Source organism: Shewanella sp. H8 (genome assembly GCF_040285065.1).
Classification (GTDB): domain Bacteria; phylum Pseudomonadota; class Gammaproteobacteria; order Enterobacterales; family Shewanellaceae; genus Shewanella; species Shewanella polaris.
This window is the reverse complement of record NZ_CP157213.1, coordinates 115,343-346,028: the sequence shown is the minus strand read 5'-3', so window position 1 is coordinate 346,028 and position 230,686 is coordinate 115,343. Positions and strand designations below refer to the sequence as shown.

Below are 230,686 nucleotides of genomic sequence, written 5' to 3'. Positions count from 1 at the left end.
ATCTCTTCATTAAAGAGTTATACCGGTCATACTCTAGGCGCTTGTGGTTCGTTGGAAGCGTGGACCAGTATTGAAATGATGAATGAAGGTTGGTTTTCGCCAACACTCAATTTGACTGATATTGACTCAGAATGCGCCCAACTTGATTACATCAAAGACGATATTCGACATATCGACACCAACTACATTATGAGTAACAACTTTGCCTTTGGTGGCATTAATACTTCATTGATTTTTAAACGTTGGCGTTAATTACATAAGGGTACACACTCTTTTGCAGCCAAATAAAACAGGCGAAAGCGATGCTTTCGCCTGTTTTTTACACTTTGTAAGCAGCAGCTTTGGTTTGATAGTCTTGAGTAATCTGTTTCATTTCTACCGCGCCACCAGCTAACTTTTTAACTTGTTCTGATAACAATACAACTGCTTGGGCATTATCCAAAATTTCAGTACCAATCTGAGTCAATCTATCTGCTTGTTGTTGTGTACCATTTGCCGCATTATGGCTCAAGGTCGCAACTTGACCGATTTGGAGTGAACGTTGTTCTAATCCTTGAGCAATACTACTGGTATGAGCTACATTTTGCGTCGTACGTTGCTTACCTTGATCCATCGACTCAACGGTTTTTAGCATACTGACATTCAAACGACTCAGTACTTTTTCTATGCCATCTGTAGATTGACTCGTACGTTGTGCTAAAGTGCGAACTTCATCTGCTACCACCGCAAAACCTCGACCACTCTCACCCGCTCTAGCCGCTTCAATTGCCGCATTTAACGCAAGTAAGTTAGTTTGATCTGAAATACTGCGAATAGCCTGCAGCAGCGCTGTGATAGCACTAATATCCGTGGTTAAATCAGTCATTGATTCAGTCACTTCAGTCATATTGGTTTCTAGCGCCTGCATGTCTTTCATAATGCTTAATGCACTTTGGCTATCACCAAGGCTCGAGGCTGCTCCTTCTTTTGCCTGATCCGCTGATATTTGACTGTCATGAGCCATTTGTTGAAAATTGTCGATCACATCTTGAGTCGACTCGGCAATCATTCTAGCTTGATCATTTTGCTGCTGCACTGCTTGCTGAGTTTGATCACTCAAGCTCATCAAGTTGTCAGAAGTGCTACCCATCTTCACCGCAATATCACGATAATCGTTAAATAATTGCGACAGTTCTTCGAGCATTAGATTAAACGACATTTCTGCATGAGTATCGGCTGAAAGTAAACGAATAGATAAATCTTTATTTGCTGATATCTGCTCAATAGCCCCAGCAATACGTTGATTAGCCAGTGAATCAGTACGCATAAACAAGGCAATACGAATAAGAATAAAGGTTTCAGTCGCAGCAAACAAAGCATGAACTAACATTATGGTCCAGTTACAATTACCGGCAAAAATCATTAACTGTGTACCTAATACTTCAATATCTTGCAATTGAATATAGGTCATAAGAATATGGTGTATTGCCACCGTCAACAAAGCAGCCAATAACGGCTGCCAGCGTAAATAAATAAGAAATACGCCCATGGTGGCAAAGATATGAAAGTGCATTTCAATCATACCCATTTGGCTTTGAATCAGTAATCCTGACACCGTCATCATAATTACTGCACCAACTATCGCAAATAACTCAGTCCCTTTCAGCAAGCTATAACTCAACTGAACTATGACTAAAATAGCTATCGCTGCAGTAATACTAAAGGTCAGCATTTCGGCACCAAAAAATCCACTGACGACTAATAATGGGGCCTGCAACATCAACAACCGATAGATATATAAATCATGTTTTTTGAGTAATGTTACAGTTTGATCATCATTCATATATAAACCTAAAGTTGAGCTGAAATAATATGGTTAAGGTCAATCAACATCTTGGGTATTGAAAGCTGTTTAGCCGTATAAATACGTTCGATGTTTCCGTTTGGAGCCAATAAAAATAGATTTCCAACATGGCTAATAGTAGTGAGTTCTCGATTAATATTATCTGATAAGAGAAATTCAAGAGAATACAAATCTTCTTCAACCAATGAAGCACTCACGAAACGTTTTGATCGTCCGTCAATCATAGCTTGTCGTACAGCAAATGAGTCGTTATCAGGATCGATAGTCACAAATATAAATTGGATATCCACTTTGGCTAACAAAGCATCTTGCTCTATGCGTTGCTCAAGTTGATCTAATTGTTTAATACGTATTGGACAAATTTCTGAGCACGACAAAAAGCCCAAAAATAAGTAGGTATAGGTTCCCACAGAAGCAGGGTAATGGTGGACTTGTTGATTAACGTCTTGCCAGCGAAAACGAATTTGTTGGCTATCACTGGTGGTAATTCCATAACTCTGCGAACCTGCTCCCCATTGATTAAGCAACATCAATATAGGGATAAGACTCACAGCAAGCAGAATTAAGATTGACGCGATGAAAATTTTGCTTGGCTTCATAAAATATAAACAACAGTATGGCGGCTTTTCAACGATAAGCTTGTGGGCTTTTGTTAATGAAACTACATTCTGAAAAGTAAAATTGGCATCAAACTAGATACTGACAGTTAATACTATACGCAACAAATGATTTTGTTGATCAACAAAATCACAAAAATTACAAAATAAAAAAACGCTTAATGATCCTTTAAATGTCAAAGTATCATTAAACGTTAATTATTTGAATCAGTGGCTTTATATAAGCCTACGAATAAATTGATTAAAGTGTCATAGCATCAATAGCAAGTTTAGCTTGGCTAATGCCAGCTTCAGCAGCATCTGGGCCCATATTTAATGCTTCAGCATAAATAGTTTCAACATTATTAATCCCGATAAAGCCCAACAAAGTCGTTAAGTAAGGCACCACATGGTCTGTAGGGCCACCTTTATGTACTCCACCACGAGTGGTCACAATAATGGCGCGCTTACCTTCGATTAAACCAACAGCTCCGGTATCGGTGTAAGTAAACGTCACACCTGCACGGGCAATAAAATCAATCCAATTTTTTAGTGTTGTCGGAATTGTAAAGTTGTACATAGGCGCGGCGATCACAATGGTGTCATGAGCTTTTATTTCAGCCACTAATTTATCAGATAATGTGAGCGCAGATAACTGACGCTCCGAAAGATTATCGCCACCGCGTAAACCTGAAGCAAGTTCGCCGTCTAACATTGGTAGTACATTTTCACCTAAATCACGCACTGTAATTTGCGCACCTTTGCTGTTCCATTGCTGATGTAAATAATCAACTAATGCTGAAGATTGTGAATAACCGCCTAGAATGCTTGATTTTAAAATTAATACTTTTGTCATTGTAAAGTCTCACCCATATGTATGTTGGGTCATATGGCTGTGTGCCTGACCAATGAAATAAGTATATTGATCTATAAAAAAGAATAAAAGCGCAATAAATCCGCAATTATATTCGATAAAAACGAAAGGTTATAACCTAGTCTGCATTAACAACTCTAGGAGGAAAAGATACATATTGGCCAGTAAAAGTGGCGCACATAATGTCATCGCAATACAATGCGACTTCTAAGGTAATCTTCACTCGGCGACCTCGAGTTAATGGGGTTAAATCAGTATAAGGCCAAATAACTTTGGCATAGGCCTGTTTAGAAATGGGTTTTAAATACCTTACCTTCGCATCAGCTAATACAATGTCACCATGTGCTTGTGACAATTGTTGCTGTAACCACACCATCCCCCAACCAGTCAACGTCATTAAAGTATAGATGCTGCCTGCAAACATGGTGTGATGTAAATTAATGTTAGGTTCAATAGGTGCTGTAACCTGTAAGCTATCTCCGTTGAACAACACAGGAGTAATATCCATAAATTTACTGACAGGAATAGTATTATGCCAAGTTTCACACAAAGTCTGTAGCAAGGCAGAGACCTTGGTATCCGATTGCGATTCAGTGAACGAAATATCAAGCATAGCGACATCCTTCCGATTGATGACTAGCTAATCTCAACTTGGGATAATAAACAGCTATAAACCAAGATGTTATACTTGCAGATTAAAGGTAACTGGACCATCATTAACCAATTCAACCTGCATATCTGCACCAAATTTCCCAGTTTCAGTAACAACTCCTTGTTGCCGACAATATTCTACAAAAGCGAGATAAAGACTATCGGCTTGCTCAGGGGTTGCCGCACTGGAAAAGCTAGGCCTTAAGCCTCTGCCGGTATCAGCAACTAAAGTAAATTGCGATACCACCAACAATTGCCCTCCGACTTGAGTCAGATTAAGATTCATCTTGCCATTTTCATCATTAAACACTCGATAATTAATGACTTTTTTAGCTAACTTAACCATTTTCTCACTATTATCTTCGCGTTCTACACCTAATAAGACTAACAAACCTTGGTCAATTTTGCCGACAATCGTACCTTCGACTGTGACTGAAGCGCGTTTAACTCGTTGAATTAATGCAATCATAACTGCCTTAAAATACTATTTGGTGATGCTTATTGAATAAGATAAAACAAGGCCGTCATAAAGGACATACTGAACAACAGGTACTTGTATCCCAAGGCCCATCAAATTAGCGGTTACTGAATATGTTCACATATAATATTAAGATTTTTCAGAAGACGGACTGGATTTATCAACCACGAGAGGATCATGCACATTATTGTGATTCTGGCTTTTAGTCTCAGTCTCTGTAAATATTTCAGCTTTGAGATCATCCGCGATAACCGCTAAACTTTCTAAATATTCTGGTAATGCCGCTGTAATCTCTGCACCTAACAACACAATCATCCACGATAAGTACACCCATACAAACAAAATCGGGATCACTGCCAGCGCACCGTATATTGCTTCATAACTCGGAAACTGGGTGACATAAAACGCAAAACCCTTTTTGCCTGCTTCAAACAATACCGCAGCAACAACAGCCCCTAACAACGCATGTGAAAAATGGATTTTCTTATTAGGCACTACCATGTATAGCAGTAATATTGATGCGACTGAAAACAGCAATGGCAAACGTTCAATAATCCAAGGTACTAATCCAGATAGATCACTCCCCGTCACCACCTCTAATGAGACCACATACGAGGTAGCCACCAAACTAGCACCAATGAGTACAGGACCAAGCGTTAAGACCATCCAATACATCGAAAATGACACCACATATGAGCGTTTTTCAGTAATCCGCCAAATATTATTTAATGCTTTATCGATAGCTGAAATGAGCATAATGGCGACAAACACTAACGCGATAATACCCACAAAGGTACCTTTAGACGCATTAGCGACAAATTCGTTAATATGCACTTGTACCGTATCACCCGCTGCAGGTATAAAGTTGTTATAAATAAACCCTTCAATATTACCGCGAATACCTTTAAATACTGGGAACGCCGATAACATCGACATAGTCACAGCTAACATAGGCACCAATGATAACAAGGTCACATACGCCAAATGCCCTGCACGGATATTAATTTGGTCTTCAGCTAACCGTTGTTTGAGGTGCAATAGAAACTGCCAAATCCCACTAAAAAAAGCCACAATAGGGCTGTAATCAAACTTTTTGGGCATAATAATCCTTATTTAATAGCGCGTTATTGGAGATAATAATTGTATTCACCCGCTAACTTCGTACAATGTTATAACATATTAGTGATAAAAGAATGGAGAGAATTGATGTCACAACAAGGTTCAGCGGGTAATGTACTCGCAGCAGTAGCCAGTTTATTTTTCCCCGGCTTGGGTCAACTTTTACAAGGTCGTATTTTAGCAGCTTTGTTATTTTTCTGTATAACCGTCTTCTGCTATTTCTTCTCAGTACTGGTTTTTCCATTCATTATTGGCGCACTTTTCCATCTTTGGAGCATCATTGATGCAGCAAGATTTAAATCAGATAGTTAGTCCTTAACGAGGTAATTTTACGCCTCAAACAATAAAAGAGACACATTTATGAGAAAATGGATATCACTTGCGCTACTAAGTAGCAGTTTACTGTTGAGTGGCTGCCAAAGTGCCTATTACGGTGCAATGGAAAAAGTTGGCTACCACAAGCGCGACATAATGGTCGATCGCGTTCAAAGTGCCAAAGAATCCCAAGAAGAAGCGCAGGAACAATTTAGCTCAGCTTTAGAAGAAATGCAGGCTTTATTGGCATTTGATGGCGGTGATTTAGAAGATGCCTACAATAAAGCAAAAGATGAATATGAATCGGCGCAATCAGCAGCAGATGAAGTCACCGACCGCATTGGCAAAGTAGAAGATGTCGCAGAGGCATTATTTGACGAATGGCAGGCCGAAATAGAAGAAATAAGCAAAGCCAGTTTACGCCGCAACAGCACCAATAAACTTAATGAAACTAAGCGATCATATAGCAAGCTAGTTAAAAGTATGCGTCGAGCTGAAGCCAAAATGCCACCCATATTAACCGCGATGAAAGACAATATGTTGTATTTAAAACATAATCTAAACGCTCAGGCAATTGGTGCTATTAAGGGTGAATTTGCCAGTTTACAGACAGATATCTCTAGTCTGATTAAAGAAATGAATAAATCGATTGCCGAATCGAATAAATTTATCGAGTCAATGGAGCAAGGTTAACCATTACCGCAAATATCGACTCAATGCCCTAAAGCGGTAACCTAAAAAATCGTTACACTAAAACGATCTAGGTGCTGCTTTGGGGTAATTAAAAATCGTCAGATATCCGTTATCTCGATATATAATAGACTGAGATACAATAAACCTAAAATTAGTCGATTGGTGATTCGTCCATGGGCAAAGCCGTACGGCTAAAAACTTGCCTTAATACCACAGTGGTTTCAATACTGGCGACAAACTTGAGGTTACCGAGTGATTTTTTGATAAAGTGTTGATAAGAAACTAAGTCTTTAGAGACTATTTTTAATAAATAATCATAAGCCCCAGTGACCACAGCACATTCCATCACTTGAGGGAGTTGCGCCATTGTTGACTCAAACAATGCTGTCGACTGATCTGTGTGTTCAGTTAAGCGTACCGATGTATAAACTACAACATTCAACCCGACTTTAAGCGGATCAACTTGCGCACCATAGCCCAAAATCACTTTATCTTGTTCAAGTTTTTTTACCCTGCGTAAACAAGGAGTATCTGACATATTAACCTTGTCGGCTAACTCAGAAATAGCAATTCGACCATGACGTTGTAAAATATCTAATAGTTTGAGATCTTTCTTATCCATTGAACATATCGCTTTTTAGTGAAAGACAAATGAGTGATTAAGCATATAAATATCATATTTATGAGTGAATTCCTCTACAAACTTATCATACTATTAATTTATTCAATGAGATGCCCTCTCACTAATTGCAATAAAGCTGTCAATGGTTGAAGCCTTAGAAGACTACGCAATAAAAAATGGAATGCTTAAATGGCATGTAAATCATGACCTCTACATATTCATAAGATAAATAAAATATTGTATTAATTGAAAATAAACCTATCCCAGTAATAGCCAAATATACTTTTAATCATCAAATAAAAAACCCGATAAAGACTTATCGGGTTTTTTTATTTACTTGCCCTATATAAACTAGGGCACTACTAAGCTTAAGAATTACAAGCTGTAATACATTTCAAACTCAAGTGGATGAGTCGTACGTGAGACACGCTCACACTCTGCTGTTTTAAGCTGAATATAAGACTGAATAAAGTCTTCGCTGAACACGCCGCCTTTAGTCAAAAACTCATGATCCGCCTGTAGATTTTCCAGTGCGTTTTCTAATGACGTAGCAACCTGTGGGATCTCAGCCGCTTCTTCAGCAGGTAAGTCATACAAATCTTTGTCCATTGCTTCACCTGGGTGGATCTTGTTTTGAATACCGTCAAGACCAGCCATTAGCAATGCAGAAAAACCTAAATATGGATTTGCATGTGGATCAGGGAAACGCGCTTCGATACGACGGCCTTTAGGGCTTGGTACCACTGGAATACGGATTGAGGCTGAACGGTTACGTGCAGAATATGCAAGCATAACTGGCGCTTCAAAATGCGGTACTAAACGCTTGTAAGAGTTTGTACTTGGGTTAGTAAATGCATTCAATGCACGAGCATGCTTAATGATACCGCCAATATAGTAAAGCGCGATGTCACTTAGGCCAGCATATTTATCACCAGCAAATAAGTTAACGCCGTCTTTAGCTAAAGACTGATGCACATGCATACCACTACCGTTGTCACCTACAATTGGTTTTGGCATAAATGTCGCTGTTTTACCATAAGCATGAGCCATGTTATGAACAACGTATTTTAGAATTTGGATTTCATCAGCTTTCTTAGTCAATGTATTGAAACGTGTTGCAATTTCGTTTTGACCCGCAGTTGCCACTTCGTGGTGATGCGCTTCAACAACTTGACCCATTTCTTCAAGTACTAAACACATTGCAGAACGTAGGTCTTGTGAAGAATCAACTGGTGCTACAGGGAAATAACCACCTTTCACCATTGGACGGTGACCAGTATTGCCTTCTTCATAGCTCTTAGCAGAGTTCCATGATGCTTCTTTAGCATCAATCTTAACGAAACAACCTGACATATCCGTACCAAAACGGACATCGTCAAATATAAAGAATTCAGGCTCTGGACCAATTAATACGGTATCAGCGATGCCAGTAGAAATTAGATACTGTTCGGCTTTTTTTGCAATAGAGCGAGGGTCACGATCATAACCCGTCATCGTACCTGGCTCTAAAATATCACAACGGATAAGTGCTGTGGTTTCTTCTGTGAAAGGGTCTAATAGAAAAGTTGTTGCGTCTGGCATTAGCACCATGTCAGATTCATTAATGCCTTTCCAGCCTGTAATTGAAGAACCGTCAAACATTTTGCCATCTTCAAAGAAATCTTCATCTACTTGATGAGACGGAATAGAAACATGTTGTTCCTTACCTTTAGTGTCGGTAAAGCGTAAGTCTACAAACTTAACTTCTAACTCTTCAAGTTGCTTTAAAACTGATTCAACTGACATTCTAAGCCTCCGTTAGGGTAAAGGGTTGTCCCTTAATATAATTTTGTTATTCGCCAGATAATGCATCTGGAAAACGAATTTTGCATAATTATCTGCAGTAAAGCGATATTCATGCCACATCGCTAAGTAATTGATTTTACGAAAATGAGAAATACACTTCACACTCCGAACACACCAATTGCACCAATACAGTGCGCAACGAGTTTACTTATGGTGCAATAGTCCATAATAGTGCGTCGTAATTATCTTGGTGTTTTAGCTCTGTCACATTTTAGTATCACACCTTTGTTATGTTTAATATATAAACGTTTCATATTGTTTTTTTTAGGCTTAGAAAGCAATATATTTACAGGTGTTCAAAAATAATCCTATCTACAAAAGCCGCTGTGAAGTAGAATGGCACGCTTTTTTACATTGGCTATAATAGATAGCTTTTGTTAGATCCTTTTTTTTATTTGCTGGTTTAGAGGTTTATCTGTGTTAGAGAATTTACGTAACATCGCCATTATTGCCCACGTTGACCATGGCAAAACAACCCTGGTTGACAAAATGTTGGCGCAGTCAGGAACCCTTGCATCTCGTGGAGAAGCTACTGAGCGGGTTATGGATTCTAACGATCTTGAAAAAGAACGTGGGATCACCATTCTGGCAAAGAATACTGCCATCCAGTGGAACGACTACCGTATTAATATCGTTGATACTCCTGGCCATGCCGATTTCGGTGGTGAAGTAGAACGTGTTTTATCTATGGTCGATTCAGTATTACTATTGGTTGACGCAGTTGATGGCCCAATGCCACAAACTCGCTTTGTAACCAAGAAAGCATTCGCTCAAGGCCTTAAGCCGATTGTTGTTATCAACAAAATTGACCGTCCAAGTGCTCGTCCAGATTGGGTTATTGACCAAGTATTCGATTTATTCGTTAACTTAGGTGCCACTGACGAACAATTAGACTTCCCAATCGTTTATGCTTCGGCATTAAATGGTTTTGCAACATTAGATCCTGATGTAGCAAGCGATGATATGACGCCTCTATTCCAAACTATCGTTGAGAAAGTATCTTTCCCTGACGCTGATGCGGAAGCGCCATTCCAAATGCAAATTTCTCAAATCGATTATAACTCATACGTGGGTGTTATCGGTATTGGCCGTATTACCCGTGGTAGCGTTAAGACTAACCAACAAGTGACTATTATTGGCGCTGATGGTAAGACTCGTAACGGTAAAATGGGCCAAGTATTAGGTTACATGGGTCTTGACCGTACCGAAGTGCCAATTGCAAATGCAGGCGACATCGTTGCAATTACAGGTTTAGGTGAACTTAAAATCTCTGACACTATCTGTGCAGTGAATGCAGTAGAAGCAATGCCACCGTTAACTGTTGATGAACCAACATTAACAATGACATTCCAAGTAAACACTTCTCCGTTCGCGGGTAAAGAAGGTAAGTATGTGACTTCACGTAACATACTTGAGCGTTTACAAACTGAATTAGTTCACAACGTTGCACTTCGCGTTGAAGAAACAGAAAGTCCAGACCGTTTCCGCGTTTCAGGACGTGGTGAATTACACTTATCGATTTTAATTGAAAACATGCGTCGTGAAGGCTATGAATTAGCAGTATCGCGTCCTGAAGTTATTCTCAAAACAATTGATGATGAGTTATGTGAACCATACGAAACGGTAACCGTTGACGTTGAAGAAGAACATCAAGGTACCGTAATTGAAAAATTAGGTGTTCGTAAAGGTGAAATGAAAGACATGCAGCTTGATGGTAAAGGTCGTGTACGTATCGACTTCATCATTCCTAGCCGTGGCTTAATTGGTTTCCAAACCGAGTTCTTAACTGCAACATCTGGTACGGGTCTAATTTATCATTCATTTGATCACTACGGTCCACACAAAGGTGGCGATATTGGTCAACGTGCTAACGGCGTATTGATTTCAAACGCAACAGGTAAAGCGCTAACTTTCGCTCTTTTTGCATTACAAGACCGTGGTCGTATGTTTATTGGTCACGCTGCCGAAGTGTATGAAGGTCAAGTTGTGGGTATACACGCTCGCTCTAACGATTTGACAGTAAACTGTCTTAAAGGTAAGCAGCTAACTAACATGCGCGCATCAGGTACTGATGAAGCACAAGTACTGACGACTCCTATTACATTGACACTTGAACAAGCGCTTGAGTTCATCGATGATGATGAATTAGTTGAAGTAACTCCTAAGAACATTCGTGTTCGTAAGAGATTCTTAACTGAAAATGAGCGTAAGCGTAATAACCGCGGTTAATCAATGAGTGGCAAATTATATTTGTCACACTTGAAACCTAAAAAGCCCAGATGCCTGTTGCATCTGGGCTTTTTGTTAGCGGTGATTTGGAATCAACATGAAAACATTTAACTAGATATTTTACCCAAACCTAGATAAATTCACGTAATATCAAATTTACTCATTATCTGGTTATATAATTAACGAGAATAGAATCATATCAATTGAAGGAGATTATATAAGTATGTTGCATCAAGTGAGTGTCGCGAAACTGGCCAATGTTTATTTTAACGGTAAAGTCGTCAGTAGAAGTGTAGTGTTAGCCGATGGCAGTAAACAAACTTTTGGCGTAGTAATGCCTGGTGAATATGAGTTTTCAACAGCTCAAGGTGAAATAATGCAAGTCATTTCAGGTGAATTTGACGTATTATTACCAGGCCAAACAGAATGGGTAGCTTACGCTACTGGTAGCCAGTTTCAACTTGCACCAAATGTGAGCTTTAGTATCCGAACAGAGCAAATTTCAGAATACTGCTGTCAATATATCTAATCATATTGAGTGCTCATCTCATTACCCACTTCAGCTTAACCAGTTTAAGCTGATTTTTTCTATAAAAACGTCTACTCTATTGAAACGATTGTTTTATGGAGTGGATCATGCGCCTTATCATACTTATTGGTTTGCTATTATTGAGTAGCCAAAGTCTTGCTACTGTTTACCGTTGGGTAGATGACACTGGTAAAGTTCATTACTCAGATGAACCGAAAAATAATGCTGAAGTTGTTGATCTAAATGAAAACACCCAAAATAACATGACAATTAACACGCCTACAAAAATCAATACAACACCAACAACAGAAACCAAAATTAACTACAAAATATCGATTATCTCACCTCGAGAAGATACCACAATTCGTGATAATAACGGTGCGTTTACGGTGTCAGTTAGCGCCTCACCTCAGTTACCTCGCGGAGTATTATTTACTTTACTTGTTGATGGAGTGACTACGGCATCACCTCAGGTATCCAATGAGTTTCAATTAACGGGCATCAATCGTGGTCAACATTCTATTGTTGTTAACGCTGTAACACAAAGCGGCAAAGTCCTTGCATCAAGCTCTCCTAGAAAGATATTCCTTCACCAAGCATCTGTATTTGGGCCGGCAAAAAAGCCTAAGTGATTAAGATAAAATCTAGCTTATTCATTGATTTATAAATTTATGCGTGACTATTTATCTTAGGAAGAGCTTGTGTGTTCCGGGTTGTGCGTCGCACCAAATCGGTGCATTATAATAGTGCAACCCTATACTAGGACGACTAATGGACACAAATAATCTACTAAATCATTTAGTCACAGCAGTGCTGGTAATCAATACCGAGCTCAAGCCGTGCTATGCCAATGCGGCAGCTGCACAATTATTGGGAGTCGGTAACCACAAAATACTTGAACAAACTTTACCTGAGTTATATCAATTAATGGGGGTTGAACCACAATTACTGCGTAATGCCATTAATGCAGGCCAAAGTCTTACCGTTAATACTGCAGCGTTAATTACCCTAGAGGGTCAACACCACACTATTGATATCACCTTAATGCCCATTGAAAATGACACCAATTTAAGCATTTTGGAGTTACGCCAAGTTGATCAGCAGCGTCGTATCCATCAGCAACTTAATATGGACGCTCAACAACAAGCGGCACAATTTTTAGTGCGTAATCTCGCCCATGAAATAAAAAACCCACTCGGGGGGCTTCGTGGCGCAGCGCAGTTATTATCACGCGAATTAACTTCACCCGATCTAAAAGAATTTACCAGTTTAATTATCGAACAGGCTGATAGATTGCGTAATTTAGTCGATCGCTTGCTTGGGCCACAACGTCCAACCCAGCATGCTGAGCACAACATCCATCAAGTAATACAAAAAGTATTGAAACTCGTTGAGATGGCACTGCCTAGTAATATTAACTTAACGCGCGATTATGATCCGTCGATACCCGATATTCAAATGGACCCAGAGCAAATGCAGCAAGCAATATTGAATATTGTGCAAAATGCCATTCAGGCTTTGGAGCATTGTGGCGGTGATATCGTCATTCGAACGCGTACCCAACATCAAGTCACTATTGGAACAAAGCACTATAAAGTAGTACTCGCCTTATCCATTATCGATAACGGCCCCGGTATTCCTGCAGAATTAATCGACACACTTTTTTATCCGATGGTCACGGGTCGTGACGAAGGTTCAGGATTAGGTTTATCCATTGCACATAACATTGCTCGATTACATGGCGGTCGCATCGATTGTGTCTCGGCACCAGGTCATACCGAATTTATTATTAACCTGCCATTACAATAACTAGCATGCCCTTTGTAGGCAGAATGAGGTAGTAACATGAACATTAGTGAACAAGTTTGGATCCTCGATGATGATAGCTCAATCCGTTGGGTACTCGAAAAAGCACTTCAAGGTGCATCACTGTCAACAGCCAGTTTTGCAGCTGCTGAATCCTTATGGCAAGCTCTAGAAGCATCGCAACCACAAGTCATTGTTTCTGATATCCGTATGCCTGGCACTGATGGGTTAACCTTGCTTGATCGCTTACAACTACATTATCCACATATTCCAGTCATCATCATGACAGCGCACTCAGACTTAGACAGTGCCGTGAGTGCATATCAAGCCGGTGCATTTGAATACTTGCCAAAACCATTCGATATCGATGAAGCCATTAATTTGGTCGAGCGCGCACTCACTCATGCAACAGAGCAAATACCACAACCTGTTATTGATACGACGATAAAAACACCAGAAATTATTGGTGAAGCCCCTGCAATGCAGGAAGTATTTCGTGCCATTGGTCGCTTATCTCGTTCATCGATTAGTGTCCTCATTAATGGCCAATCAGGTACTGGTAAAGAGTTAGTTGCAGGCGCATTACACAAACATAGTCCTCGCAAAGACAAACCGTTTATTGCATTAAATATGGCAGCGATTCCAAAAGATTTGATTGAGTCAGAACTTTTCGGTCATGAAAAAGGCGCCTTTACTGGTGCAGCCAACGTGCGCCAAGGACGTTTTGAACAAGCTAATGGTGGTACCCTGTTTTTAGATGAAATTGGTGATATGCCAATTGATGTCCAAACTCGATTATTACGTGTGCTTGCTGATGGTCAGTTTTATCGTGTTGGTGGTCATCAAGCGGTGCAAGTTGATGTACGAATTATTGCCGCAACACATCAAAACCTCGAAGTGCAGGTGCAAAAAGGCACCTTCCGCGAAGATTTGTTTCATCGCCTTAATGTGATCAGAGTGCATTTACCACCATTATCACAACGCCGTGAAGACATTGCCCAACTCGCCAATCATTTTTTAAGCACGGCAGCTAAAGAGATCGGTGTTGAACCTAAAATACTCACCAAAGAAACGGCCGTAAAACTGGCTAACTTACCTTGGCCGGGCAATGTTCGCCAACTTGAAAATACTTGTCGTTGGTTAACGGTGATGGCGTCCGGACAAGAAATTTTACCGCAAGATTTACCACCAGAATTGCTCAAAGACCCAGTAGCAAACCAGCAAAAACAAGCTGGATCAAGTGATTGGCAAACCGCATTAACTGATTGGATTGATGAAAAGCTGGCTGCAGGTGAAAGTGACTTACTCACTGAAGTTCAACCTGAATTTGAACGTATTTTACTTGAAACAGCACTTAGACATACTCAAGGCCATAAGCAAGAAGCCGCTAAACGCCTGGGGTGGGGTCGCAATACCCTAACGCGTAAATTGAAAGAACTGTCGATGGATTAAGCACAAGTATTGCCATCATAATCGCAGTAATGCCTGTGTTGCTTTAAGGTTTGTTAAGCTTTACTCACTTTACAAACCTTAATCCAGTGCAGAATAAACCATATATCTCAAACAGCCATTTTCGCGAGACTATGTTGGATTATCATCCAATCAGTTAGTTGTCATCCCACAAATCTGTATCCAAACAACCGCCAAATAATCAATTAATCCCGCGATAAAGGTTAATAAAAAGCATCGTTCTCTATTCATCATTGATTAAACAGGATCTTGGTGAATAATCACTTCAGCATCATCAAATGCCGCTTTAATCGTAAACTCTGCTTTTTCTGCTATTTTATGAGCATCATGCAGTGATAAGTCACCAGCAAGTTCCATGTGTAATTGAATAAACGTAGTTTTACCCGCTTGACGAGTGCGTAGATCATGAACCCCTTGAACCCGAGGATCTTGTTTAGCTAATGCTTTAATCTTATTGCGAGTATCATCATCGAGTTCCCTATCGAGTAAGCTTTGAATGGAACGATAACTCAAACCAATGGCTTGATTGCCAATAAACAACGCGATAAATACAGCAAATAGACCATCAGCCCACCACCAACCATATTGCGCTAATACCAAGGCTAATAAAACCGCCGCATTTAATAACAAATCAGATTTATAATGCAGTGAATCAGCTTCAACCACAGAACTGTTGGTTTTCACCAAAGCGTGACGTTGCAGTAACACTAAGGTAAATGTCAGTACTATCGCAATAATAGACACCACTATGCCACTCATCGGATTGGTTACCGGAACAGGGTTAATTAACTTTTCACCGCCATAAAGCAAAAGTAATGACGCTGATCCTAAAATGAATGCAGCTTGGGCCAACGATGCTAACGGCTCAGCTTTACCATGGCCATAGCGATGATCTTTATCTGCTGGCACAATGGCATAACGAATCGCGATAAAATTAACAATCGACGCCAACGCATCAGCAAATGAATCTGTTAACGACCCCAGCATACTGGCCGAGCCTGAATAAAGCCAAGCGATTAACTTAATGACAATAAGGCACAGTGCCGTAGCGATTGATGCTCGACTGGCTAACTTGACCCAAAAGTCATATTCAGAAGTTGTAGACATAGTGAAGTTATCAGCTCTTTAGCTTGGTAATAAACAGCCTTTACTATAGCAAGTTCGTTGCTTAATGAGGATAAAGTTTACTAAAGTAACCGTTTGTTATATGCAATATGTGACCATTAGCAAACTTGCATAAACAAAAAAGCCGTTACCACAAGGTAACGGCTTTAAACGATTATACTTTATAACCATGCGCTAACGATTAATCACGAGACTTATGGCCTTTGTCACCTTTACCAAACTGAAACTTATCTTTAAACGTTTGTTGCTGTTCAGGCGTTAATAATTGGTAAATTTCGTTTTGCATTTTCAAATGCGTTAGCATGCCCTGTAGACGTTGTTGCTGCTGCGCTTCGGCCATCTTAGTTGCTTTAGCTTCGTCAATACTAGTGCTAGTAATTAAGGCTAGCATTTCTGCACGGTGTTCAGAACGCTGCTCTTTAGTTGGGCGCTCTGGACGTTTGGCCTGATATTTGTCGAATATCGCTTCAACTTTCGCTTTTTGTTCATCCGTTAAATCCAGCTTGCGGAGCATTTTATGCATACCGTCTTTAGGACCATGATGTCTGTCACCTTTATTAGCACAGCGTTCAGTTTTTGCAGTGTTGTCTGAAGTATCTGCGGCATATAACTGACCAGCTAATAATGCCGAACTTGCCACTAAGGCAACTAAACTCGTTTTGATGATTGATGATGTTTTCATTGTTAAGTTCCTCGGTTTAAATGGGATTCGATTTCTGCCTTAGCAGATTTGATACTCAGTTTACCGAATGCAATGTCAATGAGGGTTAAGACAGAGTAAACCTATGTAAAGAGTATTTTTCTTAACACTTTAGCACTATTATGACATGATCGATCTTGCATATTGTACGATAAGAATCCTTGTAATGAGAGCTAGTTAACGTTATTCATACTTGATCCTTACAGCAATCATATTAGGGCATAAAATCACTTTATTAGCGCTTTTATGGAATAAGTTATGAATAGATTGATTGGCCAATTACTGTTACTTCTTTGTGTTTTTGTCGTGGCTCCAAGCTCAATAGCCAGTACCACAGCATCAACAGATGACTCACTTTGGTATAGCCAGCAAAACCAACAGCCAATAGTTAAACTGCATTTCTTTTGGTCTAAAACTTGTCCACATTGTCGTGAAGCGCACCCTTTTATTGATGCTTTAGGCGAACGTTTTGATTGGATAGAGTTACACGATTATGCCATTAACGAACCCGGCAACGTCGATAAACTCATGGAAATGGGTAAACAAACGGGTGTTGAACCTAAATCAGTGCCCTACTTCGCCATTTGTGGTGAGGCGGTGGTTGGCTATAACAGTCATGATGTCACTGGGCGCTACATATTAGAGCGCTTAGTTAACTGCTACCAACGCCAAGGTGGTAAAGCAGACGTTGGTGATAAACTCGATGATTTTCTCGGCGCAACTCAAACCGTACCCCCCCCTTTATTTGAAACCTGTAGCGACAATAGTGACAACCCACAAGCCGAAGGTTCATGCGGCATGTCGTTTGAACAGGCCAGTGATATTGTCCCTGAACCAAGCGTTCAACCTGTCGACATTCCATTAATTGGTGCCGTACACCCTGAAGAAATGTCATTACCTGTACTCACCGTAGTATTAGCGGGTGTCGATGCCTTTAATCCTTGCGCCTTTTTCGTACTACTGTTTTTACTGAGCATTATGGTTAATGCTGGCAGCCGCAAACGCATGCTATTAGTGGGCGGGATTTTTGTATTTTTCTCAGGCTTTATCTATTTTATATTTATGAGCGCTTGGCTTAACTTATTCCAAGTACTTGGCGGTGGTGACGGTGGAATAATTATTACTTGTGCCGGTGTATTGGCATTAATCGCAGCGCTGGTGAATATAAAAGATTACTTTTATGGTCGTGGCGACGTTAGCCTATCAATGTCCGTTGAAAATCGTGGCTCGCTTATCAAGCGAATGGGTAAATTGTCAAAAGCCAGCTCGCTACCTGCGATGCTTTTAGGCTCAACCATTTTGGCTATTTTAGCTAACACCTATGAGCTGCTGTGTACTGCTGGTTTCCCGATGATTTACACCTCAGTGTTATCATTATCAGATATCGACACTATGCAACGTTACTTATACCTCATTGCTTATAACGTGGTTTACGTTATCCCACTTGCTGCCATTGTGATTGTATTCTCTATGACGCTAGGTAAACGTAAACTTACCGAAAAAGAAGGTGAAGTGCTTAAACTGATGTCAGGCATTATGATGTTAGGGTTAGGCAGTATGCTCGTCTTTAACCCTAGCTCATTGCAAAATGCAGTCTTTTCGGTAGGCCTGATCCTCGGATCTATTGTTCTTACCTTTATCATCGCCAGAATCAAACGTTATCTATTGAGAAATAAAGCTGGCTAAATGTAAAACAATGCAATGTTGATATGATTTAATCTTGGCATGCTATAAGCTTAATTGATCAAAAAATCTGTATGTTAACGTCAACATACAGATTTTCTTTGTGCCAGAGGACAGTTATGAATCGCATTCTACTTATCGACGATGATATTGGTCTATCAGACCTACTTAGCCAATTACTCGAGCTGGAAGGTTTTGCCTTGACCCAAGCTTATGATGGTGAGCAAGGGCTTATGATGGCGCAACAGCAAGACTTTGATTTAATCTTACTTGACGTTATGCTGCCTAAACTTAATGGTTTTGAAGTATTGCGAGCTTTGCGCCAGAGAAAACAAACGCCGGTATTAATGCTAACCGCTCGCGGCGATGAAATTGACCGTGTTGTGGGTCTTGAAATCGGTGCTGATGATTACTTGCCAAAACCCTTTAATGACCGCGAATTAGTGGCTCGAATTAGAGCCATCTTACGCAGAGCAAACACCACCCAACAAGACAGCCAAGCTAATGAAATGCTACTGTTTGGTGATTTACGCCTCGATCCTACCCGCCAAGAAACCTATTGTAATGAGCAACTGATCATTTTAACGGGTACCGAATTTTCTCTATTATTTAATTTAATCGAGAAAACCGGCGAACTGGTCACCAAAGAATCATTAAGCGAAAACGTATTAGGCAAAAAGTTAATGCCATTTGACCGCAGCTTAGATATGCATTTATCTAATCTACGCAAAAAACTACCAGAGCGCCAAGATGGCCGTCCACGAGTCAAAACCCTACGCGGAAAAGGTTATATTTGGATACCATAATGCTAAAAAACAACCCATTTAACAGACTGTTTTTTAAACTATTATTGGGGTTTTGGCTATGCAGCTCCTTGATTATTGCCTTAGTGTCATTATTGCCGCTATTACAGCAAAGTCATGACCGTTCGCCTTTACCTCCTAGTCTTGAGCGCATACTGAAAAATGTCGCAGAGCAGATACAAGAGGAACCTCAATTACTTGAAAATAGAAACTTACAACGCCTGTTTCCTCGACGAAATCAAGATGAGCCCCGTAATAAGCATGAAGGCGGTCCTTTACGTTTATATTTAACCGATGCCGAAGGGCAAGTATTAAATACTAAACGGATCTCACGAGGATTTAGACGTTTTCAACTCATGGCAGAGGAAGCAGAGCAGCCAATTAGTCACCAATTTAGAGATGAACTTATTTTTGGCCCCTATTCATTTGAGGTCAACGGCAAAGCTTATCAATTATTTGGCCGTTTTCCCGATAACCATCCACAACCGTGGTTTTTCTTCTTTTCCGACAATAAGCTACTCACAGCAGCTCTAGCCACTTTATTATCGGGCCTATTATGCGGTCTGCTCGCATGGTATTTAAGTAAGCCATTACGGTCTTTAAGACAGAGTGCCAATGCCCTTGCCAAAGGAGATTTATCTAGCCGAGTCGATGTAGCTACCGTAAATCGTGGCGATGAAATGGGCCAATTAGCACAGGCTTTTAACGGCATGGCTGATGCCGTACAAACCATGATTAACAATCAACAAAGATTAATGGGCGATATATCCCATGAACTGCGCACTCCACTTACTAGGCTGCAATTAGCCTTGGCCTTAGGCCGTAAAAAAGGGCAGCAAAGTAAAGAGCTAGATCGTATCGGCTATGAAGCCTTACAACTTGAAGCACTAATAAGCGAATTGCTAACCCTCTCTCGAGTAAGCTTAGCCAGCCATGAAAACAAATTGATGTTGGAATTAGCGGAATCTTTAAGCCAAGTATTAGATGACGCCGAATTTGAAGCCGAGCAGCAAGGAAAAAATTTACAGATTGATATACCAGAGGCGCTGAAACTTCCTCAACACCCGAAGACGCTCTCCCGCGCCATAGAAAATTTGCTACGTAATGCTATTTACTATGCCAATAGCCAGATAACCATAAGCGCAGCCCTAGTGGGCAAGTACATATTGATTACAGTAAAAGATGACGGTCCAGGTATAGACCCAAAAGAGCTTGAAGCTATTTTTAAACCTTTCTATCGCCCCGACACTGCCAGAGACAGGCAAAGCGGCGGTTGGGGTTTAGGGCTGGCAATCACTCAAGCCGCCATTACATTACACCAAGGCAGTATAGTGGCAGAAAACCTTATCAGCCCAACAGGTCAGCGCCAAGGCCTTAAGCTCAATATCAGTTTACCAGTAAGCTAGCCGAACCCAAAAAGACGAAACTTAAGCAATGTAATTCTAATAGTCTCTGTAAAGGTGTTATTCAACTCCCTCTGCACACGCAGGGAATCGGTAACAGCAAGCTCACCTTCATAAGACCACACGGCTGTATCAACATTGAAAGCATTGGCACGATAAACATTTAAGTATTAAGCATGTCATTGCTAGGTAAAAGTTACTCCTAACTGGCAATATTTTCCGATTAAGGCAAGCGGCCTGAGCCGCTTCACCATCAGGCCTAATTATTTTGGCTGCCACTATCGTTTGGCAATAACCCATACCGCGTGCACAATTCCTGGAATGTAGCCTAACAAAGTTAGAATTATGTTTAATAATAAGGTCTTGCTTAGCCCAACTTGCAGAAAAACCCCAAGCGGTGGCAGTAAAATTGCGATTAAAATACGTAATAAATCCATAATCTCCTCCATTTTTAATGTGCTGAGGTTAACTGTTACCCCAACGTAGATTAGCTGACTTGTATTTATTGGCATAAAGTAAGTAGCAATTGCCAGACCACTATTTCAAGTATTGTTGTTATTTCTCTTAATGAGGATAGGATTTTAAGCAATAACAAAATCTCATATATTGGCTTATTAGTATGCTTTTAGCAGAGAAAAAGCCTTTTTAATATAATCCAAAAACATTAGGAGATAACTCTCACAACCTTTGGTGCCTTTGAAGATTATTTGCTAGTATAAATTATGACAGGCCTATACCTTTCGGATAATCTTATGATTTGTAATTTTTTTTCACACAGTTTTTCTCACTGTTATCAAAAAGCACTCTCAAGATTAAGTCGATGGATTCTACTATGGAGTTTAGTCACTACTGTTGTTTGCCTTACCTGCTTTGTATCTACAGATGCTCAGGCAGCGCCCTCGCCTGACACCGTTAAACAACTCATACAGATTACTGATCCAAACAGCGCAATAGACATTGAAATACAAGGCTCTGTGGTCAATCTAAACGGCTCTGCCACGGAGCAAGCGAGTAAAGAGCGTATACTGCAAACCATAGCCGCTTTACCTGATGTGACTCAGGTTGTCGATAACATTCACTTGCAACCTATCAAGCCCTTATCTTTGACTCCACTGCAACATGATGCTGAGCAATTTTGGGACAAAACCTTACTATATTTACCGCGCTTGGCTTTAGGGCTGTCGATATTCTTATTCCTATTTTGGCTTTCACACCCTTTAGCTCGTTTATTCATTAGCCCCTTAGCTTGGGTAACAAAAAGTGAGTTGATCCGTTTAGTGATGCAGCGCAGCATCAGTGTATTGATTATATTGTTGGGGCTATATATATTCTTGCGTCTTGCGGGCTTAACTCAGTTTGCAGTTGCGATTATTAGCAGCACTGGTGTCATTGGCCTGATTTTAGGTTTTGCCTTTAAAGACATCGCCGAAAACTTTATTTCCAGCTTACTACTCAGTGTACAGCGTCCATTCAAATTAGGTGATGTAATATCCGTTGAGGGGAATTTGGGGGTAGTAAAGCAAGTCACAGCAAGGGCTACCACGTTAGTCGACTACGACGGAAATCATATCCAAATTCCCAATTCCACTATCTATAAAAACGTAATTAAAAATCTTACCGCCAACCCGAGAATGCGTGGCCATTTTGTGATTGGCATTGGCTATGATGCAAGTATCCGCAAGGCTCAGGATATCGCTATGGAGATTATGAGCGATCATCACGGCGTACTCGCAGATCCAGAGCCACAGGTGCTGATAAAAAACCTTGGTTCATCAACGATTAATCTGCAAGTGTATTTTTGGGTCAATGCTGAAACTCACAGTGTTCCAAAAGTGGCTTCAATTCTAATGCGCTTACTGGTGCGCGCTTATGAAGCGAATCAGATCAGCCTGCCTGACGATGCTCGCGAACGCATTTTCCCTCAAGGGATGCAATTGGTAACCAACGGACATCAACAAGATGAAACACCTCTGAATACTACACAAAGTACTGAACACAACACTGAGAAAACTCAAGAGTCATTAGAAGATACCCATAATGAGGTTAGCGATGACATAAGCAGCGATACCGATGATATACGTCAACAAGCTGCACAATCACGAGACCCTGAAAGTGGTGCCAATATTATCTAAGCTCTGATGTTGGTAGAGGAATAGTCATGGAACTTTTACTTCTCCATATGCTAGCTATACCGCTAAGGCGTCTATAAAATCACCAGTGTTTTATGCAACTGTTACAGCCTATATGCAAGTCTCTATTAGCAATTATCATCCGCACTGTATCGTTCATTTTGATAACGTCAGCATTGATAACGTCTCGCAGTTATACCTTGCTTAAGGTATAATTTGTCACTCTTTTTTTGCTTCGCACTATAAGGTTGCTATGTTTCATATTGCCCTTTATGAACCCGAAATCGCTCCAAATACCGGAAACATCATTCGTCTATGCGCCAACAATGGCTCACAGTTACATTTGATTGAACCGTTAGGTTTTGATCTCGAAGAAAAGAAACTTCGCCGCGCGGGCCTAGACTATTCCGATCTAACCACAGTGACTCGCCATAAAAACTATGCAGAGTTTTTAGAGGCCATGGCAGGTAAACGGATTATAGTCTGTACCACTAAAGGCAGCCGTCCTCACACTCAGATAGCTTTTCAAGAAAATGATGTGTTGTTATTTGGCCCCGAAACCCGTGGACTACCCATGGATATTATTGATGCGACGCCACTTGCACAGCGATTACGTATTCCAATGACCGCCAATAGTCGCAGTTTAAATTTATCAAATTCAGTCGCCATTATTAGTTATGAAGCATGGCGTCAACTAGGTTTTGTAGGCGCTGAGTAATGAAAAAAACGTTATCACCCGAAACCCAGCAAGATGCTTTAGCCATTGCCAAAGCAACTCAAAAACCTGGGCAAGCAAAAGAACAAACCAAGCTGATTGCGGCGGGGATTGAAAAAGGTATTGCGGAATACAAAAAACGTGAAAAAGCCAAAGCTCGCGATCGAGACAAAGCACGCAAACAACAGCAAAAAAACAAAAATATGTCAGTCAGCAATGATGACGATTCCGATACGTCTTATACAGAATCAGAAAGTAGATTCAACTCGCTAACGTGGTCACTAATGGGATTATTACTGTTAAGCTGGGCCTTATTTATCGCTTACTTTTTTTACCGCTAATCTGTCTTACAGCGAATCAGCTTTATCACTCGCGATAAAGAGTTTATTCAGTCGGTTGACTGGCCTCTACTGACTGTTTAAGTAAGCTAATGGCTCTAATGACTTGATAATTTTCACTGTCGTCATCTAAATAATGAGCGCTTTGTTGCCATTGCCACCCTTGAGTTAACGCATCGGCACCTTCGGTAATGGGATCAAACTGCAACTGCACTAATGCTGGGCGCTGATTTATTTCACCTTTACCTAAAAATGAATAACTGCCCGCTTGCTCATAGAGTGTCAACGCTTGGGATACGTCATCACTAACGCCATTGGCATACAGTAATAAAATATGATCGTGTTGTTGTCTAAACCACCATGTTTCGCTATTTGAAAAACGGCTACCACGACTAACACTAATGAATAAATTTTGTTTATCTGCCGAGCACATGACCGAAGTACTGACCTTTTTCGGCATCGCATTCGGATTGGCGGCGCTGCCTTGCCATTCACCATCTAATTGGCTACAAAACCTATCTAAAGTCACTTTCCCTGCATAAGCAGATGCTGAGTACATAAGTAACAAGCTGGTCGTGACCAATAATATTGAATAACTTTTTTGGCTAACCAAGCGTCTCCTCCTGCAAAAATCCTTATCTATAAAAATGGCCCACTAATGTGAGCCATTATACGATACCACCAAGCTACTAATCAGTTAACACTTACTGACCGAATCCTGTTGCCGTAATATCAACTTTAGTGACTTCACCATATTGCGCCGCAACTTCAGCAATTTTGTCCGCATTACCAATTAATACAAACTGTAAATTTTGTTGTGGGAAATATTGCTTAATCAAACGTTGAGTCTCTGCTAGCGTCAATCCGTCAACCTTGGCTTGAAATTGATTAATAAAATCATCATTAAAGCCATATAAATACATGTCTGACAACAAACCAGCTAACTGACCACTGGTTTCGTACTTAGGTGGGAACTGACCTTTAACATAGGCTTTAGCAGAATCTAAAGTGGCCTGATCAATACCTTTTTCCCATAAACGCGCGTAGGTTTTTAAGGCTAAATCAATCGCTTCTTTGGTTGTCGATAACTTAGTAAATGTACTGATTTTAAATACCCCAGATTGTGCATAAGGGTCAAAACCAGAACGAGCACCGTAAGTTAAGCCAGCATTAACGCGCAATTCATCATTTAACCATGAGGTAAAACGACCACCTAAAATAGTGTTAACAACGGTTAAACCAACATAATCAGGGTTGTCATAACGAATACCTAAACCACCAATTAAGAAGGTGGTTTCAATTGCATCAGGCTTGTCGACCAACAATACTCGCGGCTTGGTTAATGTTGGTAAGTTTTGGCTTAGATCTGGCTGAATCACTGTTTCTGTTGCCTGCCAATCACCAAAGGCTTTATTAAGCTTAACGGTCATGTCGGCAACATCAAAATCGCCCACTACGTTAATGGTCATATTGCTTGGTTGATAATAGCCTTTATGAAAAGCACGTAACTCGGCCACGGTAAGCTTAGCGATGGTATCGCTATTACCCGATACCGGATTAGCATAAGGATGCTCACCAAAAACTAACTTATTGAAGTAGCGGCCAATCACGGCTCGAGGGCTTTCTTTTTGTTGTGACAAACCGACAATTTCACGCTGCTTTAACTTATCAAACTCAGTGCTATCAAAGTCAGGTTGACGCAATACATGACTAAAAATATCGAGTACAGTATCAACATCTTTGCTCATCATATTGGCACGAATATAACTGCCTTCTAAATCAGCAGTGGTATCAATACTGGCACCGATAAAGTCTAACTGTTGCTCAATGTCGGCTTTAGCTTGACCCGCTGCACCTAACATTAAACTTTGTGAGGTGATATAAGCCATACCCGAAGTAACATCATTCACGGCTCCGGCTCTAACCACTGCATCAATGGTCACTAATGGCACTTCTTTTTGCACCATCAACTTAACGTTTAGACCATTGTCTAACGTAACCGATTGATAACTCGGCATCGCAAAGCTGGGGCTAGCAACAACATCATCAACTGAAGTTTTCTGCGTATTCGCACAACCACTTAAGCTTAAACTACATGCAAATGCGATAGCCGATAATGATATTTTAATACGTCTGTGAGTTATGGTTTTCATTTGTCAGACTCCTCAGTAGCAGCGAGCACACCGACAGTCCGATTCGCTTTTATTAAGTAGGTTTGTGCCACACGTTGAATGTCAGCCGGTGTGACTTGGTTATAGGCTTCAGGGGCATTGAAGAGTTTTGTATAGTCGCCAAAATACAGCTCATAAGTCCCTAAGGTATTGGCTTTACCGTTAATGGTTTCCATGGTTCTATAAAAATCCATTAGCTTAATATTTTTCACTTTTTCAAGTTCTTGCTGAGTGACTCCTTGAGTAGCAATAAGATTGATTTGTTCAATTAAGGCTTGTTCTAAGGTTTCTGCACTCACACCTGCATTCGCCACACCTAAAACATAAAACAAATTAGGGTCGAACGACATCGGCATGTAGGTTTCAGCCGCAACGGCTAATTGCTTGTCGACCAATGCCTGATAAAAACGCGAACTATTGCCTTCACTTAACATCGACGCCAATAAATCCAATGCATAGTAGTCAGCGTGACTCGTTGCAGGCACATGGTAAGCCAGCATAATGTTAGGTGTGCTCACCGACTCTTTTTTAACAAATACCCGGCGTTCACCTTTTTGCTCTGGTTCTATCGTACGTACCGCTTTTGGCGGAGCTTGAGCAGGAATAGGTGCAAAATACTGGTTAGCTAGCGCTTTCACTTCTGCTAACTTCACATCACCGGTAATCACCACTAGCGCATTGTTAGGGGCATAATAGGTTTTATGATATTGCTGTAAATCTTCTAAGGTCCAAGCCGCAATATCCGACTCATAACCAATCACAGACCAGCTGTATGGATGTGCTGCAAAGGCAACACTTTTAAGCGCTTCTTGAATAGTGCGCCAGTTAGAGTTTTCAAGCCCAGTGGTACGTTCTGACTGCACCACGCCACGTTCGCTTTCAACCATCACAGGATTGATGTCTAAATTGGCGATACGATCGGCTTCTAAATCGAAAATTGTTTCTAAGCCATTTGCTGGAAACCAATCGGTATACACTGTCATATCTTCAGTAGTATAAGCATTGTTGGCGCCACCAGCGGCTTCCATCGTCCGGTCAAACATTTTCGGACCAAACTTTTTAGAACCATTGAACATCATGTGTTCAAAAAAGTGTGAAATCCCCGTAATTCCAGGCACTTCATTTCGCGAACCGACTTTCCAAAAAATATACATATTGGCATTAGGAATAGAGCTATCCTCCAATACCATAATCTTCATGCCATTATCTAAGGTAAAACTATTAATGTCTTCAGCTTGTGTCGCTGACACCGTAGGCGCACTTAATAGGCCTATGGTCATCAACAACGCTATTATCTTGCGTGTCATATCTAGCTCCTTTGAGCTCTTGTACTATGGTTTATAAAAAATTGGTTATTAAAATAGGGTTATTGTGCTGCACTTAATGCGGTTAAGGCAACTTGTGTCATGGTTTGCACACCCACTTTTAGCGCACTTTCGTCTACATAAAATGCCGGTGAATGATTACTGGCAACCTGACTTGGATCTTGGTCTGCTGGCGTCACGCCTAAGAAAAAGAACATACCTGGCGTTTCAAGTGCATAGTAAGAGAAGTCTTCTGCGCCAGTGATAAGTCCAGGCTCAATTAACATGTTATCACCCACCACAGAAGCAATAACAGGACGCATTTTACTGACTAACTCAGGATTATTAACCGTGACAGGATAACCAGGTTGGATCTCAGTTGTCGCTGTGGCACCAAGCGTTTTAGCCGCATTGGTGGCAATTTCAGCCAATTTGACTTTAATTTCTGCGCGCATATCTTGATCAAATGTACGGATAGTACCGATTAACTCCACTTCGTCAGGAATAATGTTCGAACGAATACCGCCATTAATGGCCCCAAAGCTGACCACTGCAGGCGCTTTAGTAATATCTACCTGGCGACTAATAATAGTTTGTACACTGTTAATAATTTGCGCTGATGCCACAATAGGATCAACTCCGCCCCAAGGACGTGAGCCATGGGTTTGTCTGCCTAGCACTTTAATGGTAAATGAATCTTCACTCGCCATAGCGGGGCCTGAACGTAAACCAATCATACCCGATGGCATGCTTGATGTAACATGCATACCAAACACTTGATCAGGCTTACGCTTAGCAAACAAGCCCTGCTTAAGCATTAACTCTGCGCCGCCTTCTTCGCCTTCTGGAGCTCCTTCTTCAGCAGGTTGGAAAATAAACATCACATCACCTGCCAAGCTGTCTTTTACTTTTACTAAGTTTTCAGCAACCCCCATCAACATGGCCACATGAGTGTCATGACCGCAGGCATGCATGACTCCTACAGTTTGATTTCGATAAGTATCAGTGGCTTTAGAGGCAAAAGGTAAATCAACCACTTCCGTGACTGGTAGTGCATCCATGTCGGCACGTAAACCAATTAATGGTCCAGGCTTACCACCTTTAAGTATTGCCACTACACCTGTATGGGCAATACCAGTTTGCACTTCGAGCCCTAGTGATTTGAGGTGTTTTTCAATCACTTTACTGGTGCGAAACTCTCGATTAGATAACTCGGGATGCTGATGTAAATCTCGACGCCATGTAATCACTTTACTTTCGACTTGAGCGGTTAACTCTGCAGCATTGGGCACACTAGCCACGGTGGATGTACTGTAAACGCTAGAAGCAAAGACGCTTGTAAGCAGCAAAGCAAGAGATGTTAGACGCATATTGATTCCGGTTTTATTGTTATCAGTACAACAAAACTACCTTGAAATGATGCGATTGTTAAATATTTTAATGATTTGATAACAAGTCAATTGTATCTATTTATTAACACACGACATGTAGATTGAACTAGCAGCTAATTGATCAAGCATTAACTCAACTTTTCACTTGGCTATTTACACCGTTATTTACTCAGTTATTTACTCGGCGATTCACTCAGCTGTTCACTCGAGAACGGGACATGAAAAAACACCACGTCACTGTCGATAACCTCAAGCTGCCAACCTTGTTGTAATGCAATCCATTCAAAGGTTTCTATCGCATAAAAATTGATGTGAGTGGGGTCAATTTTATAAGACCAATTTGCAAATGTATCTACGCAAGGTACTCTTTTGGTCATCACCGCCAATATGCCACCAGGTAACAATAATTGGCTTAATTGCTCCACTAACGACTGCGCATCGGCAATATGCTCTATCACCTCGGTTAAACAGACAAAATCATATTGTTGGGTGAGTACCTGAGGAGTTAAGTGATAAAACAAATCATAATTGGCTACGCTAATCCCTTGCTTAGCCGCCATTTTGCTTAGCACTGCACCTTCGCCACAACCAAAATCTAATCCTTTTGCGTTAGGGGTAAGCTGAGCTAATAACGGGGTTAACGTGCGAGATAAAAAATGTTGATAACCAGCATCGGCAACATCATTATTGTGGCAATCATAATGGGCTTTTTCAGCTATTTTATCTAAATAAAATGCTGATGGAACTGACACTAGCAAACACTGCGGACAGCGAACATAAGGACGTTTTTTATCTTGATGAAAAGCAACTGTTTCATAATGACATAAAGGACAAGATGACAAATGAGACTCCGACATAGGCGAGTTAAAAAGTGATATAAATACTGAGTCTATTCTGATAAAACGGGTTCTATCGTTTTGGGGTCTTTGGGGATTTTGTGGGTTTGCTTAGCCGCATCTTGCGCCTGTTGTAAATACTTTTGCTGACGAGTTAAGCGCTCATCAGATTGGGATCGGGCTTTTTCGAGTTGCTTCGCTTCCCAGTCATTACCTTGATGCTTTGCTAACACCTCTTGCTCACGCACCTTGGTCGCTTTGGCTGCATCACGGGCTTTTTGTAACTGTGTTTGTTCAAGTTCAATTGACTCAATTCGCGCTTGCTCACCTTTTTCAGCCAAGGTCATTTTTTTATGTGGTTTGTCAGCCGCAGTGGTAACAAATGCGAATGAACTTGCGGTTACCAGTATAACTAATAAGCTTATCAGCCGATTTTTCATGCTATCTATCCTTTGATGTTATCGACGTTATACCGCGCACGTACCAGAGCAGGCATAGCCGTTAACTTATGTTGCACCATTGCGTTAAACACTGCAAATATTGGCGTAACATCCACATTTGGATTTAATGCAACCAGCGTGTGAGCAGCCGCTTCCAAAGTTGATAAACTGTCACTACGTTTCGCTTTACGAATGATATATTGCGACTCATCCTCTACCTCAAGGTGAAGCGACGGATAATCACCTAACCACGGATTAAGCTGTAACATTCGGTACGCCTTACGCCAAGTACCATCGACTAAAATAATAATAGCAGCCTCACTCGCGCCCGCCTCGGCCACTGTTTGGCTGTGCTCATTTGGATAAACCACATAAATTGGCTTGGTTTGCGCCGCTAAATAATGTTGCAGCTCAACAAAGTCCTCCGCCACCTCACCCACATAAATCCGGGTTTGCGGCATCGCCAGTTTCAATAACCTAACTGTATTCTTAGCATGACCCACTTCTGACGGGTGTTGCATTATCATCACTTCAGTTTGAGATGATACGCGTTTTAGCGCATAGCAAACACAGGCTGACTCTGGGTATTGGCAATGGATACAATAACTTCTGCTCATTTTTTGTCTTATTCATGTTGCAATGTTGTAAATGAAAGGCCAATATAGTCACCGCTAAATAACACCTCAAGGAAGAACTATTACCATGACTAGAACAAAGATGTCTATTGCCTTAATGCTCGCACTAACCACAATTCCCGCATACGCCGCGCAAGATAATGTCTATCACCACGAAGTTGAAATCGGCTTTTTAGATTCATCAGGTGAAGCGGATGGCCTAGTTAACGCCAATTATCGCTATTATTTTAAAGCAGTTGAACAAGCCGATAAGCCCTACGAATTAGCCGCATTCTTTAATCAAGGTTCGACGATTTCTGGACGCTATGCCACCACAGACCTAAAAGATTTATACAATATATCTGGCCAGTATGTTTACGACTCAAACTGGTTTGTTGGGGCTGGGGTAAATAGGTATAACTTTGATAATAACGGTAACTATAGAGGCATTGATAGCAACATAATATACGATGTTAATTTGGGTTATTTTTTACCGACCACTCTGCATTAACCCTAAGTTACAGCACAAGTTCAGAATCTAACTCTGACAGTCTAACATCAGATTTTTATGAAAGGGAGTATTATACTAACGAAGATATTGATGTTATCGGTCTAACTTACGAGCACTTTATCCCTTTACAATCAACAACTGGAGTGTTTATCACTGGTGAGTTACAGTATATTGCAGAACAGACTATCAATAACTCTTCAGGAACCTACATTGATAGCTTAGACCAGGTTACAGTGCTAGATTTTAAAAGAAATGATGATTACAACAATTACACTGTTGCTGTATTTGCAGATTGGTATATTAATAATGCATGGTCAGTAGGTGCGAGCTACTTCCGAATAAATATAGATGGCGAATTTAACAGTAGTGATATTGATCACTCTGTTCACTACAGCCGCAATGAAACTGAAAGTTCCACCAGCGTAAACACACGCTATTTCTGGCATTTTTCAGAGGTGTTCTCGGCCAAGTTATCAATAGAGCATTATTTCGATAATGGAGAGTATGATTCAGCAACCAATTTTGGCGTAGCAATTAACGCCCGCTTCTAAGCCTCATAATATTTAGCCAAAAAATACCCGCTGAATGTGGTTAGCACTCAGCGGGTTAAAGGTGACATTAATCATGTCGTTTATTTAATCGTGTTGTAACTGTTCATGGTGTAGGTGACTTAAACGTTTCATTGCCATTATGATCAAAAATATCGCACTAAAGCCCCCCATAACCATTGATATTGCGTAAGGCGCTGGTAAATCAGTTAGTTGGATCAATGCCGTCAGTATTGACGCACCACTCATCTGAATACACCCTAACATTGCCGTCGCAGTTCCTGCTCGCTCACCGAAAGCCGACAACGCCATACTGGTTGCTGGGCCGAGTAAAATGGCAAAACCAACACACAAAATCATCATGGGAGCCATAAATGCCACCGCGCCAGCTAATCCTTCATGGGGGCCAACAAAATACATCGCAGCTTCGACAATGGCGGCAATCAACATTAACGATAACGCCATCAGCACACCAGGTCGATTCCCAATACGCTTAATCAACACTGGAGCGGCAAAACAAGCCACAATATTTACCGCTGCATTAAGGCCAAATAAGCCACTAAAGGTCAGTTCTGAAACACCTAAATGTCCAATTATCCACACTGGAGCATAAGACACGTAACATAAAATCGATGCCATCGCGATCATGCAACAACTGGCGTAGAACATAAAATGAGGATCGCCAATAACTGGTTTATAGCGGTTCCAACGGTATAGAGGCCCTGAACTGTCAGTATTTAAGGGGCGGGTTTCAGGAAAGCGAAATCCTACAATAAACAATACTAAAACGGCATATAAAGCCATAAAAATAAATGTTGAGCGCCAGCCAAATTGCAGGGCTAACAATCCACCTAAGGTTGGTGCGAGGGCAGGAACAACACAAATGGCACCATTAAGATAACTGTACATAGATACACTTTGTTTACGATCATAACAATCACGAACAGCACTAAATACTACAATAGAAGTGGAACAAGCTGCCAACCCTTGAAAAACACGGGCAATCTGCAACCATTCAAATTCAACCGCATAAGCACCTAATAAACTACTTATGCCATAGAATACAATCCCAAATAATGCGACAGGCCTACGACCAAAACGATCCGCTAATGGGCCAATTAGAATTTGCCCAACACCCATAGCAAACAAAAACAACACTAAAGTAGACTGCACTTCACCGTTTGAAACACCATATTCCAATGCCATTGCAGGCATAGAAGGGAGATAAATATCAATAGCTAATGGGCTTAACAGCACCATAAACATTAATAGTGGTAATAAATTACGACGCATGAATTTCTATCTCTCAAATGTTAAATACACAAAGGTCACCCTTAATAAGGCGCTATAATAAGTCAAATGGAGGTATGAACAGAAATGATATAAAATCAGAAGTGAATTTCCATTTGAGAATATCACATGAATTTAGATAATCTTGCTAGAGTCGATCTTAATCTGCTAGTAATTCTTCAAGTTTTACTTGAAGAGCAAAGCGTTACTCGAGCAGCACATCGGTTACATGTTAGCCAATCAGCTGTCAGTAAAAGCCTTCATCGTTTACGACAAACATTAGACGACCCGCTCTTTCAACGTACAGCACATGGATTAAAACCAACCGCTCATGCAGATGCGTTAAGACAAAAATTACCGCAAATATTACAAAATCTATATCAACTCACTCAACCTCCCATTTTCTATCCAGAAAACAGTAACCGCCATTTTTCTTTCTCAATGGTCGAGAGTGCCTATGAAACACTAATACCCTATTTTATCGGTCCCTTGTTACAGCAAGCCCCGCAAATTAAACTAGACTCTTATGTCTGGACAGAAAAATCGATGCAAGATTTACAACAGGGACAAATCGATTTTGGCATTGCAGGTCGGGACATCCACCCACAAACTGATAGCAACATTGACCAAGTACCAGAAGGTATTGAATCTCAAGTCCTATTTAACGATCATCAAGTTTGCTTGGTGCGTAAAAACCACCCTATTTTACAAAAAGTAAAAGCTGGGCATTGGGATCAAACTCACTATCTTAATATGTCCCATGTACAAGTAAGATGTGAAGGTAATGATTGGTGGGCATTAGACTATCACCTCGCAAACTTAGGATTACATCGTAATTTAGCGACTACAGTGCCAGACTTTTATGGTGCTGCAAGTGTTTGCGCCCATACAAATTTAATCTTTACCTTACCATCGAGCTTTGCACATCATGCTCAAAAACTGTATTCGCTGGTTTCTATTCCTTTGCCTTTTGAGTTTATGCCCATGGCTTATGTATTTTTATGGCATGAGAGAAATAATCAAGAACCAGGACATAAATGGTTTCGCAATATGATTTTCAGTAGTGTCGAAAAAGCCATTGCCAATAATCGTATTACTAAAAATGATCGTTAAAATTTTTAGAGGATAAATAGTGATTAATTTCACTATTTATGAACTTTTAGCCAACTAATTACTCAAAACTGTTTAATAATAATGCTGAAAGGCAATTAAGCAACCACATAAGACAATGTGTAAGCTTAGCCACATTTAAGGGGAGAGGATGTTGAGGTTAATTAGCACCCATAAACTCATTCAACGACTGCGAAAAATGCGCCCACTCGCTGCATTTACCACAGCGGTCACAATCCTATTAGCTTTTCTGTTGTTGTTACCGTTAATACTCTTGTTCATTTTGGTTGGTTTCATTGGCATGACCCTCTTAAGTCGCCAATACATGAAGTCCCATCGTTCGGCACCTACTGAGCCCTATTTATCAGCTAACTCAAATAAAGATAGGTATCACACTCACCCCTACATTGAACAAGATAAACCAGTTACTTCATGCCAAGCCAGCAGAATAATTAATCATTAAAAATGCTGTTATTGGTTTATATTGATTAGTTATCCTTACTGCCGCTTGCCGTGATAGAAAGATGTTCATAAAGGCGAATAACCGTTTAAAGCAAAGGATGGAAGTAATACCTCAAAGCGTAAAGATGACATTTACCTTTTTACCGTATCTATGGCTAACCCACAAAAATCACTTAGTCTCGGTATATAAACCTCTTAAAAATAAAACTTTAGCCAACATCATCAAGGTATTGACGGGTGAAAGTTAAGACTCAACAAAATAAATTGTTATCCCCCCCAGCTTAAACATTAACCAGGTTTAACGTGACATATTATGTCTAATCATTGCAAACTGTTCTTTAAATCATCGTTACTGATGTATAGGTAACGTTTTTCAGGCACTCATTTTCAAGCTAAGTGCATTCAGGAGTTACTATGAAATTTAATCAATCATTCCACACTGCCAATTTAAAAAATCGGTTCTCGACTATGAACCCAATTTTGGCATCACTTATGCTCTTTAGCATCGCATTCACCAGCATTGTGCTACTACCCTTTTTATTGATGTTGGGCTTATTAAGTTTTATTACCTTCCAACTTTTCGGCAACAAAATCTTGAGAAGTAAAGCCTTTGCCCAATCTGGTAATAACCATTCAACTCATCGAGAATCACAGACTCAACAAGGTCACTTTTCCCAAAGTAACGCCAATGTGCAACGCGAAACAACAGCGCCTTACGCAGAGATGTTTACTCGAGCTAAAACCAATCAGTCTCAACACACCGGCCGTACTTTTGAACACCAAGCGGATTAACAATGAAACTAAGCGCTGGATACACTTAGTGTAAGATGAATGAGTAATTCACATTAACCAAATAGGCGACACTTGCAACCAAGTGCCGCTCTTTGTTTTTATACAGTTTTGACCACATAATATAGTTCAACCCTCCGCTAAAGCGTGTTTTTTTACCCCACCCTCGACATAGCAACCAAGACAGGTTTAAACCGAGAACGTTTACTTTTCATCACTCGTTTCCGCTGATTTAAGTAAGTTTTTTATTGGAGATATTAAGGTGTAGTCGCACTTTTGATATCACATACGCCTTTCATTAACGTATTAGGTTTTTTAACTACTAGGTATCTGACAACCCATTGTTCTCGTGAATATTAGATACAAGGTTTAGCCCGAATTCATCATAAAAACTAGCTATCTATAGAGTGACTCACAACCGTTATTGTTGGGTGAGGTTACATTTTATATAAGAGGTTTTGAAATTTATCTACCTTTATAAATTGCGCTAACATTTATTGATGAAGAAAGTTACTGATAAAGAAAAGTCACTGTTGGCCGATTACTAAACATGCGATATTGAATTATTGATTTCGACCAATAATCTATTTATTGGACTATTCGTACCAACCTTATTTTTACGGGCTATATTGTACTAACCATAATATTTTTATAGAGAGCATGTTTTTACAATAACAGAGTGAATAGCATTTTAAAGTACTAAAATGATTGTAGTTACACCACGTTAGTATCACGTGGTTATACACATTGTATGAAATAATAACTCCGGGTAAAGACGACAGGATTTAAACACTTACCGCATCTTTAACTAACTGATTAAATTATAAATATAATCATTAACACGATAAAAGAGGGTAAATATGTTTGTAGCATGTCAAAAATGGATAACACAGTCTTGTTTATCGCTGGCCTGTTTGGGAATATTTTTCTGTTCATCTGTATGGGCAGAAAATATTATCATTGGCGGTACAGGAAACGCACTAGGCACAATGCAGATACTGGCTAATGCATACCAAGAACGTAATCCAGACATACACATTACTGTTTTGCCCAGCATTGGTAGTAGCGGTGCAATTAAAGCTGTACCTCGTGGTAAAATCGATATTGGGTTAAGTACTCGCGGATTCAAAAAAACGGAGTTTACAGCAGAAGCTAGCGTAATAGAATATGCTCGTACCCCCACAGTAATTGCGGTATCAAATAATTTAGATGTTACGGATATTTCTATTGATGAGCTTGTTGATATTTATAACGGTAAACAAACAATATGGCCGAATGGAGATTTAGTTCGCCCAATCATCCGCCAGCATGACGATGACAATACCAAACAACTGGAAAAACTTTCCCCAGAACTTAAAAATGCTATCCAATTCGCAGAAAAGCGCACAGGGCTATTATTTGCATCTACTGATCAAGAAACCGTCGAAAAAATTGAACAAACCCCTGGTAGTTTCGGTGTAACTACTTTGGCACTAATCCTTTCTGAAAAAAGATCTATTCATGCCTTAAAGTTAAATGGCGTAAAGCCAACAGCAGAGACTTGTATTGCAGGTAGCTACCCTATGATCAAACATTTCCACTTTATTCTTCCTAAAAACATTCCGATTTATGTTGCTGACTTTATTAGTTTCGTTAACTCTACAATAGGAAAAGAGATTTTGGAGAGCAATGGAAATTATATACCTGAATAGGTTGAATTAGATGTTATCTACTCAAGATACGCGACTGGCGAAGACGTTAACCCATTATGCACTGTTAATATCCTTACTGGTCGGTATTAGCCTGCCTGTAGGTTACACACTAACGGCATATAACGACCTAACAAAATCACTCAGCTTTAAAGCTAAGATTAAAGCCAATGCTCAGGCTGATTTAATCACAACTCTTCCCGATACGTGGATGTATGCTGAAAACCGCTTACAAGGTGTACTCAGTAGAGAGCCAGTGCGATTAGACAACGAATACATCCAGATACTCGATTCAGAAGGAGAAGTCATCACTTCATCCGGAGAGGCTCTAACTGGTTTTACGGTGCAACGCAGCTATCCACTTTATGATATTGATAAAGTTGTTGGGAATATCGTTGTTAGTGCATCACTTTCGACGCTATATAAAAATATACTTTTGGCCTTTGTACTTGGTTTCGTCTTAGCCTTACTCATTTTACTTGTTCTACGTTTACTACCGATAAGGGCGCTTCAACGAATTTCAGACGAATTATATACCGAAAAAGAACGGGCAGTAACCACATTGCATTCTATTGCCGATGCAATATTACTATATGATATTAATGGTAATCTTATCTATTTAAACTTGCCAGCAGAGAAAATGCTGGGAAAATCATTAGCTGAGTTACAGGGTGAGTCCATAGCAGATCATCTTCAGCTCACAGATATGCATACTGGATTTGCAATAGACAGTGCCCTACAAGAAACATTAGATTCTGGAACTGTGGCAACTTGCAACCAACGTAGTATGCTCGAAATATCAGGAGACCTTAAAATCGCGGTCGAAGAGCGATCAGCCCCCATATTTGACCAGAGAAAGAAGCTTATTGGTGGTGTTTTATGTTTACGTGATGTCACTGTCGCCCGAAAACATCTTGAAAGACAATCCTGGGAAGCTACACATGATTTGTTAACGGGATTAATCAATCGCCGTGAATTTGAAAACCGAGTGACAAAAGCCATAGATAATACAATTGACAATGGTCAAATATATATCATTTGCTACATGGATCTCGACCGCTTCAAAATAATAAATGATTCATGTGGGCATAGTGCCGGAGATGATGTGCTCCAACAATTATCTCGCATCATGTCCTCCCAAATACGTGCAAACGATACTCTAGCTCGTCTTGGTGGTGATGAATTTGGTTTAATTCTTGAGTGTTGTGATGAAACTAGAGGAAAATTAATAGCTCAAGCGTTACTCAATGCGATTGAAGAATTCCAGATTGTCTGGGAAAAGCAAATATATACGGTTGGAATAAGTATAGGCTTTACCGCAATAGTAAATGACAGTTTTAGCTGCAAAGAAATTATAGGTCAGGCTGACTCAGCGTGTTACTGGGCTAAAGAGCAAGGACGCCATCAGGTATGCCAATATAAAGAGAGCGATATAGAATTAGCCGACAGACGAAGTCAAACTGGATGGGTAGGACGTATTAATTCAGCCTTGAAAGATGATCGATTCGTTCTATACCATCAAGTCTATCGTTCCCTTACTTCAGATGACGAATCATGCTTACACCTTGAAGTCCTTTTAAGGATGGTATCGAATGAAGGTGAAATCATTCTTCCTGGTCATTTTCTTCCGGCTGCAGAACGATACAATCTAATCAGGGAAATTGATCGTTGGGTAATCAATAAGGTGTTGTCTGGATTCCACCTTTTGCAGCAAATTCATGAGAACAAGACATTGATAGTCAACATCAACCTGTCAGGATTGTCTATTAATTCATTGGACCTATTTGAATATATCAAACAGAAAATTATAGAATATAATATCGATCCACAATGCCTTTGCTTTGAAATAACAGAAACAGCAGCGGTGAAAGACATGCACTCTGCAATCGAGTTCATCACAGCATGTAAAGAAATAGGTGTTAAATTTGCGTTGGATGATTTCGGTACAGGCTCAAGTTCTTTTGGATACCTAAAAAATCTACCCGTTGATTATCTGAAAATCGATGGTAGCTTTGTCAAAAATTTAGAAAATGATGCGGTCGACCGAGCGATTACTCAAACCATTAACCAAATCGGTCATATCATGGGGAAAATTACCATTGCCGAATTTGCAGAAAATCAATCCATTATAGAAATACTTGATGAAATGGGAGTTGATTTTGCACAAGGGTACGGAGTATGTCGGCCTATCCCATTGTTTCCTGATAATGACTTAGAAAAGGCATAACTTAACCTTAGTAGCCTTAACCTAAATAATGGCCATTTAGAAGTGAGCCTTAAATTGAAAAGCTTGCACCACTCTTAATTGTTCAGAAAATTATTGAGCATGGTATTAACACCCTAAGCGTGATGTACTTCTAGACAATAGGAGGACATGCCATCGTTGAGGCAACAACATGGCTTATCCAAGAAAGCGTTTAGCTTGTTGTAAAGCAGCCAATTCCGCTTCTGTTGGATTAAGCGCAATCACACTCTCAATTTGCATCAATAACGACTGCCATAATGGTTCGATGACTTGTCGTTGAATATCATCAGCATGCAAGTTTGCTTGCTGTAATAAATACGCAGCTTGCACCACATCAATACGACCTAAAATTCCGTCAGCTAAAGCCACACTCAATTCAATCATTGCGGTGACATTACGGCCATACTTAATCACTTGATGTAAATAGTGTTCAGCCGTTTCAAGTTGTTGCTGACTGGCTGCGTCATCATGTAAAATATCACTGCCACAACGTAACATTGCATCCAATTGACCTTGTTCAGCGGCTTCTTGCATCCATTGCTGGCTGACGGCTATATCAACCGTACACCCTTGACCATGCTCGAGCATTAACGCTAAATGATATTGTGCGTGAGGATAACCTGTTTGTGCTGCTTTATTTACCCATAAGTAGGCTTGTTCGAATTGCTGGTTTTGATAGAACAATACCCCAAGATTTGACATTGCTTCAGCATTTTCAGCGTTCGCGGCCAAGGTTAGTAATGTTTCGGCTTGACTAAGATCAACCTCGAATTGGTCACTTCCCACCAGATAGAAGAAACCCAATAAAGCCTGGGCATTAACCACGCCATGCTCCGCTGCTTGTGCAATAAACTGTTCACCCTCAGCTGAATTTACCTTACCGCTATAACCATGCAATAAGCTCACGCCATGCTCAAATAATGCAGTTTGATGTTGCCCTGATGCAAGACTAAACCAGTGAGCAGCTTGCGAAAATACATCAGCTGAGGTTTGCTCGCTTGCCATTGAAGCGTTTGAGTTTGAGCTTGAGTTTAAGGTTTTTGATATTGTTGAACTTGCATCGTCAATGCTTTGCGCCAAAGCATGTTCCTGTTCTTGCAACATCAAGCCTTTGGCTTTAAGTGACATGCCAACTAAATACTGGGCCTCGGAGTCATTCTGCATCACTGCGCGATAACATAAATCGCGACCAGCATAGGAGTCAAAAGCTTCAAATTGATAATGGGGTGCAGTGCAATGACGTAAAGATTGATACAGTTTTTCAATTAACTGCAAAATATGATGAATCGACTTTTCAGCAATATTAATAAGCTGAACTTGAGTTAAATGATATTTTTCAGGATGGGCGCCGCGATTACCGTCAGTGCGGAGACGGTGTAACGTTCGCACAGCAGCAACATCAATCACCCGTTGCTGATTTAGCTGTTCGATACGATCATATAAGTTTGCAGAGGTAAATGTTATATCGTGCAGTTGAGCCAATTGAGCGGCCAGCTTATGGGTAAAGCTCCTAATATAAACGAGCGCTTGAGTAGGAATATCGCGGACATAGCTTTTAGCTAAACGGTAATCATCACTCAACTCAGTAGAAAAACCATCAATAAACTCAATATCATTTAACAATGGCCTCTCCTTTTTGATCGTTAATGGAATGCTTATCCTTCAGCGTTATCAACATCCGGTGTTTTACGATTAACCATATACAATCTAAACAAAGCTATATTAACAAACAAACCTAAGAACGAAAAAGTCACCTCAACCACTAGCTGCAGTGGAAAGCCAACTTGCATCGCAACTTGTGAAAACATACCCGCCAATAGAGACAATGGTACGTATAACATTAATACCGCAATGGTTTTAATGGTAATTGGCCCACTAAATTTAAAGCTACTCTTAATCGCTTCAAATGGTGTTAAACGCTCAACCACCACCATAAAGTTCACATAAGCTAAGCGAGAGAAAAGGTACAAGCTTACAATTAAGCCAATTAACCACAATGGACCAAATGCAGCAGAAATCATTACTGGCGCTAATATAGCTAATCCAGAAAATACCCCTGCCAGTAACAACGGTGGTACAAACGGAAAGCTCGCTTTTAATATTTGTCCAGGTGCAAGATCATGACCTTGAGAGCGTAATTCCAAATACAAAGTTAAAGCAGCAATTAAAAATGAAAAGACCAATAATAGCGCCATCATTGCTGCAGCATGTATCGCGCCAAATTGCGGATTTTCTACATCAGCCTGGATCATTTCATTACCAAGCCAAAGTTGAATAGCGACTTGGATTAACAGTAATGGCAAAGTCAGTACGGCAAGCTGACGGATATGGTTTCGAAAAAAGTTAAATGCTTCAGTCAAAATGGCAAACAATGACATTTGGGTTCCAGTAATCTATTAACGGTGAATATGGCGCTTAGGATACCCAAAATAAATCCATTTTGCACAAGTCTAATGAGCAAAAAGTGTGATCTGTTGTCGTATTTATGTAAATCAGGTTAAAATGACGCCTAAGTTTAAAGATTGAAACACATTACAGGACACGAATTATGAAATTAACATCCGCATTACCGGTACTTGTTACCGCCTTGGTATTATCTACACCAGCATCAGCGGGTTGGTTAGACAGCGTGACTGAAATGACTAAAAAACCAGTAACAGAACAAGCTCAAACAACCGTACAATCTGAAACCACCGAACAATCAAGCGCCTTAGTGGGCAGCGTAATGTCACAACTTGGTTTGTCTCAAAACCAAGCAGAAGGCGGATTGGGGTCGCTACTCAGTTTAGCCCAAACCAATTTAGGTGATAACGATTTTAGCCAATTAACCAACAGTATTCCTAATGCAGACAGCTTACTCGCTGCTGTGCCTGCATTATCATCAGATAGTGGAATGTCAGGATTACTATCACAAGCAGGTGATTTGGGCTCTGCATTACAAGGTAGTGCCATGGTGTATGATGCTTTTGAAAAACTCGGTATCTCAAAAGAATATATTACCCCTATGGTTGATATTGCTAAAAACTATCTACAACAAAGTGGTGGTGATGGCACAGTAGATTTATTAATGAAAAGTTTAGGTTCAGTCTTATAATCTTCATTAAGATGGCTAATCATTAGTGGCTAGCCACTAGCCATCAAATCTTGCGTTAACATTATTTAATCCCAAGCCATTCGCTTGGGATTATCATTTTTGCTAGCATCAAAATGAATACAACTCTTTGACGGAATAATTATGATCGCCAAACTAAAACAATTTCTCCAATCTCATACTCAAGAAAGTAGCCCAGAAGATAAACAGAAAAACCTCAACCTTGCTGCCGCAACCCTATTGCAAGAGGTTGTGTATGCCGACGAAAATTTGGCTGCTGCTGAAGCTGCTTTACTGCCTGAAATGCTCATAAACACGTTAGGCATTAACTCAGAAGAAGCGATAACCCTTATAGAAGAGGCAAAACAAAGCCGTAAAAATGCCACATCTCTATTTGAGTTTACCGCCGAGATTAATGCTCAATTTAGCATTGATGATAAACAAAAATTACTACTTTCAATGTGGCAACTAGCGTATTCCGATGGTGAATTGTCGCAATATGAAGACCAAATTATTCGTCGCACAGCTGATTTACTCCACTTAAAGCACAGTGAGCTCATTCAAATGCGCAATATTGCGATTGAATCCAACGATTAAATATTTGCTGAATTAACCCTCGTTATTATGCAGCAAATATTTTCGAGTGAGATGTGCTTTTTGCCACCACATAAAAGGGGCAATAACCAGCACCAATACCAGTGCATAAATCATATTAGTACCCAGTGCGATACCCAATCCAATGCAAAACAAACAACCTGCAATAACTAATGGTAAATATCGCTTGCTGAGTAACTTAGCTGCTGACAACATGGCCAATAAATAAATAATCACAAACACACCATTACTCCACGCGATTAAGTCTTCTAATTCATGTTTGCTATAAAAGGTCACTACAATGACAATTGCCATCGCGCCTAAAATGGCAAACAAAGCTCTAAAAGGTACACCGTGTGGATTTAACTTATCAAAATAGCGTGGCAAAATACCTTCTTTACTAAAACTCCATAACAAACGAGCTGCACTGGCGGCATACACGTTCACCGTGGCTAAACCGCTGGCTATGCCCAGTATTCCAATAATATTAGCGCCATACCCGCTTAAAAAAGTATTTGATAATAAATAATCAAATGCCAATATCATCGCTAAGCCTTCACCGTCAATAGGCACCATAAGTAATAGAAAGGTACAGGCTAAATAAATAACGCCCACTAGCACAGTGCCCATCATCATCGCTGGTAACAAGTCTTTTTGAGGTTGGCGGAAGTCACTGGCAAGATGGGTCATGGCCTCTATACCTAGAAAGCTCCAAAAACCAATCCCCATTGCCAGCATTACCCCACTAAATTGTGGGTGACTACTATGAGCAAAGTTTTCTAGCTGATCCACATTTAATCCACTGGCGCCAAACAATATGGCCACGACAGCAACAATCAGCAAAGTGAGTGCAAACTGTAATTTTGCCGACACTTGAATACCTTTGATATTCAACAGCAGTAGTACCGCGACAATAACTAACTCTGCAATTAATTGCCCAATCCCAGAAATCGACACTAGCGCATCTAAAAATTGAAAAGTCATTAAAATGGCTGCTGGCGCACCAATAGGAATAACCAATAAAAAGATTAACCCAATGGTTCTTCCCGCCGTAGCACCAAATGCTTTTTCAATAAAGTAAGCGGGGCCTGCTGCGTGTGGGAACCGACTCGCAAGTAAACCAAATACTAATGCAACGGGGATAATCGCAACCGTGAGTAATAGCCACGCCAATAACGAGGCTGAACCCGCTACTTCAATGGTCATTTGCGGTAAAATAAACACCCCAGTTCCTAACAAAGTGGTGGCCATTAAACCAGCACCTTGCCAACGCCCTATTGTTGCTGTCATTTGATTCATTATCTTATTCTTACTGTGATATATTGCGATATTATAAAGCTAAACAAGCAAACATTCTGCGGGTTAATTCGTGCAACTTGCTTTACAAAACCGACAAATTGACGGAAAGAAAGCAAATTACCGACACAATGACTGCGCGTACTCAAATAACAGGAAATGATTCATTGGATAAATTTGATAAAGCGATTATAAGCGAATTACGCCTAAATGCTCGACAGAGTATTTCGTTTATTGCCCAACAAGTAAATTTATCACGCAGTGCAGTCACCGAACGGATAAAAAAACTTGAACAAACAGGCATTATCCGCGGTTATCAGGTATTACTGAGCGAATCGCAAAAACAAAGCGTATCTGCCTATTTTGAAATTCAACATCGTTGTGCTCGGTGCGCTGAAGTTATTCATATTTTTACCACAATACCAGAAATCATTACCTGCCAAGGCATTACTGGTGACATGGATTTATTGGTTTATGTGCATGCCAATTCAATGCAGCGACTGCATGAAATACGAGAGTATATTGATGCTCAAGCTGACATCATCAAAATTAAAACCCATGTCGTATTAAGTGAGTGGATTAACAATCAACCATAACCACCGTTTATTTGCAGCTTTGCAATAAAAATCTGCGCTAAATCTTAGATATAACGCTAACTTGGCGTTACACTAATATTCGTTATTTATATAGATATGAGCCATTATGCAACAACAGACCAGCGCCGATATGAATTTGTTATGGGGTCAATTGATCCTCGAAGAACTTGCACGCTTAGGCGTTAAGCATGTATGCATGGCGCCAGGTTCTCGCTCGACTCCGTTAACATTGGCAGCGGCTAGCCAAACCCAACTCACACGGCATATTCATTTTGACGAACGTGGTTTAGGGTTTATGGCCCTTGGACTGGCAAAAGCCAGCAATACGCCTGTGGCCATTATTACAACGTCAGGCACCGCGGTAGCAAATCTGTATCCGGCTATTGTCGAAGCGTGGTTAACTCATGTGCCCTTGATTGTGTTATCTGGCGATAGACCGCCAGAACTGATTGATTGTGGTGCTAATCAAGCGATAATTCAGCCAGCCATTTTTGCTCAATATGCTAAGCAAATTAACTTACCAACGCCAGATCTCGGTTATCCCGCCAATGCATTATTAAGTACCATCGATCATGCGGTAGCCAATCAACATCTGCCAGTACACATAAACTGTATGTACCGTGAACCGTTATATCCAACAGAATTGATGACATTAGCTCATGTAAAAAAAACGGCTAGCGTTACCACAGCAACCTATCTTGCACCGTTGAATCAATGGTTTGAAAATACTAAACCATTAACTCATTATGCGGGCCTTAATAGTGCCGAGTTACCGACTACAGATGCTTTAATGCGTTTTGTTCATGGTAAAGGCGTGATAATAGTTGGCACCTTAGCCCCTGAAGATAATCCTCAGCAAATTATCGCATTAGCCCAAAAACTAGGCTGGCCAGTATTAGTGGACGCGCAGTCGCAGTTACGTCAGCATCCTGGTGTCATCGGCCACGTAGACCAGCTACTGTTAAACCCTAAAGCCAACAAACAGCTTGAACAAGCCGAACGGGTGTTAGTGTTTGGTGGGCGTTTTATTTCCAAACGTTTAATTCAATTTTTGGCCCAACAATCTTGGCATAGCTACTGGCAAGTGGTTAAGCATGGCGATCGCTTAGATCAGAGCCACCAACCTAAATCATTATTTCAAGCCAGTGTGCAGGCAGTTTGCCAATTACCTTGGTCGCGCTCATCACAAGCCAACTGGGCACTGCAATTATTACCAATAAATGAATCACTGGAGTCGCTGTTTAAACAACAAATCGACCACACCACTTTCGGTGAAGCTCAAGTCGTGCGCACTATTGCTTTGGCTCAAACAGATAACAACATACTGTTTATTGGTAATAGTTTACCTATTCGGCTTTATGATATGTATGCGCCAATTGCCACCAATACTCCGGCAATTTATACCAATAGGGGTGCATCGGGTATCGACGGTTTAATTGCAACTGCATGTGGTGTTGCGGCAGGCAAAAAAGCACCCACCACTCTTGTTATTGGTGACATATCCTGTTTACATGATTTCAATTCATTGGCACTGTTAAAACAAATGACCCAGCCATTTGTGCTGGTTATTCTCAACAATGACGGCGGGAACATATTTAATTTATTGCCAGTACCGAATGAAGAACTTCGTAACGACTTTTATCGCTTAAGCCACGGTTTAGAATTTGGTTATGGTGCAGCCATGTTTGGTTTAGCTTATCGCCAAGTCGATGACATTGAATCGTTTAATGAAGCTTATCAGGAAGCTTTTGAGTTTAATTATGCCTCAGTGATTGAGGTCAATGTCAGCCCGACGCAAGCAAGCGATCAAATAGCTCAAATTAACCAATGGGTAAAACAGCACTAATGGTAATGGTCCGTCGTTTTGGCCAACCACAATTACCGGCATTGTTGATGTTGCATGGTTTTCTAGGCAGCAAAGACGACTGGTCTATTTTGATGCCACAGTTAAGCCAACATTTTCATTGTATTTGTATTGATTTACCTGGTCATGGTGGCAATGTTGACACCCTCGACTCGCCTGGTTTGCACCAAGCTGCTGAGCTAATAGTTAATAAAATGCACCACATGGGCTATCAACAATTTCATTTATTGGGCTACTCACTAGGCGGTCGTATAGCGCTTCATATTGCAAATGACTTTGCAGACTCGCTACTAAGCATCACGCTAGAATCAGCTCATCCAGGCTTACAAGATGCCAAGCAGATAGCGGCTCGAGCCCAAAGCGATAATCTTTGGGCTAACAAACTCCAACATTTATCACTAACGGACTTTCTCGCTCTTTGGTATCAGCAGGCAGTTTTCAGAGACTTAACTGAACATCAAAAACAGCAACTTATTACTTTGCGTCAAATAAATGATCCACTTCGTTTAGCCAATTGTTACCTAACAACCTCACTGAGCTTGCAACAAGATTGTCGCAATGTGCTGGAAAAGCTGAGCTGTCCATGTCACTTTATTTATGGTGTTGATGATAAAAAATTCGCCCAAGTCGCGACTGATTGGCAGGCGACACTCGCCGATGTTAGTTCTAGTTCAGTAAACTTACAGTTACACCCATTGCATGCTGCTGGACACAATATTCATAGCTTACATCCGCAATTATTTACCGACACCTTACTGACGTTGTTGTGCTTAGATCCAATAGCGACTCTAAAGGAGTAACGATGCCATCTTCAGACGAGTTAACAATAACAAGTTGTACGATTTATCAATATCACATTGATCTCAATCCTAGCTTACCTGTGGGGATACAACGGATTGATTGTCGAAAAGGTTTAGTGCTCTACATCCAACTCAATAACCATCAAACAGCTTGGGCTGAAATCGCGCCACTGTCAGGCTTAGATATTGATAACCAAGCAATAACCGGGTTTAGCCAAGAATCCCTTGATGAGGTGCAATCACAACTGCAACAATTATTAGCCTCTTTTATCGATCAACCCTTGGCGATATTAAATGACATTGCGAAACAAACGAAGTTACCCTCGCTAGCATTTTCCTTAAGCTTATTAGATGCAAAATTGACCCAAACATTGCCAGTTCGGATTGAAAATCCGCGGATTCAATCTGCTGTGGTGCCGTTGCTTTACGATGGTATGTCAACACAAGTCGTCAACGAAAAACTACTGACACAGAGCAGCATCAACAGCGTTAAAATAAAAGTGGCGCAGACCAGCATAGCAAGCGAGATCCAATTTATTTATCAGGTACTAGCTATCGCTCCACAGGTCACATTACGTTTAGATGCCAATCGTGGTTTTAGTCTTGAGCAGGCCATCGACTTTTTAGCCTGTTTACCAAAACACAAAATTGAATACATTGAAGAGCCTTGTATTATCCCTAGCGATAATCCCCAAATATTTCGCCAACTAGGGATTAAGTTCGCCTTGGATGAATCCTTAAACTCACCAAAATTTGATCTTAGCTTAGCCTTACTGCAACCCGGATTAGGGGCATTAATCATCAAGCCAATGTTATTGGGTTCGCTAGAAAAATTACAACATATGATTAACCAGGCTCATCTTGAAGGTGTCCGCTGTATATTAAGCTCAAGCTTAGAAGCTGATATGGGCATAAACGACTTACGCTTAGTTAGCCAAGCATTAACTCCAGATGAATCACCAGGCCTTGATACCTTAAGCGCCTTTAGTCAATCATTGCTGTCAGCAAGCTGCGGATTAACGCCGCAATTAAACCATAAAGCATTACGTCAACTGGTCCATATCGGTCAAATACGTGATTCAAACAAGGTAGATGAACAATGATGTCTCCTTTGCATCAAGCTGCGATAACTTATCCAGATGCGATTGCGATTCAAGTCGCCACCAACGACACCACAACGGGTGTCAGTTCGCTAAAACGCCCTGTTAACTGTACTCAAATAAATTACGCCCGCCTAAGTGGTTTAGTCCATCATCTAGTACAACAATTGCAAGCTCAAGGCGTTAAACAGGGTGATATTGTCGCGTGTGTATCGCACAATAATATTGAAATGATTTGCCTTTATTGGGCATGCATAGATGCAGGCTGGATATTTTTACCTTTATCACCGCGATTTGCCGATTTACAGATTAATCAGCTTATCGAACGATTTTCACTGCAATGGCTCTGGACCGATACACCAAAGCGCAAAGCGACAATTGACCATGTAAATTGGCTAGATATTGATCTCGCTAAAAATGTGCCTCAACCAAGTAGCCATAGTGTTGAGATATCACCCTATCAAGCTTCAAATATTATTCTCACTTCTGGTTCAAGTGGCACGCCTAAAGCTGCGGTACATTGTTTAATGAACCATGTGAACAGTGCCAAAGGATCTGCAACCTTTATTGCTTTAGCAGCATCTGACGCTTGGCTATTATCATTGCCACTGTTTCATATTGGTGGTCTAGCCATTATTCATCGTTGTACACTCGCGGGTGCATGTATTGTACTGCGAAACCCGCAACAATCTTTGGCAGAGCAGCTCACTAACAGTCACATTACCCACGTATCATTAGTGCCAACCCAAGCAATACAGATACTGCAACAGTACCCAGCTGCCTTAGCCAATATAAGCGCGTTATTACTCGGTGGCGGAGTGATAGAACCGGCACTTATTGAGGCATTACAACGCCAACATATTAATGCTTTTACCAGCTATGGTATGACAGAAATGAGCTCGCAAATTACCACAGCAAAGGCCAATTTATCAGGCCATCATGGTAAACCTTTACCTTCAAGACAACTGACCTTGAAAGAAGGTGCTATTTGGGTAAAAGGAGATTGCTTATTTTTAGGTTATTTAACCGAGCAAGGATTAACATTACCGTTAGATGAACATGGGTGGTTTTGCACGAATGATAAAGGAAAGTTAGATACAGATGGCCAGCTCAGTATTTTAGGCCGCATGGATAACATGTTTATTTGTGGCGGTGAAAACATTCACCCTGAACAACTTGAAGCCGTTTTACTAACCCACCCTAATGTCACCCAAGCCATTGTGTTTGCAGTAGCCGATCCTATATTTGGTTACTTACCCGCTGCTATTATTGATTATGGTGTAAATTCTACTGAAACTTTGGATATTGAAAAGATTAATGGTCAGCTATGTAAGTTGGTAGAATCGACTCTGGCACGCTTTAAACGACCAAGACAGTTTTTTACTTGGCCAAAAAATGTTGCCTATAGTGGCTTAAAAGTCCCAAGAAAAAGCATTATTGCATCGATTCAAGCCCAAATAAGTACCTCATAAACAGTACAATAAATTGGGTTATTATCTTCTACGATTTAGGCTAGTTTGAGTTGGATTATAATGAAGCAGTTTAGATTGGATTTATCTCGAATATTAGTTATAAAAAAACCTGCCGTAGCAGGTTTTAATCTCTCTAAATCGAATACGCTAGAGTGTTACTCCATACAAGATTTAAGCTTGTTCATGGCATTCTTTTCTAGCTGTCTAATTCGCTCAGCAGAGACTTCATAAGTCGATGCGAGCTCCTGCAAAGTCACTTTAGTATCATCTAACCAACGCGCACGTAATATATGCTGGCTACGTTCGTCTAACGTTTTGATTGCTGATAATAAACGTGTTTGAGAATCGGCTTCCCAATCGGCGTGTTCAACTTGATCTGCCACATCAGAAGAATGATCTTCTAAATATAATGCTGGGGCAAAATCATGGTGATCATCGTCGCTGTCATTGGTTAAATCGAAAGCAGGATCTTGGGCTGCCATTCGAGATTCCATTTCGGTTACATCTGCTTTCGATACCCCTAGGTTTTCAGCCACCATGGTCACTTCAGCGTCGCTGAACCAACCTAAACGCTTTTTAGACTTACGGATATTAAAAAATAATTTACGCTGTGCTTTGGTGGTAGCCACTTTCACGATACGCCAGTTTTTCAACACGTATTCATGAATTTCTGCCTTAATCCAATGCACTGCAAAAGACACAAGACGAACACCGACATTAGGATCAAAGCGTTTAACCGCTTTCATCAAACCAATGTTACCTTCTTGAATAAGATCTGCCTGCGGTAAACCGTATCCAGAATAACCTTTCGCCACATGTACAACAAAACGAAGATGCGACATAATTAATTGCTTTGCAGCTTGTAGATCACCATTTTCTTGTAAACGCTTGGCGATGTCATACTCAGTATCGGCGTCCAACATATTGATGCTGGTCACTGACTGGATATACGCTTCTAAACTGCTTGCATTATGCGGAACAGCTAGAGCCATTGATTGCGTTTGATAAGTCATTCGCTCTCCTACTACATTCAAAAAAATTATTTCAGTTAACTCAGTACGATAAGTAACCTTGTTAGGTTCACAACACTACAAGGTTCACTTGAATTAGCTGAAGAACTATCAACTATATGACATCATATGTCAAATAAGGTTCTATTTAACTAATATTTTTACCGCATACAAACAACAAAGCAAGTGAACAAACGTTCATTTTGTATGACCCGTTAATTATACACCTGCAATTATGACGGTTCAATGTTACGCAAGTGCTGGCGCACAGATAAATATGAGCCAAACCAACCTAAAAATGATGCCAGCATTACTAATTTAATCAGCTCCGAAAATGATAAACCCTTTATGGTCAATTCACTGCCATATAACCCCAACAACTCAGCTAAGGCACTGTCGAGATACCAGACTAAGATATTAATAATAAGCCAAGCCAAAATACCGCCAATGACACCGTACCAAATCCCGGTGTACAAAAACGGCCGCTGAATAAATGCTTCTGTAGCACCGACCAACTTCATGACTTCAATTTCTGTTCGGCGGTTCATAATCGCTAAGCGAATAGTATTGCCAATGACTAACACCACAGCTAGAACTAGCAAAGCGGCAATCGCGAGTACGGTTTTTTCAAGTAATTTAAGTAATGCTTGCAGACGTTCTAACCATTCAATATCTAAACGGCCAAAGTTGACTTCGGGTTCGCGTTCTAACTTTACTAATAATTCACGAGCACCAGTTGGACTCGAATATTTAACCGAAGGGGTTACGGTAACCACTGCAGGTAATGGGTTCTCATCTAAGTATGACAGCGCCTCACCAAAACCAGATAAGCGCTGAAACTCCTCTAATGCTTGATCGCGACTGATGTAAGTGACCGATTCAACTTCACGAAATGTTTTAATACGCGACAATAAACTTTGGATAGATTGTTCACTGCGACCTTTATTAATAAATAATGAAATTTCAGCGGCACTGTTCCAAGATTGAGTAATATTTTCGGCATTTTTAACAAGCACCTGCAATGCAGCCGGTAAACTTAAACTCACCCCTAAAACAGCCATGGTCATGACCGATGAAACGGGACTACGCCAAAGTTCGCCCATACTTGACATGCCTTGCTGCACATGACGAATAAAAAACATCACAATGCGGCCACTTAACGGTAATTTACTTTGAGTAATATTCGGTTTTTTACTCATCGTATATTCTCCCCTGCAGGCGCAGTGCTTTCGCTGCCGAGCATACGTCCTTGACGAAGGGTAAAAGTGCGATATTTCATTCGTGCAATTAGGCCTAAATCATGGGTGGCAATAAGCACGCTGGTACCTGAGTCATTAAAGGCTTCAAATAAACGTAAAATATCCATCGATAATTTAGGGTCTAAGTTACCTGTTGGTTCATCAGCCAGTAATAGCGGTGGTTTATTCACAATGGCACGGGCAATCCCGACTCGCTGTTGCTCTCCACCAGATAGCATTATTGGCAAATGACGCTCTTTGCCATATAAACCCACCATATCAAGCGCACCCGCCACCCGTTTACGAATTTCGCCATGGGTGAACCCTTCAATCACTAACGGTAGGGCTACATTGTCGAATACTGTTTTATCCATCAGCAAATGGTGATTTTGGAAGATCACTCCAATATTGCGACGCAAATAAGGCACATGTTTTCGGCCTACGTTGGCAAGGTTATGTCCATTAATGGAAACCTTACCTGCCGTGGCACGTTCAATCACGGTAATGAGTTTGAGCAAGGTACTTTTACCCGCACCAGAATGGCCGGTTAAAAAGGCCATTTCACCTTGTCGGAGGTGAAAATTGACATCCATGAGGGCCTTTTGGCCTCCTGCATAGATTTTACTGACCTGCTCAAATTGGATCATAAATTATTGGTCCGTTTTATCCTGGCTAAATAATGCTTCAATAAAGTCATTAGCGTTAAAAGTACGCAAATCATCAATTTGCTCCCCAACACCGATATGACGAATAGGAATAGTAAACTTGTCGGCAATCGCAAAAATCACTCCACCTTTAGCGGTACCGTCTAACTTACTAATGGTAATACCTGTGACACCTACAGCCTCTTGGAATAGTTGAGCTTGGCTAATAGCATTCTGACCCGTGCTGGCATCTAAGGTTAGCATGACTTCATGGGGGGAATCTGGGTCGAGCTTTTTCATCACTCGCACGACTTTCTTCAACTCTTCCATTAAGTGGCTTTTGTTTTGTAAACGTCCCGCCGTATCAGCAATTAATACGTCGACCTTGCGCGCTTTAGCCGCTTGCAAGGCATCGAATATAACTGAAGCACTGTCTGCGCCAGTATGCTGCGCGACGACTGGAATATTATTGCGTTGGCCCCATACTTGTAACTGTTCTACAGCTGCCGCGCGGAACGTATCTCCAGCGGCTAACATGACAGATTTCCCTTGGCTTTGATACTGTTTAGCCAGCTTACCAATGGTCGTCGTTTTACCCACACCATTGACACCAACCATTAAAATGACAAATGGGCCATTTGCATTATCGGGAATCAAAGGTACAGCAACGGGGTCGAGCATTTTTTGCATTTCTTCACGCATTAAGTCATACAAAGCTTCAGCATTCTTAAGTTGTTTACGTGATGCATGTTCAGTGAGGCTTTTAATCAGTTTAGTGGTGGTTTCTACGCCCACATCGGCAATCAATAATTGTTCTTCGAGTTCTTCAAATAACTCATCATCAATTTTTTTACCACTGAATAAACCAATAAAACCTGAACCAATATTTTCACTGGTACGCATTAAACCGCGCTTTAACCGAGTGAACATGCCTTCTTTGTGTGGCTTAGCTTGAGGTTCATCTTGCAACTCTAAGTCCACAGACTCTATTGGTGTTTGTTGCTCGGCTAATTCTTGTGCAGCTAATTCCTGCGCGGCTAGTTGTTCTGACACCAGCTTTTCTGCAGCTAATGCGTCTAGTACTAATTGCTCTGCAGCAATACGCTCCGCTTCTAAACGAGCTTGTTCTTTACGTTCATGCTCTAATCGTTCAGCCTCTAAGCGGGCAGCTTGCTTTTGTTGCTCCGCTTGTTCGGCTGCGATACGTTCGGCTTCAAGGCGTGCTAATTCAGCAATTTTAGTTTGTTGCTCTATTGCTAACTGTTCTGCTGCTAACTGCTCTGCTGCCAGCTTTTCAGCGGCTAATACTTCTGCAGCTAATTTTTCTGCATCAATACGAGCTTGCTGCGCGCGTTCTGTATCAATACGCTCTTGTTCAATACGAACAGCATCTAGACGAGCCACTTCTTCTGCTTGTGTCTGCGCTAATTGTTCAGCCGCTAGCTTGTCAGTATTGACTTGTTCGGCTGCAACTTGCTCTGCTTGCGAATTTTCAGCTACATGCTCTGTGGTGACATCAACATCATGGAGTTGTTCTTCAACTTCAGGGACGGGCTTATCTTTACGAAACCAAGAGAAAAAACCTTTCTTTGCCATATTTGTTACCAGTATTTATATGCTTAAAATTCAGATGACGCCGTTTGTTGCATCTCTAACCAGTAAAATGATGAATACTCACATTTAATCACAAGTTTGATATAAAATAACGACAGTTCAGATTGTGGCATAGTCTACCACTTTCTTTTTTCTTTGTTCAGGCAAAATGACGAGGGCGAGATGGCTAAAAAAAACACCAGTAGTGGTCAGGTGCGAATTATTTCAGGTCAATGGCGTTCTCGTAAACTGCCAATCCATGATCTCGAAGGCCTGCGACCAACCACCGATCGCGTTCGCGAGACCTTATTTAATTGGCTTGCTAACGATATTCGTGGTGCCAGAGTACTCGATTGCTATGCTGGCAGTGGTGCATTAGGCCTCGAAGCATTATCTCGTTATGCTAATTTTGCCACCATGATTGAGCTGCAAAAAAACGCGGCTAATCAGCTAAAACAAAATCTCGCCACACTGCAATGCCAAAATGCAGAGGTTGTAAATGCAGATAGTTTGCAAATGCTTGCTAAAGGCACAGCTACAGGTTTTGATATTGTGTTTATCGATCCTCCCTTTCATAAAGACTTGGCAGGTAAAACGGTTGAATTATTAATGACTCATCAGTGGTTAAACAATGATGCTCTTATTTATGTTGAAACCGAGTCAACATTAGCCTCATTCCAAGTACCCGCTACTTGGATTGCACTAAAAGAAAAACAAGCAGGACAAGTCTGTTATCGACTCTATCAGTACCAAGCAGATATCGCTGCAAAATCGGCAACAGAATAAACAACCATGTCTATTAATGATATTACGCTAATCGGTAAAACCGCCACATTATCAATGTGGTGTCTAGTGGCTTATGGTTTACTGGCTTTTAGTCCAGAAGTGTCTGAAAGCCTTAATCTGCTTGCTAGTATTACTCTCGCTATGCACGTTTTAATGGCAATGCTGGCAGCAACCATCTTGCCTCGTAAAAATATAATAAGCGTACATTATGGTGCAATTTTATTATTTGGGCTCTTTGCGATACTAGATCAATACCATAGCCAGAATGCTGATTAAAAGAATCTACAACGCCTACAATAAATCTATGATCCGATCTTCCCCCTAAATTAGTAGGCACTTATTACTTGAGAAATTGGCATAAAAAAACCTCGTTAATATAACGAGGTTTTTATTTATCTAATTAACGCATTACTTTTTAGGGTAAGGATGCGCGACACCTTTATGACAATCGACACAAGTCTTTCTCTTTTCTGGTGCTTTCTTGAAATTCATGGTGTGCATTCTTACAGCCATTTTCTTCATCGTATCAGGTTGATCTTCATAAATACGAGTATGACAATGCTGACAGTTAGCTGAATCATTGCTGCGGAAATATTTTAACGCTAAATCCGCTTGTTCTTTACGATTTTCATCTAACCATTCTTGAGTCATAAAGCCATCAATGGTCATCAAACCAATAATATCTTTAGAAACAATGATTTTCTTCATTAGATATGCAAATGGGCCATGTGGTAAGTGACAATCTTGACATTGCACTGTAACACCAGCTCTACCACCGCCATGAGCTGATTCCATGACTTCTTTTCTTAACGAATGGTCACGGTGACATGTCATACAAAAAGCATCACTACTTGTTGCATGCAAAGTTTGTTGAGTTGCGAAATAACCTACGACACCCACAACTACACCCACAACAATAAGTGCAATAATTGAGTACTTCGCGCTTGGTTTAAATAGTGCACGCCAGTTCATTGTTCAATCTCCGTAATAGCAAAATGGAATTCTTAATATTTATATTGTTAGTTTAAGATTTTTTATAGTTAGAAAATTGATTCTAGTCGCTATTCTGATAATTGCTTGTCAAAAAATTATTGAAAATGAGAGGTGGATCGCTATTTTACTGATATTACAAAAAGAAAAGGACCGATTAATTTCTAGAAGATTTATTTGAACCCTACTTCTCTGATCAAAAGAGAAGATGGACCAAGCTGTTTTTTGGTATAAAGACATGCAGAATTGATTGATAAATGTCTGTTCAAATACAAAAATATACGGTTTAACATCTCCGACATCTTACTTGCCATCTTTTTACCACCAAGGCTCATAGAGTTGCTTATACTGCACTCAATAAGTCGCTCTTTTAATACTGTCTACATTAATGGGAGCATTCTCACTTTATGATGACCTTTAACGTTAACGAATTCGGATGGGTAGCATTTTTAAATAGAGTAGGCGTTCTTTGTTTAAACGATTTGTTGAAATATAAATAATATCAACCAAGGTCCAGCAAAAACTCACTGGCTTTGGTGTTAGACTTATCTACATTAATGAAATGGAATGTGCATCACACGATTGATAACATAAAAAAGTTATTATCATCTGGGTTAACAAAATTATTTGAAAGATGTTTACTGATGTAAAGGTCTGTTAAGCTATCTACACACCACAAATTAGTTAAGGTTAAATGAAAGCAAAACTGTCAAATTATTGGATCATCACTATCACTTTGTTCGCACTTGTCGGACAGGGGTTATTGACTAATGACAGTTTAATGGTACCGATGGCCAATGCCCAAATGACCCAACTAACAATGTCTACTCAAACAGATGACGCAACTGACACCACGGTATCAATGTCACACAAGGCGATGATAAATTGCCACGATAATGTCTCGAATATTGTTAATAATATTGATGAATCAGTGACCTCATCACTTCCCAAAGCCAGTTGTTGTAATGGTTCAGGCTTTTGCAGTATTGATTGTAATCACTGTTTGACCATTTCTCTGGTAGCTAACCTTATCGATATTCAATTGCCGATAACCAACATCCCGCTTTTTTCGGCCCCTATTACTATGGTTGTTAATCGAGTATCAATCGCCTTCCCACCAGCTTTTCGCCCTCCTATCGCTTAATTCAATTGATCATCCTTGTGCCTTGAGCACATTCAACATTATTGTTTTTAGCGTTTATCATCATGATTGTCATGATGAATATCGAGGTTATTATGAAAAAAATTACATTCTCTAGTGTAATCTTAGGCGCGTTTGTCGGCGTTTTTCTCCCATTGGTTCTATCATCACCAATCGCTTATGCCGTCGAGCACGACCATGCCCAACATCAGTCACAAGCCAGTAAAACCTACACTTGTCCAATGCATCCTGAAGTGATTAGTGATAAAGAGGGCCGTTGCCCCATCTGTAATATGTTTTTGGTTGTCAAAGATGAGCAACAAGAGTCCGCCACTAAAGACACTATGCATCCAATGGTTAACATGCAAAGTGATATTCCAGTAGAAAAAAACCTAGCAGATTAAGTTCAATTGATCGCTATTGCGTGTTGAACATATCCAATATTATTATTTTTTAGCGTTTATTCATCATGACGATCGTCAGTATTGTTATGATGAATATCGAGGGTTTTATGAAAAAATTTCCACTCTCTAGCATGCTACTGGGCGCATTTGTTGGGATAACCATCCCAGTTGCTCTGACATCACCTGCCGTTTATGCTGCTGAACACGACCATGCCCAGCATCTGTCACAAGCCAGTAAAACCTATACTTGCCCAATGCACCCTGAAGTTATCAGTGATAAAGAGGGAACCTGTCCCATCTGTAATATGTTTCTCGTCGTCAAAGAGGAGGAAGAAGAGTCCACCGTTGACGACACTCAACATCAAATGCCAAACATGCAAAATACGACCCCTGTAGAAAAAAGCCAAGCCGATAAGGTATTTAGTCAATCTAAACCGGCATTGCTGCCTACGGCAAATCAGGACGATAGCACCAATGTAAAATATGTCTGTCCAATGCATCCTCATGTGGTGTCCGATGTCCCTGGCACATGCCCAATCTGTGGTATGAACCTTGAGAAAGTCACCGTTGTTGATGCAAGCCAAGAAATTGTTGTTGGCGTTTCTGGCGGTATGCAACAAGCATTAGGCATGCGCAGTCATATCGTTGAAAAATCGAACTTATCTCGTCAAGTGAACACCATAGGTACAGTGCAATATAACGAAAATACTATTGGCCATGTGCATACCCGAGCAACCGGATGGATAGAAACGCTCATGGTGCATAATGTTGGTCAAAAGATAAAAAAGGGCCAATTGTTATATGAGCTTTACTCGCCTGAATTGGTCAATGCCCAAGACGATTACTCTCAAGCACAAGATTACCTTAAACAAGATAAAAAACGAGGCAGTAGTTTATTACTTAAAGCACGTAAGCGCTTAGCGTTACTGGGTGTTGATAATAAGGTGATTAACCGTTTAGAAAAAACCGGTGAAACCATTTTTAAAGTGCCTTTTTATGCTCCGCAAGATGGTTTTATCAGTAAGCTTACAATTCGTCCTGGTATGTATATTCAGCCAGGGGATACCCTATTTGAAATCGTTAATTTAGACAGCATTTGGGTTATTGCTGATGTATTTGAAAACGAGCAAAGTTGGCTGCAACAAGGTCGTAAAGTCACTGTGAGTGCGGCGGCTCAAGGGCTGTTTGATATTGATTCAACGATTGACTATATCTACCCCGAATTAGACCCCGTTACCCGAGCAATGCGAGTACGGATTAAGCTTAATAATCTTAATGACAAACTCAAACCGGGTAGCTTGGTTGATGTAACCTTATTTGGACTGCCTAAGAATAACGTGCTTACGGTACCGACCGAAGCGCTTATTCTCACCGGTCGCGAGAATCGTGTTGTAGTACAGCGTAGTGATACTAGCTTTGCTTCCGTACCAGTAAAAATTGGTATCATGTCGGGCGGTAAGGCTGAGATTTTAGAGGGGCTCAATGAACATGACAAAGTCGTCATATCAGGACAGTTTTTACTGGACTCTGAAGCCAGCATTCAAGGTAGTTTACAAAGGTTAAGCAATAACACTTCAACCAGTAAAAACGCCACAACCGATGCTCACCAGCACTAAGGAGCACGGTAATGTTAGCAAAAATAATTAGTGCCTCGATAAAACAACGTGTGATGGTATTAGTCTTCACCGTCGTTATCGCATTAGTGGGTTATCAAGCCATGCGCACGACACCGCTCGATGCGCTGCCGGACTTATCAGATGTGCAAGTCATTGTTAAAACGTCATACCCAGGTCAAGCACCACAATTAGTTGAAGATCAAATTACCTATCCGTTGTCATCAGCCATGCTTGCCGTGCCAGGTGCTAAAACGGTGCGTGGCTTTTCGATGTTTGGCGATTCGTTTGTATACGTCATTTTTGAAGATGGCACCGATATTTATTGGGCTCGCTCACGGGTTTTAGAATATTTATCGCAAACCCAAGATCAACTGCCAGCAGGTGTCACACCAAGTATTGGCCCAGATGCATCTGGTGTGGGTTGGATTTTCCAATACGCCTTAGTCGATCGTAACGGACAGTATGATTTAGCCCAATTGCGTTCGTTACAAGATTGGTTTTTAAAGCTCGAATTACAAAGTGTTGCAGGTGTATCAGAAGTTGCCACTGTTGGCGGTATGGAACAAACATATCAAGTGGTTGTCGACCCGCATAAGTTGGCTCTGTACCAAATAGATTTAATGACCATTAAAAATGCTTTAGATAATTCCAATAGCTCGACTGGTGGTTCAGTCATTGAAATGGCCGAAGCTGAATATATGATCACCTCAAGTGGTTATCGTCAAACCATTGCCGATTTTGCTGAAATTCCATTGGGTATTTTATCTGAAACTGGCACCCCAGTATTAATGAAAGATGTAGCCCAACTAAGAACCGGACCTGCGGCCCGTCGTGGTATTGCCGAACTGAATGGTGAAGGTGAAGTCGTCGGCGGCATTGTAGTGATGCGTTATGGCGAGAATGCACTTGAAACCATTAATAATGTTAAGCAAAAACTCAAGCAAATTAGTAATGGACTGCCTGATGGAGTTGAATTAGTCACCACTTATGACCGTTCAGACTTAATCTTACGCTCAGTCGATAATCTTACCCATAAAGTGCTAGAGGAAATGCTGGTTGTCGGGCTCATTTGCTTATTATTTTTACTGCATGCTCGCTCAACATTAGTTGCTATTATCACTTTACCTATTTCGATTTTGATCAGTTTTATCGCCATGAATCTCATTGGTGTCAATGCCAATATTATGAGCCTAGGGGGCATTGCCATTGCCATTGGTGCAGTGGTTGATGCGTCGATTGTGATGGTTGAAAATACCCATAAGCATTTAGAACATTATCGCCACAAGCACGGTAAGGCTCCCGAGGGGGAAGACCATTGGCAACTTGTAAAAGAAGCCTCTATTGAAGTCGGCCCAGCATTATTTTTCAGTTTATTGATCATTACCTTGAGCTTTACGCCGGTATTTGCTCTTGAAGCACAAGAAGGGCGTTTGTTCCACCCGCTAGCCTTTACCAAAACCTTCACAATGGCGGCATCGGCAATCTTAGCGATTACCTTGATCCCGGTATTAATGGGTTATTTTGTCCGCGGAAAAATCCCTGATGAACGTAAAAACCCCATCAGCCGAGTACTAATAGCAATGTATCAGCCATCACTAAAGTGGGTACTTAATTTTCCTAAAATCACCATTGGATTAGCCATCATTGTGTTGTTCAGTGCTTACTATCCATTAAGCCAAATGGGATCGGAATTTATGCCCACCTTAGAAGAAGGTGATCTGCTTTATATGCCGACAACGTTACCTAGCGTCAGTGCTGGCAAAGCAGCGGAGATATTGCAACAAACAGACCGTTTGATAAAAACCGTTCCAGAAGTTAAGCGGGTATTTGGTAAGGTCGGTCGCGCAATTACCGCTACAGACCCTGCACCGCTAACGATGCTCGAAACTACCATTATGCTCAAACCGAATACTGAATGGCGTGAAGGCGTAACCTTAGAAAGCATTATTGCAGAACTGCAAAAAACCGTGCGTATTCCAGGAATGACCAATGCCTGGGTGCAACCGATTAAAACCCGCATCGATATGCTATCCACAGGTGTTAGAACGCCTGTTGGCATAAAGATATCGGGTTCAAATGTTGAGGAACTACAACGCATCGGTGCTGAAATAGAAGCGGTTGTGAGCCAATTACCCGGCACGGCCTCAGCGTTTTCACAGCGCAGTAGCGGCGGACGGTATATTGATATAACACCCGATCTTAAAAATGCCGCACGTTATGGCATGACCTTAAAAGACATCCAAGATGTAGTCAAAATGGCGATTGGCGGCATGACTATTGGTGAGTCGATTCAAGGTCAAGAACGCTATCCAATCAATATACGTTACCCGCGAGAGCTACGTGACAACATTGAGAAACTCAGAAATTTACCTGTGATGACCAAAACGGGCAAGTACTTACCCTTAAGTTATTTAGCAGACTTAAACATTAGTGATGGCGCCCCTATGCTGGCCAGTGAAAATGGTCGCCTTATCTCGTGGGTGTTTGTCGATCTGAAAGATATTTCAATTGGTGAATACATCGTCGCAGCAGAAAAGGCTCTCAAGCAACAGATTACCCTTCCGCCACGCTATAGCTATAGTTTTGCTGGACAGTATGAGTACATGCAACGAGTTGATGCAAAAATGGAAATGGTGATCCCATTAATGCTTGCAGTAATTTTTATGCTGCTGATGATGACATTTAGCTCAGTAACCCAGGCATCTGTGATCATGTTAAGTTTGCCCTTTTCATTGGTTGGTAGTGCGTGGTTGCTTTACGGGCTGGACTTTAATTTTTCAGTTGCGGTATCGGTCGGCATGATTGCATTAGCAGGGGTCGCAGCTGAGTTTGGCGTGGTGATGCAAGTGTATCTTAATAATAGTATTAAGGCCTATAAACAAGCCGATAACTACCACAGTAAAGCGGATTTAACAGCAGCATTAATTGAAGGAGCTGTAATGCGAATTCGCCCTAAAGCCATGACAGTCGCGACCATATTTTTTGGTTTACTGCCGATCATGTGGGGCAGTGGTACGGGTAATGAGGTGATGCAAAAAATTGCTGCACCTATGGTGGGCGGTATGGTGACTGCGCCACTATTATCGCTATTTGTAATTCCAGCGATATATTTACTGATATATGGTCGTAAACTGCCTAAAAATTAAGACATTACGAATGACAACATCTCTAAGCTATTTAATAGGTTAGGGATGTTTGTTGTCGGGGTGGACAGGATTACTTAATCTGAACTCGGGACAGGAAATTAATTATATTTAGTCTTGTTGCTAATTGACTCATTAAGTCGATCCACTTCATCTTGTTTCTTTTTACGACACGCCACAATAATCGTCAGGATGCCCATATTTGCATGGATCGCTGGTTAAAATTGCTCGAGAGACATTATTACCCGTGATTATGTTGTCGGATCCAATAACGTAATAATTGAGAAAAAACCGCCTTGTGGATCATTAAGAACAGAGAAACGACCTACATGAGGAATATCGGTCGCAGGCACACAGACAGTAGCCCCTAGACTTTGGGCTTTTGCAACTGAAGCATCGCAATCGTCGACAGCAAAATAATTCATCCAATGCGCAGGAGCATCGCCCCATTCGTCGGTCATCTCTAACATGCCACCAATAGCTTGCTCGCCGACATACCATTGTGTGTATTCAAATTCAGCCATGTCAGCTAGCTTGGTTTGGTAGCCTAATACATGGCTATAAAACTGTTTCGCTGCAGCGGTATTTCGACATGCTAACTCAACCCAACATAATGTATTGGCCTCTTGTGCCCGCTTGATACCAATGTGATCTTGTCCTTGCCACAATGCAAAACGGCAGCCTTCTGGATCGCTGCACAATGCCATAAGACCCGCATAACCAACAGAATGAGGGCCAGCTAATACTTCACCGCCACCTTGCTTAACTAACTCAGCTGACACATTGACATCGTCGACAGCAAAATAGATTGTCCAGTGGGTCGGTAAATCCTGCATATTCTCTGGCATGGGGTACATTGCACCAATATCATCACCGTTAATTTGCAACATGGTGTAATGCCCTTCTGGCATAGGCGTATCATCGGCCCCCCAGCCAAATAATCCTTGGTAAAATGCTTTACCCGCTGCCCAATCGTGGGTTGCTAGTTCAAGCCAACATGGTTGTCCTTGTTGATATTGTTGTACTTTCATTGTGTTAATCCTTATAAAAATGACAACCTAAAATGCAGGCCAAAATAAAATGGAAAGTGAATAATGATTTGCGCTAAGTTAAGTCGATATTCACCGAAAAGCAAAAAGCCTTCATACGAAGGCTTTTTAATCATCTATGAGTTTATTTCCGTACTTAGCGGCTACTTAAATACCGGTAAAATATCCGCCATAGCCAATAAGTGGCAAGTTGCTGTAATAACACCAAATAATATCACAACAACAATAAGAGGTGTTCCACCTGGTACTTTAAAGCCTTTTGAATTTGGGTGTTGCTGGCGAATTTTGTAAGCTAATAATGCAGGCACAATCACCGCCCACACGGTTGCAGCTAATGCAGCAAAACCAATAGCAATAATAAAACCATTAGGAAATAATAATCCCAAAATAGTCGGTGGTATAAAAGTAACCGCTGCAGTTTTAAAACGCCCCTTACGTGAGTCATCAAAACCAAATAAATCAGCAAGGTAATCGAATAAACCCAATGTCACACCTAAAAATGATGATGCCACAGCAAGATTGGCAAATAGGGATAACATGTTATCAAGCCAGTGACTGGTAATCACCCCCGACAATGCAGCGACTAACACACCAATATTACCGCCTTGTTCAATAATATTAGTAAACTGGCTCCGAGGAATATTCCCCATTGTAGCTACTAACCAACATACATAAATGACCAATGCGATACTGGTGCCAGCAATAATAGCCTTTACGATAGTTCGGGCATCTTTACCGTAATACTTTACTAGGCTAGGTACGTTACCGTGATAACCAAAACTCGCTAAGCCAAAAGGAATTGCGGCAAGTAAATAAGGTAAATATCGCGACTCGCCATCGGGAGATGTTAGCTTTATCGGATCGATGTCGATTAATAAATTACCGATAGCCAAAAAGAAAGTAATGACCATACCACCGAGCATAATCGTGGTGATCCGATCAACCGCTTTGGTGCTGATAAACACGACTAGCGCTAAAACAACGGCAAAAACTAACCCCGCGACACTCTGGGGTAAACTTACGCCAACAGCAGATAAACTGTGATTAACAATCGACCCACCGCCACTAATATATGCATACGTTAAAATATACAACACAAAGGCAATTGATAAGCCGTTAACCACTCGCCAAAACTGTCCTAGTGTCACTCTAGTTAAGGTGTCAAAACTGTCGCCCGGTTCAAAATGCAGGTTGGCTTCTAGTAACAGCAAGCCCGACATCAGCATGCAAAACCATACACCTAGTAACATCGCTATTGAATAACCAAACCACATCCCGGCACCTACAACAGGTAACGAAAACATTCCCGCACCAACAGTTGTTCCGGCAATAATCATCGCCCCGCCCAATACAGATTTACCGCCGACACGATGCTTAGCAGCATTCATATGGTTAGCCATTATTATCCGTGCTCCGTTTGCACACTATCAACAATGGTTTGCCTTACTGAAGATCCAAGTAATTTATTAACATTATCTCTTATTCTAATCACTTCAGAACGATGCTCGTCACTGCATAAATAACCCAATTCCTTCAGTTTTACACTCAAGGTGTTATACAGCTTTTTATCATAAAACTCAGGAGCAGTAATGCCGTGTAACGCGCCTAATCTCTTGGCTAATAAGTGACTATCGGTTTCAAGCTCTGAACGTTCCAAATCAGGCTTTATCGCCAATAAATTGAAGATAATGGCATATCGCTGCAAGGTTTCATTTATGGTTTCAGCAAGAAGCAACACTTGGGTGATATGACGAGGTGTGATGACAAAATTATCTTCACCACTCAGTAAACCTTGTTCAACCATGAATTCTAGAATGCTATCTATATGCGCAGGCACATCATCAATACCCATAAAGAGTTCGGCTTTAAGTAACGGATATAAATCCATAACAACCGCATGAATGCGTTTACGATCGCATACATCATAATGAGCTAAACAACTGGCAATTAATGAAGGAAGCGCCATGAGGTGAATAATGTTGTTACGGTAGTAACTCATAGTAATAGCTATTTTCTCATCGACCGAAATAATTTCGCCAATCGGATCTTTACTACTAACAAACTTATCTAACGACAAACAATGATCAACAATCGATTTACCATTACCTTCTGCAACAGATGTGAAATCGGTATAAGGCACGGTTTTAAGTAAGGCTAAATACAAATCAAGCTGACGTTCTAACTGGCCTCTTTCCAACGCATTTTGCTCTGATGCCAATAACACCAAACTGGTCAATGCCACCGAACTGGCGGCGGCTGCACCATTAATATTAGTCATCACGCGGTTAGCTAATGAATTAACCGATGGCGTAAACCACGACGGTTTTTGATCCGGATCTTTTGCAAGCTCAGCACGCCATTCCGGTGCCTGTTGATTTAAGAAATGCTGTAGATTAATGGGTTCACCAAAATTGACATAACCTCGGCCAAAATTACCTAATCTACTAATCGCCCCAAATACTTGCCACACCGATTCTTTTTTCTTTTTCTTACCACTTAATTCTTTATGATAAGTCGCTACTTCCATAACGTGGTCATACCCTAAATACACAGGTACTAAAGTCACCGGACGCTCTATACCACGCAACACACTGTTTATAGTCATGGCCAGCATGCCCGTTTTAGGGGCCAGCAAGCGTCCGGTACGCGAACGACCACCTTCGGTGAAATATTCGACGGAATAACCCTTAGCAAACAACTGATCCAAATATTCACGAAAGACTGCTGTATAAAGTTTATTGCCATTAAAACTGCGGCGGATAAAGAATGCCCCGCCACGGCGGAACATTGGCCCTGCAGGCCAAAAATTAAGGTTTATACCCGCGGCAATATGTGGAGGAACCATGCCCTGGTAATACAAAATATACGACAGTAATAAGTAATCCATATGGCTGCGATGACAAGGCACATAGACAATCTCATGGCCATCATGATGTAGCTGTCGAACCTGTTCGGCACCTTTAATGTTAATGCCACTGTATAATTTATTCCATAACCAAGTCAGAAAACGCTCAGTTATGCGAACTAAACTATCGGAATAATTAGCAGCAATTTCATCAAGGTATTCAATAGCAGTTTCGCGGGCTTTCTCTGGCGAGACTTTTTTACTTAGCGACTCTTCTTCTATGGCCTTCTTGATAGACTCAGATTTTAATAAAGAAGCAAATAATACGTTTCGATTAGGTAACTGTGGCCCGGTCATAACCTTGCGTTGACGACGAAAATGCACTCGAGCAACACGGGTTAATTTGTGAGCAATTCTTTTATCTGTACCGTGTTCATCGGCCATATAACGAAGCGATAATGCATTAGAGAACTGGACAAAATTATGCCGTCCTAAAAATAAAATCATTAACCATTTACGTAGCCATGTTGGATTTTCTCTTTCAAATACAGCCGCTTTCATGCTGTCATCTTCTTTCCCTGGAGTACGTCCCCAATAAAGACAAACAGGAACCAACTGAATATCTAATTCAGAGTTCTCACGATGAAGAGATAATAGACTGGTAAAATAATTAATGAATTTTTCACCACTTTCGCGTTTACCAAATAATGGTTTGCGCCCCTCTAAACAAACAACACGAGGCACTTGCAAGCCATCAAGCTTTAATGATTCATAAGGGCTAGGCATACCAAAGCCTTCTGTGATTTCGCTCAAGGCGGCAATATCACTGATAGATTCCGTTTTCATCAAATAAACTAGAGGTTTAGTCGGATCTATATTGAGGTCATCAAAAGGATCATGTGGCACAACAATTGTTTGCACCATCCATTTTTGAATCCACTTTAATGTTCGTAAAAATATTGAATCAGGTTTTGACATGGTTATTTTCGCAACATAAGCCACTATAATATTGTTGCATAGGATACCAGAAACTACCCTGCTTACACTATCTGGCTTGTTTATCTTTGCCCTAAAGCTATTTTTCTTTCCGATAAAACAAGTTTTAAATATTTAAAATCATTTAAAAACAAGTAACTACCAAGTTACTTCCTAATAAAACACAAAAAATAGTTGGTTAATACTTGCACGAAAATAATCACTGTATATAATGACAGTCACTGTATAAAAAGACAGGAATTGTCATGAGACCGTTAACGCCGCGCCAAGCTGAAATATTAGACTTAATTAAAAACAATATCGCCGAAACAGGTATGCCACCCACTCGTGCTGAAATTGCGAATCGTCTTGGCTTTAAAAGTGCTAATGCCGCCGAAGAGCATTTAAAAGCATTAGCCAAAAAAGGCTTTATCGAGATAATTCCTGGTACCTCTAGAGGTATTCGATTACCTCATGAAGAACAGGTTGAAACCGGCCTGCCGCTCATTGGACAAGTTGCTGCTGGAGAGCCTATTTTGGCCCAAGAGCACGTGGAAAACTATTATCAAGTTGACCCCAATATGTTTAAACCCGCCGCTGATTTTTTATTGCGGGTTCGTGGTGACAGCATGAAAAATATCGGCATTTTAGAAGGCGACCTTCTCGCGGTACATAAAATGCAGCAAGCACGTAATGGCCAAGTTGTGGTGGCACGAATCGACGATGACGTCACCGTAAAACGATTTGAACAGAAAGGTAACGTCATTTATCTGCATGCAGAAAATGAAGATTACAACCCGATAAAAGTGGATTTAAGTTGCCAAAGCCTAACCATCGAAGGGCTTGCCGTTGGTGTTATCCGTAATGGAGATTGGTTATGAACAAACTAATGGGCATCGCCCCACGCCACCCTGGCTTATGGGTGGATTTATCAGACACAGAACTTCAGGGCAACCAAACCATTCAAACATTGCAAACGGTTACCCAAGGTGAAGCAGAGCTGAGTCAATTGTGTAGTCAATTAGCAACGTTAAGCCAACAAGGCCGCTGGATTGTACTCATTAGCCCACCTCACATTGGTTATAAACATATGCTGGCAAGTGCCGGAGTGAGAATGGATCGCATTTTACTGGTTCACACCAAAGATGAAGTCGAGACATTATGGGCCATGGAAAAAGCACTCACTAGTGGTACATCGAGTGCAGTAGTAACTTGGACAAGCTCACTTGATGCTCGCGATAGTCGCCGTTTGGAAATAGTAGCCAAAAGCGCACGTGCATTAGGGATCGTAATTGAAGATGTGAATACTCACTTACCTCACAAACATCAACTTGTTAGCCCTACCTTAGCAAATGGAACAAGTAATTTTTGCTCGTTTCACTAAGCACAAACCCTTAATTACCAAGCCCTGTATTGAATTCAGGGCTTTTTTTTCACCTTTTTCAGGCGATTAAGAAAAAAAGTGATCTTGATCAATCCTTAATCTACAAGTAATGTAATTAACAAGGATGAAACAATTTTTTATCTTTAATTTGACGTAAATGGCAGATTTAATAGTCATCGATGGGAAAACGTCAACACAAATTGATAAGTTCAGTCGTAGGTACAAGCGTGGTGCACAGCTAACAATAAAACCGTAGACCGTCTGTTTACAACCACCAAGGTACTTTGAGGTCATCAAACTTTTTTCGGGAACCGAAGAGTTTGCATAGAGCAGAGAATTACTGTGTGACTTTTCTTTGTAATTGCAATTTGCAATTAACAGAGGAGCAGTCTTGTGAAGCAATGGTTGTATTGTTTACTGGTTGTGTGTGTAGCACTTCCGCTTGGGGCAACAGCAATGCCCCTCAACATGACTCAAGGCGTGACAGATATCAGTGGTCAGGTTTATCACCTCCACATGACGATTCTTTATATCTGTTGTGCCATTGGGTTAGTGGTGTTTGGGATCATGATCTATTCAATGATTTACCACCGCAAATCAAAAGGCGCAGTCGCGGCCAATTTTCATGAAAGTACCAAAGTGGAAATTGCTTGGACCGTCATTCCTTTTATCATCTTAATTGCAATGGCTATTCCAGCCACCAAAACCTTAATTGCCATGGAAGATCCCAGCGATGCTGATCTCACCATTAAAATTACTGGGTCGCAGTGGAAATGGCATTACAGCTATTTTGATAAAGACATCGAATTTTACAGCTCATTATCTACCCCCAGAGAACAAATTGACGGTAGTGAGGCTAAAGGAGAACATTACCTCCTTGAAGTTGACAAACCTCTAGTGCTCCCCATTAACCAAAAAGTCCGTTTTTTGATGACTTCTGATGATGTTATCCACTCATGGTGGGTGCCCGCTTTTGCCGTTAAAAAAGATGCTAATCCAGGCTTTATTAATGAAACTTGGACTCGTATTGATAAGCCCGGTATTTATCGCGGCCAATGTGCCGAATTATGTGGTAAAGACCATGGTTTCATGCCGATTGTAGTGCAAGCATTATCGGAGGCCGATTTTGAAAATTGGTTGGTTGAGCAAAGACAACTAGCAAGCAATGCCGCTGCGGCAGCGGCGGCATCAATGACCCAAACCCTGTCACTCGAAGATCTAACCTCACAAGGTGAACAAATCTATATTGCTAGATGTGCTGCTTGTCACCAACCTAATGGTGCGGGTCTTCCTGGTGTATTCCCATCATTAATTGGCAGCCCTATCATAAAAGGCTCTGTTGAAGGCCATCTAAATATCGTCATAAACGGTAAACCAGGTACCGCAATGCAGGCCTTTGCAAAACAACTTAGCGCCCAAGAAATTGCAGCAGTGATTACCTTTGAACGTAATGCTTGGGGCAATAATAGCGGTGATCTTGTACAAGCTGTTGATATAGGAAAATTTTTAGGCAGTAACGAGGCAAAAACAGAAGCAAACAAAGCAGTAGCGGATGTCACAAGCACTATTGCAACCACGACAACTGACATTACCGATGCGGTTACCGAGAAAACCACTCAAGCTGTCGAAACCGTAGCAAAAGTTGCTCCAGCAGAAGCTCTGCCCACGTTAACCTTGGAGCAATTAATGACCGAAGGTGAGCAGGTTTATGCCACGACTTGTGCTGCATGTCACCAAGCCACTGGCGCAGGTTTACCTGGCGCTTTCCCTTCACTTATTGGTAGCCCTGTTGTTAGCGGACCGGTTAGCGGACATATCGATATCGTTATGCACGGAAAACCAGGTACTGCAATGCAGGCATTTAGTAGTCAATTAAGCCCTCGAAAGATGGCGGCAGTGATTACATATGAGCGCAATGCGTGGGGCAATAATTCTGGCGAGGCGGTGCAACCTGCCGATGTCGCTAGCCATGGACAGTAAGGGAAAACAATGAGCACAACAACGCACGATACAATTGCAACCGCCCATGATGATCATCACGGCGCTCCAAAGGGGCTAATGCGCTGGCTACTCACCACTAACCATAAAGATATCGGATCTCTGTATTTATGGTTTAGTTTCATTATGTTTCTCACTGGCGGCGCAATGGCAATGGTCATTCGAGCTGAGTTATTTCAGCCTGGATTACAGCTAGTAGAACCTAACTTTTTTAATCAAATGACCACTGTTCATGGTCTCATTATGGTATTTGGTGCAGTAATGCCCGCTTTTACGGGCTTAGCTAACTGGCTAATACCTATGATGATTGGGGCACCAGACATGGCATTACCACGAATGAACAACTGGAGTTTTTGGATTTTACCTTTTGCCTTTGCCATGTTACTGGGTTCGTTATTTATGGAAGGCGGTGGACCTAACTTTGGTTGGACATTCTATGCCCCGCTCTCAACCACTTACAGCCCTGACAGTACCGCATTATTTGTATTTTCCATTCATATCATGGGCATAAGTTCAATAATGGGTGCAATTAATGTCATTGTCACCATTGTAAACTTACGTGCTCCAGGCATGACGTGGATGAAGTTACCCTTGTTTGTGTGGACTTGGTTAATTACCGCTTTCTTACTGATAGCAGTGATGCCGGTACTCGCGGGTGCGGTCACCATGGTATTAACCGATAAGTTTTTTGGTACCAGCTTTTTTGATGCTGCTGGAGGCGGTGATCCGGTAATGTTCCAGCATATCTTCTGGTTCTTCGGTCATCCTGAAGTTTACATTATGATTTTACCGTCATTTGGTATTATCTCCGCAATAGTGCCAACCTTTAGCCGTAAAAAGCTGTTTGGTTACTCTTCAATGGTTTACGCCACTGCCAGTATTGCCGTGTTGTCATTCTTAGTGTGGGCGCATCACATGTTCACGACTGGGATGCCGGTGTTCGCCGAACTATTCTTCATGTATTGCACCATGTTAATTGCCGTACCCACGGGGGTAAAAGTATTTAATTGGGTGGCAACCATGTGGCGCGGTTCAATGACATTTGAAACACCAATGCTGTTTGCTGTAGCGTTTATTATTCTGTTTACCATAGGTGGTTTTTCTGGCCTGATGCTGGCAATTACGCCTGCTGATTTCCAATACCACGACACCTATTTTGTAGTGGCTCATTTCCATTATGTGCTCGTCACTGGGGCAATATTTTCCATTATGGCAGCCGCTTATTATTGGTTGCCTAAATGGACTGGCCATATGTATGACGAAACGTTGGGGAAATGGCACTTTTGGTGCTCGGTAATATCCGTCAATGTATTGTTTTTCCCCATGCACTTTTTAGGTTTAGCGGGTATGCCACGTAGGATCCCTGACTACGCGGTACAGTTTGCCGATGTGAACCAAATTGTGTCTATTGGAGGTTTTGCATTTGGTTTGTCTCAGCTGATATTCCTCGCCGTTGTGCTCAAATGCATTAAAGGTGGAAAACCTGCTGGAGATAACCCCTGGGGAGCAGCCGAAGGCTTGGAATGGTCGATTGCCAGCCCTGCACCATATCACTCGTTTACCACTCCACCGGAGATTAAATGAGATGACACAGCCAACAAAATCAAATCGTAAGCTATTAATCATCCTGATTGCTGGGTCAATAGGTATGTTTGGATTTGGTTTTGCGCTTGTACCACTTTATGACGTGCTTTGCGATACATTGGGAATTAATGGCAAAACCCAAAATAGCGCCAGTAGTTATGAAGCGGTGGTGGTTGATAAAAACCGAACCGTAACCATTGAATTTGTCACTCAAGTTCAGTCTGGTATGCCATGGGAATTTAGCCCTAAAGTGAACAAAATAAGTGTGCATCCTGGTGAGCTAACTCATGCACAATTTTTGGTTAAAAATCTGTCGACACGTGACACCGTAGGCCAAGCAATCCCTTCGGTATCGCCAGGGCAAGGGGCGGCATACTTCAATAAAACGGAATGTTTTTGCTTTAATCAACAACCTTTGGCTGCAGCAGCAACAGCAGAACTACCATTGATTTTTTACGTGGATCCTGACTTACCAGCGTCCATTAACACATTGACTCTCTCTTATACCCTTTATGACATCACCGACAGACAGGCGACCGCCATAGAGCAAGGAGCAGCAAAATGACGACAAAGTATCAAACTTATTATGTGCCAGCCCAAAGTGCCTGGCCGATAATCGGTGCTATAGGTTTATTTTTAATTGCGTTCGGAGCAGGCAACTACGTACAACAGTTAGCCACTGAAAAAACCTTTGGCGGCTATATTTTAATAACCGGCTTGGCCGTGATTATCTTTATGATTTTCGGCTGGTTTAAGACCGTTATTGATGAATCCATGGCTGGACTGTATTCACCGCAAATGGATCGTTCATTTAGACAGGGAATGAGCTGGTTTATTTTTTCAGAGATTATGTTTTTTGGAGCATTTTTCGGCGCTTTATTTTATGCCAGAATGATTTCAGTACCTTGGCTTGGTGGCGCATCTAACAATGCCATGACCCATGAAGTCTTGTGGCCTGCATTTGAGGCCATGTGGCCATTGGTGAAAACACCCGATGGTACCGCAACCGAAGCCATGCCATGGACGGGTTTGCCGTTAATTAACACTATTATCCTGCTAACCTCGTCGGTTACCTTGCACTTTGCTCATACAAACCTTGAAAAAGCCAATCGTAAACCTTTGATAATCTGGTTAGCGTTGACGGTCATCCTGGGTATTGCGTTTCTCAGTTTACAAGTTGAAGAATATAGCCATGCCTACCAAGAAATGGGGCTTACGCTCTCTTCTGGTGTCTACGGCAACACCTTCTTTTTGTTAACTGGTTTTCACGGCATGCACGTAACAATTGGTACCCTGTTCTTGATTATTTTATGGCTCAGAATTGTGAAGGGTCACTTTACGCCCGATAAGCATTTCGCTTTTCAGGCAGGGAGTTGGTATTGGCACTTCGTTGATGTGGTGTGGTTATGCTTATTCATCTTTGTGTATGTGTTGTAAATCAACACTAATAAGGTCTGGGATTTGGCTGAATGTAGCCAAGCCCCAAGGCCACCAGTAATACCATTATTACGACAACAGAAAACAACACGCGCCGGCCAAGAAAACGACTCATTGATTGTTGATGCTCGCCCTTAACCATAATAAATAAGGCCCTACCTAAGTTAAATAATATGAATACAAGCAACGAGACTAAAACTAACTTAACGATGAAAGGTGTTGTCACAGGCAATCCTTTTAAAAGTGTGGGTGTGTCTCGGGTGTTATTCGTAATCATTACTTTGGTCGTGTTTAGCTTGTTGGTCAAGTTAGGATTATGGCAGTTATCACGAGCGACCTTTAAACAAGAGTGGCAAAGCTCACTACTTCAGCGCCAACAGCAACAAGCGCTCACTTATGAAGAAATGTTGGCAAAAGTTGAATTGTCAGAAGCATCAGCAAGCTCTCAACCGGAGACGAAATTACTCACGGGTTACCGTCTATCGATATCAGCTAAACCAATTAACAACATGATGCTGTTATTAGACAATCAAGTGTATCAAGGTCAGGTGGGATATTTAGCGTATCAAATTTTTGAGATAACCCCTGAACAGCCTTGGATACTGGTTGAGCTAGGATTTGTGCCTGCAAAGAAGGATCGCCGAATTTTACCTGAACTAACCCCTTTAAAAACAAATTACTACACAATGGTTGGCCGAGTTTATCAAAAACAACCTAACCCATTAAGTGACAGACTAGATGCAGAGCAATTAGCCAATACTCATGCTCCAGTACGTTTTCAAAATATCAATATACCCGCACTCACTGACATGCTTGGCCATACACTGACGCCTGTGGTGCTGCAACCCGACAATGTTCCAAATTATCATCTGCCTCAACCTTGGATACCCATTCCATTGTCGGCACAAAAACATCAAGGGTATGCCTTGCAATGGTTCACCATGGCAGCAGTATTTTTAGGACTAATGAGTTGGATAGCATTTCGACAATTTCGACGCTAAGCACCGTCGTTCATAATTAACTTAACAATAATATCAAAATGATAAAGAGGAGATAGAATGAACTCCCTACCGAAAAAAAGTAATAAAGCACTAATGGTCTTACTGCTGGTATTTATTTTACCGGTTGCCTTAGCCAAATTAGTGTTAAGCCTAGAGCTGTATAACGGAGCGGCAACCAACAAAGGAGCGTTAATAGCTCCCGACATAAACTACGCAAACTTAGCCATGGAAAATCCAAAACCTCATGCATGGCAAGTACTGTTTTTTTTACCCGAAACCTGCAATGAGCAGTGCCAAGAAAGGCTGTATATTTTACACCAGAGCTATATTGCCCTCGGCAAAGATAGGGATCGTGTTACCCCAATCATTGTAGTAAATAGCCACAGTGACACCCAAATACTCAAGCAATTAAATATCTCCTTTGACCAAGCAAACGCCAATGACGCACTTGCTGCACTATTAACCAATCAACAACTTATCATTGTCGACCCTCTCGGAAGCTTAGTGATGCAATATGACAACGTGATAGGCCACGACGCTAATATTGCTCAGGGCAAAGCCATGATTGCTGACTTACGTAAAATGCTTAAGTTGTCGAGGGTGGGCTAATGGCAATACAGCGATTAATCAAATTCACCTTAGTGTTTACCTTGGCAGTTATTCTAATGGGTGCCTATACACGCCTGTCTGATGCTGGGTTAGGTTGTCCTGACTGGCCGGGCTGTTATGGCCATTTAGCGGTGCCGAGTGCAAGCCATGATTTAGCCAACATTGAAACTCGTTTCCCTGATGCTCAAATTGAGCCAGAAAAAGCGTGGCTGGAAATGATCCATCGTTATATCGCTGGTACTTTGGGTCTAATGGTTTTAGCGATTTTAATTTTATGCCTAAAACAGCCTCAAGCACCCAAAAAGCTGCCCGTATTTATTGCGGCACTGATTTTGTTTCAAGCTGCACTGGGTATGTGGACTGTTACCATGAAATTAATGCCTATAGTGGTGATGGCGCATCTTATTGGCGGTTTTAGTTTATTTGCCTTGTTACTGCTGTTATATCTACGACTTAAACCTTTAAGGATCCCCGGAGGGGATACCTATGCGCGTAAGCTCATTCCATTAGCATTAGCCAGTTTTGGCGTATTAGTCATTCAAATCATACTGGGTGGCTGGACATCATCTAATTACGCAGCATTGGCCTGTACCACCTTGCCAATTTGTGAAGGTAATTGGGTCGATAACTTACGCTTTGCCGATGCTTTTTCACCATTTCAAGGCGATCACCCCAGTTTTGAATTTGGTGTTTTGGACTATGCCACACGAATGACCATTCATGTCAGCCACCGAATTTGGGCGGTTGTAACAGCCATAACCTTAATTCTACTTGCTCTAAAATTACGCTTCGCACAATCACATATTATGCGCAACAGTGGTTATTTATTACTGTTTCTCGTCATCGCTCAAGTCGGATTGGGGATTAGCAATGTAGTGATGAATTTACCTTTAGGCATAGCAGTATCACACAATGGAGGCGCAGCCTTGTTGCTGCTTACCTTAGTCTTTATTAATTACGCCCTATGGCGTAAAGCATGAGTGAGGATCGACCATGACAAAACCTCTAACAATGAGTCAGGTTCAACCTAAAATAACCCTGCAATGGCGTGCTTATTTTGAAATGACCAAACCTAAAGTTGTAGCACTTATGCTACTGACAGTATTGGTCGGTATGTGTTTAGCCGTCCCAGGTATAGTGCCACTCCAACCTCTAGTTGCAGGGATGGCAGGCATTGCAATGATGGCAGGCGCCGCGGCAGCGTTTAATCACTTAATTGATCGTAAAATCGATGGATTAATGGCTCGAACGTATAATCGTCCGCTACCTAAAGGCAAAATATCAACCACCAAAGCGGCCACATTTGCGGTGTCACTCGGAACGCTCGGCTTTGTGGTGTTATATACCTTAGTTAATCCCCTTACGGCTTGGCTGACCTTTGCCAGTTTAATTGGTTATGCCTTGGTGTATACCGCCTACCTTAAGCGGGCGACCTCACAAAATATTGTCATTGGTGGATTAGCGGGTGCGATGCCACCACTGTTAGGCTGGACAGCAATAACTAATGAACTGCATGGTTACGCTCTGTTACTGGTTATTATTATCTTCACTTGGACCCCTCCGCATTTTTGGGCGTTAGCCATTCATCGCCGTAAAGAATATGCCAAGGTCGATATTCCAATGTTACCGGTTACTCATGGGGTTGAATTTACTAAAACCTGTATTTTGCTTTACACCATCTTATTAGCCATTGCTTGCCTGCTACCCGTTTTAGTCGGTATGTGTGGTCCAATATATTTGGTGGGTTCAACATTATTGAGTTGTGGTTTTATCTATAAGGCGTGGCAGTTAAAGTTTCATGACTATCCAGAACTGTCCATGCAAGTTTTTAAATTCTCCATTTATCATTTAATGGTGTTGTTTATTGTCTTATTAGTAGATCATTACTTTTGGGTAAATGCTTAAATTAGAAAGGAAAAGATATTGAAAATAATGATAGCGGCGGGGCTAATATTATTAGCCTTGGCGGGGGGCGTTGTTTATCAACAGACGCAAACAGAACCTATGCCACTGGCAACCAGTTATGTATTTGAACAACAGCGCGCATTAGCACCGTTTACATTAGCAGACCAATACGGCAATGCGTTTACTAACCAAACGTTGCAAGACAAATGGAGCTTATTTTTTATTGGTTATACTGCTTGCCCTGATGTATGCCCTACCACGTTGAATAAACTCGCAGCGGCTTATCCACAACTGCAAAAAATAGCCAGCAATGTACAAGTGGTGTTTGTGTCAGCCGACCCCAAACGTGACACTCAAGCTAAACGATTAGATTACATAAACTTTTTTAATAAAGACTTTAAAGCCGTCAGTGCAGAACACACCGACTTATTTCCGTTTAGTCGTGACTTAGGCTTTGTGTATGCCATGGTTGGAGACAACAACGATTACCAAGTAGACCATAGTGCATCATATGTGTTGGTTTCACCTCGAGGAGAAAAAATAGCAGTATTTAAACCCAAACCACAACCTGGTCAACTAGCACAAATTCTTAATGCTGAGCTGATCGCTGACTTTGGCCAAATCGTTCAATCTTGGCACTAGCCATCCATATTATGCCGTTACTCTTCAAGCCACTGACCATTATCTTGCGGGCGGATCCACGCTTGCGAGAACCAATAATAGCCTGATTTGGTTTTACTCGGTGCGGTGCAATTATAACGTGACCGTCCGGGGGCTAAGTCTGATGATGCCTGAATAGATAAGCGATTCTCACTCAACCAAGTAGGCTTTTTAGAACCTTGCCCTTGAATAAAGCACATTACTTGATGGGGATAAATATCCTGAATATCGAGGGTTAATATCAACTTAGGCCGCCATTTACCTGATACCAATAATGGATCGCTTATATTTTGCTTAATAACCGGCATCGGTAAGCTGGAAAACTTTACCATTAAACTCGCTAAGTCCGCATAAGCATTAGCTACTGGGAAACGTGGCAACGCCGTTAATGATGAATATTCTCCCGCCGCACCAGATTGTTGACCAAAACCAACAAAACCATGTATAGCCAAAATAGCTTCCAACTTATTAGTGTATTCACCATAAGGGTAGGCAAACATTTTTACGCTTTGGCCAGTATGCTTTAAGATCTCTGCCTCAGTCGATAGAATATTATCTTCAACTCGCGCCTGCCATTGGTCTTGGGATTCTTTGCCTTGACGACGAATTAAGTGTTCATGTCCCAAGCTATGGTTTGCAATCGTCACACCTTGCTCCGACAGAGTATTAATATCTTGCCAACTCATCATGCCTTTGTAACCCGCCTCAATGGGCGCTACAGAAATAAACACCGTATATGGAAATTGATGCGAAGCCAAAATAGGCGCTGCATTGTTAATAATGCTGTCATATCCGTCATCGAAGGTAATCACGATACGTTTATCTGCTATAGGCGTGTTATGCTTTATTGAATTAACAGCTTCAGTTAATGACATCACGGTAAAATCATTATCGGCCAAGTACTGCATCTGTTCGGTGAACTGACTAGGCGTGACACTAGTGCTTTTAGGCGTGTTCTCAGATACGTGATGATATTGTAAAATAACCACCGCATTTGCATCATAATGCAATAGACTCAAACTGAACACTGCCAACAATAACGCTATTTTCTTAACCATGAATATTCATACCTATGTCTGTTAGCTCACTACTGTTAAACCGCCAAAAAAATCGTCAATTATTGGCATTAGCAACACCCATGATACTGTCTAATATCACCATCCCACTTTTAGGATTAGTTGATACAGCTGTAATTGGACATCTAGGGCAAGCTTACTACCTGGGTGGCGTGGCCTTAGGAAGTACCATCATTACATTGATAGTATGGCTACTCGGTTTCTTACGAATGTCTACTACAGGGTTAGTTGCTCAAGCCTATGGTGCTAATGATACCTCAACTCAACATCAATTACTGATACAAGGCTGTAGCCTAGCATTAATCTTAGGCTTGGCTTGCGTGATCCTACAATCTCCACTACTTAATTTTGCGCTCAGCTTGAGCGATGCCAGCGAACAAGTGATGTTCTATTGCCGCCAATATGTCAATATTCGAATTTGGTCACTACCGTTTGCTCTTGTCAATTTAGTATTGCTAGGTTGGCTGCTCGGACGCCAAGCACCAAAAGCAGCCATGTGGCAGCTGATTATCGCTAATAGCGCTAATATTATTCTCGATATTGTGTTTGTCATGGTATTTAAATGGAATGTGCAAGGGGCGGCATTAGCATCAGTTATTGCTGATATCAGTGCATTTTCAGTTGGATTAGTCATGGTAAAGCGCCAACTGAAACTCACAGGCGAGCTGAATCTAAGCAACATAATTTCCCAATTAACATGGCGGGGATATGCTCGTTTACTCACCTTAAACCGCGACATTTTTATCCGTAGCCTGTGTTTGCAAGCTGCCTTTAGCTTTATGACTTTTTATGGTGCAGGCTTAGGCGACAACATTATTGCCGCCAACGCGGTACTGCTTAATTTATTGATGTTGATATCGTATGCGCTCGATGGCATAGCCTATTATGCCGAAGCTGAAGTGGGACGGGCATTTGGTAAAAAAGACCCCAAATTGCTTCATGAAAGCGTAGTGTTAGCTTTTTGCTGGTCTGCAATGGTAGCTGTTTTATTTAGCCTGCTATTTTGGCTAACAGGGCCGTGGATAATTCAGTTATTAACCAATATAGAGGCGGTACAAGATGCCGCAAACAATGATTTAATATGGCTGATTTTTATGCCTATCTTGGCATTTGGTTGCTACTTGTTTGATGGCGTATATATTGGCGCTGCTCGCGGAAATATTATGCGTAATAGTATGATAATAGCTACATTTGGAATTTACTTTCCATGCTGGTACTTATTGCAAGGATGGGGTAACGATAGTCTGTGGGCGGCAATGTCGGTATTTATGTTATGCCGCAGCCTTACCCTTGGCTGGCATTATTACTATAGGCTCAGGTTTCAACTGCTGACCACGTAATAGTATTTGTGGATCACAATTGCTTCACTAAATGATCGCACTTTTCGCTTTAAGGTTGATGAGAATTTCAATTATGTTTCATTGAAATTCAACCTTATAAGCAAACATACGTAGTTTCGAAAGACTCGGCACACCAGTAAACTGTAAAAAATTAAAATGGTAATATTGCATAACCCAACTAGTCCATATTATTACAAACGAGAGTACCATGACCCAAGAATTGATTATCACAGATATTGAAGTTGGCAACGGGAAAGCGGCCGTTAAAGGCGCATTAATTACTACTCGTTATAGCGGCCGATTAGCCGACGGAAGCCAGTTTGATGCTTCGGATGCATTTCAGTGTGTCATCGGTACTGGCAGAGTCATTAAAGGCTGGGATCAAGGTATTATCGGTATGAATGTAGGTGGTAAGCGAAAGCTATCTGTTCCAGCTCATCTAGCCTATGGAGAGCGCCAGATTGGCGATCGTATCCCGGCAAACTCAGATTTGTTTTTTGATATTGAATTACTTGAAGTTCTGACACGGGACGACTAAATAACCTCAACTCGGTATAACAAACGCCGCTCAAACAGCACTCTACCTTGCTAGCGGTGTAAAATGAACTTGCAATAAGTTAGTCGGTTAATATCTAATCGATACCAACAAAAAAACGCGACCCCATAATAAGGTCGCGTTTTCGTTTATTAGCAGTAATTCATCACGCGATTAAGCGTAAGAATGTTCGCCATGCTGATGTTCTGTTACATCACGAACGCCAGTTAATTCCGTAGGGAACATATCTAATAGTTGTTTTTCGATACCATCTTTTAAGGTGATATCAACTTGAGAGCAACCGTTACAACCACCACCAAACTGCAATACCGCAACACCATCTTCGGTAATTTCTACCAACATAATATTACCGCCATGGCTGGCAAGTTGTGGATTAATTTCAGACTGAATAACATACTCAATGCGTTCAACTAATGGAGCATCAGCACCAACTTTACGCATTTTTGCATTTGGTGCTTTTAAGGTTAACTGCGAACCAAGCTGATCGGTAACAAAATCAATGCTGGCGTCATCTAAAAAAGGTGCGCTTTTTTCATCAACCATGGCACTGAAACCATTAAAAGGTAATTCAGTATCATCAGCTTCAACCGCATCAGGTGGACAATAAGACACACCGCATTCTGCTTGCGCTGTACCAGGGCTGATAACAAAAACACGAATGTGAGTGCCTTCAGGTTGGTCGGCCAATAATTTGACGAAATGGGCCTGAGCTGTATCGGTAATGGTGATCATAAAAACCTGCTCCGTCAGGGTATACCTGAGTAATTTAGTAAGAATTAGGCCTATGATACTCTGTGTTGCATTTGCTTTGTAGTCTAGGGAAGCCTAGATTTCGAAAAAATGATCTAGTTCAACTTTTTTTAACCCTAAAGAAACCGCAATACGCCATATACCAAGAGTTACAAGACATATTAATTAATTGTTTTTATTTATAAAAAAACTTGTTATTACTCAAATTAAATTAATCTAACCGCAACCTAGGTCAATCTATACTCAAATTGCTTTAATCTAACAATCCCGGCGCCTCTGCACGAGCTAGGCACCAAGTTTGCACATGGACAAATTGCGGCTTAAATAATTGAGCAATTTCATTTACAGTCGTCCCAGTAGTAACGACATCATCAATCAGAGCAATACGCTGATATGCCGTTTTTTGTTGTAATTTGAATGCTTCATGACAGTTTTTGCGTCTCTGTTTACCCGCTAACCCTGTTTGTGGTGCTGTATCAATCACTCGGATTAAACAAGTGTCGTCAACAGGAATATCCATTAATAAACTGAGTTCCTTTGCAATTAACCAAGCTTGGTTAAAACCTCGTTGCCGTAAACGGTTTGGATGCAAAGGTACTGGAATTAACACTTGTGGCCGTTTAATAATGCCATGTTTAACTAATAATGCTATTCGGCAAGCTAATTGTTGAGCTATTGCTTTGAGCGGTGCGCATTGTTGCTGGTATTTAATCGCGGCAATAAGAGGCCCTAATCCTTGGTGATAGCTACAAGGTGCAACCACCCAATTGGGCTCTTGTTTCAAACACTTTCCACAATAAGCCTGCAGCAGAGCTATTTCGCGACCACAACCTAAGCACACTTCGTGCTGATACAAACTCGTCGCTAAACACACTTGGCAAACACCTGTGAGCACTTGATTAGGAAACAATTGTTGATAACCCGTTTGATCTATCCTTTGCTGGCACAGCAGGCAACGGTTGGGTAAACTGCCTAGTAAAATTACCCTGACACGCTGAACGCGTTTAACGCATAATGCTAATATATGGGTAATGTCGATTGAAATATTGATTAACGGCATTGGCTATTCATTCCATTAAATAGACTCAAAAGAGGTGTTAACTGTGAGTTTTCCTGCATTGCATATTGATACCGTAGGCTCACAAGGCCAAGATATAGTGTTATTACACGGTTGGGGGGTGAATAACCAAGTATTCAGTCCATTACAAAACGCATTGCACCAGTATAGAGTGCATTATGTTGATTTGCCGGGTTTTGGTTTAAGTCCCAATATCGATGGTGATATTAAACAGTGGACACAGGCACTTGCTACACAACTTCCACAGCAGGCTATTTGGGTTGGTTGGTCGTTGGGAGGATTAATAGCGAGCCAAGTGGCCATCGATTACCCTGAGTCTGTGGCTGCATTAGTCACTATTGCCTCATCACCTTGTTTTATGGCCCGCGAAAGTGTTATGACTCACGAAAAAGGCTACTCAACACCATCTTGGCCAGGTATCCAGCCTGAGGTGCTAGCACAATTTTCCAGCCAATTAAGTCGTGATTTATCTCGAACTGTTGAACGTTTTTTAGCCATTCAAGCTATGGGCAGTGATAATGCCAAATCTGATATTCAACACATAAAAAGCTTAGTATTAAGTAAACCATTACCGACACAACAAGGGCTATCCCAAGGGTTAGATATGTTAGCGCAGGTTGATTTACGCGCCTCGGTCACTCAAATACAGCAGCCATGGTTACGAATTTGGGGGAAATTAGATGGTTTGGTTCCAAGAAAAATTATCACGTCATTACCTAGCCGCGACAACATTGAAGATATGGTGATAAATAAAGCATCACATGCACCGTTTATTTCGCATCCAGAGGAATTTTTAGATCGTTTATTACCTTGGATCATAAAATACTGCTAAAAATAACTTAATAATACTTTAGACTTGGATAGATATTGACTATAATTTAGCCAAGGCTTGGAATTGGCAGAGTCCACATGATAATTACCACTCATTATCCGCAAATACCGCTAGCAACTTCAAATGTTGCGACGGATCTTGCTCGAGTGGACAACCAACAAAAACCACCGATTATTCCGCCACAAGAACCCGCAAAAGGTCATCAAGAACGTTCATTAAATCCACAAAATGAACGTGCTTCGACTTATATCGTTGCAGAAAAAAAGCAGCAGCAAGAACAAGCTAAACGACAACAGCAAAGTACCACTCAACAATCGTTAGAATCCAAAGTCATTGCCTCGCCTGCAATTCGGCCTCAAGTGATAAAAATCTTGGCCAGCCAGACACCCGCACTGCAACGTAAAGATATTCAACTAAAAACCCAAGTAGCCACCGCTAAAACGACACCAGAGCCTCGTCAACGCCAATCATTAGACGCTGGTGAATCAAGTGCTATCTATCAACAATTTGGCCAACGAATTGGTCAATTTTATCAACAACAATCCGTTCCCGACAATCAATCGCAACTAAAAATACTAGCGTGATGCTTCGATTGCAGTAATATCAGCAATGGTCGGTTTAACCACTGTATTAGCCGAGCGATACAACATTTTATTGTAAGCTAAGCTACCCCACAATGCCCAACCTAAGGCCGTTTCCGCTTGTGTTTCATCCAATGTCGTCGGTGTTAATTTCTCGGTAGCAAAGTCATAATTGCAACTTTCGGCAGGTAATTCAGGCTGCAAAATAGTCATCTTATTTCCCTCTAGCAAACCAAAGTTTTTATCGTATTGCATCATCGCTCTACCAGGCCAAGAATCTGGCATTTTGGTTAAATCACGACCTAACATTGGATAGCTATCCGAAATACCCAATAACGAAATTAACGTCGGCGACATATCAATTTGGCTGACAACACGTGGGTCACGCTTCGCATCAATCCCATCACCTAAAATAAGCCCAGGGATACGGAAACGAGATACAGGAACTAGCGCAGCACCACCAACACGGCTGTCATGATCGGCAACAATCAAAAATAGAGTGTCTTTCCAATAGTCTGATTTTTTGGCTTTCTTGAAAAACTCACCAACGGCATAGTCGGCATATTTTACTGCATTATGCATGGTATATTGTGGCTGCTCATACAGCTCAATACGGTCATCCGGAAACTCATATGGATCATGGTTACTTGAGCTAAACACTAAACTAAAGAATGGTTTACCTTCTTTGTGCATCCGCGAAAATTCTTCATCTGCTCTAAACAATAAATCCTCATCAGACACACCCCAAGACGCCACAAACGCGGGGTCTTTGTAGTCGCCTTGATCAACAATATCGGTAAATCCATTGCCTAAAAAGAAGCTGCGCATATTATCAAAATGACTTTCACCACCATAAATAAACTGCGTGGTATAACCATGTTGTTTTAATAAATCAGCAATGGTAAAGAAACCTGTTTGGCTCTTACCTAGTTTCACTACGGCACGTGCTGGCGTAGGCGTAAAACCCGTTGTCACCGCCTCAATACCTCTTACAGAACGCGTACCAGTAGCGTATAAATTTTCAAAAAACCATCCTTGTTTAGATAACTCATCAATATTGGGTGTTAATGGTAAACCACCTAAACTCCCGACAAAACGCGCACCTAAGCTTTCTTGTAAAATAATGACAAGGTTCTTTGGTTTACCAGTATAACTGGCTTGATTAAATGACAATGTCGGTATGGTCGATGAGGTAAATGCACTCAGTGGACGACCGCTTTCACGGCGAACAATATCAATAACTTTATCATCGGCAAGCTTGCCATACACTTTCGATGCATCTTCTTCATTTCCCATCTGTTTAATCGCAAAAATCAATGAAAATGAGGAGTTAAGCACTAAAGAGTTAATTAAAGGATCATCAGAAAATGCCACCAATGAAGGGTTCAGTGGTCTATGTCCTAACGATGAACGTGCACCCAAAATGGTAATAGCAATGACGATAACACCCAGTACAGGACGCCAATACCATTTTGGATAACGAATATTCTGAGTAAGCTTACCGCTAAGCCACCAGCCACCCCATAAACTACCAATAGTGATAAACGCAGAAAGGATAAGCTCGGTTTTGCGCCCAGCCCATAGCATCGACAGTACTTCTTTGGGATAAACTAAATATTCAACGTATAAACGGTTAGGCCTAAAACCATATTCGGCTATAAATGAGGGAGATGATGCCTCAAGGAAAATAATCACCCACAACCCCAGAGTTAACCATACTCGCAATATTATTAGCCAAGCACGGCCCACTAAATGCTCGCCCGAAAATACTACAGTACCTAACGCTGCAATGCCCCATAACCAACATACTGAAGCAAAATCAACGCGTAATCCTTGCAGAAATATATAACCCCAACCTTGCGCATCACTAACACGATCTGCCTGCCATAAGGACAAACCTAAACGGCTCACACTTAATATAATCAATGATATAACACTGAATATAATGATGACTTGGAGTAAACTTCGTGAAGGGTGTGCTCTTGATGGCAACGAAGAACCTACGTTATGCCTAAAGGAATTTACAGCCATTTACTGCTCCAATATTATTATTATTTTTACTATGAACTAACATATATTCAACAAGTTATGCCAAACGTAATATTTTTATTATTTACAACAGATTAATGCTCATATCTTAAGGTCCAGTTACGTTAATAAATATTGTCTTTACTATTTGATCAAGCCAATCAAACTAAAATGTATATTCATATATTTATCAACAAATTAGATAGCACTCATAATAAGTAAGACCTTCTGCACTAAACACTATCCGAGCATAAGACCCTGATTAATGATCAAAGTTCAGCAACAACAGACTTATATTAACGTTTTACTAACAATTTACGTCAATGGTTTATGACTCCTATGTGATCGGCATTCAAATAATTAAATCTAACTGTCTGCTACTGCAGGAATATGCAGACTAAACATTATTTTATCTGTAGGTACCAACTCAAAGCCAAATTCAAAACCATTTACTTTGGCAATATTTTCAACAATGGCTAATCCCAATCCATGGCGATCACTATTTGAGCGCGACTGTTCAGCTTGAAATAACGGTAACGTGAGTTTTTCTAGATCATTAACGTTTATGCTGGTCACTAATTGGTTTTCAACACTGATCTTTAACCCTTGATAATCTGTGGCTAATCGTATTTGAATCACAGATTGTGGTGGACTGTAATACAGTGCATTGTCGAATAAATTGCTTAAAATAAGGTGCAAAGAAAACTCATCAGCAATACAACTAAGATCCGATGCTTGGTTATTGATATTCAAACGAGAATGAATAGTCGAATACTTAAATGCTAACTCTTCAATAACTTGATTCACTAAGGTATTAATATTGATATGTTGACGATGCAGGCTAATATTTTCAGACGAGGCTTGCTGCAATAATAATAGATTATTGACAATGGTCTTCATCCGTAAACTAATACTCAATACATCTTGTTTATAACTTGCACCAATACGCTGATCATCCGGATATCGAATATAAATTTCACTCAAACTAATCAACTCACTGATAGGTGTTTTCAGCTCATGAGCAATATCGGCAGTAATACGTTTTTCTGTTTGTAAGTATTGCTGGCTAATTTTGACAAACTTATTGAGCTCATTACGAATAGGTTCTATTTCAAGGTAACGTTCTGAATCGGTAGACAAAGGGATGTGTTTTTGGGTGACATCGACATTTTTTAGCGACATATTAAGGTCGTTTAATGGCGTCAAACCACGATGAATAACCTTCACTACAGCCCAACGGATCAACACAATCACCAGCAGTAAACCAATGGCTAGACTAGAATCAATGATCACTAATATTTGCGACAAATCTTCAGTAGTAATGGCTATTGTTAACCACATGGGTTCAACTTTACCCATTATTGAACGATTAACTTTCGGTACTTGCGGCTCAAAATACGACACCATCGCCCGACCATCTCGCCCATCGGGTAACACCACATCGGCAAAAAAGGTACTATTAACTGGTATGTCTTTTTTAAGTAAATCTACCCCCGCAAAAGCACGTAACGATTCGGAGCGTTCAAACACGTTCGAGCCTTGCCATAACTGGAAAAAACTCGCTTTGGTTGAAATACCAAATTCAGGCATAAATTCGCCAGAAAAATCAAACTCGGTGCCTTGCGGTGTTACTTTAACCAATGTTTTAAGATAGTTAGACTTATCAGTTAATGCGCTATCAAATTCAGCATCAACCCAGTTATCAATGCTGATATCAATAGCGAGAAAAACTATAATTAAAATAGCTGATACCACATAGGTCATAGTATTGACTAAATTAGTTGTTAACGACCTCATTAATGTTCACCCACAAAATAGCCAAAACCACGTTTATTTTTAATCGGTAACGTCGCGCCAACCGCTTTGGCTTTTTTACGTACTGACGATAAATGAGCCTCGATGGTATTTTTCGATAAATGGTTAAATGACCCCACTACCGCTTCACTAATTTGCTCAGGGTTGAGTATTTGCTTAGGATTATTAAATAAATATTCGACGATTTTAAATTCGTTTTTAGTCAAATCGATATTATGGCCATTAGCATGAAGTGACTTATTACTGGTATCGAGGACAAAGTCAGCAATACAAATCGATTTAACGTGTTGATTCAAGCCGCCACGACGGCCAAGGGTAATTAACCTTGCTTGTAACTCATCGAATGAAAATGGTTTGCACAAATAATCATCAGCACCCGATAACAAGCCATTAACCCGATCTTCTGCTTGAGATTTAGCGGACAAAATAATGACTTTAGCTTGATTGCCTAGCTTACGAATACTCTTAAGCAAACTGATCCCATCAACATTAGGCAGCATTAAATCTAAAATAATAAAGTCATACTGATTAGTTAGCGCCATGCTTAACCCTTCAGAACCATCGCCAGTTTCATCAACGGTATAACCTAAATGATCTAACCCCACTCTAATGCCGCGACGCAGTGCTTCAGAGTCTTCAATTAACAACACTTTCATTGAGTGTCCTTTATCATAATGATGCCTATATCCATATCACAATTGCCGCCTAAATGGAGAGAACTTAATGTTATTCCCTATGATGTGAGCACATAGATTATGCCCACAAAATAACCCACCAAACAATCGCTGCCATCAACATACTGACAAACACAAACGCCGAAGCTATATCTTTGGCTAAACCAGACATGGTATGAAACTCAAGACCAATACGGTCAACTACCACCTCAATTGCAGTGTTAACCAGTTCGGCAAACAATACAAATAGTAATGCCAGTACTAACAGAGCCGATTGCGGCGCGCTAATATTTGCCATACAGGCAAATACCGTTAACGGTATAAACAACAATAACTCTTGTTGAAACGCTGCTTCATTACTGCACATCCACTTTAGCCCATTAAAGGAATGTTTACAGGTATACAATAACCGCATAACTCCATGGCGTTTAACCACAATCTTAGGCTGCTTTGTAGTAGCATTATGTGTTGCACTATTATCAGATGTTGATGATGATGATGATGATGAAAAAGATGGTGTCATGTGAATGTCCCTAGCTAATTTTACAATCGGTGGTGATATCTAACTTAGGGTCGCGCACCGAAGTGCTCACACCGTAAAGCCCTAGCAATGTATGGAACAAGTTGTCATGGGAATATTCACCATTCATTGCATGATCCACAATACATTTACGATCAACCGCTTTTGCTTGTGTAAAATCTTGCGGTAACCACATCAACCATGGCACATGAGTTTGTTGGCTCGGCGCAATGCTATAAGGGGTGCCGTGTAAATACATTCCACTTTCACCCAACGATTCACCATGGTCAGATAAATACACCAGCGCGACGTTATACTTGTCTTGATACTCCTTAAGCACATTGATGGTTTTGGCTAATACAAAGTCGGTATAGGCAATAGTATTGTCGTATACATTGACAATTTCTTGGTCGCTACAATTTTCAATGTCACTGCGACGACAAGCTGGGCCAAACAGCGCTTTATCTGCGGGATAACGTTGCCAATAAGTCGGTCCGTGGCTACCAATAGTATGTAAAGCGATAAATTCATTTTCTAAACTTTTTCCCGACAGTGCACTTGCTTCACTTACTTGTTGTAATTTTTGGCTGAGCTTTTCGACTAAAATCTCGTCGTAACAACTTAAGCCATCACACAATGGATTTGGCTCACTCGGCGAAATATCAATCTTATTAATGCGGGATCCAACGTCTTTATCACCACCGTCATTTTCAAACCATGTCACATCTACACCAGCTGCTTTAATCACATCAAGTACGTTATTTTGTGCATCGGCAGCTTCACGATTGTAATTATCATGAGTTAAACTTGAGAACATACACGGTAACGAATGTGCTGTAGCGGTGCCACAAGACGACACATTTTGTAAGGCAATCATGCCTAGGTTTTCTGTATAGGGGTTGGTATTACGTTGATAACCGTTATAAGCCATATCTTGTGCTCGAGCCGTTTCGCCTACAACAACTACCATTAATGTTGGCTTGTCATTCATATTTACGGTCAACTGTGCATCTTGACCAATAGGATTAAAGGTTAATTTTTCAGTAAAGTAACGTCGATTTAAGTATTTAACCGTATTGTAAATGTGTGCAGGAATAATCATCTTATTTAGGTACTTATTGTTGCGACCCACTGATGCATAGTCCTTGTAAAAAAACAGCACCATTGCACCCACAATTGCTAAACCAACAAGCACAAAGCCAACACGACGAAACAGCGCTTTAGTGAACGAAGGAGAACTCGTTAATTTGGTGCGATACAACCATACAGAAGGCAATACGCCAAAAATGAAAATATAACCAATTGAAGACAAGCTTATGTATGAAATAGCTTCTCCAGAATTTGTCTCAAATATATTCTCAATCATGCCGTAATCGAACATGACATTATATTTCAACATGGCATACATTGCCGCTGACGATGTCAGTAGCAATAGAATCATCAATGGCTTAAATACGAAACGAAAAGCAAATAAACTGAATATCACCATAAAGCAACCACTCAACAATAGGGCTGGTGACAAAGAAAACAACACATGACCGTCTGCTGATAATTGATAGATTTTACGGATTAACGGAAAATTTAATACCAAGCCAAAATAGACAGCGATAATGCAGGTCATTGCCTCGTAACTGATGCTTTTGGGGGTGAAACTGGATAATGTTTTCGTTAGTAATTTCAATTTTGCCACTCGCAATAAACTCGACTGGCGCTGATATTCAACCAAAACACTGAAGATTTACTGAATAAAAACTGAATTATTACTGTGAGGCTTTATTAAGTTTCAAAATATAAAAGTTAACTAAAAAAAAGCCCTCACATATTAATGTAAGGGCCTTTTAATCAACAAATTAGAACATGTGTTTTACCACACTCTAATTTTTATTATTTTTTAAACTTAGCAAAAGCATCAGCAAACGCATTACCCATTGCGGCATTTTGCGGTGCTTTAGCAGGCTTATTGGCTGGTTTATTATGAGCCACACTTTTGGTATTGGTTGAAGATTTACCTGCAGTAGGCTTTTTCTGGTAACTATTTTGCGGTTTACCTTGTGACTGTCTGGTCGCTTTTTCAGTATCTATTTTTTCATCCAGACGCATGCTTAATGCAATACGACGACGCTCAATATCCACTTCCATCACTTTCACTTTAACCACATCACCCGCTTTAACCACTGTATGAGGGTCGCTGACAAATTTGTCGGTTAACGATGAAATATGCACTAAACCATCTTGATGCACACCCACATCAACAAAGGCTCCAAAATTAGTCACGTTGGTTACCACACCTTCCAAAATCATCTCGACTTTAAGGTGCTTCAACTCTTCTATACCGTCTTTAAAACTCGCCGTTTTAAACTCACCACGCGGATCGCGCCCTGGCTTGTCTAACTCGGCCAAAATATCATTAATGGTCGGCACACCAAACGCGTCAGTAACAAAATCGGCAGCATTAATCTGTTTTAACAAATCGCTATTACCAATCAGTTCAGCTAGTGGCAATTGCTTAGCGTCAGCAATCGACTCAACTAAACTGTACGCTTCTGGGTGAACAGATGATGAGTCCAATGGATTATCACCATTGCAAATACGTAAAAAACCCGCCGCTTGTTCATAAGCTTTAGGCCCTAAACGTGCCACATTTAATAGTTGTTTGCGGTTAGTAAATTGACCATTGGTATCACGGAAATCAACTACATTTTTAGCTAAGGTTTTGGTTAACCCTGCCACTTGCGTTAATAACGGTGCAGATGCCATGTTTAAATCAACACCTACAGCATTAACACAATCTTCAACGACGGCATCAAGCGACTGCGATAACTGGCTTTGACTTACATCATGCTGATATTGCCCTACGCCAATCGCTTTGGGCTCAATTTTTACCAACTCGGCCAGTGGATCTTGTAAACGACGCGCTATCGATACCGCACCACGAATTGACACATCAAGGTTAGGAAATTCATTAGCAGCAAACTCAGAGGCCGAATACACAGATGCACCCGCTTCACTCACAATCACTTTAGTCAATGTCGGGTTAGTTTCTTTTACTGCTGCAATTAATTCGCCAGTCAGTTTGTCGGTTTCACGAGAGCCTGTACCATTACCTATCGCAATAATTTCAACCTTGTGCATCGTCACTAAGTTACTCAAGGTGCGGATTGATTTATCCCACAAGTTTTGCGGTGCATGGGGGAAAATAGTGGTGTGTGCCACAAGTTTGCCAGTGTTATCTACAATCGCTACTTTCACACCAGTACGAATACCAGGATCAAGCCCCATAGTCGCTTTAGCACCAGCAGGAGCCGCCATTAATAAATCACCCAGATTACGGGCAAACACTCTAATGGCTTCTTCTTCCGCTCGTTCACGCATCTTAGCAATAAACTCGGTTTCCATTTGCAAAGCGACTTTAATCCGCCAAGTCGAGGTCACTACGGTTTTCAACCATTCATCAACGCTACTATTCGTTAATGCTAACGCAAAGTGATCGCTAATAATCACTTCACAATAACTGCCTTCTGTTGCTTGAGTATCGGGATCAGCGTTCATTGACAGGCTTAACACGCCTTCGTTACGACCGCGCAGCATGGCTAAAGCACGATGTGATGGGATTTTGCTCATCAGCTCATTGTGTTCAAAATAGTCGCGGAATTTAGCGCCTTCTTTCTCTTTACCTTTCACCATGCGGCTTTCAAGCACCGCTTGCTGTAATAAATGCTGGCGTACTTTACGTAGCAACTCTGCATCTTCGGCAAAGCGTTCCATTAAGATATAACGAGCTCCATCAAGTACCGCTTTAGCATCAGCAAATCCTGCTTGTGGATTAAGAAACTCAGCAGCCTTAGCATCTATATCGACTTGGCGATCGGCTAACACAGCATCGACTAGCGGCTCAATACCGGCTTCGATAGCTATTTGGCCTTTAGTACGACGCTTTGGTTTGTATGGCAGGTATAAATCTTCAAGGCGGGTCTTGCTGTCGGCATCATTAATCGCTTGGGATAACACAGGCGTTAACTTACCTTGCGCCTCAATACTCGACAAAATCACTTGGCGACGATCATGTAACTCTCGTAAATAGCCTAAGCGAGAAAACAAGTTACGTAATTGAGTATCATCTAAGCCACCAGTGGCTTCTTTACGGTAGCGCGCCACAAACGGTACTGTTGCACCATCATCTAAAAGTGCGATGGTCGCAGTGACCTGTTGTTCACGAACATTCAGTTCTTGAGCGATAATCTGGGCAATATTATGCATAATCAATCGAATTCGACATGGTTTAAAATAAAATTATGCCAAAGATACCATAAAGACCACCAGTTCGCTGCTAGTACGAAAGGCTTTATGATGTCTTTATAGATAATCGATAAAAAGAATGCATCATCGGGCATGAAGTGCTAAAACACAGATGTTAATATTACAGCTTAATATAAAACCTCACTGTTCTTTGACCACATTAAGAGTAAACCGTGTGAAAACTAAGTTAATCACTTTAGAAGGCTACAATAAGCTCAGAATTGAGCACGACTACTTGTGGAAAGAACAGCGTCCTGAAGTGACTAAAATTGTCACTTGGGCGGCAGGTTTAGGTGATCGTTCTGAAAATGCCGATTATCAGTTCAACAAGCGTTTATTAAGGCAAATTGATCGCCGTGTACGCTATCTACGCAAGCTGTTGCCCGAACTCAAGATAGTCTATTACGCTCCAGAACAAGAAGGCAAAGTGTTTTTTGGTGCCACGGTTGAAATCGAAAACGACGCCGGTGACATAAAAACCTTTAAAATTGTCGGCCCTGAAGAAATTTACGACGAACGTAAAGATTACATCTCAATTGACTCACCCATGGCTCGCGCTTTACTCAAAAAACAAGTCGATGACGAAGCCGTGGTCAGTACTCCACAAGGCGACAAAACTTGGTATATCAATAAAATTACTTATATAAAAAAATAGAAGTAATCAGATGGTTGAACGATAAAATCAGGTCTAAAATTCGTTTTATGCACTTTGTCGATTCAAGCATCACAACCGTTATATACAAGCCTTATCGGCCAAAAACAATCCATCCTATTATTGGAGTTATTTTGACAAATACCAAAGGAAGTCTTTATATGGTTGCTGCAATGGCAGCCTTTGCCATTGAAGATATGCTCATTAAATCAGCGGCAGAAACGACATCTTTGGGTCAAATTCTCGCGCTATTTGGCCTAGGTGGAATGCTTATTTTTATGCTCCTCACTTGGCGTAAAGGCGAAAAGATTTTCCATCCGGCAATTTTATCTACTCCTATATTAATTCGTGCAACTTGCGAAGTGGTGGGTCGATTTACCTTTGCGTTGGCGATTACTTTAACCCCATTATCAAGTGCATCAGCTATTTTGCAGGCAACACCATTAATTGCCATGATAGGCGCAGCATTATTGTTCGGTGAACAAGTAGGGGTGAAAAGATGGCTTGCTGTATTGGTTGGCTTTATCGGCGTACTGATGATCATTCGTCCCGGACTTGAAGGCTTTGAAGCCACTTCTTTATTAGCGGTTATCGCAACCCTAGGTTTTGCGGGTCGCGATTTAGCCACCCGAGCGGCACCACATGTATTGTCTAATATGCAGCTTGGTGTGTATGGTTTTTTTGTCCTCATCCCTGCGGGTGTAGCAATACAAATCTATCAAAATGAACCAGCCCAACTTAATACAACCGCGTCAATACAAATCATCGGCGCTATCATTTTTGGCGTTGCAGCTTATAACGCACTCACTATTGCTATGCGCGCGGGCGATGTATCGGTAATCGCACCGTTTCGTTATACCCGCTTACTGTTTGCGTTAGCCTTGGGAATATTTATATTTGGAGAGTCGCCCGATTTAATGACCTTACTTGGTAGCCTACTAGTGGTATTAAGTGGTGGCTACACCCTCACCCAAACGCGTAAAATGTTAACGGTAACTACCATCAAAGATGGAACATAGTTTGGCTTGAGCTTGAGGTGAATCGCTTTCTGATTTGGACATCCCTTAACTAACTTGCTACTAGGATTATATTGATGCGTAAATATTGCGAGATTATCGCCTCAAATATGCAATAAGCCTCTGAATATTACTCCAATTATTTACCGTTAACATACAGCCGTTTGTGTAAGCATTTCACAATACACGATTAATTTCCTTAAAAATAATACCTTGTAAAAAGCTAGATTTTTTCAGCGATCCGGTTATATCTCTGCAAAAGTTATTAATGCTAAATCATGTTATTGAAATCAACATTTTAATACTCAGCGTAATGAGTAGAACAGCAAATATTTTCTTTAATATTGATACGGGTAATTTATGTGCCAACTGTGCGCCGTAAGGGGCGGTGATAAAACTGGTAATAGAAATTAATAATACTGCGGGTAAATACACATAACCAAAAATGTAATCATTAGGTGAAGAATAGTGCCAACCATTAATTAAATAACCAACCGTTCCAGCAACAGAGATAGGCAGCCCAATAGCGGCAGAAGTACCGATTGCTTTCTTAATTTCAATATTCTGCCATGTTAGGTAAGGAACCGTTAAAGAGCCACCGCCAATTGACACCAACGCAGATATTGATCCAATGCCAAAACCCGCTGCAAACAAGCCTGTGGTTCCTGATAGTTCTCTTGATGGCTTTGGTTTTTTATTTAAAAACATTTGGCTCGATACAAATGCCATAAACAGCGCAAAAAAGATCCCCAGAAATAATGAGCTTAAATATGAGGCTAAAAACGTTGCTGAAAATGTCCCTAAAATAATACCTAAAACCATCCCTTTAACAGCCAACCATACCACTGCACCTTTTGCATTGTGAGAACGGAAACTTGAAAAAGTAGTGATTACCATACAAGCCATTGATGTGCCTAAAGCTAAATGCACAACATGATCAATAGCAATGCCATTTAATAGAAATATCGATGTTAATATCGGCACCAAAATGCCACCACCACCGATACCTAATAGCCCCGCCATGAAACCGACAAAAGAGCCTAATAATAAAAACAGTACTATCCATTCCGGTTGTAACATTATTACCTCATTCTCATCATTTAGTTATGTCTAACGTTTTCGTTTTTGCACTTTGCACTGTTTGAAAGCTCACTTTACTGGGTGAACAGTCACAAGGTAAAAATATTATTCGTTTGATGTTAGCTTGTAAGCAGATAAATACATTAAGCTCGCCAATTGACTGGCAGGAGCTCATCAATACTAAGTTAATATTAAACCTTAACGAGGCCGCCTTTTAAACGATAATAATGAGAGATATTCAGCATTAACCCTAATGATCTAAAGAATAGGCAGAAATACAAAGCCAGTAACGAACTTTTTCCCTGCCTAAATGTATGCGATTGTTAGGTAATGTTGTCAGTTATAGCCGGCGTGTTTATGCGGAATGTACCTCTAAGTTATGACCAATATTCTTTAGAATACTTTTTGCATTTGTTATTTCATCCATAGAACCATGAACGACAAGAAGAAATTTATCACTCTTTATCGCGGTTTCATATTTGATGATACTGTCCTTTGGTATGCCGATGCTATAAAGGGCTGCGCCCAATGCATCTAGCCCACCCACTATAACAGCACCTTCGAGACCGCCAATGATCGTTGAAACAAACGGACCAGCAATCATAATGGGACCAAGTCCGGGAATAAAGAAAAAGGCTGAACCAAAAAGCAAACCGAATAACCCTCCCCAAAAAGCCCCGAATTTACCCCATTTCATCACACGGTCACCAGTGTTGTAATAACCAACGACATCTTCTTCTGTGTGATAATCTTTACCAATAATAGATAGTTTTTTCATATCGAAACCTGATTTTTGCAACTCTTTTACTGCTTCTTCAGCTTCAGTATGTGTGTCAAAAGTGATGATTCCTGCATTTTTCATTTTAAATCTCCTGGTTTGATGATTCCAGTCAATGTGCTAATGAACTTGATGATATTGTTGGCAGCGGTAAAGCATTAAAATCGATAGTAATTAACACGCCATCCACTTGTCTAACCAATAACATAGCCTTTTCAGCATTCATTGCGATAACCTTTTATGGTTATTCAAGAACGGGGTTTATTTATAGATTGAGACCTATAATAAACATGCTACCCATCCCTCTATTTAATAACATAATCCTATTCAGTATTGAATGCGATAGCCTTGTGAGCGTTAACAAATTCAACCTAGATGGGGTTTATCAATAGATTGATTCTTATTAGCAATATGATAATTAATTCTTTTCAAATTCGGAAATAACCTGCTGATATAAAAATAAAAATCAACATAACACCTAAATACTCACCACTAATGTTGAAAGGTTATTCTTAGAGATTAAACATGTTTAATTTTTAATCATTATGCTGGTTAAAATTGATCTATATCTAATTTTATTGCTCTACGCCCTTGTAGACTGATCATTCAATCGTTATCTGGAAGGCTATGTAAAGGTCTTCCTTATCTCATTATCAAAAAGGAGTCAGATATGTCATTACAAGGAAAAGTCGCGCTCGTCACAGGCGCAGGTCAGGGTATTGGACGTGCCATTGCACTTCGTTTAGCAAAAGATGGAGCAGATATTGCCATCGTTGATTTAAACGTAGACAAAATGCTCGCAGTCTCTCTTGAAGTAGAAGCCTTGGGTCGAAAATCAACTACTTTCAAAGCAGATGTTAGCGACCGAAAACAGGTATATGCCGCTATAGACCATGCAGAAAAAACCTTAGGTGGATTTGATATTATGGTGAATAACGCAGGTATTGCGCAAGTTCAAGCCATAGCAGATATTACTCAAGAAGAAATGGATAAAATCCAAAAGATCAACGTAGACGGAACCCTTTGGGGCATTCAAGCCGCGGCAAAGAAATTTATCGAACGTAAACAAAAAGGCAAAATTATCAGTGCCTCTTCCATTGCTGGCCATAATGGATTTGCTTTGCTGGGCGCATATTCGGCAACTAAATTTGCCGTGCGCGCGTTAACCCAGGCAGCTGCACAGGAATATGCTAGCGCAGGTATTACTGTCAATGCTTATTGCCCTGGAGTGGTCGGAACCGATATGTGGGTCGAGATTGATAAACGTTTTTCTGAAATTACTGGCGCACCAATAGGTGAAACCTATAAGAAATACGTCAAAGGCATTGCACTTGGTCGTGCGCAAACACCTGTGGATGTCGCCAACTTTGTTTCATATTTAGCAGGTCCAGATTCTGATTACATGACGGGTCAAGCACCGCTGATTGATGGTGGTATGGTTTACTGTTAACAATAACCAAATGCCCTCGAAATGCAGGATTGTGTATTTTGCTGTGTATTGGGTATATATGAGCTAAAAATTGTGGGCTAACATTGCGAGTAACAACATAGCCTGCAGTTTTTAGCACAACGATTAAAGTAATGTGAAAAATAGGCCGGATGCTAATCAGCACTCATCTTTGCTGGTCATGTCTATTGTTAATCAAGTTCCAAACGAAGGCTTTTCCCGCTTAATCCCTGTTATGTTTTACTGTTAAACTTAATCGCCATTGTTCTCGAAAGTCTTTTTGAATTCGAGAATGAATAACAAGTGTAATCACCATTGCTATAAAGCCGCCAAGACTTGCCATTGCCATATCTTTATGTGCATCCCAAATATCTCCCTGAGTGCCTAAATATGCCATTCCTAACTCGCCACCAAATATCTCTGCAGCGCCCCACTCAACCAGTTCATATAGCATGGATGTTGCCATAATAAGATTTAAAGGCGTTAAATAGCTCCAAAAGCCTTTCACACCAGCAATCCGGCAATACAAATCTCTCACTGGGTATGCTAATAAAAAACCGTATGCAAAATGAATCAATCGATCAAAGTTATTCCGAGTCCACCCCATATATTCATTAAGGCTAAAATTAAAATATGATGTTAAAAATGCATCATAGGGAACATTGGAGTAAGTATAATATGAACCAATTTCATGTAAGCTCATAAATACAAATATCAAACTATAAGAGAGTCGCGATAATGGACATTTCTTATACGTAAAAAAAATGAAGATGGCAGATAAGACAACTAATACATTCTCAAGCGCCCAATCGGCTCGATCATAAGGCGATATAGAAATGACTAAGCATTCAATACCAAAAATGATTGAAAGGATTAGAAAGTATCGTTTATGTACCATAGTATTTTTGGCCATTCTGAATTAACGCTATTTTTATAGGGACCCAAAAGTCAGCTGTAGATTTATTCTCATCCATAACATGTAGGGTTCAATCACGTCTAATCACACCACAAACGGGAGGATAACAGGCGCCTACAACGACTTACAAATTCATGATTTTAGTCCGACATCATGCATTTATAGATTAATAATGAAAATAATACGCTTTATTTTTCTACAATAACCCCATAAACAACATTCTCCCTATTTACTTCACAATCACGAAGTGACTTATTTGCGCCCAAGTATTCTTAAAATACGAAGGAATAAGTTGATTATGTCCATGTACAACGCTGCCGCGCTATCAATAGCGTTATCTATTGTTTTAGGTATTTGATTAGCCCGCCCCCAGTCATAGCCAATATATCCGCAGAAAATAAGCACCACTATCCAATCGATTATTCCATGGTGGATACCAAATACGTATATTTCAATAAGCTCCACCACAATGACAAGCAACAGAGCAATGGTGAGTGCACCAGCTATTTTTTTGAAAAAAGCGGGAAATAGAGACCCTAAGCACATCATACCAATAGTCACTAGACCTGTGATGCGTATAGCCTCAGATACAATAGAGGCATCGTAGCGACTTACCACCAAATTGATAATAAGACCAAACGGGATGACAACAAAGTTGTAACCTATAAAACTAACCAGTGGATTATTGGACTTATTAAAAAGATAAATACCAAAAAAGCATGAAGCGAAGTACCCAATAAAGAAAATCCACGGATTGATATCTGCAATTGATTGAGGATCAATGTTGGTCACCATTAACCAGTTTATTGCAAAGCCCCAGCAGAGGGTTAAACCGATGGCAAAATTATAGGCGGTAGCACTAATGATAGGGTCAGTGGTACTGCTTCGTTCAAATACACCTAATTCCATTTTTCTTCCTCGTTATTGTAGGTAAAGCACTTAATTTAAATAACCTCAAAGCATTACACTTTCCAACTAATTTGCTTGTTTGGAACAATGCTCCACAAGGTTTCAAGCTCAACTATGCTGCTGGATATTGTTTCTACGTAATCAGACGGGCATGCTTGTGGTCTCAATGTTAAAGACATATCCCTCAAGTATTGCTCATGGGCATTCTTCGACTCCCAATGGGATACGACCATGTAGTTATCCTCAAGAGTAATATGACGCCAAATATGAGCGCTTAACATTCCAGATTGCTGTAACCGTGGGGAATTCCAAATAGCCTCTTGATCTCGAGTAAACTTATCAAGGTTGGTAACACCAGAGCAGTAGATAATGCTAAATAATCCACCATGAGAAAAGTTTACATTTGAGCCAGAAATGATTGAAATTAATTCGAAGTAATCAACAGAACAACTGTTGTAGGTACTTTCCTGGTTATTACGTTTAAAGATCTCATCATGGATGCTTTTCATGAATTCACCCACATGACGTTGAGACTCCCAGAATCCTAGAATCGTCGCAGTGCTTGATGAATCCTCCCATCCGCCAGCTTGTCCACCAAATCCATCACAATTAGATAGTTGAGCCCACGAACATTGGCTTGTAGAGAAATCGCCTCTCTTGTCGCTATTTACATCACAAATAATCAATTTAGCAATAGTCAAATGTAACCCTTAATGTCTAATAACCATGCGAGCAACTCAATCAATAATTTAAGGCACGGTTGTTTTAGCAAAAAACAGACTAATACATTGTTAACTCAAATTGTATCGTTATAGGTTATATATTCCCAAGGCATAGCACTATGCCACCACCCCAAATATACTTCCCACTCCAGCCGTTAAGGCCATTGCTAGCGCGCCCCAAAAAGTCACCCTGATAGCACCTACAGAAATGGGGGCACCACCTACCCATGCAGCTATGCCACCAAGGAAAGCGAGAAAAACCAACGAAGACAATGCAACAGCAGGAATAAGTTGCTCTCCCGGAATGACCCAAGCAAGTAATAATGGCAATGCGGCTCCTACGGTAAAAGTACTTGCAGACGAAAATGCCGCTTGAACGGGTTTAGCATTGCCAATAACGGTAATCCCTATTTCATCTCTAGCGTGTGCACCAAGCGCATCATGTGCCATTAATTGCACTGCAACTTGTTGGGCTAAAATAGGATCAACACCTCTAGTTTCGTATATTTTTGCAAGCTCATTTTTTTCAAATTCATAATTCTGCTCTAATGAATTTTTCTCAAGTACAAGATCTGCTTTCTCCGAGTCTGATTGCGAACTAACGGAAACATACTCACCAGCAGCCATCGACATAGCCCCAGCAACCAATCCGGCAATACCTGCGAGGATGACACCTTGGTGTGTTGTGCTAGCGGCTGCCACCCCAATAATAAGACTTGCTGTTGAAACAATACCATCGTTTGCGCCAAGCACTGCTGCGCGTAACCAACCTGCACGATGTGATTTATGTGGTTCATGATAAACCATAATATTCCTCGATAATTGATAGTTATTTTACAACTAACATTTTAGTCTTTATGCGTTGCGCTCTTTTCAAACTACAAATCACTTATTGAACTGGGTCGATGTCTTGTTCAGATTAATGGCTTTAACTTACGGATTATGCTTTTACTTTGGCGATTTTGTTGATGCTAGTTAAGAGTTTCAGAGCAAATGTCGATCAATTGATGATGGGGTATTGGTAAGTTTCTCATCGAAATCCCTTTGTCATCCAAGTGTTATATCATCCATTTTCGAGTCTAGCCCATTTAATAATTACACTCAATGAATGCCTAATTTAGCCCATCACAATGGCAAGAAAAAATTAAACTACATTCAAACTCATCGTTTATTAATACTTTTTAGAAACGAGCTAATTAAGGTTTCTCATATATAATGATTATCATAAACACATTCGAAATATTGTAATTGTGATTGGTTCGGTTATTTTCGACTTGGTTATTCACATCCAACCGAGATGACGATTAAGGCATTTTTAATGATGTAATTGCGAAAAGACCAGCCTATCCAGATTTAGGTAGAATGAAATCTCTGATTGTATAGTATTCTAGAGCAAACAGGTTGACGGGGTTCTCAAGCAAAAAAGCTTTTTGTTTGTTAGTAGCTCAACCTGATTAAACATAATTATTCAATTTACTGCGAGAGCGTTATGATCAATCAGCTACAGGAAAAATATCAACTGTCGTTATTGTTGCTACTCAGCGCTGTCGCTGTGCTAGGCATTTTTCCGTTTGTAGTTATACGTTATCTAGCGGGCAACATCGTCGCAGCCATCATTGATATGATGCTGATACTGGGCATCATATCACTAGTTGCTTATGCGTATTACTCCAAAAAAATCCGAATTTTAAGCGCTGTAATAGCAGTATTTATTAATACCGGTGTAGTCATCATTGTTATTGCTAATGGAATAGATAGTTTTTTGTGGATTTACCCCGTCTTCGCAAGCACTTTTATTTTGGTAAAACCAGTTGAAGCCTTTTGCATTAATGTCGTCGCTGGCATTTCTATCGTAGAATTATCTGACGTTTTTAACACCATTTCAGAAGAATCTTTCATTGTAACAACCTCGATGTTGTCATTAAGTGCCTTCGTTTATGCCAGCCATGGTTTGAAGCAGTTTCACTTACTGGAAACACTCAATACTGTGGACGCATTAACCGGTGCATTTAATCGCCGAGCCATGAGATCAGATATGACAGCGGCAATATCCAACGCCGAGCGTAACGGTATTAAGCATTTGTTAGCCATTCTCGATTTAGATTACTTTAAGATGGTCAACGATAAATACGGTCATGCTGTTGGTGACAAAGTACTACAAGATTTTGTTACGATTGCCACTTCGCACATTCGTAAATACGATCGGCTTTATCGATTCGGTGGCGAAGAGTTTGTGCTATTAATCCCTGAGGTCAGTGATCAACCTGATGTGTTTATTAACAACCTTAGAACGACAATAAAAAAAGAGTTAACAACACCGGATGGCAAAGAAATAACGGTGTCATTTGGTGTTGCTTCCTGGGTTCCAGGTACAACAGCAGATACTTGGCTACAACGTGCAGATGAAGCGCTCTATCTCGCTAAGGCTAAAGGTCGTGACTGCGCTGTCTTTAGCAACTGATAGTAGTATTTATTTATCAAAATATGTAACACCTATAAAAGATACAATTAATCCTGTCTGTAGTAAGCGCAAAGAACTTGTTCATAGGTAACGTTGACTAGTTTAAATATTCAGTCGAGGCACATGATTCTCACCTAGACTTTAATAATTTTTCAAATTCTATCGCTGGTAATGGTTTAGAAAATAGGTAGCCCTGCGCATAGTCACAGCCAGCAGCTATTAACAAGTCTCTTTGTTCTTCGTTCTCGACACCCTCAGCAACAACTTTCAAATCAAGTTTGTGTGCCATTACAATGATTGCTTCGCACAAAGCCAGATCATTAGAATGGGGCGCCAAATTATCCACAAAAGATTTATCAATTTTCAGATAATCAATATCGAGTTTTTTTAGTGAAGAAAGTGATGAATACCCAGTACCAAAATCATCTAGTGATACCTGAATATTTGCATCTCTGAAGTCAAATAATTTCTGGTCGATACTGCTTCCATATTCCATCAATGCTCCCTCAGTAATTTCAACCATAATGGCATCACCGGGTAATTTAAGAGCGTCTAAATAGTCAAGCCAATCTTTAGCGCTAAAAGCATCGTTCTTATATTGTACTGGCGAAGTATTGATACTAATTTGGAAACTTGGCTCGATGGCGGTGCGCCAGCGAGCCGACTGCTGAGCGGCCTCACGAAATACCCAATCACCGATATCAACGATTAATTGGGTCTCTTCTGCAATAGGAATAAATTCGATTGGTCCAACTAAACCCCTTACTGGATGTTGCCAACGAATGAGAGCTTCAGCTTTATAAATATCACCAGTGATTAAGTTTACGATTGGTTGGTAATGTAATTGGAATTGATTGGCTGCTATAGCTATACGTAAATCACTAATCAAAGACATGCGAGATACTGCGTTCTGCTGCATCGACGGGGTAAAATATTGGAAACTATTCCCCCCATTACTTTTGGCGGCATACATTGCCTGATCAGCATTTTTTAGCATTTCAACAGGATCAGAAGCATCTTGTGGATAAAATGTGATCCCAATACTAGTAGAAATATAAGCTTTATTTTGACCTAACGTAAAAGGCTCAGACATTTTTTTAAGTAAGTTACTCGCAATTCGATCTACACAACTTGGGCTATCAAGTCCGCCTATTATCAGAACGAATTCATCGCCTCCAAGTCGGGCAATGGTATCGACATCTCGAGTAAGATTGAGTAAACGTTTTGCCACTTCAACCAGAAGAATGTCACCAATATCGTGACCCATAGTGTCATTAATATCTTTAAAACCATCTAGATCAAAGAATAATAATGCGATACTTTTATTCGACCGTTTAGCTATTTTAATTTCTTTCTCGAGATCTAAACTCGCCATTTGGCGATTAGCTAATCCAGTAAGTGAATCGTAATGTGCCTGCTCCCAAATCAACTGCTCAGATTGTTTTCTGACAGTAATATCCTCACACAAAGAGGCTGCCCCAATCGCCTTGCCTGCGGTATCCAAGATTGGCGTATTATACCATTCACAAGCAATTTTTTTGCCGTCTTTAGTAATATTGTAATTACTTCTTCGCGTCCCTTCTTTATGTTCCAATAAGTCCTTATAAACCTGATCAATCTCTATTTTAGATGTATCGATTAGGATCAAATCTATGGGATGACGTCCCATCGCTTCATCGGCAGAGTATCCAAAAATCTTTTCGGCTGTTTTATTCCATTGGGTGACATTGAAGTTGATGTCCCATGCTATAGCCGCTAAAGGCGTATTCTGCAGATGATGTGATAGTCTTGATTCACTTTCTCTTAACGCAATTTCTGTGTTCTGGCGGTCATCCATATTTTTCAACAGTAAGCCTAGGAATGCCGTAGCCAGTGTAAAGATAACCAGTCGTGGGATGGCTATAGTTGATAGTATTTTCTCAAACGCGGTGGCAGGTAACTGGGTTGATATTATTAATACAATAACTTGTATTAATAAGCCAAAGAGTAAGAGTTGCACTAAGTTAATTTTTACCCAGTCTTTTTTAACACAATATCGATAAATTAATCCTAAGCTAGTCGATACTATGATAATACCTATGCCTACGTATAAACCGCCTCCACCTAGAAGTAATCGATAACCTGCTGTAATGGTGGCGGCAATAATTGCGACAACTGGACCACCGAAGAGACCTGCTATACCCAGAACCACGGACCGAGGATCGACAATAACCCCAGAGTCCATATAGATAGGATAAATCATACCAAAAATACAAATACCAGCAAATAATGCACCAGACAATATTTGCTTAGTCATTTTGTTCGCGTAAAAATAATTAACAATAAACCCATATAACAAACTAAGCGATAAGATAAGTGTTATGGAATAAATGAGGTTAACCGTCATTAAAGTCCCTCATTGTTATTGTTTAATCGCATTATTGAGTCGGGGTTTGGATTGTATGACCATCGATATTCTTCAAATAAGGATTCAATTGAAAACTGGATAGAAAAAACACTAACTAAAGAAGGGCAAATGAAGCTCAAGCCATAAAAGAATAAGAGCATAAAAAAGAATGAGTAAAAAATCACCAAAAAATAATACTCCCAACTCGGTTAGTTCAGCACCAACGTATACCGTGTCTGATACGATGAAAACGGCTGTACTTACTTTCTATATATGTCGTCCATGATGTAGCCTCATTTGCTATTTAAGATTTTCTCTGAGTATTTACAAGCATAAAAATCAGTCAATTCTTTTAAATATAAGGGCATTACTTTTCTCAGAATAAAACTAGTTCACGCTCTTTGATTAGCATTTCCAATTACCTAGCTTGCCTCTATCTGAATACACGCTTTAGGAATGCCACTACAAACCGTTTGATTTAAAATTCATAAATCCATATAGCGTTATTTAACCTAATCCATTTAATCAAAAAAAACTAGATTTAATAACACGTGTGATATCAATATACTACGATTTAATCAGAAAAACCCCCTGGATAATCTAAAAAAATCTCCAAAACGCTATAGTTCTCTGATGGTTACCTCGGGTTCACAACTCGAACTGATCTACTATCACTAACTTAACTTAGTCGAAATATCACAAAAAGCGTAACCCCAAAACTAACCTCAAACACATTAACTACCCATTGGTTCACCTACATATCACATCAGACAAAATGGCAATATATTAATGGTTCATTCGCAATTTTAATGGTAAAAATCTATTCCCGTCGATTGAGCTAATGCGCGTGAGCCGCTTCGAATAATAACCCTCGTACATCTGGTTAGTATATAAAGTCACTATGTGACCTTATATACCGCTATACCGCTATACCGCACATATTGCTTTCATAGCATAAAAAAGGTCCAAATCGTTAAATTTGAACCTATTTACATGCTATCTAAAGTAGATAATAACCTTAGCGAGAACCCAAATGACTTAGCTAGACGACTTAGCTAGATTGCGCAATACATAATGCAAAATGCCACCATTTTGGTAGTAACTGAACTCATTAGGAGTATCAATGCGGATTTTAGCTTCAAACGAATGATGCTTACCCGCTTTGTTGGTCACGGTCACTTTAACGGTTTTCTGGCCAGCACTCACTGCAGGAATACTGAATTGCTCTTCACCAGTAAGCTTTAGTGACTCAGCACTGTCATCTGGCATGAACTGCAGAGGTAAAATCCCCATTCCAACAAGGTTCGAGCGATGAATACGTTCATAGCTTTGCGCTATAACCGCTTTAACACCCAACAGTGCAGGTCCTTTGGCGGCCCAATCTCGCGAGCTACCCGTGCCGTATTCTTTGCCCGCTAATACAATACAAGGCGTACCTTGCTGTTGATATTGCATGGCGGCATCAAATACGGTCATAGACTCACCGTTAGGCATTAAGCGAGTCCAACAACCTTCAGTTCCAGGAGCCAGCAGATTTTTTAGCCTTACATTGGCAAAAGTTCCACGCATCATCACTTCATGGTTTCCACGGCGTGAACCGTAAGAGTTAAAGTCCTTAATGGCTACCCCAGCTTGCTGTAAATAGTCTCCAGCAGGGCTGTCTGGTGCAATAGATCCCGCTGGTGAAATATGGTCGGTAGTGACCGAATCACCTAACTTAAGTAAACAACGGGCATTGTCGATAGCTTTTATTGTTGGAACCTCGGCACTGATCCCATTAAAGAATGGTGGTTGTTTGACATAGGTAGAATCTGGCCAGTTATATTTCTGGCTCTGGACCACTTCTAATCCTTGCCAGTCAGCATCACCACTGTAAACATCGGCATAACGCGACACAAACATTTCGCTTTGCACGGCGCTGGCCATAACCTGTTGGATTTCCTGATTGTCTGGCCAGATATCTTTTAAATAGACAGCTTTGCCATTGGCATCTTCACCCAGAGGCTCGGTGACCATATCGGCTTTCATATTACCGGCCAATGCATATGCCACCACCAGCGGCGGCGATGCTAAATAATTGGCTTGAACTTCTGGATGGATGCGGCCATCAAAGTTACGGTTGCCTGATAACACCGAACACACTTTCAACCTGCCCTGTTGTATCGCAGCGCTAACGGGTTGAGGTAAAGGGCCTGAATTACCAATACAGGTGGTACAACCGTAGCCAACCAACTGAAAACCTAAGGCATCTAAATCGATATTAAGACCCGATTTTATTAAATAATCTGTCACCACCTGTGAGCCCGGTGCAAAGCTGGTTTTTACCCAGGGTTTAACCTGCAAGCCTTTTTTACGCGCATTTCGGGCCAATAGTCCGGCGGCGATTAACACCGATGGATTAGAGGTATTAGTACAACTGGTTATCGCCGCTATCACCACCGCGCCGGCTTCCAGCACAAAGTCTTTATCTCGATAACGACATGCAACACCAGTACTGCCATCAGCGACGGGTACTTGCACCGATGGACCACCCTCGCTTGCCAACTCGTCTTTACCTTCGGCGTCGATGTGGCTCACTGGGATCTGACTATCCAACCATTGGCGGAAACTGACTCCAGCTTGCTCAAGTGCAATTCTGTCTTGTGGTCTTTTGGGGCCAGCGATAGAAGGCACAATACTGCCTAAATCCAGTTGTAATCTGGCGTGATAACAGGCTTTGTTGTCGGATGCGCTGGCCCACATGCCCATCTGTTTAAGATATGCCTTGATCAACGCGATACGCTCTGGATCACGACCGGTAAGCTTGAGGTAATCTAGCGTTTGTTGGTCAATCGGGAAAATGCCACAAGTAGCACCGTATTCTGGCGCCATATTGGCAATGGTCGCCCTATCGGCCAAGGTTAATTGATCGACACCGGCACCAAAAAATTCAACAAACTTACCTACCACGCCAAATGAGCGCAGTTGTTCGGTCACGGTTAACACCAGATCGGTAGCGGTAACCCCTGGAGGCAATTTACCGATAAATTCAAATCCGACAATTTCGGGTAACAACATGGTAACAGGTTGGCCTAACATCGCGGCCTCTGCTTCTATGCCGCCCACACCCCAGCCCAATACACCCAAACCATTGATCATAGTAGTATGAGAATCTGTCCCAACTAACGTATCGGGGTACAATAGATTATCTTCATCCTCTTTGACAAAAACCACTCTCGCCAGATATTCCAGATTGATTTGATGTACGATACCGCGCCCTGGCGGCACCACTTTAAAGTTATCAAAGGCTTGCTGACCCCAACGCAAAAACTGATATCGCTCGCGGTTTCGTTGGATTTCAATGGCGGTATTTTTTTGTAGTGCATCGGATTCAGCAAACACATCAACCATCACTGAATGGTCAATGACCAGCTCCACCGGGTTGAGTGGGTTAATAGCGTCTGCATTACCACCTAATGTCTCAATCGCATCACGCATTGCGGCCAAATCGACCACCGAAGGTACACCGGTAAAATCCTGTAAAATAACCCTAGAGGGCACAAAAGCAATTTCAGTTTCTGACCAGTTATCTAGATCCCAGCGGGCCAAGATATCAATATCCTCAGGCTGAACAAATTCAGAGTTCTCATAACGCAGTAGGTTTTCTAATAAGATTTTAGCGGCAAAAGGTAAGCGAGATAAATCGTAGTGTTCGGCTAGTCGATCAAAGCTGTAATACTTGAAAGTTTTTCCGTGACTCTCAAGTTGTTTCAATAATTGCATAGAATTTTTCATTACTGATCTCCCTATAAACGTTTATTGGCACTTCATGCTAAGGTTACCCTAACATATTCGAATCTAAAATCGACCCGGAAAAAAACTATGAGCAAAATGCGTATAGAACATGACAGTATGGGGAAAATTGAGGTACCAAATGATGTTTATTACCAAGCGCAAACCCAACGAGCACTGAATAACTTTCAGTTTTCAGATCGGCGCTTTCCGACGCCAGCTTTACTCGCCCTACTCGACATAAAATCAGCGGCAGCACAGGCTAATAGCCAGCTAGATTTGCTAGATAACGCCATGGCCACCGCGATTCAACAAGCAATTGTCGCCAGTAAGAAGCTTGATTTTTCAAAACACTTTCCGCTAGATTTGTTCCAAACAGGTTCTGGCACCAGTTCTAATATGAATGTTAATGAAGTGATTGCCAGCCTTGCCAGCGTCATTTTGCAGGTAAAAGTTCACCCTAATGATCATGTCAATATGGGCCAAAGCAGTAACGATGTGGTGCCCGCCTGTATTCACATCAGCACAGTGCGGCATTTAAAGGCTCAACTGTACCCAGCCATTACAGATCTAAGCGACAGATTGGCGGATTTGGCTATACAACATTCAAACCTGGTCAAAACTGGTCGCACCCATTTAATGGACGCCATGCCGATTACGCTTGGCCAAGAACTGCAATGTTGGCAACAACAGCTAAACAGTGCTCAAGCTCGAATTCAGCAAGTTGAGCTGAGCCTGCATCAATTGCCATTGGGCGGCACTGCGGTTGGCACTGGTGTTAATTGTGACCCCAATTTTGCCAAACTTGCATGTGATGATTTACAACAGCAAGATAAAATCCCTTGGCAGGCGGCGGTAATGCCTGCGTTGTATATGAGTAGCCAAGATCACACCTTAGCCATGGCTTCGGCGCTCAAAGGGTTAGCGGTTACGTTATTGAAAATCGCCAATGATTTACGTTGGATGAACTCTGGCCCTGTTGCAGGGTTACAAGAAATTAGCTTAACGGCGCTGCAACCCGGCTCATCGATAATGCCCGGTAAGGTTAATCCCGTTATCCCAGAAGCCGTAGCCATGATTGCCGCTGAAGTCATTGGCAATGAAACTACCATTACCATCGCAGCACAATCGGGTAATTTTCAATTGAATGTGATGTTGCCACTGATTGCCGACAAGCTACTGTCCAGTATTGATTTATTAACCCATGCCTGCCAGGCCATGACCGACAAAGTGTTTGCCGAGTTTACGCTCAATGCCGAGCATTTAACCCAAGCATTGGAGAAAAACCCCATTCTGGCTACCGCACTTAATTCAGTGGTGGGTTACGATATGGCCGCTAAAATAGCCAAACGAGCAGATAAAGAACATAAATCAGTATTAGCTATTGCACTTGAAGAAACTAAGCTTGGCGAAGATGAACTAAAAGCAATACTCGATCCATTACATCTTGCAAAGCCCCATAAGTAACAGGCCACAAACTAGAAAATAATGTGCAGTCTCTTATGACTAACAAGCATTAATAACGGGTTTATTGCACGTTAATGAAACACGGTTAGCAGGGCACAGAACGGTTTGATTACCATTTTATATTCCGAACTGAGGTTATTTAACCCCGTAAATCGACATATCACACTAACAAGACTCGTCGAGAGTATAAAAAAACGCTATGCAGAGTAATCACTGCATAGCGTTTATTTATGAATCTAACTAACAATTCGCAATTAACGATTAACGCAACAATAGCAGTGGGATGCGGCTTTTGCTGATCATTTTGGTGGTATTGCTACCCACAAAAAACTCACGAATACGTGAGTGACCATAAGCGCCCATCACCATCAAATCTATTTGGTTAGCGACTTGATACGCTTCTAAAGCCGCTTGCACCTCGCCCTTACATACGGCGGTGATCACGCTAAAGTCTACGTTACTCAAAGAGTCTGCCGCTGCTGCCAGTTCAGTTGTCGCTTGGGATTCATTGTCAGACACCATCACCAAGTGGCATTCCAAGCCTTTTAGCATCGGACTCGTAGCCACTTGATTAAGGGCTTTTTTAGCTGTTGCACTGCCATCGTAAGCAAAAATAAATCGCTTTGGCGCGGTAAATTCAGCCATGACCACTAAAATAGGTTGCTTAAGAGTGCGAATAACACTTTCTAAATGGCTGCCAATAGCATGTTCTTGATGTTGTTCGCCTTGGCGACCCAACACGACCAACCTTGCTTTAGGTTCTTGCTCTAACAGGGTTTCAACTAAGTCACCATGTCGCTGTAGCGTTTCCACCAATGCTGTAGGTTGTTGCCCAACGACACGTTTTTTAGCATCTTCGAGCATAAACTTACCTTGCTCAAGTGCCAGTTTACTTCTGCGGCCTTCAAGGATAACCATCTCATCAAGTAGATGCTCACGCGTACCTAAACCGATGTTTCCCGATAAATCCAACTGTGTTGGGTAAAGCGATTTATCTAATACATGTAGTAGGGTCACTGGGGCATTTAATTGCATCGCCGCCCATCCACTGGCATCACATACCGCTAAGGTTGCTTTTGAACCGTCGATACAGGCAATCACATATTTCATCATTATTTTCCTTATATTGTGTTGCTCAGGGCTTAGTGACCAGACATCATTTTTTCAACTTCTTCAGGCTTATCGTGCACCCCGAATTTATCGACAATAGTTGAACTGGCTTCGTTAAGGCCGATTAACTCAACCTCGGTGCCATCACGACGGAATTTAAGTACCACTTTATCGAGTGCCGATACTGCGGTAATATCCCAAAAATGTGCCAGTGATAAATCAATAGTCACCTTCTCAACCACTTCTTTAAAATCAAATGAGTTACTGAACTTATCGGCAGAAGCAAAAAAGACTTGGCCAATAATTTGATAATGGCGGCCCGTTTCAGCTGTGGTTTCTGCACTTTTAACCACCATAAATCGACCGACTTTATTAGCAAAGAATAACGATGCCAGTAATACCCCTACAAATACCCCAATCGCGAGGTTATGGGTAGCAACAACCACCACAACCGTGGCCACCATCACAAGGTTAGTCGACATTGGGTGATGTTTAAGATTACGAATCGAATCCCAAGAGAAAGTACCTATAGATACCATGATCATTACCGCAACCAATGCCGCCATAGGAATAAGCTTTAACCAATCACCGAGAAATACGATCAAGATAAGCAAAAAGACACCCGCCGAGAATGTTGATAAACGTCCGCGACCGCCAGATTTAACATTGATAATAGATTGACCAATCATGGCACAACCAGCCATACCACCCATTAAACCTGCACCAATATTGGCAATACCTTGGCCTTTACACTCACGGTTCTTATCACTTGGAGTATCGGTTAAGTCATCAACAATTGTGGCTGTCATCATCGATTCCAACAAACCCACTACGGCAAGACCCGCTGAATAAGGAAAGATGATCATTAAGGTTTCAAGGGTTAATGGCACTTCAGGCCAAAGGAAAATAGGTAAGGTGTCAGGCAGCTGGCCCATATCACCTACGGTGCGGATATCGATACCCATAAACACAGCAACAATGGTCAGTCCGACAATACACACTAAAGGCGAAGGTAAGGATTTACCAATGACAGGAATTAACGGGAATAAGTAGATGATACCAAGCCCTGCTGCGGTCATGGCGTACACATGCCAAGTCACGTCAATTAACTCTGGCACTTGAGCCATAAAGATTAAAATAGCCAGCGCATTGACAAAGCCTGTGACCACAGAGCGCGAAACAAAACGCATCAAATTACCTAGCTTTAAGTAACCAGCAACTATTTGCAGCACACCTGTTAATAGGGTTGCCGCGAGTAAGTATTCAAGCCCGTGCTCCCTAACCAAGGTCACCATTAATAGTGCCATAGCACCTGTTGCAGCAGAGATCATTCCAGGACGACCACCAGTAAAGGCAATCACAACCGCAATACAAAACGAAGCATATAGGCCGACTTTAGGGTCTACCCCTGCAATAATAGAAAAGGCTATTGCCTCTGGGATTAGCGCCAGTGCAACCACAATACCGGCTAACAGATCTCCGCGTATGTTGGAGAACCACTCTTTCTTCATGGTTTGTATCATGTTATTCACTCTGTTTAAAATTAGTCATTTACTCCAACAACACCCGTCAACGCTAGACATATACATCTGCGCACACCAACAAAGGTTTTAATTCGTCAAACGACGGGATGCTATTGAGATTATGGGGTAAAGCAAAACAACCACCAAGCAGGTAGCCACTACAGATGGATCGTAGTGATCCAAGAAGGAAGGATTAACTAATGCGGCTTAATGTTCATTATAAAAAATAACCTCGTTAAACGCTAAAAAGCGTAAGGTTTGGTTTTAAATTATACAAGTACAACCTAAAACAGCGCAGAAGAATAGCGCTGAACGGGTTAAAAGTCAAAATGCATAAATAAATAACCACTACGCTGGCTATGGTCAGATTAGTCTTATTTATGACATAAAAGTCATTATATCCCTTGATTAATTGAGTTTTTTTTACGATAAACTGAGAGAAAACTTTATTTCGACTAAATAGGTAAAGGCAACGACTTTTTGGCAACCATAAATTTAACAACATGATTATTGGTAGTTTGTTATTTAATTTATCGTAAACACGCCAAATTATTATTTTTCGACCGCAATAGTATAAAAATGAAGAGTAACACTTTAATCAGATTAACTCAGCCTAACGTTGCTAACCTAGGGTACTGTTTAACTACATGGCTTACTAAGGCTATTACTCGTTAATATAAAGATCACTTTGCTTCAGCACATTCCGAATAAACTCTGGATCGGCTAAAACGGTTCGATAAATCCATTTATAGAAATACTTGGAGTTAGTCGATATCACCTCATTAGCTTTTTGTTTGCCTAGCAACTCTGTAAGTGCATCGTACTCCAGTAGACAAACCGCAAGATGTAAATAGGTTGAAAACACACCATCAGCACCTTCTGGTCCAGTAATTGGTGCATTGGGGTACTTTTGCTTCAATGTAGCAACCACCTTATTGACCTCTATTTGGCGAGAGTCTTCAAACCAATGAATTTGTTCATGCAAATATTGCGATAAAAATGAACCATCATCGCTTGGGCGGCTTACAGTGATCGTTAGTGTTGGGTGACTATATGGTCTTGTTGCCGACTCATCTATCAGTACCTTGTCTGTAAATGTCCATTTGGCTAAATCATATTGTTGAGTCACTCGTTCTAATTGTAACTGTTTCAATTTTTCTTTGTCTGTATGGCTAGTTAACTCAACATCTAATTGAGCGTTCGCCCCAAATGTCAGTAAAGATAAAAATAACAACAAATGATATTTCATGGGTTCTCCTTGATACCAAAATTTACCGCCCAAATTTAAAGACCATAAAGTGACTCTACATTAATCAATAAGCGCTGCGATAAATGAATAAGCTATGCAAGCTAAAATACATTATCACTAAAAAGCCCACATTAGCCGACAGAATTAAGTGCCACACATCACATTATTGTCGTTATTGGGATCTTTAATCGTAATAATGTGGTTAAACATGTAATATTTTAGTTAAAATACTGTTTCAATTAATATTTATTTAATAATTTCATGGTTTCCCTAGCGTGATTCACTTCCAATTACTAGCCCCTTATTGTTATTCTCCTGCCAATGATAATTACTAGCTGGATCTGTTGATTCAACTGCCCACTCCTTTAAGCTCAGCCGGAAACGTTTGTTGAAATTAACCTGCTACCAATACCTTGCTAAGCCGTTTAATCGTGTCGCAAGGCTTTCCAAATTGAGTAAAGCACATTTAACCTTGTGTTTCGGGTTACTGTTGCTGCAGCCTTTAGCTGATTCATTGTCTATGTCGATAGGACATGTTGTCGATATCAGTGAATTTATTGCCGTTATTGACACCTTATTAGCTGAAATTATGGGCGCAAGCTTACTGGGTCTGCTGATATTAAATCCATTGGTTATCGACCAATTTTGGCGTTTATTCAACCTCAATTCTACATTTTGTAATCTCCTTGCACTTAGTTACGCATTAAGTGCCTTATCTGTTGTTGTCCCTAAATCTCTTGAATACACGGCACACGGTTGCCGTGCCCCACCTCTACAAGCTTAAATTTTTTAATTTAAATACATCATTCGCAAAACGATATTGCCTTAAGAGCTACACCAGAATCACTGATAGTTGATTTGGGTTAGTCCTTGGGTGCGGTTATTTGCGTTCGATGATTATTCTGCAACTGCCGATCCCCCCTATTGGCAGGGTAGTAAGCTTTTAAGGTGAGAGGAATCTTCCTTTGTTAATTCAAAATTTACGTAAATCAGCCCTAGTTGCATTAGCATTTATGCTCGCGGGTTGTGAAGGCGGCGTGCTGGATCCCAAAGGCCAGATCGGCATAGATGAGAAACATCTCATTATTGTTGCGACATTGCTGATGCTGATTGTGGTCATTCCAGTCATTTTCATGACTTTGTATTTTGCATGGAAATATCGTGATGGCCGCGATGAAGAAATTTATGCGCCAAAATGGGCACACTCTACCGCGATTGAAATTGTCGTGTGGGTCATTCCGATTGTTATTGTGATCATTTTGGGTGTTATCACTTGGAATTCGACTCACGATTTAGACCCCTATAAACCGCTAGTGCATGACGCGAAACCCGTTACTGTAGAAGTGGTGTCACTGGACTGGAAGTGGTTATTTATCTACCCAGAATATGGCATTGCGTCGGTTAACGAATTGGCCTTCCCTGCCAATGTTCCAGTTAATTTCAAAATCACTTCAGATACGGCGATGAATTCATTTTTCATTCCGCAGTTAGGCAGCCAAATATACTCAATGGCAGGCATGGCAACCAAGCTACACCTTATTGCTAATGAGCCGGGTACCTTTGAAGGTATTTCAGCTAACTACAGTGGTGCTGGTTTTGCTGGTATGAAGTTTAACGCCATTGCAACGGCAACTGCTGGTGATTTTGATGCCTGGGTTGCTAAGGTAAAACAACAAGGTAACACCTTGGACGTTGAGCAATATAAGCAACTAGCCCAAAAAAGCGAAAACAACCCTGTTCAATATTATGGGTCAGTGCAACACGGCATGTTTAATTACATTGTTATGCAGTACATGCATCCAGACTCGAATATGAAATCAATGGGCAGTATGGAAGGCATGCACGACATGGGCAATATGGAATCAATGTCTGGTATGGATCATACCCAGCATATGCAAAACATGGAGCACATGACTGACACAGACGCTGAACCACATTCTGGACAATCCACTACACACTCAACCACAGAGCATTCTTCAATTGCTTCTGGGGAGGCGGAGTAATCATGCCATTTCTTGGAAAATTAACACTCGAGTCTATTCCGTATCATGAACCGATTATCATGGTGACCCTTGCGGCTGTCGCTATTATTGGTGTCATTATTGCGGCTTTAATCACTAAACATCAAAAATGGGGTGTGCTTTGGCACGACTGGTTAACCTCAGTTGACCACAAAAAACTCGGTATTATGTATATCGTGTTAGCGATGGTAATGCTGGTTCGTGGGTTTTCTGACGCGATTATGATGCGAACCCAGCAAGCTCTTGCCACTAATGGCGCAGCGGGTTATTTACCACCAGAACATTACGACCAAATCTTCACCGCCCATGGCGTGATTATGATTATCTTTATGGCGATGCCATTTATGATTGGTTTAATGAACTTGGTCGTACCGCTGCAGATTGGTGCCCGCGATGTGGCATTCCCATTTTTAAACAACTTAAGTTTTTGGCTCACTACATCTGGGGCGATATTAATCAATATCTCGCTTGGATTAGGTGAATTCGCCAAGACTGGTTGGGTAGCCTATCCACCCTTGTCAGAGTTGGCATACAGTCCGGGGGTGGGGGTTGATTATTATATCTGGGCCTTGCAGATATCCGGTATCGGGACAACCTTAACCGGGGTGAATTTTATCGCCACTGTGTTAAAAATGCGTGCTCCGGGCATGAAGCTGATGCAAATGCCCATTTTCACCTGGGCTTGTACTTGGGCTAACGTGCTAATCGTGGCGTCATTCCCAATTTTAACCGCTGTTTTAGGTATGTTGACCTTAGACCGTTATTTAGATTTCCACTTCTTTACCAATGATGGTGGCGGTAACGCCATGATGTACATCAACCTATTTTGGGCTTGGGGTCATCCTGAAGTATACATTTTGGTATTACCGGCTTTCGGTATTTTCTCTGAAGTGTTTTCAACCTTTACTTCGAAGCGCTTATTTGGTTACACCTCTATGGTGTGGGCAACGGGTGCGATTTCTGTCCTTGGCTTTATTGTCTGGTTACACCATTTCTTTACCATGGGGTCGAGCGCTAACGTTAACGCCTTCTTCGGGGTGATGACCATGGTGATTGCGGTGCCGACTGGGGTAAAACTGTTTAACTGGTTATTTACCATTTATCGCGGTCGTTTACGCTTTACCGTGCCAGTATTGTGGTCCTTAGGCTTTATGGTGACCTTCACCATCGGCGGTATGACCGGAGTATTGTTAGCATTACCTGGCGCTGATTATGTACTACATAACAGCTTGTTTTTAATCGCCCATTTCCATAACACCATTATTGGCGGTGCGGTATTTGGCTACATGGCGGGGTTTGCCTACTGGTTCCCTAAAGCAATGGGCTTCAAACTCAATGAACGTTTAGGAAAAGCATCTTTTTGGTGCTGGCAAATTGGCTTCTATTTGGCCTTTATGCCGCTGTACGTGCTTGGCTTTATGGGTATGACACGTCGTCTTAATCATACCGATAACCCAGCGTGGAACTTCTGGATTTATTTTGCGGTTGTGGGTGCCTTTGTCATTCTAGTCGGTATCATTTTACAGTTTGTGCAATTGTATGTGAGCTTCCGAGACCGTGAACAAAACCTTGATACAACAGGCGATCCATGGAATGGCCGTACACTTGAGTGGTCAACATCTTCACCACCACAGTTCTATAACTTTGCTCAGTTAGATCCTGTAACTGACATTGATGCGTTCACCGACATGAAAGAAAAAGGCACGGCCTATCAACGTCGTGAAACATACCAGCCAATTCACATGCCTAAAAATACTGCCAGCGGTATTACCATGGCTGCGTGTATTACTGCCATGGGCTTTGCGGCAATTTGGCATATCTGGTGGTTAGCCATTGTTGGGTTTGGCGGTGCGTTTGTGTTGTTCTTACTGCGTGCTTACGACAATGATGTTGACTACTACGTGCAGCCAGATGAAGTCGCGCGTATTGAAAATGCACACATAGATAACGTAGCAAGGGGTCGATAATGAGTATTGCTATTAAAGCAGATTTACACGTGGCTCACGCTGCAGATCACCATGATGAACATGACACTAATGGTAGCACTTTATTTGGTTTTTGGATTTATCTAATGACCGACTGTATTTTATTCGCTTCTGTTTTTGCGACTTATGCAGTCCTGTATATGAACACCGATGGTGGTGTGTCGGGTAAAGATATTTTCGAATTAGATTTCGTGCTTATCGAAACCGCCGCCTTGTTGGTCAGTAGTATTACATATGGCTTTGCCATGATTTGCGCTAAACACCAAAAGAAGGCCGCCACATTAATGTGGTTGCTGGTCACCTTCGCATTAGGTTGTGCGTTTATTTCGATGGAAGTGTACGAGTTTAGTCACCTGATTGAACACGGCAATGGTCCAGATCGCAGTGCCTTTTTATCAGCATTTTTTGCCTTAGTCGGCATGCATGGTTTGCATGTTACCGCGGGCTTAATTTGGATGCTGGTTATGATGGTTGAAGTCATCAAGTGCGGTTTAAATAATCGCAGCATCACTCGTCTAAGTTGTTTAAGTTTGTTTTGGCATTTCTTAGACATTGTTTGGGTGTGTGTGTTTACCGTCGTTTATTTATTAGGAGTCTTGTGATGAGCAATGCACATTCAAGTCACGGCGAAGGCGATTTTGCCGCTAGCGTGAAGTCTTATTTCGTCGGCTTTGTATTATCGGTGGTCTTAACCGGTATTCCATTTTGGTCGGTAATGACTCACAGCTTTACTCATGACACCACCTTATGGATTGTAGTCGTAGCGGCAATAGTACAAATCGTGGTGCATTTAAAATACTTCCTTCATTTAGATTTTTCTAAAGAAGGTAAAATCAATACATTCTCGTTCTTATTCACTGCATTGATTATTGTCATGGTAGTGGGTTTGTCTGTGTGGATTATCTACGCAGCCAATGATTTGATGATGTAACCGACAGCTATAATGAATAATCAAGGTCTATCTATGTCAGCACAATTAACCTCACGCTTGCGAGGATATGTTCAGGTCACTAAGCCTGGCATTATCATGGGCAATTTAATTTCTGTCGCTGGCGGTTTTTTACTCGCCGCTCAAGGTAACGTAGATTGGACCTTGATGCTTGCCACCATGATAGGTTTGTCATTGGTGGTGGCGTCGGGTTGCGCAATCAATAATTGTATTGATCGCGACATCGACGCCAAAATGCAGCGCACCCGTAATAGGGTGACCGTTACCGGTGAAATATCGGTACAAGCGGTATTGAGCTTCGGTATTGCCCTTGGTGTTGTGGGCTTTGCAATGCTGGCGATATTCACTAATAGCCTAGCGGTGTTATTTGCCGCCATTGGCTATGTTGTTTATGTCGGCGTTTATAGCCTGTACATGAAACGCAACTCGGTTTACGGTACTTTAGTCGGCAGCTTCTCTGGTGCTGTGCCTCCGGTTGTGGGTTATTGTGCGGTTACTGGGCAAATGGACATGGGCGCAGTTATTCTGCTGCTGATGTTTAGCCTATGGCAAATGCCACATTCTTATGCAATTGCGATTTTTCGCTTTGACGACTACGCCGCAGCTAACATTCCAGTATTACCTGTGGCTGAGGGCATGGCTAAAGCAAAATTGCATATTGTGCTCTATATTGCGGTGTTTGCATTAGTGAGCGCGCTATTACCACTCGCTGGTTACACAGGTGTCGCCTTTATGGCCGTTACCTGCGCCACCAGCTTGTGGTGGTTAACCATGGCGCTAAAAGGTTATCGTCACGGCATAAACCTGCAGTCTTGGGCTAGGCAAGTGTTTGGATTTTCCATTATCACCATCACGGCATTAAGCGTCACGATGGCATTGGATTTTCAAGTCGTTGCACAAACGCCGTTACTGACATGGGTGCAATAAATTAATACTAAAAAATTAAGCCCGCCACATTATGTTGCGGGCTTTTTTATTTGATTAATTGGCGATTTTGACTAGGATTAGCTCTTATTAGATTTAGTACTCACTTAATTTAGTACCTACCTAATACTGCCGCTCACGGTGATAAAAATCGGAATTTCTGCAGCAAACATAAAAGGAACTTATGTTTATGGTGCCACATAGCAATCAACTCACATCGCTTTTGCTTACCACCTTTAAAAGCATCACTCTACTATTAGCGCTGGCTTCTGGTTTATTCACGATCAACCCACTGCATGCGAACCACGAATTACAGGTAACTGAATCTACCCAAGATCTCTTTGGCAATTGGATAATAGACACGTCAGAGAAAATAACACTATTGCAGTTAAATCCTGATCACAGTTACTTACACATCGAATTTAACTTGCTTGAACCACAAAATAGCGTCGCCGAATGGGGCCGAATAGACATACACCCCTCAGGCGTACGCTTTATCCCAAGCTATAGTAATAATTCGCGACAAGGCCTTGTTGCATATCAAATGAACCATCCAAAACTACAAATGGCACTAACCCTAGAATCCGCAAAGTTAGTATTTACTATCGACACTAATGCTGACAGCGTGATGGATGAACAACATGACTATCAAGCCTACCCCATTCAATCAATCTACGGTGTATGGCACCAACAAATGACCTCAGCATTAAGCAGCTTGCTGTTTCTCGACAATGGTTATTACGCCGTAGTGAATATTAACGTACACCAAGACCCGCAAGCGCATCCACATTACACTCACTTACAATGGGGACACTTCGATATCCAACAACACCAACTTTTCATCAGTCCTATTTTTGATAACCATCCACAGCAAAGTGTTAGTCAACTCGGCATCATACCAAGCATTTTCTATCATCAAAACCGTCAACAATTAGCCCTATCTTTTGACAGCGATAAAGACAACTTAAGTGATTCTTTGCAGCTATTTACACGATAAACCTCTATTTCCAGCTATTTAGTTACAATTTCTGCCACAATCAGCTATTTAAATTCAAACGATTACACTTCATACTGAGCCATTGCTGGTATCAATAGTGTTTAAAGGATATTTCATGGGCCAAGAAACCTCGAAGATTCTCGTTGTCGATGACGACATGAGATTACGCTCATTATTAGAACGTTACTTAATTGAGCAAGGCTTTCAAGTGCGCAGCGCAGCCAATGCGGAACAAATGGATAGATTGCTAGAGCGGGAAAACTTTCACCTTTTAGTACTCGATCTAATGCTACCTGGTGAAGATGGCTTGTCTATTTGTCGCCGTTTACGTCAGCAAGAAAACCCAATTCCTATTGTGATGCTCACAGCTAAAGGCGATGAAGTCGACCGTATTATCGGTTTAGAACTGGGTGCAGATGATTATTTACCTAAACCGTTTAATCCACGTGAGTTATTAGCGCGTATTAAAGCGGTAATGCGTCGCCAAATTGCCGAAGTACCAGGCGCGCCAGCGCAGCAAGAGGAAATGATTGAATTTGGTGAGTTTTCACTCAATTTAGCCACACGAGAGATGTTTCATGGCGATGAAAGCATTGCGCTTACTAGCGGTGAATTTGCGGTATTAAAAGTATTGGTTAATCACCCTCGCGAGCCATTATCACGTGATAAATTAATGAATCTTGCACGAGGTCGAGATTACTCCGCCCTTGAGCGTTCAATTGATGTTCAGGTTTCACGCTTACGTCGTTTAATTGAAAAAGATGCGACTAATCCGCGTTATATTCAAACGGTTTGGGGCTTAGGTTATGTATTTGTACCCGACGGCACCACGCGAAAATAATCAATGAAACCAAAGTTAAAATGGTGGCAACGCTTTTTACCCAGAAGCGCCTTTAGTCAAACTGTGTTACTGATTGGCAGTTTATTACTGATAAACCAATTAGTCTCTTATTGGTCGGTCGCCGTTTACTTTATTAAACCCAGCTACGAACAGATAAACCAACTTATTGCCCGCCAAATCAACATTCTATTTGTAGATGGTGTTGATGTTGGTCGTGAGCATCTCACCATGGTTGACGCGTTAAATGCCAAGGTTCGTGACGATGGCATGACAGTTTACAACTTAAAACAAGCTCAAGAAGCGGGCCTGGGTCGGGCCACTTATTATAGTTTTTTGTCTGAGCAAATGTCGGTATACCTCGGCGGTGAGGCCGAAGTACGTTTTTCACAAGGCGAAAATCTTGATGTATGGATTAAGCCACCGCAAGCACCATCCTTATGGATAAAAGTGCCATTGACTGGTATTAATGAGTCAGACTTATCGCCATTAACCCTCTACTTATTAGTCATTGGCGCGCTCAGTGTAGCTGGCGGTTGGTTATTTGCTCGCAGGCAAAACCGCCCGTTAAAAAGATTACAAAAAGCCGCGGTCGCGGTATCAAAAGGAGATTTTCCTCCTGCGCTACCATTAAGCGGTTCTACCGAAATAGTTGAAGTAACTCATGCCTTTAACCAAATGGCTAATAGTATGAAACAACTAGAGCAAGACCGCGCTTTATTAATGGCGGGTATATCACATGACTTACGTACGCCATTAACCCGCATACGGTTAGCGTCTGAAATGATGGTGGAAGATGATCAATATTTAAAAGACGGTATCGTCACCGACATTGAAGATATGGATTCGATTATTAACCAATTTATTGCTTATATTCGTAACGACCAAGAAGGCATTCGCGAGCCAGATCAAATTAACCGACTAATACAAGAAATCAGCCAACAAGAATCGCATCGCGAAGGCACTATAGAATTATCTCTAGCAGACTGTCCCGACATTGCCATCAATAGTGTGGCAATCAAACGAGTATTAAGTAATTTGGTCGAAAATGCCTTTCGATATGGTAATGGTTGGGTAAAAATCAGCTCATATAACCAAGGTCATTATTTGTGCTTTAGCGTAGAAGATAATGGCCCAGGTATTGATGAAACCAAAGTGGATACCCTGTTTCAGCCCTTTACCCAAGGTGACTCTGCCCGTGGTAGTGTTGGATCTGGTTTAGGCTTAGCGATTATCAAACGTATTGTTGACCGTCATCATGGCAAGATTAAACTGTCTAACCTTCCTCAAGGTGGACTAAAAGCACAAGTATGGTTGCCATTAATCGATAAATCTCAATATAGCTAAGCTAGCTTAAAGAATGCAGATAAAAATGAGCACCTAACTGGATGCCCATTTTTTACATTCGCAATCGATTACTCATCGGTTACTCACCGACGGATAGCGTAGACTACAGTGCAGCTATTACCACTTCAGCGGTACTCACGCCAAATGACTTACCCTCTTCAACATTCAGTAATGTCACTACGCCATTGTCGATTACCATAGCATAACGTTGTGAACGAATACCGCCAAAACCAGCAGTGTCCATGTCTAAACCTAATGCTTTAGTAAAGCTAGCATCACCGTCGGCTAACATCATTAATTCAGATGCATTTTGGGCTTCGCCCCATGCTTTCATGACGAATGCATCGTTAACAGCAACACAAGCAATAAGGTCAACGCCTTTGGCTTTAAACTCGTCAGCAAGTACAACATAGCCTGGTAAATGTGCTTCTGAACAAGTCGGCGTAAATGCACCTGGCACGGCAAATAAGACTACTTTTTTACCGGCAAACAATTCAGTCACGTCGTGGTTAACCATACCGTCTTTAGTCAGTTGGCTTAAGGTAGCTTTTGGTAAAGATTGTCCTATAGCGATCATAATATTTCCTTAATTAATAATAAAAACGATAGCTTACCGTGGGGTCAAAACCCTACGACAGCCCATGTAAAAAATAGACAGAATTAATTCACACAACATCGACACTAATAACCCAAACAATAACCCTATGGCGATGGCTTGAGGTTTTAATAAAATGACATAACTGTAAGCCTGCCAAGCCTCTAATTGAATATCTTTTTGTGGGGCCAATATTATTTGCTGATAAGGACTATAACTATGTTGATGAAAACGGCCCAACGCTTGAGTCAATGATGTATAGCGCTGATAGAGTGATTCAATGCTTTCACCACCAGCACTGAATACTGGGTCGTTATTTTGTTGGTAGTGGCGGATGAGTTTACTGATATCACCAGCAAAAAATCGGTCGGCATCACGCTGAAACTCGGCCAAACTTAGCTTAGCTTCAAGCTGGTGTGCTTCGAGTCGTTGACCGTATTGATCGACAAAGCCGGGAACTTGAATACCAATTAATACGCCACTCACAAATAGTACCAAACGAATGTAGTCCATTAAACGTCGTATCATGATGTCATCGAAAAATCAGTTGTAAACGAATCGTCACAATATCACCAATTACGCAAGTAAGCATCTTGAATAAACAGATGTTAACTTGCGTAACGGGTATGCCTTTTTCAAAGCTTATGTGGCCCAGTAGTAAGCATCAAGGTTTTATTGAGCCGAGTTAGCTCACCCATTATCTAGGTTTACTCAACCAGCAAGACGCCTTTATACATCTGCATTTGGCAATGAAACGGATATTCACCTTTGGCTAACGCTGGCAGCGAAATTACCACAGGTTTATCAAGTGGTAACTCTTCGCTAATGTCCAAGTCTGGAAATAACAAACTTGCAGAGCACCCTGCTTTGTCTTGGCGTAAAAAAGTTAATTGCGTTGCAGTATTAGCCGGCACGGTTATTCTTGCCGGAGAGTAAACACCGTCTTTAACCACAATAGCGTTACTTGCTTGATGAGTTGCGGCTTTGGGTTTGTATAACCAAAACCACCAAACGATAAGGGCAATCAATGCCACACAAAATAAGTTAATTAATAGCATCATTCACTCCTAGTGTTGTTGAGGGGTAAAAAAGCGTAAACGATTGGCGTTGCTCACCACAGTTAATGATGAAAATGCCATTGCTGCACCCGCAACTACTGGGTTAAGTAATACGCCAAACACAGGGAATAACACCCCTGCAGCGAGCGGAATACCCGCCATATTGTAAATAAACGCACCGACCAGATTTTGCCTAATGTTGCCTAACGTCGCTTTACTCACCGCGATGGCATCGGCTAAACCATGTAGCGACCCTCGCATTAGCGTTATGTCAGCACTTTCAATCGCCACGTCTGTTCCGGTGCCAATAGCAAAGCCAACATTAGCTAAAGCCAGTGCTGGGGCATCATTTATACCATCGCCAGTCATGCCTACGACTTCACCTAATGCTTGTAATTCGGCCACTTTATTGGCTTTATCTTGTGGTAATACGTCGGCAAAAAAGTCATCTACACCTACTTTGGCTGCCACTGCAGTGGCTGTCGCGTGATTATCTCCGGTAAGCATAATCACTTTAATACCACTACTTTTAAGCCTTGCTATGGCGGCAACAGAATCTGCTTTAATGGGGTCGGCCACCGCAATTACCGCCGCGAGTTCACCGTCGATGGCAAAATACATTGGCGTTTTGGCTTCTGCTGCTAAGGCTTGTGCTTGTTGTTGATATTCGCTCAAAGCAATGCCTTTATCGTGCATTAATTTCTCATTACCAAATAATAACTGAGCCGATTGATACTGAGCTTGAACACCAAATCCTGCAATAGCAGTAAAATTTTCCACATTGAATAAGGTTAATCCCTTATCCGTTGCTGCTTGGACAACAGCTTGCGCAAGTGGATGCTCAGAATGTTGCTCAATACTCGCTGCCAATTGCAATACCTGCTCTTGTTCGCGTCCACTCACAACAATCATATCGGTGATTTTTGGTGCACCTTCGGTAATGGTGCCTGTTTTATCTAAGATCATGGTGGTAATAGTCGACGCAGTTTGCAAAGCCTCACCATTACGAATAAGCACACCATATTCAGCGGCTTTACCCACACCTACCATCACAGACATTGGCGTTGCTAATCCTAGAGCACACGGACAAGCGATAATTAATATTGTCATCGCCGACACTATGGCGTATCCCACTGAAGGTTCAGGTCCAAAATTGAGCCATACCATGGCGCTGACAATGGCAATAATCATCATTGCAGGAACAAAATAGCTCGAAATGACATCTGCCATCCGTCCAATCGGCGGTTTGGAGTTCTGCGCCCGCTTAACCATGGTAATAATGTGCGCCAATGCAGTATCTTTACCGACTCGCGTAGCGGTAAAGGTGAGTGTTCCTAATTTGTTTAATGTGCCTGCGACAACATCATCATTAATACTTTTTTCAACAGGTATAGGTTCGCCAGTCAACATCGATTCATCAATAAAGCTGCTGCCCTCAATGACCACACCGTCTACGGGAATTTTTTCACCTGGTCGAACACTGACCTTATCGTTTAATTGCACCAAGGCAATATCAATATCGACCGCTTTACCATTGCGGATCACCCTAGCCGTTTTAGCTTGTAAACCAATTAAGCGCTTAATCGCTGCGGAGGTTTTACCGCGTGCCTTGACCTCTAACGCAAGTCCAAGGTTGATTAAACCAATGATCATCGCGGTTGCTTCAAAATAGACATGGCGCGCCATTTCTGGCAATAAATCTGGTGCAAATACCACCACCATAGAGTAAATCCACGCAGTGCCTGTTCCGAGCGCAATTAAGGTATCCATATTGGCACTATGATGAGTAAATGATTTCCATGCGCCAGTATAAAAATGCTTGCCGGAGAAAAACATAATTCCTAAGGTCAGCACACCAATAGCCCCCCAAACCAGCTGTTGTATTGGGTTAGTAACGGTCATGTCACCAATAAACAAACCATAAATCATCAGCGGGATACCCACTGCTAATGCGACAATAGTATGTTTTATTAGGCTTTTATAATATATTGCATCAGCCTGTTCTTTTTCATCGATGGCATCTGCACCACCCTGATCGTTAATCACAATCGCATGATAACCAGCGTTTTCAACGGCCTCAAGCAAATTGGCCACGTCAACATTTCCGGTGACCATGACGCTGCGATCGGCAAAGTTCATTTCTGCTTGGTCAACCTGCGCCACGCTGTTAAGGGCTTTCTCTATTTTGCCAACACAACTGGCACAACCTGCACCCTCTATCAATAATTGGGTTGTCGTTTTGTTATTCATCACAAAGACTCCTTATCGGTAGCCTGACAAGAGGTTTCATGGTTTGAATCAAATCCCTCAATTAAGTGGCAAACCATGTTACCGGTGGGCGCCAACGCGGGCAGGTTTTCCCACTCGTTTACGGCTTGAGTCAGCTTATTACGTAATTTTAGGGTTTCATTGAATAATATTTCAGTTTCGGCCAACTTTTGGCTAACAAGCTGCTTCACAATGGTACAAGCACTTTCACCGTGATCAGTTTTGGAAAAAATCACTTTAATTTCATCCACCGAAAAACCTAAGTTTCTGGCACTCATAATAAATCGCATCCGCGACACTTCTTTGTCACGATAAAATTTATAACCATTGCTAGGCGATTTTGTTGGGGCGAGCAGGCCGATTCGGGTGTAAAAACGAATTGTGTCTGTGGTAACACCCAATAACGTCGCGAGTTCACTGACTTGCATAATCACTCCTTGGGGTAACAACTGTATTGAAAAATAAGATCTACATAAATAAATCTACTGAGCATATGCAACGACTGTAAACCTATGTCTTACACCCATGTCAAGCAGCTAGCAACCCTGAAAATAAAAAACGCCAATATGATCACTCATGTTGGCGTGGATACTTGCTATACAAATCATCTAAAACTGAATGCGAACTCCCTGGCCACTTAAGCCATTGGCACGTTCGCTAATGGATCATTCGCTGATAGATTATTGATCCCAATCAGGGCTAAAATTTGGCGCAGCGACACGATGATTTCGATCTAATTTATCGATTGCCGCCATGTCTTCAGACGGAAGCGATAACGCTAATGAGGCCATATTAGCTTGCGCATTTACCAGCTTAGTTGACGAACACTGTGCGCCAACTAACAACAGAAATAAACCGTCAACCAAGCAAATCTGTTTTGCTCTAACTGCAAATATCTACACACGGTTAAATTGAGCCCTTCGTTATAAGGTTAATCTTGGTTGAATAAACTCAATAAATGCAGAAATACGTCGCGCAACAATAGACGATTTGTAATACACCGCATTCACTTGTTCACGTTCTATGTGAGTAAACTTCTCCGACTGAAGTATGGGCACTAACCGACCCGTCGCGAGATCATCATTAATCATAAAACCTGAAAGACACGCAATGCCATTACCTGCCAGTGCTAGTTGACGCAAGGTTTCTCCATTGCTGGTGCTGATAGTAGGGGTCATAACATCGCAACCTTTTAACGGCCAGTGATTCAATATTTTAGGTTCGGTAAACCCAAGTAACTCGTGGCAAGCCAAATCAGACACTTTTTGTGGCACACCTCTACGCGCTAAATACTCAGCGGAGGCAACAATATGTAAGACACTTTTACCTAATGGTCGAGCATGCAAGGTTGAGTCTGCCAGCTTACCGATTCTAATGGCCACATCGGTACGCTTTTCAAGTAAATCGACATAGCCCTCGTTCGAGGTCAATGCTAATTCAATGTCTGGATAAGCGGCGCGAAAATCTTTCATCAAAGGCACTAATTGATGAAACACAAACGGACTTGCCGCGTCCACACGCAAACGTCCTTGTGGTAGTTCACCACGACGTACGAGTTCATCTTCTGCGCGTTGTAATTGTTGTAATCCACCCCGAACAGATTCGACAAATTGGCGGCCTTCATCGGTTAACTCAACACGCCGAGTGGTGCGATTGAGAATGGTGACCCCGAGCTGTTGCTCTATTTTACTTACCGCACGTGACACTCGTGCAACCTGAATATTGAGTGCGTCGGCCGCCGCAGAAAAACCGCCGCTGTCGACCACCATCAGCAATATATCTAAATCATCTGAACGCGTAAGCATGCATACCTCATCTTGTGCTGTGTCGATCTAAAGAGTCGCTCTAACATCATTGTTTATTGCATTTTTAGCAAAAGTCATTTGCTAAACATACTGTTTTTAACAATATAAATCTAATCAATAATGACGCCCATCAACTGACTGACACATTTATCGCGACGGTAAATCCTAGCGACAACCTAAGAGGAACACATTATGCCGTTAGCTTTACTCGCATTGACGCTTAGCGCCTTTGCTATTGGAACCACCGAATTTGTCATTGTGGGGTTAATCCCCACAATGGCACAAGACCTTAACGTATCATTACCATCGGCTGGCTTATTGGTCAGTCTTTACGCATTAGGTGTCGCCATTGGCGCACCAGTACTCACCGCATTAACTGGTAAATGGAATCGCAAACACGTATTGCTGGCGGTAATGAGTTTATTTGTTGCGGGTAATCTATTGGCTTGGCAAGCGCCCGGTTACGAAACCTTAATCGCTGCACGCATTATCACTGGGTTAGCCCATGGAGTGTTTTTCTCTATTGGCTCAACCATTGCCACTGGGTTAGTACCCAAAGAAAAAGCCGCCAGTGCGATTGCCATTATGTTTACGGGGTTAACTGTAGCCTTGGTGACAGGCGTCCCTTTGGGCACCTATATTGGTCAAACCTTTGGTTGGCAAGCCACTTTTTTAACTGTCGCAATTCTTGGATTTGTAGCCTTGATTGGCAGTAGCTTGTTGGTTCCAAATAATTTACCTCAACCACCCGCGGCAAAATTATCATCGCAATTAAAAGTACTCACTCAACCACGGTTATTACTGGTCTATGCCATTACCGCATTAGGTTACGGCGGCACATTCACAGCCTTTACTTTTTTAGCCCCCATTTTAGAGCAAGTGTCTGGTTTTGAATCTCAATCTATTGGCTTAATCATGTTGGTGTACGGGATATCGGTCGCTATTGGTAATATTTGGGGCGGAAAAATGGCCGATAAAATGGGCCCAATTAAAGCGTTAAGTATTATTTTCAGCGGTCTTGCGACCATATTAGTGATATTTAATTTTACTGCGGTTAACCCTATTGCCGCTGTGATCACCATTTTAGTCTGGGGCGCGTTTGCATTTGGCAATGTACCGGGGCTACAAGTTTACGTGGTTTCCCTTGCACAGAAGTACACACCCGACGCCGTTGATGTGGCTTCAGGATTAAATATTGCCGCTTTTAATGTCGGTATTGCACTTGGGTCTTGGGGTGGTGGGCTAATTGTGGCTAACGCTGGCCTAATGCATACACCATGGGTTGGTGCGGTGATTGTGGTTATTGCCCTAGCATTAACACGTTTCAGTGGCTCACTAGACAAGAAAACTAACGCTAGCAAGAATGCTCAAGTGAGTATTCAAGCGAGTAGTTAACCGAATAGTTAAAAGAATAGTTAAGCAAAGACATCAACGCTGATATTCAACATCACGATTGGATCGATAAGCACCAATGTGAGCCCGTATCTGCGATCTCACATTGGTCGCTATCATTGTGCTCACATTCAGATGTTATAAACCCCAATCGGCTTTAGGTAAATGCTCCACAAACCAGTCAAATGCACGGCCTTGATGATCTTTATGCCAAGCAATGTACAAACTCTGATTCGGACGAGGTATTGAGCATTGTTTTTCAATTAACTCACCACTGTCAAAATAGCACTGCACCATGTGCCTTGGTAAAAAACCAATCCCTAATCCTTGTAACTGTGCTGCAATCTTAGTTTCCATGGTGTTGACCCTAATCACCTGCTTACTGTTGAACATACCGCTGCTTCGTGTCGGTAACACTTGCGCGGTATCAGCAACCACTACTGATGCATATTCTGTGAGTTTGTCGGCTTCTAATACCTCATCTACAAATGCTAATGGATGATGTGGCGCTACCGCAAACACAAATTCAATCTCGCCTATTTTATGGGTTTGAAATACACCTCTAGGTAACTCGCCAGAAGCGCCAATGACAATGTCTGCACGGCGACTGTGTAAGGCATCCCAACCACCACCGACAGCTTCAACATCCACACTAATGTCGACCGAGTGTTCTAGCTGATTAAATTGTTCAATTATTTGAAACAACTGACACTGGGGGATAACCGTATCGCGTGATAGCCTAATTTCGTTTTCCCAACCGGACTCTAATTGCTGCACAGAATCAATAAGCCGGTTAGTGGCTAGCAAAATCTGACGCCCTTGCTCTAATACGATTTTACCTGCTGGCGTCAGTTGTGCTTTTTGCCTTGTACGGTCAAATAATGCCGTGCCCATGTCGTCTTCAAGTTTTTTGATGGTGTAGGTTAATGCTGACGGCACTCGATACAAGGATGCCGCTGCAGCTGCAAAACTGCCCTTGCGCTCAATGGCGTCTAGGGCCCGTAGTGCATCGATGGTAATGGCATGGTGCATGAATTTATCCTCATTCAAAAAATTTGAACTATTAACTCAGTTTATTCCGATTTTTTATTCAATCAAGTCCCAATATACTCATTATCAATCGCTGAGGCAGGCTAAATAAGCCTTTAGCAACCATCACAGAATAGTTCAAAAATATTGAGGACATACACCATGAAAGCACTGATTAATCGCATCTCACACTCTACCGCTGGTTTTAGCACATTAGCATTACGTGTTCCTGTAGGGATTATATTTATGGCCCACGGCGCCCAAAAATTATTTGGTTGGTTTGGCGGTTACGGCCTAGAAGGCACTGGGCAATGGATGGCGTCAATGGGAATGGAGCCAGGCGTGTTAATGGCCTTTATGGCAGGCAGTGCTGAGTTCTTTGGTGGCTTATTTATTTTACTCGGTTTACTGACTCGCCCAGCTGCTGTCGCACTGGCCTTTACCATGGTGATTGCCATTGCCAGTGTTCACCTAAGCAACGGCTTATTTATGTCTAACAACGGTTATGAGTATGCCTTGGCATTATTAGCGGCCAGCGTGTCATTGGCTTTATCGGGTTCGGGTAAAGCAGCGCTAGATAACGCGCTTACCCGTCGACTAGCTAAGTAACCTCAGCTCAAATTAGCAAACCCAAATTTCGATCAATACCAATCAGATCAAAACACAAATCTGATTGGTATAAACGTATATTAAGCGTTAGGAGAACATCATGATCACTTTACGTCCAGCAAGCGAGCGCGGCACCGCCAATTTTGGTTGGTTAGACAGTAAACACAGCTTCTCATTTGGCAGTTATTATGACCCAGAGCATATGGGCTTTTCAGCCCTGCGAGTCATTAACGATGATAGCGTTGATCCAGGTGCGGGATTTGCCACTCACGGCCATCGTGACATGGAAATCATCAGCTATGTGCTCGAAGGTTCAATTGCCCATAAAGACAGTGAAGGCAATGTTGAAGTATTGCCAGCTGGTGAGTTCCAATTAATGTCTGCTGGCAGTGGTATTACTCACAGTGAGTACAATGCATCGGCTACAGAACCACTGAAGTTTTTACAAATTTGGATCCAGCCAAATACCTTAGGTAATACACCTAGATACCAGCAAAAAAACTTTGGTCAAACAGTGGGTCTAACAACAATTGCTACGCCAACGGGTGAAAATGGTACCCTGAAAATCAAGCAAAATTCGACTTTGTCGCAACTGATTTTGGCACCGCATTCAGAGTTTATTTACACCGTAGAAGCAACACGAAAAGTCTATGTGCATCAAGTTGCTGGTGAGTTAGTCGTAGACACTGAAATACTCGCTGCAGGTGATGGTGTAAAGATAACTGATGCACAAACGATTACGTTGAAAAACAAACAAGACGACCAGTCTACTGCATTAATATTTGATTTACCGTAACCTAATAGCTATGTGAATACTGCTTTTGCCTGCGATAGATTATCGCAGGCAAAAGCAGTCACTGATAACACAAGCCAATTAGTTTACTGTGATTGCGTTTTCTAACCGAGCGGTTTGATTGGTAGTAGTCAGTTTTACGGCAGTAAAAATACACACTGCAACCATTAATCCCATGCCAATCTGTACCCCTATGACACCATGGTATCCATTTTGCCATAACGCTAATATTTGCTCAGGAAACAATAACCAATCAGCCACAATCGTGATGATCAATATGCTACTGGTGAGCAACAGTAACTTGCTAATATGACGCTTAATATCATTCACTTTTAAGCTGAACAACATCACGGCCAATAGTGACGCGACAAAACACCCCACTAGCCATTCGCTTCGTCCATATAAGGTTGCAGGCAATAGCCGTTCACACAAAAAACCAACTGCTGTCGCCACAATAATGCCACCACAACCGCCAATCGTCATTGCTGTCACGATAGCAATACTGCGCGGTGAAGACTGGCGCTGAACACGACGTTTATCGAGCCATAACATGTTGCCCGCAACAATCATGGCACTGATCGCCATCGCCAAGATAAAGTACAAAATACGAATATCTACACCAGCAAAGTTACTGAAATGCAACGACACAAGCACATCTCGACCTTGACGAAATACATTATAGTTATCGGCGTTAACTTTATTTATTACGCTGCCATCTTGCACTCGATAAGTCACTTCATCACGTTGAGCAAAACTCGCTGTATCGGTACCACGCACTTGTACTAAGGCATTTTCAGCACCGTAATGATGGAAAATAATATTACGTAATTCAAAGTTAGGTTTCTGTTGAGTTTGCTCAATTAAATTGAACGCATTATCCATATCCAGTGGCGTTTCACTTCGAAGCTCAGTGGTACGATTAAAACCTGCATCATTAAACAATGCTTGTCGATCGCCCTGATAAATAAACACCACAAAAGCCAATTGAAACACTATGGCCAAGTTAAGGATCAAGCCGCTTAGCGCATACATCAAGGTAAAGGGAATGGTCATCACTCCTACTACGGTATGGAGATCGAGTAATTTATCCCGGCGCTGTTTATCGACTCGATACAAAAAGAAATGTTTCAGTAATTTACGTGCATGGATAAAAATTCCTGACACCAGTGCAAATAAAAATATCAACGCCACCATACCAATCAGGTAACTACCACCGGGTAGATCTAAGTTGTAATGCAGGTGATAAAAAAACTGTGATAGATAAAAATCATCTTTACCCGCCACTGTGTCACCACTTTTAGGATCGACCAATATCGCCATTGAGTGACTATCAGACGGCGATTGTGCGCCAATAACATCTAAATAAAAGATATAATAAGGCACCAGTTCGGTAGGCATGTTAATCCGAAAACGACCATTATAATCAACCGGATATTCAGCCAACTTTTGCTCAACGAGTGTTGCTAACGGAATATCTACTTGGGTGTTATCGACTGGATGATGTGGCGTGATGGCCCATTGTGCAACTTCATCGTGAAACAAGGTCACCGCGCCGGCCCAAAATACCAAAAACAATAAAGGTGAAATAATTAACCCTAGCCAACTGTGGGCTTCGATAAGATTTTTAATGACTTTATGCTGTACGGGAGGATTAGATTTCATTGAGGTATTCATAACTTAGGTTTGAGAAAAAAATAACAACGCATTGATAAAGCTACTGGCCACAAGCCATTTTACGCACACGACACTCGCCGCCTTTGCGCTATTGCGGCTGTAACAGAATGCTATCACCCCAACCCACACACAAAAACCCAGCATTAGCCCAACAAATAGTTTTACATCTACAGCTGCGGGTAATATTCGAAAAACGATGAGTATTAAACTGATTGCCAGTAGTAATCCCCATAAAAAAGCGGCGAACGACTTGGGCCACATGATTATTTAACTCCAACGAGCATAATGCTGACAAACAACGCAAAGCCAAACGAGCTCACCCAGATACTGCGACCTTTATAATGCGACGCCACCAGCACCAGTAATATCCACATTGTCATCATACAAATTAGCACCATTAAACTGGCAACTAATAGGCTGTAAGTATGGCTAAACCCCCACACTGCAAATAGCACTGCTACACCACATAAGCTCCAAGCTAATAATTTAGGGAAAGGCAAACTCAAAAGCTGCTGTTTATCGGATGCCAAATAAGCAAACAAACAGCCAAGCCATAAAGAAGAGACACTGATAAGTTCCATCTGATACATTCCCAACCCATTTAACGCAAATGATAATGATTTGCATTAATTATCCCGAATGTAGTTGTTTAATACAAGCTGATTATGAACCAAGCTTATAAATAATATCCAATATGTGATCTTTTAGCCTTATAGACACACCTTTTGCAGTAGTCATGACTATCAATATTGATATAAAAGTCATTTCACCACATGCATCAGTATGCCGATGAGGCAATCAAAAAATAGCAAACGGAATGGCCGTTAATACTAACCTTAGACAACTAGGTTTACGGCAACATAAAAGCAACCTTAAAAACCTTTACTTAACAGTAAGCTAACTAAAGGTTCTTTTTTTACAATCCTCGTGTTACTCGTCACATTGCTGATGTATTATGTGATACTAAGACATAAATAAATGAGTCAATATCATTTCTGGACAAAGGCCTTCCCCTTGCTTAGGATTAATATTTGACCAATCATAATAATAATACAAAGTCGAACAGGGAATGTTAGATGAGATATTCCCTTCTCTTTATCATTTTTTATTTAAAATAAGGCAATGTAATATGCTAAAACGCATCGTTTACGGCGTATGTGGTGCAGCTATTGTTGGGCTTGGTGTATTCAGTTTATACGCTTGGCACCCTGCAATTGATCCCGTCGTACCCACTCAAACAGATTATTCTCCACAAGTTATCGAACACGGAAAAATCCTTGCTGCAGCAGGTTATTGTAGTACCTGTCATACTCCGCCAGGCGGTTCGGCTTATGCTGGTAACTATGAAATGCACACCGACTTTGGCACCATTTATTCAAGTAATATCACCCCTGATGTTGAAACGGGTATTGGTAACTGGTCACAAGCCGCTTTCGCTCGCGCCATGCGCACAGGTGTGAGCCGCGATGGACACCATTTATTACCAGCGTTCCCTTTTGAACACTTTAATAAAATGACCGACGATGACATTAACGCTATTTACGCTTATATCATGACGTCTGTTCCTGCGGTTAACCAAGTCAAAAAAGAAAACGGTATTCCATTTCCGCTTAACATTCGCTGGTTTCAAGCCGGCTGGAAACTGCTATTTGCTGACACCCAACCTTTTGAGGTCAACAACGAGCAATCTGCTGAATGGAATAGAGGTGCTTACTTAGCTGAAGGTATTGCTCACTGTGGTGCCTGTCATACTCCACGTAATGCTTTAGGGGGTGAAAAGTACGCACAAATGTACCAAGGTGCTGCCATCGATGGATGGATTGCACCATCGTTAACCTCTACTAGCACTTCACCAATTCCTTGGCGTTCACAAGATTTTTATGAATACCTCACCACGGGTAATTCTCCATATCATGGTAGTGCAGCAGGTCCAATGGCGCCAGTTATGCACAAAGGCCTGTCAGCTCTACCAGACAGCGATCTACAAGCTATTAGTGGTTATTTTGCCAGCCTTGCCCGCACCAATAATACCGATGAGCCAGACTCGAGTAGCACTTTACAAGCTGCGATAACGGCACAACATCAACAGCCAGATCTACGGCTTGATGAAGGTGCACGTTTATATGCTACAGCTTGCCAAGCATGCCACTACAGCAGCGACCAATTAGTTAAAGGCCGACCATTAATTACTATCGGTTCAGCGACCCATCTTGATAAACCAACTAACTTGATTAACGTAATACTGGATGGTGTCCGGAGCGATCAAGGAATTAGCGGTGTGGTAATGCCAGGATTCCGTGATGCACTTAGCGATGAAGACATTACTGCTATAGCAGCTTATTTACGTCAAGCAGCTGGGGAAAACACCTGGCCGAAATTACAACAACAAGTGGGCGAGATCCGCAATCAACCCCGATTTGAGCACTAATTCACTGGAGAAGTGACAATGGCAAAATTTATTTTAAACGGCAAACCGATGACTGCCGATGTAGAGAGTGATACCCCTCTACTGTGGGTAATTCGTGACGAACTCAACATGACCGGCACCAAATTTGGTTGCGGTATTGGTACTTGTGGTGCTTGTACCGTTCATGTTGGCGGGCGTGCTACACGCTCATGTATTACGCCAGTATCGTCAGTTGAAGGAGCCGAAATAACTACGATTGAAGGGCTTTCTGAAACGGGCGATCATCCATTACAAGTTTCTTGGCAAAAGCTCCAGGTACCACAGTGTGGTTACTGCCAGTCAGGCCAAATTATGCAAGCTGCAGCACTACTAAAAGATATTCCTGAACCTTCAGACAAAGACATTGATGCTGTGATGGGCGGAAACTTATGTCGTTGTATGACCTACGTTCGTATTCGTGGTGCCATTCATGAAGCCGCAAACGCAATTAAGGAGAGCAACGATGAGCAGAATGCCTAAACGTGGATCGGCTGGTATAACCCGCCGTGGTTTTTTAATTGCTATGACAGCGGTAGGTGTCAGCTTTGGTTTCCCTCGCCACTTGATGGCAGCGATGGATCCTGCCAGCCCAGACGGTAAAGTACTCCCAAGCGAAGGCGACATTTACGAACCTTCTTTATGGTACTCAATCGATACTGCCGGCAAAATTAAAGTCAACATTATGCGCTCAGAAATGGGTCAACATGTTGGTACTGCTATTGCGCGTATTCTTGCTGATGAGCTCGAAGCCTCATGGGATGATGTCGAAATAATCCATGTTGACACCGATCCTCGCTGGGGTTACATGGTTACAGGTGGTAGTTGGTCTATTTCACAAAGCTGGCCAGTGTATCGTCAAGCAGGAGCCGCGGGCCGTACAGCCTTAATTGAAGCTGCCGCTAAAAAATGGGGTATTGCAGCAAAAGACTGTACAGCCAGTAACGGTAAAATTATTTCAAGTAAAGGCGAGCTGTCTTACGGTGAATTAGTCACCATGGGCTTAACACGTCAATTTACTGAAGAAGAACTTAAAACCCTGCCGTTGAAACCGAATGCCGATCTTAAACTGGTTGGCCAACAGGTGACGTCTCTTGATATCGCCAACAAGACCAACGGTAAAACCATATTTGGTATCGACGCTAAAGTTGATGGCATGGTGTACGCCAACCCTATTTTACCGCCGACACGTTATGGATCTAAAGTGGTTAAGTTTGATGACTCTGCAGCAAAAGCAGTTAAGGGTTATCAACAAACTATCGTACTAGATGATGCCAGTGGCAGTGTGCCAGGTTGGCTAATGGTTATCGCCAGCAGCTTTAATGCGGCCCAAAAAGCCTCTAAGCTCGTGAAAGTGACATGGGACGCAGGTGAAACGGCCAACGTGTCTGAAGCAGACATTATTGCTCATGGTAAAAAATTACTTAGCGACCAAACCAAAGGCAGTATTTTAGACACAGGCAATTCTGACACTGGGCCTGTATTTGCGAGTGCGAAAAGTACCATTGCTGAAGAATATATCACCAGCACAGTACTCCATGCGCAAATGGAACCGCTTAATGCTTTGGTATTTAAAAACCAAGACGGCATTTGGGAAGTGCATTCAGGTTGCCAGTGGCAATCACTAACCCTTCCCGTATTAGCCGCGGCATTAGGTGAAGAAGAAGCGAACATTGTTATTCGTACCTACATGTTAGGTGGTGGTTTTGGCCGCAGACTTAACGGCGACTATACCATTCCTGCTGCGTTGACCTCTAAAGCCTTAGGCGGTAAACCGGTTAAAATGGTGATGATACGTCCACAAGACATGCTATTTGACAGTGCGCGTTCTGCATCTGTTCAACAGTTAAAAATGGCATTTGATGATAAAAAAGCGGTTACCGCAATGGAACATCACGCCACTGCAGGTTGGCCAACTCAAGTATTAGCGCCAGGGTTTATGCCTAAAGGCACCAATGGCGAACCGTATGATCCGTTCTCGATTGCCGGAGCAGACCATTGGTACACTGTTGGTGCTCAAAAAGTACGCGCGGTATCGAATGATCTGGCTATTGCGACATTCAGACCAGGTTGGTTGCGTTCTGTTGGACCGGGTTGGACAAGTTGGGCAGTTGAAAGCTTTATGGATGAAGCTGCCCATCACGCGGGTAAAGATCCATTGCAGTTCCGCCTAGACATGCTTATTGCCGAAGGCCGAAATGCTGGTAGCACACCCGTTGCTGAAGGTGGCGCGGCTCGCCAAGCCGCAGTATTGAAAAAAGCTGCTGAGATGATTGGCTGGGGCACTCCGCAAGCCAAAGACACAGCGCTTGGCATTGCATCAACCTTTGGTCAAGAACGTGACATGCCAACATGGGTATCGTGTGCAGTACAAGTTCATGTCGACAAAAGCAACGGTATTGTCAATGTGCAAAAGCTCTATATTGCCATCGATGCCGGTATTATTGTTGACCCTAATGGTGCTGAAGCCCAATGTCAGGGTGCGGCATTGTGGGGATTATCGATGGCCTTGTATGAAGGTACTGAACTGCTTAATGGTCAGTATAAAGACTCAAACTTCGATACCTATACCCCACTGCGCTTAGGCCAAACTCCAGACGTTAAAATCGAGTTTATCCCAAGTAAAATGCCACCATCTGGCTTAGGTGAACCGGCAGTAACCCCTGTTGCTCCAGCTATTGCTAATGCAATCTACAATGCAGTCGGTGTACGTTTACGTAAAATTCCGATGAAGCCTAGCGACGTAAAAAGCGCGTTAACTAAAGCGTAATTTATCTGCTTTTACAGCTCAGTCTTAGTGATAATGACTGGGCTTTTTTATGTCTGCTACACTTGGTCGCTGTCATTCCTTAGACTGAGAAATAAATAATTTTATTTCTTCCTACTCGATTTTAAAAACGTCAATAAAAACAGTAGCCAAGCTTTATTCCTTCAGCAACAGAGCAATCGCACTGGTTAGTTTATTACCAAAAAGTAATGTTTTTCCCTTATAATTACGCCCAAGTATTGTCACATTGTTGAGTATCCTATGCCACACCGTCCACCTGTCAATTTAGAATCCATACTGCTAGAAGGTATAGAAGTCACTCCAAATTGTTTAGGTGTAATCAATAGTGATAAAGAAGTTATCTATTGTAATCAGCATTATGCTAGTATTTTTGGCGTCACCAAAGAACAAGCCATAGGTAAGAAGTCGAGCGACTTATTGCGTCACGCTTGGGAAGCCAAGCAAGGTGTAGTGATTAATACCAACGACTTTGAACAATGGCTTGATAATCTTCATAAACTGCATACAGAAAAAGCTCTCAACCAATATGAAACCGATTTATTAGACGGCCGCTGGTTTAAAATGACTCGGATTAATTTAGATAGCGGTAACATTATCATTATGGGTGTCGACATCACGCTGTTAAAGCAAGCCCAAAAATCATTAGAAAATGCTCATCAGCATATTGAAAGTTTAGTTAATACGGACCAATTAACAGGCGTGCATAATCGTCGCTCATATAACCAGCTGGCAAAACAAGAATGTGCCAGAGCCATAAGGTTTGACCAGCCGTTATCATTATTGGTTATCGACATAGATTACTTTAAAGTGATTAATGACAATTTTGGTCATGATGGCGGAGATAGCATACTCAAACAATTTTCCCAAATATGCACTGATTTACTGCGACAATCGGATTCTTTATACAGAATAGGTGGTGAGGAGTTTACCATCATCTTACCGATGACCGACGATGAAGGTGCAATGATCATTGCTGAGCGTGTTCGAGATCATATTGCCAAATACTCATTTCATACCACTCAAACAAATAAAAACATTAACGTTACAGTGTCTATAGGCGTAAGTTCATTAAGTGCCGGAGACAACGTAATACAAGATCTTTTTAGCCGAGCAGACAAGGCCATGTATTGCGCCAAACGTGGCGGGCGTAACCAAGTACAACTAGCGCAAGGTGAATAACCCCACACTATGACTTAACTATGGCAATCCGCCACGCATGCCTCAGACACTAAGGTTAATGTCCTTCAGCAAACAAGTAATTTAACCAGCCCTGCATTCTTAATAATACCTTTCGCATTACCGCGACATGGCTAAAATGATCGGTATAAATTGCTACTTGTCCTGCAACACCAGCGGGTAACGATTGTCTGATTACATCATCTTCGAGCTCAATCAACACCAACACTCGACCGCGTTGAAACAACATATTTGATGACTGTAAATTACCACTAAACTGGATCTCACCTTCTGCCATTGCGGGTAGGACTTTGGCAACTTTACCTTTAAACACTTGCCCAGGCATGGCATCAACTATCACTTCAGCTTCATCACCTTCTTTAAGGCGTAACAATGAGTTTTGCCAAAAAGCGCCAGCAAAATATCTTGTCTCATCAGGAATAAACGTCAGCGCGGGGCGTAAAGGAAAAGGCACAGCCATAGCGCCTTTTCGTAGTGCTAACTGAGTCACTACACCATCGGCTGGGGCTCTGACAACGGTTTGCTGTAAGTCATACTCAGCCTTGGCGAGTTCAGCTTGTAGACCTGCCACTTTCGTATTAACACCGTCAATATTTGACTCATATGCCAAACGAGTCCGCAGTCCCTCTGCTAAAGCTGCATCAAGTTGCGCAGATGAAGCTATATATAACTGGCGACGATTGTCGAGTTCAAGCTCAGTAAACGGTGAATTACGCCCTGCTTTTTTGCGACCGTCTTCATAGCGACGATAGACTGATTCAGTACGATCTTTATCTGCTGTTGCTTGTTCAACTTTAGCAGCAGCTATTTGAAAAGCAGCTTCCAGTTGTGGTACTTGCAGCTCAGCTTCTTTTAGAGCCGCTTGTTTTTGCTTAACTATTGAAAGGTACGGTGTAGGGTCAATTTTAAATAACACCTCACCTTCTTTCACTGGTGTGTTCGGCTTAACATTGACTTCTATCACCAATCCTTTAACTGCGGGCACTATTGGAATGGTGACAAAATACTCGCGAGCAAATCTCGAATAGGGATGGTTATAATTCATTAAAATTAATAAAGTACCAATTAATACAATTCCGCCAAGAATGGCCGTAGGCACAGTCCATTTGGTTAACGGAATTTTAAATACTTTAAAAACTGCAATACAAAATGCGGTATAAGTCAGTATGAGTAGTAAGTCCATGTCTATACCTCTTGTGAGTGTTCATCTGAAACGGGAGGAGCTGTGACGGCAGAACCTTGCTCTAATAGCGATAAACGATCCGTTAACAATGCGACGTCATTCATTAGCTCTTTAACTTCACCTTCGAGTATTAATTCTCGCTTTCTCGAATCACTAAACCCCCAACCTCTATCTTCGCGGTATAACGTGGCCCAAATCCATAAAAATGGCCAAATAGCATGCAAGGTAAATAAGCTTACCCAGCCAGCAATATGCAACGCATCTTGCTGTGGATGATTGCGTTTTTTAGCGATCTCGTAAGGGATATCATGAATCGCAATAATTCCATAAAAAATAAATATCACTACAAAAAAAATAATCCCTAACGCAAAATAATCTAAAAACATATCTCCTCCAAATTTCGAATTATCGTTATCAAAGTGCATTGTCTTAAATAAATAGTGAAACCAATTTCAGTATAGAACTGATTACAAAAAACACATTGAAACTGTTGAAACAATTAAGAAACCAAGCGGATTATCTATTTATAGTCATTACCTCTATTACTTATTTGCACGAATTAATGCTGTAAACATAGCTATTTTGAAGTTATTCACGCATAAAAAAGCCCTCGTTATTGGTTAACGCGGGCTTTAGATAATGTAAGCAACAATGGTTAAACCCTAGTCTCCTGCCATTTCTTGCAAAAACTCAAGTCGCTGCATTTCTTGTTCATCGGGTTGCCATGGCTCATCAGATAACGACTCAACAGCAAAGTCACCTAACTCGTAGGCAGGTTCCTCACTGTGGCCGTACTGAGTTAACTCACCGGGTACTGCTGGACGGCGCTCCAATACAAATGTACTCAGAACATAAGGACCTTTATATTGTGCTAACACCCCTTTATAGGCTTTAAGGTCCAGCTCTACAGAGCCTTCCGTCAACTTGTCTGAACCTGTTAGCAGTGCAATCGGCTGCTTATCTGCTGTATATAGATTGGCACGTAACCGATAATAACCGGCTTGCTCAACGTCCAATTTAACCGGGATTAACATATCACTGCCTGCTGCGCGTATATCCCCGACTCCGGTTATGATTGCCGTAGGGTGGCTATATTCTATGCCTGTTTTTAAGGTTTGTTTTTTACCCTTAGCACTAAAGGTAACACTGACCTCCATTGGACCATTCCAATCCTCTTCAGCATTGAGTTTTATAGTCCATTTGCCATTATTGCCTAGCATGGCTTCGCTAATTAATGCATCAGACCCACCAGCAAGTTCACTGTGTAACGCAGCACTTGCCCCAGTAACAACTAAGCCATTAACCACAAGATTAATGACCACAGGTTCAGGGAAACTAAAACGATACTTGGGCAACACAATACTGGCATTGGCTCCATCTTGAAGCTGCACCGGTTGAGGAATATAAGCATTTGGGTTAAGTAAATGCATATCATTAACCGATAATGGCATTGAGTAAGACGGCAACTCAAGTTCGCTAGCATAAGCCTCTGCCATGAACTGAAAACTGTCACTGATCGATTGTGGAAGCTTTTCAACCTCGGTCATCGTTTTAGCTTGCCTGTGTTTTACCACGTTAGGCTTGGTCGGCACAGTATCTTCCTGCTCGATAACAGCCGCACTCTGAGGCGGCTGAAGTGCCGACTCAGAAGTGTAAACCCAAAATCCTACAGCCGTAGTAATTAGGGTTATCGTTATAATGGTTTTTTTATATTTCATATACGCTTAGTTAGCTGCTTGATACACAAGTGCTGACATACTGGTTTTATTTGAATTATTAACCACTCTATAACGTGAACTAAATATCCACCAGCCACGTTTTTCATCATAAGTAGTAAATTGTAAGTCATCGCCATTGAGATAACTGGCACTACTATTGGCAGATGTCACCTCATCTTTGGCGCTATTTAAAATGGTGTCGCCATGGCTATAGCCTTCACTCATCAACATTGGGTAGTGATAAGGCATAAATCCGCTCGGGCCATTAGTCGAGGTGAGCTTGCCATCAAATTTAACACTGCGCGAACAACTGTTGTAATTGCCAACGGTCGCAGCACCACAACTAGAATGACTGGCAACAACGCCATCATCTTCGCCGGGTAAAAATGCCCCCGTCACACCGAGAAAGTCAGATCCGGCACCTGCAAAACGTAAACGCGGAACGCGGCTGTCGGGAAGTGCTGCCAATTGGCGTGCAGTATTCACTCGTAAGTCATTCAACACCCCAATATTGGATGACGACGGCAGTTCACCTAACCATAAAGATACTGCTAATTTTAATGTGCTATTAATTAAACCTGTACCACTGGCAACATTAACCGCTAAATCAGCCAATTCGACCCCACCACCCGCGCCAGAAAAGTCGAATGTGGTCACAATATTAAGCGGTGTTAAACCGGCATTTTGTAACCATAATGCTTGATTATCGATAATATAACGCATCACTAAATCGCCGGTGGAATGGGTCACGAACACACAACCGCTGTCACATGTTCCTGCACGTGACAATTGCTGTAGCTTAGGCCACACATATTCGCTAGTAATATTGCTCGCAATTCGTTCTTGCGACGGCCAATCAATCCGCTCGTCTGCACGGTCAAGCCAATACTGTGCCCAATATTCAGCACCATTTTCGCTCACCATCTCCCCAGTTGGTTTGCTTTGTAAATTATCAGGTTGAAAGCCGTGCACTAATACCACCGGATAGCCGCCAACGGCAGCCTGTGTTGCGCCACTAAATAGCCCTGCTAACAGTAATAACATTATTTTATTCATGGGTTGCCCTCATATTTATTCGCTACATCGGCTCGCGCCCGCGGTTGTGTTTTTTGTTTTTTGTTGCCGAATTGATCTATTTTGTTACAACTCCAGCTTCAAGATAGAGCAGAAAAAAAACAATGCAACCCTTAAAAACTCGGCTTTACAGGCCACAAATAGCCTTGGTGTTTGAATCAAGTTGAACGGTCTGTGATAAGGAACATGGGATATGTTTACAGGCAGTCACTCATGCGGGTATAAGCCGAAAAGGAGGAATTAACACGTATGTTTTAAGCTTTTACTCCAATATTGAATAAAAACTTATTTAAACAGCCTTTACACAACAATATATGGCGAAAGTATTTGAGATGACATTCAGAAAAATCATGCGGCAACCTTAGAGGTTATTAACACTAATAACATAAACGCTATGCATAATCGGTCTGAGTGGATTAAACACAAAAGCCCCATCGACTAATATCGACAGGGCTTTTATAGGCATTCATTCAACGCTTAATTGTACAAATATGTACTTAACGTCAATTATTATCTCATTTCTTAACCCAAGCTAAGGTTAATTATGATTTTTTAGCCGCGATAACAGCTTGCACTTGATTGATGGCGGTACCACCTAATACATCACGTTTCTCTAAACAGGCTTTAATAGTTAAATTAGGATAAACATCATCACTAATCACTTTAGCAAACTGTTGTAACTCAGCTACGGTTAAGTCTTCAATTGGCTTTTGCTGGTCAATGGCAAATACCACCACTTCGCCCACCACATGATGCGCTTCACGGAACGGCATGCCTTTAGCGACAAGATAATCAGCTAATTCGGTTGCATTAGCATAACCTTGTTGAGCGGCTACCAAGGCTTGTGGACGATTTACTTTTAAGCCAGACAATACTAGTGCCGCCATATCTAAGCAAATAGCCCAGCTGTCGACCACGTCAAATAAGCCTTCTTTATCTTCTTGCATGTCTTTGTTGTAAGCCAATGGCAAGGCTTTCATTGTGGTTAAAATCCCCATTAAGCTGCCATAAACACGGCCGGTTTTACCACGAATAAGCTCTAACGCATCTGGGTTTTTCTTTTGTGGCATCAGTGATGAGCCAGAAGTGACTTCATCGGCTAGTGAGATAAAGTTAGCTTCACCAGAGTTGAAGAAAATTAAGTCTTCTGCCATACGGCTTAGATGCATCATGCTGATTGACGCTGCACTGCATAATTCAACTACGTGATCGCGGTCTGACACGCTGTCTAAGCTGTTTAATGTTGGACGGGCAAAGTGTAATGCTGACGCTAATGCGTGGCGATTAATTGGGTAAGCGGTTCCGGCTAATGCACCAGAACCTAGCGGACATGAATCGGCGCGGCTTAATGCATCTTGCAGACGGCTAATGTCACGCTCATACATTTCCACATACGCTAATGCCCAGTGACCAAAAGTAACCGGCTGAGCGCGCTGTAAATGGGTGTAACCCGGCATAACCGCATCGACTTCACGCTCAGCAAGGGCTACTAACTCAGCATGCAATGTGCCTAAACGAGCAAGTAATGCCGCGCCTTCTTTTTTGCACCACAGTTTTAAATCTGTCGCAACTTGGTCATTACGTGAACGGCCCGTGTGGAGTTTTTTACCTAAATCGCCCACTTTGGCAATCAGCTTTTGTTCAACAAAGCTGTGAATATCTTCTGCGCCATTACTGATAATGGCTTGTGGATCATTACCCACCTCCACCAGCAATTCATTTAACGCTGCTTTTAAATCAGTACATTCTTGCGCAGTAATAATACCGACGCTGGCAATGGCGTCTGCCCATGCGATTGAACCGACAACGTCTTGTTCAAATAAGCGATAATCAACCGGCAGTGAGTCATTAAATAACTTAAAAAGTGCACTGGTTTCGCCCTGAAATCTTCCGCCCCATAACGCCATGTCGGTATCCTCTGTTTTGAAAACTGTTTTAAGAACTGGGTGTTTAATAATCGATTAAGTAACCTGAACTCAGGTTAGGTGATATTCACTTTCTTATAATGACTCTTTACCTTGCTAAAAGTCATTATAAAAAAGGCGCTTTGCAGCGCCTTTTATCGTTGCCGTTGAAACTATTTAGTATTTAGCGCGCGAATACGGCTAGCCAAAGAGTACAAACGGATAAAGCCTTCTGCATGTTTTTGATCGTATACGTCATCTTCACCGAAGGTAGCGAAAGATTCTGAATACAAGCTATTTGGCGAACGCTTTTTAACGGCTGTCGCTTGGCCTTTATACAGCTTAATCACGACATCACCATTAACTGATTCAGCTAATGATTCAGATGCGGCGATAAGTGATTTACATAACGGTGTAAACCAACGACCGTCGTATACTAGATGCGACATTTGGCCTGCAATTTGTTCACGCCAAGTACGGCTGGTTTTATCTAAAACCAATTCTTCAATAGCACGCAGACCAGCAAACATGACGGTGCCGCCAGGTGTTTCATAACAGCCACGAGACTTCATGCCCACTAAACGGTTTTCAGTAATGTCGATACGACCTACGCCGTGCTTACCGGCGATATCATTTAACTTCATTAATGCAGCGTATGGTGATAATGCTTCCTCATTTACATGAGTAACACGGCCATTTTTAATTGCTAATGACACATATTCTGGTTCGTTTGGTGCGTCTTCTGGCGCGACAGTAAGTGTCCACACGCCTTTTGATGGTTCGTTCCACGGATCTTCTAATTCGCCGCCTTCATGGGAAATGTGCCATGCATTGGCATCGCGACTATAAATTTTGGTCGCTGATGCGCTGGTTTTGATATTACGCTCAGCAAGGTAATCGAGTAAGTCTTCACGGCTACGCATTTCCCATTCACGCCAAGGTGCAATCACTTTTAAGTCTGGCGCTAATGCAGCAAAACAACCTTCAAAACGTACCTGGTCGTTACCTTTACCGGTACAACCATGACAAACCGCATCGGCGCCCACTTTACGGGCCACTTCTACTTGCGCTTTAGCAATAATAGGGCGCGCCATTGAAGTACCTAATAAGTAAGTACCTTCATAAATTGCACCTGTTGCGATAGTTGGATAGATGTAATCGGCAACAAACTCTTCTTTAAGGTCTACGATATGACATTCGCTTGCACCTGAAGCTAATGCCTTTTCAGTTAGGCCAACGAGCTCTTCTTCGCCCTGACCTACATCGGCACAAAATGCGACGATTTCGCAGTCGTCATAGGTTTCTTTTAGCCACGGGATAATAGCTGAGGTGTCTAAACCACCCGAATATGCCAATACCACTTTTTTAACGCCGGTTTTTTTCACTGCATTAGACATGTTTATTTCCTAGAATCAATTACGTATATGGTCAATGTTAATAATGCCAACGGCACTATTGTCTTAATCTTTTGACTAACTTAATAAGGTTACTAATACTGCATTTTGCGCATGCATACGATTTTCTGCTTGATGTAAAATCAATGATCCTTCGCCATCCATAACTTCATCAGTCACTTCTACACCACGATGTGCTGGCAAACAATGCATAAAGAATTTAGCGCCAGCTTGAGCCATTAGATCGCTATTAACTTGGTACGGTGCAAAACGGGCTTTAATATCGGCAAGCGGTGTTTCATCACCCATGGAAATCCAGGTGTCGGTGTAAATAGCATCATGGCCTTCAATGGCATTAATGTCTGCACTTAGGGTTAACTTGCCACCATTTTGCTTTGCTAACGCTTGTGCTTCAGTCACGATAAGTGCATCAGGGAATGCGCCTTCTGGGCAAATCACTGTCATGGTCATGCCTAAAATCGCAGCGCCATAAATTAATGAATGTGTGACATTATTACCATCACCAACATAAGCTAATTTGGCTTTGCTGACATCATCAAACTGCTCTGATAGTGTTAAAAAGTCAGCTAACGCTTGGCATGGATGATACAAATCAGATAAAGCATTAATGACCGGTACGCTGCCATGTTGAGCTAATTTTTCGATGGTTGTGTGTGAATATGTTCTGGCAACAATGGCATCGGCCCAACATGAAATGTTTGTCGCAAAATCAGCCACTGTTTCACGTTGTCCCAACGCACCATTTTGTTGGTCTAAGTATAAGCAGTGACCACCTAATTTGTTAATGCCAATGTCAAAGCTGACTCGGGTGCGCAGTGATGGCTTTTCAAATAGCATCACAACGCTTTTTCCATCTAAGGCACGACGGTACTCAGCAGGGTTATTCTTAATTTTTTTAGCCAGATCAATAATGGCTAAAAGCTGAGATTGAGTTAACTCTTTTATCGACAATAGGTGCTGCATATTCTACTACTCCATTAAGGTTGTATTTGAGTCCCGACGGACCCACCTTTTACTAATGTTTTTAACTGTTCGGCATCGCGCCACGAAGCAACTTGCACAGGTTTTCCCATCCATTGAGCAACTTCTAAAGCGGCTTCAACTTTAACTTTCATGCCTTTCTCTATCACCCCTTGGGCGACTAAGTATTCGATTTCACTTTTGTTTAAGCTACTAATTAGCTGGCCTTTGCCATCTAACACACCGGACACATCGGACAACAGCACTAGCGTACCGTTGACTAATTTGGCCAAGGCTGTAGCTGCTTGGTCTGCATTAACGTTTAACATTTCACCTTGGCTAGAAATAGCAATTGAACTGCAAATTGGCATCCAACCTTGGCTTAAAATAAAGTTTAAATAGGTGGCGTCTTTTGGTTCAACTTCGCCCACTAACCCTAAACGCTCATTTTTAATTTTAGCTGTTACGGTGTTGCCATCGCCTAAACTCATGCCCACACTAATAATGCCGGCTTTGGCTGCCGCGGCTTGTAAAATTTTGTTCGAAGTACCAGCTAATGCACCCACAATAATAGGAATTTGATCTTCTGGCGTAACACGTAAACCGTCTAATTTAACCGTTTCTTTGCCATTAGCCGTTAATTGTTCATCAACCAAACAACCGCCACCATGCACTAATATCACTTGTTGACCCGCAGCAAGCATTTCTGCTGCAGCAGTCATCAAACGTGCCATACCCATTTCGCATTGAAGTAATGCACCACCGACTTTTAACACTAATACTGATTTTGTAGCCATTATTGTTATTCCTTTGCTAATGCAACTCGATTACACACCGAAATGGATTTTCATGCACTGTAGCCCTTGGCTAGCAGCACCTTTCATTAAATTATCAATCGCACTAGCGACCACTAAATAACCACTATTAGCATCGTACTTCCAACCTATATGACAATTAGGTGTGTGCACAACATCATCTACTTTTGGGAACATATTATGTTTAACCGTCACGATTGGTTCTTTGTCATATACGCTATAGGCTTTTTCTATGTCAGCTTCAGTAGTACCCGGTTTCAGCTGTACGGTAATAGTCGCCAAAATGCCACGCTTAAAATTGCCTAGATGTGGCGTAAAAATGACTTCTTGACCCAAATGAGTCGCAATTTCAGGTTGATGTCTGTGACCTAATACACCGTATGGTGTTAGGCTGACTTCGCAAAAATTAGTGTGTAATTGTGCTTTACGTCCCGCACCAGTGACGCCACTAACGGCATTGATCACCGGATACATAGACGTTAAAAACGGCTTAAGTGGTTTTAATGCCAATAAAGACGCCGTTGGGTAGCAACCTGCTACGGCAATCATTCTGGTTTGTTTAATTTTTTCGCGATTCCATTCTGCTAACCCATATACCGCTTCAGCTAACACTTCAGGATGAGTATGTTCAAAGCCATACCATTTAGGGTACTGAGCAACATCGGCAAAACGATAAGCTCCGCTTAAATCAAACACTGCTAGCCCTTGTTGATAAAACCATGCCGCAAGCTCTAAGCTTACTGAATGCTCAGTCGCTAAAATCACTGCATCGGCTTCGGCAACAATCTGCTTTTTTGCTTCATCCGATAACGGCGATAGCGTATAAGCCATATGGCTATAAGTAGGATATAAATCGGCTAATTTACGGCCTTTATCCAAACTGTTTTCCGACACATACAACCCTTGTACACTGAAGTTACTGTCGGCATTAATCAACGAGGTAATTTGTGCGCCGGTATAACCACTAGCGCCAATAATTGCGATGCTTTTCATAAGTTTGGTTTCTTTTTGATAATGATTGAGAGAAAGTGTCAGCATAGCCTATTTAGACGGGAGCCGCCTAATATTTAACTATCGTCGCAGGAAGTTCGCGTTGATTATTGATATAGTGGTTTTAGCAGTGTGAAAGCACATATTTATTTTCATTTCTAACGTTCTATTTATGGTGTCGGTTAATGCTGTTTGCTAGACTACCACAAGATATTAATTATGCAATATATGTGAATAAGTATTTTACACATTATTTTTTAAGGTAACCCATGAGCACACTACCAGATCTAAAAAGTTGTTTTACACAGCTGATTGCAGCGCCATCAATCAGCGCACTCGAAGCTGAACATGATATGAGTAACCATGCAGTTATTAACTTGTTGCAAAATTGGTTCAGTGAACTTGGTTTTGAGTGCGAAACTCCCACGGTTGCCGATTCGCGTAATAAACAGAATCTCATAGCTAGAATTGGCTCAGGCAGTGGTGGATTGTTGCTTGCCGGTCACACCGATACCGTACCTTTTGATGAAGGACTATGGAGCCAAAGCCCATTTGAGATGGTAGAAAAAAACAATCGTTGGTATGGATTAGGAACGTGTGACATGAAAGGTTTTTTTGCTTTAGTACTTGAAGCATTAAAAGACATGCCGCTAGATCAATTTAAGCGTCCACTGACTATTTTTGCTAGTGCTGATGAAGAAACGACCATGAGTGGCGCCAAAGCATTTGCGGATTCAAAGGTTGTCGCCCCTGACTTTGCCGTTATAGGTGAACCCACCAGCTTAAAGCCGGTATACATGCATAAAGGACAAATAGCTCAAGGGATCCATGTCATTGGTCGTAGCGGTCATTCATCTGATCCTGCCCGCGGCTTAAATGCGATTGAGATTATGCATAAAGTGATTAGTCAATTAATGAAACTTAAGCAGCATTTAAGTGAAAATTACCGCGAAGATGCATTTACAGTGCCTTACCCCACCATGAATTTTGGCCATATTCATGGTGGTGATGCTGCTAACCGTATTTGTGGTTGCTGCGATTTGCACTTAGATATTCGCCCATTGCCCGGTATGGAGTTAGCTGAACTCGAATTAATGGTACTGCACTACTTATCTGATATCAGTAAGGAGTATCCTGGTAGTATAAGTGTCAGCACCTTGTATCCGGGGGCTGAATCATTTGCTGGAAAAGCAGATAATCCATGGACTAAATTAGTGGCAGAGCTGTCTGGTAACGAAGCCGAAGTGGTGAATTATTCGACTGAAGCACCTTATATAAACAAGCTAGGTTGCCAAACTCTGGTTCTCGGCCCAGGAAGCATTAATCAAGCCCACCAGCCAGACGAATTTATTGGCTTAGAGTACTTAACACCAACGGTCGATTTAATTAAGAAAATGATTTATCACGCTTGTATTAAGTGATTGTTGATTTAGGTTTTATGTCATTACATGAATGTAACATTTTTACGAAATAAAATTACCAAACAGTCAGTTCGTGTATTGACCAATATTAATACGCTGAGTATTGTTATAAGTAAGCTATAGGCAAAATCGTTCTTTTTTCGGGAGTAGGTATGACAGAGCAAACGGCAGATATGTATGCGTCACTTCGATCAAATGTGGGGCATTTAGGCCAGATATTAGGCGAGACAATGCAGAATCATTTAGGTGATGCATTTTTAGAAAAAGTAGAACAAATTCGTATTTTAGCGAAAAAATCTCGTCAAGGTGACGAAGCGTCTCGAGAGCAAATGTTAGCGTTATTAACTTCCTTACCCGATGAACAACTGGTTCCCTTCGCTAAAGCTTTCAACCAATTTTTGAATTTAGCTAACATTGCAGAACAATTTCACACCATTAGCCGCAATTGCGATGAATTAGTTTGTGTGCCCGACCCAGTAGAACAACTTCTTGGACGCATGCTTGATACCGATTTAGATAAAAAAGATGTTATTAAGAGCTTAAAGAACTTAGACATTGATTTGGTATTAACCGCGCATCCAACAGAAATTTCTCGTCGTACGTTAATTCAAAAATACGCTGCGGTAGTAGATTGCTTAACTGAGCAAGAAAATTCTCAACTGACTGATCGCGAGCGTAAACAAAGTACCCTGCGCCTTCGTCAGCTTATAGCGCAAATTTGGCATACCAACGAGATCCGCAGCGAACGCCCAACCCCTGTTGATGAAGCACGTTGGGGTTTAAGCACTATCGAAACATCATTATGGCAGGCTATTCCTGATTTTTTACGTCAACTCAATGATCAACTTGAGCAAAAGACTGGTCAACAATTGCCTATTGATGTCTCTCCAGTAAGATTTTCAAGCTGGATGGGCGGTGACCGCGACGGTAATCCTTTTGTGACGTCAACCGTCACCCAAGAAGTGTTAGACCGTAATCGTCATGCTGCAGCAAGATTGTACTTAAAAGATATTGTTACTTTGCTTGGCGAACTGTCGATGGATCAAGCTAATGCTGAATTATCAGCATTAACAGACAACAGCAAAGAACCGTACCGCGAAGTATTGCGTAAATTACGTTGCCAATTACGAAACACTATCGATTACCTTAATGCTCGTCTTGAAGGTAAAAAACCTGACGTTGATACCCGCGAATTAATTTGGCACAAAACAGATTTACTTGAGCCACTTGAACTACTTTATAAAAGCTTGTGCGATTGCGGTATGAAGTTGATCGCCAATGGGCTGTTACTCGACATCTTACGTCGTTTAGCTTGTTTTGGTATTCACATGCTACGTCTAGATATTCGCCAAGATGCAACTCGCCACAGCGACGTAATAGCCGAACTCACCCGTTATTTGGGGATGGGCGATTACAATCATTGGGACGAGAATGAAAAACAGGCGTTTTTACTACGAGAATTAACCAATAAGCGCCCATTGATCCCAACACATTGGCAACCAAGTGATGACGTAGCAGAAGTTGTGAGAACCTGTAATTTAGTCGCCCAACAACCCGCCAATGCTTTAGGGTCGTATGTTATCTCTATGGCGAGTAAACCATCTGATGTATTAACCGTATTATTACTATTAAAAGAAGCTGGCTGCACTAACCCAATGCGTGTAGTACCGTTATTTGAAACCCTAGCGGACTTAGAGGGTGCCGCCGATTGCATGACTTCACTACTGAATATTGATTGGTATCGAGGTTACACTAAAGGCATGCAAGAAGTGATGATTGGTTACTCTGACTCAGCTAAAGATGCTGGTGTAATGGCTGCGGCTTGGGCGCAATATCGTGCTCAGGAGCAGTTAGTTGCAGTGTGTAAAAAAGCCGACGTTAAATTGATGCTATTCCATGGCCGTGGTGGTTCAATCGGCCGTGGGGGCGGACCAGCTCATAAAGCCATTTTATCGCAACCACCAGGTTCGGTTGATGGTCGTATCCGCGTAACCGAACAAGGCGAAATGATCCGCTTTAAGTTTGGTTTGCCAAAATTAGCGGTACAGAGTTTAGCGCTATATACCTCAGCCGTATTAGAAGCAACTCTATTACCGCCACCAGAGCCCAAAAAATCATGGCGTGATTGTATGCAACGCATTGCTGAAGAGTCTGTAAAGTCTTATCGCAGTATTGTTCGTGAAGAGCCTGACTTTGTTGAGTACTTCAGAACAGCCACTCCCGAAGTAGAACTCGGGAAATTGCCTCTTGGCAGTCGCCCTGCAAAACGTAAGGTCGATGGCGGTATTGAAAGTTTACGTGCTATTCCGTGGATTTTTGCTTGGTCGCAAAACCGCTTAATGTTACCCGCTTGGCTTGGTGCTGGCGAAGCCTTGCAAGCCGCTGCAGATCGAGGTGAGCTTGAACTACTTCGTGAAATGGAACAGCAATGGCCATTTTTTGAAACCCGTATTTCAATGCTAGAAATGGTCTACACCAAAGCAGAGCCTCATCTAGCCGCGTATTACGAACTATGTTTAGTCAAACCAGAGCTACATCATTTAGGTGAAAAACTACGTCAGCGCCTGCAATTAGGAATTGATGCGGTATTATCATTAACTCAGGCTACAGAGTTAATGGCACACACTCCTTGGAGTCGTGAGTCTGTTAAATTACGTAACCCATACATCGACCCACTTAACTTCTTACAAACCGAGCTATTAGCCCGTACACGTAGAGAAGTTGAGCCATCTGCCGATGTTCAACTAGCACTTATGCTGACCATTGCCGGCGTAGCAGCAGGAATGAGAAACACTGGATGATAACCTTGGTTAAAACCCTTAGACTTGGTTTGTTATTACTACTGACTGGCTGTGCCAGTCAGTACAGCATCACCGAGTCAGAAATAGAGCAATATCTTAATAAAGATATGCATTTTGAGGTAAAACAAGGCAACAGGTTAATTGGAGTCTCGCTTAAACTAAATGATATGCAGGTAGTATTGGGCGCCAAGCCAAATACTATGGCGGTGACAGCAGCAACAGTCATCACGGTGAATAACCCATTACTCCCGATACACGCCAAACTAAAAACGACATTTGAAGCAGTGCCTTGGTATGACAGTAATACTAAAAGTGTTTATCTTCGTCAGCTAAACTTAGTCAAGGTTGAGTCAGAACCTGCTGATATTGAACGTTACATCAGCCAAGCGACGCCACAATTAATGGGCTTTTTGCGTAATTATCTCGAAAATCAACCAGTGTACACACTTGACACTCGAGACAGTAACCAAGCATTAATGGCTAAAATGACCAAAGAGATAGCAGTGCAAAAAGGTAAATTAGTAGTGAAGTTTTAACGTTTATCGCAGCAATTAAAAAAAGCACCTTAAGGTGCTTTTTTTATTATTGCTCAGTAATGTCTAAAAATTCTGTACAGGTTCGATGACTAAAATGCTATTTTGCTGTGGACTTTCAGATTGCTCATATAAATCCCAAACCAGCTTATAGTCGAGCTCTAATTCGGTGACATAAAATCCATCCACAGGGTACGTTTTAACGACTCGGGCGCCTTTAATCAACCCAGAAACCAATATTTTTGTATCACTGCTTTTCATCGACCAATCTCGAACTGCTGTGCTGGAATTAAGCTGTAGGCCATATACTTGTTCAGCTAACTCTCGGTAAGCCAAAATCTTTGATGACTCCATTGCCATTAAAATTTGCTCAGAGCGAAGTTCTGCTGGTTGACGATCTATCGGTGCATAACCCACCGCAGTTAACACAGGGAAAACACTAGGACGATACTGACTAGACTCACCTTGAAGTAAGTTGCATCCCGAAATAAGCAAGCACAGTACGGTTAGATATTTTATCATTGATAGCGATCGCTCATTTTAGTTTTATTAAAATATAACTCAGCACAAAATAGCAGATAATCTCAGCCCTCCATCTTATTCTAAGGCAGGTATTAATGGGTGCGGAGGCTAACTGTCGTCTTGCTCATCGGTTAATGATAAAAGTAATCCAGTATCGGCAACGATGTCTTTGGTGCTATAGCCCGTTAAATAATTTAGCCCCATTTCAACCGCTGTAACACCCACTCCAATTGCGCCAGAATAGAGCATACTGCCCACTAGTTTCGATACCGGACTTATGTCGGTGTCTGTAGAAATTTGATAGATATCAGACACTATAGGAATATGATTTAACACATTAATAGAATCAAAAAAATCATTTTGATCTAATCCATCCTCGCCAAATGTAAATGTGTAAATGTCATCTAAAACACTTGAATCACTAATCCCGTCTACCAATGGTGTTGTGGTAATGCCTTCGCTTGATTCTGCTGACTCAGTCGTTGAAGATGGTGACATTACAGCAGTATTTTTTATCATACTTGTCTGTAATGAAGATAATAACTCTTGTTGCATCTGAGAAATCATATCGTCAGATACATTTAATGACAAAAGATTTGCATCACTGAGCCCTGTTTCAAGTAATAGTTTACTCTGAAAACTGTCGATAGGAAGAATGTCAAAATTAGTGAGTGATGTTAACGATGTACTGATGGTATCTGCACCAGATGATAACGATTCAAGTATTGTCCCAAAACTGTTTTGTTCATTACTTGAGTCAACAGCCGGCTGCGACTGACTTATAACATTATTGACATTACTTGTTGTCGTATCTAAATTATTAACTAAGCTCAATTTTATTATCTCAACTAATAGAAATCATAAATACAACACTGCAACAGCGTATATTTAATGCACTATAATATGTAAAAAGGCTAATATAAAAAATCGAGTATTAACCTTAAGCATTATAATAAAAAATAACTTATTAAAAACTGACTACTTAAGTTATTATTTTACTAATATAATTGTTAGATTTATGGTTCTAACTTAATATACAACCCACATCAAAATTAGGCGAACCGCATTTTAAAAAACCATATAAATCAGTCAACGCCTGAGAGCAAAATAACGATTAAAAACTGATATTGAATTAAAATACACCAACCACTCTTATCAAATAAACGTATACCAAACCGAATAATACTGACTATTAATTATACTTACCGGCCCAATACAGCAATTAGAAAAATAGATTCTACAACCAAGATCACAATATACAAATTCATAAAATAAATTTTGTAAAACTATATAGAAAACATCTAATAATCAACTGATAATGTATGATAATCAAATAAAAGTAAATGTATGTAAATATGAGTAAACTCAGGTAAACCCAAGTAAAAATAAAGAAGAATTCGAATAATTCTTAGGAAATACGATAAAGTTAAATATAAAATGAAGCCACAATAATCTCACTTATAATAATAATGAAATTTAAAATAATTATATTGCCACTATTTCTAACTTGTATTTCCGCTTGTTCAACGACAGAAGTAGCTGAAATAAAAAGCCCCGTAAAAGAAAATACTACTATGAATGTAGTAGAAAATAGTGAGGAAGCGATTAAAGGAGATCCCCAATTCCGTCCTGTTCGAAATAATAATATTCAACAAGTCCCTCAAATAACAGGATCACTATTTAACCCAAATAATATATACAGTATCTATCAAAATAATAATCGCTATGAAATCGGCGACATGATCCTCATTAGATTAAATGAAGAAATGACATCGAAAAAATCTGTAAGTTATCAGAGAGATAACTCTAATGAGTTTGCTTTATCGCCTTCAATTACAGCGGGAAATATTAACATTAATACAGATAATCTAAGTGCTGATTATACGCAAGAAAAAAGCTTCGATAGCTCATCGGAGAGTAATCAAAATAACTCTTTATCTGGAACCATTACGGTTTCGGTTAGAGAAAAACTGCCTAATGGGAATTTAATTGTTGCTGGAGAAAAATGGCTCAAACTCAATAAAGGTGATGAGTACGTTAGGTTTTCAGGTGAAATCAGAATAACCGATATTGCACCAGACCACTCAATTAACTCAAATATGGTGGGCAATTCAATCATCGAAGTCAGCGCTAAAGGTGAACAACAAGACAATCAAGACCCGTCATTGATCAGCAAACTACTCAACATATTTGGGTAAAGACATGACAAAAATTCTATTACTCATAGTAATATGCCTCATGCCATCAACCTTGTATGCTCAATGGTACACAGGACAAGCATCATCACCTATTGATGGTAAAGATTACAATGACATACGAAAGAAAGTTATCCAACAAGCCATTGAGAATGCTTCATTACAAGCAAGCAGTTATATTAAAATTGAAACCACGGTTTCTGATGGGATCTTGAGTAAAAGCACCAGTAATATTCAATCAGAACACCAAATTAGTGAGATAAAAATTCTTAATGAATCTGTCGCCAATGACACATTAACGATTAATATTAAGGTAAATCTACAAACGAGTTTGAATTGCACTAAAGATCAATATCAGAAACAACTGGTTATTGCTCAATTTCCATTATTAACACCAGCACAAGCGGCTGCAGGTGATATTTATACACTCCCTTTTCATGTCGTATCACGTTTTAAAAATGAGCTCATCAATCAACCCAATGTGTTCGTCGAAGAACTCATACCTCAAATGGTGTTTAAACCAAATTCCAGCATGGATACAGTCAATTTACGGTCCGTTAATCGTATATCGCATGCACTAAGCAGCCAATATCAGAGTCAATATCTAGTGTTTGGTTATCTACGCGACATAGGATTATTTAATGAAACCAAATCAGGATTACTCAATAGCACGACATCACCTAAACGTAATTTTACGATGAAAGTCTTCATGTACGATAGGATCAGCGACAGTATTGTATTAGAGAATGAATATCACGGAGAAGGGGGTTGGAGTTTCAATTCATTTAACCAAGTCGATTTATCTAACAGTCTTTTTTGGCGAAGTGAATATGGACAAACCATTGTTGATACGCTCTTCAAGGCGGCCAAGGACATTAATGAGACGCTGAGTTGTGAGGCAACAAAAGCCAAGGTAATCGATAAAGATGATGAATTTATCACCATTAATATTGGTACATTGCATGGGGTAAAAACTGGCGATATGTTTAAGCACATTAAACTTAAAAATATCCCATTGAATCAAACCATTTTAACTACATTGATGCCACCAAATGAAGCAACATATTTAGAAGTTGTCCAGGTAAGTAAGAAAATAAGCCTATTAAGAGTACCACCTAAACAGGACCTAAATGGCATGAAGCAACATCAAATTGACCTTTATGATGTTGTCACTACAGCCCCGCAATAACATAGAAACGATGACCACTGGCACAATGAATGAAGCAAATATGTTTATCCAAGTGAACATGCTGCCAGTGGTTTTTACCTAAAAATATAAATACCCATGTGAGATCACTTATCTAAAGTATCAGCAAACCTCGTTATTAAATCTAACTTGCTTACTCTCAGGGCAAACAAGCTAGACAATATAGATTTACTTTGCGAACCGAGGAATTGACGGGTAATCAACAATAACGGCTTCTTCAAGCAATGCGCGGCGAAGCATATCGTAAGCGATTGCCGTACTCATGCTCCTCACAAGCTGACGTGACCGCTTTGGCAATTTCACCATTTGGCTGTATACCCCGTGTTTAGTTGCCAATGCTATTGCAACTGTCCCTACAGGTTTGTCATCGGTTCCTCCATCAGGGCCCGCAATACCGCTAGTGGCTAACGCAAAATCACTGTCTAAGATCCCTCTCACACCTTGTGCCATTGCTTCAACGGTAGGAATAGACACTGCACCATGATCATCTAAAATCTGTGGATTAACGCCTAATACTTTCACTTTAGACTCATTACTGTAAGTCACTAATCCATGATGCAAGTATGATGAACTTCCGGCAAAATCGATTAATTGACTGGTGATCATGCCACCAGTACAAGACTCTGCCACACTAAGACTTAAACCGGACTGGTATAAACGATGATGGATCTCTTCTGACAATGTTGCTCGATTCTCAGCAACAACCGCACAGCCCAATAAGGCTTTAACCTGCTTGGTTACATCTGGTAATTGACGTATAGCTTTATCACCACGTGCGAATATCTTAATTTCAATATGTGGCATTGAAGAGCGATAGCCTAACTCTATCCCTGCTGGTAAAGTGATCTCTGACAGTGTATCGGCTAATGATGACTCGCCATGGCCGATAGTCAGTAGTTTTTCTAAAGCAGACTTTTGTTGGATACCAAACTCTTCTGTAATAAATGGAATAAACTGCTCGGTAATCATGTGCTTTAATTCAAATGGCACACCAGGTGTAAAAAACAACCAAGCATTATTCAGCTTTACTCTAAAACCACATGCGGTACCGACAGGATTATCAACCATTACTGCAGAAGCGGGTAACCAAGCTTGTTTTAAATTACTTTTGGCCATAACGCGATTGTTGCGACTAAACCAATCTTCTAAATGTTCACGCCATTCAACATTCTCAACAAGGTCTTCCCCCTTAGCATTAGCCATGGCTAATGCGGACATATCATCGCTGGTTGGCCCCAAACCACCATTTACAATAATTACATCTGCGTGCTTACTGCGTTCTTGAAATACAGCAACCAGATCATCCATTCGATCACCAACCGTCACCCGGTATTGCATTTCTATACCCAATTCCATCAAGGTATTAGCAACCCAAGCTGCATTAGTATCGACTATCTGGCCAGACAAGACCTCTTCACCAGTACAAATCATTTCTAACTTCATGTGTGCCTCTCAACAATAATATATTAAGCAAATAAATAAAGAGTATCCTAAATATCATCAGCTTAATTCTTAAAGCATATTCAATAGCAGCTAACTTAAGTAACTTGTAAATCAATAGCAAGCATAAAGGTATTTTTCAACACTAAACCATCAACAACCTTGAGTTAACAAATAGTTGTTCTGTTTTTGTGCTGTAATAATTTTTTATGTCACTCAAACTGACATGATTTACCATAATCAATCACAAAAACAGTGTCGAACACTTTTTATCGGACAATGAATACCTTACAGTCTTATCTGTGTCTCGGCATATTCTGTCGTAAGCGAAATTTCTGGAGATTTTTTTGAGCAGTTTCTATCATTCTTGTCGTTACCTACTAATACCGCTGTTAATTACAGCAATCCTTCTTGGACTTATTGAGCACTTTCAAGAATTTTGGTTAAATTGGCAAAAAACTATCCAATATATGCCTTATTGGCTATTAGGTTGTGCCACAATTATCTCACTCCAATTTAATCGAAGCCGGTTAAGTTACATTGGTGTGCTATTACTGATCTTTTATGTATTCAGTCAAAACTCAACTTTTAATCCCAAACAAAATGAATTGATATTGATCGCCGGTGGATTAATTATTACGGTTTTCAGTTTTATAAAAGACCGTGGACTCATTAGTGTGCATAGCTTATTGAGAGTTGGAATCATCTTAACCTGCTTTTTAACTGCTTATTTATGGATACTGATGCTAAGCAGCTACTCACAACAAATGTTAACTCTGCATCAAACTTATCTGCCATTTCTATCAGCAAGTAACTTCTCTAGATTGCCGCTATATTTCATAGGTACAATTTTATTCATCAAATTATGCTGGAACAGTAATCTTCTACATACCAGTCTCGGAATAACCTTTTTGTTATGGCTAATTCATTTTAGCTTTCCCAATTGGCTACCGTTATCAGTGCTACTTAATATGATCGCCTTTTTCTTCTTGGCTACTGTTTTAATCGATTCATACTTTCTCGCTTACCGAGATGAACTGACAGGATTACCCTCTAGGCGAGCCTTATTCAATTTAAGCCTCTCATTAGGGCGGAAATACTCTGTAGCTATGGTCGACATTGATCATTTTAAAAAATTCAACGATACCTATGGCCATGACGTTGGCGATCAAGTTCTTAAATTAGTCGCTGCTAAATTGGCTCAAGTCACTGGCGGTGGTAAAGCCTTTCGTTATGGCGGTGAAGAGTTCACCATTGTATTCCCTAGCAAAGAGATTCAACGAGTATTATCTGATTTAGACCAAGTTAGAGTTAACATAGAAAAGTACAACATAGTACTCAGAGAAGAAAAACGGAAAGGGAAGCAAGATAAAAACGCCACTAAGAAACGTAATAAAAAAATATCTGAGAAACAACCAACAGTTAACGTCACAGTCTCAATTGGTTGTGCTCAACATCAAGTAGACCAAAACTTTGAGCAATGTATGAAAGAAGCGGATAAAGCTCTTTACAAAGCAAAAGATAGTGGAAGAAATCAAGTATGCACATAAATATACCAATTCATACTTTATGAGAAGATCGCGTAGCACGGGTCATCTACCGCGCTACAAGAACAAGGCAATGATAATTTAGTCATAAATTTAAATCGCTATGATGGAAATAACTGACGTTCTATCCAACTGATTTGTTCCATGATGTGAAACAAATAATCTCGTCTATCTAATAGCAAGGCTTCGATTTGACTGGTGGATGCTAACCTACATCTGTCCAACATACGAGATGGGCCACTTTGTGTACCATTTCGTTGTTGCATTGTGGAATAACCATTCTTTTAACAATGCACCTCAAACTGAAAACCTGAGTGATTCTGATTGATTGAGCACATAATGAATGGAACTTGTATAACGGAAAATTAATAAGCTAAGCTGTTATCTTGTTTATTGCAGATACAAAAAAGCCTCGTCTAATGACGAGGCTTCGATGTAATTGGCGGAGCGGACGGGACTCGAACCCGCGACCCCCGGCGTGACAGGCCGGTATTCTAACCAACTGAACTACCGCTCCTTTAGCAAATTGCTTACGCACGATGCTAAATGCTTTTTAAGTCGCTAACATGTCATGGCTAGGAGACTCGCTTCATATTGAAGCTACTCTTTCGAGTTATTAGGCGCCTGGAAATGACCTACTCTCACATGGGGAGACCCCACACTACCATCGGCGATACTGTGTTTCACTTCTGAGTTCGGAATGGGATCAGGTGGTGCCACAGCTCTATGGTTTCCAGACAAATTTTGCTTATCTAACGCATTCTTTTTTATGCATTAAATAATAATTCGAAAAGCTGATTATGCTTTATTAAAGCGTACTTGAGTCTCTCACACTGTCTAAGCGCTCTATTCTAACACTAAGGTCATGCTCCCTTCAGTACGACCTCCATGGAAGGAGGAAGTGCTAGAAAATGTCGGGAACATTTTCAGTAAAACCCATCTGGGTTGTATGGTTAAGCCTCACGGGTCATTAGTACAAGTTAGCTCAACGCCTCACAACGCTTACACACCTTGCCTATCAACGTAGTAGTCTCCTACGGCCCTTTAGAGAGCTTAAAGCTCTAGGGATGACTCATCTTAGGACTCGCTTCCCGCTTAGATGCTTTCAGCGGTTATCGATTCCGAACGTAGCTACCGGGCAATGCTATTGGCATAACAACCCGAACACCAGCGGTTCGTCCACTCCGGTCCTCTCGTACTAGGAGCAGCTTCCTTCAATCATCCAACGCCCACGGCAGATAGGGACCGAACTGTCTCACGACGTTCTGAACCCAGCTCGCGTACCACTTTAAATGGCGAACAGCCATACCCTTGGGACCGACTTCAGCCCCAGGATGTGATGAGCCGACATCGAGGTGCCAAACACCGCCGTCGATATGAACTCTTGGGCGGTATCAGCCTGTTATCCCCGGAGTACCTTTTATCCGTTGAGCGATGGCCCTTCCATTCAGAACCACCGGATCACTATGACCTACTTTCGTACCTGCTCGACGTGTATGTCTCGCAGTTAAGCTGGCTTATGCCATTGCACTAACCGTACGATGTCCGACCGTACTTAGCCAACCTTCGTGCTCCTCCGTTACTCTTTGGGAGGAGACCGCCCCAGTCAAACTACCCACCAGGCACTGTCCCGAACCCCGATAAGGGGCCGCGGTTAGAACATCAAAACTACAAGGGTGGTATTTCAAGATTGACTCCACTCTGACTAGCGTCAAAGTTTCAAAGTCTCCCACCTATCCTACACATGTAGGTTCAATGTTCAGTGCCAAGCTATAGTAAAGGTTCACGGGGTCTTTCCGTCTAGCCGCGGGTATACGGCATCTTCACCGCAATTTCAACTTCACTGAGTCTCGGCTGGAGACAGCGTGGCCATCATTACGCCATTCGTGCAGGTCGGAACTTACCCGACAAGGAATTTCGCTACCTTAGGACCGTTATAGTTACGGCCGCCGTTTACCGGGGCTTCGATCATGAGCTTCTCCGAAGATAACCCAATCAATTAACCTTCCGGCACCGGGCAGGCGTCATACCGTATACGTCATCTTGCGATTTTGCACAGTACTGTGTTTTTGATAAACAGTTGCAGCCACCTGGTATCTGCGACTGCCGTCAGCTTAGGGAGCAGCAGTCCCCCATCACCGACAGCAGCGTACCTTCTCCCGAAGTTACGGTACCATTTTGCCTAGTTCCTTCAGCCGAGTTCTCTCAAGCGCCTTGGTATTCTCTACCCGACCACCTGTGTCGGTTTGGGGTACGATTTCTACTAACCTGAAGCTTAGAAGATTTTTTCCTGGAAGCATGGCATCAACTACTTCATCACCTTAGTGACTCGTCATCAGCTCTCAACCTGTACATTTAAGTACGTATTCCCGGATTTGCCTAAGAATACAGCCTACTACCTTAAACGCGGACTACCAACGCCGCGCTAGCCTAGCCTTCTCCGTCTCTCCATCGCAGTTAGCAGAAGTACAGAAATATTAATCTGTTTCCCATCGATTACGCCTTTCGGCCTCACCTTAGGGGTCGACTCACCCTGCCCCGATTAACGTTGGACAGGAACCCTTGGTCTTTCGGCGAGGGAGTTTTTCACTCCCTTTATCGTTACTCATGTCAGCATTCGCACTTCTGATATACGTCCAGTGTGGGTTACCCCTTCACCTTCAACCGCTTACAGAACGCTCCTCTACCGCGCACTTCCTAAGAAATGCACCCGTAGCTTCGGTGGTATGTTTAGCCCCGTTAAATCTTCCGCGCAGGCCGACTCGACTAGTGAGCTATTACGCTTTCTTTAAATGATGGCTGCTTCTAAGCCAACATCCTAGCTGTCTAAGCCTTCCCACATCGTTTCCCACTTAACATACACTTTGGGACCTTAGCTGACGGTCTGGGTTGTTTCCCTTTTGACAACGGACGTTAGCACCCGCTGTCTGTCTCCCGAGTAGTACTCATTGGTATTCGGAGTTTGCAAAGGGTTGGTAAGTCGGGATGACCCCCTAGCCTTAACAGTGCTCTACCCCCAATGGTATTCGCTCGAGGCGCTACCTAAATAGCTTTCGAGGAGAACCAGATATCTCCGAGTTTGATTGGCCTTTCACCCCCAGCCACAAGTCATCGCTCTTTTTTTTCAACATAAGTCGGTTCGGTCCTCCAGTTGATGTTACTCAACCTTCAACCTGCCCATGGCTAGATCACTCGGTTTCGGGTCTACGCCTTGCAACTAAACGCGCAGTTAACACTCGGTTTCCCTACGGCTCCGCTATTCGCTTAACCTCGCTACAAAACGTAAGTCGCTGACCCATTATACAAAAGGTACGCAGTCACGGTCTCAAGAACCGCTCCCACTGCTTGTACGTACACGGTTTCAGGTTCTATTTCACTCCCCTCACAGGGGTTCTTTTCGCCTTTCCCTCACGGTACTGGTTCACTATCGGTCAGTCAGGAGTATTTAGCCTTGGAGGATGGTCCCCCCATATTCAAACAGGATGTCACGTGTCCCGCCTTACTCGTTTTCATCTATGGTTAGTTTTCATGTACGGGGCTATCACCCTGTGCCGCTGAGCTTTCCAACTCATTCCACTAACACCCCATAGACTTAAGGGCTAATCCCCGTTTCCCGTTCGCTCGCCGCTACAGGGGAATCTCGGTTGATTTCTTTTCCTCCGGGTACTTAGATGTTTCAGTTCCCCGGGTTTGCCTCACTACACTATGTATTCATGTAGTGATAACAGCTTATGCTGCTGGGTTTCCCCATTCGGATATCGTTAGCTCAAATGCTTATTACTAGCTCGCCAACGCTTTTCGCAAGTTATTACGTCCTTCATCGCCTCTGACTGCCAAGGCATCCACCGTATACGCTTAGTCACTTAACCATACAACCCAAATGAGTTTCACTTGCGCGTGAACCACCTGCGTTATATCGCAACTAGCTGGTTTTTACTTGTCTCACCTCCGGGTAGGAAGTGGACTCGCCTTAGTTTTTAGAATATTCAAGACACTTAAACAGTGTTTTGAGAACTCAAGATACTGATGCTTTCGCATCAGTATTATTTTTCGCACTAACGTAATCACATCAACAACAACGAATCGTCATCAATGCGCCTTTAGTTAGTACTATCAGCTTTCCAAATTGTTAAAGAACAACAACACTTAACCGGCTCGCGGTGTGTTTCACTCTCCTTCCGAAGAAGGTAACAAGTAATCTGTGTGAACACTCACATGCATCGCTGCACTTTAGGTATTGAGTTAGTCGTATAGGTAAGGAGGTGATCCAGCCCCAGGTTCCCCTAGGGCTACCTTGTTACGACTTCACCCCAGTCATGAACCACAAAGTGGTGAGCGTTCTCCCGAAGGTTAAACTACCCACTTCTTTTGCAGCCCACTCCCATGGTGTGACGGGCGGTGTGTACAAGGCCCGGGAACGTATTCACCGTAGCATTCTGATCTACGATTACTAGCGATTCCGACTTCATGGAGTCGAGTTGCAGACTCCAATCCGGACTACGACGTACTTTGTGAGATTAGCTCCACCTCGCGGCTTTGCAACCCTCTGTATACGCCATTGTAGCACGTGTGTAGCCCTACTCGTAAGGGCCATGATGACTTGACGTCGTCCCCACCTTCCTCCGGTTTATCACCGGCAGTCTCCCTAGAGTTCCCACCATTACGTGCTGGCAAATAAGGATAGGGGTTGCGCTCGTTGCGGGACTTAACCCAACATTTCACAACACGAGCTGACGACAGCCATGCAGCACCTGTCTCACAGTTCCCGAAGGCACACCAGAATCTCTTCCGGCTTCTGTGGATGTCAAGAGTAGGTAAGGTTCTTCGCGTTGCATCGAATTAAACCACATGCTCCACCGCTTGTGCGGGCCCCCGTCAATTCATTTGAGTTTTAACCTTGCGGCCGTACTCCCCAGGCGGTCTACTTAATGCGTTAGCTTGGGAGCCCAGTGACTAAGTCACCAAACTCCGAGTAGACATCGTTTACGGCGTGGACTACCAGGGTATCTAATCCTGTTTGCTCCCCACGCTTTCGTACATGAGCGTCAGTCTTTGTCCAGGGGGCCGCCTTCGCCACCGGTATTCCTTCAGATCTCTACGCATTTCACCGCTACACCTGAAATTCTACCCCCCTCTACTACAAGACTCTAGTTCACCAGTTCTAAATGCAATTCCCAGGTTGAGCCCGGGGATTTCACATCTAGCTTAATGAACCGCCTGCGTACGCTTTACGCCCAGTAATTCCGATTAACGCTCGGACCCCTCGTATTACCGCGGCTGCTGGCACGAAGTTAGCCGGTCCTTCTTCTGTAGGTAACGTCACAGCAGCGTGCTATTAACACGCTACCTTTCCTCCCTACTGAAAGTGCTTTACAACCCGAAGGCCTTCTTCACACACGCGGCATGGCTGCATCAGGGTTTCCCCCATTGTGCAATATTCCCCACTGCTGCCTCCCGTAGGAGTCTGGGCCGTGTCTCAGTCCCAGTGTGGCTGATCATCCTCTCAGAACAGCTAGGGATCGTCGCCTTGGTGAGCCATTACCTCACCAACTAGCTAATCCCACCTAGGTTCATCCAATCGCGAAAGGCCCGAAGGTCCCCTCCTTTCCCCCGTAGGGCGTATGCGGTATTAGCAGTCGTCGTTTCCAACTGTTATCCCCCTCGACTGGGCAGATCCCTAGGCATTACTCACCCGTCCGCCGCTCGTCAGCAAAGAAAGCAAGCTTCCTCTCTGTTACCGCTCGACTTGCATGTGTTAGGCCTGCCGCCAGCGTTCAATCTGAGCCATGATCAAACTCTTCAATTAAAGTTTTTTGAAATATTCGGTTAGGAATATTTCGGCTCAATGAATTCTGATTTACACCTTATAAACTCGGAAGAATCTATAAAATGCTTGTTACATATTGCTATGCATTGAACATTCATCGTTGCATTGAGTTGAAATTTTTTGATTGCCAACATTCCGAAGAACAGAAGACAATTTCGAATAACTCAATACCTGTGAATGTCCACACAGATTTCTTGTTTAAATTGTTAAAGAGCGTTGCTCACTATGAAGAAGTTTAAGTCTTTCATGTTAGCAGCCTAAGACGCTAGGTCGTTGGCTTGGGGTGCGTATTCTACGCTTCCCCGTGTTGGCGTCAAGTGTTTTTTCAAACTTTCTTTTCGCTGCTGAACTCAGTGTTTTGAAGCACTTAATTCAACCTAACCCGGTGACCGCTTGCGCTGTCTGCCGTGTCAGTGGATGCGCATTATAGGCAACACAAGATTTAGTGCAACCCCTTTTTTAATAAAAAAGGATCGCTTGGCGATCTTTTCACCAATAACGATCCTTTTATGCTTTTCAAGCATGTATTTGCTTGTTTATTGTACTTTTTTAGACTTTGTGCTGAATTGTGACAAAAATGCCATTGCATTTTTATCATCCCAATCAACATATGAACGCACATAGGCCACCAGTTCACCTTGTTCATTTAGAATAAATGTCGCAGGTATTGTATCAAGCGGAAATGCATCACGCAGATGTTGCTGTGGATCAAAATAAGAATCAAAAGCAGATAAACCTAAATCAGCTAGAAAGGGCTGCACAATATTTGCTGCGTTAGCATCAATCGAAATAGGTACTAGTGCAAATTGTTCAGCGTTTAGTGTTTGATTTAAGCGGTGTAATGCAGGTAGCTCTCTAACACAAGGAGGACACCATGTAGCCCAAATATTTACAACTACCACTTTTCCTTTATATTGTTCAAAGTTGACTGGTTCATCAACGATATTAGTAAAATCAATTAGGGCGATAGGAAATGGTTGTGGCAGTACATTAATCCGTTCAAGTGTTGAATCAGAGGTTTGCTCTGCGGCAGCTTGCATACCTGGGTATGCATTCACTTCACAATTCACACCGATAAGAAGAAAGCTACTAAAGATAATTGCAAACCAATGTTTCAAGGTTAATACTCCGTAGACTAATTTGCTGTCTTGTCATTATTTAAAAGCGCATCTAATTCAGCCTGCTGTTCAGTCGATAAGGTTGTCGATTCTGATTCTTGGATACGCTGTTTGCGCACAAAGATAAACCCTATAAATAACGCTAATATAAGTAACCCAAATGGACCAAGCCATAATATGTATGTCTCAGAATCTAATTTGGGTTTATATAAAACAAATTTACCATAACGGCTGGTCATAAAGTCGATGATTTCAGCATCTGTCTGTCCATTATCGACCATCTTATAGACTTCAAGTCGTAAATCTTTCGCTACTGGAGAATTTGAATCTACCAAGTTTTGATTCTGACATTGCGGACAGCGTAATTCACTAGAAAGCGATAACGCCCTTTCTTGATTACTTTCTGATTTAAACTCGTAAGTATCAACGGGTGTCGCCATCACAGATCCAGCAAACACCAAACTCACGCAAGTGAGTAAGAACTTAGTGATGATTTTCATTATGATGCCCCATCAAGTTTAGCTTCAGCTTGTAACTGCTGGATCATCGGATACAAAGTTTGCGTCCAAACAGTCTGATCTATCGGTCCTGCGTATCGATAACGAATAATACCGTTATGATCAACAATGAATGTTTCTGGTGCGCCATATACCCCTAGGTCCAGACCCATTCGACCATCTTTGTCAAAAATGTTCATTGTGTATGGATCGCCTTGAGTTCTTAATTCTTTAACAGCCAAGACTCGTTCATCACGATAATTGATACCATAGATTGGTAATATATTGCGTTTTGATAACATCAATAAATATGGATGTTCATATTTACATGCTGGACACCAAGTAGCCCAAAAATTTATCATCGACACTTTAGCTGGTAGATCTTTTTCTGTCACAAGCTCGCCAGGTGTTTCTAGGCGCTCTAGCTGGAAAGCCGGGAGAGGCTTTCCTTCTAATGCTGAGTCAAGTACTTTAGGATTCAGAAATAATCCTTGGTATAAAAATATGCCCATACCTAGAAAAATCGCTAGAGGTATAAACAGTACTAACTTCTTCATAATCTCTCCGAGTTAATTACGCTGTCGCTAATTTTGTTTTCACAGCATCTTCTGTAGCAACTTTCTTGACTCGATAGCGCTTATCTGACGCAGCAAGGAAGCCACCTATCATCATAAAGATTGAGCCAAACCATAACCAACGAACAAAAGGTTTGTAATTAAGGCGCACTGCAAACTCAGTTAAGCTAATCGGGTCTCCCATTGTGACATAAAGATCTCGGAATAATCCCCAATCAATACCCGCTTCGGTCATATCCATAGTTCGTACGTTATATTGACGACGGTCAGGCTTTAATAAAGTGATCAATTCATCATCTTTGTAAACCTCAATCTGACCTTGTTTCGCTGTATAGTTAGGACCGACAACATTTTTAGTTTCTAGATACTTAAATGTATAACCAGCCAGTTCCTGACTAATACCAGGTCCCATACGTACGCTTTTTTCGATTGAATAATTAGACACCATAGTGGCACCTAAAACAGAGACGGCAATACCAAAGTGAGCGAAGAGCATCCCTAATTGGCTGCGTCCCATTTTATTAAGACTGATGCTTCCGTCTTTATTACTCACCATATTATAAGCTGCACGTAGAGTAGCTAGCATTATCCACGTTGTCGCACCGACACCACACATTACCCAAGCGTTAAACTCGCCGCCTGCAACAAAAGGAGCAGCAACACCCACAACTAACGCTATGATAGCTGGGACAAGTAACTGTCTTTTGATTTCACCAGGTTTAGATTTCTTCCAACGTATAATTGGACCAATACCCATAAAGCCAAATAAGACTAATACAATAGGCACAAATACGGCATTAAAATATGGAGGGCCAACCGAAATCTTGCTCATACCCAATGCATCAATAAGTAGTGGGTAAAGTGTACCGAGTAATACGGTACCCGCTGCAACAGTCAGTAATACGTTACAAATCAGCAGCAAGGTTTCTTTCGATTTTAGTTCAAATCGTGCTGGACTACTCATTTCACTGGCACGGAATGCAAATAGTGTTAACGATCCACCAATAGCAATACCCAATAACAATAGGATGAATAAACCACGACTAGGGTCAGCAGCGAATGAATGCACTGACGTTAACACGCCCGAACGTACAATAAAGGTACCAAGTAAACTTAATGAGAATGCGAAAATAGATAGCAATACAGTCCAGTTACGGAATGCACCGCGTTTTTCAGTCACTATTAACGAGTGCACAAGTGCAGTACCGACTAACCAAGGCATAAATGAAGCATTTTCAACTGGGTCCCAGAACCACCAACCGCCCCAACCTAATTCGTAATAAGCCCACCAAGAACCTAATGAAATACCACCAGTTAAAAATATCCAGGCAGCTAATGTCCAAGGACGACTCCAACGAGCCCAAGCAGAATCAAGTCTGCCACTCATAAGCGCTGCAATTGCAAAAGCGAAACATACAGAGAAACCAACGTATCCTAGATATAGCATCGGCGGATGGAAAATTAAGCCAACATCTTGCAACATTGGGTTTAAATCACGTCCTTCTATAGGAATAGGGAATAATCGTTCGAATGGGCTTGATGTAAGTATCATAAACAAACCAAAACCGACGACAATCATTGCTAGTATTGATAATACCCTAGCAGTAAATACTTCTTCTAAGCCTTTACTGAATAGTGCAACTGATGCGGTCCATACTGACAATGCGAAGACCCAGAATAATAATGACCCTTCATGTCCACCCCACACTGCTGCAATTTTGAAGAATATAGGTAATTCAGAGTTGGAATGGTGTGCAACATAAGCCACAGAGAAATCATCAACAGCAAAGCTGTATCCGAGAGCGATAACCGATAAAGTAATGAAGAAAAACATTCCATATGTCAGTGGCCAAGCATAGCGAACGAGATACTGGTCTTTACGAGCGGCACCATATAACGGTACGGTCGCTAACAGTAGGGCAAAAGCCAAACCGATAATTAGCGAGAAATGTCCAAGTTCTGGGATCATGGGTATTCCTTAGTCTAAAAGATGAGCGGATTTGAAACAGACAAATCACGGCAGTACTAATTGATGCGATGAAACTAATATACGCACATTAGCTTAAACGAATTTTAACGCATTCTAAAACTTGCAATGGCTTCTGTCTGCCATTTTCGTACAAAATTGGGTCACTAGTCTCATTATGAACATCGATTTGATCAAAACAAAACGTTTAACCACCTATCTGACAAAATTAACGCTGTAAAGTTTAACCGTCAGATAAGTCAACTATTCAATATGTGAACCAGTACGCAACTCTCGGGATTTTGATTCATAACTTTCTTATATTACTGTTCAATGAATAATCTTTACGTATAATCAAGATTCCAAGCACTGCGGTATATCCCGCTTTCTCTGTTAACCTAAAAGTGAATATTGACACCATGACCACATTTTGGATTTTTATTGCGCTTGTCGTAGTTATCGGCCTAATCATGATTTGGGTTCCACATTTTCGCCAGACCAAGCTTTTACAAGCCGAAGAGTCTGGTGTTCGTAGACAAACTAACCTTGAACTATATGCAGAACGTCTATCGATACTTGAAAAAGAATTACACAACGAACACTTAGACCAAGTTGAATTCGATGCATTAAAAAAAGAGCTTGAAATAAATTTACTTCAAGACATGCAACAGAAGGGTGATGACTCACTCGATGTCGAAATGAAACCTAAAAGTGCTTTGTGGCCTGCTTTTATGACCCTTTGTTTGTTAGCTATATCAGGTTATTTATATCAACAACTTGGTGCTTACAACGAATTATCCAACCCGCCACAAGCAAGTAATCCGCATCAAGGAATGGACGCGGCACAGATTATGTCGCAACAAGTACAAATGATGGAAGCTAAAGTGCAAGCGCAGCCAGACGATAGTCAAGCTTGGTTTAGCCTTGGACATGCTTACATCTCTGCTAATCAATACGATAAAGCGATAACAGCATTTGATAAAGTGATGGAGTTAGTAGGCACCCAAGCTGAACTTCTCGGCCCAAAAGCTACAGCGTTATACTACAAAGCTAATCAGCAAATGACACCTGTCATTCAAAGCTTAATTGATCAATCATTAGCGTTAGATCCACAAGACCCTTCTACGCTACTTCTAGTAGGTATGGATGCATTTTTTACCGCAAACTACAAGAAAGCTATTGATGCTTGGCAAATGATCTTAGACAGTGACCGTGATGATGTTGATAGAACTGCATTAATGAACGCAATTCAGTCTGCTAATATGCGCCTTGGTGAAGATTCAAGTGCAATGCCTAATGATGCCAACCACAAATCTGTTATAGCTAACAATGAAAAAACTGTAGCCATTGAAATATCTATTTCACCGGATTTAGCTGATAACGTAGCAGATACCGATACGGTCTTTATTTTCGCTCGTTCAACTCAAGGTCCGAAAGTACCATTAGCTGCAACTAAGATTAGTGCAAGTAGTTTACCGATGACGATTACTCTAGATGACAGTACCTCAATGGGTGGCGATGTAACACTAAGTTCAGCACAAGAAGTAGAAGTCATTGCGGTATTGTCTAAGAATGGCAGCGTTAAACCACAATCAGGCGATTTAAAAGGTATGGTTAAAGCTGTCAAAGTGGGTGGAAATGCTGCACTAATACTAGATACCTTAGTACAGTAACAACGATCAATATGAGTGATGTTATAGGTTAACATTACTCATATTTCCCCATAAAAAAACCGGCTATTAAGCCGGTTTTTTGATCTAATTGAAAATTACTTGGACATAAACTGAATTGCGTTTTTGTAATCTTCATCAGTACAGTCAGTACACATACCACCTGGTGGCATTGCATTTAAACCAGACTTAACTGAACCTACTAAGGTATCTAAACCTTTCGCTAGGCGTGGTTCCCATGCCGCAGCATCATGAGCTTTAGGCGCACCGGCCACACCCATTGTATGACATACTTGACACGCTTTATTAAATACAGCTTCACCTTCTTGAGCAAATACATTTGCAGACAAAGTTAGTGCAGCTACTGCAGTCATTGCTAACAATTTTTTCATGTTTAACGTTCCTAATTGCAAATATACAAAGCTTAACGCCGCCCTTTGATTTAGAAGGCAGACTCATTTTAGCAACACTAGGTTACTACAAATAGCAAAAAAACTCATCTTTTTGTGATAACAATCTCAGCTTAGTCCCTAAATTAAGACAATCTGTGTAGTTCAGGTAATATATTAGTAATTGTTAAAAAAGTTCAAACTAGATTCATTATTTTGGAACCATATCAAATTGCTAACACTTAATCAGTAGCAACACTAAACCGATAAAAGTGTTTGTGTTAATATCTTTTTGAATTCATCCTCACGCGTAAATTAAGAGGGATAAGTGACTATATCAAACCAATCACAAGTACTATTAAGTGCCAACGAATTAACCTGTATTCGGGAAGAACGCATTTTATTTGATGAACTTAGTTTTAATATCAATGCCGGTGATATTGTCCAAATTGAAGGTCCTAATGGTGCTGGAAAAACCAGTCTATTGCGTATTATTGCTGGTTTATCACGCCCATATGCAGGTGAAGTTGAATATAATGGCGAAAACATCAATCGATGTAGAGACGAATTTAATCTAGACCTTTTGTACCTTGGACATTTAGCTGGAGTAAAAAGTGAGCTTACAGCGGAAGAAAACCTTAATTTCAATTTAAGAATTAGTGGTTATGATGATTTTGATACCACAGAGATTTTAGAGAAAGTGAATTTAGCGGGTTTTGAAGAAGCTCTTGCGGGCCACTTATCTGCGGGGCAACATCGACGAACTGCATTAGCAAGGTTACAGCATAGTAACTGTAAGATATGGATCCTCGATGAACCATTTACCGCGATTGATAAAAAAGGTGTTGAAGAACTAGAACAACTTTTTATTCAACACGCCCAATCGGGAGGGTGTGTGGTGTTAACCACTCACCAAGATATGGGCATTATTAATGATGCCATATTACGTAAAATCACTCTCGACTATCGCTTTGTATAAGGTATTTGAATGAAACGAGGAATCAGTTACACCAACGCATTCATGACGCTTTTGCAGCGTGACTTAAGAATTGCAATCCGACATCGTGGTGATATTTTTAACCCACTGTTATTTTTTATTCTGGTAGTCACTCTTTTTCCTTTAGGAATTGGACCAGAACCTCAAGTGTTAACTAGAGTAGCACCAGGGATAATTTGGGTAGCGGCGTTATTAGCTTCAATGTTGTCGTTAGAGCGATTATTCAAAGCGGATTACAATGATGGCAGCTTAGAGCAAATGCTTCTGAGCCCACAACCATTAGCATTAATGGTATTAGCAAAAGTACTTGCGCATTGGATACTCACAGGCGTTCCGTTGATTTTAGTTGCACCAATACTCGCAGTACTATTACATTTAGACGACAATAGTTACGGTGCATTAATGTCAACACTAGCATTAGGTACACCCATATTATCATTACTAGGTGCAATAGGTGTTGCACTAACCGTTGGACTCAGAAAAGGAGGAGTGTTACTAAGCTTACTCATTCTACCTTTATATATACCTGTACTGATTTTTGCCACAAGTGCAATTGATGCTGCGGGACTTAACATGGCTTATAATGGTCAGCTTGCGATACTTGCAGCGATGTTGATCGGTTCTTTAATCTTGGCACCTTTCGCAATTGGCGCCTCTTTACGTGTGAGTACAAACTAATGTGGAAATGGCTTCATACATATGCAGACCCAGAACGAGCATACAAATTATCTGGCACTCTATTGCCTTGGTTTGCCTGTCTAGCAATCGCGTTAATTGGTTTAGGGACAACATGGGGGTTATTGTTTGCTCCTATGGATTATCAACAAGGAGATAGCTTTCGCATAATCTATATCCATGTTCCAGCAGCATCTATGTCAATGGCAGCTTATATGGCGATGGCATCAGCTTCATTTGTTGGTTTGGTGTGGCAAATTAAATCTGCTGATTGGGCTGCTGCGGCAATTGCTCCTGTTGGTGCCATCATCACCTTTATCGCTTTACTCACGGGCTCTGCTTGGGGAAAACCGATGTGGGGTACTTGGTGGGTATGGGACGCACGTCTAACATCTGAGCTAGTATTGTTGTTTTTATATCTGGGTGTTATTTCACTCTATGCATCATTCGAAGATAAAGTTCTTGCCGCTAGAGCTTCTGGCATTCTTGCTATTGTAGGTGTAATTAATATCCCTATTATAAAATACTCTGTTGATTGGTGGAGTAGTTTACATCAACCATCTACTATTAAAATTACTGAAAAATCTACAATGTCGAGTGATATGTTGTACCCATTATTAATTAACATGGCTGGATTTGGCCTAATGATCGGGGCGATTACCCTCATTAGATATAGAACAGAGATTCTTGCTCGAAATGGAATGCGTCCATGGGTGAGAGACTTAGCAACCGTAGAGGAGGCAAAATAATGCAATTTGATTCATTCAAAGATTTTCTTGATATGGGCGGTTATGCATTCTATGTTTGGCTATCCTATGGTGTAACGTTTGGCTGTTTGGCTGTTTTAATCACTCTTAGCGTTAGACAAAAACGTAAGGTTCTGATTGAAATTGCTAAAAAGATAACCCGCGAACAACGCTTGAAAGAAACAAGAGGTAATAACCGTGAATCCAAGACGTAAAAAAAGATTAACGCTGGCAGTTGGATTAATTGGAGGCGTCGCAGCAGTTGCTTCATTATTGCTGTTCGCATTAAATTCAAATTTAAATTTGTTCTATACACCGTATGAAATTACTCACGGAAAAAATGATACAGGTGTAATGCCTGAGGTGGGTCAACGGCTTAGAGTTGGTGGCATGGTAACTATTGGTTCAATGAAACGAGATCCAGAAAGTTTGCATGTTGAATTTGCGGTACATGATTCAGCGGGCGGAACTGTGTTCGTAACATATGATGACTTATTGCCTGACTTATTTAGAGAAGGCCAAGGTATTGTTGCCCAAGGGGTACTTGTAGAGTCAGGTAAGTTAGAAGCAACAGAAGTACTTGCTAAGCATGATGAAAATTATATGCCACCCGAAGTTGCTGAAGCTATGGGACAAAAGCATGAAAAGCCGGAATATTCAGAAAAACAAGCTGAAGGTTACAAGTATCAATAGACAAATTTAGACAATCAAATATCTAAAATGACGAATGCCAATCTTATGATTGGCATTTTTATACCTATAAAACACTCTTAGCATCAAAAGAATGGAGCCATAGTTACATGTCAAAGAATGGATAAACGAATTTATTTGATTAACTATGTGGGTTGTATATTTATACCAATCCTATTAAATATGTGATCTTTCAGCGGGAGTTCAAAGTGCGTAGGCAAGGCAGATGATTGAAGCGAATAGTGATTCTATTTTGAAAGCATCTAACGAAGGATAAAGGACTTTGAAACCCGCCAGAATGGAGTCTCTCAGGTATTCCACTTCTGTATTACATCGATTTAAAAGGGAACAACCATTTCTACATCAATGCGCCTTGAATTGAAAAACCTGAGTGACTCTGAACTGACCAGATATTTAATGAGATTGGTATTACTTTGCTAAAGGCATATGCTTGAAAATAACCACCAACTCTGGCCGTATTTGACTCTCATTTCTTGACCCTGAAAATAGATCTCATTAAGTTACAGTTATTGTCGTCAGTTTATTTATAAAAAATAAAATCTAAACACAGCATCACAACGATTTATAATTAACTAACCTTACCGTATAAACGCATGTCCCAATCTTCAATACTTTGCAGATCAATCCGTCTTTGTAATGAATTAACCCAACTTTGCGCTAACCCATCACAATCAAGTAAAATCTTATATTGCGCTATATCAAATTCCGCTGAAAAATATATCTGCATCGCTTTAGCCACACTGATATCTGTTTTTCTTTCGAGTAATAATATTTTATTATTTAAGAAGATATCTCCTTCTGATAAAACCCGATAAAACCAGCCACACATCCGACTTTCTTGCATAGCTAAAGCAAACTTAGGATGACCAAACTGTAAATTTAACTTAAAACAAGGTGACCGAGGTTGAGTGACTTGTAATGTAACATCTCCTATCTGTACCACATCACCGATATTCACTTGTGTCTCGTTAAGACCAACAGTGCTTATATTCTCACCCATAGACGGTGCATCACCAAATGTCGTTATTAAATCCCAACGTCGATATTGACCATAATGCTCCCTAGGGAAATGATGCAGTACTCTATCAAGGCCGCCATGATGTTTAGCGTCAGCCTCATCATTACCGAGGACACTGTCGAATTGGACCGTTAACTGACTAACGGCATGTTTATGATTGATAGAACTACTGACTCCATTATGCATTTGCACTTGGTCACCTAAATACAAACCAGAAATATTATTAACCAATTGCTTAATCATCTGACCGATCCTTGCCTAAATATTATTACATACCGTCAATATACCTAATTTGTGGGCAAAAAAAAGCCTTACGGAGTGAGAGTAAGGCTGTAAATAATATGGGAGATAACACAGTAAAAATAATGGTTAACAATAATATAAACCATTCCATGCTACATACTTGTTCAGACGCAGTTATAATAAAGGCTGATAATGACATTGGTGTGACAAAAATGCTGTTCTAGTTATGTGTTTATAAAGTTACGATAATCCAACATTATTAAGATCAATTAAAATTTTTAAGCCACAGAGGTTTATCATAAAACATCAAAGCGTTGTCATCCAAAAATTCTAGAAACTATTGTGCGCTATTTAATATTTTACATTGAGAGGCATCAAATTACAGACGTAAAAAAACCCGCTATACAATAGCGGGCTATTTCACGACTCTTTCAAGTCAATTAGGCGCCTGGAAATGACCTACTCTCACATGGGGAGACCCCACACTACCATCGGCGATACTGTGTTTCACTTCTGAGTTCGGAATGGGATCAGGTGGTGCCACAGCTCTATGGTTTCCAGACAAATTTTTCTAGGACATAACACTAGTTTATTCATGGTGCTGATACCCAGAATCGAACTGGGGACCTCATCCTTACCAAGGATGCGCTCTACCGACTGAGCCATATCAGCAAACTCGTATTGCTTTGAGCTTATTAGGCGCCTGGAAATGACCTACTCTCACATGGGGAGACCCCACACTACCATCGGCGATACTGTGTTTCACTTCTGAGTTCGGAATGGGATCAGGTGGTGCCACAGCTCTATGGTTTCCAGACAAATTTTGTTATCTAAAGACTGGTTAATTGTCCGTCTAACGGCATTGTCTCCTCGCTCTAGTGCTCATGTAGTGAACTACACTCCGCGCTTCGCTCGTCACGGCTTTGTTAGCCTAACAATTTCCTGCGTCTTAATTTCCAATATTTAGTTAATTCGAAAAGCTGATTTGCTTTATTAAAGCTTACTTGAAATCTCACACTATTTAAGCGCTCTATTCTAACACTAAGGTCATGCTCCCTTTAGTACGACCTCCATGGAAGGAGGAAGTGCTAGAAAATGTCGGGAACATTTTCAGTAAAACCCATCTGGGTTGTATGGTTAAGCCTCACGGGTCATTAGTACAAGTTAGCTCAACGCCTCACAACGCTTACACACCTTGCCTATCAACGTAGTAGTCTCCTACGGCCCTTTAGAGAGCTTAAAGCTCTAGGGATGACTCATCTTAGGACTCGCTTCCCGCTTAGATGCTTTCAGCGGTTATCGATTCCGAACGTAGCTACCGGGCAATGCTATTGGCATAACAACCCGAACACCAGCGGTTCGTCCACTCCGGTCCTCTCGTACTAGGAGCAGCTTCCTTCAATCATCCAACGCCCACGGCAGATAGGGACCGAACTGTCTCACGACGTTCTGAACCCAGCTCGCGTACCACTTTAAATGGCGAACAGCCATACCCTTGGGACCGACTTCAGCCCCAGGATGTGATGAGCCGACATCGAGGTGCCAAACACCGCCGTCGATATGAACTCTTGGGCGGTATCAGCCTGTTATCCCCGGAGTACCTTTTATCCGTTGAGCGATGGCCCTTCCATTCAGAACCACCGGATCACTATGACCTACTTTCGTACCTGCTCGACGTGTATGTCTCGCAGTTAAGCTGGCTTATGCCATTGCACTAACCGTACGATGTCCGACCGTACTTAGCCAACCTTCGTGCTCCTCCGTTACTCTTTGGGAGGAGACCGCCCCAGTCAAACTACCCACCAGGCACTGTCCCGAACCCCGATAAGGGGCCGCGGTTAGAACATCAAAACTACAAGGGTGGTATTTCAAGATTGACTCCACTCAGACTAGCGTCCAAGCTTCAAAGTCTCCCACCTATCCTACACATGTAGGTTCAATGTTCAGTGCCAAGCTATAGTAAAGGTTCACGGGGTCTTTCCGTCTAGCCGCGGGTATACGGCATCTTCACCGCAATTTCAACTTCACTGAGTCTCGGCTGGAGACAGCGTGGCCATCATTACGCCATTCGTGCAGGTCGGAACTTACCCGACAAGGAATTTCGCTACCTTAGGACCGTTATAGTTACGGCCGCCGTTTACCGGGGCTTCGATCATGAGCTTCTCCGAAGATAACCCAATCAATTAACCTTCCGGGCACCGGGCAGGCGTCATACCGTATACGTCATCTTGCGATTTTGCACAGTACTGTGTTTTTGATAAACAGTTGCAGCCACCTGGTATCTGCGACTGCCGTCAGCTTAGGGAGCAAGTCCCATCACCGACAGCAGCGTACCTTCTCCCGAAGTTACGGTACCATTTTGCCTAGTTCCTTCAGCCGAGTTCTCTCAAGCGCCTTGGTATTCTCTACCCGACCACCTGTGTCGGTTTGGGGTACGATTTCTACTAACCTGAAGCTTAGAAGATTTTCCTGGAAGCATGGCATCAACTACTTCATCACCTTAGTGACTCGTCATCAGCTCTCAACCTGTACATTTAAGTACGTATTCCCGGATTTGCCTAAGAATACAGCCTACTACCTTAAACGCGGACTACCAACGCCGCGCTAGCCTAGCCTTCTCCGTCTCTCCATCGCAGTTAGCAGAAGTACAGAAATATTAATCTGTTTCCCATCGATTACGCCTTTCGGCCTCACCTTAGGGGTCGACTCACCCTGCCCCGATTAACGTTGGACAGGAACCCTTGGTCTTTCGGCGAGGGAGTTTTTCACTCCCTTTATCGTTACTCATGTCAGCATTCGCACTTCTGATACGTCCAGTGTGGGTTACCCCTTCACCTTCAACCGCTTACAGAACGCTCCTCTACCGCGCACTTCCTAAGAAATGCACCCGTAGCTTCGGTGGTATGTTTAGCCCCGTTAAATCTTCCGCGCAGGCCGACTCGACTAGTGAGCTATTACGCTTTCTTTAAATGATGGCTGCTTCTAAGCCAACATCCTAGCTGTCTAAGCCTTCCCACATCGTTTCCCACTTAACATACACTTTGGGACCTTAGCTGACGGTCTGGGTTGTTTCCCTTTTGACAACGGACGTTAGCACCCGCTGTCTGTCTCCCGAGTAGTACTCATTGGTATTCGGAGTTTGCAAAGGGTTGGTAAGTCGGGATGACCCCCTAGCCTTAACAGTGCTCTACCCCAATGGTATTCGCTCGAGGCGCTACCTAAATAGCTTTCGAGGAGAACCAGATATCTCCGAGTTTGATTGGCCTTTCACCCCCAGCCACAAGTCATCCGCTCATTTTTCAACATAAGTCGGTTCGGTCCTCCAGTTGATGTTACTCAACCTTCAACCTGCCCATGGCTAGATCACTCGGTTTCGGGTCTACGCCTTGCAACTAAACGCGCAGTTAACACTCGGTTTCCCTACGGCTCCGCTATTCGCTTAACCTCGCTACAAAACGTAAGTCGCTGACCCATTATACAAAAGGTACGCAGTCACGGTCTCAAGAACCGCTCCCACTGCTTGTACGTACACGGTTTCAGGTTCTATTTCACTCCCCTCACAGGGGTTCTTTTCGCCTTTCCCTCACGGTACTGGTTCACTATCGGTCAGTCAGGAGTATTTAGCCTTGGAGGATGGTCCCCCCATATTCAAACAGGATGTCACGTGTCCCGCCTTACTCGTTTTCATCATCTATGGTTAGTTTTCATGTACGGGGCTATCACCCTGTGCCGCTGAGCTTTCCAACTCATTCCACTAACACCCCATAGACTTAAGGGCTAATCCCCGTTCGCTCGCCGCTACTAGGGGAATCTCGGTTGATTTCTTTTCCTCCGGGTACTTAGATGTTTCAGTTCCCCGGGTTTGCCTCACTACACTATGTATTCATGTAGTGATAACAGCTTATGCTGCTGGGTTTCCCCATTCGGATATCGTTAGCTCAAATGCTTATTACTAGCTCGCCAACGCTTTTCGCAAGTTATTACGTCCTTCATCGCCTCTGACTGCCAAGGCATCCACCGTATACGCTTGGTCACTTAACCATACAACCCAAATGAGTCTTTCTTTTTTCGCTTGTTACTCATCTTATTATGCGACGTTTTCAGTTTCACGATTCAATCATGTAGCGCTGCTACACTCATTCTTCGTTCAACTTCAAGCCTTGCCTAATAAGCGATTAACTGCGCTTACTTCTTTTTTATTGCTAAAAGAGACTAAGAAAAACAGGGTCGTATTATGACCAGCTGGTTTTTACTTGTCTCACCTCCAGGGTAGGAAGTGGACTCGCCTTAGTTTTTAGAATATTCAAGACACTTAAACAGTGTTTTGAGAACTCAAGATACTGATACTTTCGCATCAGTATTATTTTTCGCACTAACGTAATCACATCAATAACAATAAATCGTTATCAATGCGCCTTTAGTTAGTACTATCAGCTTTCCAAATTGTTAAAGAGCGGGCTTAAAAAAGCCAAAGATAAAATTTCATTTATCTTTGGCATCTCTAACCTATGCATATGCTTATCGTCATGATAAGTGTAAATGGTGGAGCTATGCGGGATCGAACCGCAGACCTCCTGCGTGCAAGGCAGGCGCTCTCCCAGCTGAGCTATAGCCCCATTTACATGCAGTGAGATTAATATCCAGTATCCAATCATAGGATTGGCGAAGCCAAATCGATTTAAATCAAGGCGGGTTTATGCCGACGTTTAGCTTGCTAAACGAGGTATAAATCAACGCAGAGTTAAAGAAGATTTGGTGGGTCAGAGTGGACTTGAACCACCGACCTCACCCTTATCAGGGGTGCGCTCTAACCAGCTGAGCTACAGACCCATTCTTTTTGGTCTTTTCATCCTTACTCGGCGTTACTTTCTTCGTTTCTCAGTCATGTGCTAAAAGCACACTCCTTGCGAGACTCATCAAGTGCCTTGATTAAGAATCAAAATCCTCAAAAATACCTTTCGATATCTTTCTCTTTCTTTCTATCAAGTAATCTGTGTGAACACTCACATGCATCGCTGCACTTTTAGGTATTGAGTTAGTCGTATAGGTAAGGAGGTGATCCAGCCCCAGGTTCCCCTAGGGCTACCTTGTTACGACTTCACCCCAGTCATGAACCACAAAGTGGTGAGCGTTCTCCCGAAGGTTAAACTACCCACTTCTTTTGCAGCCCACTCCCATGGTGTGACGGGCGGTGTGTACAAGGCCCGGGAACGTATTCACCGTAGCATTCTGATCTACGATTACTAGCGATTCCGACTTCATGGAGTCGAGTTGCAGACTCCAATCCGGACTACGACGTACTTTGTGAGATTAGCTCCACCTCGCGGCTTTGCAACCCTCTGTATACGCCATTGTAGCACGTGTGTAGCCCTACTCGTAAGGGCCATGATGACTTGACGTCGTCCCCACCTTCCTCCGGTTTATCACCGGCAGTCTCCCTAGAGTTCCCACCATTACGTGCTGGCAAATAAGGATAGGGGTTGCGCTCGTTGCGGGACTTAACCCAACATTTCACAACACGAGCTGACGACAGCCATGCAGCACCTGTCTCACAGTTCCCGAAGGCACACCAGAATCTCTTCCGGCTTCTGTGGATGTCAAGAGTAGGTAAGGTTCTTCGCGTTGCATCGAATTAAACCACATGCTCCACCGCTTGTGCGGGCCCCCGTCAATTCATTTGAGTTTTAACCTTGCTTGCGGCCGTACTCCCCAGGCGGTCTACTTAATGCGTTAGCTTGGGAGCCCAGTGACTAAGTCACCAAACTCCGAGTAGACATCGTTTACGGCGTGGACTACCAGGGTATCTAATCCTGTTTGCTCCCCACGCTTTCGTACATGAGCGTCAGTCTTTGTCCAGGGGGCCGCCTTCGCCACCGGTATTCCTTCAGATCTCTACGCATTTCACCGCTACACCTGAAATTCTACCCCCCTCTACAAGACTCTAGTTCACCAGTTCTAAATGCAATTCCCAGGTTGAGCCCGGGGATTTCACATCTAGCTTAATGAACCGCCTGCGTACGCTTTACGCCCAGTAATTCCGATTAACGCTCGGACCCCTCGTATTACCGCGGCTGCTGGCACGAAGTTAGCCGGTCCTTCTTCTGTAGGTAACGTCACAGCAGCGTGCTATTAACACGCTACCTTTCCTCCCTACTGAAAGTGCTTTACAACCCGAAGGCCTTCTTCACACACGCGGCATGGCTGCATCAGGGTTTCCCCCATTGTGCAATATTCCCCACTGCTGCCTCCCGTAGGAGTCTGGGCCGTGTCTCAGTCCCAGTGTGGCTGATCATCCTCTCAGAACAGCTAGGGATCGTCGCCTTGGTGAGCCATTACCTCACCAACTAGCTAATCCCACCTAGGTTCATCCAATCGCGAAAGGCCCGAAGGTCCCCTCCTTTCCCCCGTAGGGCGTATGCGGTATTAGCAGTCGTTTCCAACTGTTATCCCCCTCGACTGGGCAGATCCCTAGGCATTACTCACCCGTCCGCCGCTCGTCAGCAAAGAAAGCAAGCTTCCTTCCTGTTACCGCTCGACTTGCATGTGTTAGGCCTGCCGCCAGCGTTCAATCTGAGCCATGATCAAACTCTTCAATTAAAGTTTTTTGAAATATTCGGTTAGGAATATTTCGGCTCAATGAATTCTGATTTACACCTTATAAACTCGGAAGAATCTATAAAATGCTTGTTACATATTGCTATGAACATTCATCGTTGCATTGAGTTGAAATTTTTTGATTGCCAACATTCCGAAGAACAGAAGACAATTTCGAATAACTCAATACCTGTGAATGTCCACACAGATTACTTGATAAATTGTTAAAGAGCGTTGACCGTTTATGTAGGTCAGGGGTGCGTATTTTACGCATTCCCTTTATGACGTCAAGTGTTTTTTCAAACTTCTTTTTGCCTGTTATCAACACTACTAAGTAGTTGTTAATAACGCTAACCGGTTTTGCTTTCGCTGTATGCCGTGTCAGTGGATGCGCATTATAGGCAGCTGAAGATTTAGTGCAAGTGATTTTGTTCAGAAAAATGATCTTTTTATGATCTTTTATGCTTTTCGCTAGTTAACAACAGAATACACACTATTTACCCCCAAAGTTATCCACAATAGTAAATTTATCAGTCAGTTTTGAGTTATCAAAAATAAAAAAGGTAGCGATTAATCGCTACCTTTTTTACGTCATATCTATCGTTAACTAAACGTTATTTCAGTTTACCATGGCATTGCTTATATTTTTGACCAGAACCACAGGGACAAGGATCATTACGTCCTATCTTTTCCCCTTCGCGGATCACGGTCTGAGGAGCCTCAACTGACTGCTCATCATTATGACTTAATGCTTCTGATGATGCGTGTTGATAAGCAAGCTGGATCTTTGCTTCTTCTTCACGGCGACGTTGTTCCATTTCGTCTACATCTGACTGTGCTTGAACTTGTACTTTAGAGAGTACACTTATCACGTCATTTTTGAGTGTTTCAAGCAATTGTTGAAATAACTCAAACGATTCACGCTTGTACTCTTGCTTCGGATTTTTTTGTGCATAGCCCCGTAAATGAATACCTTGACGCAAATGATCCATAGCCGCTAAATGTTCTTTCCATAATCCATCTAATGTTTGTAGCATTACCGCTTTTTCGAATTGGCGTAAAACTTGTTCACCGACCATTTCTTCTTTAGCTTTATATGCATCACTCCATGACGTAACAATACGTTCACGAAGTGTCTCTTCATGTAAGTCTTCTTCTTTATCTAACCATTCTTGAATCGTTAGCTTTAAATTAAACTCATTACCAAGACGTTGTTCAAGTCCTGGGATATCCCAGAGCTCTTCAATTGATTGAGGTGGAATATATTGGTCTACAATTCCGCTGATAACATCTTGTTCGATATTTTGGATAGTTTCTTTAATGCTTTCAGCATCCATTAACTCGTTACGCTGCGCATAGACAACTTGACGTTGGTCATTTGCAACATCATCGTATTCAAGTAATTGCTTACGAATATCAAAGTTTCGAGCTTCTACTTTACGTTGGGCATTTTCAATTGCACGAGAGACCCAAGGATGTTCGATAGCTTCACCGTGCTCCATTCCTAACTTTTTCATCATCCCTGATACACGGTCTGATGCGAAAATACGCATTAAGCTATCTTCCATAGACAGATAAAAACGCGAAGAACCGGCATCCCCTTGACGACCAGCACGACCACGTAACTGATTATCGATACGACGAGATTCATGACGTTCAGTACCCAAGATATGTAAACCACCAGCCTCTAGCACTTTGTCATGCTGAATTTGCCAATCAGCACGAATTTTAGCAATTTGTTCATCGGTTGGATTGACTAGCGCTTCAATGTCAACTTTCCAGTTACCACCGAGTACAATATCTGTTCCTCGCCCTGCCATGTTGGTTGCAATTGTTACTGCACCGACACGGCCTGCCTGAGCAATAATTTCCGCTTCTCTTTCGTGGAATTTGGCATTCAGTACATTGTGTGGAATTTTAGATTTTTTAAGTAATTCAGCTAAAATCTCAGATTGCTCAATTGATACGGTACCAACAAGTACAGGTTGACCTCGTTCGCGGCAACCTTCTATATCTTTAATAATGGCGGCGTATTTTTCTGGGGCAGTAAGATAGACTAAATCAGCCATATCATTACGCACCATTGGACGGTTTGTAGGAACAACAACGGTATCTAAACCATAGATATGTTGAAATTCAAATGCTTCCGTATCTGCAGTACCCGTCATGCCCGCAAGTTTTTGGTACTGACGGAAATAGTTTTGAAAAGTGATAGAAGCCAGAGTTTGATTTTCATTCTGGATTTTAACACCTTCTTTCGCTTCTACCGCTTGATGTAAACCTTCTGACCAACGACGACCAGGCATAGTACGACCTGTATGTTCATCGACGATAATAACTTCATCATCTTGAACAATATAATCGATATCTTTTTCAAACAAGGTATGGGCACGAAGTGCTGCATGAACATGGTGCAATAATGAAATATTCGTAGCTGAATAAAGCGAGTCACCTTCGTCTAACATGCCTTTTTCTATTAAAAGCACTTCAACCTTCTCTTGACCACGTTCAGTTAAATTAACTTGTTTACCCTTTTCATCAATACTGTAATCACCTTCGCCAATATAGTCTTCTGTGTCTTCTTTATCTTGGCGGATTAGACTTGGGATTAATAAATTAATTTTAGCGTACAACTCGGAGCTGTCTTCAGCCGCACCCGAGATAATCAACGGTGTTCGGGCTTCATCAATTAAAATTGAATCGACTTCATCAATAAGTGCGTAGTGTAATGGTCTCTGAACACGTTCTTGTGGAGAAAATGCCATATTGTCACGAAGGTAGTCGAAACCAAATTCATTATTGGTACCGTAAGTAATATCAGCCTCATAGGCCGCTTTCTTTTCGATTTGACCAATACCAGCGATGTTAATACCGACACTTAAGCCTAAAAATTCAAACAATGGACGGTTATTTTCAGCATCACGCGTTGCTAAGTAATCGTTCACAGTAATGACGTGAACACCTTTACCTGTTATCCCGTTAAGATATGCTGGTAACGTTGCAGTAAGCGTTTTACCTTCACCGGTTCGCATTTCCGCAATACGATTACTGTCTAATACCATGCCACCAAGAAGTTGGACATCAAAGGGACGCATATCGAACACGCGCTTTGAAGCTTCACGAACCACGGCAAATGCCTCAGCCATGATGCTATCTAACGTTTCACCATTTTCTAAACGGTTATGGAACTCAGCGGTTTTCGCTTTAAGTTCTTCATCAGAAAGTTTTTCGTAATCAGCTTCTAATGCATTAATTTGAGTAACAATTTTTCCAAGACTTTTCAGGGTGCGGTCGTTGCGACTTCCGAATACTTTTGTCAGTAGTTTGCCTAACATCTTAATCACTTATCTGTTGTAGGTTTGGCTCAATTGAGCGCATTAACCGTTAATATTATTAACTTGCTTTGCGGTAAACGTATTTCTGTGGATCTATTTGTTGTTTACCGCGCAACACTTCGTAATGCACATGGGGGCCGGTTGAGCGGCCTGTGCTTCCCATACTGGCAATTTTATCGCCTTTGGCAACGACGTCACCTACGTTTACTGACAGAGATTTATTATGGCCATAGCGAGTGCGAAGACCATTACCATGGTCTATTTCGACTAACTCACCATATCCAAGCATGCTTCCTGACCATGTTACTACACCTGCTGCAGTCGTAGTAACATCTGCCCCTTCTTTACCCGCAAAATCAATACCTTTATGCATTGTTCGCCGGCCGCTAAAAGGGTCATTTCGTAAACCATAGGGCGAAGATAACCAACCTTTATCGATTGGTCGCCCTGATATATAACGCTCTTCATCTATATGGAGATTAGATGCTACTGTTTCAAGTAGTGATAGCTGAACATTATTATTATCAATTCTAGATGCTAGCTTATTCATGTCATCAATAAGCTGACTTAATTCGACACCACTGCCTATTTCGCTTAAACCACCGATCCCAACTTCTGTAGAGAAATCAAATTGATCATCAAGGAGGTTATTTTGCGCTACTTGCTGCCCAAGGGCTTCAAGTCGGGTGATTTTGGCTTGCATCTTGGCCACATGTGCAACCAAGGTAGATAACTGGATTTCAGTTGCCGTTTTGAGTTCGAGCACTTGTTGTTTTTGCTGTTGGCGCAGTTGTTTATTTTGATCAACTTTCGCTTGTTGGTTAGCAAAACGCTCAGTGCTGTATTGATATATTCCTGTGCCAGTAGCCATTAGAATAATAGGTAGGAGTAACCAACGCTTACTAGGTTGCCAGCGCGTTACACCATTTCGACCTTGGATAAAAACTGTTACACTCATAGCCTAATTCAGCCATCTTATTATCATATGAAAAAGCCCCCTCAAGATCTCAGCAATTTAGTCCATGTGTCTGGGAGACTACCTGAACTGGCCGAGAAAGCAGAACTACTCAATAATCTGAATCATTATGTAAAACAGACATTAAATGGTCCTGTGGCAGAGCAGCTAAAAGTCGCTAATCTCCGCCAGGGTGTTCTTGTTATTGAAACAACCTCTGCAGCATGGGCTGCGAGAATAAACTTTCAAAAGCAGAAGTTATTAAAACAACTTCAAACTGATACGCTTCCGATGCTTACCGCTATTGAGGTGAAAGTCAATCCTGGACTTGCTTTAATGAAACCACAATCTCAACTTAACCAAAATGTGATCAGCACTACTGCAGCACAACATATTGAAGCATTAGCAGAACATGTCGATGGTTCTTTAGGTGAAAAACTAAAACGGCTGGCTGCATTAGCCAGCCGTAATAGGCAATCTTAACCGGTTACGCGTGCGCTAACGCACCCGGAACCATGAAGCTGACAGGTGCATCAGCCTCTTTGTCAAAACTCACTAGCTCCCATGCATCTTGTTGCGAAAGCAATGCGCGTACAAGTTGATTATTTAATGCATGACCAGTTTTGTAAGCTGAAAACTCACCGACTATCGCATGACCAGCAACATATAAGTCACCAAATGCATCGAGAATTTTATGCTTTACGAATTCGTCTTCATAACGCAGACCATCAGGGTTTAATACACGATATTCGTCAAGCACAACGGCATTTTCCATGCTGCCACCTAGTGCGAGATTATTAGCACGTAGGTATTCAATATCACGCATAAAACCAAATGTTCTGGCACGACTAATGTCTTTTACAAACGCTGAGGTCGAAAAGTCCATCACCATGTGTTGTTGACTACGAGCTATTTCTGGGTGATCAAAGTCAATTCTAAAATCAACTCTAAAACCTTTAAACGGTTTTAACTCTGCCCATTTATCGCCATCTTCAACACGCACAGATTTGGTAATTTTCAGGTATTTTTTCGCTGCAGCTTGTTCTTTAATTCCTGCACTTTGCAGTAAGAACACAAATGGACTTGCACTACCATCCATAATCGGGATTTCTGGTGCATCAACTTCGATAATAGCATTATCGATGCCTAGGCCGGCAAGTGCTGCAAATAAATGCTCAATCGTTGAAATTCTAATGCCAGCATCATTTACAAGGGCTGTACACATTGTAGTTTCACGAACCATATTAGCTTTTGCTGGAATAGACACAGCAGGGCTAAGATCAGTACGCTTAAGTACAATCCCTGTATTTACTGGTGCGGGCTTAATGCACAGAGTCACCTTGTTGCCAGAATGCAATCCGACCCCAGTGCTCTTCACCATTTTTTGAACAGTTCTTTGAAAAATCATTCAGTAGCCCATAAATATCAATATTAAACAAATAGTTACTTGGAAAGCCTTAGGCTATCATGCATAACTGGTTTAGCATTCTACCATAAGTTTGACGTTTGACAAAAAAATCGCCAAACACATAGTAACCAGCAAACCTAATTTACAAAATAACCCTTCAGCACATCACACTCATTAGTCACGCAAAAACATATGTTTTATTCATGAATTAATCAGCTTGTTTACGCAAAAATGCCGGTATATCAAGATAATCAGCATCGGTACGCTGTACAGGTTGAGACTGTGGAACAGCATTACCTTTTGGCGCGGCATAACTTTGCTGTGGAATAACTTCATCAATAGGTTCTGGACGAGGTTCTATTACAGCTGGTTCTGGACGAGCAACAGGCTTAGACACTAATTGGATGTCTGGCTTTTTCTCGGCACCAATACCTGTAGCAACAACAGTTACACGTAATTCATCACTCATTTCTGGATCAATAACAGCACCCACAACAACGGTCGCGTTATCAGATGCATAAGCTTTAACGTGGTTACCCACTGTTTCAAGCTCTTCAATCGTGATATCCATACCTGCGGTAATGTTGACTAACACGCCTCTAGCACCCGCTAAATCGATATCTTCGAGTAATGGGCTGGCAACTGCAGCTTCAGCCGCTTCTTCAGCGCGATCATCACCACGAGCAACTCCGGTACCCATCATGGCATTACCCATTTCAGACATAACAGTTTTTACATCAGCGAAATCGACGTTGATTAGGCCTGGGCGAGTAATTAGCTCAGCAATACCTTGCACGGCACCGAGCAATACATTGTTAGCTGCAGCAAAGGCATCAAGCAATGATGTTCCTCGGCCAAGTACTTTCAATAATTTTTCGTTGGGAATGGTAATTAACGAATCCACATGCTTTGCAAGCTCAGCGATACCAATCTCTGCGTATGCCATGCGTTTTTTGCCTTCAAATGGAAATGGTTTAGTCACAACGGCAACGGTAAGAATACCTTCTTCACGTGCAATTTCTGCCACGACAGGAGCTGCACCGGTACCTGTACCACCGCCCATACCGGCAGCGATAAAGATCATGTCAGATCCTTTTATGGCTGCACGAATATTTTCGCGGTCTTCTTCTGCGGCTTGACGACCCACATCAGGGTTTGCGCCAGCACCAAGACCTTTGGTCACATCACGTCCAAGCTGGATCGTTGAACCCGCGCTTGATTTACGTAATGCTTGTGCATCTGTATTTGTAACGATAAATTCAACACCTTCGATGCTGTGTTTTACCATATGTTCGACAGCATTTCCGCCGCCGCCACCGACGCCGATGACTTTAATCACCGCTTCGTCTGAATGAGTGTCCATGATCTCAAACATAGTCTGATCTCCCTTTGTCTGCGTTATTAAAATTCACCTTTAAACCAACTTTTAACCCGATTTAAAAAGCTGGTAACCCCTTGACGCTCAGGTCGTTCGAACTGACGTTCGATAACTCGCCTTGCACCATAATGAAGCAATCCTATTCCAGTTGAGTAAATAGGTTGATCCACATATTCGTATAATCCTTTTACTGGCAACGGTGATGCCACTCGAACTGGCATACCAAACGTAGCCTCAGCAATCTCGACAGCACCCGATATTGAGGACGTGCCTCCAGTGAGTACAATACCTGCTGCAATTTGGTCCTCTAGACCGCTATCTTGTAATTGCTTGAGAATAAGCTCAAACAATTCTTGGTATCTTGGTTCTACGACTTCGGCCAGCGTATGACGAGACATACTGCGCGATGGACGACCGCCTACTGACGGTACTTCAATACTGTCTTCACGGCTTACCGTTGAACTTCTGGCGCTGGCAAACTGCACTTTAATTTGTTCTGCATGTGTTAATGGTGTTCTGAAAATCTTAGCTATATCGCTAGTGACTTGATTGCCCGCTACAGGGATCACTGCGCAATGACGTAATGCGCCGTTGGTATATACAGCAATATCGGTTGTTCCACCACCAATATCGACAATACAGACACCTAAATCTTTCTCATCATTTGTGAGCACAGAATCTGCTGATGCAATACCGGCAAAAACTAAATCATCAACTTTTAAGCCACAACGCTCGACACTTTTAGTAATATTTTTTGCCATATCATTAGCACACGTCACAATGTGCGCTTTGGCTTCCATACGCATTCCCGACATGCCAATTGGGCTCTTAATCCCATCTTGAACATCGATAGAATATTCTTGTGGCAACACGTGTAAAATACGACGTTCTGTCGGGATCTTGACTGAGCGAGCCGTGTGGATCACATTATCGACGTCTTCTTGGGTGACTTCTTCGTCATTAATGGACACCATGCCATTCTCATTTTGGCAAGCTATGTGCTTGCCTGAAATGCTTAAATAAACCGATGAAACCTGACAATCAGCCATTAACTCAGCTTGATCCAAAGCGCGTTGTACACTGCGCACAATAGAGTCGAGATCATTCACGCCGCCTTTATCCATGCCACGAGAAGGATGATTACCTAAACCAATCACACTAATTTCACCATCAGGTAATACTTCACCAATGATCACTGCGACCTTGGATGTCCCTATATCTAACCCCACGATGAGGTTTCTTTCCTGATTTTTGGTCATTTATTGTCGACTCTCTGTGTTGAATCACCCCAGCCTACTGCAAATCCGGTATCGTAACGTAAATCAACGGTTGCAACTGGTTTATTACTTTGTTTCAAAGTTGGATACACATTAATAAAGCGTTGTATCCGTGAAATTTTATCTTCTCGTCCAAGCTCAATTTCAATCCCATTGGCCAGTACGGCGTGCCAAGCATGGCGTGGACTTAACCGTAAACTTACCAACTTAAATTCGTTTATTGTCAATAAATCATCTAACTGCTGATAGCTGGTTAATACTTCTATTTCGGTCCCTTCTGGACCAGATAACATCGGTAATGCATCATGTTCAGAATGCGCTAATGCCTCAAAAACCTCACCGTTAATATTGAGCCAAGATACTTGATTCCAATGTGCTACAGCTTGCTGCTCTTGCAAGGTTATCTTGAACTTTGCCGGCCATTCTCGCCTAACTGATGCATGGTAAACCCATGGTAAAGCTTCTAATGCTTTTTGTACGTCCACCACGTCGGCGCTAAAAAAACTACTTAACATTAATGACTGTAATGCATTTTTAATCTCATCATCAGTGGTATAGGTTCGCTCACCTTTAATGGCAACAGCTTCAATTGGTAGTGCATCAGCATCATTTAGCAGAACATGCAGTTGCACGCCAGCCCAGACGACGGTACCAATCACGCTGCATAAAAACACTACACCCGTACAAAAATACCAGTTTACTCGAGCCAGTTTATTTTTTAGTTGCCGCCCTTTATCGCTCCACGACACCTTAAATCCGCCTCTGACGTTGTTTCGGTCTTAGCTCCAAAAGATCGGTCATTATATAGACCAACTCTGCAGGATTAAAGCTCGATTTTCAAACACAACAATTGATTTAAAAATCAATTGTTTCCTTGTGGTTTTTCCCAGTTTTTAAATCCTAATTCGCTCTGGGCCAATTGTTTCGATAATGCCCCAATATTACCTGCACCTTGAGTCATAAATAAATCCCCATCCTGCAATACATCCGGTAATACCGTTGCAAGTTGATCTGGACTCGCAATAAAAATGGGGTCTATTTGACCTCGAAGCCGAATTGAACGGCACAAAGCTCGTCCATCAGCACCAGGAATTGGCGCTTCACCTGCAGCATAAACATCTAACAACAACAGGCAGTCAACTTGCGACAATACATCAACAAAGTCTTCATATAAGTCACGAGTACGGCTATATCGGTGTGGTTGATATGCCATCACTAATCGTTTATCAGGCCAACCTGCTCGCGCCGCTTTGATCGTTGCTAACACTTCACTTGGATGATGACCATAATCGTCTACTAACATCACACTGCCATTAGGTGTATCAAATTCACCTAAGTGCTGAAAACGACGGCCGATACCTTCAAATTCTGCTAATGCTTGCACAATCGCATCGTCATTGATGTCATCTTCAGTCGCTACAGCAATCGCAGCTAATGCATTTAGAACGTTATGTCGTCCAGGCAAATTCAATACGAAATCTAAATCATCTTTACCATGACGCTTCACAGTAAAACTTGATTGATAGCCATTTTGGACAAAATTAATTGCCTGTACGTCGACATCATCACTAAAGCCGTAGGTCACTACATGACGACCAATACGCGGCATAATTTCACGGATGACATCGTCATCAAGACACATTACTGCTACGCCATAAAATGGCAAATTATGTAAGAAGTCGACAAAAGTAGTTTTCAATTTTTCAAAATCGCCACCATACGTATCCATATGGTCGGCTTCAATATTGGTGATCACACTGACCATCGGTTGCAAATGTAAAAAGCTTGCATCACTTTCATCGGCTTCGGCAATAAGGTAACGACTAGTGCCTAAACGTGCGTTAGTGCCAGCACTATTTAGCAGTCCACCAATAACAAATGTTGGGTCGCGGTCGGCTTGACCATACACACTTGCTATCAAACTTGTAGTCGTAGTTTTTCCATGAGTACCCGCTATAGCAACCCCATGGCGATAACGCATCAGCTCTGCGAGCATCTCTGCACGACGAACGATTGGAATACGCAGTTCTTTCGCGGCAAGAATCTCAGGGTTTTGCGGGTTAATGGCTGTAGACACGACAACCACATCAACCTGTGCAACACTTTGGGCCTGATGACCAATAATGATTTTTGCGCCTAAACTCGCTAAGTGTTCTGTAACACTATTGATAGCGATATCTGAACCACTTATTTGATAACCTTCGTTCACCAGCACTTCTGCAATACCACCCATGCCAGCACCACCAATGCCAACAAAATGAATGCGCTTGATCCGTCTCATTTCAGGGATCATGCTACGAAGGTGTGCGTATCTTTCTGTTTTTGTCATTTCAACCCTTTGTGGCAAATGAGGCACAAATATCTGCTACTCTTTGTGTTGCATCTAATACCGCAACACTTCTTGCTTTATGACCCATTTGGGTTAGTTGTTGTCTATTTTCAGCAAATAACTGCAATTTTTCTGCAAGATTATCAGCATTTAAAATCGTTTGCGGCAATAAGAAGCTTGCCCCTGCATCGACTAATACCGATGCATTTATTGTTTGATGATCGTCAACAGCGTGGGGATACGGTACTAAAATACTCGGTAATCCTACCGCTGCAAGTTCTGATACAGTTAATGCACCAGAACGACAGACCACTACATCAGCCCAACGGTAAGCCGCTTCCATATCGTCAATAAACTCAGCAACGTTGACCGTGTCTAGCTGGCCTAATTGCTGATAACTGGCTTTCACCGCAGTCTGGTTGTTTTTACCCACTTGGTGCCAAACCGTCAGTGAATGATGCTTACTTAAATGGGCAACCACGGCAGGCATTACATCATTCAGAACCTTTGCACCTAAACTGCCACCCACCACTAGCACTCTTAATGCATCTGCTTGAGGTGTTTTAATTTGTTCGCCTAACTCTATCAATTCTTGACGAATGGGGTTGCCCACAATCTCAACATTGGCCACGTTACTGGCAAAGGTATTGGGGAACGCACACAACACCTTTTTCGCAATCTTAGATAACAATTTATTGGTCAAACCTGGAATCGCATTTTGTTCATGCAACACCACTGGAATACCAGATAATCTTCCTGCCACGCCACCAGGGCCGCTGGCAAAACCACCCATTCCTAAAATGACATCAGGCTTGAAATCATCAATCACAGCTTTAGCTTGAATGATTGAACGGATAATCTTAAACGGAGCCGCTAACTTACGAATAAGTCCATTACCGCGAACACCTTTAATGTCAATAAATTCAATATCAAATCCATGCTGAGGAACAAGACGAGCTTCCATACGATCAGCAGTACCTAGCCAACGGACCTGCCAGCCATTTTTGGCTAAATATTTTGCCACCGCCAGAGCAGGAAAAACATGTCCACCCGTACCACCAGCCATAATTAATATTTTAGGAGAGTGACTCATATTACTGTTCATTAACTGGTTCTCCCTTTCACGGCTTGTACCAGACTAACTCGCCGTTCATGATCTATTCTAACGAGCAGCATCACCGCCGCAGTCATAATCCATAAACTACTGCCACCGTAACTAATAAACGGTAGAGTCAGCCCTTTGGTTGGTAACATACCAATACTGGCGCCTACGTTAACGACGGTCTGAAAACACACCCAAATACCCACACCATAAGCAACATAGCTTTCAAATGGACGCTGCATTTTCAAACATAAATTGCCTAATCTAATTGCACGGATTGCGATAAAAAATAGCGTTAACAACACCGCAATGATACCGATAAACCCGAGTTCTTCTCCAATGACCGCAAAAATGAAATCGGTGTGTGCTTCGGGTAAATACGCTAACTTCTGAATACTGTTACCTAAACCCTGACCAAGCCAGTCACCCCGACCGTAAGCCATTAAAGATTGCGTCAACTGGTAGCCGCTACCAAAGGGATCTTCCCATGGATCCATAAACGAAGTAACTCGTCGCATACGGTAAGGCTCAAACAATACCAGTAATACGAATGTAGCTACGCCAAGTAACACCAATACCATAAAGTCAGTAATGCGTGCGCCAGCTAAAAACAATAAGCTTACCGTACACACAAACAGTACTACCACAGTACCAAGGTCAGGCTGCAATAAAATCAATACAGCAAACAAACCGTAAACCCCAATCGGTTTGTAAAAACCTTTACGGTTTTCGCGCAATTCACCATGACGACGAACTAAGTACCCCGCCATATAAACAATAAATATAAACTTGGCCATTTCGGCAACTTGAATCCGAATAGGGCCGACAGACAACCAACGACGGGCACCATTAACCGAGGTACCAATAAACAACACGGCTATCAATAAAACCAGCACAGCTAACATCAACATGCCGCTGTTTTTTTCCCAATAGCTGACTTCAAATTTAAGTACCACATATGAAATTATCACGCAGCCCACAAGGTAAAGCACATGACGATACATAAAATAAAATGGATCACCCGTCAGTTTGCTCGCTTCGGGCATCGAAGCTGACATCACCATGATAAAACCAAAACACATCAAGCCAACAATCGCGACTAAAAAACTACGGTCGTACAACGGCATGCCAGGAGCATGACCGTCCGATAGCAACGAGGGTAAAGACCAATTAAGTCCCCGTTTAAACAAGCTCAGTTGCTGCTCGTTATTCGCCATCGTCTAACGACTCCACACAATGCTTAAAATCATCACCACGCGCCATAAAGCTTTTATACATATCTAAACTGGCACAAGCTGGAGACAACAATACAATGTCTCCAGAGGTTGCCAATTCAGCCGCTTTAGCCACGGCTTCAGCCATGCTAGTGACTTGCAATGAACCCGCTTTTAATTTGGCTATTTTAGGCCCGTCTCTGCCTAGCGTAATCAATTGAGTTATGTTCGCCAATGGTTCAGCAAGCGGGCTAAAATCACCGCCTTTACCATCACCACCAGCAATCAAATATATATCGCCTAAATGTGAACTAAGCCCTTCAAGTGCTGCTACTGTTGCACCAACGTTGGTTGCTTTAGAGTCATTGATATAAGACACACCTTGTTTAACCGCAATCAACTCACAACGGTGACTTAAACCAACAAAGCTTTTGGCTACTTCAATCATGGCTTCTTTAGCTACACCACAAGCATCTGCTAATGCCATTGCAGCTAATAAGTTTGCATGGTTATGACTACCAATTAATTTCACTTCACTTAAATTAATGATCTCACTGTCACCATGAAAAATTTTGCCATCACTTAATCCCCACTCATCGCCTTCTGGTACACCCAAACCGAAATTATTTTGATTCATTGGCTCTAATGGGTAAGTCAGTTGATCGTCACGGTTATACATCACAAAACGACTTTGAGGATATAAACGTAACTTGGCTTCGCGATAGGTATTCAAGTCACTATAACGATCCATATGGTCTTCACTAATATTAAGACACGTTGCCGCAATACAATTTAGTGAATGGGTGGTTTCAAGTTGAAAGCTTGATAACTCAAGTACAAAAATATCTGCACCTTGAGGCAATAAATCCAGTGCTGGCGTGCCAATATTGCCGCCAATCGCTACCGACTTATCAGCGGCAAGCAACATTTCGTAAACCAGTGTCGTCACGGTAGACTTACCGTTTGAGCCAGTAATTCCCACAACACAAGGTTTACGGTCGGCAATTTCGCGAGCAAACAGCTCAATATCGCCAATTACCTCAATGCCCATATCAATTGCCGCGCGTACTTCAGGAGTATCAATGGGCACACCCGGGCTAATAATAATCTGACTTGCTTGGACTAAATAACGGCAATCAAACCCACCCGCTAATAACTCAATATCGGCAAACTCTTTTGCTAACGCCTCTGCACCTGGCGGTTGACGTCGACTGTCCATCACTAAAGGTTTAATCCCTTTAGTTGCTAAAAAACGCACGATCGAGAGCCCTGTGGCCCCTAAACCTAAAACAATGTGCGTATATTGAGAATGCATAATACTGACCTTTCTTAATTGTTTAGCGTAATTTCAATGTCGCGAGACCCAATAACACTAAAAACAACGAGATAATCCAAAAGCGCACAATGACACGCGGCTCTGGCCACCCTTTTAACTCATAATGATGATGGATAGGTGCCATCCGAAAAATACGTTGGCCTCGTAATTTGTACGAACCCACTTGTAAAATGACAGACACTGTTTCCATTACAAAAACGCCACCCATAATCACCAGTAAAATCTCTTGGCGAACTAAAATAGCAATCACACCTAATGCAGCGCCCAATGCTAGTGACCCCACATCACCCATAAAGACTTGTGCTGGATAAGTGTTAAACCATAAAAAGCCTAAACCCGCCCCAACGATAGCAGTACAAACAATCACTAACTCACCCGCTAATGGCAGATGTGGAATATGCAAATAACTGGCAAACTGCGCATGACCAGACAAATATGCAATTAATGCGAATGCCGCTGCCACCATTACGGTAGGCATAATAGCTAAGCCATCTAAACCATCGGTTAAGTTCACCGCATTACTGGCACCCACAATGGTGAAGTAAGCTAAAACGATAAACATCATGCCAAGTTGAGGCATGATATCTTTAAAAAATGGCACCACTAATTGAGTTTCTCCGGGCAAGCTTGCTGTACTATACAAAAACACAGCTACAACTAATGCCGCTATAGACTGAAATGCATATTTCCAACGCGCAATCAAACCCTTAGTATCTTTTTTCACGACTTTACGATAATCATCGATAAAGCCAATAGCACCAAAACTACCCAATACAAATAAGGTGACCAACACATAACGGTTGGATAGATCACCCCATAACAGTACGCTGATAAAAATACCGGCGAGGATCAGTAGTCCACCCATTGTTGGTGTACCACGTTTGCTAAAATGAGATTCTGGACCGTCATCTCGTACCACTTGACCAATTTGCAACATTTGCAAACGCTTGATCAAAATAGGTCCCCACCACAAACTACACACCAGAGCAGTTAACAAGCCTAAAATAGCCCGAAACGTTACGTATGAAAAAACGTTAAACCCTGAATAAAACTGGGTCAAATACTCGGCTAGATAAACCAGCATCTACACTAACTCCCCACGCCCATAGGCATCTAATAAACTGTCCACAACTCGCTCCATAGCAGCGCTGCGGGAACCTTTAACTAAAACGGTGATATAACCTGTGGTACTTGCTAACTGTTTTTGCAGTGCTACGATTAATTGCTCTTGAGCACAAAAGTGTTCACTGCCAAATGCTTCACTGGTATTTGCCGACAACGGGCCGCAACAAAATAGCGACTCTATGTTTGCATTCTTAACCTGCAACCCAACACTCGCGTGCAAAGGGGCAGCATTGTCGCCTAATTCACCCAAATCTCCCAGCACTAAACAGCGATATCCATCACGTTGTTGCAACCAATTAATCGCTGCACTTACTGATGTTGGATTTGCGTTATAACTATCATCAATTAATAACACCCGACCAAGAACATGTGGTTGCATTCGTCCCTTCACTGGTTTTAGCAATGCAAAGCCTTGCGCAATTTCAACTAGCGACAACCCTAAAGCTATACACATCGAAGCCGCCGCAAGCGCATTACTCACTTGATGCAGACCAGCCAAAGGCAACTGCACCGCTTCTTGCTGAGTTTTAAAACCTAAAGTAAAACGGTAACAACCATGAATATCGACTTCGATATCAGTGGCTTTTACTTCGGCATCTACAGCTGTTTGACAAGAGAAACACAGTTGCTTGTGCCCTTGAGAACGCTGCAACATAAAACCGGCAAACTTGTCGTCTGCATTAATAATCGCAGTGCCATCTGGTGCGAGATGATTAAAAATTTCAGACTTAGCCTGAGCAACACCTTCCAGCGAACCAAAACCTTCAAGATGAGCATTGCCGACATTGTTAACCAGTGCGACACGGGGCTGAACTAATGATGAGGTGTAATCAATCTCACCTCGATGATTTGCCCCTAGTTCAAACACCCCATACTCATCACCTTCACTTAAACGCAGTAAAGTTAATGGCACACCAATTTCATTATTAAAATTACCGGCAGTAAACAACACCTGATGATGCTGCGATAAAATAGTAGCCAGCATTTCTTTAACGCTGGTTTTGCCATTAGAGCCAGTAAGGGCAACACAAATAGGGTCAACTTGTTGACGTACAAGTGCGCCAATGTTACCCATGGATTTTTGTGTGTCGGTTACAATAATTTGTGCCACATCAAAAGGCAGTAGATGATCAACTAAGAGGGCTTGTGCGCCATTTTTTATTGCGGTTTCAACAAAGTCATGACCATCAAAACGCTCGCCTTTTAAGGCGATGAATAAACATTGAGATTCAATTTTTCGACTATCAGTGCTAACAGCACTAATTACCTGATCATCACCTGTTAATGTGCCATTAAGATGTAGCGCTAAAGCAGATAAAGATAAACGGATCATAACGCCTCCTTAGACAGTCTAAGGGCTAGAGCTCGTTCATCATAATCAATACGTCGACCGGCTATTTCTTGATAGGTTTCATGGCCTTTACCTGCAAGTAATACAATGTCATCCACCTTTGCTAATGCTGCGACTTGGGTAATAGCTTGAATACGATCGACCTGGGTTAGCACACTTTGAGATTGGCTAATACCCTCTAAAATATCGTTAATAATGGCTTGTGGATCTTCACTGCGAGCATTATCGCTAGTGATCATCACTTTGTCTGCATATTGTTCAGCTGCTTGTGCCATTAATGGTCGCTTACCTTTATCACGGTCACCACCACAACCAAATACACACCAAAGAGTGCCATTACAATGTACTCGCAATGCTTTTAAGGCTTGTTCAATGGCATCCGGAGTATGAGCATAATCGACGACTAAAGTGGCTTTATTAAGTGATGAGAATCGTTCCATACGACCCGCTACAGGTATTAATTTACACACAACCGTTAATATTGAAGCCATTGCAGTACCTTGTAAATACAAGGCTGCAATAGCCGCAACAAGATTGGACAAGTTAAATGCACCTAATAATGGTGACTGAATTTGTGCTGATAATTGTCCATGTCCATTTAATGCTGGATAGTGTAATTGAGCGGTCACACCTGCATCATGATATTCAATAGCATCACAATAAAAATCGGCTGAAGTATCACCTTCAATGCTGAAGGATTTGTTTTTCCCATCTGCCAATTCGGTCAGCCATTTGGCTCCGACAGCATCATCAATATTAATAACACCATGTTTTAGGCTAGGAAATTTAAATAAACGTTTTTTGGCAGCAGCGTAAGAATCCATATCGCCATGGTAATCAAGATGATCACGGCTTAAATTGGTAAAGACTGCAATCTCAAATGGGGCCGCCTCAACACGCCCTTGCACTAAGCCATGGCTTGATACTTCCATGGCACACAACTCTGCGCCTTGGGCAGAAAACTCGCTAAGTTGACGCATTACAGTCACAGCATCAGCCGTGGTGTTACCACTATCAACAAGTTGTCCCCATAAACCATTGCCTAACGTTCCCATCACAGCGGCTTTATGCCCGAGTAAATGTACAATTTGAGCAATAATTTGGCTTACTGAGGTTTTGCCGTTGGTACCGGTTATCCCAATCAAAGATAAGGATTGGTTGTTTGATAAATAAAACTGCGCCGCAACGGCCGATAATTGACGGCCTAATTGGAAAAAATAAACTAATGGAACGGCATATTGAATACGATCGACTATACCGTGCTCATCAGGATTATCGGTATGCACCAGTATTGCCGTCGCACCCACATGAATAGCTTGGGAAATGAATGCTCGGCCATCAACGTTATAACCTGGCAAGGCTACAAATAAACCACCCACTTTAACTTCACGGCTATCTAGCGCTAATCCATTAATAGATTCGCGACCAGAGTAATGGAACCATGGCGCTAATAGGTCATTTAATAACATTATTCAGCGCCCCCTGCGCAGCGGCCAATTGAACAGCCTCCCGCTCTGAAATCGGTTCAACATTAAGCATTTGTAAGGCGCCGGACATTATTTTCGCAAACGCTGGACCCGCAACATCACCACCGTAATATTTATCACCTTTAGGTTCATTAATCACAACCGAGATGGCTAACCGTGGGTTATGAACAGGTGCAACGCCTGCAAATAAGGCAACATAGTCATCTCCATAACCACCTGCAACGGCTTTGCGACTAGTACCGGTTTTACCTGCAACAGGATAACCATCAATATGTGCTTTGGTTGCTGTTCCTCCCGTTTCAGTCACGCCAACTAGCATTTCCATCACGTCATGGGCCACTTGAGATGAAATAACTTGTTCACCTTTAGGTGCTTGTCTCAATTTTAAAATCGACACAGGATAAAGAATACCGCCACTGCCTAACGTCGCGTACATACGTGCAATTTGTAATGGTGTTGCGGTAAAGCCATAACCGAAAGATAAAGTCGCACGCTCAAAATCGGACCAGCGATGACGATTATGAATTAATCCCGCGCTTTCACCGGTTAAATTAATACCCGAATAATTACCTAAACCCATTGATTGGTAAGTGCCTAACAACTGTTCTACCGGTATCGATAAGGCAAGCTTACTAATACCCACGTTACTAGACTTAACCAAAATTTTAGCTAATGAGATTTCACCATAATTATGAGAATCACGTACTTGGCGACCACCGATGCGCATCCAACCAGGTGATGTCGAAATCAATTCATTTGCTTTCACTTTACCAGCTTCAAGTGCAGCCGCTACAACGAAAGGTTTAATGGTTGACCCCGGTTCAAATGTGTCAGTTAATGCACGATTACGCATCCGATGCGGCTGTAAGTTATCGCGAGAATTGGGGTTGTAAGAAGGAGTGTTCGCCATCGCGAGTACTTCACCAGTATGAACATCAATGACCACGACAGACCCAGAGGTCGCTTGGTATATTTCGGTAGCACGCTTTAGTTCGCGATATGCTAATTGTTGAATACGCTGATCAATGCTTAGCACTAAATCATTTGAGCTTTCGCCTTGTTGCACAATATCTAAACGTTCGACCACACTGCCATCACGCGATTTACGTACCTTTTGCTTCGAAGGCGTTCCCGTAAGCCAAGTATTATAAGTATTTTCAATCCCCTCAATCCCCACATCATCAATATTGGTAATACCGATTAATTGTGCGGTTATTTCACTTGCGGGGTAATAACGCCTAGATTCAGATTTAAGGTAAATACCACCAATTTTAAGCTGTTCAATGTAATCAGCAACAGCAGACGGCACTTGACGTTTAAGGTATACAAAACGTTTTTTAGGATTATTTTTGACTTTATTAACTAATTCTTCGACGGGTTCTTGCAGTACGTCAGCAAGCGCTTGCCAACGGCGCATATCTTTAAATGCATCTTGATCATGAGCATGTTTCGGATCAGCCCACACGGCTTGTACAGGAACACTGACTGCAAGCATATCGCCATTGCGATCGGTTATTAAGCCTCGTTGAACTTGGTTACTGGTTGTGCGCAATGTCCGCATATCACTTTCGTGACGCAGTTTATCTGGCTCAATAATTTGAATATAAGCAGCACGAGCAATTAGACAGCAAAATAACAGCAATACGAATCCCACCACAACGTATAAACGCCATGGAATCAGTTCGTGACCTAATTTTTTCTTTGCTTGTCTAGCCATATTCCCTATGCTCACTGGACTCGAATGATAACTTCCTCCTTAGGAAGCGGCCGAGACATATTTAATTCTTTGGTTGCCATCCGAGTCACGCGACTGTGTTCAGATTGCGATTGCTCTTCTAATAATAAATTTCGCCATTCAATATCTAAGCGATCTTGCTCTTGCAGAAGTTGATCCCATTGAGTAATCAACTTACGTGTTACATGGCTGGTATAAACTACGGCTACACCATTCAAAACAACCAGTACACTCAACAGCAATACCCACTTATGGTGCCAAATGTCATGTAACACAATCCGAGGTAAATTTAATGATGATTGGCTCACATTAGCCTCAGTAGTTAGTAATCCAGACGCTCAGCAACTCGTAATACCGAGCTACGTGAACGTGGATTTTGCTCTATTTCCGCATCAGAAGGCTTCATCGCCTTACTAACCGCTTTTAATTTACGGGATTTATTAATCTCAGCTTCGGTAATCGGCAAGCCATGTGGCACACTTTCACCTTGACTATTGCGACGAATAAAACGCTTCACCATACGATCTTCAAGCGAATGGAAACTGATCACCGATAATCGCCCTTGAGGTGCTAATACAGCTAACGCGCCTTCGAGTGCTTGGTCTATCTGTTCTAACTCACTGTTGATATAAATACGAATAGCCTGGAATACACGCGTCGCCGGATGTTTATTACGTTCTTTGTTTTTGGTAATACGCGCAATTAAATCGGCTAAGTCTTTGGTTCGTAAAAATGGTGTTTTCTCACGATCGGCAACAATACAACGGGCGATGTGACGCGAATTTTTTTCTTCACCATAGGTTTTAAATACCCATGCCATGTCTTCAATTTCAGCACGCGCTATCCACTGAGCTGCAGTTTGACCCTGGCTATTGTCCATACGCATATCGAGTGGACCATCACGTAAAAAACTAAAACCACGCTCTGCATCGTCTAGCTGTGGTGACGACACGCCAAGATCAAGTAATACACCATTGATTTTGCCAGTTAATCCAAGTTCCTCGACATACTCAGCTAATTGACCAAAGCCACCGTGTACGATTTGAAAACGTGGATCATCTGCAAACTGTTTCGCCGCTTCAATAGCTTGTGGATCACGATCAATTGCAATTAAACGACCCTTTTCACCCAAGTGGCTTAATACATGACGCGAATGCCCACCACGGCCAAAGGTGCCATCAATATAGATACCATCACTTTGAATATTGAGTCCTTCAACGGTCTCATTCAGTAATACAGATAAATGGGCAAACTCTTGGCTCATTGGGTTCTTCTAACCTTTTTGGTCACTACAGTGAAAAGTGTGCCAGACGTTCATTGCTGGCTAAATCTTGGCTTTGAATGAGCGTATTGCCATCATCCATTTGTTGCTGCCAAGCACTCTCTTCCCATAGTTCAAATTTATTCAGTAAGCCCACCAGCATAGTTTTCTTTTCTAAACTGGCGAAACTTCGCAATGCCGGCGGAATAACAATACGTCCGTGGCTGTCTAGTTCGCAATCTTGTGCGTGGCCTAGTAATTTTCGTTTAAAGGAACGTTCAAGTGGATCGGTATCTGAAAGCAATCTTAGCTTTGCTTCAATTTGCTCCCATTCATGTAATGGATAAATCAACAAACAAGCAGCTTCAATGTCAACGGTCATAATCACAGTTCCAGCATGCTCCACACGTAACGCATCACGGTATCTCGCTGGAATAGCGATCCGCCCTTTAGCATCCATGTTGATTGCACTGGCACCACGAAACACGTTATTTAGCTCCTTTTATTAACATTCGATCCACAATGATCCACTTTATCCCACAAATGCTAAGTTTAGGGACTCTATGCAAGTGTTGTCAAGGGATGGACTGATATATTAAATCCAGACCCCAAGCGGGTTAGCAGCAAATTAATATCAAGCAGGATGAATGACAGAGCTATCTGTAGAAAACAGCTAAAAATCAGGGTAAATGAGTTAAACCAGAGACATAACGGTCACTTTATCGGCTAAAATAGTCTCGCAATCTTTTTAATTAATTATCTTTTATCGTTCGAATACACCATATTCAGGGGCAATACAGCCAAAAAACTCAACATTAATTGTATTAAAAATCAATAAATAATCGACTGAGTCAACTTTTAGCCATTTAAATACCGCTTTATATTATATTTTTGCATGCCCTTATGGCCCATCACAGCATTCCAAAAAGGCTTAAACGGTGTTTTTCAAGATAGTTAGCACCTTAATACACATCATCGTGCCTATTAATATCCAGTCCACCACACTATCTAAGTCATTACCCGCTAAATATGAGCGAGAACGCGCCGCTAAACAACAGAGTGCTAGATATGATATTAATCATGTTAAGGGCAAGCATTTTATCAACTCAACTCTCAATCACAGTTAATTATTCTTAATGCCTCAAAAGGAAAAAAGTGGCGACCACACAATTTAAATACTTAAAAGCAATATGATAACCAAAGAGAAAAAGAACAAATTGATAGGGAGTGACTAACCTTAGATCAGAATAATAGCCGGATAGTGAACAGAATTTTAATCCAGCTACAAGTAGCATAGTCTAAGTAAATTGCGGGTAAAGCGCCGTGATATTGATATAGTTCAGTTAGCTTGGGCTAACAGATTTAAAATAACTATTCATAATCAACAAATAAACATCATTGTTGATTAATACATCCAGCAAGGAGCAGATGTGAGGCCATTAACCAACAATGGAAATATCAACCAAACGACTCACAACCTAAAAAAGATTAAATTTTAATCAAAAAGGGTCGATAAACAGTTATGATGATAACAATCACAGTTTTTCACAGCCAAAGGAGCACAACATGAGTATTGACAGCATTTATGCCATGTTAGCTCGGCCTGTACAGGCCGTGAGTGAACATAAACGTATTGTTAAACAGGTCAGCAATGTGAGTCCAATTAGTGCGGACAGTCACGAAGCTCCTCAATCACAATTGCCACCGAGCGTTAGCCATAAAATAGCCATTCAACGTCAAGACGCACCACGCCAAGAAAGACGAGCCAAACCGCGAACCGTCAATGATAAAAAAAACATCGGTAGCCGCATTAGACGAATGAAATCTGATGATCGATTCTCTACTCGCGGAGAAAGCTCGAGTCAACATATTGATATTGAAGTATAATTAATCTTAATACTCATTAAGTTATGCATTAGGGCTTACTTGCGCTACCGCTTTTTTCCAACCAAGATATAACTTTTCGCGGGTTTCTATATCCATTGTGGAAGTAAACTCACGCTCAGTAGACAGCATAATTTGTAATTCATCGGTCGACTCCCACACGCCAACTGCCAAGCCAGCGAGAAATGCCGCACCCATCGCGGTGGTTTCAATCACTCGCGGACGAATAACAGTTACCCCTGTAATATCAGCTTGAAATTGCATTAAAAAGTCATTAGAAACTGCACCACCATCGACCCTAATTTGTGTCAGTGGCACGTTAGAATCTTTACTCATGGCATCAAGTACATCACGAGATTGATAAGCAATCGCTTCTAATGCTGCACGGATAATATGGTTGCGATTAGCACCACGGGTGAGCCCAACAATCGCTCCTCGAGCATCTGCATCCCAATAAGGCGCACCAAGTCCCACAAATGCTGGAACCAAATAAACACCGTTGGTATTTTCTACTTTATCAGCAAAATATTGGGTATCACACGCATCGTCAATTAACCCTAACTCATCGCGCAGCCATTGAATAACCGCGCCACCCATAAATACCGAACCTTCTAAAGCATAATTTACCTTAGCGTCTGCACCAATGGCAATGGTTGTTAATAACCCATGAGTGGACTCTACGGCTTTGTCGCCAGTATTCATCAATAAGAAACATCCTGTTCCATAAGTATTTTTTGCCATCCCAGGTTCAATGCACAATTGGCCAAATAATGCCGATTGTTGATCCCCAGCCATCCCAGCGACAGGAGTGTGATTACCTGCAAGTTCGGTATAACCGTATATTGCACAAGAAGGTTTCACTTCAGGTAGCATTGCCCTAGGTATATTAAACAGATCGAGGAGCTCTTGATCCCATTGTTGATCATGAATATTAAATAACATTGTCCTTGAAGCATTGGTCGGTTCGGTCACATGGACTTCACCTTGCGTGAGTTTCCACACTAACCAAGTATCGACAGTGCCAAACAATAAATCCCCAGCTTCGGCTTGTTCACGCGCGCCTTCAATGTTATTTAAAATCCACTCAATTTTGGACGCTGAAAAGTAAGGGTCTAGTACCAGCCCAGTTTTCTGACGAACCATCTCTTCAGCACCCTGCGCTTTATGATGTTGGCATATAGTTTGGCTACGACGACACTGCCATACGATCGCATTACATACTGGCTTACCTGTGTGTTTGTTCCAGACTATTGTTGTCTCACGCTGATTGGTAATGCCAATCGCAACAACCTCACGATGACTGATCCCCGCACGAGTCAGAACCTCAATGAGAACTGAACTTTGTGAAGACCATATCTCCATCGGATCATGTTCTACCCAACCCGCTTGCGGATAATGTTGCGTAAACTCACGATGAGCAACCGCTACAATATTTACTTGATGATCGAACACAATAGCACGAGAACTTGTAGTGCCCTGATCTAACGCAACAATGTATTTTTTAGCCACCATCTGATGCCCTATATCATTTTTATATGATTATTTTATTTAATAATAATAGTATCATTTCCTACATAGACATCTAAAATTACTGTAAACAATGTTCCTCTTTGAGCATCATTTTCATATAAAAAGGCCCCGCAATTGCGAGGCCCTGTCATCAATAATATTGAACTACATTTTATAGCTTAACTGTACACCTGCGAGCCAAACATCACCCGTCGCTTCACCAGTAAACCCAACTGATGCGATACCCAATAGATCTTGTGTCTCGTTAATCGGGGCATCACCATGAGTGCGAATATAAGTAACACCGACATCAACATTCAAATTTTGGGATACTTGGTAACCAGTACCCACACTAAACCATAAACGGTCAGTGTCGGGGATAGTCGTGGTGCGATCTTGATCGTCAACAGCCGTTTTATCTAGCGCCATGCCAGCACGAATTGTCCATTGGTTATTTACCAAGTACGTTGTACCAATTGCATAACGCCAGTTATCTTTAAAGTTTTCTTCTTTTACTACATCAGACTCTAAGTCACCAACAGGCTTTACGTCACCAGTGAAATGCGCCTCTAGTTTGTCAAAAACGCTCCATTCTGTCCAATTGATACTGGCATGCATAGCCCAATTTTCAGTTAACTGATGATAAGAAGCAAGCTCAGCAAATGCTGGTAACTCAATAGGCAAGTATGCATCAATCTCGCTATCTTGATCACCAGTATAAAGTAGCCCTGAAACATGACCGTCTAATTTAAGGTCGACACCACTATGGTAAGCCAAACCAATACGGTTCGCCGAATTAACCTGCCAACTGGCACCCGCTTTCCAGCCATAGCCAATATCATTACCTTCCATTGACTTCAAACTCGTACCACCATCGGGTAAAAGTTCACTGATGCTTTCAGGTACATTAGCATTAGATTTAATTGAATCCATCCAACTCGGCGTAGTCGCATCCAGTTCACCTTCACCATATACAATGCGTAAACCAGCACCTACGGTAAATGTCTCATCAATACGGTAAGCAACACTAGGATTGAACTCTACAGTGGTAACCGACGTCTTGCTGCCAAAAATAGCGGCTGCATCCGATACTGGAACATCGGTCGCTAAACCATAATTAGAATTCACCGCTAGACCCCAAGTCCATTGGTCATTCAATTGATTAGAATAGTAAAAATTAGGCACAAGTGCATTGTCTGCTACATCATAGGCATCAGCATTTATAACTAATGGCTCTGAACCTAACAAGGATGAAGAAAGGGCAACATCACCAACAACATCGACATTTGGCATCACATAGATACCACCACCAGACAATTGGCGGCCTTCTAAATATGACAACATGGCTGGGTTTCGAGCCTGAGCAGAAGCATTGTCAGCCATCGCGGCTTCACCAGCAAATGCACGACCTAGGCCTGTGGCTGAATATTCTGAAAGCTGAAAGCCAGCTGCGTTCACTTGAGTTGTTGCCCCAAAAACAATGGCGCTAATCGCCAACGTTAACACTGTTTTTTTCATTATGATTCTCTGTGTTTTAGTTTCAAACTGCATAAATCGACCTGCATAGAGTAAAAGCTCGATTTAAATGAAGCTGTCAGTTTACCGATCAAAAGATGCTTTGCAATACCGTGGGAGGGCTGAATAACCTGTGAGTCATTCAATTTTAAATTGTGATCGCGATCAAATTTTTAACTTTCATTAAGTAAACTGACAGTAAAAACAGATATGACTGTAAACTTAATCAACTAAATTTTTAGGCAATATTACAATTTTTAATTTAATTACAATGAATTAAAAAAATAAATTTCAATACAAAGGTGTGCTTATTGGATTAAGTGCAATCGTTTGGCATTTGACTGATGGCTATCCATACACAAATTGGTCACATAAAAATAATTACAATTAAAAAACGAAAAAAACCTCTTTATGACAACATAAAGAGGTTTCAAACAAAGAAATAACACTGTGTTTACAATGCGATATCACATCAAATTATGCATACCAAGCTGGTATATGCGTTTCATAATCACTGATCTGTTGTCCAAATGACAAAGTTAATCCGATAGCATCAAGACCATTCAATAACTTGTGCCTTGCTGACTCGACAATAGTGAAATCAAACACACTACCAGAAGGTGATGTAACAGTTAACGCTTGTAAATCTACCGTAATCTGCGCCCCTTCTTTAGCGGCGACTTCATCGATTAATTGCTGTACTTGAACTGAAGTTAGCTTAACGGGTAGCAAGCCATTATTAATCGAGTTACCGTAAAAAATATCGGCAAACGTCGGCGCAATAACCACTCGAAAGCCAAAATCAGCCAATGCCCATGGCGCATGTTCACGCGACGACCCACAGCCAAAATTTTCTTGTGCCAATAAAATAGAAGCGCCTTTATAACGAGGCTGATTTAAGCTGAAATCAGGATTAGGCTTATCGCCTGCATCATCTAAATATCGCCAATCATGGAACAAATGCACCCCAAAACCATCACGGGTCACTTTAGACAAAAACTGTTTTGGAATAATCTGATCAGTGTCGACATTGGCACTATCAATGGCTACCGCTAAACCGGTATGTGCTGTAAAAGCTTGCATAAAATATCCTTGTTTAGCTAATTAGTAAGGTTGACGAATATCAACGAAATGACCCGCAACAGCAGCTGCCGCAGCCATAGCAGGGCTGACCAAATGGGTACGACTGCCACGGCCTTGACGACCTTCAAAATTACGGTTACTGGTTGAAGCACAACGATCTCCTGCTTCTAAACGATCATCATTCATGGCTAAACACATAGAGCATCCTGGTAAACGCCATTCAAAGCCAGCTTCAATAAAGATTTTGTCTAAACCTTCAGCTTCTGCTTGTAACTTCACTTGGCCAGAACCCGGCACCACAATAGCGACAACACCATTGGCTACTTTACGGTTTTTAGCGTGCGCTGCAGCTGAACGTAAATCTTCAATACGTGAGTTAGTACAAGAACCAATAAATACTTTATTGATGCTAATGTCTGTCATCTTAGTGCCCGGTTTAAGGCCGATATACTCTAATGCTTTAATCATGCTGGTGCGGTTAGTGCTGTTAGTTTCAACATCAGGGTTCGGCACCACGCCATCAATAGCAACCACTTGACCAGGGTTAGTTCCCCAGGTTAACTGCGGTGCGATATCGTTAGCATCTAATACCACTTCGGCATCAAAAACTGCATCCGCGTCAGTGTTAAGCTCAGACCATGCTGCAACAGCTTGCTCCCACACATCATCTTTAGGTGCAAACTCACGACCTTTTAAATAATTAAATGTGGTTTGGTCAGGCGCAATCATGCCAGCTTTAGCGCCCATTTCGATAGCCATGTTACATAAGGTCATCCGACCTTCCATGGTTAATGCTTCAATGGCTTCACCACAAAACTCAACCACGAAACCTGTACCACCATCCATGCCGAGCTTGCCAATAATCGCTAATACGATATCTTTAGCCGTAACGCCATCGGTTACTTTGCCACGCACTTCAACTTTCATATTCTTGGCTTTTAACTGGCGTAAGGTTTGTGTTGCCAACACGTGTTCAACTTCGGATGTACCAATACCAAATGCTAATGCACCAAATGCACCATGAGTTGCGGTATGGGAGTCACCACATACAATAACAGTGCCCGGTAAGGTAATGCCTAATTCAGGTCCCATTACATGGACAATACCTTGATTAGGGTGGTGAATATCGTACAAACGCACCCCAAACTCTTTACAATTTTGCGCTAGAGTTTCAACTTGAGTACGCGCCATAGGGCTTAACGCATCTAAACTGGCACTGCGAGTAGAGGTATTATGATCCATAGTAGCAAAGGTTTTTTGTGGTGCACGTAGTTTGCGGCCTGCCACCTTTAACCCGCTAAATGCCTGCGGCGAAGTCACTTCGTGAACTAAATGGCGATCCACATAAACTACTGGCGCTTCTCCCTCCGGAGAGGCGACAATATGGGCATCCCACACTTTTTCATATAAAGTTTTACCTGTCACTTGGACCATTACACACCTTCCTTTACTGCTTGAGCGATAAAATCACCCATTTGTGCTGTCGATTTAGCCTCACTGCGTTTATCTGCAGCAAGTAACTCACCCGTTAAATAACCACTGGATAGGGCTTTAGTCACCGCACGTTCAATGGCATTGGCAGCGTCTTCTTGCTGTAAACTATGACGTAGCATTAATGCTGCTGATAAAATCTGCGCTACCGGGTTAGCAATACCTTGGCCGGCGATATCAGGCGCGCTGCCACCAGCGGGTTCAAATAAGCCAAAGCCTGTACTGTTCATGCTTGCCGAAGACAATAACCCCATAGAGCCCGTTAACATGGCAATTTCGTCTGATAAAATATCGCCAAACAAGTTAGAACATAACATCACGTCAAATTCATCAGGACGACGCAATAACTGCATAGTCGCGTTATCAATATAGATGTGCTCTAAAGTGACATCAGGAAAGTCTTTAGCAACTTCTTCAACCACTTGGCGCCATAATACAGAACACGCTAATACGTTTGCCTTGTCTACCGAAGTCACCTTATTTTTACGTCCACGCGCGGCTTCAAAAGCAATACGGGCAATACGGCTAATTTCGCGACGGCTATAACGCATGGTATCGAAGGCTTCTTCATCATCACCTTCACCTTGGCGTCCTTTAGGCTTACCAAAGTAAATACCGCCTGTTAATTCACGAACACACAACACATCAAAACCACGAGCGGAAATATCACTGCGAAGTGGTGACATATGCTCTAAGCCGTCATGTAATTTGGCTGGACGTAAATTACAAAATAACTCAAAATGGCCGCGTAATGGCAATAATGCACCACGTTCAGGCTGATCATTAGGGGGTAAATGCTCCCACTTAGGGCCACCCACACTACCGAATAAAATGGCATCTGCCGCTTCACAACCTTTTAAGGTAGCGTCAGGTAAAGGACAACCATGGTTATCAATGGCAATGCCGCCAACATCGTATTCGGTATAGTTAATATCTAATCCAAAACGAGATTCAATCGCACACAGCACTTTACGTGCTTCTGCCATCACTTCAGGACCGATACCATCACCCGACAAAACTGCTATTTGATAACTCATACTCCACCTAACTCCCTATTTTTATGGATCTGTTGTTTAAAATCAGCGACCTTATCTGCGCGGTACACTAAGTTCATAACATTCACGAGTGCTTGGGCTGACGCCTCAACCACATCGGTGGCTAAGCCGACACCGTGGAATCTTTGCTCATGATATTTAGCTGTTATATCAACTTGCCCTAAGGCATTTTGACCTTCACCTTTGGCACCTAATTTATAATTAGTAATATTGATTTGACGACCAGTCGCTCGCGCAATGGCATTATAAGCAGCATCAACAGGTCCATTACCTGTTGCGGCTTCTGTAATATCTTGGCCATCAACCGCAATACGCACCGTCGCAGTTGCCACACCTTCAGTGGAATCAGAATGTACCATCATGTGTTTAAGTTGATATTTATCATCATCTTGTGTTTTAGACTCCATAAACACTAAGGCTTCTAAATCGTAATCGAATACTTGGCCTTTCTTATCTGCCAAGGTTAAAAACTGCTCGTATAGGCTATCCATATCATAATCGCTTGGCTGGTAACCCATTTCTTCCATGCGATGTTTAATCACATGACGTCCCGAACGTGAGGTCATATTCAAGTTATTACGATTTAAGCCAATACTTTCAGGCGTCATGATCTCATAAGTATTTTTGGCTTTTAGCATGCCATCTTGGTGAATGCCCGACGAATGAGAGAATGCATTTGCGCCAACTATTGCCTTGTTAGCTTGAATAGGCATATTACATAATTGGCTTACCAATGATGACGTACGGTGAATTTCTCTAGCGTTAATGCCACAATCTATATCAAGTAAATCTTTGCGGGTTGCCAAAATCATGGCAATTTCTTCTAATGAACAGTTACCAGCACGTTCGCCAATACCGTTAATGGTACATTCCACTTGACGTGCGCCCATCTCGACCGCTGCAATAGAATTAGCTACTGACAAGCCCAAATCATCATGACAATGAACCGAGATTACGGCTTGGTCTATATTCGGAACCCGATTAAATAGTGTTTGAATAATGCCACCAAACTCACTTGGTACTGTATAACCGACGGTATCTGGAATATTAATGGTTCGAGCACCTGCTTTAATGGCTTCCTCAACCATACGGCACAAATTATCAATTGGCGTGCGGCCCGCATCTTCGCATGAAAACTCTACATCATCAGTAAATCGTCTAGCATACTTAACCGCATTAACGGCCATCTCTAATACATCATCAAAAGAGCGTTTTAATTTACTTTCAACATGAATAGTCGAGGTTGATATAAAGGTATGAATACGAAATTGATCGGCTACCGATAATGCTTGAGCTGCGGCATCAATGTCTTTTTCAAGTGCTCGAGATAACGCACACACTCGGCTATTTTTAATCGTTTTTGCAATGGTTTGCACCGATTGAAAATCACCAGGAGAAGACACCGGAAACCCGACTTCCATGACATCAACACCTAAACGTTCTAGAGCCAAGGCAATTTGCAGCTTTTCTTTAACCGTTAAACTTGCGGCTAGTGCTTGCTCGCCATCACGTAGGGTAGTATCAAAAATTATCACTCTGTCGGACATCGAATTTCTCCATCGACCATCATGTATCTATTTACCTAACTGCAAATATCACAACTGGTACATTTCAAAAGGGCTAGAAACAAAAAACCCCGCGGCTATCAGCGCGGGGTTTGTGTATGCTTAATGAATTATTTTGCATGTGACACAAAGGACTCCGCGCAGGTTATGCGTGAGAGGAGAAGGAGTCCGAGTAGAATCAATTTTGTGTTCATAACGTTAATATTCACTTTAAATAACTAAATATGCGATGCATAAAATATGTCTGTGCTTAATAAATAACGCGAGCAGCCTTCTGTGTCAACCCTAATTTGGTCAAGATGAAAAAGATGATGATGTACTAGTGCTTCATTACAGTGATAATAACATTTAACAGACTAAATTTAATGACTGCCAGCTAACACAACGTCATTTCGATATGTACAAATAAACTCAGACCTAAGTCACTGCATCAATTATATTATTATGTCTCACGACAGAAATAACCGTATACTGACATTCCCCATATTGAGTAGACAAATGACGATGACGTTAGCGAAAAAGAACATTAATTATAACTTTAGTCTCATTGTCGCTTTGCTCATGGGGCTAACGCTATATTTTGTGACCTCTTCCGTTTTTGCTCAACCATCTCAACGTTTATTACTCTCAGAGGATATTATTGCTCAAACTCAGAAATTAAGCCCTCATGAACAACTCGATGTCATTAACAACATTAACTCTCAACGGTCTGAAGAAGCAAAAGTACTCATAGATTCACTTGTTCAACAACATACTCAGCAACCTTTAGACAATACCGATGCGTTACGATTAAGCCTATTACATTGTTTTAATTTATTGGAATTTGGTGAATTTAATCAGGCTATTATTTTGGCAAAACAAGGTGAGATTAATGCTCGGCAATATAAGTTAGACACCGCTCGTCCTTATTTTTTACAATGCCAAGCTGCTGCGCATCAGAGCCTTGGGAATCTACTACAAGAGCAATTACTTACAGAAGAAGCACTTCGCTTAGCAAGGCGTTATTCTGAAAAGCAAGCTATTGTAAATAGTCTTTACGCGAGAAGTAGACTAAATACTAGCTTAGAAAACTACAATGCAGCCATTGAAGATTTACGTTTAGCATTAGCCTTTTTTGATGAGGTACAAACACAATTTCAACAATGGTATCTACTCCCAATTTCATTCATCCAATCAGAAATTTCAAATGTATTCTTCTCTATGGGGGATTATGTCGAGGCTTTACATTATTCTGAAGCTGCATATAAAGAGATTTCTTCTTTCGGAAAAATCAAACCAACAATAACAATGAATTTAGCTCTAATATATATAGCGCTAAATGATAAGCCTAAGGTGCTGAATTATCTGCATAATATAGAAGAGTCCAATACAAAAATTGATTCAGATAGAGATTTAGCTAACCAATATGCATTGCTTGCAATAATTAATTTATACGTCGGAAATTACGATATTGCCGAGCAGAAAGCGCTTTCAAGCATCAACATATTCACTAAATACCAAGAACCTATCTACGTCATGCGCATCAAGCGTACATTAGCTAAAGTATATTTTGCACAACATAAAGACAATCAAGCATTATCGTTACTGAATGATATTATTGAACAAGCCACAGAGCTTAAACAGTTTTCGGATTTAGAAGAATTTAACCAGATAATCAGCCAATACTATGCCGAAAAAAATCAATTTGAATCCGCTTATCAATTTCAAGTGCAGCGTTTTGATGCTGCAAAACAAGCGGCTGAAAAATTAAACAATGCTCATTTTATGCAATACAAAGCTAAAATAACGGCACAAAGTGAGCCTATCGATCCGCCTGAAAAGTCTAGTAACATTAACCAAAGCTTGATATTAACGGCACTCATCATCCTAATAATGTCAATTGGATTAGTGATATTTATAACCAGAAACCCTCGCAACACCAACAACGTTAAGAATAATATTGAAAATCAACAATTAAATATCAATAACATGTTAGATAATGCTAAGCATGGACATTATCAACTAAGCATGTTGCTTATCGATATGAGCCATATTCTTACTACGGATATGCCGTTTATTACTCCTAGGCTAAAAAATACCCTTAGAGAACAAGACCAGTTATTCCACCACAGTCCAAATGAACTGATTATCCTGTTACCACATACATCGCCAATTGGAGCCGCAAGAGTGGTAAGCCAAATAGAGCATGTGCTCGAAGAATGGCAAACTGAAGGTAAAGTAAATATTGGTGTAGCCAGTTTGCACCAACTTGATAGTTTTGATGCATTATTGAAAAAAGCGGTATTAAATCAATTAAACAAAATAAAGTCCCAAGAACATAATCAGAAATTATAATAAATGTTGATGGTTAGCCTTGTGTCAGATAATCAGATATTTCATCTAAAAACTCGCCGCCAAATCGGTCCAGTTTAATCTGTCCAACCCCATTGACCGCAAGCATCTCACCCGGACTAGTGGGTAGCATAGCCGACATTTCTGCTAAGGTTGCATCGTTAAACACTAAGTAAGGTGGAATGTCGTTTTTCTCAGCAAGTTCACGACGCAATAATTTTAAACGCGCAAAGAGTTTACGATCGTATTGCTGCGGCGCACGGGAATTTGGTTTACGTTTAACATCAAGCAGTTGAATCCGCGGTACGGCTAACATAAGCGATAACTCAGCTTTCAATATCGGCCTTGCGGCAGGATTAAGCTTAATCGCAGATCCCCGAGTGATGTCCTGACTCATTAAACCTAAATGAATTAATTGGCGGATCACACTGAGCCAAAACTCGGTGGACTTATCTTTACCAATGCCCCATGTCGATAATTTATCATGACCTCTATCGACCACATTAGCCGCTTTAGACCCGCGCAAGACTTCAATAACATGATGGATACCAAAACGTTGCTGCAAACGATAAATACAAGACAGCACTTTTTGTGCGTCTTCAGTTCCATCATATCGCTTAGGTGGATCAAGACAGATATCACAGTTACCACAAGGCTTTGATGCCACTTCATCAAAATAATTTAGCAACACTTGGCGGCGACAAGTTTGCGCTTCTGCAAATGCTGCCATGGTATTCAATTTATGAAATTCGACTTGCTGCTGTGGCCCTGGTTCAGATTGTTCAATCAAATGTCTAACGCGACCAATATCGGCAGGGTCAAACAACAAATACGCCTCAGCATCCAAGCCATCACGACCAGCACGGCCTGTTTCTTGGTAATAAGCTTCAATACTTTTGGGAATATCGTAGTGCACCACAAAACGCACATTTGATTTATTAATCCCCATGCCGAATGCCACAGTTGCCACCACAATATCAACTTGGTCTTTTAAAAACTTATCTTGAACATTGCCACGTTCATCCTGGCTTAAACCGGCATGATAAGCTTGGGCATTAAATCCCTGTAAGCGTAAACGCTCAGCAACCTCATCCACTCGACGTCGGCTACTGCAATACACAATTCCACTGGTGCCATTTTGGATAGTTAAAAACTGACGTAATTGATTAGCCGCATTAAGCTTTTCAGCCACGGTATAACGAATATTAGGGCGATCGAAACTTGATAACAAAGTATAAGGCGTCACACCTAAACGTTCACAAATACTTAAACGCGTCGCGTGATCGGCTGTCGCAGTCAATGCCATTAAAGGTAAATAGGGGAAATACTGTTTTAACTGCCCTAATGCCGCATATTCAGGTCTAAAATCATGACCCCATTGACTAATGCAATGCGCTTCATCAACGGCAAACATAGAAACATCAACTGATTGAAGGCGTTCAATAAAGTCAGGGCGCAACAAACGCTCCGGTGACACATATAACAACTTAATCTCACCAGCGTGAAGCTTACGAAGTACCTCCGCACTTTGCTCGCGCGGTAAAGATGAATTGAGATAAGCCGCCGATACCCCACTTTGTATCAAACTGTCGACTTGGTCCTTCATCAACGAAATTAATGGCGACACCACCACTGCCACACCAGGCAACACAATAGCAGGCAATTGATAACATATACTTTTGCCGCCACCCGTAGGCATAATAACTAAGGTGTCTTGGCCTTGTAAACTTTGCTCTATAACTTCTCGCTGCCCTTCACGAAAGGCACGATAACCAAAAACTTGCTGCAAGCTAGTGGCAAGCACATCTTGCTCTGTCGTCAACTCATCTGAGGTCGCAATATTGGCCGAAATCGGAGTATCCATTCACACTACATTATCATTCAAGGGGCACTCATTTTAAAGCACTCAGTCACAGAAGTCTTGAACCAAAACACTTTTGCGATGTTTTCATTCAAGATAGAAGTTTGAGTTGAGGTCACTTTAGGGTTAGATTAAATACTCTATGGCAGCAAGCTGCCTTAGAATTAATAAAATAATAATAATAATAACCGACAAGGATTGCTCATGACCACCACCATTAAAACTCATATTTTACAGCAAGTTGCAGATATTTTTGACCAACATGTTCCATTCCATAATCTGCTTGGTTTAGATATAAAACATTACGACATCAATGGGGTTGAAGTCGTGATAAAAATGAAGCCAGAACTCATCGGTAATATCCATCAAAATATTCTTCATGGCGGTGTCACCGCAACCATACTTGATGTTGTTGGTGGACTTACGGTTTTTGCAGGGCTAGTTGCCAGTAAAGAAGATTGGACCATAGAAGAGTTACAACAGCGTCTTACAACCTTGGGCACGATCGATATGCGGGTAGATTTTTTACGCCCAGGTCGTGGCGAGATTTTTACTGGTACAGGTAGTGTTATCCGTTCTGGTAACCGGGTATCAGTGTGCCGAATGGAATTACATAATGAACAAGGTGTCCATATTGCATTTGGCACAGGAACTTATATGGTGGGTTAACAATAAAGATCTGTCTTGCAAAGCTAACAGCCATACAATAAAAGAATTCGCTTAATCACTTGTGTCATCCAAAATGGCGACCTACAATCGCCATCTTCTTCTCGTTACACCCATTATTGATTGACTATGCCTGATTTTGAATACCGTAAAGGAGTTTTACTGGCAGTTTGTGCTTACACCATTTGGGGTATCGCACCACTGTATTTTAAACTTTTGCATCATGTCCCCGCGACAGAAATATTAATGCATCGTGTCATATGGTCATTTTTATTTATGATCATTCTGATGCAATTTATAGGTGGATTTGGTCGTCTGCGCCTTGTTCTCAAACACCCAAAACAACTCGCGGTACTCTTTGTTACATCAGTTCTTATTGCAGCAAATTGGCTCATTTTTATTTGGGCAGTCAACAACGACCATATGCTTGATGCTAGCTTGGGTTATTTTATCAACCCACTGTTTAACGTTTTACTTGGAATGCTGTTTTTAGGCGAACGTTTGCGTAAATTACAATGGGTAGCGGTAGGTTTAGCCAGTGCCGGCGTACTGGTTCAGTTAATCTCTTTTGGCTCCATTCCGCTGTTGTCATTAGCCTTGGCCGCCAGTTTTGGCTTTTATGGTTTATTACGTAAAAAAGTTAATATTGATGCTAAAACAGGATTATTAGTCGAAACAGCGATCTTATTACCGATAGCCTTAGGATACTTGCTCGTCACCTTAGAGACATCCTCAGTAAGCATGCTAACCAATAGCTTGAATCTAAACTTACTACTGATTGCAGCAGGTATTGTCACTACCATCCCATTATTATGCTTTGCAGGATCCGCAGTAAGAATTCCATTCTCTATCCTAGGGTTTTTCCAATATATTGGCCCTAGCATCATGTTTATCTTGGCGGTTCAATTATTTAACGAGCCGTTTGATATTGAAAAAGGCATTACCTTTGGCTTTATTTGGGGGGCACTGGTTATTTTTATTAGCGACATGCTAGTGCAACGCCAAAAACGCAATACATTAGCAAAAGCCCAAGTATGATTAAGCTGACTTTTTATTAATCAGATTGAAGAATGATATTAGTATATTTATTCATCCATAAAAAATGCCGGATTAATCCGGCATTTTTTATGTTGACCCTATCATTACGGTTATAAATCTAACGCAAGGATCTTCGAGCGACGATGATAGTTATAAAGCTGCTTTTTCTTATTAGGTAACTCATCGACATCCACAATGCTAAAACCATGCTCTAAAAACCAATGAATACTGCGCGTAGTGAGTGCAAATAAACGCGAATAACCACGTGTACGTGCTTGGCCAATAATATTATTTAACAACACACTACCACGGTCAGCATCACGATAATCTGGATGCACAACCAAACAAGCAAACTCACCAGCGTTATCTTCTTCAAACGGATACAAGGCCGCGCAGCCAATAACAAGGTTATCGCGCTCGACCAGCATAAATTGCTCAATTTCCATTTCAAGCTGCTCGCGAGAACGACGCACTAAAATCCCCTGCTCTTCTAATGGGCGAATGAGGTTTAGGATCCCGCCAATATCGCCAATAGTAGCCCGACGCAAACGTTCTGCGCTTTGCGTGACAATTTGGGTACCAATTCCTTCTCGTGAAAACAGCTCTTGTAACAGTGCTCCGTCTTCTAAATAACTTACCAAATGACAACGAGGTACACCTCGGCGACAAGCTTCGACGCTTGCTTTTAAAAAAGCAATTGTCGACACTGAAGTATGGTCATCGTCAGCCATACTTTGAAGCATTTCTTCAACTTCATCTGGCATTAACTCAGCAATCACCTCGCCTTTTTTGCCAATAATTCCGTTAGTATCACTAAAACCAATAATTTTATCGGCTTTTAACTTAATCGCGACTTGGGTTGCCACTTCTTCAGCGGTGAGATTAAAGCTTTCGCCCGTAACAGAAGCGGCAATAGGTCCCATTAACACAATACCGTTATTGTCTAACTGACGACGTAATCCTAACGCATCAATACGACGAACTTTACCACTTAAACAAAAATCGACACCGTCATCGACCCCCAACGGTTGGGCAATTACAAAATTACCACTCACTAAATTGATTTGGGCATTTTGCATCGGCGTATTACCTAAGCTCATTGACATCCTTGCGGTAATATCAAATTGAGTGGCTCCTGCAACCTGTTTAATAATCTTTAAGGTTTCTTCATCAGTAATACGAATACCATTGTGATAAGCCGGTTCAATTCCAGCAATCTTTAACCCTGCATCTATTTGCGGTCGTGCACCATAAACCAATACCACCTCTATCCCAAGTGAATGCAACATCGCCACATCATTTAAAATGCCGCGAAATTGTGGATGTGCTAATGCCTCGCCACCTAACATGACGACAAAAGTTTTACCTCTATGAGCATTAACATAAGGAGCAGAATGACGAAATCCATCAACCAATTCAGTGGTTCTCACAGGCAACGTTACCTCGGTATTAAATTTGATGTTCAATAATGGCTATGACAAAACATGTCACATAACCGGTTGTTTTATTCATTTGGTGTACCCAAAGATATTATTGCATTTTAATTCACTTTTAAAGCATTTTATTTCACTTATACTGAAATAAATCATCTCATTTTTATATTAAAAAATCATTACAGCCAAAAAGTTAGCTCGCTTTAGCACTTAATCATATTTTACGCATTAATTTATAATATTTGCATTACACAAAAATCACACATACTCAGCAATATGTAAACATTATTACACGTTAACAATACGAAAATAATGTCTATTAAAATACCATCAGATTAATGCGGTACTGCATGAGTAAACTAACTGAACATATCTATGATTCAATTAGTTAGAATACAACTTCACAAACATATTAATCATTCTATTCAGTATAGACTACTTTTAAACAGGCATAAAAAAAGCCCCAATTAAGGGGCTTTTTTAAGAGTCAAAAATCAATTACTTGATTTTAGCTTCTTTATAGATAACGTGCTGACGAATAACTGGATCAAATTTCTTGATTTCCATTTTCTCAGGCATGTTACGCTTGTTCTTTTCAGTAGTGTAGAAGTGACCAGTTTTAGCACTAGATACTAATTTGATCTTCTCACGATTACCTTTAGATTTAGCCATTTTCTATTATACCTTCTCGCCACGGGCACGAAGTTCAGCAACAACAACTTCAATACCTTTCTTATCGATAATACGTATACCTTTAGTAGATACGCGTAGTTGTACGAAGCGTTTTTCTTCTTCTAACCAAAAACGGTGGTTTTGTAGGTTAGGTAAAAAACGACGACGAGTCGAATTTTTAGCGTGCGAACGGTTGTTACCAACCATTGGCTTCTTGCCAGTTACTTGGCATACTCTTGACATGTCAATCTTCTCCAAAAACAAATTTTTAACGCTCGAGCATTAATGTGCCTCGTATGGCCGTCGCCCGAGGCACAAAGAGGGCGCATTTTATACACGATTGACCATAGAAGATCAAGCAGTGTTTATACAATCCATCCTCGCTCGGCAAAGGAGACTATCTCCTGATCACCTACAACCATATGATCTAACAAAGAAACATCTATGGTTGCCAATGCATTTTTTATTCGCTCAGTTATTCGCCGATCAGCCTGACTTGGCTCTGCAATGCCAGACGGATGATTGTGACACACTATCACCGCAGCGGCTTTTTTCTCCAAAACAAGGCTAACTACCTCGCGAGGATAAACAGAAGCGGAATCGATGGTGCCACGAAATAATTCTACAAATTGAATGACTCTATGTTGGGTATCCAACAATAGTAAGGCGAACACTTCATAGGATCGGTCAGCTAATTGTCTCATTAAATAGTCCCGAGTTAAATCAGGATTTGTCAAAATTTGCCCTCTTTGTAGATTTTCATGAGCTATTCGCTTAGAAATTTCGGCTGCGGCTTGTAATTGAGCATATTTTACCGGTCCAACACCGGCTAATTTGCATACTTGTGTTTTCGATGCGGTAAGTAAACTACGCAAACCGCCAAACTGATTTATCATCTCTCGAGCCAAATCCACCGCATTTTGCCCTGCTAAACCATTGCGAAGTAACACAGCGAGTAATTCAGCATCGGAAAGATGCCCAGCACCTTTAAGCAATAACTTTTCTCGCGGCCCTTCTCCTTGTGGCCAATCTTTAATCCCCATGAATGTCCCTTATATTCAATGTGAAACGAAAATACACGCATTAAATCGGCTCTATTAACAAATACAACACCGGATGAGCTACCACTTCACCATTAACGGGTTGTTGCCTTTTTCAAAAACAGAGTTCGAATTGATTACACAGTATGGTCGATATTTTTGAGATTGGATCGACGCAACTTGTCACAAGTTTGTGATATTGTTAGCCGCAATTATATTTGAGTCGGATAATGTGCATCATGCTGACAAATAAAAAAGTATTACTTGGAATTGCAGGCGGCATTGCCGCATACAAAAGTGCGGACCTAATCCGCCGTTTAAAAGAGCGCGGTGCTGATGTGCGCGTCATTATGACTCAAAGCGCCATGGAGTTTATTACTCCACTCACCATACAAGCGCTCTCAGGCCATCCTGTAGCCTCTGATTTGCTCGATCCAGCTGCAGAAGCTGCTATGGGTCATATTGAGCTAGCACGCTGGGCTGACGTTGTTCTACTCGCACCTGCTACGGCTAACTTAATGGCGCGTATCAATGCAGGTATGGCAGATGACTTATTAACAACAACGTGTTTAGCAACCAGCGCTCCCGTCATTGTCTGTCCTGCAATGAATCAACAAATGTACCAAAACATCGCCACCCAAGAAAACATGGCTAATTTAGCTCGCAAAGGTCTCACTATTTGGCAGCCAGCCTCAGGTAGCCAAGCCTGTGGCGAAGTTGGTCCTGGGCGTATGCAAGAACCTGTCGCCATTGCCGAGCAACTAGTACAATTTTTTGGTCCTAAAACCTTGCAAGGTCATCAAGTCCTGATTACAGCAGGCCCAACGCGCGAAGCCATAGATCCTGTGCGTTATATTTCTAATCACAGTTCGGGGAAAATGGGCTTTTCTTTAGCCCAAGCAGCGGCAGAAATGGGTGCCAAGGTAACATTAGTGTCTGGCCCAGTTAATTTAGTCACACCGGCTGGCGTCACCCGTATTGATGTTGATTCAGCACAACAAATGCTCGACGCAGTGATAGGACAGGTTGAACAACATGATATTTTTATTGGTTGCGCCGCAGTCGCAGATTATCGAATTGCCGATGTTGCCCAGCAAAAAATCAAAAAGTCAGCGGAACAAATGCAGCTTGCACTAGTGCGTAATCCTGATATCTTAGCCGCGGTAGCCCAGCACACTATCCGACCTTTCACTGTCGGTTTTGCTGCTGAAACTAACGATGTAGAGCAATACGCTCGCGGTAAACTGCAACGTAAAAAGCTTGATATGATCGCCGCGAACGATGTCTCTATTCAAGGCTTAGGCTTTAATGCCGATAGCAATGCATTACAGGTTTTTTGGCAAGATGGCAGCCAACAACTGCCCGCAACAGATAAACTGACTCTGGCGCGCCAATTACTCACATTGATAGAACAACAACTAAAAAAATCATGAAAACACCCATTGAACTAAAAATTCTCGACTCGCGTATTGGCAGTGAATTTCCATTGCCAGCTTATGCTACCCCAGGTAGTGCAGGCATGGACTTACGTGCTATGACCGACACCACCATGGTCATTGAACCAGGCCAAACCGTATTAATTCCAACAGGCATAGCTGTTCATGTAGCCGACCCAAGCCTTGCAGCGGTGATTTTACCGCGCTCAGGTATGGGTCATAAGCATGGCATCGTACTGGGTAACTTAGTGGGTTTAATTGACTCCGATTACCAAGGACCGTTAATGGTGTCATGTTGGAACCGAAGTGATAAGCCATTCACACTCGAAATAGGCGATCGTTTAGCCCAATTGATGTTTGTACCCGTTGTACAGGCAACATTTATCCTAGTGGATGAGTTTAAAAGCTCAGATCGTGGAGAAGGCGGATTTGGTCACTCAGGAACCAAATAACCTTTTCAAGTAGTCACTGAGCCAAGGAACACATAATGGCTGAAAGCCCTAAAATAAATCGCCGCGAGCATATTTTACAATGCTTGGCACAAATGCTTGAAACCAGTCCTGGTCAACGCATTACCACCGCAAAGCTTGCCGCTGAAGTTGGTGTATCAGAGGCCGCGCTATACCGTCATTTCCCAAGTAAAGCGCGGATGTTCGAAGGCTTAATCGAATTTATTGAAGATGCGATATTATCGCGCTTAAACCTCATCATGGATGAAGAAAAAGACACCATGGCCCGCTGTCAGTTAGTGCTGCAGTTATTACTGGTATTTTCTGAACGTAATCCAGGTATTTCCAGAGTATTAAATGGCGATGCATTACTGGGTGAAAATGAACGTTTACGCAGTCGTATTGACGCATTATTTGCCAAAATTGAAACTCAAATAAAACAAATTCTACGTGAAAAGACCTTACGTGAAGGTGTAGGCTTTAACATCGACGAAGCCATACTAGCCAACCTATTGTTGGCCTTTGTCGAAGGGCGTATTTCACAATTTGTTCGTAGCGAATTCAAACAAAAGCCAACACTACACTTTGATGAGCAATGGACATTTATTCAGCAACAATTGCTAAGAAGCTAAACTATTTAGGGCTGTATGACAATTGCCATATGGCCCTACATCTTACATCATCTAAAGACCATATCTGCTTAATTCAACTGAATAATTAACCTGCAACTGTTGTCCATAAACCCCAGATAAATACACCCATTCCAAAAACAGATTTGGACAAAAGAAGGCCATGGTTTCTTTAACGCAGAAAATCGGGCTAAGTATTACGATATCATGCTCACATTTATCAAAGAGAACTTAAACGTAAAGTAGTTATCACTTAAACGTTTACACACAAAAAGCCGATACCCGACTAACGGGGTCGGATTTTTTGTTACCTGCAGTATTAATTTACAGCAAATCGCGCTATTCTCCTCGTCCCTTAGCGGTCGCCAAAGTGGGTTTTAACGTACGCTAACACAAACAGTAATGTCGAGTAGTTGGAGGATTTATGGCACTCAGTGAAGCCGCAATAAAAGTACAAGCCGCACTAAAAGATCTCGGTCTTGAAACCCCAATGCTGCCTAAAACGTTCACGCCTGAAGAACGTAAAGTCAAAATTGAACATCACATGCGTGAAATTTTGACCCTTATGTCACTCGATCTAAGCGACGACAGCTTGGCTGATACTCCACGCCGCATTGCAAAAATGTATGTTGATGAGATTTTCTCGGGGCTTGATTACGAAAACTTCCCTAAAATCACTGTTATCGAAAATAAAATGGGCGTTGATGAAATGGTGCGTGTACAAGACATCAGTCTTACCAGCACCTGCGAACATCACTTAGTGACTATTGATGGATTCGCGACAGTCGCTTATTTACCCCGCACAAAAATTATAGGTCTATCGAAAATTAACCGAATCGTGCGATTTTTTGCCCAACGCCCTCAAGTGCAAGAGCGTTTAACTCAACAAGTACTCGTCGCACTGCAAACCTTATTAGAAACCAAAGACGTAGCGGTAAAAATGGATGCGGTGCATTACTGCGTTAAATCCCGCGGCGTGATGGACTCAACCAGCTCGACTACCACCACTGCATTGGGCGGTATTTTTAAATCAAACCCTGCAACCCGCGC

At 41.7% G+C, this 230,686-nt stretch carries 197 protein-coding genes, 4 tRNA genes, 7 rRNA genes and 1 pseudogene (2 of these 209 cut by a window edge); 90 read left to right on the top strand and 119 right to left on the bottom strand.

Annotation, left to right across the window (positions count from 1 at the left end; all coding sequences use genetic code 11):
* On the top strand, positions 1–252 hold the final stretch of the coding sequence (locus ABIS04_RS01505; RefSeq protein WP_350432379.1) for a beta-ketoacyl-ACP synthase. Its footprint begins 975 nt before the window's first position; the window shows 252 of its 1,227 coding nt (coding positions 976–1,227); its start codon lies beyond the left edge, outside the window; it ends in the stop codon at positions 250–252.
* A gap of 67 nt (positions 253–319) precedes the next feature.
* On the opposite strand, the gene ABIS04_RS01500 is transcribed toward ABIS04_RS01505, so the two are convergent.
* The 6 genes from ABIS04_RS01500 to ABIS04_RS01475 all read right to left on the bottom strand — a co-directional run bounded on the left by ABIS04_RS01500 (position 320) and on the right by ABIS04_RS01475 (position 5,543).
* Positions 320–1,822, bottom strand: coding sequence for a methyl-accepting chemotaxis protein (locus tag ABIS04_RS01500; protein WP_350432378.1), 1,503 nt, complete (start codon positions 1,820–1,822; stop codon positions 320–322).
* Positions 1,823–1,830: 8 nt separating this feature from the next.
* A complete protein-coding gene (locus ABIS04_RS01495; protein WP_350432377.1) occupies positions 1,831–2,442 on the bottom strand; it encodes an SCO family protein in 612 nt (203 codons plus the stop codon).
* A gap of 259 nt (positions 2,443–2,701) precedes the next feature.
* Complete coding sequence (locus tag ABIS04_RS01490) at positions 2,702–3,295, bottom strand: FMN-dependent NADH-azoreductase (protein ID WP_350432376.1); 594 nt, start codon at positions 3,293–3,295, stop codon at positions 2,702–2,704.
* A gap of 136 nt (positions 3,296–3,431) precedes the next feature.
* Positions 3,432–3,926: a thioesterase domain-containing protein gene (locus ABIS04_RS01485; protein WP_137223604.1), complete on the bottom strand. Its 495-nt coding sequence runs from the start codon at positions 3,924–3,926 to the stop codon at positions 3,432–3,434.
* A 69-nt stretch (positions 3,927–3,995) separates the two neighbouring features.
* Complete coding sequence (dtd, locus tag ABIS04_RS01480; protein ID WP_350432375.1) at positions 3,996–4,433, bottom strand: D-aminoacyl-tRNA deacylase; 438 nt, start codon at positions 4,431–4,433, stop codon at positions 3,996–3,998.
* Positions 4,434–4,571: 138 nt separating this feature from the next.
* Positions 4,572–5,543, bottom strand: a complete 972-nt coding sequence (locus ABIS04_RS01475; protein ID WP_350432374.1) for a virulence factor BrkB family protein — start codon at positions 5,541–5,543, stop codon at positions 4,572–4,574.
* A gap of 105 nt (positions 5,544–5,648) precedes the next feature.
* Between ABIS04_RS01475 and ABIS04_RS01470 the strand changes: the two genes are divergently transcribed.
* Together ABIS04_RS01470 and ABIS04_RS01465 are read left to right on the top strand one after the other, a co-directional pair.
* Complete coding sequence (locus tag ABIS04_RS01470) at positions 5,649–5,873, top strand: hypothetical protein (protein WP_137223610.1); 225 nt, start codon at positions 5,649–5,651, stop codon at positions 5,871–5,873.
* 48 nt (positions 5,874–5,921) lie between these two features.
* A complete protein-coding gene (locus ABIS04_RS01465) occupies positions 5,922–6,569 on the top strand; it encodes a DUF2959 domain-containing protein (protein ID WP_137223612.1) in 648 nt (215 codons plus the stop codon).
* A 151-nt stretch (positions 6,570–6,720) separates the two neighbouring features.
* On the opposite strand, the gene ABIS04_RS01460 is transcribed toward ABIS04_RS01465, so the two are convergent.
* Complete coding sequence (locus ABIS04_RS01460) at positions 6,721–7,191, bottom strand: Lrp/AsnC family transcriptional regulator (RefSeq protein WP_137223614.1); 471 nt, start codon at positions 7,189–7,191, stop codon at positions 6,721–6,723.
* Between the two features lie 375 nt (positions 7,192–7,566).
* Positions 7,567–8,976, bottom strand: coding sequence for a glutamate--ammonia ligase (glnA, locus tag ABIS04_RS01455; protein WP_137223616.1), 1,410 nt, complete (start codon positions 8,974–8,976; stop codon positions 7,567–7,569).
* A gap of 477 nt (positions 8,977–9,453) precedes the next feature.
* On the opposite strand from glnA, the gene typA reads away from it, so the two are divergent.
* The 5 genes from typA (at position 9,454) to glnG (ending at position 15,052) form a co-directional block, all read left to right on the top strand.
* On the top strand, positions 9,454–11,265 hold the full coding sequence (gene typA / locus ABIS04_RS01450) for a translational GTPase TypA (RefSeq protein WP_137223618.1): 1,812 nt from the start codon (positions 9,454–9,456) through the stop codon (positions 11,263–11,265).
* Positions 11,266–11,482: 217 nt separating this feature from the next.
* A complete protein-coding gene (locus ABIS04_RS01445) occupies positions 11,483–11,794 on the top strand; it encodes a pyrimidine/purine nucleoside phosphorylase (protein WP_137223620.1) in 312 nt (103 codons plus the stop codon).
* A gap of 107 nt (positions 11,795–11,901) precedes the next feature.
* Positions 11,902–12,426, top strand: coding sequence for a DUF4124 domain-containing protein (locus ABIS04_RS01440; RefSeq protein WP_140233089.1), 525 nt, complete (start codon positions 11,902–11,904; stop codon positions 12,424–12,426).
* 139 nt (positions 12,427–12,565) lie between these two features.
* The gene (gene glnL, locus ABIS04_RS01435; RefSeq protein WP_140233088.1) at positions 12,566–13,603 is read left to right on the top strand and encodes a nitrogen regulation protein NR(II); all 1,038 of its coding nucleotides are present in this window, start codon (positions 12,566–12,568) and stop codon (positions 13,601–13,603) included.
* A gap of 36 nt (positions 13,604–13,639) precedes the next feature.
* Complete coding sequence (gene glnG, locus ABIS04_RS01430; protein WP_140233087.1) at positions 13,640–15,052, top strand: nitrogen regulation protein NR(I); 1,413 nt, start codon at positions 13,640–13,642, stop codon at positions 15,050–15,052.
* A gap of 255 nt (positions 15,053–15,307) precedes the next feature.
* Here glnG and ABIS04_RS01425 read toward each other — a convergent pair whose 3' ends face one another.
* A complete protein-coding gene (locus ABIS04_RS01425; RefSeq protein ID WP_350432373.1) occupies positions 15,308–16,177 on the bottom strand; it encodes a cation diffusion facilitator family transporter in 870 nt (289 codons plus the stop codon).
* Between the two features lie 199 nt (positions 16,178–16,376).
* Entirely contained in the window at positions 16,377–16,877 is a 501-nt protein-coding gene (locus tag ABIS04_RS01420) for a Spy/CpxP family protein refolding chaperone (RefSeq protein WP_350432372.1), read from the bottom strand.
* A 276-nt stretch (positions 16,878–17,153) separates the two neighbouring features.
* Here ABIS04_RS01420 and ABIS04_RS01415 point away from each other — a divergent pair, with 276 nt between their 5' ends.
* The 3 genes from ABIS04_RS01415 (at position 17,154) to ABIS04_RS01405 (ending at position 20,787) form a co-directional block, all read left to right on the top strand.
* Positions 17,154–18,581, top strand: coding sequence for a cytochrome C biosynthesis protein (locus tag ABIS04_RS01415; protein ID WP_140233084.1), 1,428 nt, complete (start codon positions 17,154–17,156; stop codon positions 18,579–18,581).
* Between the two features lie 116 nt (positions 18,582–18,697).
* Entirely contained in the window at positions 18,698–19,384 is a 687-nt protein-coding gene (locus ABIS04_RS01410) for a response regulator (RefSeq protein WP_137223634.1), read from the top strand.
* Positions 19,384–20,787: an ATP-binding protein gene (locus tag ABIS04_RS01405; protein WP_350432371.1), complete on the top strand. Its 1,404-nt coding sequence runs from the start codon at positions 19,384–19,386 to the stop codon at positions 20,785–20,787. Before ABIS04_RS01410 ends, ABIS04_RS01405 begins: the two co-directional genes overlap by 1 nt.
* A gap of 275 nt (positions 20,788–21,062) precedes the next feature.
* Here ABIS04_RS01405 and ABIS04_RS01400 read toward each other — a convergent pair whose 3' ends face one another.
* Positions 21,063–21,221 carry a YqaE/Pmp3 family membrane protein gene (locus tag ABIS04_RS01400; protein WP_011635799.1) on the bottom strand — a complete coding sequence of 53 codons (159 nt, stop codon included), beginning with the start codon at positions 21,219–21,221 and terminating at the stop codon, positions 21,063–21,065.
* 315 nt (positions 21,222–21,536) lie between these two features.
* On the opposite strand from ABIS04_RS01400, the gene ABIS04_RS01395 reads away from it, so the two are divergent.
* The 3 genes from ABIS04_RS01395 (at position 21,537) to ABIS04_RS01385 (ending at position 23,969) form a co-directional block, all read left to right on the top strand.
* A complete protein-coding gene (locus ABIS04_RS01395; protein WP_140233082.1) occupies positions 21,537–22,916 on the top strand; it encodes a mechanosensitive ion channel family protein in 1,380 nt (459 codons plus the stop codon).
* A 250-nt stretch (positions 22,917–23,166) separates the two neighbouring features.
* Complete coding sequence (gene trmL, locus ABIS04_RS01390) at positions 23,167–23,631, top strand: tRNA (uridine(34)/cytosine(34)/5-carboxymethylaminomethyluridine(34)-2'-O)-methyltransferase TrmL (protein ID WP_137223640.1); 465 nt, start codon at positions 23,167–23,169, stop codon at positions 23,629–23,631.
* Positions 23,631–23,969 (top strand): DUF2956 domain-containing protein, encoded by a 339-nt coding sequence (locus tag ABIS04_RS01385; protein ID WP_137223642.1) that lies wholly within the window; start codon positions 23,631–23,633, stop codon positions 23,967–23,969. Before trmL ends, ABIS04_RS01385 begins: the two co-directional genes overlap by 1 nt.
* A 43-nt stretch (positions 23,970–24,012) precedes the next feature.
* Here ABIS04_RS01385 and ABIS04_RS01380 read toward each other — a convergent pair whose 3' ends face one another.
* The 7 genes from ABIS04_RS01380 to ABIS04_RS01350 all read right to left on the bottom strand — a co-directional run bounded on the left by ABIS04_RS01380 (position 24,013) and on the right by ABIS04_RS01350 (position 30,725).
* Entirely contained in the window at positions 24,013–24,579 is a 567-nt protein-coding gene (locus ABIS04_RS01380) for a hypothetical protein (RefSeq protein WP_240778424.1), read from the bottom strand.
* A 91-nt stretch (positions 24,580–24,670) separates the two neighbouring features.
* Complete coding sequence (locus tag ABIS04_RS01375) at positions 24,671–26,119, bottom strand: pitrilysin family protein (RefSeq protein ID WP_140233081.1); 1,449 nt, start codon at positions 26,117–26,119, stop codon at positions 24,671–24,673.
* On the bottom strand, positions 26,116–27,417 hold the full coding sequence (locus tag ABIS04_RS01370; protein ID WP_371833628.1) for a M16 family metallopeptidase: 1,302 nt from the start codon (positions 27,415–27,417) through the stop codon (positions 26,116–26,118). The genes ABIS04_RS01375 and ABIS04_RS01370 overlap by 4 nt, the downstream gene beginning before the upstream one ends.
* Before the next feature lie 86 nt (positions 27,418–27,503).
* Positions 27,504–28,811: an amidohydrolase gene (locus ABIS04_RS01365; RefSeq protein WP_140233079.1), complete on the bottom strand. Its 1,308-nt coding sequence runs from the start codon at positions 28,809–28,811 to the stop codon at positions 27,504–27,506.
* A 194-nt stretch (positions 28,812–29,005) separates the two neighbouring features.
* On the bottom strand, positions 29,006–29,674 hold the full coding sequence (locus ABIS04_RS01360; protein ID WP_140233078.1) for a class I SAM-dependent methyltransferase: 669 nt from the start codon (positions 29,672–29,674) through the stop codon (positions 29,006–29,008).
* Between the two features lie 47 nt (positions 29,675–29,721).
* The gene (locus ABIS04_RS01355) at positions 29,722–30,108 is read right to left on the bottom strand and encodes a hypothetical protein (protein ID WP_140233077.1); all 387 of its coding nucleotides are present in this window, start codon (positions 30,106–30,108) and stop codon (positions 29,722–29,724) included.
* A gap of 5 nt (positions 30,109–30,113) precedes the next feature.
* Entirely contained in the window at positions 30,114–30,725 is a 612-nt protein-coding gene (locus ABIS04_RS01350; RefSeq protein WP_350432369.1) for a tRNA-uridine aminocarboxypropyltransferase, read from the bottom strand.
* Positions 30,726–30,810: 85 nt separating this feature from the next.
* Between ABIS04_RS01350 and ABIS04_RS01345 the strand changes: the two genes are divergently transcribed.
* Both ABIS04_RS01345 and ABIS04_RS01340 read left to right on the top strand, forming a co-directional pair.
* Entirely contained in the window at positions 30,811–31,233 is a 423-nt protein-coding gene (locus ABIS04_RS01345) for a putative porin (RefSeq protein ID WP_350432368.1), read from the top strand.
* Between the two features lie 143 nt (positions 31,234–31,376).
* Positions 31,377–31,784, top strand: coding sequence for a hypothetical protein (locus ABIS04_RS01340; protein WP_350432367.1), 408 nt, complete (start codon positions 31,377–31,379; stop codon positions 31,782–31,784).
* A gap of 84 nt (positions 31,785–31,868) precedes the next feature.
* On the opposite strand, the gene ABIS04_RS01335 is transcribed toward ABIS04_RS01340, so the two are convergent.
* Complete coding sequence (locus ABIS04_RS01335; protein WP_350432366.1) at positions 31,869–33,074, bottom strand: multidrug effflux MFS transporter; 1,206 nt, start codon at positions 33,072–33,074, stop codon at positions 31,869–31,871.
* Positions 33,075–33,200: 126 nt separating this feature from the next.
* Here ABIS04_RS01335 and ABIS04_RS01330 point away from each other — a divergent pair, with 126 nt between their 5' ends.
* The 4 genes from ABIS04_RS01330 to ABIS04_RS01315 all read left to right on the top strand — a co-directional run bounded on the left by ABIS04_RS01330 (position 33,201) and on the right by ABIS04_RS01315 (position 39,347).
* On the top strand, positions 33,201–34,184 hold the full coding sequence (locus ABIS04_RS01330; RefSeq protein WP_140233074.1) for a LysR substrate-binding domain-containing protein: 984 nt from the start codon (positions 33,201–33,203) through the stop codon (positions 34,182–34,184).
* An 873-nt stretch (positions 34,185–35,057) separates the two neighbouring features.
* Entirely contained in the window at positions 35,058–35,435 is a 378-nt protein-coding gene (locus ABIS04_RS01325; RefSeq protein WP_140233073.1) for a hypothetical protein, read from the top strand.
* 857 nt (positions 35,436–36,292) lie between these two features.
* Positions 36,293–37,123, top strand: coding sequence for a substrate-binding domain-containing protein (locus tag ABIS04_RS01320; RefSeq protein ID WP_350432365.1), 831 nt, complete (start codon positions 36,293–36,295; stop codon positions 37,121–37,123).
* A gap of 10 nt (positions 37,124–37,133) precedes the next feature.
* Positions 37,134–39,347: an EAL domain-containing protein gene (locus ABIS04_RS01315; protein WP_350432364.1), complete on the top strand. Its 2,214-nt coding sequence runs from the start codon at positions 37,134–37,136 to the stop codon at positions 39,345–39,347.
* Positions 39,348–39,521: 174 nt separating this feature from the next.
* Here ABIS04_RS01315 and ABIS04_RS01310 read toward each other — a convergent pair whose 3' ends face one another.
* Positions 39,522–40,988, bottom strand: coding sequence for a DUF4145 domain-containing protein (locus tag ABIS04_RS01310; RefSeq protein ID WP_350432363.1), 1,467 nt, complete (start codon positions 40,986–40,988; stop codon positions 39,522–39,524).
* A gap of 32 nt (positions 40,989–41,020) precedes the next feature.
* Positions 41,021–41,743, bottom strand: a complete 723-nt coding sequence (locus ABIS04_RS01305; protein ID WP_350432362.1) for a hypothetical protein — start codon at positions 41,741–41,743, stop codon at positions 41,021–41,023.
* A 170-nt stretch (positions 41,744–41,913) separates the two neighbouring features.
* Between ABIS04_RS01305 and ABIS04_RS01300 the strand changes: the two genes are divergently transcribed.
* Both ABIS04_RS01300 and ABIS04_RS01295 read left to right on the top strand, forming a co-directional pair.
* Positions 41,914–42,459, top strand: a complete 546-nt coding sequence (locus tag ABIS04_RS01300; RefSeq protein ID WP_350432361.1) for a DUF2780 domain-containing protein — start codon at positions 41,914–41,916, stop codon at positions 42,457–42,459.
* A 141-nt stretch (positions 42,460–42,600) separates the two neighbouring features.
* Positions 42,601–43,053 carry a TerB family tellurite resistance protein gene (locus ABIS04_RS01295; protein ID WP_140233067.1) on the top strand — a complete coding sequence of 151 codons (453 nt, stop codon included), beginning with the start codon at positions 42,601–42,603 and terminating at the stop codon, positions 43,051–43,053.
* Positions 43,054–43,065: 12 nt separating this feature from the next.
* Here ABIS04_RS01295 and yjeH read toward each other — a convergent pair whose 3' ends face one another.
* Complete coding sequence (gene yjeH / locus ABIS04_RS01290; protein ID WP_350432360.1) at positions 43,066–44,349, bottom strand: L-methionine/branched-chain amino acid transporter; 1,284 nt, start codon at positions 44,347–44,349, stop codon at positions 43,066–43,068.
* Between the two features lie 164 nt (positions 44,350–44,513).
* On the opposite strand from yjeH, the gene ABIS04_RS01285 reads away from it, so the two are divergent.
* From ABIS04_RS01285 to menE, 5 genes are all read left to right on the top strand, one after another.
* A complete protein-coding gene (locus ABIS04_RS01285; RefSeq protein ID WP_137223680.1) occupies positions 44,514–44,942 on the top strand; it encodes an Lrp/AsnC family transcriptional regulator in 429 nt (142 codons plus the stop codon).
* A gap of 106 nt (positions 44,943–45,048) precedes the next feature.
* Positions 45,049–46,788 (top strand): 2-succinyl-5-enolpyruvyl-6-hydroxy-3-cyclohexene-1-carboxylic-acid synthase, encoded by a 1,740-nt coding sequence (gene menD, locus ABIS04_RS01280; RefSeq protein ID WP_350432359.1) that lies wholly within the window; start codon positions 45,049–45,051, stop codon positions 46,786–46,788.
* A complete protein-coding gene (gene menH, locus ABIS04_RS01275; RefSeq protein WP_350432358.1) occupies positions 46,770–47,606 on the top strand; it encodes a 2-succinyl-6-hydroxy-2,4-cyclohexadiene-1-carboxylate synthase in 837 nt (278 codons plus the stop codon). Before menD ends, menH begins: the two co-directional genes overlap by 19 nt.
* 2 nt (positions 47,607–47,608) lie before the next feature.
* Positions 47,609–48,709 (top strand): o-succinylbenzoate synthase, encoded by a 1,101-nt coding sequence (gene menC, locus ABIS04_RS01270; RefSeq protein ID WP_350432357.1) that lies wholly within the window; start codon positions 47,609–47,611, stop codon positions 48,707–48,709.
* Positions 48,706–50,178 (top strand): o-succinylbenzoate--CoA ligase, encoded by a 1,473-nt coding sequence (gene menE / locus ABIS04_RS01265; protein WP_350432356.1) that lies wholly within the window; start codon positions 48,706–48,708, stop codon positions 50,176–50,178. The genes menC and menE overlap by 4 nt, the downstream gene beginning before the upstream one ends.
* Before the next feature lie 155 nt (positions 50,179–50,333).
* Here the strand turns inward: menE and rpoH are convergent, their stop codons facing one another.
* From rpoH to ftsY, 4 genes are all read right to left on the bottom strand, one after another.
* Complete coding sequence (gene rpoH / locus ABIS04_RS01260) at positions 50,334–51,191, bottom strand: RNA polymerase sigma factor RpoH (protein WP_137223689.1); 858 nt, start codon at positions 51,189–51,191, stop codon at positions 50,334–50,336.
* A 230-nt stretch (positions 51,192–51,421) separates the two neighbouring features.
* The gene (gene ftsX, locus ABIS04_RS01255; RefSeq protein WP_137223691.1) at positions 51,422–52,387 is read right to left on the bottom strand and encodes a permease-like cell division protein FtsX; all 966 of its coding nucleotides are present in this window, start codon (positions 52,385–52,387) and stop codon (positions 51,422–51,424) included.
* A complete protein-coding gene (gene ftsE, locus ABIS04_RS01250) occupies positions 52,384–53,073 on the bottom strand; it encodes a cell division ATP-binding protein FtsE (protein WP_137223693.1) in 690 nt (229 codons plus the stop codon). Before ftsE ends, ftsX begins: the two co-directional genes overlap by 4 nt.
* Positions 53,074–53,076: 3 nt before the next feature.
* The gene (ftsY, locus tag ABIS04_RS01245) at positions 53,077–54,666 is read right to left on the bottom strand and encodes a signal recognition particle-docking protein FtsY (RefSeq protein WP_350432353.1); all 1,590 of its coding nucleotides are present in this window, start codon (positions 54,664–54,666) and stop codon (positions 53,077–53,079) included.
* Positions 54,667–54,846: 180 nt separating this feature from the next.
* Here ftsY and rsmD point away from each other — a divergent pair, with 180 nt between their 5' ends.
* Positions 54,847–55,449, top strand: coding sequence for a 16S rRNA (guanine(966)-N(2))-methyltransferase RsmD (gene rsmD / locus ABIS04_RS01240; protein WP_350432351.1), 603 nt, complete (start codon positions 54,847–54,849; stop codon positions 55,447–55,449).
* 6 nt (positions 55,450–55,455) lie between these two features.
* On the top strand, positions 55,456–55,725 hold the full coding sequence (locus tag ABIS04_RS01235; RefSeq protein ID WP_350432349.1) for a hypothetical protein: 270 nt from the start codon (positions 55,456–55,458) through the stop codon (positions 55,723–55,725).
* 132 nt (positions 55,726–55,857) lie between these two features.
* Here the strand turns inward: ABIS04_RS01235 and ABIS04_RS01230 are convergent, their stop codons facing one another.
* Positions 55,858–56,421, bottom strand: a complete 564-nt coding sequence (locus ABIS04_RS01230; RefSeq protein ID WP_137223701.1) for a NapC/NirT family cytochrome c — start codon at positions 56,419–56,421, stop codon at positions 55,858–55,860.
* Between the two features lie 712 nt (positions 56,422–57,133).
* Here ABIS04_RS01230 and ABIS04_RS01225 point away from each other — a divergent pair.
* The 4 genes and pseudogenes from ABIS04_RS01225 (at position 57,134) to ABIS04_RS01210 (ending at position 62,746) form a co-directional block, all read left to right on the top strand.
* On the top strand, positions 57,134–57,583 hold the full coding sequence (locus ABIS04_RS01225) for a hypothetical protein (protein ID WP_137223703.1): 450 nt from the start codon (positions 57,134–57,136) through the stop codon (positions 57,581–57,583).
* A 92-nt stretch (positions 57,584–57,675) separates the two neighbouring features.
* A pseudogene (locus tag ABIS04_RS01220) lies at positions 57,676–57,894 on the top strand (heavy metal-binding domain-containing protein); the annotation flags it as partial.
* 197 nt (positions 57,895–58,091) lie between these two features.
* Positions 58,092–59,600, top strand: a complete 1,509-nt coding sequence (locus tag ABIS04_RS01215) for an efflux RND transporter periplasmic adaptor subunit (protein ID WP_350432345.1) — start codon at positions 58,092–58,094, stop codon at positions 59,598–59,600.
* A gap of 11 nt (positions 59,601–59,611) precedes the next feature.
* Positions 59,612–62,746: a CusA/CzcA family heavy metal efflux RND transporter gene (locus ABIS04_RS01210; protein ID WP_350432343.1), complete on the top strand. Its 3,135-nt coding sequence runs from the start codon at positions 59,612–59,614 to the stop codon at positions 62,744–62,746.
* Between the two features lie 248 nt (positions 62,747–62,994).
* Here ABIS04_RS01210 and ABIS04_RS01205 read toward each other — a convergent pair whose 3' ends face one another.
* From ABIS04_RS01205 to plsB, 3 genes are all read right to left on the bottom strand, one after another.
* Positions 62,995–63,774 carry a VOC family protein gene (locus ABIS04_RS01205; protein WP_350432341.1) on the bottom strand — a complete coding sequence of 260 codons (780 nt, stop codon included), beginning with the start codon at positions 63,772–63,774 and terminating at the stop codon, positions 62,995–62,997.
* A 161-nt stretch (positions 63,775–63,935) separates the two neighbouring features.
* Positions 63,936–65,192 (bottom strand): tryptophan permease, encoded by a 1,257-nt coding sequence (mtr, locus tag ABIS04_RS01200; protein ID WP_350432339.1) that lies wholly within the window; start codon positions 65,190–65,192, stop codon positions 63,936–63,938.
* 2 nt (positions 65,193–65,194) lie between these two features.
* Positions 65,195–67,615: a glycerol-3-phosphate 1-O-acyltransferase PlsB gene (plsB, locus tag ABIS04_RS01195; protein ID WP_350432337.1), complete on the bottom strand. Its 2,421-nt coding sequence runs from the start codon at positions 67,613–67,615 to the stop codon at positions 65,195–65,197.
* A 263-nt stretch (positions 67,616–67,878) separates the two neighbouring features.
* On the opposite strand from plsB, the gene lexA reads away from it, so the two are divergent.
* The 6 genes from lexA (at position 67,879) to ABIS04_RS01165 (ending at position 74,015) form a co-directional block, all read left to right on the top strand.
* Entirely contained in the window at positions 67,879–68,493 is a 615-nt protein-coding gene (lexA, locus tag ABIS04_RS01190) for a transcriptional repressor LexA (protein WP_350432336.1), read from the top strand.
* A complete protein-coding gene (locus ABIS04_RS01185; RefSeq protein ID WP_137223720.1) occupies positions 68,490–68,996 on the top strand; it encodes a cell division inhibitor SulA in 507 nt (168 codons plus the stop codon). The genes lexA and ABIS04_RS01185 overlap by 4 nt, the downstream gene beginning before the upstream one ends.
* 393 nt (positions 68,997–69,389) lie before the next feature.
* On the top strand, positions 69,390–70,976 hold the full coding sequence (gene coxB, locus ABIS04_RS01180) for a cytochrome c oxidase subunit II (protein ID WP_350432334.1): 1,587 nt from the start codon (positions 69,390–69,392) through the stop codon (positions 70,974–70,976).
* A gap of 9 nt (positions 70,977–70,985) precedes the next feature.
* On the top strand, positions 70,986–72,578 hold the full coding sequence (ctaD, locus tag ABIS04_RS01175; protein ID WP_137223724.1) for a cytochrome c oxidase subunit I: 1,593 nt from the start codon (positions 70,986–70,988) through the stop codon (positions 72,576–72,578).
* 1 nt (position 72,579) lies between these two features.
* Positions 72,580–73,143 (top strand): cytochrome c oxidase assembly protein, encoded by a 564-nt coding sequence (locus ABIS04_RS01170; RefSeq protein WP_140233053.1) that lies wholly within the window; start codon positions 72,580–72,582, stop codon positions 73,141–73,143.
* Positions 73,140–74,015, top strand: a complete 876-nt coding sequence (locus tag ABIS04_RS01165; protein WP_350432331.1) for a cytochrome c oxidase subunit 3 — start codon at positions 73,140–73,142, stop codon at positions 74,013–74,015. Before ABIS04_RS01170 ends, ABIS04_RS01165 begins: the two co-directional genes overlap by 4 nt.
* Before the next feature lie 7 nt (positions 74,016–74,022).
* Here the strand turns inward: ABIS04_RS01165 and ABIS04_RS01160 are convergent, their stop codons facing one another.
* Entirely contained in the window at positions 74,023–74,241 is a 219-nt protein-coding gene (locus tag ABIS04_RS01160) for a DUF2909 domain-containing protein (protein WP_041412724.1), read from the bottom strand.
* On the opposite strand from ABIS04_RS01160, the gene ABIS04_RS01155 reads away from it, so the two are divergent.
* The 5 genes from ABIS04_RS01155 to ABIS04_RS01135 are packed head-to-tail and all read left to right on the top strand — an operon-like array spanning position 74,189 to position 78,172.
* Positions 74,189–75,016 carry an SURF1 family protein gene (locus tag ABIS04_RS01155; RefSeq protein WP_350432329.1) on the top strand — a complete coding sequence of 276 codons (828 nt, stop codon included), beginning with the start codon at positions 74,189–74,191 and terminating at the stop codon, positions 75,014–75,016. The genes ABIS04_RS01160 and ABIS04_RS01155 overlap by 53 nt on opposite strands.
* 57 nt (positions 75,017–75,073) lie before the next feature.
* A complete protein-coding gene (locus ABIS04_RS01150; protein ID WP_140233050.1) occupies positions 75,074–75,625 on the top strand; it encodes a hypothetical protein in 552 nt (183 codons plus the stop codon).
* Positions 75,625–76,605 carry a heme A synthase gene (locus tag ABIS04_RS01145; RefSeq protein ID WP_140233049.1) on the top strand — a complete coding sequence of 327 codons (981 nt, stop codon included), beginning with the start codon at positions 75,625–75,627 and terminating at the stop codon, positions 76,603–76,605. Before ABIS04_RS01150 ends, ABIS04_RS01145 begins: the two co-directional genes overlap by 1 nt.
* Before the next feature lie 13 nt (positions 76,606–76,618).
* Entirely contained in the window at positions 76,619–77,530 is a 912-nt protein-coding gene (gene cyoE, locus ABIS04_RS01140; RefSeq protein ID WP_350432326.1) for a heme o synthase, read from the top strand.
* 15 nt (positions 77,531–77,545) lie between these two features.
* The gene (locus tag ABIS04_RS01135) at positions 77,546–78,172 is read left to right on the top strand and encodes an SCO family protein (protein ID WP_371833627.1); all 627 of its coding nucleotides are present in this window, start codon (positions 77,546–77,548) and stop codon (positions 78,170–78,172) included.
* A gap of 17 nt (positions 78,173–78,189) precedes the next feature.
* Here ABIS04_RS01135 and ABIS04_RS01130 read toward each other — a convergent pair whose 3' ends face one another.
* The gene (locus tag ABIS04_RS01130) at positions 78,190–79,248 is read right to left on the bottom strand and encodes a polysaccharide deacetylase family protein (RefSeq protein WP_350432324.1); all 1,059 of its coding nucleotides are present in this window, start codon (positions 79,246–79,248) and stop codon (positions 78,190–78,192) included.
* A gap of 14 nt (positions 79,249–79,262) precedes the next feature.
* Between ABIS04_RS01130 and dinF the strand changes: the two genes are divergently transcribed.
* Entirely contained in the window at positions 79,263–80,606 is a 1,344-nt protein-coding gene (dinF, locus tag ABIS04_RS01125; protein WP_350432323.1) for an MATE family efflux transporter DinF, read from the top strand.
* Positions 80,607–80,814: 208 nt separating this feature from the next.
* A complete protein-coding gene (locus ABIS04_RS01120) occupies positions 80,815–81,144 on the top strand; it encodes an FKBP-type peptidyl-prolyl cis-trans isomerase (protein ID WP_350432322.1) in 330 nt (109 codons plus the stop codon).
* A 171-nt stretch (positions 81,145–81,315) separates the two neighbouring features.
* Here ABIS04_RS01120 and nfuA read toward each other — a convergent pair whose 3' ends face one another.
* The gene (gene nfuA, locus ABIS04_RS01115; protein ID WP_137223746.1) at positions 81,316–81,894 is read right to left on the bottom strand and encodes a Fe-S biogenesis protein NfuA; all 579 of its coding nucleotides are present in this window, start codon (positions 81,892–81,894) and stop codon (positions 81,316–81,318) included.
* A 271-nt stretch (positions 81,895–82,165) separates the two neighbouring features.
* Positions 82,166–82,972, bottom strand: a complete 807-nt coding sequence (locus ABIS04_RS01110; RefSeq protein ID WP_350432320.1) for a ComF family protein — start codon at positions 82,970–82,972, stop codon at positions 82,166–82,168.
* Positions 82,973–83,015: 43 nt separating this feature from the next.
* Between ABIS04_RS01110 and bioH the strand changes: the two genes are divergently transcribed.
* The gene (gene bioH / locus ABIS04_RS01105; RefSeq protein ID WP_350432318.1) at positions 83,016–83,822 is read left to right on the top strand and encodes a pimeloyl-ACP methyl ester esterase BioH; all 807 of its coding nucleotides are present in this window, start codon (positions 83,016–83,018) and stop codon (positions 83,820–83,822) included.
* Positions 83,823–83,899: 77 nt separating this feature from the next.
* Positions 83,900–84,406, top strand: a complete 507-nt coding sequence (locus ABIS04_RS01100) for a hypothetical protein (protein WP_137223752.1) — start codon at positions 83,900–83,902, stop codon at positions 84,404–84,406.
* Here the strand turns inward: ABIS04_RS01100 and ABIS04_RS01095 are convergent.
* The 6 genes from ABIS04_RS01095 to ABIS04_RS01070 form a co-directional block, all read right to left on the bottom strand.
* Entirely contained in the window at positions 84,398–86,434 is a 2,037-nt protein-coding gene (locus ABIS04_RS01095) for an LTA synthase family protein (RefSeq protein ID WP_350432316.1), read from the bottom strand. The two genes, ABIS04_RS01100 and ABIS04_RS01095, sit on opposite strands and share 9 nt — an antisense overlap.
* Positions 86,435–86,797: 363 nt before the next feature.
* Complete coding sequence (locus ABIS04_RS01090) at positions 86,798–88,228, bottom strand: ATP-binding protein (RefSeq protein WP_140233041.1); 1,431 nt, start codon at positions 88,226–88,228, stop codon at positions 86,798–86,800.
* On the bottom strand, positions 88,228–88,902 hold the full coding sequence (locus ABIS04_RS01085) for a response regulator transcription factor (protein ID WP_137223756.1): 675 nt from the start codon (positions 88,900–88,902) through the stop codon (positions 88,228–88,230). The genes ABIS04_RS01090 and ABIS04_RS01085 overlap by 1 nt, the downstream gene beginning before the upstream one ends.
* Positions 88,903–88,999: 97 nt before the next feature.
* Entirely contained in the window at positions 89,000–89,443 is a 444-nt protein-coding gene (locus ABIS04_RS01080) for a diacylglycerol kinase (RefSeq protein WP_371833612.1), read from the bottom strand.
* Between the two features lie 10 nt (positions 89,444–89,453).
* Complete coding sequence (locus tag ABIS04_RS01075) at positions 89,454–91,130, bottom strand: phosphoethanolamine--lipid A transferase (RefSeq protein ID WP_350432314.1); 1,677 nt, start codon at positions 91,128–91,130, stop codon at positions 89,454–89,456.
* Positions 91,131–91,324: 194 nt separating this feature from the next.
* Entirely contained in the window at positions 91,325–93,697 is a 2,373-nt protein-coding gene (locus tag ABIS04_RS01070; RefSeq protein WP_350432313.1) for a Tex family protein, read from the bottom strand.
* A 214-nt stretch (positions 93,698–93,911) separates the two neighbouring features.
* Here ABIS04_RS01070 and greB point away from each other — a divergent pair, with 214 nt between their 5' ends.
* Both greB and ABIS04_RS01060 read left to right on the top strand, forming a co-directional pair.
* On the top strand, positions 93,912–94,391 hold the full coding sequence (gene greB / locus ABIS04_RS01065) for a transcription elongation factor GreB (protein WP_140233039.1): 480 nt from the start codon (positions 93,912–93,914) through the stop codon (positions 94,389–94,391).
* Between the two features lie 47 nt (positions 94,392–94,438).
* The gene (locus ABIS04_RS01060) at positions 94,439–95,407 is read left to right on the top strand and encodes a DMT family transporter (protein WP_371833626.1); all 969 of its coding nucleotides are present in this window, start codon (positions 94,439–94,441) and stop codon (positions 95,405–95,407) included.
* Between the two features lie 273 nt (positions 95,408–95,680).
* Here the strand turns inward: ABIS04_RS01060 and ABIS04_RS01055 are convergent, their stop codons facing one another.
* Both ABIS04_RS01055 and ABIS04_RS01050 read right to left on the bottom strand, forming a co-directional pair.
* Complete coding sequence (locus tag ABIS04_RS01055; RefSeq protein WP_137223762.1) at positions 95,681–96,484, bottom strand: sulfite exporter TauE/SafE family protein; 804 nt, start codon at positions 96,482–96,484, stop codon at positions 95,681–95,683.
* Between the two features lie 355 nt (positions 96,485–96,839).
* The gene (locus ABIS04_RS01050) at positions 96,840–97,346 is read right to left on the bottom strand and encodes a general stress protein (RefSeq protein ID WP_350432310.1); all 507 of its coding nucleotides are present in this window, start codon (positions 97,344–97,346) and stop codon (positions 96,840–96,842) included.
* A gap of 586 nt (positions 97,347–97,932) precedes the next feature.
* Here ABIS04_RS01050 and ABIS04_RS01045 point away from each other — a divergent pair.
* A complete protein-coding gene (locus tag ABIS04_RS01045) occupies positions 97,933–98,712 on the top strand; it encodes an acetoin reductase (RefSeq protein ID WP_140233037.1) in 780 nt (259 codons plus the stop codon).
* A gap of 220 nt (positions 98,713–98,932) precedes the next feature.
* On the opposite strand, the gene ABIS04_RS01040 is transcribed toward ABIS04_RS01045, so the two are convergent.
* From ABIS04_RS01040 to ABIS04_RS01025, 4 genes are all read right to left on the bottom strand, one after another.
* Positions 98,933–99,622, bottom strand: coding sequence for a DUF2238 domain-containing protein (locus tag ABIS04_RS01040; protein ID WP_350432308.1), 690 nt, complete (start codon positions 99,620–99,622; stop codon positions 98,933–98,935).
* Positions 99,623–99,877: 255 nt separating this feature from the next.
* Entirely contained in the window at positions 99,878–100,534 is a 657-nt protein-coding gene (locus ABIS04_RS01035; RefSeq protein WP_137223767.1) for a Bax inhibitor-1 family protein, read from the bottom strand.
* A 53-nt stretch (positions 100,535–100,587) separates the two neighbouring features.
* Complete coding sequence (locus ABIS04_RS01030; protein ID WP_137223768.1) at positions 100,588–101,235, bottom strand: YdbC family protein; 648 nt, start codon at positions 101,233–101,235, stop codon at positions 100,588–100,590.
* A gap of 138 nt (positions 101,236–101,373) precedes the next feature.
* Positions 101,374–102,063: a VIT family protein gene (locus ABIS04_RS01025; protein WP_350432307.1), complete on the bottom strand. Its 690-nt coding sequence runs from the start codon at positions 102,061–102,063 to the stop codon at positions 101,374–101,376.
* 682 nt (positions 102,064–102,745) lie between these two features.
* Here ABIS04_RS01025 and ABIS04_RS01020 point away from each other — a divergent pair.
* Positions 102,746–103,717 (top strand): GGDEF domain-containing protein, encoded by a 972-nt coding sequence (locus ABIS04_RS01020; RefSeq protein ID WP_140233034.1) that lies wholly within the window; start codon positions 102,746–102,748, stop codon positions 103,715–103,717.
* A 130-nt stretch (positions 103,718–103,847) separates the two neighbouring features.
* Here ABIS04_RS01020 and ABIS04_RS01015 read toward each other — a convergent pair whose 3' ends face one another.
* Positions 103,848–106,013 (bottom strand): EAL domain-containing protein, encoded by a 2,166-nt coding sequence (locus ABIS04_RS01015; RefSeq protein WP_350432305.1) that lies wholly within the window; start codon positions 106,011–106,013, stop codon positions 103,848–103,850.
* A 1,128-nt stretch (positions 106,014–107,141) separates the two neighbouring features.
* A complete protein-coding gene (acnA, locus tag ABIS04_RS01010; RefSeq protein WP_350432304.1) occupies positions 107,142–109,877 on the bottom strand; it encodes an aconitate hydratase AcnA in 2,736 nt (911 codons plus the stop codon).
* Positions 109,878–109,964: 87 nt separating this feature from the next.
* On the opposite strand from acnA, the gene ABIS04_RS01005 reads away from it, so the two are divergent.
* A complete protein-coding gene (locus tag ABIS04_RS01005) occupies positions 109,965–111,341 on the top strand; it encodes a lyase family protein (protein WP_350432303.1) in 1,377 nt (458 codons plus the stop codon).
* Positions 111,342–111,602: 261 nt separating this feature from the next.
* Here the strand turns inward: ABIS04_RS01005 and ABIS04_RS01000 are convergent, their stop codons facing one another.
* The 3 genes from ABIS04_RS01000 to ABIS04_RS00990 form a co-directional block, all read right to left on the bottom strand.
* Positions 111,603–112,451, bottom strand: coding sequence for a universal stress protein (locus ABIS04_RS01000; protein ID WP_140235484.1), 849 nt, complete (start codon positions 112,449–112,451; stop codon positions 111,603–111,605).
* Positions 112,452–112,483: 32 nt separating this feature from the next.
* A complete protein-coding gene (locus ABIS04_RS00995) occupies positions 112,484–113,974 on the bottom strand; it encodes a SulP family inorganic anion transporter (RefSeq protein WP_137223774.1) in 1,491 nt (496 codons plus the stop codon).
* Positions 113,975–114,638: 664 nt separating this feature from the next.
* The gene (locus tag ABIS04_RS00990; protein WP_350432302.1) at positions 114,639–115,223 is read right to left on the bottom strand and encodes a hypothetical protein; all 585 of its coding nucleotides are present in this window, start codon (positions 115,221–115,223) and stop codon (positions 114,639–114,641) included.
* 388 nt (positions 115,224–115,611) lie between these two features.
* On the opposite strand from ABIS04_RS00990, the gene ABIS04_RS00985 reads away from it, so the two are divergent.
* The 9 genes from ABIS04_RS00985 to envZ all read left to right on the top strand — a co-directional run bounded on the left by ABIS04_RS00985 (position 115,612) and on the right by envZ (position 124,284).
* Positions 115,612–116,007 (top strand): hypothetical protein, encoded by a 396-nt coding sequence (locus ABIS04_RS00985; RefSeq protein ID WP_350432301.1) that lies wholly within the window; start codon positions 115,612–115,614, stop codon positions 116,005–116,007.
* A 181-nt stretch (positions 116,008–116,188) separates the two neighbouring features.
* Complete coding sequence (gene cyoA, locus ABIS04_RS00980; RefSeq protein ID WP_350432300.1) at positions 116,189–117,226, top strand: ubiquinol oxidase subunit II; 1,038 nt, start codon at positions 116,189–116,191, stop codon at positions 117,224–117,226.
* A 2-nt stretch (positions 117,227–117,228) separates the two neighbouring features.
* On the top strand, positions 117,229–119,211 hold the full coding sequence (cyoB, locus tag ABIS04_RS00975) for a cytochrome o ubiquinol oxidase subunit I (RefSeq protein WP_350432299.1): 1,983 nt from the start codon (positions 117,229–117,231) through the stop codon (positions 119,209–119,211).
* The gene (cyoC, locus tag ABIS04_RS00970; protein WP_350432298.1) at positions 119,211–119,831 is read left to right on the top strand and encodes a cytochrome o ubiquinol oxidase subunit III; all 621 of its coding nucleotides are present in this window, start codon (positions 119,211–119,213) and stop codon (positions 119,829–119,831) included. Before cyoB ends, cyoC begins: the two co-directional genes overlap by 1 nt.
* A complete protein-coding gene (gene cyoD / locus ABIS04_RS00965) occupies positions 119,831–120,160 on the top strand; it encodes a cytochrome o ubiquinol oxidase subunit IV (RefSeq protein WP_350432296.1) in 330 nt (109 codons plus the stop codon). The genes cyoC and cyoD overlap by 1 nt, the downstream gene beginning before the upstream one ends.
* A gap of 12 nt (positions 120,161–120,172) precedes the next feature.
* A complete protein-coding gene (gene cyoE / locus ABIS04_RS00960; protein WP_350432295.1) occupies positions 120,173–121,105 on the top strand; it encodes a heme o synthase in 933 nt (310 codons plus the stop codon).
* A gap of 187 nt (positions 121,106–121,292) precedes the next feature.
* Complete coding sequence (locus tag ABIS04_RS00955; protein WP_350432294.1) at positions 121,293–122,099, top strand: hypothetical protein; 807 nt, start codon at positions 121,293–121,295, stop codon at positions 122,097–122,099.
* 115 nt (positions 122,100–122,214) lie between these two features.
* Positions 122,215–122,940, top strand: coding sequence for a two-component system response regulator OmpR (ompR, locus tag ABIS04_RS00950; RefSeq protein WP_137223790.1), 726 nt, complete (start codon positions 122,215–122,217; stop codon positions 122,938–122,940).
* Positions 122,941–122,943: 3 nt separating this feature from the next.
* Positions 122,944–124,284 (top strand): two-component system sensor histidine kinase EnvZ, encoded by a 1,341-nt coding sequence (envZ, locus tag ABIS04_RS00945; protein WP_350432293.1) that lies wholly within the window; start codon positions 122,944–122,946, stop codon positions 124,282–124,284.
* A gap of 103 nt (positions 124,285–124,387) precedes the next feature.
* On the opposite strand, the gene ABIS04_RS00940 is transcribed toward envZ, so the two are convergent.
* The 7 genes from ABIS04_RS00940 to ABIS04_RS00910 form a co-directional block, all read right to left on the bottom strand.
* The gene (locus ABIS04_RS00940; RefSeq protein WP_350432292.1) at positions 124,388–124,861 is read right to left on the bottom strand and encodes a peroxiredoxin; all 474 of its coding nucleotides are present in this window, start codon (positions 124,859–124,861) and stop codon (positions 124,388–124,390) included.
* Between the two features lie 33 nt (positions 124,862–124,894).
* Positions 124,895–125,407, bottom strand: a complete 513-nt coding sequence (locus tag ABIS04_RS00935) for a DUF2937 family protein (protein ID WP_350432291.1) — start codon at positions 125,405–125,407, stop codon at positions 124,895–124,897.
* A gap of 179 nt (positions 125,408–125,586) precedes the next feature.
* The gene (locus tag ABIS04_RS00930) at positions 125,587–125,937 is read right to left on the bottom strand and encodes a cupredoxin domain-containing protein (protein ID WP_350433366.1); all 351 of its coding nucleotides are present in this window, start codon (positions 125,935–125,937) and stop codon (positions 125,587–125,589) included.
* Between the two features lie 9 nt (positions 125,938–125,946).
* Complete coding sequence (locus ABIS04_RS00925; RefSeq protein WP_350432290.1) at positions 125,947–128,187, bottom strand: heavy metal translocating P-type ATPase; 2,241 nt, start codon at positions 128,185–128,187, stop codon at positions 125,947–125,949.
* A complete protein-coding gene (locus tag ABIS04_RS00920) occupies positions 128,187–128,633 on the bottom strand; it encodes a MerR family transcriptional regulator (protein ID WP_350432289.1) in 447 nt (148 codons plus the stop codon). Before ABIS04_RS00920 ends, ABIS04_RS00925 begins: the two co-directional genes overlap by 1 nt.
* Before the next feature lie 252 nt (positions 128,634–128,885).
* Positions 128,886–129,071: a hypothetical protein gene (locus ABIS04_RS00915; RefSeq protein ID WP_350432288.1), complete on the bottom strand. Its 186-nt coding sequence runs from the start codon at positions 129,069–129,071 to the stop codon at positions 128,886–128,888.
* A 57-nt stretch (positions 129,072–129,128) separates the two neighbouring features.
* A complete protein-coding gene (locus ABIS04_RS00910; RefSeq protein ID WP_350432287.1) occupies positions 129,129–130,010 on the bottom strand; it encodes a LysR family transcriptional regulator in 882 nt (293 codons plus the stop codon).
* A gap of 192 nt (positions 130,011–130,202) precedes the next feature.
* Here ABIS04_RS00910 and ABIS04_RS00905 point away from each other — a divergent pair, with 192 nt between their 5' ends.
* Complete coding sequence (locus ABIS04_RS00905) at positions 130,203–131,405, top strand: MFS transporter (protein ID WP_350432286.1); 1,203 nt, start codon at positions 130,203–130,205, stop codon at positions 131,403–131,405.
* 135 nt (positions 131,406–131,540) lie between these two features.
* On the opposite strand, the gene ABIS04_RS00900 is transcribed toward ABIS04_RS00905, so the two are convergent.
* Positions 131,541–132,434, bottom strand: coding sequence for a LysR family transcriptional regulator (locus ABIS04_RS00900; protein ID WP_350432285.1), 894 nt, complete (start codon positions 132,432–132,434; stop codon positions 131,541–131,543).
* Between the two features lie 159 nt (positions 132,435–132,593).
* On the opposite strand from ABIS04_RS00900, the gene ABIS04_RS00895 reads away from it, so the two are divergent.
* Together ABIS04_RS00895 and ABIS04_RS00890 are read left to right on the top strand one after the other, a co-directional pair.
* Positions 132,594–133,040, top strand: a complete 447-nt coding sequence (locus tag ABIS04_RS00895; RefSeq protein ID WP_350432284.1) for a DoxX family protein — start codon at positions 132,594–132,596, stop codon at positions 133,038–133,040.
* A 100-nt stretch (positions 133,041–133,140) separates the two neighbouring features.
* Positions 133,141–133,836 (top strand): pirin family protein, encoded by a 696-nt coding sequence (locus tag ABIS04_RS00890; protein WP_350432283.1) that lies wholly within the window; start codon positions 133,141–133,143, stop codon positions 133,834–133,836.
* 78 nt (positions 133,837–133,914) lie between these two features.
* On the opposite strand, the gene ABIS04_RS00885 is transcribed toward ABIS04_RS00890, so the two are convergent.
* From ABIS04_RS00885 to ABIS04_RS00875, 3 genes are read right to left on the bottom strand one after another with little or no spacing between them, the layout of a single operon-like run.
* Positions 133,915–135,495 carry a PepSY-associated TM helix domain-containing protein gene (locus tag ABIS04_RS00885; protein WP_350432282.1) on the bottom strand — a complete coding sequence of 527 codons (1,581 nt, stop codon included), beginning with the start codon at positions 135,493–135,495 and terminating at the stop codon, positions 133,915–133,917.
* Between the two features lie 15 nt (positions 135,496–135,510).
* Positions 135,511–135,768 (bottom strand): hypothetical protein, encoded by a 258-nt coding sequence (locus ABIS04_RS00880; RefSeq protein ID WP_350432281.1) that lies wholly within the window; start codon positions 135,766–135,768, stop codon positions 135,511–135,513.
* Between the two features lie 2 nt (positions 135,769–135,770).
* The gene (locus tag ABIS04_RS00875) at positions 135,771–136,088 is read right to left on the bottom strand and encodes a hypothetical protein (RefSeq protein ID WP_137223810.1); all 318 of its coding nucleotides are present in this window, start codon (positions 136,086–136,088) and stop codon (positions 135,771–135,773) included.
* 548 nt (positions 136,089–136,636) lie between these two features.
* Between ABIS04_RS00875 and ABIS04_RS00870 the strand changes: the two genes are divergently transcribed.
* The 4 genes from ABIS04_RS00870 (at position 136,637) to ABIS04_RS00855 (ending at position 141,917) form a co-directional block, all read left to right on the top strand.
* Complete coding sequence (locus ABIS04_RS00870; protein ID WP_350432280.1) at positions 136,637–137,935, top strand: cytochrome c; 1,299 nt, start codon at positions 136,637–136,639, stop codon at positions 137,933–137,935.
* Positions 137,936–137,953: 18 nt separating this feature from the next.
* Positions 137,954–138,433 carry a (2Fe-2S)-binding protein gene (locus ABIS04_RS00865; protein ID WP_137223814.1) on the top strand — a complete coding sequence of 160 codons (480 nt, stop codon included), beginning with the start codon at positions 137,954–137,956 and terminating at the stop codon, positions 138,431–138,433.
* On the top strand, positions 138,417–140,720 hold the full coding sequence (locus tag ABIS04_RS00860; RefSeq protein ID WP_350432279.1) for a molybdopterin cofactor-binding domain-containing protein: 2,304 nt from the start codon (positions 138,417–138,419) through the stop codon (positions 140,718–140,720). Before ABIS04_RS00865 ends, ABIS04_RS00860 begins: the two co-directional genes overlap by 17 nt.
* A gap of 258 nt (positions 140,721–140,978) precedes the next feature.
* Entirely contained in the window at positions 140,979–141,917 is a 939-nt protein-coding gene (locus ABIS04_RS00855) for a sensor domain-containing diguanylate cyclase (RefSeq protein WP_137223818.1), read from the top strand.
* Between the two features lie 55 nt (positions 141,918–141,972).
* Here the strand turns inward: ABIS04_RS00855 and ABIS04_RS00850 are convergent, their stop codons facing one another.
* The 9 genes from ABIS04_RS00850 to argC form a co-directional block, all read right to left on the bottom strand.
* Entirely contained in the window at positions 141,973–143,118 is a 1,146-nt protein-coding gene (locus tag ABIS04_RS00850) for an HlyD family secretion protein (protein ID WP_137223820.1), read from the bottom strand.
* 2 nt (positions 143,119–143,120) lie between these two features.
* Entirely contained in the window at positions 143,121–143,504 is a 384-nt protein-coding gene (locus ABIS04_RS00845) for a DUF3302 domain-containing protein (protein ID WP_137223822.1), read from the bottom strand.
* Between the two features lie 276 nt (positions 143,505–143,780).
* Positions 143,781–144,836 carry a hypothetical protein gene (locus ABIS04_RS00840; RefSeq protein ID WP_350432278.1) on the bottom strand — a complete coding sequence of 352 codons (1,056 nt, stop codon included), beginning with the start codon at positions 144,834–144,836 and terminating at the stop codon, positions 143,781–143,783.
* A 6-nt stretch (positions 144,837–144,842) separates the two neighbouring features.
* Positions 144,843–145,892, bottom strand: coding sequence for a hypothetical protein (locus tag ABIS04_RS00835; protein WP_350432276.1), 1,050 nt, complete (start codon positions 145,890–145,892; stop codon positions 144,843–144,845).
* A 560-nt stretch (positions 145,893–146,452) separates the two neighbouring features.
* On the bottom strand, positions 146,453–147,817 hold the full coding sequence (gene argH / locus ABIS04_RS00830; RefSeq protein ID WP_350432275.1) for an argininosuccinate lyase: 1,365 nt from the start codon (positions 147,815–147,817) through the stop codon (positions 146,453–146,455).
* Positions 147,818–147,987: 170 nt separating this feature from the next.
* Positions 147,988–149,211 (bottom strand): argininosuccinate synthase, encoded by a 1,224-nt coding sequence (locus ABIS04_RS00825; RefSeq protein ID WP_350432273.1) that lies wholly within the window; start codon positions 149,209–149,211, stop codon positions 147,988–147,990.
* A 75-nt stretch (positions 149,212–149,286) separates the two neighbouring features.
* Positions 149,287–150,192, bottom strand: a complete 906-nt coding sequence (locus tag ABIS04_RS00820) for an ornithine carbamoyltransferase (protein ID WP_350432271.1) — start codon at positions 150,190–150,192, stop codon at positions 149,287–149,289.
* Positions 150,193–150,206: 14 nt separating this feature from the next.
* A complete protein-coding gene (argB, locus tag ABIS04_RS00815; RefSeq protein WP_350432269.1) occupies positions 150,207–150,986 on the bottom strand; it encodes an acetylglutamate kinase in 780 nt (259 codons plus the stop codon).
* A gap of 30 nt (positions 150,987–151,016) precedes the next feature.
* Positions 151,017–151,997 carry an N-acetyl-gamma-glutamyl-phosphate reductase gene (gene argC, locus ABIS04_RS00810; RefSeq protein WP_350432267.1) on the bottom strand — a complete coding sequence of 327 codons (981 nt, stop codon included), beginning with the start codon at positions 151,995–151,997 and terminating at the stop codon, positions 151,017–151,019.
* A gap of 266 nt (positions 151,998–152,263) precedes the next feature.
* Between argC and argE the strand changes: the two genes are divergently transcribed.
* From argE to ABIS04_RS00795, 3 genes are all read left to right on the top strand, one after another.
* Positions 152,264–153,415, top strand: coding sequence for an acetylornithine deacetylase (gene argE / locus ABIS04_RS00805; protein ID WP_350432265.1), 1,152 nt, complete (start codon positions 152,264–152,266; stop codon positions 153,413–153,415).
* A gap of 152 nt (positions 153,416–153,567) precedes the next feature.
* Positions 153,568–156,216 carry a phosphoenolpyruvate carboxylase gene (ppc, locus tag ABIS04_RS00800; RefSeq protein ID WP_137223840.1) on the top strand — a complete coding sequence of 883 codons (2,649 nt, stop codon included), beginning with the start codon at positions 153,568–153,570 and terminating at the stop codon, positions 156,214–156,216.
* Positions 156,213–156,752: a DUF1439 domain-containing protein gene (locus ABIS04_RS00795; RefSeq protein ID WP_137223841.1), complete on the top strand. Its 540-nt coding sequence runs from the start codon at positions 156,213–156,215 to the stop codon at positions 156,750–156,752. The genes ppc and ABIS04_RS00795 overlap by 4 nt, the downstream gene beginning before the upstream one ends.
* Before the next feature lie 63 nt (positions 156,753–156,815).
* Here the strand turns inward: ABIS04_RS00795 and ABIS04_RS00790 are convergent, their stop codons facing one another.
* Both ABIS04_RS00790 and ABIS04_RS00785 read right to left on the bottom strand, forming a co-directional pair.
* Complete coding sequence (locus ABIS04_RS00790) at positions 156,816–157,271, bottom strand: flagellar biosynthesis protein FlgP (RefSeq protein WP_350432263.1); 456 nt, start codon at positions 157,269–157,271, stop codon at positions 156,816–156,818.
* Between the two features lie 108 nt (positions 157,272–157,379).
* The gene (locus ABIS04_RS00785; protein ID WP_350432262.1) at positions 157,380–158,105 is read right to left on the bottom strand and encodes a hypothetical protein; all 726 of its coding nucleotides are present in this window, start codon (positions 158,103–158,105) and stop codon (positions 157,380–157,382) included.
* Positions 158,106–158,740: 635 nt separating this feature from the next.
* On the opposite strand from ABIS04_RS00785, the gene ABIS04_RS00780 reads away from it, so the two are divergent.
* Positions 158,741–159,469: a flagellar basal body L-ring protein FlgH gene (locus ABIS04_RS00780; protein ID WP_140232986.1), complete on the top strand. Its 729-nt coding sequence runs from the start codon at positions 158,741–158,743 to the stop codon at positions 159,467–159,469.
* A gap of 4 nt (positions 159,470–159,473) precedes the next feature.
* A complete protein-coding gene (locus tag ABIS04_RS00775) occupies positions 159,474–160,655 on the top strand; it encodes a flagellar assembly protein T N-terminal domain-containing protein (RefSeq protein ID WP_140232984.1) in 1,182 nt (393 codons plus the stop codon).
* A 186-nt stretch (positions 160,656–160,841) separates the two neighbouring features.
* Here ABIS04_RS00775 and ABIS04_RS00770 read toward each other — a convergent pair whose 3' ends face one another.
* Complete coding sequence (locus tag ABIS04_RS00770; protein ID WP_140232982.1) at positions 160,842–162,116, bottom strand: CinA family nicotinamide mononucleotide deamidase-related protein; 1,275 nt, start codon at positions 162,114–162,116, stop codon at positions 160,842–160,844.
* A 908-nt stretch (positions 162,117–163,024) separates the two neighbouring features.
* Between ABIS04_RS00770 and ABIS04_RS00765 the strand changes: the two genes are divergently transcribed.
* Positions 163,025–163,663 carry a GGDEF domain-containing protein gene (locus tag ABIS04_RS00765; RefSeq protein ID WP_240778418.1) on the top strand — a complete coding sequence of 213 codons (639 nt, stop codon included), beginning with the start codon at positions 163,025–163,027 and terminating at the stop codon, positions 163,661–163,663.
* A 437-nt stretch (positions 163,664–164,100) separates the two neighbouring features.
* On the opposite strand, the gene ABIS04_RS00760 is transcribed toward ABIS04_RS00765, so the two are convergent.
* The 8 genes from ABIS04_RS00760 to ABIS04_RS00725 form a co-directional block, all read right to left on the bottom strand.
* Positions 164,101–164,177, bottom strand: a tRNA-Asp gene (locus ABIS04_RS00760).
* Between the two features lie 105 nt (positions 164,178–164,282).
* Positions 164,283–164,398 (bottom strand): 5S ribosomal RNA (gene rrf / locus ABIS04_RS00755).
* A gap of 211 nt (positions 164,399–164,609) precedes the next feature.
* Positions 164,610–167,529: ribosomal RNA gene (locus tag ABIS04_RS00750) — 23S ribosomal RNA — on the bottom strand.
* Between the two features lie 386 nt (positions 167,530–167,915).
* Positions 167,916–169,466, bottom strand: a 16S ribosomal RNA gene (locus ABIS04_RS00745).
* The 16S, 23S and 5S rRNA genes sit together here with 1 tRNA gene alongside, the layout of an rRNA operon.
* Positions 169,467–170,023: 557 nt before the next feature.
* Positions 170,024–170,605, bottom strand: coding sequence for a TlpA disulfide reductase family protein (locus ABIS04_RS00740; RefSeq protein WP_350432261.1), 582 nt, complete (start codon positions 170,603–170,605; stop codon positions 170,024–170,026).
* 17 nt (positions 170,606–170,622) lie between these two features.
* On the bottom strand, positions 170,623–171,105 hold the full coding sequence (nrfF, locus tag ABIS04_RS00735) for a heme lyase NrfEFG subunit NrfF (RefSeq protein ID WP_350432260.1): 483 nt from the start codon (positions 171,103–171,105) through the stop codon (positions 170,623–170,625).
* Positions 171,105–171,659: a DsbE family thiol:disulfide interchange protein gene (locus ABIS04_RS00730; RefSeq protein WP_350432259.1), complete on the bottom strand. Its 555-nt coding sequence runs from the start codon at positions 171,657–171,659 to the stop codon at positions 171,105–171,107. Before ABIS04_RS00730 ends, nrfF begins: the two co-directional genes overlap by 1 nt.
* 16 nt (positions 171,660–171,675) lie before the next feature.
* Complete coding sequence (locus tag ABIS04_RS00725) at positions 171,676–173,646, bottom strand: heme lyase CcmF/NrfE family subunit (protein ID WP_350432258.1); 1,971 nt, start codon at positions 173,644–173,646, stop codon at positions 171,676–171,678.
* A gap of 416 nt (positions 173,647–174,062) precedes the next feature.
* Here ABIS04_RS00725 and ccmI point away from each other — a divergent pair, with 416 nt between their 5' ends.
* Positions 174,063–175,316, top strand: a complete 1,254-nt coding sequence (gene ccmI, locus ABIS04_RS00720; RefSeq protein WP_350432257.1) for a c-type cytochrome biogenesis protein CcmI — start codon at positions 174,063–174,065, stop codon at positions 175,314–175,316.
* 95 nt (positions 175,317–175,411) lie between these two features.
* Here ccmI and ABIS04_RS00715 read toward each other — a convergent pair whose 3' ends face one another.
* The gene (locus ABIS04_RS00715) at positions 175,412–175,705 is read right to left on the bottom strand and encodes a cytochrome c5 family protein (RefSeq protein WP_137223861.1); all 294 of its coding nucleotides are present in this window, start codon (positions 175,703–175,705) and stop codon (positions 175,412–175,414) included.
* 325 nt (positions 175,706–176,030) lie between these two features.
* Between ABIS04_RS00715 and ccmA the strand changes: the two genes are divergently transcribed.
* From ccmA to ccmE, 5 genes are read left to right on the top strand one after another with little or no spacing between them, the layout of a single operon-like run.
* Positions 176,031–176,681 carry a cytochrome c biogenesis heme-transporting ATPase CcmA gene (gene ccmA, locus ABIS04_RS00710; protein WP_137223863.1) on the top strand — a complete coding sequence of 217 codons (651 nt, stop codon included), beginning with the start codon at positions 176,031–176,033 and terminating at the stop codon, positions 176,679–176,681.
* 9 nt (positions 176,682–176,690) lie between these two features.
* On the top strand, positions 176,691–177,377 hold the full coding sequence (gene ccmB / locus ABIS04_RS00705) for a heme exporter protein CcmB (protein WP_140232974.1): 687 nt from the start codon (positions 176,691–176,693) through the stop codon (positions 177,375–177,377).
* On the top strand, positions 177,377–178,123 hold the full coding sequence (ccmC, locus tag ABIS04_RS00700) for a heme ABC transporter permease CcmC (RefSeq protein WP_137223867.1): 747 nt from the start codon (positions 177,377–177,379) through the stop codon (positions 178,121–178,123). The genes ccmB and ccmC overlap by 1 nt, the downstream gene beginning before the upstream one ends.
* On the top strand, positions 178,123–178,335 hold the full coding sequence (gene ccmD, locus ABIS04_RS00695) for a heme exporter protein CcmD (protein WP_137223869.1): 213 nt from the start codon (positions 178,123–178,125) through the stop codon (positions 178,333–178,335). Before ccmC ends, ccmD begins: the two co-directional genes overlap by 1 nt.
* Positions 178,319–178,813 (top strand): cytochrome c maturation protein CcmE, encoded by a 495-nt coding sequence (gene ccmE / locus ABIS04_RS00690; RefSeq protein WP_137223871.1) that lies wholly within the window; start codon positions 178,319–178,321, stop codon positions 178,811–178,813. Before ccmD ends, ccmE begins: the two co-directional genes overlap by 17 nt.
* Positions 178,814–179,399: 586 nt before the next feature.
* Here the strand turns inward: ccmE and ABIS04_RS00685 are convergent.
* The 10 genes from ABIS04_RS00685 to ABIS04_RS00640 form a co-directional block, all read right to left on the bottom strand.
* Positions 179,400–180,092 (bottom strand): MOSC domain-containing protein, encoded by a 693-nt coding sequence (locus ABIS04_RS00685; protein ID WP_137223873.1) that lies wholly within the window; start codon positions 180,090–180,092, stop codon positions 179,400–179,402.
* A 446-nt stretch (positions 180,093–180,538) separates the two neighbouring features.
* Positions 180,539–180,654: ribosomal RNA gene (rrf, locus tag ABIS04_RS00680) — 5S ribosomal RNA — on the bottom strand.
* A 34-nt stretch (positions 180,655–180,688) separates the two neighbouring features.
* Positions 180,689–180,764: transfer RNA gene (locus ABIS04_RS00675), tRNA-Thr, on the bottom strand.
* A gap of 29 nt (positions 180,765–180,793) precedes the next feature.
* A 5S ribosomal RNA gene (gene rrf / locus ABIS04_RS00670) occupies positions 180,794–180,909 on the bottom strand.
* A 316-nt stretch (positions 180,910–181,225) separates the two neighbouring features.
* Positions 181,226–184,133: ribosomal RNA gene (locus ABIS04_RS00665) — 23S ribosomal RNA — on the bottom strand.
* 499 nt (positions 184,134–184,632) lie between these two features.
* Positions 184,633–184,708: transfer RNA gene (locus tag ABIS04_RS00660), tRNA-Ala, on the bottom strand.
* 137 nt (positions 184,709–184,845) lie between these two features.
* Positions 184,846–184,922 (bottom strand) — tRNA-Ile (locus tag ABIS04_RS00655).
* A gap of 218 nt (positions 184,923–185,140) precedes the next feature.
* Positions 185,141–186,689: ribosomal RNA gene (locus tag ABIS04_RS00650) — 16S ribosomal RNA — on the bottom strand.
* Between the two features lie 611 nt (positions 186,690–187,300).
* The gene (gene secA / locus ABIS04_RS00645; RefSeq protein ID WP_140232972.1) at positions 187,301–190,021 is read right to left on the bottom strand and encodes a preprotein translocase subunit SecA; all 2,721 of its coding nucleotides are present in this window, start codon (positions 190,019–190,021) and stop codon (positions 187,301–187,303) included.
* 58 nt (positions 190,022–190,079) lie between these two features.
* The gene (locus ABIS04_RS00640) at positions 190,080–190,979 is read right to left on the bottom strand and encodes a M23 family metallopeptidase (RefSeq protein WP_137223877.1); all 900 of its coding nucleotides are present in this window, start codon (positions 190,977–190,979) and stop codon (positions 190,080–190,082) included.
* A gap of 27 nt (positions 190,980–191,006) precedes the next feature.
* Here ABIS04_RS00640 and ABIS04_RS00635 point away from each other — a divergent pair, with 27 nt between their 5' ends.
* The gene (locus ABIS04_RS00635; protein WP_350432256.1) at positions 191,007–191,459 is read left to right on the top strand and encodes a DciA family protein; all 453 of its coding nucleotides are present in this window, start codon (positions 191,007–191,009) and stop codon (positions 191,457–191,459) included.
* 4 nt (positions 191,460–191,463) lie between these two features.
* Here the strand turns inward: ABIS04_RS00635 and lpxC are convergent, their stop codons facing one another.
* The 15 genes from lpxC to mraZ all read right to left on the bottom strand — a co-directional run bounded on the left by lpxC (position 191,464) and on the right by mraZ (position 208,466).
* Positions 191,464–192,384 (bottom strand): UDP-3-O-acyl-N-acetylglucosamine deacetylase, encoded by a 921-nt coding sequence (gene lpxC, locus ABIS04_RS00630; RefSeq protein ID WP_350432255.1) that lies wholly within the window; start codon positions 192,382–192,384, stop codon positions 191,464–191,466.
* 208 nt (positions 192,385–192,592) lie between these two features.
* The gene (gene ftsZ / locus ABIS04_RS00625) at positions 192,593–193,759 is read right to left on the bottom strand and encodes a cell division protein FtsZ (RefSeq protein WP_350432254.1); all 1,167 of its coding nucleotides are present in this window, start codon (positions 193,757–193,759) and stop codon (positions 192,593–192,595) included.
* Positions 193,760–193,785: 26 nt separating this feature from the next.
* Positions 193,786–195,021 carry a cell division protein FtsA gene (gene ftsA, locus ABIS04_RS00620; protein WP_137223885.1) on the bottom strand — a complete coding sequence of 412 codons (1,236 nt, stop codon included), beginning with the start codon at positions 195,019–195,021 and terminating at the stop codon, positions 193,786–193,788.
* Complete coding sequence (locus ABIS04_RS00615) at positions 195,018–195,788, bottom strand: cell division protein FtsQ/DivIB (protein WP_350432253.1); 771 nt, start codon at positions 195,786–195,788, stop codon at positions 195,018–195,020. The genes ftsA and ABIS04_RS00615 overlap by 4 nt, the downstream gene beginning before the upstream one ends.
* Positions 195,789–195,901: 113 nt before the next feature.
* Positions 195,902–197,368 carry a UDP-N-acetylmuramate--L-alanine ligase gene (gene murC / locus ABIS04_RS00610; protein WP_140232965.1) on the bottom strand — a complete coding sequence of 489 codons (1,467 nt, stop codon included), beginning with the start codon at positions 197,366–197,368 and terminating at the stop codon, positions 195,902–195,904.
* A 1-nt stretch (position 197,369) separates the two neighbouring features.
* Positions 197,370–198,473 carry an undecaprenyldiphospho-muramoylpentapeptide beta-N-acetylglucosaminyltransferase gene (murG, locus tag ABIS04_RS00605; RefSeq protein WP_371833611.1) on the bottom strand — a complete coding sequence of 368 codons (1,104 nt, stop codon included), beginning with the start codon at positions 198,471–198,473 and terminating at the stop codon, positions 197,370–197,372.
* Positions 198,473–199,687 (bottom strand): cell division protein FtsW, encoded by a 1,215-nt coding sequence (gene ftsW / locus ABIS04_RS00600; RefSeq protein ID WP_350432252.1) that lies wholly within the window; start codon positions 199,685–199,687, stop codon positions 198,473–198,475. The genes murG and ftsW overlap by 1 nt, the downstream gene beginning before the upstream one ends.
* Entirely contained in the window at positions 199,677–200,999 is a 1,323-nt protein-coding gene (gene murD / locus ABIS04_RS00595) for a UDP-N-acetylmuramoyl-L-alanine--D-glutamate ligase (protein WP_137223893.1), read from the bottom strand. The genes ftsW and murD overlap by 11 nt, the downstream gene beginning before the upstream one ends.
* Before the next feature lie 22 nt (positions 201,000–201,021).
* Positions 201,022–202,104, bottom strand: a complete 1,083-nt coding sequence (gene mraY, locus ABIS04_RS00590; protein WP_137223895.1) for a phospho-N-acetylmuramoyl-pentapeptide-transferase — start codon at positions 202,102–202,104, stop codon at positions 201,022–201,024.
* Positions 202,105–203,478, bottom strand: coding sequence for a UDP-N-acetylmuramoyl-tripeptide--D-alanyl-D-alanine ligase (gene murF, locus ABIS04_RS00585; RefSeq protein WP_350432251.1), 1,374 nt, complete (start codon positions 203,476–203,478; stop codon positions 202,105–202,107).
* The gene (murE, locus tag ABIS04_RS00580; protein ID WP_350433364.1) at positions 203,475–204,968 is read right to left on the bottom strand and encodes a UDP-N-acetylmuramoyl-L-alanyl-D-glutamate--2,6-diaminopimelate ligase; all 1,494 of its coding nucleotides are present in this window, start codon (positions 204,966–204,968) and stop codon (positions 203,475–203,477) included. Before murE ends, murF begins: the two co-directional genes overlap by 4 nt.
* On the bottom strand, positions 204,952–206,700 hold the full coding sequence (locus ABIS04_RS00575; protein WP_137223901.1) for a penicillin-binding transpeptidase domain-containing protein: 1,749 nt from the start codon (positions 206,698–206,700) through the stop codon (positions 204,952–204,954). Before ABIS04_RS00575 ends, murE begins: the two co-directional genes overlap by 17 nt.
* 11 nt (positions 206,701–206,711) lie before the next feature.
* Positions 206,712–207,026, bottom strand: a complete 315-nt coding sequence (gene ftsL, locus ABIS04_RS00570) for a cell division protein FtsL (protein ID WP_137223903.1) — start codon at positions 207,024–207,026, stop codon at positions 206,712–206,714.
* A 14-nt stretch (positions 207,027–207,040) separates the two neighbouring features.
* Positions 207,041–207,982 carry a 16S rRNA (cytosine(1402)-N(4))-methyltransferase RsmH gene (rsmH, locus tag ABIS04_RS00565; protein ID WP_137223905.1) on the bottom strand — a complete coding sequence of 314 codons (942 nt, stop codon included), beginning with the start codon at positions 207,980–207,982 and terminating at the stop codon, positions 207,041–207,043.
* Between the two features lie 25 nt (positions 207,983–208,007).
* Entirely contained in the window at positions 208,008–208,466 is a 459-nt protein-coding gene (gene mraZ / locus ABIS04_RS00560) for a division/cell wall cluster transcriptional repressor MraZ (protein WP_137223907.1), read from the bottom strand.
* Positions 208,467–209,545: 1,079 nt separating this feature from the next.
* Here mraZ and ABIS04_RS00555 point away from each other — a divergent pair.
* Positions 209,546–209,866: a hypothetical protein gene (locus ABIS04_RS00555; protein WP_137223909.1), complete on the top strand. Its 321-nt coding sequence runs from the start codon at positions 209,546–209,548 to the stop codon at positions 209,864–209,866.
* A gap of 21 nt (positions 209,867–209,887) precedes the next feature.
* Here the strand turns inward: ABIS04_RS00555 and glpK are convergent, their stop codons facing one another.
* From glpK to leuA, 6 genes are all read right to left on the bottom strand, one after another.
* Positions 209,888–211,372, bottom strand: a complete 1,485-nt coding sequence (gene glpK, locus ABIS04_RS00550) for a glycerol kinase GlpK (protein ID WP_350433363.1) — start codon at positions 211,370–211,372, stop codon at positions 209,888–209,890.
* A 165-nt stretch (positions 211,373–211,537) separates the two neighbouring features.
* Entirely contained in the window at positions 211,538–212,890 is a 1,353-nt protein-coding gene (locus ABIS04_RS00545; RefSeq protein ID WP_137223911.1) for an outer membrane protein transport protein, read from the bottom strand.
* Positions 212,891–213,364: 474 nt separating this feature from the next.
* Positions 213,365–213,970, bottom strand: coding sequence for a 3-isopropylmalate dehydratase small subunit (leuD, locus tag ABIS04_RS00540; RefSeq protein WP_350432250.1), 606 nt, complete (start codon positions 213,968–213,970; stop codon positions 213,365–213,367).
* Between the two features lie 21 nt (positions 213,971–213,991).
* Positions 213,992–215,404, bottom strand: coding sequence for a 3-isopropylmalate dehydratase large subunit (gene leuC / locus ABIS04_RS00535; RefSeq protein ID WP_350432249.1), 1,413 nt, complete (start codon positions 215,402–215,404; stop codon positions 213,992–213,994).
* Complete coding sequence (gene leuB / locus ABIS04_RS00530; RefSeq protein WP_140232953.1) at positions 215,404–216,498, bottom strand: 3-isopropylmalate dehydrogenase; 1,095 nt, start codon at positions 216,496–216,498, stop codon at positions 215,404–215,406. Before leuB ends, leuC begins: the two co-directional genes overlap by 1 nt.
* Positions 216,495–218,063 carry a 2-isopropylmalate synthase gene (leuA, locus tag ABIS04_RS00525; RefSeq protein ID WP_137223919.1) on the bottom strand — a complete coding sequence of 523 codons (1,569 nt, stop codon included), beginning with the start codon at positions 218,061–218,063 and terminating at the stop codon, positions 216,495–216,497. Before leuA ends, leuB begins: the two co-directional genes overlap by 4 nt.
* A 516-nt stretch (positions 218,064–218,579) precedes the next feature.
* On the opposite strand from leuA, the gene ABIS04_RS00520 reads away from it, so the two are divergent.
* Positions 218,580–220,415 (top strand): hypothetical protein, encoded by a 1,836-nt coding sequence (locus ABIS04_RS00520; RefSeq protein ID WP_350432248.1) that lies wholly within the window; start codon positions 218,580–218,582, stop codon positions 220,413–220,415.
* Between the two features lie 13 nt (positions 220,416–220,428).
* On the opposite strand, the gene recQ is transcribed toward ABIS04_RS00520, so the two are convergent.
* Entirely contained in the window at positions 220,429–222,276 is a 1,848-nt protein-coding gene (gene recQ / locus ABIS04_RS00515) for a DNA helicase RecQ (protein ID WP_350432247.1), read from the bottom strand.
* Positions 222,277–222,477: 201 nt separating this feature from the next.
* Between recQ and ABIS04_RS00510 the strand changes: the two genes are divergently transcribed.
* Positions 222,478–222,942, top strand: a complete 465-nt coding sequence (locus tag ABIS04_RS00510; RefSeq protein ID WP_350432246.1) for a thioesterase family protein — start codon at positions 222,478–222,480, stop codon at positions 222,940–222,942.
* 126 nt (positions 222,943–223,068) lie between these two features.
* Entirely contained in the window at positions 223,069–223,977 is a 909-nt protein-coding gene (gene rarD, locus ABIS04_RS00505; protein ID WP_350432245.1) for an EamA family transporter RarD, read from the top strand.
* 110 nt (positions 223,978–224,087) lie between these two features.
* On the opposite strand, the gene argA is transcribed toward rarD, so the two are convergent.
* The 4 genes from argA to radC form a co-directional block, all read right to left on the bottom strand.
* The gene (gene argA / locus ABIS04_RS00500; RefSeq protein ID WP_137223929.1) at positions 224,088–225,407 is read right to left on the bottom strand and encodes an amino-acid N-acetyltransferase; all 1,320 of its coding nucleotides are present in this window, start codon (positions 225,405–225,407) and stop codon (positions 224,088–224,090) included.
* A gap of 501 nt (positions 225,408–225,908) precedes the next feature.
* Complete coding sequence (gene rpmG / locus ABIS04_RS00495; RefSeq protein WP_055025224.1) at positions 225,909–226,082, bottom strand: 50S ribosomal protein L33; 174 nt, start codon at positions 226,080–226,082, stop codon at positions 225,909–225,911.
* A gap of 6 nt (positions 226,083–226,088) precedes the next feature.
* The gene (gene rpmB, locus ABIS04_RS00490; RefSeq protein ID WP_137223931.1) at positions 226,089–226,325 is read right to left on the bottom strand and encodes a 50S ribosomal protein L28; all 237 of its coding nucleotides are present in this window, start codon (positions 226,323–226,325) and stop codon (positions 226,089–226,091) included.
* A gap of 122 nt (positions 226,326–226,447) precedes the next feature.
* Positions 226,448–227,125 (bottom strand): DNA repair protein RadC, encoded by a 678-nt coding sequence (gene radC / locus ABIS04_RS00485; RefSeq protein WP_137223933.1) that lies wholly within the window; start codon positions 227,123–227,125, stop codon positions 226,448–226,450.
* Between the two features lie 233 nt (positions 227,126–227,358).
* Here radC and coaBC point away from each other — a divergent pair, with 233 nt between their 5' ends.
* From coaBC to folE, 4 genes are all read left to right on the top strand, one after another.
* Complete coding sequence (gene coaBC, locus ABIS04_RS00480) at positions 227,359–228,555, top strand: bifunctional phosphopantothenoylcysteine decarboxylase/phosphopantothenate--cysteine ligase CoaBC (protein ID WP_371833625.1); 1,197 nt, start codon at positions 227,359–227,361, stop codon at positions 228,553–228,555.
* The gene (gene dut / locus ABIS04_RS00475; RefSeq protein ID WP_350432243.1) at positions 228,552–229,010 is read left to right on the top strand and encodes a dUTP diphosphatase; all 459 of its coding nucleotides are present in this window, start codon (positions 228,552–228,554) and stop codon (positions 229,008–229,010) included. The genes coaBC and dut overlap by 4 nt, the downstream gene beginning before the upstream one ends.
* 35 nt (positions 229,011–229,045) lie before the next feature.
* Complete coding sequence (slmA, locus tag ABIS04_RS00470; protein ID WP_137223937.1) at positions 229,046–229,639, top strand: nucleoid occlusion factor SlmA; 594 nt, start codon at positions 229,046–229,048, stop codon at positions 229,637–229,639.
* Positions 229,640–230,060: 421 nt separating this feature from the next.
* Positions 230,061–230,686, top strand: the 5' portion of a protein-coding gene (folE, locus tag ABIS04_RS00465) for a GTP cyclohydrolase I FolE (protein ID WP_137223941.1). 25 nt of this gene lie beyond the right edge of the window; only the first 626 of its 651 coding nucleotides appear in the window; it begins with the start codon at positions 230,061–230,063; its stop codon lies off the right edge, out of view.

Coding starts and splice junctions, on each gene's coding strand:
- ABIS04_RS00855 (WP_137223818.1), top strand. CDS start 140,979: ATGCCACACCGTCCACCTGTCAATTTAGAATCCATACTGCTAGAAGGT.
- rsmH (WP_137223905.1), bottom strand. CDS start 207,982: ATGAGCCAAGAGTTTGCCCATTTATCTGTATTACTGAATGAGACCGTT.
- ABIS04_RS00895 (WP_350432284.1), top strand. CDS start 132,594: ATGAAAGCACTGATTAATCGCATCTCACACTCTACCGCTGGTTTTAGC.
- ABIS04_RS00715 (WP_137223861.1), bottom strand. CDS start 175,705: ATGAAAAAATTGTTAGCAATGACTGCAGTAGCTGCACTAACTTTGTCT.
- ABIS04_RS01405 (WP_350432371.1), top strand. CDS start 19,384: ATGCTAAAAAACAACCCATTTAACAGACTGTTTTTTAAACTATTATTG.
- recQ (WP_350432247.1), bottom strand. CDS start 222,276: ATGGATACTCCGATTTCGGCCAATATTGCGACCTCAGATGAGTTGACG.
- ABIS04_RS01040 (WP_350432308.1), bottom strand. CDS start 99,622: ATGGCCAAAAATACTATGGTACATAAACGATACTTTCTAATCCTTTCA.
- ABIS04_RS00545 (WP_137223911.1), bottom strand. CDS start 212,890: ATGAAAAAAACAGTGTTAACGTTGGCGATTAGCGCCATTGTTTTTGGG.
- ABIS04_RS01060 (WP_371833626.1), top strand. CDS start 94,439: ATGCACTTTGTCGATTCAAGCATCACAACCGTTATATACAAGCCTTAT.
- rpmB (WP_137223931.1), bottom strand. CDS start 226,325: ATGTCAAGAGTATGCCAAGTAACTGGCAAGAAGCCAATGGTTGGTAAC.
- ABIS04_RS00930 (WP_350433366.1), bottom strand. CDS start 125,937: ATGCTATTAATTAACTTATTTTGTGTGGCATTGATTGCCCTTATCGTT.
- trmL (WP_137223640.1), top strand. CDS start 23,167: ATGTTTCATATTGCCCTTTATGAACCCGAAATCGCTCCAAATACCGGA.
- menH (WP_350432358.1), top strand. CDS start 46,770: ATGGGTAAAACAGCACTAATGGTAATGGTCCGTCGTTTTGGCCAACCA.
- ABIS04_RS01170 (WP_140233053.1), top strand. CDS start 72,580: ATGACACAGCCAACAAAATCAAATCGTAAGCTATTAATCATCCTGATT.
- yjeH (WP_350432360.1), bottom strand. CDS start 44,349: ATGAATCAAATGACAGCAACAATAGGGCGTTGGCAAGGTGCTGGTTTA.
- glnA (WP_137223616.1), bottom strand. CDS start 8,976: ATGTCAGTTGAATCAGTTTTAAAGCAACTTGAAGAGTTAGAAGTTAAG.
- ABIS04_RS00940 (WP_350432292.1), bottom strand. CDS start 124,861: ATGATCGCTATAGGACAATCTTTACCAAAAGCTACCTTAAGCCAACTG.
- cyoE (WP_350432326.1), top strand. CDS start 76,619: ATGACAAAACCTCTAACAATGAGTCAGGTTCAACCTAAAATAACCCTG.
- nrfF (WP_350432260.1), bottom strand. CDS start 171,105: ATGAAAATCATCACTAAGTTCTTACTCACTTGCGTGAGTTTGGTGTTT.
- ftsY (WP_350432353.1), bottom strand. CDS start 54,666: ATGGCAAAGAAAGGTTTTTTCTCTTGGTTTCGTAAAGATAAGCCCGTC.
- ABIS04_RS00635 (WP_350432256.1), top strand. CDS start 191,007: ATGAAAAAGCCCCCTCAAGATCTCAGCAATTTAGTCCATGTGTCTGGG.
- menE (WP_350432356.1), top strand. CDS start 48,706: ATGATGTCTCCTTTGCATCAAGCTGCGATAACTTATCCAGATGCGATT.
- ABIS04_RS01225 (WP_137223703.1), top strand. CDS start 57,134: ATGAAAGCAAAACTGTCAAATTATTGGATCATCACTATCACTTTGTTC.
- argC (WP_350432267.1), bottom strand. CDS start 151,997: ATGAAAAGCATCGCAATTATTGGCGCTAGTGGTTATACCGGCGCACAA.
- ABIS04_RS00730 (WP_350432259.1), bottom strand. CDS start 171,659: ATGAAGAAGTTAGTACTGTTTATACCTCTAGCGATTTTTCTAGGTATG.
- ABIS04_RS01355 (WP_140233077.1), bottom strand. CDS start 30,108: ATGAAAAATCGGCTGATAAGCTTATTAGTTATACTGGTAACCGCAAGT.
- ABIS04_RS01185 (WP_137223720.1), top strand. CDS start 68,490: ATGAACAAACTAATGGGCATCGCCCCACGCCACCCTGGCTTATGGGTG.
- ABIS04_RS01130 (WP_350432324.1), bottom strand. CDS start 79,248: ATGGTTAAGAAAATAGCGTTATTGTTGGCAGTGTTCAGTTTGAGTCTA.
- ABIS04_RS01050 (WP_350432310.1), bottom strand. CDS start 97,346: ATGAAAAATGCAGGAATCATCACTTTTGACACACATACTGAAGCTGAA.
- ABIS04_RS00510 (WP_350432246.1), top strand. CDS start 222,478: ATGACCACCACCATTAAAACTCATATTTTACAGCAAGTTGCAGATATT.
- ABIS04_RS01330 (WP_140233074.1), top strand. CDS start 33,201: ATGAATTTAGATAATCTTGCTAGAGTCGATCTTAATCTGCTAGTAATT.
- murC (WP_140232965.1), bottom strand. CDS start 197,368: ATGACAAAAACAGAAAGATACGCACACCTTCGTAGCATGATCCCTGAA.
- ABIS04_RS01335 (WP_350432366.1), bottom strand. CDS start 33,074: ATGCGTCGTAATTTATTACCACTATTAATGTTTATGGTGCTGTTAAGC.
- ABIS04_RS01315 (WP_350432364.1), top strand. CDS start 37,134: ATGTTATCTACTCAAGATACGCGACTGGCGAAGACGTTAACCCATTAT.
- ABIS04_RS00990 (WP_350432302.1), bottom strand. CDS start 115,223: ATGAAATATCATTTGTTGTTATTTTTATCTTTACTGACATTTGGGGCG.
- ABIS04_RS01085 (WP_137223756.1), bottom strand. CDS start 88,902: ATGAAAGTGTTGTTAATTGAAGACTCTGAAGCACTGCGTCGCGGCATT.
- ABIS04_RS01120 (WP_350432322.1), top strand. CDS start 80,815: ATGACCCAAGAATTGATTATCACAGATATTGAAGTTGGCAACGGGAAA.
- ftsX (WP_137223691.1), bottom strand. CDS start 52,387: ATGAGTAAAAAACCGAATATTACTCAAAGTAAATTACCGTTAAGTGGC.
- ABIS04_RS00795 (WP_137223841.1), top strand. CDS start 156,213: ATGATAACCTTGGTTAAAACCCTTAGACTTGGTTTGTTATTACTACTG.
- ABIS04_RS01150 (WP_140233050.1), top strand. CDS start 75,074: ATGAACTCCCTACCGAAAAAAAGTAATAAAGCACTAATGGTCTTACTG.
- ABIS04_RS00770 (WP_140232982.1), bottom strand. CDS start 162,116: ATGAAGTTAGAAATGATTTGTACTGGTGAAGAGGTCTTGTCTGGCCAG.
- glnL (WP_140233088.1), top strand. CDS start 12,566: ATGGACACAAATAATCTACTAAATCATTTAGTCACAGCAGTGCTGGTA.
- ABIS04_RS00520 (WP_350432248.1), top strand. CDS start 218,580: ATGACGATGACGTTAGCGAAAAAGAACATTAATTATAACTTTAGTCTC.
- leuC (WP_350432249.1), bottom strand. CDS start 215,404: ATGGTCCAAGTGACAGGTAAAACTTTATATGAAAAAGTGTGGGATGCC.
- glnG (WP_140233087.1), top strand. CDS start 13,640: ATGAACATTAGTGAACAAGTTTGGATCCTCGATGATGATAGCTCAATC.
- ABIS04_RS01490 (WP_350432376.1), bottom strand. CDS start 3,295: ATGACAAAAGTATTAATTTTAAAATCAAGCATTCTAGGCGGTTATTCA.
- ABIS04_RS01000 (WP_140235484.1), bottom strand. CDS start 112,451: ATGAAATATGTGATTGCCTGTATCGACGGTTCAAAAGCAACCTTAGCG.
- ABIS04_RS01145 (WP_140233049.1), top strand. CDS start 75,625: ATGGCAATACAGCGATTAATCAAATTCACCTTAGTGTTTACCTTGGCA.
- ABIS04_RS01165 (WP_350432331.1), top strand. CDS start 73,140: ATGACGACAAAGTATCAAACTTATTATGTGCCAGCCCAAAGTGCCTGG.
- nfuA (WP_137223746.1), bottom strand. CDS start 81,894: ATGATCACCATTACCGATACAGCTCAGGCCCATTTCGTCAAATTATTG.
- ftsZ (WP_350432254.1), bottom strand. CDS start 193,759: ATGTTTGAGATCATGGACACTCATTCAGACGAAGCGGTGATTAAAGTC.
- acnA (WP_350432304.1), bottom strand. CDS start 109,877: ATGAAAAATTCTATGCAATTATTGAAACAACTTGAGAGTCACGGAAAA.
- ccmI (WP_350432257.1), top strand. CDS start 174,063: ATGACCACATTTTGGATTTTTATTGCGCTTGTCGTAGTTATCGGCCTA.
- ABIS04_RS01305 (WP_350432362.1), bottom strand. CDS start 41,743: ATGTCATTGTTTGCCATTTTGACTGAAGCATTTAACTTTTTTCGAAAC.
- ABIS04_RS01465 (WP_137223612.1), top strand. CDS start 5,922: ATGAGAAAATGGATATCACTTGCGCTACTAAGTAGCAGTTTACTGTTG.
- ABIS04_RS01410 (WP_137223634.1), top strand. CDS start 18,698: ATGAATCGCATTCTACTTATCGACGATGATATTGGTCTATCAGACCTA.
- ABIS04_RS01215 (WP_350432345.1), top strand. CDS start 58,092: ATGAAAAAATTTCCACTCTCTAGCATGCTACTGGGCGCATTTGTTGGG.
- plsB (WP_350432337.1), bottom strand. CDS start 67,615: ATGTCAAAACCTGATTCAATATTTTTACGAACATTAAAGTGGATTCAA.
- ABIS04_RS01350 (WP_350432369.1), bottom strand. CDS start 30,725: ATGAGCAGAAGTTATTGTATCCATTGCCAATACCCAGAGTCAGCCTGT.
- ABIS04_RS01500 (WP_350432378.1), bottom strand. CDS start 1,822: ATGAATGATGATCAAACTGTAACATTACTCAAAAAACATGATTTATAT.
- argE (WP_350432265.1), top strand. CDS start 152,264: ATGAGCACACTACCAGATCTAAAAAGTTGTTTTACACAGCTGATTGCA.
- ABIS04_RS00865 (WP_137223814.1), top strand. CDS start 137,954: ATGGCAAAATTTATTTTAAACGGCAAACCGATGACTGCCGATGTAGAG.
- ABIS04_RS01155 (WP_350432329.1), top strand. CDS start 74,189: ATGAATACAAGCAACGAGACTAAAACTAACTTAACGATGAAAGGTGTT.
- dtd (WP_350432375.1), bottom strand. CDS start 4,433: ATGATTGCATTAATTCAACGAGTTAAACGCGCTTCAGTCACAGTCGAA.
- ABIS04_RS01090 (WP_140233041.1), bottom strand. CDS start 88,228: ATGAGGTCGTTAACAACTAATTTAGTCAATACTATGACCTATGTGGTA.
- ftsE (WP_137223693.1), bottom strand. CDS start 53,073: ATGATCCAATTTGAGCAGGTCAGTAAAATCTATGCAGGAGGCCAAAAG.
- ccmD (WP_137223869.1), top strand. CDS start 178,123: ATGCAATTTGATTCATTCAAAGATTTTCTTGATATGGGCGGTTATGCA.
- dinF (WP_350432323.1), top strand. CDS start 79,263: ATGTCTGTTAGCTCACTACTGTTAAACCGCCAAAAAAATCGTCAATTA.
- ABIS04_RS00685 (WP_137223873.1), bottom strand. CDS start 180,092: ATGATTAAGCAATTGGTTAATAATATTTCTGGTTTGTATTTAGGTGAC.
- rsmD (WP_350432351.1), top strand. CDS start 54,847: ATGGCTAAAAAAAACACCAGTAGTGGTCAGGTGCGAATTATTTCAGGT.
- ABIS04_RS00935 (WP_350432291.1), bottom strand. CDS start 125,407: ATGATACGACGTTTAATGGACTACATTCGTTTGGTACTATTTGTGAGT.
- leuA (WP_137223919.1), bottom strand. CDS start 218,063: ATGTCCGACAGAGTGATAATTTTTGATACTACCCTACGTGATGGCGAG.
- ppc (WP_137223840.1), top strand. CDS start 153,568: ATGACAGAGCAAACGGCAGATATGTATGCGTCACTTCGATCAAATGTG.
- ABIS04_RS01235 (WP_350432349.1), top strand. CDS start 55,456: ATGTCTATTAATGATATTACGCTAATCGGTAAAACCGCCACATTATCA.
- mtr (WP_350432339.1), bottom strand. CDS start 65,192: ATGGCTAACCATATGAATGCTGCTAAGCATCGTGTCGGCGGTAAATCT.
- dut (WP_350432243.1), top strand. CDS start 228,552: ATGAAAACACCCATTGAACTAAAAATTCTCGACTCGCGTATTGGCAGT.
- ABIS04_RS01035 (WP_137223767.1), bottom strand. CDS start 100,534: ATGGAATTAGGTGTATTTGAACGAAGCAGTACCACTGACCCTATCATT.
- ABIS04_RS00725 (WP_350432258.1), bottom strand. CDS start 173,646: ATGATCCCAGAACTTGGACATTTCTCGCTAATTATCGGTTTGGCTTTT.
- ABIS04_RS01395 (WP_140233082.1), top strand. CDS start 21,537: ATGATTTGTAATTTTTTTTCACACAGTTTTTCTCACTGTTATCAAAAA.
- ABIS04_RS00885 (WP_350432282.1), bottom strand. CDS start 135,495: ATGAAATCTAATCCTCCCGTACAGCATAAAGTCATTAAAAATCTTATC.
- ccmC (WP_137223867.1), top strand. CDS start 177,377: ATGTGGAAATGGCTTCATACATATGCAGACCCAGAACGAGCATACAAA.
- ABIS04_RS00845 (WP_137223822.1), bottom strand. CDS start 143,504: ATGTTTTTAGATTATTTTGCGTTAGGGATTATTTTTTTTGTAGTGATA.
- ABIS04_RS01095 (WP_350432316.1), bottom strand. CDS start 86,434: ATGGCTGTAAATTCCTTTAGGCATAACGTAGGTTCTTCGTTGCCATCA.
- ABIS04_RS00920 (WP_350432289.1), bottom strand. CDS start 128,633: ATGCAAGTCAGTGAACTCGCGACGTTATTGGGTGTTACCACAGACACA.
- ompR (WP_137223790.1), top strand. CDS start 122,215: ATGGGCCAAGAAACCTCGAAGATTCTCGTTGTCGATGACGACATGAGA.
- ABIS04_RS01415 (WP_140233084.1), top strand. CDS start 17,154: ATGAATAGATTGATTGGCCAATTACTGTTACTTCTTTGTGTTTTTGTC.
- ABIS04_RS00775 (WP_140232984.1), top strand. CDS start 159,474: ATGACAAAAATTCTATTACTCATAGTAATATGCCTCATGCCATCAACC.
- lpxC (WP_350432255.1), bottom strand. CDS start 192,384: ATGATTTTTCAAAGAACTGTTCAAAAAATGGTGAAGAGCACTGGGGTC.
- cyoE (WP_350432295.1), top strand. CDS start 120,173: ATGAATAATCAAGGTCTATCTATGTCAGCACAATTAACCTCACGCTTG.
- rpoH (WP_137223689.1), bottom strand. CDS start 51,191: ATGACTTATCAAACGCAATCAATGGCTCTAGCTGTTCCGCATAATGCA.
- ABIS04_RS01460 (WP_137223614.1), bottom strand. CDS start 7,191: ATGGATAAGAAAGATCTCAAACTATTAGATATTTTACAACGTCATGGT.
- ABIS04_RS00905 (WP_350432286.1), top strand. CDS start 130,203: ATGCCGTTAGCTTTACTCGCATTGACGCTTAGCGCCTTTGCTATTGGA.
- argH (WP_350432275.1), bottom strand. CDS start 147,817: ATGGCGTTATGGGGCGGAAGATTTCAGGGCGAAACCAGTGCACTTTTT.
- ABIS04_RS00825 (WP_350432273.1), bottom strand. CDS start 149,211: ATGTCTAATGCAGTGAAAAAAACCGGCGTTAAAAAAGTGGTATTGGCA.
- murF (WP_350432251.1), bottom strand. CDS start 203,478: ATGATCCGTTTATCTTTATCTGCTTTAGCGCTACATCTTAATGGCACA.
- ABIS04_RS00995 (WP_137223774.1), bottom strand. CDS start 113,974: ATGATACAAACCATGAAGAAAGAGTGGTTCTCCAACATACGCGGAGAT.
- ABIS04_RS00900 (WP_350432285.1), bottom strand. CDS start 132,434: ATGCACCATGCCATTACCATCGATGCACTACGGGCCCTAGACGCCATT.
- ABIS04_RS01025 (WP_350432307.1), bottom strand. CDS start 102,063: ATGGTTTATCATGAACCACATAAATCACATCGTGCAGGTTGGTTACGC.
- secA (WP_140232972.1), bottom strand. CDS start 190,021: ATGTTAGGCAAACTACTGACAAAAGTATTCGGAAGTCGCAACGACCGC.
- slmA (WP_137223937.1), top strand. CDS start 229,046: ATGGCTGAAAGCCCTAAAATAAATCGCCGCGAGCATATTTTACAATGC.
- ABIS04_RS00925 (WP_350432290.1), bottom strand. CDS start 128,187: ATGAATAACAAAACGACAACCCAATTATTGATAGAGGGTGCAGGTTGT.
- ABIS04_RS00790 (WP_350432263.1), bottom strand. CDS start 157,271: ATGATAAAATATCTAACCGTACTGTGCTTGCTTATTTCGGGATGCAAC.
- ctaD (WP_137223724.1), top strand. CDS start 70,986: ATGAGCACAACAACGCACGATACAATTGCAACCGCCCATGATGATCAT.
- ABIS04_RS01420 (WP_350432372.1), bottom strand. CDS start 16,877: ATGAAAACATCATCAATCATCAAAACGAGTTTAGTTGCCTTAGTGGCA.
- ABIS04_RS00640 (WP_137223877.1), bottom strand. CDS start 190,979: ATGAGTGTAACAGTTTTTATCCAAGGTCGAAATGGTGTAACGCGCTGG.
- ABIS04_RS00820 (WP_350432271.1), bottom strand. CDS start 150,192: ATGCAGCACCTATTGTCGATAAAAGAGTTAACTCAATCTCAGCTTTTA.
- ABIS04_RS00850 (WP_137223820.1), bottom strand. CDS start 143,118: ATGGACTTACTACTCATACTGACTTATACCGCATTTTGTATTGCAGTT.
- ABIS04_RS01110 (WP_350432320.1), bottom strand. CDS start 82,972: ATGCCGTTAATCAATATTTCAATCGACATTACCCATATATTAGCATTA.
- rarD (WP_350432245.1), top strand. CDS start 223,069: ATGCCTGATTTTGAATACCGTAAAGGAGTTTTACTGGCAGTTTGTGCT.
- ABIS04_RS01320 (WP_350432365.1), top strand. CDS start 36,293: ATGTTTGTAGCATGTCAAAAATGGATAACACAGTCTTGTTTATCGCTG.
- ABIS04_RS01005 (WP_350432303.1), top strand. CDS start 109,965: ATGAGCAAAATGCGTATAGAACATGACAGTATGGGGAAAATTGAGGTA.
- ABIS04_RS01230 (WP_137223701.1), bottom strand. CDS start 56,421: ATGAACTGGCGTGCACTATTTAAACCAAGCGCGAAGTACTCAATTATT.
- lexA (WP_350432336.1), top strand. CDS start 67,879: ATGAGACCGTTAACGCCGCGCCAAGCTGAAATATTAGACTTAATTAAA.
- ftsA (WP_137223885.1), bottom strand. CDS start 195,021: ATGACCAAAAATCAGGAAAGAAACCTCATCGTGGGGTTAGATATAGGG.
- ABIS04_RS01400 (WP_011635799.1), bottom strand. CDS start 21,221: ATGGATTTATTACGTATTTTAATCGCAATTTTACTGCCACCGCTTGGG.
- radC (WP_137223933.1), bottom strand. CDS start 227,125: ATGGGGATTAAAGATTGGCCACAAGGAGAAGGGCCGCGAGAAAAGTTA.
- ABIS04_RS00780 (WP_140232986.1), top strand. CDS start 158,741: ATGAAATTTAAAATAATTATATTGCCACTATTTCTAACTTGTATTTCC.
- rpmG (WP_055025224.1), bottom strand. CDS start 226,082: ATGGCTAAATCTAAAGGTAATCGTGAGAAGATCAAATTAGTATCTAGT.
- ABIS04_RS00870 (WP_350432280.1), top strand. CDS start 136,637: ATGCTAAAACGCATCGTTTACGGCGTATGTGGTGCAGCTATTGTTGGG.
- murG (WP_371833611.1), bottom strand. CDS start 198,473: ATGAACAGTAATATGAGTCACTCTCCTAAAATATTAATTATGGCTGGT.
- ABIS04_RS01205 (WP_350432341.1), bottom strand. CDS start 63,774: ATGAAAGTACAACAATATCAACAAGGACAACCATGTTGGCTTGAACTA.
- ABIS04_RS00890 (WP_350432283.1), top strand. CDS start 133,141: ATGATCACTTTACGTCCAGCAAGCGAGCGCGGCACCGCCAATTTTGGT.
- ABIS04_RS01300 (WP_350432361.1), top strand. CDS start 41,914: ATGAAATTAACATCCGCATTACCGGTACTTGTTACCGCCTTGGTATTA.
- ABIS04_RS01425 (WP_350432373.1), bottom strand. CDS start 16,177: ATGTCTACAACTTCTGAATATGACTTTTGGGTCAAGTTAGCCAGTCGA.
- ABIS04_RS01440 (WP_140233089.1), top strand. CDS start 11,902: ATGCGCCTTATCATACTTATTGGTTTGCTATTATTGAGTAGCCAAAGT.
- ABIS04_RS01015 (WP_350432305.1), bottom strand. CDS start 106,013: ATGACTAAGCAAATATTGTCTGGTGCATTATTTGCTGGTATTTGTATT.
- mraY (WP_137223895.1), bottom strand. CDS start 202,104: ATGCTGGTTTATCTAGCCGAGTATTTGACCCAGTTTTATTCAGGGTTT.
- ABIS04_RS01470 (WP_137223610.1), top strand. CDS start 5,649: ATGTCACAACAAGGTTCAGCGGGTAATGTACTCGCAGCAGTAGCCAGT.
- ABIS04_RS00575 (WP_137223901.1), bottom strand. CDS start 206,700: ATGGCTAGACAAGCAAAGAAAAAATTAGGTCACGAACTGATTCCATGG.
- leuB (WP_140232953.1), bottom strand. CDS start 216,498: ATGAGTTATCAAATAGCAGTTTTGTCGGGTGATGGTATCGGTCCTGAA.
- ccmB (WP_140232974.1), top strand. CDS start 176,691: ATGAAACGAGGAATCAGTTACACCAACGCATTCATGACGCTTTTGCAG.
- leuD (WP_350432250.1), bottom strand. CDS start 213,970: ATGCAAGCTTTTACAGCACATACCGGTTTAGCGGTAGCCATTGATAGT.
- ABIS04_RS01485 (WP_137223604.1), bottom strand. CDS start 3,926: ATGCTTGATATTTCGTTCACTGAATCGCAATCGGATACCAAGGTCTCT.
- menD (WP_350432359.1), top strand. CDS start 45,049: ATGCAACAACAGACCAGCGCCGATATGAATTTGTTATGGGGTCAATTG.
- ABIS04_RS01370 (WP_371833628.1), bottom strand. CDS start 27,417: ATGACCATAGGCCTATTAAGTGCGCCTACGGTGTCAGCGACACAAGCT.
- ABIS04_RS00910 (WP_350432287.1), bottom strand. CDS start 130,010: ATGCTTACGCGTTCAGATGATTTAGATATATTGCTGATGGTGGTCGAC.
- ABIS04_RS01055 (WP_137223762.1), bottom strand. CDS start 96,484: ATGTTACAACCGGAATGGATAGTACTGTTTTTATTATTAGGCTCTTTT.
- envZ (WP_350432293.1), top strand. CDS start 122,944: ATGAAACCAAAGTTAAAATGGTGGCAACGCTTTTTACCCAGAAGCGCC.
- ABIS04_RS01495 (WP_350432377.1), bottom strand. CDS start 2,442: ATGAAGCCAAGCAAAATTTTCATCGCGTCAATCTTAATTCTGCTTGCT.
- ABIS04_RS00955 (WP_350432294.1), top strand. CDS start 121,293: ATGGTGCCACATAGCAATCAACTCACATCGCTTTTGCTTACCACCTTT.
- ABIS04_RS01365 (WP_140233079.1), bottom strand. CDS start 28,811: ATGCGTCTAACATCTCTTGCTTTGCTGCTTACAAGCGTCTTTGCTTCT.
- cyoB (WP_350432299.1), top strand. CDS start 117,229: ATGCCATTTCTTGGAAAATTAACACTCGAGTCTATTCCGTATCATGAA.
- ftsW (WP_350432252.1), bottom strand. CDS start 199,687: ATGGCGAATAACGAGCAGCAACTGAGCTTGTTTAAACGGGGACTTAAT.
- ABIS04_RS01475 (WP_350432374.1), bottom strand. CDS start 5,543: ATGCCCAAAAAGTTTGATTACAGCCCTATTGTGGCTTTTTTTAGTGGG.
- ABIS04_RS00840 (WP_350432278.1), bottom strand. CDS start 144,836: ATGAAATATAAAAAAACCATTATAACGATAACCCTAATTACTACGGCT.
- ABIS04_RS01100 (WP_137223752.1), top strand. CDS start 83,900: ATGATAATTACCACTCATTATCCGCAAATACCGCTAGCAACTTCAAAT.
- ABIS04_RS01020 (WP_140233034.1), top strand. CDS start 102,746: ATGATCAATCAGCTACAGGAAAAATATCAACTGTCGTTATTGTTGCTA.
- argB (WP_350432269.1), bottom strand. CDS start 150,986: ATGGCTACAAAATCAGTATTAGTGTTAAAAGTCGGTGGTGCATTACTT.
- cyoC (WP_350432298.1), top strand. CDS start 119,211: ATGAGTATTGCTATTAAAGCAGATTTACACGTGGCTCACGCTGCAGAT.
- ABIS04_RS01070 (WP_350432313.1), bottom strand. CDS start 93,697: ATGCATAATATTGCCCAGATTATCGCTCAAGAACTGAATGTTCGTGAA.
- ABIS04_RS00875 (WP_137223810.1), bottom strand. CDS start 136,088: ATGGAACTTATCAGTGTCTCTTCTTTATGGCTTGGCTGTTTGTTTGCT.
- ABIS04_RS00835 (WP_350432276.1), bottom strand. CDS start 145,892: ATGAATAAAATAATGTTATTACTGTTAGCAGGGCTATTTAGTGGCGCA.
- ABIS04_RS00880 (WP_350432281.1), bottom strand. CDS start 135,768: ATGTGGCCCAAGTCGTTCGCCGCTTTTTTATGGGGATTACTACTGGCA.
- menC (WP_350432357.1), top strand. CDS start 47,609: ATGCCATCTTCAGACGAGTTAACAATAACAAGTTGTACGATTTATCAA.
- ABIS04_RS00860 (WP_350432279.1), top strand. CDS start 138,417: ATGAGCAGAATGCCTAAACGTGGATCGGCTGGTATAACCCGCCGTGGT.
- ABIS04_RS01295 (WP_140233067.1), top strand. CDS start 42,601: ATGATCGCCAAACTAAAACAATTTCTCCAATCTCATACTCAAGAAAGT.
- ABIS04_RS01325 (WP_140233073.1), top strand. CDS start 35,058: ATGAAATTTAATCAATCATTCCACACTGCCAATTTAAAAAATCGGTTC.
- ABIS04_RS01045 (WP_140233037.1), top strand. CDS start 97,933: ATGTCATTACAAGGAAAAGTCGCGCTCGTCACAGGCGCAGGTCAGGGT.
- ABIS04_RS01375 (WP_140233081.1), bottom strand. CDS start 26,119: ATGAAAACCATAACTCACAGACGTATTAAAATATCATTATCGGCTATC.
- ABIS04_RS00555 (WP_137223909.1), top strand. CDS start 209,546: ATGAGTATTGACAGCATTTATGCCATGTTAGCTCGGCCTGTACAGGCC.
- murD (WP_137223893.1), bottom strand. CDS start 200,999: ATGCATTCTCAATATACGCACATTGTTTTAGGTTTAGGGGCCACAGGG.
- ABIS04_RS01080 (WP_371833612.1), bottom strand. CDS start 89,443: ATGACACCATCTTTTTCATCATCATCATCATCATCAACATCTGATAAT.
- ABIS04_RS01385 (WP_137223642.1), top strand. CDS start 23,631: ATGAAAAAAACGTTATCACCCGAAACCCAGCAAGATGCTTTAGCCATT.
- ABIS04_RS01210 (WP_350432343.1), top strand. CDS start 59,612: ATGTTAGCAAAAATAATTAGTGCCTCGATAAAACAACGTGTGATGGTA.
- cyoD (WP_350432296.1), top strand. CDS start 119,831: ATGAGCAATGCACATTCAAGTCACGGCGAAGGCGATTTTGCCGCTAGC.
- ABIS04_RS01345 (WP_350432368.1), top strand. CDS start 30,811: ATGACTAGAACAAAGATGTCTATTGCCTTAATGCTCGCACTAACCACA.